Here is a 230,686-nt window from a genome sequence, read left to right as displayed (position 1 = left end):
GCCAGTGGGGCGGGCAGCGGGTCATTCTGGCGGGCTGGACGCACAACGACCGGGCCGCGGGCGCCTCCGCCACCGACCGGGGGCTGGCCCGGGTCGCCTTCATCGACGCGACCGACCCGGCGGCCCTCAAGTACCGCTGGGTGCTGCTGGTCGCCCCGCGCGACGGCGGCAAGGACTTCGGCGCGGTCCGCTCCCGGATGGGCGGCATGGTCTGGTACCAGGACAAGCTGATCGTCACCGCGCAGAACGGCGCGGGCCAGGACGACGCCCTGCTCGTCTTCGACCTGCACCGCATCCTGAAGGCTGGCGTGAACAGCGGCGTGATCGGCAAGGTGAGCGGCGGCTACTCCGCGCACGGCTACCAGTACGTGCTGCCGGCCGTCGGCTCGTACAGCCCGGCGGGCGGCACCTGCGGCTCGGGCGACACCGGGGCGAACCCCTGTTTCGGCTCCCTCTCGCTGGACCGCACCTCGACGCCGGACAGCCTGGTCGCGACGGAGGGGCTCACATCCGGCGACGACGCGCGGACCAGGATCTGGCGGTACTCCTATAGCACCGTCGCGGACCGCGAGGGCCTGCTCGCCGACGACTCCCTGGGCCGCGTCGACGCGCGCGAGGCGTACACGACCAAGGCCGGCGGGCTCTCGGGCGTCCTCTCGCACACGCCCGCCGGTGCGCGCAAGGCCGACTGGTACGTCGGCCACACCCCTGACAGCGGCGGCAGACACGGCACCCTGTGGCGCCAGAGCGGAAGCGGCACCGAGGCGGTCCAGTGCACCGCGGACCAGTCCTACGCCTGCTGGGGCCTGCACACCGCCTCCCTGTCCTACTGGCAGGAGACCGGCGAACTGTGGACCCTGAGCGGCACGGGCACGGACACCGTGCCGGAGCGGGTGCTGTACGCGGTTCCACTGGCAGCGGTGGACAGGTCACTGGGCTAGGGGCTCCGCCCCCAGGCCCCCCGGGTGGGCTTTTTGACTGCGGCTGGATGGGGGCCGGTCGCGCCCACGCGGCGGAGCCGCACAGTGTCACAGCCCCGCGCCCCTGAAAGCCTCACCCCGGCCCGCATCATTCAGCCCGTCCGGCGTTTGAGGACGAGGCCGTTCAGGCCGATGAGGGGTCTGGGGGCGCAGCCCCCAGCGGGGGTCTGGGGCGGAGCCCCGGGTTGAGGATGGGACGGGTAGGGGCGGCGGGGGCGAGCACCCTGTCCGGCGCCGTCGGCCGGCTCGCTTTGGAGGGTGGTGCGGCGTCGTGGTTCCCTGGCCCGCATGAGCAACGTCACTGTGACCACCTGGTCCCTGGAGCAGACGGCCCCGACCGACCTGCTCCCCGCGATCGCGCCCGCCGGGGACGTCCGGATCGTGCGCTCCGAGGTCCCCTCGCCCGAGTTCAGCCGTTTCCTGTACGCCTCCGTCGGCGGGGACATCCGCTGGACCGACCGGCTCACCTGGACGTACGCGCAGTGGCAGGAGGCTCTGGAGCGGCCCGGCGCGGAGACCTGGGTCGCCTACGACCGGGGTACGCCCGCGGGCTACGTGGAGCTGGACCCGCAGGACGACGGCGTCGTGGAGGTCATGTACTTCGGACTGATCCCCGCCTTCCGGGGGCGCCGGATCGGCGGCCACCTCCTCTCGTACGGGGCCGCGCGCGCCTGGGACCTGGCGGAGCGCTGGCCGGGACGGGCCGAGACGAAGCGTGTCTGGCTGCATACATGCAGCAAGGACGGGGAGCACGCGATGGACAACTATCTGCGCCGCGGCTTCAAGCTCTTCGACACCAAGGTGGAGGAGGAGCCGGAGGTCGCCACGCCCGGACCCTGGCCGGGGGCACGGGCCGTCTGACCTGCCATCGGCCCACCCCTGGCCCACCCCTGGCCCGTCACCGGGCCGCCGTCGCACCGCCCATGAATGCCCAGACGTGTGACCGACAACACCCTTGTCTCGCCATTCGGGACAAGGGTGTCCACATGGTGGATGACGGTGGACTGGTCCGAGATCCCCGTGACACGCTTCCGTCATGTCTGGAACTGGAATTGCCTTGGTGAGTCGGCGGCACGTCGACCTCGGCCGCATGTCCAGCGCCATCTGTCCGGCGAGCTGACAGCCCCCGCCCAGCCGACATTTTCCCCTTTGCCTCCCTCTGCGCAATGACGCGCGCGTACTTCCGTATGCGCCCATATGCGCAGGCGAGAGCTGCCCTCCTTCCTGTCCCGTAGTCCCGAAGGACGTATCAACCATGGCCGCCACCCCGCAGAACCCCGATGCCGCGCCCCGCCGCAAGGTGAGTCGTCACCGCGGCGAGGGTCAGTGGGCCGTGGGTCACTTCACCCCGCTCAACGGAAACGAACAGTTCAAGAAGGACGACGACGGTCTCAATGTGCGGACACGCATTGAGACCATCTACTCGAAGCGCGGCTTCGACTCGATCGACCCCAATGACCTCCGTGGACGGATGCGCTGGTGGGGGCTGTACACCCAGCGCAAGCCCGGGATCGACGGCGGCAAGACCGCGATCCTGGAGCCGGAGGAGCTGGACGACAAGTACTTCATGCTGCGCGTCCGCATCGACGGCGGCCGGCTGACCACCGACCAGCTGCGCGTCATCGGCGAGATCTCGCAGGAGTTCGCGCGCGGCACCGCCGACCTCACCGACCGCCAGAACGTGCAGTACCACTGGATCCGCATCGAGGACGTCCCGGAGATCTGGGAGCGCCTGGAGGCCGTGGGCCTGTCCACGACCGAGGCCTGCGGTGACACGCCCCGCGTCATCCTCGGCTCGCCCGTCGCCGGGATCGCCGAGGACGAGATCATCGACGGCACCCCGGCCATCGAGGAGATCCAGCGCCGGATCATCGGCAACAAGGACTTCTCGAACCTGCCCCGCAAGTTCAAGTCCGCGATCTCCGGCTCGCCGCTCCTCGATGTGGCGCACGAGATCAACGACATCGCGTTCGTCGGCGTGAACCACCCGGAGCACGGCCCCGGCTTCGACCTCTGGGTCGGCGGCGGCCTCTCCACCAACCCGAAGATCGGCCAGCGCCTCGGCGCCTGGGTCCCGCTCGACGAGGTCCCGGACGTCTACGAGGGCGTCATCTCGATCTTCCGCGACTACGGCTACCGGCGCCTGCGTACCCGCGCCCGCCTGAAGTTCCTGGTCGCCGACTGGGGCGTGGAGAAGTTCCGCCAGATCCTGGAGGACGAGTACCTCAAGCGCAAGCTCGTCGACGGCCCCGCGCCCGACCAGCCCGTCGCCCGCTGGCGCGACCACGTCGGTGTGCACCGGCAGAAGGACGGCCGCTTCTACGTCGGCTTCGCGCCGCGCGTCGGCCGCGTGGACGGCACCACCCTCACGAAGATCGCCGAGCTGGCCGCGGCGCACGGCTCGGGTCGTCTGAGCACCACCGTCGAGCAGAAGATGATCGTCCTCGACGTGGACGAGGCGCAGGTCGACTCGCTCGTCGAGGGCCTGGAAGCGCTCGACCTGACCGTGAAGCCCTCCCCCTTCCGACGCGGCACGATGGCCTGCACCGGCATCGAGTACTGCAAGCTCGCGATCGTCGAGACCAAGGCGCGCGGTGCTTCCCTGATCGACGAGCTCGAGCGCCGCATCCCCGAGTTCGAAGAGCCCATCACCATCAACATCAACGGCTGCCCGAACGCCTGCGCCCGTATCCAGGTCGCGGACATCGGCCTCAAGGGCCAGCTGGTCCTCAACGACCAGGGCGAGCAGGTCGAGGGCTTCCAGGTGCACCTGGGCGGCGCGCTCGGCCTGGAGGCCGGTTTCGGCCGCAAGGTCCGTGGCCTGAAGGTCACCTCGGACGAGCTGCCCGACTACGTCGAGCGGGTCCTCAAGCGCTTCCAGGCGGAGCGCGAGGACAGCGAGCGCTTCGCCACCTGGGCCGCCCGCGCTTCTGAGGAGGCGCTGTCGTGAGGGCGAGTGAGCCGAAGGGGCGCGCCTCCGCCGAAAGGGCGAGCGCACGGAGGCCGCGCAGCGGTCGAGCACGGTCGACCGTCGACGGAGGCTGGAGCGCCCCGGAGGCGAACCGAGCCACGAAAAGAAGGGCGGCGCTGTCATGAGCGAGCGGGCCGCCCCCTTCTACTGCCCCTACTGCGGTGACGAAGACCTTCGTCCGAGCGAGCAGGGCCACGGCGCGTGGGAATGCGCGGCGTGCAATCGAGCCTTCCAGTTGAAGTTCCTCGGGCTGCTGGCCCGGGGGCTTCAGCAGGACGACCGTGGAGGGGCAGAGATATGACGACGATTCAGGAAGAGCGTACGGACGAGGACTTGAAGAGCCTCGCCGAGCAGGCGGGGCGCGACCTGGAGGACGCCTCCGCCCTGGAGATCCTCCAGTGGGCCGCCGACACCTTCGGCAAGAAGTTCTGCGTGACCTCGTCCATGGAGGACGCGGTCGTCGCCCACCTCGCCTCCCGTGCCCAGCCCGGCGTGGACGTCGTCTTCCTCGACACCGGCTACCACTTCCCCGAGACCATCGGCACCCGCGACGCGGTCGAGGCCGTGATGGACGTCAACCTCATCACCCTCACCCCGCGCCGGACCGTCGCCGAGCAGGATGCCGAGTACGGCCCCAAGCTGCACGACCGCAACCCCGACCTGTGCTGCGCCCTGCGCAAGGTCAAGCCCCTGGAAGAGGGCCTGACCAAGTACGACGCCTGGGCGACCGGACTGCGCCGCGACGAGTCCCCGACCCGCGCGAACACCCCGGTCGTCGGCTGGGACGAGAAGCGCCGGAAGGTCAAGATCTCGCCCATCGCCCGCTGGACGCAGGACGACGTGGACGCCTACGTCGCCGAGCACGGGGTGCTCACCAACCCGCTGCTGATGGACGGCTACGCCTCCGTCGGCTGCGCGCCCTGCACCCGCCGGGTCCTGGAGGGCGAGGACGCGCGCGCGGGCCGCTGGGCGGGCCGCGCCAAGACCGAGTGCGGGCTGCACGAATGACCACGACCATCCAGATCTCCCAGGAGCAGCAAGTGACGACCGGAGCCACCATCTGGCTCACGGGTCTGCCGAGTGCCGGCAAGACCACCATCGCGTACGAGCTGGCCGGCCGGCTGAGCGCGGAGGGCCACCGTGTCGAGGTGCTCGACGGCGACGAGATCCGCGAGTTCCTCTCCTCGGGCCTCGGCTTCTCGCGCGAGGACCGCTTCACGAACGTGCAGCGCATCGGCTTCCTCGCCGAGCTGCTCTCCCGCAACGGCGTCAAGGCGCTCGTCCCGGTGATCGCGCCGTACGCGGACAGCCGTGAGGCGGTGCGCGAGCGCCACCGAACCGGCGGCACCCCCTACCTGGAGGTGCACGTGGCGACCCCGGTCGAGGTCTGCTCCGTACGCGATGTGAAGGGGCTGTACGCCAAGCAGGCCGCGGGCGAGATCTCGGGTCTGACCGGCGTCGACGACCCCTACGAGGAGCCCGCCTCGCCCGATCTGCGTATCGAGTCGCACACCCAGTCCGTGCAGGAGTCCGCGGCCGCGCTGCATGCGCTGCTCACCGAAAGGGGTCTCGCATGACGACCGTCGCCAGTGTCTCCGAGGAGACGGACAGCAGCCCGTACGCGCTCTCGCACCTGGACGCCCTGGAGTCCGAGGCCGTCCATATCTTCCGCGAGGTCGCGGGCGAGTTCGAGCGGCCGGTGATCCTCTTCTCCGGCGGCAAGGACTCCATCGTCATGCTGCACCTGGCGCTGAAGGCGTTCGCCCCCGCGGCGGTCCCCTTCACGCTGCTGCACGTGGACACCGGGCACAACTTCCCCGAGGTCCTCGAATACCGGGATCGTGTGGTCGCCGAACATGGCCTGCGTCTCCATGTGGCCTCCGTGCAGGACTACATCGACCGCGGAGTGCTGCGCGAACGCCCGGACGGCACCCGCAACCCGCTGCAGACCCTGCCGCTGACCGAGAAGATCCAGTCCGAGCGCTTCGACGCCGTCTTCGGCGGCGGCCGCCGCGACGAGGAGAAGGCCCGCGCCAAGGAGCGCGTCTTCTCCCTCCGGGACGAGTTCTCCCAGTGGGACCCGCGCCGCCAGCGCCCCGAGCTGTGGCAGCTCTACAACGGCCGCCACGCACCCGGCGAGCACGTCCGCGTCTTCCCGCTCAGCAACTGGACCGAGCTGGACGTCTGGCAGTACATCGCCCGCGAGGGCATCGAACTGCCCGAGATCTACTTCGCGCACGAGCGTGAGGTCTTCAAGCGGTCGAACATGTGGCTGACCGGCGGTGAGTGGGGCGGCCCGAAGGACGGCGAGACGGTCGAGAAGCGGCTCGTCCGCTACCGGACCGTCGGCGACATGTCCTGCACGGGCGCCGTCGACTCCGACGCGGTGACCCTCGATCAGGTCATCGCGGAGATCGCCGCGTCGCGCCTCACCGAGCGGGGCGCCACCCGCGCCGACGACAAGATGTCCGAGGCCGCGATGGAAGACCGCAAGCGCGAGGGGTACTTCTAGACATGACCAGCACCACCGAACCCACCGAACCGCTGTCGGTCGAGCAGTTGTCGGCGACCACGCTGCTGCGTTTCGCCACCGCGGGCTCCGTCGACGACGGCAAGTCCACGCTGGTCGGACGTCTGCTGCACGACTCCAAGTCGGTCCTGACGGACCAGCTGGAGGCCGTGGAGCGCGCCTCGGCGAGCCGTGGCCAGGACACCCCCGACCTCGCCCTCCTCACCGACGGCCTGCGCGCCGAGCGCGAGCAGGGCATCACCATCGACGTGGCGTACCGCTACTTCGCGACCGCGCGCCGCCGCTTCATCCTGGCCGACACCCCCGGCCACGTGCAGTACACGCGGAACATGGTCACCGGCGCCTCGACCGCCGACCTGGCCGTGGTCCTCGTCGACGCCCGCAACGGCGTCATCGAGCAGACCCGCCGGCACGCGGCCGTCGCGGCGCTGCTGCGCGTCCCGCACGTCGTCCTCGCCGTCAACAAGATGGACCTGGTCGAGTACAAGGAGTCCGTCTTCGCGGCGATCGCCGAGGAGTTCACGGCGTACGCCTCCGAGCTGGGCGTTCCCGAGATCACCGCGATCCCGATCTCGGCGCTCGCCGGTGACAACGTGGTGGACCCCTCCGCGAACATGGACTGGTACGGCGGCCCGACGGTCCTGGAGCACCTGGAGACGGTCCCGGTCAGCCACGACCTGGGACACTGCCACGCGCGTCTGCCCGTGCAGTACGTGATCCGCCCGCAGACCGCCGAGCACCCCGACTACCGTGGGTATGCCGGTCAGATCGCCGCCGGTACCTTCCGGGTCGGCGAGAGCGTGACCGTGCTGCCCTCCGGGCGCTCCACGAAGGTCGCCGGGATCGACCTGCTGGGCAAGCCGGTCGACGTGGCGTGGACCCCTCAGTCGGTGACCCTCCTGCTGGAGGACGACATCGACATCTCGCGCGGCGATCTGATCGTGCCGAGCAAGGACGCGCCCCCGACCACACAGGACGTCGAGGCGACCGTCTGCCACGTGGCCGACCAGCCGCTCACCGTCAACCACCGCGTGCTGCTCAAGCACGGCACCCGCACGGTGAAGGCGATCGTCAAGGACATCCCGTCCCGGCTGACGCTGGACGACCTCTCCCTGCACCCGCACCCGGGTCAGCTGGTCGCCAACGACATCGGCCGCGTCAAGATCCGTACCGCCGAGCCGCTTCCGCTCGACTCGTACGCCGACTCCCGCCGCACCGGCGCGTTCATCCTGATCGACCCGGCCGACGGCACCACGCTGACCGCCGGCATGGTCGGCGAGTCGTTCGCCGCGCCGCAGCCGGTCAAGGACGAGGGCGACGACGACGGGTGGGACTTCTGACATGAGGTCCACCGACTTCTACTCCACGTTCGCCAAGGAGGGCGGCCGCGTCGGCAGCGGCGCCCTCGGCAGCGGGCAGGGCGGAGTGGCGCGATGTGCGTGATGACGTACGCGCACTGCTTGCGCGCCCCCTCCCCCCACCTGCGAAAACGAAGACCTGCCGACCTCCCGGCCACGACCTGAGATCGTGACCGCCGGGCCAACGAGAGGAACCCCTCCCGTGCCTGCCAACCGCTCAAGCTGGGTAAGCCGCGGCATAGCCGCCGCGGTCGCGCTTCCCCTTCTGGCGCTCGCCGCCTGCAGCTACGGCTCCGAGAAGAAGACCGACTCCTCCTCGAAGGAGAACGTCGCCGCAGGCGCCGCGAAGATCGACGGTCTCGACACCGTGAAGATCGGCTACTTCGGCAACCTCACCCACGCGACCGCGCTGGTCGGCCGCCAGGAAGGCCTCTTCCAGAAGGCGCTGGGCGGCACGAAGGCGGAGTACGCCACCTTCAACGCCGGCCCCTCCGAGATCGAGGCGCTGAACTCGGGCTCGATCGACATCGGCTGGATCGGCCCCTCGCCGTCGATCAACGGCTACACCAAGTCCCAGGGCAAGAGCCTGCGCATCATCGGCGGTTCGGCGTCCGGCGGCGTGAAGCTCGTGGTCAACCCGAAGAAGATCACGTCCCTGAAGGACGTCAAGGGCAAGAAGATCGCGACCCCGCAGCTCGGCAACACGCAGGACGTCGCGTTCCTCAACTGGATCGCGGACCAGGGCTGGAAGGTCGACGCACAGAGCGGCAAGGGCGACGTCTCGGTCGTCCGCACGGACAACAAGATCACCCCGGACGCCTACAAGTCCGGCTCCATCGACGGCGCCTGGGTGCCGGAGCCGACCGCGTCCAAGCTGGTCGCCGAGGGCGGCAAGGTGCTGCTCGACGAGTCGACGCTGTGGCCCGACAAGAAGTTCGTGATCACGAACATCATCGTGTCGCAGAAGTTCCTCAAGGAGCACCCGAAGGTCGTCGAGGCCGTGCTCAAGGGCTCGGTCGAGACCAACAAGTGGATCAACGCCAACCCCGACCAGGCGAAGGCCGCGGCGAACGCGCAGCTGAAGGTCGACTCCGGCAAGGAGCTCCCGGCGAGCGTCCTCGACCCGGCCTGGAATTCCATCCAGATCACCGATGACCCGCTGGCCGCCACCCTCAACACCGAGGCGGAACACGCGGTCAAGGCCGGTCTGCTGGAGAAGCCCGACCTGAGCGGGATCTACGACCTCACGCTCCTCAACAAGGTCCTGGCGGCCGCGGGCGAGAGCACGGTCGACGACGCCGGTCTCGGCGTCAAGTAAGGACCCACACCGATGAGTTCCCAGGAGGTGACGACCATGGCCACGACCCTCGCCAAGGCCGCAGACAGCGCCGAGGCAGTGGAGCACGCCGCCCGGATCGAGCATGTCTCGAAGTCCTTCGCCGGACCGGCAGGGCAGCAGCTCGTCCTCGACGACATCACCCTCGATGTCGCGCCGGGCGAGTTCGTCACCCTCCTGGGGGCCTCGGGATGTGGAAAGTCGACGCTGCTCAACCTGGTCGCGGGGCTCGACGCCCCGTCCGCTGGCAGCATCACGACCAACGGGCGTCCGGCCCTGATGTTCCAGGAGCACGCCCTCTTCCCGTGGCTGACCGCGGGCAAGAACATCGAACTCGCCCTGCGCCTGCGCGGTGTCGCGAAGTCCGAGCGCCGCGACAAGGCGGAGGAGCTGCTCGAACTCGTCCGGCTGAAGGGCGCGTACGGCAAGCGGGTGCATGAGCTGTCCGGCGGTATGCGCCAGCGCGTGGCCATGGCCCGTGCCCTGGCCCAGGACAGCCAGCTGCTGCTGATGGACGAGCCGTTCGCGGCGCTGGACGCCATCACGCGGGACGTCCTGCACGACGAACTGACCCGGATCTGGCGCGAGACCCAGCTGTCCGTCCTCTTCGTCACCCACAACGTGCGCGAAGCCGTGCGCCTCGCCCAGCGCGTCGTTCTCCTGTCCTCCCGCCCCGGACGGGTGGCACACGAGTGGACGGTCGACATCCCTCAGCCGCGCCGCATCGAGGACACCGCCGTGGCGGAGCTCTCCGTCGAGATCACCGAACAACTGCGTGGGGAGATCCGCCGCCATGGCCAGCACTGAGACAAAGGCCGACGCGGCCGTCAAGTCCGTCAAGGACGGCAAGAGCAACGACGGCAACAGCAGCGATCTGGCAGGCCTGGAAGCGGGCCTCGACGCCCTGGAGACGACGGCCCACACGGGCCGGCCGTCCTTCCGCCAGACCTTCGTCGAGAAGATACTGCCGCCGCTCGTTGCCGTCGCCCTGATGCTGGTGGTGTGGCAGTCGCTGATCTCGTTCAAGGTCGTCACCGACCCGAGCAAGCTGCCCTCCCCGTCCGACGTCTGGGGCGAGGTCAAGGACGCCTGGCTGCAGGGCACGCTGCTCGACTACATCTGGACGAGCGTCTCGCGCGGTCTGCTCGGCTTCCTGTTCGCCCTGGCGATCGGCACCCCGCTGGGTCTGCTGGTGGCCCGCGTGAAGTTCGTCCGCGCCGCGATCGGCCCGATCCTGTCCGGCCTGCAGTCCCTGCCCTCCGTGGCGTGGGTGCCGCCGGCCGTCATCTGGCTGGGTCTGAACAACTCGATGATGTTCGCGGTGATCCTGCTGGGCGCCGTCCCTTCCATCGCCAACGGCCTGGTGTCGGGTGTCGACCAGGTGCCGCCGCTGTTCCTGCGCGCCGGACGCACGCTGGGCGCGACGGGCCTGCGCGGGACCTGGCACATCGTGATGCCGGCCGCGCTGCCCGGCTATCTGGCCGGTCTGAAGCAGGGCTGGGCGTTCTCCTGGCGCTCCCTGATGGCGGCGGAGATCATCGCCTCCTCCCCCGACCTGGGCATCGGTCTCGGTCAGTTGCTGGAGAACGGCCGCACCGCCAGTTCCATGTCGATGGTCTTCCTCGCCATCTTCCTCATCCTGTTCGTCGGCATCGCCATCGATCTGCTGATCTTCAGCCCGCTGGAGCGGTGGGTGCTGCGCAGCCGCGGTCTCCTGGTGAAGAGCTGAGCCCGTCATGAGTCAGCCGGTCCTTCTGGTCATCGCCCACGGCAGCCGCGATCCGCGTCATGCCGCGACGGTGCACGCCCTCGTACGACGTGTGCGGGCACGGCGCCCCGGGCTGCGCGTGGAGACCGGCTTCCTCGACTTCAACATCCCTTCGGTGCAGGGGGTGCTGGAGTCCCTGGCGGCGGAGGACGTACGCGAGGTGGTGGCCCTCCCCCTCCTCCTCACCCGCGCCTTCCACGCGAAGGCGGACATCCCGGCGGTCCTGCGGGAGGCCCCGGCGCGGCTGCGCATCCGCCAGGCGGAGGTGCTCGGCCCCTCCCCCCTCCTGACGGCCGCGCTCGAACGCCGGCTGTACGAGGCGGGGCTGACCCCCGCGGACAAGCCCTCGACCGGGGTCGTGCTGGCCTCGGCGGGGTCCACGGACCCGGAGGCGATCGCAGTGATCGCAGAAATCGCGCGGGAGTGGCGGCGCACCGGTTGGTGCGCCGTGCGGCCTGCGTTCGCCTCCGCATCTCTTCCGCGCACCGAGGACGCCGTACGCGAACTGCGCGCCCTCGGCTGTGAACGCGTCGCCGTCGCGCCCTACGTCCTCGCCCCCGGTTTCCTCCCGGACCGCATCGCCCGGGGCGCCGCCGAGGCGGACGTCCTGGCCGACGTACTGGGCCCGGCACCGGAGGTGGCACGGGTACTGCTGGAGCGGTACGACGCGGCACGGGTTCCCGCGCTGGCGGCCGTCGGCGCCTGACAGCACGGCGCGCCGGGTACCGCTCGACGTCCTGTTCACGGTCGCGGGGCGCGCGGTGTGTCCCGCCGCGTGCTGGGCACGGCGGGACACCTGGCGGGACGAACCCGACCGACTGCCACGGCCGACTGATCGCTACGACCGGGTGGTCGCCGTCACGGTGGCCGCCGGGCCCGTGCCCGCCGCCGTCACCGTCGCGATCGTGACGGTGTATGACGTGCCCGGCCGCAGGCCTCCGATCACCCGGAACATGCCCTTCGCGGAGGGCTGGCCGACCAGGACGTCGCGGCCCGTGACGTCGATCGGGTCGCGGCCGTCGGAGACGGTGACGCGGTAGCCGACGACCTTGGCGTCGCCGGTGGCCGTCGGCGGGGTCCAGGCGACGGTGGCCGCGGTGGATGCCGTACGCAGTTTGGGGCCGGTGGGTGCGCCCGGCAGTGCGGTGACGGTCGTCGGGGTCAGCGGGAGCGAGGCGAGCGACGGGGCGCCGCTGCCGTGGGCGTTGCTCGCGGCGACGGTGACCGTGAGCGGGCCGGCCGGGAGGCCACCGATACGCACGAGCGCGGTCCGCTTGAAGTCGGCCGCCGTGACGGACTGCTCGCCGACCTGCTTGCCCGTGGCGTCGGACGCCCGTGCCGTGTAGCCCGTCACCGGTGAACCGCCGTCCACGAAGCTCGGATTGAAGGTGACGTACAGGGCGTCGGGGCCCGCCGTGCTCGTACCGACGCGGGACGGTGCCTCCGGGGTGGAGACGGCGCCGACGGGGCGGTTCAGCAGTCCCTGGTAGGCGGGCTCGAGTCCCGCGTTGTCCAGGATCTCCGACGGTACGTCGGACCGTCCCGTCATGATCTTGTTGCCGGTCGTCACCAGGCCCTTGTTGTCGCCGTCGGACGTGCCTTCCTCCCACCAGTTGTCCTTGACGAGGGTCGGGTCGTTGTTGCCGAGGGAGTCGCGGTAGTCGGTGTGGCGGGAGGCGACGTTGGCGTACGAGGCGTGGTAGAGGACGTTGCCCTCAACGGTCTCGTACGTGCAGCCGTTGTCGGTGTAGACGTTCTTGCCCAGGCCCCACTGGTCGTGGATGACGTTGCCGGTGACCTTCTCGCCGTCGGCCAGGGAGGTGCCCGTGAGTCCTTGGGTGTAGATGCCGCCGCCGTCGTCGAGCATCTGCATGTAGTCGAAGATCAGGTTGTCGCGGACCGCGTTGTCGTGGCTGGGGTTCGGGGTCGCCGCGTCGCCGATCTTGTCGGGCCAGCCGCCCCAGCCCAGGGAGACCGCGCTGTAGCCGACGTGGTCGATCTGGTTGTGGGCGATGGTGCTGTGCTGGGTGTAGCCGTTGAGGATCGCGACGCCGCCGTGGTACTCGCGGGGCAGTCCATAGAGGTGATTGTCCGTCACCTGGACGCCACTGGCCGGGGTCTGGCCGTCCACGCCGCCGATCTCCAACCCGTTGCCGGAGATGTCGGTGAAGACGCTGCCACTGACCGTGGAGTCCTTCGAGCCGGTGCCCAAGTCCAGGCCGGAGGCGCCGAGATGGGCGAAGACGTCGTCGCTGAACGCGATGCGCTGCCCGTACGCGAAGGAGACGTTGCCCGGCATCTTGGTCCAGGACGCGAACGGGCAGGTGCCGCCCTCGACGTACTGACACAGACCCTGCGTCGCCCAGCCCTTGTCGCCGGTGATGGTGTAGCCCGCCTGGATCTCGGAGAAGCCCTCCGGCTGCGAGGGGGTGAGCCAGGTGGCGTAGCTGAACTGCAGGCCGCGGAAGGCGACGTCGTGGACGGGCGCGTCCGCCGTACCCTGCCCGTCGATCAGCTTCTCGGCCTGCGCCGCCTCGACGTCGGCGCGCGCCAGGTTCTCGCCCTTGCGGGGCAGGTAGTAGACCCGGTGCACGGCGCGGTCCAGGTACCACTCGCCGGGCTGGTCGAGGAGTTCGTAGGCGTTCTCGATGTACGTCGCCTTACCGCTGTTGGTGAGATGGCCGGGCCCGACCATGCTGACCGTGCGGCCGGGGATGTCCGGGAACTCGACGCGCTTGTTGGAGTTGTCCCAGCACGGCTGGACCATCGTGATCGTGGTGCCCTCGGCTGCGGCGATACGGCAGCGCGGCTCGGTCCACTGGCCCAGGCCGTTGCGCTCGATGTTCCACAGGGACTCGCCGCTGGTGTAGACGAACTCGGCGTCGGACGGGTGCTTCCAGTGCGCGAGGACGTCGGAGGACGCCGTGTACCCGGTGGCGGTCTGGGTGAGGGTCACCGGCACGGCGCCGCGCGCCCGCTGCGCGCGCACTCCGTCGACGTACAACTGCCGTGTGTCGGTGAGGCCTCGGGGTGCGGGCGCGGACCACAGGCCAGGCCTCCCGTCGACCGGGCGCCACCCCGCCACCTTCCGGCCGCCGCTGATCACCGTGTTCCCGGTCCCCTGCCAGATCACCTGGTGCCCGCCGGTCCCCGAGTCGCGGGCGTCGAGGACGAGCGGCTTGGTCTGCCGGTACGTGCCCGACGCGAGGTGGACCGTCAGGTCACCCTTCATCCCCGCGACGCGCTCGCGGACCAGGTCGCGGGCGCGTTCCAGGGTGCGTACGGGGTGCTGGAGGGTGCCGTTCGCGTGGTCGTCCCCGGTCGGGGAGACGTAGAGATCAAAGGACGCGGCCTCGGCGGAGGACACGGACACGGCCCCCGGGATTCCGAGGGCCAGGAGCGTGGAGATCAGGGTGACTAGGGCGGCTCTTCGGCGCATGGGCATGTTCCCCTCCCGTGGGATCAGCCTGGACCCAACGCCGAGAAAGGTAGGATCTATGGCGCGCCACCGTCAATGAATTCTGCAGAGAACGACAGAAACAGGCGCCAACTCCCTTACATAAGCTCTTGATTCATCCGAGCAACGTTCAGAGTTCAGACCTTTGTTCATCGGACCGATGGCGCACGGCTACCCGTCGCGGGACCAGCGCGGGTCCCGGCCGCTGTGGGCGAGGGCGCGCTCGAAGACGGGTGCGTCGTCGGGCACGTCCACCGGGTCGGCGAAACCGTCGTACTGCCGGTAGAGCTCGCCGTACGTGTCCACCACGTCCAGGACCAGCCGCGCCGCGCCGTCGGAGATCCGCAGCTCCTGGCCGGTCGCCGTCGCCACGTCCCAGCCGTGCACCGCCATCTCCTTGACGATCATCGAGGCGATCTCGGCGGCCGGCATCCTCGCCGTCCCGAGGTCGACCTCGCCCTCCCACACGGCCGGGTCGTCCCAGGCGGCCACGGCGCGGTCGAGCTGGTCGGCGTTCGCCCGCGCCCAGCCGGGGTCCGCCGTGAAGTCGCGCCCGGTCAGCTCCTCGGAGAGCTGCTTGCGCAGCGCCCGGTGCTCCAGACCGTGCGAGGTGTAGAGGACCCAGTGGTTCACCAGGGTACGGACGTCCCAGTCCGGGCAGTGCGTGGGACCGGGCTCCGCCAGGTGCGCCGCCGTGACACCGCGGGCCACTCGGGCGGCCTCGGCGGCGCATTCCACCATGTACGGATACACGTTCTTGTAGGGGTTGTTCATGCCTCCACGCTAGGAACCGCGCGCTCAGACCTCTTGAACAAACGCGACAGTCTCATCGGCGAGGCGGAAGGCGGACGAGCTCCGCGACCGGCGTCGAACCCGCCGCCCGGCGCTCGCGCGCGAAGGTGTTCGCGAGCCTCTGGAGCGGTTCGTTCAGCGGGGTCGGTACGCCGTGCAGTCGGCCGAGGACACACAGTCGTATGAGTTGTATGTACCCTCCGTCGGCCGAGCCGAGGAAGGCGAGCGGCAGGCCACGCTGCTGTACGCGCCGCCGCACATCCCCCGACCCCAGCCCCCGATGAGCTTCAGGCGTGGCCCTCGCGGATCGCGACAACGTTGTCGTCGCTGCTCACAACGTTGTCGGAGCGGCTTCGGCTGCGACGGCAGCGCTCGTGTACAGCGCCGTCGCGGCGACGACGGCGCTCAGACGACTGCGCAACCTTCGATGTCTCACATGGGACTCCTGTGCCGGGACGGGCTTCGCGGAGCCGGCGACACCTTCCAGTGCGACGGCCCCGCGGTCAACCCCTCCGCATGCGTTGGTCGTTACCAGCCAACGGCGACCAGCAGCCACTGCGGGTTGCTGTGGGAGATGAAGGAGGACTGCCCGGCCACGTCGTCGTAGGGGAAGCCGTAGGCCAGGTTGTTGATGGCGTTGTCGTGCCAGAACTTGGCGTAGTAGTTGGCCGGGGCGGCCTTGTAGTACTGGCTGGGGTCGGACTGTTGGGAGGCCGGCAGCGTGGCCACATGGCGGTTGAGGGCCGCGCACATGTCGGGGGTGCCGGCGAGGGAGGCGGCGCAGCCGAAGATGTCGGAGGTGGCCGCGTTCACGCCCACGGACTGGGCATAGGAGGTGAAGTAGTTGGCGTTGGCGCCGCCCGCGCGGAAGCTCGGGTCGCTGCCGGGCGCGATGATCCGGTACGGGGCCTGCGTCTGGGCCAGCACCTTGAACTGGTCCGGCACCGCGTTGCCGAAGCGCTGGAACGTGGTGGCCCGGTCCTCGGCGAAGGTCTGCCGGTTCTCGCCGACCTCGACGTCGTAGCCGTCCTTGGCGTGCAGCCGCATGGCCAGTTTGAGGCCGAAGGCGTCGACGCGTGTGGTGTTGCCGTTGAAGACGTTGTTGCCGACCGTGAACTCGATGAAGTCGTAGTAGGAACTGTTGGGCGAGCCGAGGTAGAAGTACATGCGCCCTGCGGAGTTCGCCGGCATGTCGAGGTAGGGCTGTTCGGCGATGGAGTGCACCTGGCCGTTGAAGCTCCAGTAGACCTGGCTGTCCGGGTACTTCCCGTTGGTGCGGTTGAGGATCTTGACCTCGACGGCGTTCTGCGCGGGCGGAATGTCGCTGGTGCTTCCCCAGAAGTCGTCCGGCGGGGTGGTGCCGCCACCGGGGCCGTAGACCTGGAACTCCCAGAGGGAGTAGCCGTATTGGGTGGCTCGCGCGGTTCCGTAGAGGCGTATGTAGCGGCCGCTGCCGGTGACGGTCAGGTTCTGGGTACCGCCGGTGGCGGTGGTGGTGGAATAGACCGTCGTCCAGGTGGCCGCGTCGGTGGAGGTCTGAATCTGGTAGGCCTTGGCGTAGGCGGCCTCCCAGGTGAGGGTGACCCGGGTGATCTGCTGGACGGAGCCGAGGTCGACCTGGAGCCATTGGGGATCGGCGAAGCCCGAGGACCAGCGGGTGCCCGGGTTGCCGTCAACCGCTGCGGCTGCGGGGAAGGACGCGCTCTCGGTCGAGGACGCCGTGGCGGGCCGCCCCTGGGACAGCAGCTGGTCGTCGGCCCGTGCGAGCGAGGGCGTCAGGGCGACGAAGCAGGCTGCGAGCAGGGCGATGACCAGGCACAGAGCCGTGCGGGAGAGCGTCACACGGGCCGCTGGTCTGCGCGTGAGCGCACTGAAAGAAGTCTGCATGGGGGGTCTCCGGATGCCGAATGGGCGGGGCGTTGGGGGGCAGGAGGAACAACAGACGTGAGAGCGCTCTCGGGGTTTGTACTCTCGCCTCTGCTCGACGTCAACAACTGAAGGCGAAGCCGGCGGAGTTCACAGGAACGGGAACGGCGCACCTGCGTCTGTGGCGAAGAAGTCACGCACAGCACTGCGCGACCTCTTCGGGACCCGATCAACTGGCCGATCCCAAGCCCTCTTGACCGTTCACCACTTGACGTGTCTGGTACAGACCTTTTAGGTTCCGGCCGACGGGCTTACCTGGCCTACCTGACCCGGATGTGCCGTTGCGGTGCGGTCTCCGTGAACCGCATCTCCGGCGGCGGGACGCCACCCTGGGACTGATCTGGTTGAGTCTCGGCGTGGCGAGAGGTCCACGATCGCGCCAACCGCGGGGGTGACGCCATGCCCGGCAGTGGCAACGCCCCGACCACCGGCCGGGCCAGGCGCGACCAGGAACATCCGCAACCTCCCTTGATCTCGACGCGGGGAAGCAAGAGGATCTCCCCAATTCCCCTTCACAACTGAGGAGTTGGAGTGCACAGCACGCTCGCGTCCCCCGTCCCGCAAAACGAATCCGCTTCCCACCAAACGAAGCGCCCCGGCAAGAGGATCCGCCGGTCCGCACTCACCAGCGCACTTGCCGCCGCAGCCCTGGTCATCGCGCTCCCGACCGACGCGAACGCCAACGTCCTCACCCTCCTGCCGCAGAACGCCGACGGCTTGGAGCAGACGTTCTCCCCCGCCTACGACTACGACAGCGACGGCTGCTACGCCACCGCCGCGATCGGCGCGGACGGCACCATCAATCCCGGCCTGTCGCTGGGCGGAGACGTGAACGGCCACTGCCACGATCCCGCCCAGCTGGCGAACGCCAACACGTACTCGCGCGAGAAGTGCAACAACGGCTGGTGCGCCGTCATGTACGCCAGCTACTTCGAGAAGGATCAGGCCACGCTGGGGCCGGCAGCCATCGGCCACCGCCACGACTGGGAACACGTCATCGTGTGGATCTCCAACAACCAGGTCCAGTACGTCTCTGTGTCGCAGCACTCCTCGTACCTGGTGAGCCCGAGTTCGTCGGTACGCTTCGACGGAACCCACCCGAAGATCGTGTATCACAAGGACGGCGTGTCGACCCACGACTTCCGCTTCGCGAACACCAACGACGAACCACCGGAGAATGCCACCGGCGGCTGGTTCTACCCACGCCTCGTCGGCTGGGAGGGCTATCCGGCCGGCTACCGCGACAAGCTCATGAGCGCCGATTTCGGCGCGGCCACGATCAAGATCAAGGACGACTCCTTCAATGGCAACCTCGCCTACTCCAAGCCCTCCGGAATCCCGTTCGACCCCTACGCCTGAGATATCGATGCACCGCTGATGACGTAACGCCGGAGCCCGTCGCATACGCACGTCTGCACGAACATCGAAGCCGTTGCATCGCGGTGCGTCGCAGGCCGAAGCGCAAAGCGGGGCAAGGGGCAGCCGACAACTGGGCACATCGTCCTACTTGAGGCCGGAGACGACCGTGGGAGCGTAGAAGTAGCCGAAAAGCGTCCATTGGATGAAGATCGCTGTTCGTCACGCGGATCTCGATCTTGGTCAAGCGGCAACAAAAGCAGGGTCATGGCACGACAAAGAGGGCGTCACCCCGGGGAGTCGAACCACCCGGGGCGGCGCCCTCTCGATGCCGTGTGTTCAAGCGCGGTCTACGGGAACGTCAGCTTCCAGGTGACCGCCGGTCCGTTGTCCGGAATCGATACGTCGCCGGTGTTCTCGAACGACGTGCCGGTGCCACCACCGCCACCGCCGGGGCGCGTGCCGACCCTCAACTGGCTCGCGGCGCGGGGCCGGTGGCTGTCGTACTCGGTCGGTATGACCATCACCGACGCCATCCACCAGGCTGTGCTGAAGGTCTTGGCATCGGCCTGGGCCCCGGCCGTCGAGCCCGGCGGCGAGGTCCGCGACGGCGCCTGGGTCGCCTGGCTCTCCGGGGACTGCCTTACCGTAAATGGTTGTGGAAAGCTTCACGCTCGGCGGAGAGCTGCCAGTACGACGGCTGGGGTACGGCACGGCGCAGCTTACCGGCCCCGGCTACTGGGGCCCGCGCGGGGATGCCCGGGACGCGGTGGCCGTGCTGCGGCGGGCCGTCGCACGCGGGGTCACCCTCGTCGACACCGCCGACAACTACGGTCCGTCGATCGCCGAGGAACTGGTCGCCGAGGCCCTGCACCCCTACCCCGAGGGCCTGTTGATCGCCACCAAGGGCGGAGTCGTGCGCACCGGCGACCGTGCCTGGCACATCGCCGGACGGCCCGAGCGGTTGCGGGCGATGTGCGAGGCGAGTCTGCGGCGGCTGCGGCTCGACACGATCGACCTGTACCAGCTGCACCGGCTCGACCCGGCGGTGCCGATGGCCGAACAGCTCGGCACGCTGGACGAGTTGCGCACGGAGGGCAAGATCCGGCACATCGGGCTCGACACCATCACCGCCGAACAGCTGGAAGCGGCACTGGAGTTGACTGACATCGCCTCGGTCCAGAACCGCTTCAACCTGCTCGACCGCGACTCGGAGCCGCTGCTGAAGCTGTGCGAGGCGCGCGGGATCGCCTTCCTGCCCTGGTTCCCGCTGGGCAACGGCTCCCTCACCGCCGACCCGGGCTGCGCCGAGGTCGCCGCCGCGCACGGGGCGACGCCGGGGCAGATCGCCCTCGCCTGGCTGCTGCACCGCTCCCCGGTGCTCTGCCCGACCCCGGGCACGGGCTCGCTCGCCCATCTGGAGGAGAACCTCGACGCGGGCGCGGTCCGGCTCACCGCCGAGGACATGGAAGCGCTGGGTTGACCTTGCCCCTGGGGCAGGGACGAGGGTCCCGGGCATGGACATCTACCTGAACGGCGTGCCCTGGTGGAAGTACAGCCGCCAGCCCTCCTCGGTGCGCCGCCACAGCGAACTGCGGTGCGCCCGGCGGCCGTTGTCCCCCGCCGTGTCGAAGGTGAGGTGGACCACGTCCGGGGCGAGCTGGACGCCCTTCATGCGGGAGGCGGTGATGGGCCGCGACCCCTGCTGGGCCGGCAAGGTCAGTTCGGCGATGACCGAAGCGCGGTCCCAGAGCCGGCCGGAGGAGCCGAACTCGTGGAAGTCGGGGTGGAGCAGCGCTCCCATCCGCTCCGGCGAGCGACGGACCTCCGCGTCGAGCAGCCTCAGTTCGCCCTCGATGGCGGACTCCACGGCGGGGTTGTGCTCAGGCATCGGTGAGCTCCTCGAGTTTGACGACCGTGTTCCAGTTGCGGGTGGTGGCGGTGATGCCCTTGAGGAGTCTCGGCTTCGACAGGGCCTCGGCCAGCTTGGAACGTCCGAGGCCGTCGGGGGCGTAGAGATAGAGCGCGCGGTCGCCGAGGTGGAACTCCTCCGGGAGGAACGCCGCCGGGTCGACCGACGCGAAGCGCTCGCCGTCGACGGGAGCGGAGAAGTAGGTGACGTGCAGCTGCTTGGCCTCCAGGTCCGCGGCCGGGAACGGGCACTCCTGTCGTACGGCCTTCAGATAGGCGTGGTCGCGGACCAGTACGCCGACACCGAAGCCGAAGTGCCTCTCTATGGCCTCGGCCAACTCGGCGGCCAGGGAGTCCTCGTCGCCGCGGTCGGTGGAGAAGACGGCGTTCCCGCTCTGGAGATACGTCTGCACGTCGCCGTGGCCCAGTTCCTTGATCAGCGTGCGGAGCTCGGCCATCGGCACCTTTTTGCTGCCGCCCACATTGATCCCGCGCAGCAGCGCCGCGTACGTCGTCGTCATCCGCACACCTTAGGACGGCCACCCTGCGCACGCGGATCAGCACCCGCACCCTGATCCGCATCCCCGAGAAGCCCCATTAGGTGTAAGGGGCCCCTGTCCTCCCCAGTGCGGAGGCGGCGGGGTCCGCGGGGAGGAGCCGGAGGTCCGGAGGTTCACCGGGCAGTACGAGGAGACGTTCTTATCCGGCCCCTACCTTCATAACCAGAGGTGACGGCAGGGGGTTGTCACCGTGCACAAGGGGGCTGGCCCGTCATGGGGAACGGAGACATACGGGTGCGGGGCATCGCCGCGCGAGCGGGCGGCTGGAGCGCCCGCCACCGATGGGCCGCCGTCGGAATCTGGGTGCTGTTCGTCGTGCTGGCGATGGGGCTCGGCTCGGCGGCGGGCCGCGTCGACGTCAAGGAGAGCGATCAGCTCAAGGGCGAGACACACACCGCCGCCAAGATCATCGAGGACTCGGGGATCAAGGCGCCGGCCGGTGAGAGCGTCCTGATCCAGGGGAAGGACGCGAGCGTCAAGGCGACGGACGCCGACTTCCGCGCCGCCGTCGCCGCGCTCGTCAAGGCCGTCGAGGGGACCGGCAAGGTCACGGACGTGACCTCGCCGTACGACACGAAGACGATCTCGAAGGACGGCCGCAGCGCGCTCGTCCAGTTCGACATGCGGGGCGACGCGGACACCGCGGGCGACCGCGTCGAGCCGGTGCTGAACGCCGTCAAGGGCGTCCAGAAGGACCACGCGGCACTGCGGATCGAGGAGATCGGCAGCGCCAGCATGCAGAAGACCTTCTCCGACGCGTTCGGCGACGACTTCAAGAAGGCCGAGTACTCCGCGGTTCCGGTGGCCCTCGGCATTCTGCTGATCGCCTTCGGCGCCCTGGTGGCGGCGCTGCTCCCGGTGGCACTGGCGATTACGGCGATCATGGCGACGATGGGCCTGATGGGCATCGTCAGCCATCTGCAGCCGATGAGCAACACCGCGAACTCCGTGATGCTCCTGGTGGGGCTGGCCGTCGGGGTCGACTACTGCCTGTTCTATCTGCGGCGTGAGCGTGAGGAGCGCGAGGCCGGCCGGGACGCCGGTGCCGCGCTGCGGATCGCCGCCGCGACCAGTGGCCGCGCCATCGTCGTCTCCGGTGTCACGGTGTGCGTGGCGATGGCCGGCATGCTCTTCACCGGACTCGCCGGGTTCGAGGCGATGGGGCTGGCCTCGCTGATGGTCGTCGCGGTCGCCATGGTCGGCTCGGTCACCGTGCTGCCCGCGCTGCTCTCGCTGCTCGGGGAGCGGGTCGAGAAGGGACGCCTGCCGTTCCTGCACCCGGACAAGCGGCGCGCCAGGGGCAAGCGTGTCCGGTCCGCCGACGAGGGCAGCCGGTTCTGGAGCGCCGTACTGCGGGTCGTCCTCGCCAAGCCCGCCGTCTCGCTGGTCGTCGCGGCCGGGGTGCTGCTGGCCATCGCCGCTCCCGCGCTCGGCATGAAGACCCAACAGCTCACACTGGACAAGGAGTTCGGCAACTCGCTGCCGATCGTGGGCACGTACAACCGGGTCAACGACGCCTTCCCCGGCGGTTCCGAGCCGGCCGAGGTGGTCGTCAAGGCGCAGAACATCAACGCCGCCGATGTGAAGTCCGCGCTCGCCGACTTCCGTGCGCAGGCGATCAGTTCGGGCGCCTCGCGCGGCCCGGTCGACATCAAGGTGCACGAGGCGCAGAACGTGGCCTTCGTGTACGTCCCGCTGGTCGGCGGCTCGAATCAGGACCAGGCGGAGAAGAGCCTGACGCTGCTGCGCGACAAGGTGCGGCCCGACACGCTCGGCAAGGTCGAGGGCGTCCAGGCGCCGATCACCGGACAGGTCGCCGGATCGCACGACTTCAGCGACCAGTTGCTGGGCTCGGTGGCCCCGGTCTTCGCGTTCGTGGTCGTCTTCGCCTTCCTGCTGATGCTGCTCTCGTTCCGCTCGCTGACGATCGCGATCACCTCGATCGCGCTCAACCTCCTTTCGGTCGCGTCCGCCTACGGCATCCTGGTCGCGGTCTTCCAGCACGGCTGGGGCGCCTCGCTGGTGGGCGCGGAGGGCGTCGGCGCCATCATCACCTGGCTGCCGCTGTTCCTCTTCGTGATCCTCTTCGGGCTCTCGATGGACTACCACGTCTTCGTGGTCTCACGCATCCGTGAGGCGCGACTGCGGGGCCGCGACACCAAGGACGCGATCCGGCACGGGGTGGTCACCACGGCCGGTGTCGTCACCAGCGCCGCCGTCATCATGGTCGCCGTCTTCGCGATCTTCGGAACGCTGTCCATGCAGTCCATGAAGCAGATGGGCGTGGGCCTGGCGGCGGCGGTCCTCATCGACGCCACGATCATCCGCGGGGTGCTGCTGCCGGCCGTGATGGCACTGCTCGGCGAGCGCAACTGGTACCTGCCGAAGTGGCTGAACCGGCTGCCGGACCTCACCCACGACGAGTCGCCCGAGGCCGCGCTGCCGCCGGCCCGGGAGGGCGAGCGGGCCGGGGTGTGACTCCGTAACTCCCGTCGGGTCAGGGCCTGTTGGTTTCCGGGGGAACCAACAGGCCCTTTGCCTGCGCTCCCGCTTCGCTTACGGTCCCGCCCGGCGGCTCGGCCGCGTCGAAGCGGACCGTGGACCGTCACCCGGGCGGCTCGTGGGGGTCTGGCCTTCCCTGTGGCTCCCGTCACGGTCGTGAAGGCGGTGTACGTCGTCAAGGGACCGTGCACACGGTCCGACCTGTGGGAATGCGACACTGGCCGACGGATGGCGTGAACCCGACGCCGTACCCGAGGGCTGTGCGCGCACCACGTCACGCACCAGGACACGGAGGCGAAGGATGGACGAGGCACGGGCGCGGGACGTACTGGCCGCGGCGAAGGTGCTGCCGGGGCCGGCGCGGGACGCGACGCTCCTCGCCCTGGGCGAGAACGCGGTGTTCGCCGCCGGTGACCTGGTGGTCAAGGTGGGACGCGACGCCGAACTCCTCGACCGTGCCCGGCGGGAACTGGACATCGCGGCCTGGCTCGCCGACGCGGGCGTCCCCGCCGTGCGGGCGGCCGAGTCCAAGGCGCTCCTGGTGGAGGGTCACCCGGTGACGGTGTGGCACCGGCTGCCCGATCCGGTACGCCCCGCCGAACCGCGTGATCTGGCCGAACTGCTACGGGTGGTGCACGCACTGCCCTCCCCCTCCTTCCCGTTGCCGCCCCGTGAGCTGCTGGGCGGTGTGGAGCGCTGGCTGCGGCTCGCGGGCGAGGCGATCGACCCCGCGGACGCTGCGTATCTGCGGGCGCGGCGCGACGGCTTCGCGGAGGTCGCGGCCGCGCTCACCCCGCACCTGCCGCCGGGCCCGATCCACGGCGACGCGCTGCCCCGCAATGTCCACGTCGGCCCCGACGGCCCGGTCCTGGTCGACCTGGAGACCTTCTCCGCCGACCTGCGCGAGCACGACCTGGTGGTCATGGCCCTCTCCCGCGACCGCTACGGGCTGCCCGCCGAGGCGTACGACTCCTTCACCGAGGCCTACGGCTGGGATGTGCGCGCATGGGAGGGCTGTTCGGTACTCAGGGGCGCGCGGGAGACCGCGAGCTGCGCCTGGGTCGCCCAGCATGCGCCGAGCAACCCGAAGGCCCTGGCCGAGTTCGAGCGGCGGGTGGCGTCGCTGCGGGACGGGGACGAGACCGTCCGCTGGTACTCCTTCTGACCCTTTCCGCGCGGTGCGGGCCCGGTCAGGCCTTCTGGTCCGCCAGGTCCCGCAGCGGCCATGTCCCGTCGACCACCGCTTCCGTCTCCCCCTTGCGGCGCAGGAAGCTCTGGAAGTCGGCCGCCCACTCGGCGTACCACTCGATCTGGCGGCGGTGCAGCTCCGCCGGACCGAGGGCCGCGACCTTCGGGTGGCGGCCGGCTATCGCACCGGCGAGCCGGGCCGCGGCGAGGGCGTCGGCCGAGGCGTCGTGGGCGGATTCCAGTGCCACGCCGTACTCCGTGCAGACCGCTTCGAGGTTGCGCTTGCCGCGACGGTATCGGTCGACGGAGCGGTCGATCGTGTACGGGTCGATGACCGGGGCGGGGTCGATGCCGCCGAGCCGCTCGCGCAGCGACGGCAGGTCGTGGCGCCGCAGTTCGGCGGAGAGCAGGGTCAGGTCGAAGGCCGCGTTGTACGCGACCACCGGGACGCCCGTCTTCCAGTACCCGACGAGGACCTCCGCGATCGCGTCGGCGACCTGGTCGGCGGGGCTGCCCTCCGCCGTCGCCCGCTCGTTCGAGATCCCGTGCACCGCCACCGCGTCCGCGGGGATCTCCACGCCGGGATCGGCCAGCCACTCACGGCGCCCTATCGGCTCTCCGTCCTTGACCTCGATCACGGCACCCGTGACGATGCGCGCCTCGCGTGGATCGGTCCCGGTCGTCTCCAGGTCGAAGCCGATCAGCAGCTCCCGGTGCCAGCCCATGGGCGGCCCCCCTTCTTCGTGGTGCTTTCCCCCAGTGGTCTCCACGATCGCATGAGCCACTGACAATCCGAGGACCGCGTTCCGCTTCCCGGGCCCGACAGCACGCCGCATACCCCGACAGGGCGACACTTCAGGACACTGGACGCGAATCCGCCCAAGCCACCTCGAACTCCTCACGATAGGTCGGGAAGAGGCCCTCTTCGCCCATCTCATCCGGTTTGACCACCCGGCCTCCGCCCCGCAGCACCAGCACCGGCGCCTCCATGCCGCGTGCGCGCCGCAGATACGACTGCACGATCGCGATACCGTCCGAGCCGTCCCCGTCGACGAGATACGCGGTGAAGCGCGGCGTCTCGTCATAGACCTGGATCTCGAACGCGCCCGGGTCGCGCAGCCTGGCCCGCACGCGCCGCATGTGCAGGATGTTCATCTCGACGGCGCGGCTCAGCTCGCCCCGCTTGAGGCCGAGTTCGCGCTCGCGCCGCTTGACCGCGCTGGACGCCGGGTTCAGGAACAGCAGCCGCACCCGGCAGCCCGCCTCGGCGAGACGTACGAGCCGTCGCCCGGAGAAGTTCTGCACCAGCAGGTTCAGGCCGATGCCGATGGCGTCCAGGCGGCGGGCGCCGCCGAAGAGGTCCTCGGCGGGGAACTGGCGCAGCAGCCGTACGCGGTCCGAGTGCACGCCGACCACGTCCGCGTACCGGTCGCCGACCAGGTCCTCGACGGCGTCGACGGGCAGCCGGCGCGCGGAGGGCACGTCACTGCCGGCGCCGAGGATCTCCAGGAGCTTCGCCGCGGCCCGCTCGGCCTGGCCCAGGACCGCCTCGGACAGGGCCCGGTTGCGGGAGACCACGTTCCGGGTGACTTCCAGTTCGTCGAGAGCGAGTTCGACGTCCCGGCGTTCGTCGAAGTAGGGCTCGAAGCACGGCCAGTGCTGCACCATCAGCTCGCGCAGCTGCGGCAGGGTGAGGAAGCTGAGCACGTTGTCGTCGGCCGGGTCGAGCAAGTAGCCCTTGCGGCGGCTGACTTCGCGTACGGCGACCGCGCGCTGCACCCACTCCTGCCCGGCGGGTCCGGCGGCGGCGACCACCCAGTCGTCGCCGTGGACGGGTTCGTAGATCGGACGCAGAACAGCGGCCACGACCGCGCGCAGCCGCTGTTCGACCAGGTTCAGCCAGATGTAGGCACGCCCGGCTCGCTGGGCGCGCGTACGCACCTCGCGCCAGGCGTCGGCGCCCCAGTCCAGTTCCGGTCCAATGGATCCCATTTCCATCGGCCGTGCCAGGGACACCGCGCCGGGTGGGACATCTGTGGAGTTTCCCTCGTGACCCTCGTCACCAGGAGGCAACTCCAGCCCTCCCGAGCCCACCCGCGCACCGCCTTCCGCTCCCCCGAGCTCTTTCGTGGGGCCAGCCCCACTCAACGATCAAGGAAGGGTACTCCGGGAGCGGTGGGCGGTGCAGCCCGATGGACAGGTCGTTTCTCAACTACCGTTTTCGACATGCCCGTTCTGGTTGGCGAGCTCCGGCGGAGTGAGCGGATTCATAGCGGTGACGTCGCGCGGGGCGATGGAAAAGCCCTGCCAGTGGACCGGCATGGGCTGCTGGTCCTCGTCGCGCGCTATGTGGTGGAAGCCCACGTTGACCCAGACGATGGGGTGGGTGAGCGTCTGTCCGTTGACGTACTTGTCGACGGACCTGCCCGCTCCGGCACCGCAGTCGAGCAGGTTGTTGGTGGCGAACTGCTCGCACTTCTTGTACTCGGTGAAGTACAGGTCGTGCTGGGTGAAGGGGCGGCCGAGGTACTTGGTGGTGGCGTCCGGGACGATCTCGTAACTACGGGCGTGGTCGTCCTTGTTCTTGCCGGTGGCGCTGACGACGCGCCACCAGCGCATGTTCTTGGCGTCGCCCGCGAGTTCCTTGGTGACCTTGGTGAGGGTGGTCTTGTTGGTCGGGCCCTCGTTGCCGTTGCGGGGCGGGCTGACCACGGAGTCGTACTGCTCGATCTTGTTCTCGGAGGAGCCGTCGAGGCCGAAGTCCAGCCGCCAGAAGACGTTGTGGCTGTGGCTGGTGGCGTAGGCCTTGGCGCCCTTGCCGATGGGCCAGCCGCGGCCGTCGCCCGCGTCGTAGTCGCCGGGCGAGAGGCTGCCGGTGGCGCCGATGTTCATGCTGATGGTGCCGTCGTCCTGGAAGCGCCACTCGGTGATGTACTCGTACCAGCCGACCTTGTTGACGGTGTAGATCAGCAGGTCCTTGCCCTGGGTCTGGTAGACCTTGTTGCCGGTGTCGGCCTCCATCCGGTAGGCGTGGCCGCGCGAACGGGTGGTGGTGCACAGGCCGTCGACGTTCGGGTGCTGCGGGTCCCAGGCGTTGGGGATCTTCACGTTCTTGATGGTGCCGCCGGGGCATTCATCGGGTGCCATCTTCATCAGGCCCTGGCCGAAGCCGGCGCCCGTGAGGTCGTCGTACTCGGCCTTGCCGTCGTCGTAGGGGACGTGGATCTGGCCGAGCTTCGCACTGGTGAGGACCTTGATCGGCTGGGCCTCGCCCTTGGGCTGGTAGGAGATGTTCTCCAGGACGAGCCCGGCCTCGCTCTCGTAGTGCCAGCACATGCGCCAGGTGGTGCCGGTGGAGAGCTTCTGCTCGATCTTGTACGCCGCGCTGCAGTCGGCGGCCGCCGGGGGCGCGGCCTTCGACTGGGCGACGGCCGGGCCCCCCGCCGTCGTCGCGCCGACGGCGAGTGCGGCCACCGAGAGGCCGACTGCCGTCCGGGTGCGGGCACGGCTGATTCTGTTTACGCGCATGACAAAGAGACTCCTTGCGAAAGCACGAAGAAGGACTGGAAGGAGAAGCAGGAAGACAAGAAGAAGGGGGTGCGTGGGAAGAACGAACGCGGGCGGGTCAGCCGCCCGGGGCACCCCGGTCGCGGCTCAGCCGAGCTTGCCGACCTTGCGGGCGCTCAGATCGATCACCAGTTCACGGGCGTCGATCCAGGACCCGTTCTTGACCTTCGGGAAGAGCCTCACGCAGCGGTGCTCGCCGCACTTCGCGAGGAAGGCGGGCTGGACGCCCGGGGTGGCCCGGAAAACCATGCTGTTCAGTGTCAGCTGGTCGGGCGAGGTGAGTCCCTTGCCGGTGGCGTCCTTGTAGTCGGCGCGCAGGCCCGCGCCGAGCGGGTCGGCGATCAGCAGTTTCGCGGCCTCGACCATCTCGTCGCGGCTGATGGGTGGCTGGACACCGTGCTGGGTGTCGGTCCGCTCGACCTTCCCGCTGTCGAGGTTGACCGTCTTGGTGACGAGCGTGTCGTCCTTGTAGTCGTAGAACGTGACGTTGGCGCGGCGCGGCGCGTTCGGGTCGTCGAGTTCGCTCTCCTCCGGCTCGGCGAGGTCGACGCCGATGCGTTGCGGGCCGCGCTGCCCCTCGACGTTCTCGCTGGAGCCGAACGACTGCCGGTTCAGCGCGATCTGTTCGACGCGCTTGGTCTCGTCGTCGGTCAGCGGGTCACGGCCGGTGCCCTTGTCGCCCTCGGCCGGGGCCTGCTCGACGACACCGGGTTCGGCGACCGTCTGCCCCTGTCCCTGCCCTTGTCCGGCCTGCTGCGAGGTCCGGCCGCCGTTCTGGAGGCCGCCCGAGCCTTCTTCGGCGCCCGCCGAGCCCGGAAGGGCGATCCCGGCCATCACGGCCGTCCCGGCCACCGCGATGGCCGCGCCCGCCACCACCTTTCCCAGATGGCGGTGCACTATCTTGCGCACATTTCCCCCTACTCCTTCTGTTTCGCCAGGAGTGATTTGAGCCCTATTGGTCGGCATACGACGTATGCCTGGTCAGCGGTTAAGAGGGGTGCAAGTCGTAGGAGGTTCCCTCACTTTCGGGGGAGACTCGGCTCGGAGTTGCCCCCAGGGGCGCGGTACTACTGGAAGAGTCATATCCATGCAGGTCTGGCCTGGAGAGGCATATCCACTCGGTGCCACGTACGACGGCGCCGGTACCAACTTCGCGGTCTTCTCGGAGGCCGCCGACCGCATCGAGCTGTGTCTGCTGCACGACGACGGCTCGGAGACGGCGGTGGAGCTGCGCGAGAGCGACGCGTTCGTACGGCACGCGTATCTGCCGGGGATCATGCCCGGGCAGCGGTACGGGTTCCGGGTGCACGGGCGGTACGCGCCCGAGCGCGGACAGCGCGTCAACTCCGCGAAGCTGCTGCTCGACCCGTACGCGCGTGCGATCAGTGGCTCGGTCAAGTGGGGCGAGGAGGTGTACGGCTATCCGTTCGGGGCGCCCGACAAGCGCAATGACCTGGACTCGGCGCCGCACACCATGACCTCGGTCGTGGTCAACCCGTACTTCGACTGGGGCGACGACCGGCGCCCGCGCACCGAGTACCACCACACGGTGATCTACGAGGCCCATGTGAAGGGCCTCACGATGCGGCATCCGGCGCTGCCCGACGAGCTGCGCGGCACCTACGCGGCGCTCGCGCACCCGGCGATCATCGAACATCTGACGAAACTGGGCGTCACCGCGCTGGAGCTGATGCCCGTACATCAGTTCGTGAACGACCATCGGCTGGTGGAGATGGGCCTCAGCAACTACTGGGGCTACAACACGATCGGCTTCTTCGCCCCGCACAACGCGTACGCCTCCTGGGGCGACCGCGGACAGCAGGTCCTGGAGTTCAAGTCGGCGGTCCGGGCGCTGCACGAGGCCGGCATCGAGGTCATCCTGGACGTGGTCTACAACCACACGGCCGAGGGCAACCACCTGGGCCCGACGCTGTCCTTCAGGGGCCTGGACAACGCCTCGTACTACCGCCTCGCGGACGATCCCCGCTACTACATGGACACCACGGGGACCGGCAACTCGCTCCTGATGCGCTCCCCGCACGTGCTCCAGCTGATCATGGACTCGCTGCGCTACTGGGTCACCGAGATGCACGTCGACGGCTTCCGCTTCGACCTCGCGGCCACGCTGGCCCGCCAGTTCCACGAGGTGGACCGGCTGTCGTCGTTCTTCGACCTGGTGCAGCAGGACCCGGTGGTCTCCCAGGTGAAGCTGATCGCCGAGCCCTGGGACGTCGGCGAGGGCGGCTACCAGGTGGGCAACTTCCCACCGCTGTGGACCGAGTGGAACGGCAAGTACCGCGACACCGTACGGGACCTGTGGCGCGGCGAGCCGCGCACGCTGGCGGAGTTCGCCTCGCGTCTGACGGGCTCCTCGGACCTCTACCAGGACGACGGCCGCCGCCCCTTGGCCTCGATCAACTTCGTGACCTGCCACGACGGGTTCACGCTGAACGACCTCGTCTCGTACAACAACAAGCACAACCACGCCAACGGCGAGGACAACCGCGACGGCGAGAGCTACAACCGGTCCTGGAACTGCGGGGTCGAGGGCGAGACCGACGAGGAGGCCGTACGCGCGCTGCGGGCCCGTCAGAAGCGCAACTTCGTCGCGACGCTGATGCTCTCCCAGGGCGTGCCGATGCTCAGTCACGGCGACGAGTTCGCGCGCACCCAGCACGGCAACAACAACGCCTACTGCCAGGACAGTGAGCTGGCCTGGGTGCCGTGGCCCGAGAACGACAGCGACCGCGGCGGCGAGGACGACGGTGAGGACGACGGCGCGCTGCTGGACTTCACGCGCGCGATGGTGTGGCTGCGCCGCGACCATCCCGTCTTCCGGCGGCGCCGCTTCTTCCACGGCCGTCCCGTCCAGGGCACGCACGACGAGCTGTCGGACATCGCGTGGTTCACCCCGGCGGGCAAGGAGATGACCCAGCACGACTGGGGGTCCGCGCAGGCGCGGGCGCTGTCCGTGTTCCTCAACGGCAAGGCGATCTCCGAGCCGGGCCCGCGCGGGGAGCGCATCGCCGACGACTCGTTCCTGTTGATGTTCAACGCCTCGCCGAAACCGCTGGAGTTCGTGGTGCCGGTCAACCACGGGCGGCAGTGGCAGGTGGTGGTCGACACGGCCCTCCCGGAGGGGGTGCCACCGGGCACGGGCGCGAAGGTCCAGGCCGGGGACCGGCTGACGCTGATCGACCGCAGCATGACGGTGCTGCAGCGGCCCGCCTAGCCGCATTGACGGGGGCACGCGCGCGTGGAGGGGCTTTTCGGCGTACGTCGATGACACGAAAGAAGGCGGGGAGGGTACGGAGGTTCCCATGACACCTGAGCGTCCCGAACGGGAGATCCCGGTCTCGGTGGTTCCCGCCGTGCCGACCGCCACGTACCGGCTGCAGCTGCAGCCGGAGTTCCCCTTCGGGGCCGCCGAGGCGGCCGTGCCGTATCTGGCCTCGCTCGGCGTGTCCCATCTGCACCTGTCCCCGGTCCTGGAGGCGGTCCCGGGCTCGACGCACGGCTACGACGTCGTGGACCACACGCGCGTACGGGCCGAACTGGGCGGCGAGCGGGGGCTGCGCTCCCTGGCCCGCACCGCGCGGGAGCACGGCCTCGGCCTGGTCGTGGACATCGTGCCGAACCACATGGCGATGGTCCCGCGCCACAACCACGCCCTGTGGGAGGTACTGCGCGAGGGCCCTCGGTCCCCGTACGCGCGCTGGTTCGACATCGACTGGGACGCCCAGGACGGCCGGATGCTGCTGCCCGTGCTCGGCGGCCGGCTCGGCTCGGAAATCGACCACCTGAAGGTGGACGGCGACGTACTGCGCTACTACGAGCACGCGTTTCCGCTGCGCGAGGGCACCGGGCACCTGCCGCTGCCGCGGCTCCTCGACGCGCAGTGGTACCGCCCGGCCTGGTGGCGGCTGGCCCGCACCGATCTGAACTACCGCCGCTTCTTCAGCATTTCGGAGCTCATCGGGGTGCGCGTCGAGGACCCCGAGGTGTTCGCGGCCACCCACGCGAAAATCCTGGAGCTGCTGGGCGACGGTGTGATCCAGGGGCTGCGTGTCGACCACCCGGACGGACTGGCGGACCCGGACGCCTATCTGCGCCGCCTCCACGAGGCGGCCGGCGGGCGCTGGACTGTGGTCGAGAAGATCCTCGCGGACGGCGAGCCGCTGCCCGCCGCCTGGCCCGTCGCGGGCACCACCGGCTACGACGCGCTGCGGCACGTCGACGGCCTCTTCACGGACCCGGCGGGCGCGGGGGAACTCCTCGGCCAGTACCGGCGGTTCGCGGCGCCTCAGGCCGATCGGGGCGGCCACTGGGAGGCGACGGTGCGCCGGGCGGCGTACAAGGTGATCACACACGAGCTGGCCACCGAGTTCGACCGCCTCACGCGCGCGGCGAGCCGGCTGTGCACCGCCTCCCCCGACCCGGAGCCGCGCGACCACGCTCCTTGGGCCCTGGGCACCGCGCTGCGGGAACTCCTCGTGCGCGTCGAGGTGTACCGGCCGTATCCCTCCACGGACGCCTCCCTGGTCCTGACCGAGGAGGCCGCCGCCGAGGCCCGGGCGGTCTTCACGGTGCCGGAGGAGTCGCACGCCGTGGACGTCGTACGGGACCTGCTGCTCGGGCGGGCGGGCGAGCGCCCCGAGCATGCGGAGTTCCGGGCCCGGTTCGCGCAGACCTCGTCCGCGCTGAGGGCGAAGTCCGTGGAGGACACGGCGTTCTACCGCTATGTGCCCCTGCTGTCGGCCACCGAGGTGGGCGGGAACCCGGGCGCTCCGGCCGTGTCCCCGGAGGACTTCCACGCCTACTGCGCGCGCGTGCAGCGCGACTGGCCCGCCACCGGCACCGCCCTGTCGACCCACGACACCAAGCGCAGCGCCGACGTCCGCGCGGCCCTGTCGGTGCTCACCCAGTGCCCCGAGCGATGGGCCGACGTGCTGGCCGAGGTCACCCGTGACGGGCCGACGGGCGTACCCGACCCCCAGGTGGCGTGGGCCGCGTGGCAGACGGTGTTCGGGCTGGGCCCGGCCGATGGGGAACGCGTCCAGGGAGCGCTGTTGAAGCATGTCAGGGAGGCCGGGCTGCACACCTCCTGGACCGAGCAGAGCCCGGCGTACGAGGAGGCGGTGGCGGCGTTCGTCGCGGCGGGCCCCTGCGGGGCGCCCGGGCGGCGCGTGGCGGACCTCCGGGCCTCGCTGGCCCCCCATGTCCGGGCGAACGTCCTGGGGGCCGCACTGGTCCAGCTGACGATGCCCGGGGTACCGGACGTCTACCAGGGCACCGAGGGCGAGTACCTGGCGCTGGTGGACCCCGACAACCGGGCGCCGTTCGCGCCCCGGGAGCAGGCCTCGGAGCTGTACTCGGAGCTGCACTCGGAGAAGGTCGCGCTCACTACGGCGGCGCTGCGGCTGCGAGGGCGACGCCCCGGCGCGTTCGGTGACGCGGCGACGTACGCGCCGCTGCCGGCGCGGGGTCCGGGCGCGGCGCACTGTGTGGCGTTCGTCCGCTCCGGAGAGGTGCTCACGGCCGTCACCCGGCTGTCGCTGCGTCTCGCGGACGCGGGCGGCTGGCGCGACACCCGGCTCACGCTCCCCGAGGGGCGGTGGTCGGATGTGCTCGCTCCGGAGCGTGAGTTCACGGGGCACGCGCGCGTGGCGGAGCTGTTCGAGCGGCTGCCGGTGGCGCTGCTGGAGCGCGTCGGCACAGGCGGACCGGCGGGCTCCGCGGCGAGCGGCTGATCAGGCCCTCCGCGACGGGCCGAAAGCCCGGGGCCCGGCGCGGGTCCCACAGTGGATTCTCCGCGCCCTGTCGGGTTGTGCCCACCGGCTCTGCCGCCGGTGAATGCCACCTGGCGCCCTGGGGAGCCGCCCCGTCATCTCCTTGACAGTTCCCTCAGACCGTGGAGTACTGCGACAAGCGACGCAGGGCGGACAAGTCGGGGGTGAGTCTCCTGCCGGAGTTGCGCTACCCCAGTGTGACCGAAATCGTCTCGTCCGCTCGGGCGTTGGCGGCTCACCGTCCCGACCTGTGCGCCCTCAGGCAAATCGGTGTCTCGCGCGCGGGCAGGCCCCTCCACCTGCTGTCCGTCGGTCACGCCGGGCGCGCGGTGCTCGTCGTGGCGGGCGCCCACGCGAACGAACCGACCGGCGGCTCGACCCTGCTGTCCCTGACCGAACGTGTACTGCACGAGCGGGAGCTGCGGGCCGACACCTCCTGGCACTTCCTGCTCTGCGCGGACCCGGACGGCGCCAGTCTCCATGTGACGCCGGCGCCGCGCACCCTGCTCGACTACCACCTCGGGTTCTTCCGCCCGGCCGGCCCCGAGCAGCCCGAGTGGTCGCCCTCCGTCCTGCCGCCCGACCGGCTGCCCCCGGAGACCCGCGCCCTCACCCGGGTCATCGACGAGCTGCGGCCCTTCCTCCAGGTGACGCTGCACGGGACCGATCTCGGCGGCAGCTGGGTGCAGTTGACCAAGGACATACCGGGGCTCGCCGAACCGTTCGCCAAGTCCGCGGCGGAGTTGCACATCCCGGTGGAGACGGCCGCGTCGGACGCCGCGGGCTGGCCCGCCTCCGGACCCGGGGTGCATGTGATGCCGGCGCCCGGCTCGGACGCGGCCTACCCGAGCATGCCCGACGACGCCCGGCACAGCACCTGGTACCACACACACCGCTACGGCGGTCTGACCGCGGTCGTCGAGGTGCCGATGTGGGCCAGCGACCTGGTGGACGACCCGGCGCCGCACCCCGCCCCGACCGCGGCGATGCGACGCCTGGCCCGCCGGTTGCTGCGCGACACGCTCCAGGTGGAGACGGTGCTCACAGAGGTCCTGCCGCGGCTCCCGGGCCCCGACGGACCGCTCCTGCGCGCCGCCAAGTGGGCACTGGACCTGGTACCGGGCCTGGCCGACGACTGGGTGCGGACGCCGCCCCCGGACACCACGATGGCGTACGTCGGCAGCGTCGACGCGTTCGGGCGCCGGCTCCCGTTGCGGGCCGCCGCGATGCTGCTGCGGGTCCTCCAGGAGGCCGACGACCGGGCGGCGCCGCGCCTCGAACGCCTCGTGGCCGCCTGGAGCGACGCCTTCGCCGAACGCTTCCGGGCCCGCTGGGTCCCCCTGGAGCACCAGGTGGAGCACCAGTCCCGCACGGTGGTCGCGGCGGCCCGGCACGCGCGCGACAACGCCGCCTGACGGCTGACTCAGTCCGACAGGGCGAACACCGACCCCGTCTCGGCGCCCAGGACGCAGAAGTTGGAGAAGGTGTGCGTGTACTCCACCTGGCGGCCCGCCCACTGCCCACGCGCGGAGGCGGTGACCGGGGCGTAGATCATGGCGCACAGGACGTCGGGCTTGGGCGGGATCCGGGAGATGTCGCCGTCCGCGGCGGCGAGTTCCGCACAGGCCTCGGCGGCGTGGGGGTGGCCCTGAGGCGGGTCGCAGCGCAGGAGCGTGCCACTGATGCTGCTGGAGTGGGCGTCGCCGCTGGTGACGGTGAGGAAGAGCCAGTTGCCGGGGGTGGGCTCTTGGGGCGCGGACCGGGCCGGGGCCGCGCCCAGGGTGAGCAGGGCGACCGCCGCGAGGAGACCGCCCCGCACCGCTTGAGTGTTTCTCGTCATTCCCGATGCATCGGCAGCGCAGCCCGCGAACCCCACCCCGTCTCACCCGAACGGGAGCGTACGGGCGCGTACCGCCCGGCGAGTTCGAACGCGGCGATCACCACGCGCGCCTGGTATTCGACCTGGCGTCCGACCGGGATCCAGCGGGCCCCGCAGCCCTCGCGGTAGTCGGCACACCATGCGTCGATCAGCCGGTCGAGCTCCGGCAGCGCCTTGCCCGGGTCGCGTCCGGAGCCGGTGACGAGCTGGTGCAGGAGTCCGGCCGTGCGCAGGGCGACCCGTCGGCCGGCCAGGCGCAGGGCCGTCAGTCGGGCGGTGTCGAGCGCCGGCAGAGGGCGCGCCCCGGCGTCGTCCACGTCGGGGTCCCAGGAGTCGGCGAGTCCGGGGCCGACGAGTAAATAGTCGTCGACCGGTGCGAGGAGACAGGCCGCCTCGGCGGAGGTGTCGAGGCCGGAGCGGATCCGGCCGAGGATGTCCGCCAGGAGCCGGGTGTCGTGGCGCAGCGTGTGGCTGATGGAGCGCAGCACCGCGTCGGCGTCGGCGGGCCGGGTGGCGTCCTCCACGGCCGCCACGCCCCACATGGGGGCCTCGACGACCGCGGTCACGGTGCCGTAGCGGTGCGGGTGGAACCAGGTGGATTCGACCGCGGCCTCGGTGATGGCGGCGGCGAGGTCGCCCGGGTGCGGCGGCGGGATGCGGTAGACGGCGGGGCCGAGGGTCGGCCAGTACAGGGTGTCGTACGGCCCGAGTTCGCGCGGGATGCCGAGGCGTGCGGCGGTGTGCGCGACGCGCTGGGCGAGTCCGGGCAGCTCGCGGGTCAGTTCGACGAAGGCGCCGCCGACGTCGACGCCGTGCAGGGAGCACTGGAAGAAGGGCCGCAGTTCGTCCTGGAGGTCGAGGAGGGCGCGGGTCTCGGGCAGGGTGGCGCCGGCCGCGCCCTCGGGCAGCCACTCGGGCTGTTCGAGGAAGCCGGGTCGGAAGAAGTGCCGGAAGTAGTGGCCGAGAGTGTACGGGCCGGACAGCCAGGCCTCGTTGCGGCGGGCGCCGTCGGGGTCGAGGCAGAGCAGCAGGTTCCAGGTGGAGTCGGCGCCGTCGCAGAGCCGGGGGTCGGCGAGCGCCCGTTCGGCCAGGCGCAGGGCGGTGGCACCGCCCACGGGTTCGTTGGCGTGCGGTCCGGCGACGACGAGGGCCTGGCGGGTGCCGTGCCCGACGGACAGCAGCCACAGCGGGGTGCCCGCCCGTGACGTGCCCACGCGGCGCAGTCGGGCGTCGCTCGGCCGACGGGCGACGAGCGCGGCCGCACGGGCTCCCAACTCGTCCACGGTGGGGTAGCTGAGGAGGGGCGGCAGGGCACACCTCCACAAATGTGGTGCCGTCGATTCACCTGATGTGCATGGTGTACGCACAGTCAGTCACGGCTGTGGGGGTACGTCAACACTGCCGAACGTAAGGGGCTCACAAGGATCACGCCGTAGGGTTCACGCCATAAGGATCACGAGGATTCCGGGCCCCTGGGGATCGTCAGGACGAGGCGAGCCGGAAGGTCATCCGCCCGAAGCCGATCTGGTCGCCGTCCTGGACGACCGCGGCGCCGATGACACGTCGTCCGTTGACGGTCGTCCCGTTGGTCGAGCCCAGGTCGCGCAGCACCCACAGGCCGCCCTGACGGCTCAACTCGGCGTGGACGCGGGACACCGTCTCGTGGTTGAGCCGCAGTCCGCTCGCGGGGTCGCGGCCGATCCGCAGCGGGTATCCGTTGCCCGGGTGAGGCAGCAGCAGCTTCGGGAGCCGCTCGGCCTGCCAGGCCCTGCGCAGCCGTACGCCAAAGCCGGAGACCGCTTCTACGGTGCCGAACACCAGTTTCGACCAGCGGCTTTCGGTGAGCAGGTCGGCGGTGAGCACGGCGAGTTCGTCGGAGCGGCGGGCGACGAGCGCCAGTTCCATACGGCGGATGAACGTGTCATGCGAGAGGCGACCGAGGGCGACGCCGTCACGGAGGGCCTTCAACGCCTGGTCGCGCTCCGCGTCGGACAGCCGCGCGGGGTACGTGTGGAACTCGAAAGACGACGTCACGCTGGCGATTGTCGGTCAGTAGGAGCGGGGTGTCCAGAAAAACCGGAAACGGCGGGCGCCGCCGACCGGCTGGTTCCGTGCGTCCATCACGTGGCAAACGCGCGGCAAAAGGGTGGATTCGAAAGCGAATTGATCTCACGTGAAGCACCATGGACGTGCTACGTCACGACGTCTACGTCACGACGTGCCCTGTCACGGAGAACGGACAACGGAGAACGGACAAGGGGGAACCGTCTGTGCGGTTCGAGGTGTGGGCACCGGAGGCCGACCGGGTCGCGCTCCAGTGCGCGGGCACCACGCGCGCGTTGGAGCGCGATCCGGGGCGCGCCGGGTGGTGGACGGGTGACGCGGACGCGCAGGACGGGACACGGTACGGGTTCGCGGTGGACGACGGCCCCGTGCGGCCCGATCCCCGCTCACGGCGGCAACCGGACGGCCCCGACGGACTGAGCGCGGTGGTCGACCAGGCGCGGTACACCTGGCGGACCGAGTGGGCGGGACGCCCGCTGCCGGGCGCGGTGCTGTACGAGCTGCACGTGGGGACGTACACCGACGAGGGGACGCTGGACGCGGCGGCCGAGCGGCTCGGGCACCTCGCGGAACTGGGCGTCACACACGTCGAGTTGATGCCGCTGTGCCCGTTCCCCGGGCGCCATGGATGGGGGTACGAGGGTGTCTCCCTGTGGGCCGTGCACGAGCCCTACGGCGGCCCGGAGGCGCTGAAGCGCTTCGTCGACCGGGCACATGAACTCGGCCTGGGTGTCGTCCTCGACGTCGTGCACAACCACCTGGGCCCGTCGGGCAACTATCTGCCCACGTTCGGGCCGTACTTCACGCAGACCCACCAGACGCCCTGGGGCGCCGCCGTGAACCTGGACGCGCCCGGTTCGGACGAGGTGCGCGCGTATCTCGTCGGCGGCGCGCTGGCGTGGCTTCGGGACTACCGGCTGGACGGGCTGCGCCTGGACGCGGTGCACGCGTTGCGGGACACGCGCGCGGTGCACTTCCTGGAGGAGCTGTCGACGGCCGTGGACGCCCTCGCCGACGACCTGGGCCGGCCGCTGTTCCTGATCGCGGAGTCGGACCTGAACGACCCGCGGCTCGTCACCGCGCGCGCGGAGGGCGGTCTCGGGCTGCACGCGCAGTGGAACGACGACTTCCACCACGCGCTGCACACCGCGCTGACGGGTGAGGCACAGGGCTACTACGCGGATTTCGCGCGGGCCCCGCTCGCGGCGCTCGCGAAGACACTGACGTCCGGCTTCTTCCACGACGGCACGTACTCGAGCTTCCGCGGTCGCCGTCACGGCCGCCCGCTGGACCGTACGCGCGTTTCGGCGCACCGGCTGCTCGGCTACTCCCAGACCCACGACCAGGTCGGCAACCGTGCCCAGGGGGACCGGCTCGCGGCGTCCCTCTCCCCCGGGCTGCTGGCCTGCGCGGCCACGTTGACGCTCACCGGGCCCTTCGCCCCGATGCTGTTCATGGGCGAGGAGTGGGCCGCGGGCACGCCCTGGCAGTTCTTCACCGACCACACCGATCCCGAGCTCGCGGAGGCGGTACGGCGGGGCAGGCGCCGGGAGTTCGGGGCACACGGCTGGGCGGAGGAGGACGTCCCCGATCCACAGGACCCGGCGACCCGGGACCGCTCCTGCCTGGACTGGTCGGAACCCGAAAAGGCACCCCACGCGCGCGTACTGGCCTGGTACCGCGATCTGATCGCCCTGCGCCACAGCAGGCCCGACCTCTCGGACCCCGATCTCGCCGCCGTCAAGGTCGCCTACGACGACCAGGCCCGCTGGCTGGCCCTGCGGCGCGGGGACATCCGGGTGGCCGTGAACCTCGGCAAGGAGGCCGCCGCGATCCCGCTGGGCCTGCGCCACGCGCGCGTGCTGGCCGCGTGGGAGCCGGTTGAGGCGCCGGACGCGGACGGGTTGCTGAGCGTGCCCGGCGAGTCGTGTGCGGTGCTGACGCAGGCGTGAGGGCCCGGTGACTCGGGTGATTCAGTCGTCGCCCGGCAGTTCCGTGACTCGTTCGAGGAGGATCGCCTCCCAGGCGCGGCCCAGCTGGGTCCGCAGCAGCGGAAGTGGGCCGTCGTCACGCCCTTGGAGGCGGTCGTCGAGGCGGATCACGGTGTCGCAGCGGGCCAGCCACAGGCCGCGCAGGCAGGCGCGGGCGCCGTATCCGGCGAGGGTGGCGGCGCGTACGGCGGCGGGGGCGCCGACGGCGATCGCGAGCCCGGCGATGTCTTCGGCGGGGTCCCCGAGGGCCGCGTCGGTCCAGTCGAGAACGCCGCGCACCCGCCCGTCGGCGCTCACCACCAGGTGTTCGCCCTTGAGATCGTGGTGCACGAGGACGGCGGTCGCGGTCTGCGCGGCGAGCTGACCGGCGGCGGGAGCGGTGAGCTGGGCGAGACGCCCGGGGTCGAACTCGTCGGCGGCGGCGAGCTGCTCGGCGGCCGCCTCCGCGGCCGTCCGCAGCTCCTCCAGGGAGCGCGGCGTGACGCGCGGCACTCCGAGCGCCTCGGCCTGCCGTACGGGCACCTCGCGCAGCCCAGTGAGCAGGGCGGCGAGGTCCGCCTCGCCGACCGCGGAGACGTCCTGCACCTCGCCGGAGCGGCCGCGCAGTCGGGTGTCCAGGGTGTAGGTCAGTCCGCCCTCCCAGTCGCCGTGCGTGACGCTCGTCGGCACCGCGACCCCGATGTGCGGGCGGATGAGGTCGCGCAGCCGCAGCTCGCGGCGTTGGCGCACGGCGGCCTCGCGGTCCGGGGCGAGCCGCAGCACATGGCGGGTGCCGACCCACCAGGTGGAGTGCTCGCCGCCCTCTGCGACGGGCCGGACGCCGGGTCCCGCCCCCGCCGCCTCGCCCTCGGCGAGCAGCGAACGGACCAGTCGGCGGACGGTGTCCGCGGTCGGTGTCGGTGCCTGGGTCATGGTCGCGCCGTTGTCGTTGGGGGGTGGGGGCCTTGGGGCCTTGGGGCCTTGGGGAATGCTCCCGGTGGTCGGTCAGTCGACGATCACCAGCTCGCGGGAGGTGGTGTTGAGGCGGCGTCCGCCGTCCTCGGTCACCGTCACGATGTCCTCGATGCGCACCCCGAAGCGGCCGGGCAGATAGATGCCGGGCTCCACGGAGAAGCACATCCCAGGCACAAGGGGCCGCTCCTCGCCCTCGATCATGTACGGCGGTTCGTGGGTGGTGACGCCGATGCCGTGCCCGGTGCGATGGATGAAGTACTCGCCGTACCCGGCCTCGGTGATGACCGCGCGGGCCGCCCGGTCGACGTCCTGGCAGGCGACTCCGGGCCGCACCGCGCGGAAGCCCGCCTCCTGGGCCGCGCGCACGATGTCGTGCACCTTGCGCTCCTCGTCGTCAGGTTCGCCGACGTGGACCGTGCGGGAGGTGTCGGAGCCGTAGCCCTCCTTGAGGCCACCGAAGTCCAGGACGACCATGTCGCCGCGCTGGATGATCCGGTCCTCGGCCTCGTGGTGCGGGTTGGCGCCGTTCGGCCCCGAGGCGACGATGGTGAAGTCGACCTGGGAGTGGCCGAACCGCCGCAGCAGATCAGCGAGGTCGGCGGCCACGTCGGCCTCCCGGCGGCCGGCGAAGGGAACCTTCCGGATCTCCTCGAACGTTGCGTCCGCGGCCGCTCCGGCGGCCGCCAACCGCTCCAGTTCCGCCGCGTCCTTGACGGCCCGCAGCATCGGCAGGGCCTCGGTGAGGGCGACGTGGCGCGTGTCCGGCAGCCGCTTCTGGAGGCCGAGCAGATGCAGGGCCCAGGCGTTGTCGCTGACTCCGAAACGGCCCTTGGGGGCAAGGAGGGACGCGGTCGCCTCGTACGGGTCCTTGCCGTCGGTCCAGTCGCGGAGAGTCACCGCGGGCGCGCCGGTCGCCTTGGCCGCGTCGGGTGCCTCCAGGGTGGGCACGACCAGGACCGGGTCCTGCCCGGCTCTCAGCACCAGCAGAGTGAGCCGCTCGGTCTCCACCGGCCGATATCCCGTCAGCCACACCAGATCGGGCCCTGGCGCCACCAGGACGCCGTCGAGCCCGGCGTCCGCGGCGGCCTCGGCAGCGCGCCGCATACGGGCCTCGTAGTCACCGGCGGTGAAGGGTGCGGGCGTGCCTGTCATCCATGCCTCCGTGTGTCCGGAGTTCCCCAGGGGGCTACGGGCAGCATCCTGCCCTTCCGGTGAGGCGCGCGCGAGCCGGTTACCGCCGCCGCGTGTCAGCTCTCCAGGGCGAGGCGGGCGCCCAGGAGCAGCAGCACGCCTCCGGAGACCTGCTCCAGGCGCCGGCGTACGCCGGTCCGGGACAGGACGGCCTTCATCCGGCCGACGAACCACACGTACAGGCCGTAGTAGCCGACCTCGTAGACCGCCCAGAGCGCGGCGAGACCGACCATGGCGGGCAGATGCGGGGCGCCCTCGGGCACGAACTGCGGCAGGAAGGACATCGCGAAGATGGCCGCCTTCGGGTTGGCGAGGTTGAGCAGTAGCCCGCCCCGGTAGGAGGCCCAGCCGCTCTTCTCCGCGTCCTCCCAGCCGCCGTCCGCGGCTCCCTTGGAGCGGCGCGCCTGCCACAGCGTCTGGACGCCGAAGGCGACGAGCACGGCGGCGCCGACGATCCGCATGACGTCGTACGCCATCTCGGAGGCGGCGAGCAGTGCGGTGAGGCCGAACGCGGCGACGACGCCCCAGATGAAGACGCCGGTCTCGTTGCCGAGCACGGTCAGGAAGCCGGATCGCCTGCTGCGCAGCGACCGCTTGATGATCAGCACGGTGCTCGGGCCGGGCGATGCGGCGATCAGAGTGCAGGCGCCGAGGAAGGCGAGAAGGGTGCTCAGCATGTGGCCATCGTGACGTGCCGCCTCCCGTTCGGCCAGCCCTCTTCCGACCGGGGACATCGCGGACCACGGCACGGAGGCGGAGTACGAGGAGGCGGCCGGCATGTTCGGACTGCCCGACGTCAGGTCACGATTCCCGGGATCGTGGACAGTTGCTGGTGGTTGCCGTTCGCGTGGCGTACACCGAGCGTGACGGTCGTCCCGGGGGCGGCGGCCAAGACCGCCCGCGCGAGGTCGGCGGCCGAGCCGAGCCGCGTCCCGCCGAAGGCGAACAGGGTGTCGCCGCGGACCAGGCCCGCGGTGCAGCCGGGGCCGGGGATGTGCACGCCGACGACGAGCGCGCCCCCGCCGCCCGGGGCGTCGACGGCCTCGATGCCGAGCGTGGGCTTCTCGGGCGCCGGCCGGGGTGCGATCGAAGGAGTCGAACTCTCACCGCCGGAGGCCGACTTGGTGCCACCGTCCGGTGGCGCGCCCGAGGGCTGCCCCGGATGGGACGACCCGCCGGACGGCCCCTGCGCCGCCCCCACCTGCTTCTGCAGGTCCGCCAGTTTGCTCAGGCCGATCACCGTGGCACCCACGGTGCCGAGCCCGACGCCCGACAGGACCAGGACCATGCCGACGACGAAACCGAAGAGCAGGGACAGCAGCTGCTTGCCGCGGCGGCGCGCGGCAAGCGGGCCCCGGGTGCTGTCGGACGGATGGCCGCCGCCCGGGTCCTGACCCGGCATCGGCTTGGGACGCAACGCGGTCTGTTCCATGGATCGCCTCCGGCAGATGCTCTACGGACCGCCTCCGGTGGTTGCTCTACCCTGCGCCCCGGCGCACAACGATTCACGAACGGGTGAGACTGTTAAACACGTTCGAGAAGTTTGTCCGCCATGGTCGCCGCGGCTCCGCGCAGCGACGCGCCGTGCACCAGCTCCGTCCGGTGCACCAGGCGCGGCGCCACGAGGGGCACGGCCACCGCTCCCGGGACGCCGGTGGCCACCGTGCGCGGCAGCAGCGCGAGGCCGTGCCCGGCGGCGGCCAGGGCCGTGAGGGTGCGCACGTCGGTGCCCTCGTAGCGCAGGGCCGGGCGGAAGCCGCCGCCGTTCGCCAGCACGCGACCACCGGAGAGCAGCGTCAGCCGGTGTGGCCTTCTGAGGTCAGCGCGGACCTCGGTGCGGACGTCAGTGCGGAGTCGGCACCGCCTCGGCCTTCGGCAGGCTGAACTCCGCGGCGGCTCCTGCCCCCTTCGGCAGGGTGAACGACGGGACGGCGCCTTCTGGGGTGGGCGCATCGAGCTCCGGCACGGGTTCGGCCTCCGGCCGCGGGCTGAACACCGGCACGGCGGGTGTCCCTGTCGGCAGGCGGAACACGGGCGGGGCCTGCGTCTCCGCCTTGGACCGGGGGCTGAACACCGGCACCGCTCCCGCCGCGGTCGGCGGACTGAACACCGGTGCGGCCTCCGTCCCCGCCTGGGGGCCCGGCCCCGGCACGGCTCCCGCCCCGGGGAACGGCACCGCGGGGGCCCGGTCCGGTACGAAGCCGTGGGCGCGCCGGGCCAGGTCCGCGGCGCCGTAGCGGTGGCAGTCCTGGTGCCACTTCAGGATTCCGGACAGCCAGTTCTGGAGTTGCGCCACATAGCCGTCCATGATCCCGCGCACCTCCTGCGAGAGCTTGAAGTCCTCGTACAGGACGGGCAGTTCATGGGCGGCGACATGCTGGAACTGCTGCATGCGCTGGGTCATCAGGTCGTGGATGATGCCGAGCCCGGTCGGGTAGTCGCAGCCGAAGAAGTTCTGCACGACGAGGATGGCGTTGTGGACCTCGCCCTCGTACTCGATCTCCTTCTGGTACGAGAAGACGTCGTTGATCAGCATGGCGTAGTCGATGGCGGCGTTCTCCAGCGACCGGACGGGGCCGCTGCGGTAGACCTCCGGCGGAACCTTGGGGCCGTGGCCCAGGCGGCACAGGTTCAGGGTGAGGTCGGAGCCGAAGGTGGCGCGGCGCATCTCCAGGTAGTCGATCGGGTCGGGGATGCGGTGCTGGAGCTGGTTCGACAGCTCCCACACCCAGCTCTCCGTCATCTTGTCCACGTCCCCGCGCAGCTTGCGCCGCTCGTCCGGCGTCATCTTCGCCGTCGTGCGCTCCCACAGGTCGAGGAGGCCGTGCTCCATGCCGCCTGCCGGGAGCGGGGTCGGCTCGCCGTCGATGGGCATGCAGGCCGAGAGACGGTCGGTGGTCAGCTTGGCCGCTGCCAGGTCGCGGCGGTGCCCGAAGACCAGCGGGTAGTAGTCGTCGCCGTACGTCCCCCAGGCCAGCCACTGCGAACCGAGGTCGAGGGCCTCCTCGGTCGCGTCCGGGTGGATGCCCGCGGCGCACAGCGGAAGGTCGTACGCCGCGAGCTTGTCCTCGTCCCAGACGCCCTCCTGGAGCATGCCCTTCTCGTGCATCCAGCCGGTGAGGCGGTCGCGGGCGCCGTCCAGGTGGGGGCTGAGGGCGAGTTCGAAGGGCATGGAGAAGTCGGGGAGCAGGGACGGGCCGACCTTCTGGTACGGGACATGGGTGTAGCGGCGCAGCCGCTCCGCCCCGGCCGCGGAGAGCAGGGCGCCGATGTCGACGGCGGAGGTGCCGAACTCGGCGAGGCCGGGGGGCCGGCTGCCCTCCACCGCCCCCTCGTTCATGTAGCGGCTGGAGCGCATGTGCCACTCGTGGCCGCCCGACTGCCAGTCCTGGAGCCCCTGGGTGTACGCGGCGACCGCCGCGACCTGGTCCGGGGTGAGCCCCTTCTCCACGGCGAGCGCGGGCACTTCGGTGAGGGCCGTGTGCTCGAACTGGTGCAGGCGCGAGGTGAGGATGTCGTTGACGGTCTCGGCGGCGTCCTGGGTGGTGCAGCCGAAGAAGGTCTCCAGGACGAGGATGCCGTTGCTGAGCTCGCCCTCCTCCTCGACCTCGCGCTGATAGGAGAACAGGTCGTTGCGCAAATGGACCCCGTCGGAGAACGTCTCCATCAGCACCCGCAGCGGCCGCGTCCCCGCGACGGAGGCGGGCACTTCGGCGGTCGCGTACTCCACGAGCCCCGCGGACCAGGGGGCGCCGCCCACCTTGCGGCGCATCTCGATGTACTCGACGGGGTTCGCGATCCGCCCCTCGTTGATGTTGGAGAGCTCCCACATCGACTCGTTGAGCAGATGCTCCGTGGAGACGGCGAACCGCCGGCGCCACTCCACGGACATCGCCGGCACCGTGCGCGCCCAGAGGTCGGCGAGCCCGGCCTCGACCGGATTCTCCGGCTCCGGTACGGGGGTCGAGAGGTCCAGCGGCATGAAGAGGGGCAGCCGGTCCAGGTAGGCCTTGCCGCCGTCGCGGTCCTGGGTGCGTTTGAAGGTCTCCAGGAAGTGGTCGTCGAAGAAGAACACCCACACGTACCAGTCGGTGATGAGCGAGAGTGCCGGACCGTCGCAGTCGGGGTGTGTGTACGCGCACAGCAGCCCGTAGTCGTGCGCGTCGAGGTCGGACTGTTCCCAGATGCCGGAGCCCTCCAGCATGCCCATTCCGCGGGCCCACTCGACGGTGTGGGCCCGCGCCTCGTCCAGATGCGGGTTGAGCCGTGCGGGGTACGGCATGTAGAAGTGCGGGAGTTCGAACGGCTGCGTCATGGGCGGGCCCTACCCAGGGCCCTCCGGGGGCATCCGCGAGGCGGAACGTGATCACACCATCGCGTGAACTTGCCCCTTCTCACCCCCGCGTCAGCACCTCCTCCGCCACCCACCCCAGCGCATCGGGCAGCGCCTCGGCCCTAGGACCGCACCTGGATCAGCGCATGCGTACCACTCGTGCGCCAGCGCTGCTCCTCGGCCGCGACGAGAGCCGCCTCCGTGCGGGCGTCCAGGCCCACGATCACGTCGGACTTGAGGGTGCGCAGGGCGGCCACCGGGCCCGGGAAGTACGCGGTCGGCTCGGCGAAAGGTGTGGTGGCGGGGTGGAGCCGGTCGCCGACCAGGCGGCGGTAGTTCAGGTCGCCCTTCATGACGGTCACGTCGGCCTCGGCGAACTCGCGGCGGAGGTCGTCGGGCATGTCGGCGTACGACAGCGGGGCGCAGGAGAAGGGGTGAGCCCGGACCGTGAGGCGACCGTCGGTCATGGCCGCCCACAGCCGGTGGCCGGACTCGCCGGCCGCCCCCCGCGCGGCGGTGAGGCTCCGCAGGGCGTCGACCGCGTCGGCGGTCGTGGCGTCGGAGACGTAGTACGGGTACGGCTTGACATGCAGGAGCGCCCGCTCGATGCGGCGGTGGTGGAGGAGGTGGTCGATCAGGAGCAGGTCGGGGATGAGTTCCCGGCCGGAGTTGTCCGCGACCAGACACAGGGTGCCGCCGGCGAACAGCGACCGCAGCGCCTCGGTGTCGTTCGCGACCAGTTGGGAGTCGGCCGCCGTCTGCCCGTTCCCGGTGGCGGCGAGGCGGAAGCCGAGGTCCGCGCGGTTGCCCCACAGCGAACCGTGCAGCAGGGCCTCCTCCCGCTCCTCGACCGGCCGGTCCGCGAGCAGGTCGAGTGCGGCGAGTTCCTCGTCCGCCTCCGGGGTGTCGAGTTCCGCGAGTTTGAAGGGGCGGAAGGGGTCGATGCCCCGCCAGGGCCCAGGGGCGAAGTAGCCCACGGATTCGAGGAGTTGGCGGTAGAAGTAGCTCTCGGACCAGAGGAAGGGCGCGTCGAACCAGGAGCGGCCGGCGTAGTCCCGGACACCCCACTCCTCCCACTGCTCGCGGTCCGCCGCCCGCTCGCCGAGCGGTTCGATGACGCCCTCGGTGGCGTTCTTCAGCAGGGCGTCGAGTGCCCGGTGCCGCTCGGGGCCGTACGGGAAGGCGTCCCGCACCTTCCGGATGAGCGCCGGGTGCCGCTCGGCCAGCACGCTCCAGGGGAACGAGCCCAGCACATTGCTGAGGATCACGGGCGCGTCGACGGGTTCAGACATGCGGCTCACCGTACCGGCCGAGCCGAAAGGGGCGGACGACACACGCGTGTCGTCCGCCCCTCCCCCCGTACGGCCGCCTCAGAAGGTCAGTTTCCAGCTGTTGAGCTTGCCGGTGTCCGAGGCGGCCACGTCCTGGACGCAGACGTGTCAGGGGTTGCCTGTGAGTCGGCCGTGGTCGAACCATAGGCAAAGCCCAGATAAGGCGGATACCGGGGAAACCCTCGATCTGGCCGGTAACCAACCCTCAGGGATGCCGAGTTGGTCTGGAGTGCCCTGTTTCGCCGTTGTCGCGGGGCTGGTTACGACCGAAGGCCACCTGGCGCGCGGATCTGAACGCAGGGCCCCGCGCCCCCGTACTTCACGGTGCGGCCGCGCCTTCGCGCGATGCCGTACGGCCGCACCCACTGCCCCCACCCCGCGAGGAGACCCACCGGATGACCGCACACCGCACCGCCGCCGCGGCCGCTGTCGCCGTGGCGGCCCCGCTGCTCCTCATGACCTGCGCCGTGGGTCCGGCCCAGGCGCACGGCGCACCGACGAATCCGGTCAGCCGGGTGGTGGCCTGCTCGCCCGAGGGCGGCAGCGCCATTCGTACGGCGGCCTGCGCGGCGGCGATCGCGGCGAACGGCGCGCCCTTCACCGCCTGGGACAACCTCCGGGTCGCCGGTGTGGGCGGCAGGGACCGCCAGGTGATCCCGGACGGACGGCTGTGCAGCGGGGGGCTGCCCGCGTACAAGGGGCTCGACCTGGCCCGCGCCGACTGGCCGTCCACCCGGATGACGCCGGGCGCGTCCTTCACCCTCTCCTACAGTTCAACGATTCCGCACACGGGGACCTTCAAGCTGTATCTGACCAAGCCCGGGTACGACCCGACCAAGCCCCTGAAGTGGTCCGACCTGCCGGCGAAACCGTTCGCCACGGCCACCGACCCGGCGCTGGTGAACGGCGCCTACCGGATCAAGGCCACGCTGCCGTCCGACCGGACCGGCCGGCAGATGCTCTACACGATCTGGCAGAACACGAGCACGACGGACACCTACTACTCGTGCTCGGACGTGGTCTTCCCGTCCGGCGGCACATCGGCCGGCGGCAGTGGTGCCGGGGCCGCCGCGCAGACGCCCGCACCGAGCCGGCAGGGCCAGGAGACTCAGGAGACGACCACGAGCCCGGCCGCCCCGTCGCCCACGCCCACGCGGCAGACCGTGTCGTCGCCGACGGGGACGGAGGCGTCCTCGCCCGATCACCTCACTCCGGCCGCCGACAGCTCGTCCGGCGGCAGCAGCACGCTCCCCCTCGTCGCGGGGGCGGGGGGAGCGGCGGCGTTCCTGCTCACGGCGGGCGTCGCGGTCACCTTGCGACGCCGCCGGTGATCGGTCGACCGGTCTGACCGGTCATGAGGTCGTCGTCAGTTGACGGTGACCGCCGCGCCCGACTGGGTGGTGTCGCTGACGGGGGCGTACTTGGCGGTGAAGTAGCCGCTGCTGAAGCAAAGGGACGAGCCCGAGGACTTCGTGAACTGCTGGTTGGTGAAGGCGATGCTGTTGTCGGTGTTGCTCGCCGTGCCGGTCAGGCTGGGCGCCTGGTAGACGCAGCTGATGCTGCCGAGCAGGGTGCGCAGCACGACGGTGGTCTGGATGGTCGAGCCGGCGGCCGGGGTGACGGTGACCGTGCCGTCGGAGGCGACCGTGGTGGTGTACGGGAGGTTGTTGACCGTGACACTGGTGACGCCGAGCACGCCGATGACGTTGCTGGTGCAACTGCCGAAGGTGTGGGCGGTGAGCGACTCGGTGGCCGTGCCAGGGGCCGTCGGGTTGTCGGTGACCGTGGCGTTGAAGGCCGACGCGGCACAGGAGACGCCGCTCGTGCCGGTGCTGCTGGAGTAGAGGGTGGCCGCGCTGCCGCTCGCGAGCGAGGCGGCGAGGGCGTCACCACTTGCGACGGCGACTCCGCCGGCGGTGAGTACCGGGGTGCCGTCCGCGGAGGCGGGGGCAATCGCGGAGACCGAGAGCGCGGCGGCGGTACCGACGAGGGCAAGCAGGGATCGAGTACGCATGGGGGTGCCTCTTTCTCAGACGGGGGTGCGGGTGTGCGGCGCCTGTGCGGCGCGCGCCGTCGCGGCGGACCGCTGCCGGTCCGTGACGCCTTCTCCTTACGTCACGGACCGGCAGCGGAAGCCGGGCGACCGGCCACGGCCCAGGGGGGAAAGCGCCGTGCCGGTGCCGCGGGGGGAGGTGGTCTCAGCGATGGAGCGCACCGCACGTTCAGACATGCCACGGCCGCCCCGCGAGGAGCGGGGGGTCCAGGAGGTGGCGTACGTGCCGCGCATCGGATCCGGCGCCACGGATCCTTGGGAAACAAGGCAGAGTTGTAGACCTGATGAATGGTCAACGTCAAGGCATGGCACGGAAGTTGAAGGTCAAAGGGCTCCAAGTCGAAGGTCGCGGCGGCTGGGCCTCCACAGTTGTCTCACAATCAACATCCCTTTGGCACAAGTCCCTTGACCCGCGAAAGTAACCCCCGGTAACTTCCACGTCGGCTACTGCTGCGTAACGAGAAAGTCCTTGCGATCGCCGGGAGTTGTGAGGAGGCGTGCGCGGCAGCCGCTGTCCGCGCCAGGACAACATGCCACTGAAGCCCCACCTGCATTGACTTATGCCCAGGGAGCACACATGGCCTCGTCCTCGGACGCCACGGCGTCCACCGATCCGACCCCCGAGAACGCCGGGAACCCAGCAAGCGGTTCCGGCAGACGCGGGCGGGTCCGCCTGCGCCGCGCCGCGGTGATGGCGGTGCCTGCCACCGCGGTCGCCGCGGGACTGATGATCCTCACCGCTCAGGGTGCGCTGGGGGTGCAATTCGCCATCTCCGGCATGCCGTTCACGGTCACGGCCACGGATCTCGACGGCACCGGTTTCGAGCAGTTCGGCAACCTCGACAACATGGCCGCGGACAGTCCGAACGCCGGCGACACCGGCGGCCAGGTGCTGGTCATCACCTCGGCGATCAAGAACGCCACGCTCACCAAGCTGTGCCAGAGCGTCGACCTGGGCGGTACGAACCTGGTCATCAGGGCCGGCGCCGGCAAGGACAAGGTGCAGGCGACCGATCTGACCACCGACTCGACCGAGCTGTCGGGCGACGCGTCCTTCGGCAAGATCGAGATCGGCAACGACGCGAGCACGCTCGACAAGGCCGGGGTCCAGGGGAACAAGGGCGTCTTCAGCCAGCAGGCCGACACCGTCCACATCGGGAACCTGCGGCAGACCAACTACGCCACCACGGCCGGGGTGTTCAAGCTTCCCGGTCTCACGCTCAGCTTCAGCGGTACGGGTTGCTGATGTCCGCCGTCCGGAATCTGAGGTCCGGCTTCCGGCAGTGGCGTGCGCGCCGCCCCTTCTGGGGCGGCCTGCTGCTCACCCTGGGCGGGGCGGAGATCCTCCTCACCGAGAAGGCGTCCCTGAAGGTCGTCATGCACATCGGAATGCAGGGCATGGCGGGCTATCTGCTGCCGACGGTCATGATCCTGTGCGGTCTGCTGATCCTCTTCAACCCGACGCAGCGCCTCTTCTACTCCCTGCTCGGCATCCTCCTCTCGCTCGGGACCTGGCTCACCTCCAACCTCGGCGGCTTCTTCATCGGCCTGCTCCTCGGAGCGACCGGCAGCTGCCTGGCCTTCGGCTGGCTGCCCGACCAGGAGCCGCGCAAGAGGCGGCGGCTGCTGCGCGGGCGCCGCCGGCAGCACGTGGCGACCGAGGCCTGAAAGGGACCCGTAGGGCACAGGGACTCGGAAAAGGGTCCCGCCCCGGCCGGACCCAGGACGATGGGCGGCCGGGGCGGGAGCTGTGACAGCGCGACTCCAGGAGGCGGGCAGACCGTCGACCTGCCTGTACGGGCACGGAAGCGGATCTTCCAGTGACCTGGACTCACTCTCCGCGCCACCAGGACAGCAGCCGGGTCCGGGCGTGGCGACGATCGTCGGGCTCCAGGGCGGGCGGTTCGGCCGCGAGTGGCCGGAGGGGGCTCGCGTAGGACTGGCGCTCACCGTCGGGCCGTACGACCGTCGTGGTGGGCGGGAAGCGTACGGGCAGCGCGGCCGGCGCACGGTGGAACGGTCCGGGGCGCCAGACCAACTCCTCGACAGGTACGGCCAGTTCGACGTCGGGGAGGCGGTCGAGGAGCTTCTCGACGGCGGCCGCCGCGATCAGCCGGGCCGGGCTCTGCGCCGGGCAGCCGTGCGGTCCCGCGCTCCACGCCAAGTGGGCGCGGTTGCCCGCCCGTTGATCGGCCGTCAGGGCCGGGTCGGTGTTGGCGGCGGCGAGACTGACGACCACCGGATCGCCCGCGCGCAGCACGGCGCCCTCGTACACGACGTCGTGCAGCGGGTAGTGCACGGCGTAGTTGGCGATCGGCGGGTCGGTCCACAGCACCTCGTCGAGGGCGTCCTCCACCGGCAGGCCACCGCCGGACAGATCGCCGGCGAACCGGTCGTCGGACAGCAGCAGTCGCAGGCTGTTCGCGATCAGGTTCTGCTGGGGCTCGGTGCCGGCGCCCATCAGCAGGACGAGGGTGTGGATCATCTCCTCGTCGGTGAGCCCGGCGGGGTGCGCCATCAGCCAGGACGTCATGTCCGGTCCGGGGTTGCCCCGCTTCAGCGCGACCAGGTCGAGCAGGGTACTGGTCAGCAGCTCGTTGGCCCTCGCCGCGTCCACCCCGTCGAAGATCCCGGACATGCCCTCGACCAGCCGGACCCCGTACTCGGCCGGGCAGCCGAACAGGTGGTTGAAGACGAGCAGCGGCAGAACCTGCGCGTACTCGCCGAGCAGATCCGCCGTGCCGAGCGGCGCGAAACGGTCGATGAGGGTGCCGGCGCCGCGTTCCACGTATCCGCGCAGGGTGTTCGGCTCGACGAGGGCGAGGCTGTCGGTGATCGCCCCGCGCAGCCTCTCGTGTTCCCCGCCGTCGGTGAACAGGGCGTTGGGCCGGTACATCATCATCGGCACGACCGGGCTGTCCGTCGGGACGGTGCCGTCGGCGAGGTCGCGCCAGCGACGCGGGTCCTTGGAGAAGGTCTCCGGGCTGCGCAGGACGTGCAGGGCGGCGTCGTACGAGGTGACGAGCGTGGCACGGACGCCGGGCGCCAGCTCGACCGGGGCGGTCGGTCCGGCCGCGCGCAGCCGCCCGTAGACGGCGGCGGGGTCGTCCGCGAACCCGGGCCCGTACAGGGGCTCGTACAGGGGCTCGTGCGCCGGGCAGCCCGGTGGTGGTGCGGGAGGTGATGGCTGGGAGGTCACGCGTGCTCCCGTTCGCCGCCGCGGGTCATGAGGTACTCGGCGAGGGCGATCGGCGCCTGGGTGGACGAGGCCCGGTCGCGGGCGTCGCGGCGTACGAACGTGGTCCTGCCGACCGCGAAGTGGCCCACGACCAGCGGTGCGACGGCGGTCCGCACACCGGGGTCGAGGTGGGCGTCGTCAGAGGCGGGCGCGGAGCCCATCCAGTACCTCCTGGAGGATGCGGGCGTCGGAGAGGCGGGCGGCCGGGATCGGTGCGCGGGTGACGAGGTGACCACTGTCCATCAGGTCGGCGATCAGCACCTTGGTGACACTGACCGGCAGTTCCAGATGCCCGGCCATCTCTGCGACGGACAGCGCTCCGGGCCGGCACAGCTCCATCAGCCGGCGCATCTCCGGACTCAGCCCGGTCAGCGGCTGATCGTCGGCGGCGATCAGCAGGGTGACGAGGTCGAGGGTGTTGCGGGAGGGGTGGGCGCGGCCGTCCGTGACGACGTACGCCCGCACCAGCCTCCCTCCCGGGCGGCGCCTGGGCGTCATGCCGGGCTGCCGGTGTCCTGCCGGGCCGGGCTGGTCAGCTCCTTGCCGAGCCGATCGACCAGCTTGTGCATGCGGTAGGTGACCGCCTCGATGTCCACGTTCTCGCTGGTGGACACCGCGAGGTGGGCGCCCTCGCCGGCGGCGACGAGGAAGACGTACCCGTGCGCGAACTCGATCAGGGTCTGCCGCCACGGCGCGGTCGCGCTGCCGCAGAACTCGGCCGTGCTGCGGCTGATCGACTGCACCCCGGACAGGCCCGCGGCCAGTCGCTCGGCGTCGTCGCGGTCGATGTCCGCGGAGTGGGCCCGGAGCATGCCGTCGGCGGACAGCAGGATCGCGTGCCGCGCCTCCGGCACCTTCAGGACCTCGTCGAGCATCCACCCCAGCTCGTTGGTCATGGGCGCGATCATCCCTGTGTGTTCCCTTCGGATTCATGGGGGGTGTGGGTTTCGTCGGGGGTTTCGTAAGGGGGTTCGTAGGGGGTTTCGTCCGCGGTACGTGAAGGGGGTGCGGTGTCCCGTGCGGCCCGTCCGGAGCGGGTGCCGCGGGCGAAGGCGCCCATGCGCCGGGCGTTCTCCTCGGCGGACCGGCCGGCGTGCTCCTCCCCGGTTTGTTCCGCGCTCCCGTCCGTCGCCGGTACGGCCGGGGGCGGTGCGGCAGCGGGCTCGGTGCGGGGAGCGCGGCGGCGGCGCTGGGGCAGGCCACCGGCCGTCGTTGCCTCCGTGGGCCCGGTCGTACGGGCCGTACGCGGGGGCGTGCGCGCCGGTTCCCGCGGTGGCGGGAGTTCCTGGACCGGGTCGGCGTGGGTGAGCAGCGCGGCCGGTACGAACACCACGGCGCGGACGCCTCCGTACGGGGAACGGGTGTCCACGGAGACACTGAAGCCGTAGCGCGCGGCGAGGACGCCGATGACGGCGAAGCCGAACTGGGGCGGGTCGTCGAGGCGGGTCACGTCCACCGCCCGGCGGCCGGTCAGCAGCGCGGCGGCGTGCTCGGCCGCCCGGCTGTCCATGCCGACGCCCGCGTCGTCGATGACCAGGACGGCACCGTTGTGCGCCGTCTGGACGCTGACCTCGACGGTGGTGTTCGGCTGGGAGTGGCGCGCGGCGTTGTCCAGCAGTTCGGCCACGGCGAGAACGACCGGCTCGACCGCACGGCTCTCGACGGCGATGTCGGCCTGTCCGTTGATGCGGATGCGCCGGTAGTCGCGGATGCGGGAGGTCGCGCCGCGGACGACCTCGATCAGCGCGGAGGTGGCCCGTTGCCGTCCGGGCCAGGAGCCGCACAGTACGGCGATGGCCTGGGCGCGGCGGCCGAACTGGGCGTTGGTGTGGTCGATTTCGAGCAGGTCGCGCAGCACGTCGGGGTGGTCGTGCCGGTCCTGCATCTCCGAGATGGCCACCTGCTGCTCGTTGGCGAGGGCCTGGATCGAGCGCATCGACGCCTTCAGTGCGACCTTCGCGGACTGGTCGGCGCGGGCCTGCGCGTGCTCCAGCGCGCCGGCGAACCGCTCCAGGAGGCTGTCGAGGCACTTCGCGAAGTCCGTGTCGGCCAGCCGGGCGTCGAGCAGACCGGTCGGCGGGAGTGACTGACCGACCGCCGCCGGAAGAGGCTGACCGGCCGCGGGGACGGGCCGACCGGGCGCGGTGGCGGGCTGGTGCGGGGCGCTTTCGAGCGCGGGGAGGCGGACCGCGACCAGATGGCGCAGCTCCTCGTCCCGGGCCCGCAGCGCGTCCGCCAGCTCGGCACTGCGGACCCGCTGCCGTCCGGTGATCCCGCGCTGGCGCACCAGCAGCACGGTGACGGCGAGCAGCCCGACGGCCAGGCACCAGAACGCCGCCTCCGGTATCCGATCGGTCATGAAGTCCTCAATGGCATATGCAAGTTGACGGGTTGCACGACCGTAGCCGTCCCGCAAACAGGGCACTTGCCCCCGCGCGCAAGGAAGTTGCCGTGAGACGCACGGACTGTATGCACTAGGCTGACCGCGAGTAACTACCGCCCGCTGCACGGGAGTTGAGGGTGTCGTCGTTGTCCCCGGGAAGCTACATCGTGGAATCGCGGACGACCGGGGAGGTGGACCCGTGCGAGCGGGCCGACTTCTGGAGCGAGCACATCGGGTCCTACCAGTCCCGGATGAACTACCGGTACACCCGCACCGACAACTTCCGTGGCGCGACGGTCCGTCAGCGCACCGAGCGCTATCAGCTCGTCAAGTTCCGGTCGGACGAGATCGAGTACAGCCGCACCGCCCATCAGGTCCGGCAGGAACCCGACGAGGACTACCGATTACTGCTGCCGCTCAGCGGAGAGATCGTGCTGCGCCAGGACGGCCAGGAGGCCCGGCTGACACCGGGTACCGGCACCCTGGTCAGCTTCGGAGTACCCTTCGAGTGCCTCCAGGACGCCGCCACGCACGCGTTCGTCCTCACCATCCCCGCCCGCGAGGTGGACGGCCCGCTGAACCGCAAGTCGCCGTCGGCCACCGGCCTCGATCTGAGCAGAGGCCTGGGCCGCGTGGTCAACTCCATGGTCAACGACCTGCACGCGGAGCGCGACCACCTCACCGACGCCCACTTCAACGCCGTCTCCGACCGCCTCGTCGAACTGCTGTGCATGCTCGCCATCGGCGACGACCGCCCCGACGCCTCGGGCCATCTCACCGACGTGGAGACGATGGTCCGCCGCCATGTCCGCGAACACGCCGCCGATCCCGCCCTCACCGGTACGTCCATGGCCCGCGCCCTCGGCTGGTCCCTGCGCCAGATCCAGCTGGCCCTGCAGCGCGCCGGCACCACCCCCCGCGACCTCATCCGTGAGGAACGCCTGCGGCTGGTCCGCGAGCGCCTCCGGTGCGGCGACTGCGAGCACCTGACGATCACCGACCTGGCCTTCGCCTCGGGCTTCTCCTCGGCGAGCGCCCTGAGCACGGCGTTCCGGCAGCGGTACGGGGTGAGTCCGCGGGAGATGCGATACGAGGGACGGCGGCAATAACGCCGTACGACGCACATCGTTTGCCCCGGTCAACGTCCCATTTCTCAGCCTCCTGGAGATCGGCTGTGGGCGTTCGGGCGCTTTCCGGCAGGCGTCCCCTCGGCCGGTGGCAACGGCGGCGCCTGCGGGTTCCTGTTCAAGGACGCCGGGCCGACCCTGCCGGCCGAGGCCGTGCGCGCCGCGGCGGTCGGCGACTCGCTGGTGTCCCCCTCGATCACCGTACGGCTGCTCAAGCACATCACCGCGGCGCGGACACGGACACTCGCACCGGCCCCCGCCGCCCCCGCGCCCCGGCGGCCCCAGGACCCGCTGACCGACCGCGAGCCGGCCGTCGTACGCCTGGTCGCCCTTGGCCACACCAACGCCGAGATCGCCGCGTCGACCCATGTATCCCTCTCGACCGTCGAGACGCACCTCTCCAGCATCCAGCTCAACCTTCCGGCCCGGAACCGCGTCGAGATCGCCGCCTGGGCCTGGCGGACCGGCCCCGCGAGCGACCCCCCGCCTAGGCCCCGCCGTCCGCCCCACCCCTGGGTTGATGTGACTGCCGGATCAGATCATCCTTGTACATATGGTGACATTGTCGGGCGATACGGGGCGGGCGACCACGGCCGATGACGCCATGGCGGTGGTGGACGCACGCGGAATCGTGACCGGCTGGAGCGAGGGCGCGCGCCTGCTGACGGGGTACGGCGCGGGGGAGATCACCGGCCGGCCGGTGTCGGAGCTGGTGGACGGGGACTCCGACGAGGCCTGGCGGGCCCTGCACGGGAGCGGCGGCCGCGCGGTGGTGGCCGTACGGTGCTGGGACGGGCGACGCACCGAGCTGGCCCTGCGGGTGTGCCGGCTCCAGGGAGAGCGCGGGAAGCCGCACGGATACGTGATCACCGCGGCGCCGGACCAGCAGGGCCGCGAACTGGGAGAGCTGGCCTTCAGGCAGGCGTCGGTACCGATGTCGATCTTCGACACCGAGCAGCGGTATCTGCGGATCAACGACACCGCCTGCCGGATCGTGGGCGTTCAGGAGGCCGAGGTCCGCCACCGCTTCTACCCGGACACCATGGAGAACACGGACGAAAGACGCAGATTCCTGCGCCATATGCGCGAGGTGGTCGAGACCGGCCGGCCGGTCCACTACGAGAGCTGGACCCGCGCCCTTTCCGGACCACGCATGCACGCCTGGAACATCGACATGTGGCCGCTGCGCGACCCCGCCGAGCAGCTGCTCGGGGTGGCCCTCGCCGCGTTCGACAGCAGCGAGCAGTACTTGGCGCGGCAACGGCTCGCCCTGCTGAGCAAGGCCGCCGCCGGCATCGGTACGAGACTGGACGTGATCCACACCGCCCGCGAGCTGGCCCAGGTGGCGGTGCCCGAGCTGGCCGACTTCGTGAGCGTGGACCTGCTGGACTCGGTGGTCCAGGGTGAGGAACCCGCCGTCGGCCCGGTCGACGCCGACGCCGAGCTGCACCGGGTCGCCCACCACTCCCGCACCACCGAGGTGCCGGAGGCGCCCATCGATCTGGGCTCGGCGGACGTCTACCCGTCCTTCTCGCCGCCGTCCCGCGCGCTGGCCACCGGCCACGCGGTCCTCACCCAGAGCGGCGCCCCGGACATCGACGACTGGCTCACCGGGCACGGCCGCCGGGCGGCGGGGCGCCGGGCGGACCGCCGTGACTTCTCGCTGATGGCGGTACCCCTGGTGGCGCGAGGCACGACGCTGGGGGTGGCGGTCTTCGTACGGGTGCTCGCCGCCGAGAGTCCCGACCCCTTCGACCAGAACGACGTGTCACTGGCGCAGGAGCTGGCCGGCCGCGCGGCCGTCGCCGTGGACAACGCCCGCCGATACGCCAAGGAGCGCACGACCGCGCTGGCCCTGCAGCGCAGTCTGCTGCCCCAGGCGATGGCAGGGCAGGCGGCGGTCGAGTTCGCTTCCCGCTACCTTCCGGCGCGGTCGCGGGCGGGTGTCGGCGGCGACTGGTTCGATGTGATCCCGCTGTCCGGGACCCGGGTGGCGCTCGTCGTCGGCGATGTCGTCGGGCACGGCATCCACGCCTCCGTCACGATGGGCCGGCTCCGTACGGCGGTGTGGACGCTGGCCGACGTCGACCTGCCCCCGGACGAGCTGCTCACCCACCTGGACGACCTGGTCGGACATCTGGCGGCCGACGAGAACCCGACGGGCAGGGAGATCGGCGCGACCTGTCTGTACGCGGTGTACGACCCGGTGGCCGGGCGCTGCGCGCTCGCCGCCGCCGGGCACCCGCCGCCCGTCGTGCTGTTCCCGGACGGCACCGCGCGGGTCGTCGAGGTGAGCGCGGGACCGATGCTCGGCGTAGGCGGGCTCCCGTTCGAGGCCACCGAGCTGGAGCTGCCGGAAGGCTCCGTGCTCGCCCTCTACACCAACGGTCTCTTCGCGGCCCGCGACCTCGACTCGGACGCGGGAACGGCCGTGCTGTGCAGCACGCTGACGATCCCCGCCGAGAATCTGGACCACGCCTGCGAGAACGTGCTCCAGGCGCTGCTCCCGAAGCACCCCACCGACGACGTGGCTCTGTTGCTGGCCCGCACCCGCGCCCTGGACACCGACCAGGTGGCCGTCTGGGAGCTGCCCGCCGATCCGGTGGAGGTCGCCACCGCCCGGCAGTACGCCACCGAGCAGCTGACCCGCTGGGGGCTGGACGAGGTCGCCTTCGTCACCGAACTCGTCGTCAGCGAACTGGTCACCAACGCGATCCGCTACGGCGGCGCCCCCATCCAGCTCCGGCTCATCCGCGACCGTACCCTCATCTGCGAGGTCTCCGACGCCAGCAGCACCTCGCCCCATCTGCGCCGGGCCCGCACCTTCGACGAGGGCGGCCGCGGTCTGCTCCTCGTCGCCCAGCTCACCGACCGCTGGGGCAGCCGCACCACCAGCACCGGAAAGACGATCTGGGCCGAACAGGCGCTGCCGCTCGATTGATTCCGGACCCGCGGGCGCTACTGGAAGTCGCAGCCGGGGTTGGGCGCGTCCTCGGAGAACGGCGAACCGTGCGGCAGGACGTAGAGCACGTCCAGCACGACAGGGGTCGAGCCCAGGTTGCGGCCGATGTGCACATTCCCGGGGCCCGCGGGCTCGGTGATCGTGCTGCCGGCCGCGTAGACGCCGTCCTGCTCGCAGGTGGAGTCGAAGTGGCTCAGCGTTCCCCGCTTCACGAAGCCGTACAGCGGTCCGTCGTGGTAGTGCCAGCCGGTGCTCTCGCCGGGCGGGATGGTGATCTCCCGGAGGGTGTAGTCGGTGTTCCCCACGGTGGTTCGGTAGAGCACCGTCGCGGTGACACCTGGACCCGGCGGAGTCGCGTACGCGGTCCCGGCAACCAGCGACATGGCTGACACGCCGACGACCGCGGCGCCTGTCAGTCCCGCACGAAGCAGTGTGCGCAGGGCCACCGAGGCCATCGAGGCCATCGATGCCATCGATGCCATCGATGCCATCGAGAAAGCGCCCTTCACAGGCACCGACGAAGGAGCCACTCGTCCTCGTTGTACGTGTCCCGCGCCGTGGCCGACCGCTCCCGGAGCCCTGTCCTCAGCCAGCATCTTGTCCTCCCCCTTGTGAACGCAGCGGCCCGCCGACGACAAGCCCCCGCACCATCGTTGAACATCCGCGCCCCGCACGGAAGGTGCGATTCCACCCCAACCCGCACATCACGCCTCCAACTAGTGACGATGTGCCACCGGCCGTCACGACCGTGCCAACTCCGTCAGGCGGCCGCTCACTTGACTGCCGGGCATCTCACACGATTGGCTCCGGCCCAACGAAAGCCAGACAGTCGGTGCACATCATCCCGTCGACCGCCCCGACTTCACCCTCTCCCGTCCTGTTTCCGTCCTGCTCCCGTCCTGCCGCTGGGCCGCACAGCGAGGTGCCGTACCCCATGACCATGTCCCCCACACCTCATCGCTCTTCCGGATTCCCGCACGGCGTGACCCTCGTCGCCGCCCTCGCCGCCGGATGTCTGCTCGTGGCCGGCTGCTCGGGTTCGAGCGGATCGACGTCCGACGCGAGCGGCGGCTCGGCGGGGAAGGCCGGCACCGCCCGCATCAAGGTCGCTCTGATCACCCACGGCGCCCGTGGCGACGCCTTCTGGGAACTGGTGCGCAAGGGCGCCCAGGCAGCGGCCGCCAAGGACAACATCGACCTCACGTACGCGAGCGACTCCGAACCCGCGGACCAGGCGAGCCTGGTGCGGGACGCGATCCGCGACCGGGTCGACGGCATCGCGGTGACCCTGGCCAAACCGGAGGCGATGCGGAGCGCGGTCACCGCGGCCAAGGGGGCGGGCATACCGGTGGTCGGCCTCAACTCGGGGATCGACGCCTGGCGGTCCGAGGGCCTGCTGGAGTACTTCGGCCAGGACGAGAGCGTCGCGGGCCGGGCCACCGGCGACAAACTGGACGAGCTCAAGGCCAAGCACGCCCTGTGCGTCATCCACGAGCAGGGCAATGTCGCCCTGGAGGCCCGCTGCGCCGGCGTGAAGAAGGCCTTCGACGGCGAAACCGACCTGCTCTATGTGAACGGCACCGACATGAACGCGCTGACCGCCGCCGTCACGGCCAGACTGCGGCAGGACCCGAGCATCGACGAAGTCGTCATGCTGAACGCGCAGTTCGCGCTCGCCGCCGTGAAGTCGGTGAAGGAGTCGGGCAGCAAGGCCGCGGTCGCCACGTTCGACCTCAACAGCAGCCTGGTGAAGGCCGTGCAGAGCGGCGACGTGCAGTTCGCGGTGGACCAACAGCCCTATCTGCAGGGTTATCTCGCCGTGGACTCGCTCTGGCTGTACCACTCCAACGGCAACCTCAGCGGCGGCGGAACCTCTCCCGTGCTCACCGGCCCCGCGTTCGTCACCAAGGAGAACGTCGCCTCGGTCGCGAAGTTCGCGGCCAACGGAACCCGCTGACCCGCGGCGGCGACAAGGCCGCCCTGCGGCTGCCTCGCCGCCGCCGAACACAGGTGTCGCCAAGGTTTTCCGTCACTCACGGTGCGTACGGGCACTTGTACGGATAGCATCCTGCGCACCCCGTGTGCTTCGACACAACCCTCCTCTCCATCCGAGAGCCCTTCCCTCATCGCTGATCGCCCTAGGACGACGATGTCTCCACGGACCGGTGCCAGGCGCCGTCTCGGCTCCATACGTCTTTCCCTGATCCTGCTCGCGCTGGTCCCCAGCGTGACCCTCACCGCCATGTGGGGTCTGACGACGACGCAGATCTTCTCGGAGGGACTGCGGCTGCGCACGCAGACGGAGCTCAGCAGGTCGACCGGCGCCATGGGCACCGAGGCGACGCTCGCTCTGCAGCAGGAGCGCAGCCTGTCGGCCGCCTGGCTGGCCTCTCCGACCGGCTCCCGGGCCGCCCTGGACCAGCAACGGAAACGGACGGACGCGGCGGTCGCGAAACTGGTCCGCCGGTCCGAGGACTTCAAGAAGGCGCCCGCCCGCATCGGGGACCGGATGTACTCGGTCATCGCCTCGGTGGCCAGCCTGGAGTACTACCGGGGACAGGTGGACCACCCCACCGACATCACCGCCCAGCAGGCGCTGGACCAGTACACCTCGATCATCAACGACCAGATCCACGCCTTCCAGGAACTCTCCCAGGTCGACGACGGCGACCTCACCTCGCAGGCCGGTCCGCTGATCACGCTGGGAAACGCGGCCGAGCTGATCGCCCAGGAGGATGCCCAGCTCGCCCTGGCCTGGCCTTCGGGGAAGCTCGACGAGAAGGCCTGGGAACAGTTCGACCACCTGGTCGACGTACGGCGCTGGGTCTTTCAGAGCCAGCTCGTCCCCGCGCTGCACGACACCGTCAAGACGCAGGTCGAAACGATCCTGCAGAGCCGGGACTGGAAGACCCTGGAGACCGTCGAGGACCAGGTGCTCGCGGCCCGGGCGGTGCACGGCCGCATGGCCCGGACGGTCGAGCTACCCGATGCGCGCGACCGCTGGAACTCCGCGCTCGCCAGGATCTCCGGCCAGTACACGCATCTGATCCAGCAGCAGACCACTGGACTGCTGGACCGCAGTGCCGACACATCGCACGGACTGCTGATCACGGCGACCGCGCTGAGCGCCGGCGGACTCGTCGCCGTGCTGGTGTGCGTCGTGATGTCCTGGCGCATCACCCGCTCCCTCTCCCGGCGGCTGCGCGGCCTCAGGATGGCCACGCTCAGCCTGGCCGAGGAGCGGCTGCCCGACGTGGTCGCCCGGCTGGACCGGGGCGAAAAGGTCGACGTGGAGTCCGCCACGCCTCCACTGGACTACGGCGGGGACGAACTCGGCCAGGTGGCCCAGGCGTTCAACACCGCGCAGCGCACGGCGGTGCACACCGCGGTGGAGCTCGCCGACACCCGGCGCGGCTTCCAGAAGGTGATCCTGGGCATCGCCCGGCAGAGCCAGAACCTGGTCAACCTGCAGCTCAGCAAGCTGGACGCGCTGGAGCGCGAGCACCAGGACCCGGTGATCCTCAAGGGCCTGTACGAACTCGACTCCACTGCCAGCCAGTTGCGCCGCTACGAGGAGAACCTCGTCATCATCAGCGGGGAGCAGCCCCGGCGCAGCTGGACCGAACCGGTCGCGCTGATCGACATCCTGCGCAGCGCCGTCGGTGAGGTCGCCCAGTACCAGCGGGTGGAGGTGCACACCGACGACGAGGTGTACCTCACCCCGCCCGCGGTCGCCGACGTCATCCATCTGCTGGCCGAGCTCATCGACAACGCGACCGCGTACTCCCCCGCGCCCAGCCCGGTGAGCGTGCGGGCCGCGATGGTGGCCAAGGGCCTGGCCGTCGAGATCGAGGACCGGGGTCTGGGCCTCTCCGAGGAGGACTACTCGGCGTTCAACGCCCAGTTGGCGGTGGCTCCGCAGTTCGACGTGGTGGCACTCGCCGACGACCTGCGGCTCGGCATGTTCGTGGTCGCCCGGCTCGCCACCCGGCACGGCATCGCCGTCACCCTGCGCTCCTCGCCGTACGGCGGGACCACCGCGATCGTGCTGATCCCGCACGACATCGTGGTGCGCGAGATCCCCGGCTCCGCCACCATGAACACCGCAGCAGCAGAGGCAAACGCAGAGGCAGCCGCAGCAGCAGACGCAGACGCAGACATCGCGGACTCCTCGGCGCCGGTGCCGGTCGTGGCGGCGCGGAGTTCCGCCGATGACCCCACCCCCACAGCGGGCCGGCAACCCCATGAGCGTACGGAGGAGGCGCACCCCGCCTCCCGGGCCCGTACGACCGGCACCTCCGCCTCCCGGTCGCTGCCCGCCCCCGCCACCACTGCCGCCCTGCGTGACGGGCTCGCTCCGCTGCCGCGCCGGGTGCCGCAGACCAGCCTGGCCACGGAACTGCGGGAGGAAGCCGGGCCGGCCGAGGCCGACGACGGGGACCTCACCGACTTCGCCGACTTCAGCGCGGAGCGGGCCGCCTCCTCACTCGCCGGATTCCAGCGCGGCACGCTCCAGGCCCGTGACGACGAGGACGACCCCGCCCCCGGCACGTCCGGAATCCCGACCCAGCCCGCAGACCGCTCGTGGACTCCGCCCGCCGACCGCTCGTGAAGGACAGAGAAATGACACGCCCCATCCCTGCCACGCACAGCCAGCTCGACCAGCTGCTCACCGGACTGGTGGAACGGGTCGCTGATGTGAACCACGCCGTCGTGCTCTCCGAGGACGGGCTGGTCGTCAGCAAGTCCACGGCGTTCGTCCGCGACGACGCCGAGCGGCTGGCGGCGACCGCGTCCGGCCTGATGAGCCTCAGCAAGGGGGTCAGCATGGACTTCCGCGGCGGCCCCGTACGCCAGGCGCTCATCGAGATGCGCGACAGCTATCTGATCCTCACCGCCGCCGGCCCCGGCGCCCATCTCGCCGTGCTCACCAACCAGGGCGCGGACGTCGGCGTGGTGGCGTACCAGATGAACATGCTGGTGAAGAAGATCGGTGAGCACCTCAGGGCAGCACCGCGTGCGGGTATCGCGGCCGCGTCCGGCAACGGCGAGTGAGGTGAGCGAAGGCGACGCGGCCGGCCGGCTGGTACGGCCGTTCACGCTGACCGGCGGCCGCACCCGGCCCAGCCGCGCCGACTTCACCCTCATCACGTCGGTGACCGCCGTGGATCCGCAGCCCGAGGGCGCCACCCGGCCGCAGCCCGAGCACACCCGGATTCTGCGGCTGTGCGCGCGACCGGTCGTGGTGGCGGAACTCGCCGCCCAACTCGACCTCCCGGTGAGCGTGGTCGTCATCCTGCTCTGCGACCTGCTCGATGCGGGCCGGATCACCGTCCGGCAGCCGCGTCTCCTCTCCCGCACCCCGGACCTGGACCTGCTGCAGAAAGTGAGGGACGGCCTTGGCAGGCTCTGACCCCGCCGCTCGGGGGACTTCGGCACCCGACGCACCCCGCGCACCCGACGCGGTCAAGATCCTGATCGCCGGAGGCTTCGGCGTCGGCAAGACGACAATGGTCGGATCGGTCAGCGAGATCGTCCCGCTGCGCACCGAGGAACCCCTCACCTCCGCGGGGCTGAACGTCGACGACCTCGACGGTATCGAGGAGAAACGGGCCACCACCGTAGCCCTGGACTTCGGCCGCATCACCATCAGCCCGGAACTGGTCCTGTATCTCTTCGGCACCCCGGGCCAGCAACGGTTCTGGTTCATGTGGAACGACCTCGCCATCGGCGCCCTGGGCGCCGTGGTCCTCATCGACGTCCGCAGACCGGAGTCCAGCTTCGCCGCCATCGACTTCTTCGAGCGGCGCGGCATCCCCTTCGTCGTCGGCGTCAACGGCTTCCACGGGCGGCATCCGTACACACCCGAGGAGGTCCGGGACGCCCTGGCCCTGCCGGAGCGGACTCCGGTGCTGCTCTGCGACGCCCGGGAGCGCGGGTCGTGCCGGGACGTACTGATCACGCTGATCGACGAGTTGATCGCTTCGTCCCGCCGTAACTGACGTACGGATAGGGGAAGTTCGTCGGCTTTCCCGTGACCCGGGAGAGCCCGGCTGTGCGAAAGCTGTGAGTTCGCTGATTCTCACCGTCCCCTCAGCGCGGGCTCAGCGACGCCCCAGATCCGGCCCGGATCGTCGGGGCCATGAACGAAACGAACGCGGGAGGCGTCCGGCAGCGGTCGGTCGAGATCGTGGTGCCGGTCCACAACGAGCCACGTCGAGCACCAGCGGTCTGTACCGTCTGGACGCCTCCGACGTCAGCTGATCCCACCCTCCGCCCCTACAGGGGCGGGCCACCGGACCTCGCGTGCCGGTGGCCCGCTCCCCTTTGTTCGGCTTGTTCGGCCGGGCGACTCAGTCCTGGGCGACGGTGCCGAACTTCGCGGCCAGTTTGTCGAACACGGCCCGCAGTTTCGGCTCGCTGTTGGGCAGCTGCTTGTCGAAGACCTTCTTGCCGGCCGGAGTCAGCCCGTGCCCGTGATGAGAGCTCTTGCCGACGTCCAGGCCGAGGAACACGCCCACGTCTTCGGTGTCGAACATCGCGCCCTTCCAGGGGAGTTGAACGTGCTGGCCTCGGCAGTGGTGTCGTGCGCGCGCATCCACGTTATGTAGACCTGCCGCCCGCGAGCTGTCCGGCGTTGCGCCGGACCGGGTGGTGGCCGGACCTCTGATCAGCGTCTCCGACGGCACCTCCCGGGCCCGGTGACACCACCCCCCAGGTCATCCGTTCGACAGGGGGGAACAGTCATGCCGGGCCCGGAGGCCAGCGGCCCCATTGCGGAACCGCGAAGAAGATAACGGGGGACAGGCCCGCGCCGCCGTCGCGTCGACCGGATGTCCCCGTCGAGCGGGAGCCAAGGCCGCGTCGCCCGCCCGCTGGCGCCCCTTCCGCTCCCGGACACCGGGGCGTCACACCGGACGGGAAGGTTTCCGCCGTCCCCCTGTCTGCCTCCGTCCCCGTCCCCGTCCCCGCCCCCGCATATGTCTGTGCCTGTGCCCCTGCCTCGCCTTGTATCCGTCCGCCCGTACCACGGGCGTGACGCGGAAGGACGACGTACGCCGTGTCCCCGCTCCCACTCCCGCTCCCGCTCCCGCTCGACGATCTCTCCGTAGGTCTCCCCGCCCCCGTCCGCTCCCCCTCCGCCGCGCGCCTCACGCGTCTGACGCTGGCCCTGCTTCCGCTCCTGTCGATCGGGGCGTGGGCGGCGGTCGACTGGCACGCGGTGCGCGACGGTGCCGCCCGGCTGGCCGCCGCCGACCCCTGGTGGCTGCTGGCCGGGGTCTTCTTCACCTGCCTGGGCTGGGTGAGCGCCGCGTGCGTCCGGCAGGGGGCCCTGCCGGAACGGCTGCCACCGGGGCTGCTGCTCGCCTCGCAGTTCGCCGCCGGTGCCGCGAACCACATCCTTCCGGCGAGCATCGGCGCCCATGCCGTCACCCTGCGGTTCCTGCAGGGCCGCGGCGTCCCCCTGGCCCGAGCCACCGCCTCGCTCGCCCTGTACTCGCTGGTCAAGCCGCTGGCAAAGACGCTGGTGCTCATCGTCTTCCTCGTGGCCCTTCCGGACGCGCTGCGGCTCGGCGCACTCGTCCCGGACACATCGGCGTTGCTCCTGGCCGCCGGGGGCGCGGCGCTCGGTCTCGCCACCGCTCCCCTGCTCCTGATGGTGGTACGCCCGCTGCGGCGCCCGGCGCTCGGCTTCGTACGCACCGCCCTGACCGAGGCACGGCTCCTGCACACCCGCCCCAGTCGCGTCCTCGCGCTGTGGGGCGGGGCGGCCGCCACCCCACTGCTCCAGGGGAGCGTGATCGCCTCGGTCGGGTTCTCGCTCGGGCTGCCGCTGTCCTGGACGCAGGTGGTCCTCGCGCTGCTCCTCGCCAGTACCGCCGTCGGGGCGGTGCCCGCGCCCGGCGGCATCGGCCCGGTGGACGCGGCGCTGGTGTTCACCATGGTTGCGTTCGGCGCACCCATGGGCCTGGCCACGACAACCGTCATCGGCTACCGCGTCCTGACCGTCTGGCTCCCCCTGCTGCCGGGCACGCTCGTGCTCTCGGCCCTCGTCCACCGCAAGGTGCTTTGAACCCTCCCCTAGCTGAAGCAAGGGGATTCCTGGCTCACGTCGCCTGCGGACCGGCGGTCAACAGGTCTTACACGATCAACACCAGCCGGGTTGGAACCAGCCCGGTTTGGTACGGCAAAGCAAAGGAGTTGCTTGTGTCGGCTTGGCTCTCGCTCGACACGGTGTACGCGCTTGGTTCTCGCAACGCACAGCACACACCTTACCCGATCACGTGGGCGGTCTTTCGCCCTGAGGGCGAAACCTCGTTTCCTGCCCTGCTCCGCAGGAGTCCGATTCCTCCCCTGCCTGAAGGCCGGGGCATCCTCGGAGGAACCCGGTGAACCGGATGGAGGGTTCCGCCCGGTCGTGATCACGGCGCCGGACGTCCCGTCGGCCAGGTTCGCCCAGGTGCGCCCAGGGCCCGCGCAAGGTCCTGGGCGCACCTGTCTCCTGACCTGGTCTGATCAGCTCAGCGCGGTCTCAGCGAGAGGTCAGTTTCCAGAGGTGGTCGGCGGTGCCGTTGTCGCTCCACTGAAGGACCTGGGCACCGGAGGCGGTGCTCATGTTGCTGACGCCCAGCAGGAGACCGCTGTTGTAGTTGGCGATCTTGTAGAAGCCGTTGTCGGCCGGGAGGAGCTGCCAGAGGTGGTCGGCGGTGCCGTTGTCGCCCCAGATCAGGGCGGTGCCCCCGTCACCGGTGCTCATGTTGTTGATGCCGAGCAGCAGCCCGCTCGCCTGGTTGACGATTTTGTAGAGGCCCGAACCCGCCGACACCAGCGTCCAGTTCTGGTCGGTGCCGGTGGTCGAGGTCGCCTGGACGACGGAGGTGCCCTGCGCCGTGCCGGCGTTCTGGGTGTCCAGGGCGAGGCCGCTGTTCTGGTTGGTGATCTGGTAGCGCCCGGCCAGCGAGGTGGAGGTGCCGGTGGGGGTGATGACCAGGTGGTAGCCGTCGGACACGTTCATCGCGACGGGGACGGTGAGGGAACCGTTGCTGACCGTGTAGTCGGCCTCGGAGATGGTGTGCGGGGCGGAGACGGCCGTGGTACGCCCCTTGGACGGGGTGTACTCCAGCTTGACGTGCACCGTGCTGCCGAAGGCCGACAAGGAGCCGAGTCCGTTGACCGTGACGGCCGTCGAACCGGTTCCCCCGCCGAAGATGACGCTGATCTGCCTGCCGTCGCCGGTGAGCGAGGCGGCGCCGTCGATGCCGGTCTGCGCCGGGGGCGTGGTGGTGAGCATGTTCCCGGACATGTCGCCGTACCACTTGTAGAGCCAGTAGGAACCGTTGGGGGATCCGCCGGTGTCGGTCAGGGTGTCGCCGAGCGTGCCGTAGTGGTTCCAGAAGGCCAGTTCGGCGTCGCGGACGCCGGCCCGCTCGAACTTGGCGACATAGCCGACGAGCGAGCCCGGCACGCCCATCTCGCTGGGCGTCGCGTACTCCTCGATGGAGATCGGTCGCGGGCTGATGCCGAGGCTGCTCTCCAGGGAGCGGTAGGCGGAGACGTGGGCGGCGATGTTGCTGCTTCCCTGGAGTTCATGCCAGGCGATGACGTCGGGGACGGTGCCACTGGCCTTGGCGTCGGTGAGGAACTGGCTCATCCAGCTCTGGTTCCACACGGAGTAGCTGGGGCCCTGGATGGGTGTGGCGGAGTCCTTGGCCCGCACCTCCTTGTAGGTGCGCGCCCAACCCGCGTCGAAGGCACCGGCGTTGGTGGTGTCCCAGGTCCAGTCGGGCTCGTTCCACAGCTCGTACGCGCCGATGTCGGTGGCGCCGGAGGACCTGACCGAGGCGACCTGCGTGTCGACGGCCGACAGCCAGTCGCTCCAGCTCACCCACTTGTAGGGGAAGTCGGGATACCAGTCGGGCATCCGGACGACGACCTTGGCACCGGCCCTGGCGGCCTTGGGGGCGACGACCAGGGAGTCGCCGGCGGGGCTCGGCTCACCATTGGGCAGTTGGTGGCCGCCGGGAGCCATCTGGACGAAGGTGTTCGGCTTCAGCGGCTGGACGAGGCTGTCGGCCGGGGTGTTCGCGTCGGCGAGGCCGTAGAGGCTGCCCGTGGCGACATGGGTGACGGACCGCAGGGTCTGGTTGGCGTTGACGACCAGGGTCGTGGACGCCGTGGGGGCGGCCTGGGCGGGCGAGCCCGTGAGGGCGGTCGCGGCGGCGGCCAGTGCCGTCGCCAGGACGACGGCGGCGGGGCGGCCGAACGACCTTCCGCGTGGACGTTGTCGAGGACGAGAGGATCTTGAGGCAGACATGACAGCGGCTCTCCTGACAAAGGGGGAGATGGAGGAGGTGAAGGGGACGGGGAGGGGGGAGGGAGAGGGAGAGGGATGGGCTGACGTCCCGGTCAGTCTTTGACCGCGCCCGCGGTGACCCCGGCGGCCACGTACCGCTGCGCGAGAACCAGGAGGACGGCGGCGGGTACGGACGCGACGACGGCGGTGGCCATGATCGCGTTCCATTCCTGGTTGTTGTTGCCGATGTAGTGGTAGATGCCGAGGGTGATCGGGCGCATGTCGCCGCCGCCGTCGAGGGTGTTGGCGAAGACGAAGTCGGACCAGGCCCACAGGAAGCTGAACAGCGAGACGGTGACGACGGCGTTGCGGCTCACCGGCAGGACGACGGACCAGAAGGTGCGCAAGGTGCCCGCGCCGTCGATGCGGGCGGCGGCGGTGAGTTCGCCGGGGATACCCGACATGAACGCCGTGAAGATCAGCACGCCGAAGGGCACGGCGATGGTGGAGTCCGCGATGATCAGCCCCCACCAGGAGTTCAGCAGACCGAGGTTGAGGAAGATCCCGTAGAAGCCCATCGCCATGACGATGCCGGGGATCATCTGGGCGATCAGCAGGGCCAGGCCGAGGATGCCGCCGCCGCGCGGACGCAGCTTGGCCAGCGAGTAGCCGGCCGGAGCGGCGATGACGAGGGTCACCGCGACCGTGCCGAGGCCGATGAGCAGGCTGGTGCCGAGGTAGGGCATCTGATCGTTCAGGACGGCCCGGTAGCCCTCGAACGTCGGATGCAGCGGGAGCAGGTCGGGCGGGGACTTGCGCATGTCCTGCTGCGGGGTGAGGGACACGTTCAGCATCCAGTACACCGGGAACAGCATGAGCGCGGTCAGCAGGACGCCGATGACGGTGTTGCGGCGCGAACGCCGGACACCCGGACGCACGCCGGTGCGGGGGGAGGTCATGCCTCCTGCCTCCTCTGGACGCGGATGTGGAACAGGCCGAAGACGAAGGCGATGAGGATGAGGATGTTGCCGACGGCGGCCCCGGGGCCGAAGTGCGGGAGCAGGGTGCCGAATCCCAGCTGGTACGACCAGGTCGCGAGCGTGGTCGACGAGTCGCCGGGACCTCCCTTGGTCATGATCCAGATCAGGTCGAACACCTTGAGCGTGTACACCAGGCCCAGCAGCAGCGTGATCGCCGAGACCGGCCGCAGCAGGGGGAAGGTGATATGGCGGAACTGGTGCCAGCCGCTCGCCCCGTCCAGCGAGGCGGCCTCGTACAGCTCCCCGGGGATGTTCTGCAGACCGCTGTAGAGGATGACCAGGTTGAACGGGATGCCGATCCAGACGTTGGCGATGATGACCGAGGTGAGCGCCCAGTGCGGCGAGGTGAGCCAGTCGACCGGCGACGCGCCGACGAGGTGGAGGGCGTAATTGACCACGCCCGACTCGCTGTTGAGCATCCAGGACCAGGTCGACGCCGACACGATGAGCGGCAGCAGCCACGGGATCAGGAACAGCGCCCGCAGCGTGGCGGCCAGACGGAAGTGCCGGTTGAAGAAGACGGCGAGCGCCAGCCCGGCGGCGTACTGGAACACGATCGACGCGAAGGTGAACACCATCGTGTGGCGCAGCGCGGGCCCGAAGGTGGGGTCGTTCAGCACCTGGGAGAAGTTGTCCCAGCCGGAGAACGGCGCGTTGTTGTCGACGAACGACCTGACGGTGTAGTCGCGCAGACTCAGATCGAGGTTGCGGTAGAGCGGATACAGGTAGAAGGCGGCGAGGTAGGCGACGAGCGGGGCGACGAAGGCGAGGGCGGTCAGCCGGCTCCTGCGCCGCCGTCGGCGGGATGGGGAGTCGCGCCGGTCGGTGGTGCCCGTCGCCGCGGACACGGCCGGGGACCGCTTCGGGCGGCGGTCGACTCGGGCGATGGTCATGCGAACTCCTGGATGCGGGTGGCGGTGTCCGGAACGCGGCCTGCGGCGCCGCGGCGGCCTCAGCCCTTGCCGGCCGCCGTCTGCGCCGCGTCGAGGGCGGCCTGGGGGCTCTTGCCTCCGGACAGGGCCGCCTGTACGGCCGTCCACATCGGCTGCGAGATGGTGGGGTACTTCGTGCCCAGACCGCCGCTGGTACGGCCGCGTGCGGCGGCCACGGCGTCCACCCACGGCTTGAGCTTCGGGTTCGCCTTGACCTGCTCGCTCTGTACGGCCGCGGTGGGGGCGACGTACGTCAGGGCGGTGTCACTGGCCAGCAGGTTCGCGGAGCTGGTCAGGCAGGTGACGATCTTCTTGCTGACGTCGTAGCGGGCGGTGTCCTTCTGTACCGGGACGGTGACGAACTCGCCGCCCGTCGGCACCGGCGCCGAACCGCCGTTCCGGCCGGGGATGCTGACGACCCCGTACGAGAAGTCGGCCTTCTCCGCGTTGGCGAGCTGCCAGGTGCCGTTCTCACTGAAGGCGTAGTCGCCGGTGGCGAACTCCTGCCAGCTGGTGGTCTGGGTGTTCTGCAGGACGTCCTTGGGCGCGTAGCCCGCGTCGACCCACTGCTTCCACAGCGAGAGCGCGGCGACTCCCTTGTCGGAGTCGAGCTTGGTGAGGTCGCCGCCCGCGCCCCAGAACCACGGCAGGAACTGGAAGCTGCCCTCCTCTGTGCTGATCGCGGAGAAGGTGATGCCCTTCTTGCCGGCCGACTTGACCTTCTTCAAGGCGGCCGTCAGCGACGCCCAGTCCTTGATGGAGGCGGGGTCGACGTGCGCGGCCGTCAGGATCTTCCGGTTGTAGTAGAGGGCGAGCGTGTTGGCGCCGATCGGTACGCCGTAGGCGGCGCCGTCGAGGGTGCCCGCGCCGATGATGTTCTTCTGGATCGCGGACGTGTCCAGGCCCAGGTCGCTCGTCTTGTTGAGGATCCCGGCCTCCACCATCGTGGAGACGACCGGGTTGTCCACGAGCATCACGTCCGGCGCGTTGCCCTGCTGGGCCGCCAGCAGCGCCTTGTTGCCCAGGTCCGTGGTGTCGTACCCAGTGCGCTTGATCCTGGCGCCGGCCTGGGTCCCGCACTGGGCGACGCGTTTGCCCCAGTCCGAGGAGGCGTCGAACTGCGGGTACGGGTCCCAGAAGGTGTACGTCGCCGACGTGCCGGAGGAGTCGGAGGAGCCCGAACCGCCGCCCCCGCAGGCGGCGGTGGAGGCGAGGGTGCCGACGGCGGCGAGGCATGCGAGGAGGGTGCGGCGGGTGCTTCTCATTGCGGTGACCTCGTTGTCATGAGTGGTCATGCGGGTTTATGGGTTTACGGGTTTATGGGTTTACGGGTTTATGGGTTTACGGGTTTATGGGTTTACGGAAGAGGGTGCGGAGATGGGACGGCTGCGGGGGCCGGGCGTCGGGAACGTCAGGAGGTGGGCAGCCAGACGCGCATGCTGCCGTCCTGTCGGTTGGCCCAGGCGTAGTAGGGGATCGCGGTCAGTTCGACGGGCTCGCCCGCCGGAGCGGAGGGCGCGGCCTCGGCCGACCGGTAGGGCCACCAGTCGGCGTCCGGGAGCTGTCGGCGGTGACCTGCGGCAACGACGGTGGTGATGCCGCCGAGCAGGTCCGGCCGCTGCTTCACGGCGAGCGGACGCGCGGTGTCGATGACGATGTCGTCGAGTCCGCCGCCGGGGTGGTCCACCTGTTCCAGGCAGTACACGAGCGGCCCGCGCTCGATGGCCACGCAGCCACGGACCGCGTCCACCCGGGGGTCGGCAGTGGTCAGGCGGGGTTCCAGGCCGAGTTCGAGGACGACCTGGTCGCCCGGCTCCCAGGTGCGCTCCAGACGCAGCCAGCCGTCCGCGAGGGGGCCGTCGGTCTGGTCGTACGTGCTGCCGCCGCACCGCACGCGGTACTCGCGGCACCACTGCGGGATGCGCAGCGACAGCGTCCAGGGCCGGTCTTGGGGACCCTCCTCCACCGTCAGGGACATCACACCGTGCCAGGGGTAGTCGGTCTCGGCGGTCACGGCGACGGGCGTGCCGTCGAGGTCGCCCTGGTAGCGGCCACTGACGTACTGGTGGATCTGCAGGCCCTGTCCGTCGGCGCCGGTCGAGGACAGGTAGTGCTCCAGGCCGGCGAGGAGGCGCATGACGTTGGGTGGGCAGCACGCGCAGCGGAACCAGCGGGTGCGGCGGGCCGACTGGTCGCCGCCGGGATCGGTGTGGCCGTCGCGCACCTGGAGCGGGTTGACGTACAGCCAGCTCTCGCCGTCCAGGGAGACACCGGCGAGGAAGCCGTTGTAGAGGGTGCGCTCGATCAGGTCGCTGTAGCGGGCCTCGCCGGTGAGCAGGGCCATACGCCAGCTCCACTGGATGGAGGCGATGGCGGCGCACGTCTCGCAGTAGGCGCGTTCGTTCGGCAGCTCGAACGGGTCGCCGAAGTCCTCCTTGTCGTGGTGCGCGCCGAGCCCGCCGGTCAGATGGGTCTTGGTGGTGGTCATCGCCCGCCACAACCGCTCGGCGGTGGCGCGCAGTTCGGCGTCGCCCGTCTCGGTGGCCAGGTCCGTCGCGCCGGCCAGCAGATAGAGCTGGCGTACGGCGTGCCCCTCGACGGTGGTCGCCTCGCGCAGCGGCACGCGGTCCTGGCAGTAGGCCTCGCCGCCGAGCAGGCCGTGGCCGTAGCGGTCGACGAAGTAGCCGGCGAGATCCAGGTAGCGCCGCTCGCCGGTCTCCCGGTACAGCTCGACCAGGGCGGTCTCCACCTCGGGGTGGCCGTCGATGCCGTCGATCGGTCTGCCGCTGCCGGGGAGGCCGAAGACGGAGTCGATGTGGTCGGCGAAACGGCGTGCCACATCGAGGAGTTCGTCGCGACCGGTGGCCCGGTGATGGGCCACTGCCGCCTGGATCAGATGGCCCGCGCAGTACAGCTCGTGGCCCCAGCGCAGGTCCTGGTAACGCTCCCCGCCCATACGGACCTGGAACCAGGTGTTGAGATAGCCGTCGGGCTGCTGGGCGCCGGCGACCAGGGAGACGATCCGTTCCACGTCGGCGGCGAGTCGGCCCACCTCGGGGCGGTCCCCCTCACCACCAGGCTCGGAGCTGTTCTCTTCACCGCCCGCCTCGGGACCGGCCTCTTCACCGCCCGCCTCCCGCCCGTGCTGGGCGAGTTGCCATGACGCTGCCTCCAGCCACTTGTAGACGTCGGTGTCCACGAACGGGTAGGCGCCCTGGAACGCGCCCTGCACCGTGCCCGCCGCCACACGCAGGTTGTGCAGGTTTCCCGCGGACTCCAACAGCCCGGGGCCTTGCGGGATGGAGATGCGCCCGTTGACCTCTCGGCGGGCGTGCCAGAAGCCGGTGCGCACCTCGGCGGTGGCGGGACGCAGCGCGGCGCGGGCATCCGGGCCCGGGCGGACCGGGCCCATGGGGGTGGCGCCCTGTTCGAGCGAAGCCGAGAACTTGGGGGAGGGCAGGGCGGAGCGGGTGCGGGGCATGGTTCTCCGGGAGTTGGATGGCGGACGGGAGCCGGTGTCGGAATCAGGATCGGATCGGATCGGATCGGAATCGGAATCGGGGCCGACGACGGAACATCCTCGGAACTCATTTGAGCAACCGTTTTTCCTGCCGAGAAGTAGAGGGCAGCGGGCTGGGCGGGTCAAGAGTCGCGGCAAGAGATTTTTCTGTTGCCCGGTGGCTGGCACTCCACCCCGGGAGGCTGCGACGATGGACGGAGCCGCTACCGTCCAGGAAAAGGTTTGCCCGTGACCGCTGCTCCAGATTCCCGCTCCGCCGGCCCGGCGAAGCTCGCCGACGTCGCCGCCCTGGCGGGCGTCAGCGTGGGCACGGCATCGAAGGCGCTGAACGGCGGCGGCCGGATGCGCCCCGAGACCCGTCAGCGGGTCCTCGACGCCGTGGAAGCACTCGGGTTCCGGCCCAACCAGCATGCGCAGAGCCTGCACACCGGCCGGAGCTGGACGGTCGGGCTGATGACGACCGACGGCATCGGCCGCTTCAGCACACCCGTGCTGCTCGGCGCCGAGGACGCGCTGGGAGCCGGGAAGATCTCCGTCCTGCTGTGCGACACCCGCGGCGACGCCATCCGGGAGCAGCACCATCTGCGCAATCTGATGGACCGCCGCGTGGACGGCATCATCGTCACCGGCCGCCGGACGGATCCGCGGCCGCCCCTGACCGGCATCGGGGCCGTGCCCATCGTCTACGCGCTCTCGCCCTCCACCGATCCGGCCGACACCTCGGTGGTCTCCGACGACCGGGGCGGGGCCAGGCTCGCGGTGGAGCACCTGCTGGCCACCGGCCGCACCCGGATCGCGCACGTCACCGGCCCGGAACACCACGCGGCCGCCCGGGACCGCGCCCGACACGCGGTGGCGCACCTGGAGCAGTCCTCGCTGGGCCTCGCGACCGGCCGGGTCCACTACGGCGAGTGGAGCGAGGCGTGGGGGCGCCGCGCCGTCGACGCGCTGCTGCGCACCGCGCCGGACACGGACGCCTTCTTCTGCGGCAACGACCAGATCGCCCGCGGTGTGACGGACGCGCTCCGCGAGCGGGGGGTGGGCGTCCCCGGCGAGATCGCGGTCGTCGGCTACGACAACTGGGACACCATGGCCCTGGCCAGCCGTCCGCCGCTGACCACGATCGACATGGACCTCACCGAGATCGGCCGGATCGCCGCGCTGCGGCTCCTGGAAGCCATCGACTCGGCTCGGGCACCGGGCGTGCACACCGTTCCGTGCCGGCTGATCGTGCGGGAGTCCAGTTGAGCTCGTCCCCGGAAGCGCTCCCGCACCCCCGCGCTCCGCGCTCCCGGAGGACGATCACGGGATGCGTCAGCTCTCGTCGTCAGCTCTCGTCCGGAGCCAACCGCAACGAGATCGAGTTGATGCAGTACCGCTGATCCGTCGGCGTCGCGTACCCCTCGCCCTCGAAGACATGCCCGAGATGCGACCCGCACCGCGCGCACCGTACCTCGGTCCGCACCATCCCGTGCGACGTATCGGACACAAGTTCTACCGCGTCTGAGTTGCGTGCATCGTAGAAGCTCGGCCAGCCGCAGTGCGACTCGAACTTCTCCGTCGAGGTGAAGAGTTCGGCGCCGCAGGCCCGGCAGGAGTACACACCCTTGGTCTTGGTGTCGGTGTACTCACCGGTGAAGGCGGGCTCGGTGCCCGCCTTCCGCAGGACCGTGTACTCGGCCGGGGTCAGCTCCGTGCGCCACTGCTCGTCCGGCTTTTCGATGTCGTACGACATGAAGCTCAACCCCTCACACACGTCACGGCTACTTCGACAGGCGGGCCAGGATCTCGGGTCCGAGGTCCGTCACATCTCCCGCGCCCATGGTGAGAACGAGATCACCGGGCCTCGCCATTCCCGCGACGACCGAGGGCACCTCCGCCTTGTCGTGCACCGGCGTCACGTCCGCGCCCGCCGCCCGCGCCGCCTCGATGATCAGCTCGCTCGTGACACCCGGGATCGGGTCCTCGCGGGCCGGGTAGATGTCCAGGACCACGGAGGCGTCCGCCAGGGACAGGGACTCGCCCATCTCCTTGGCCAGCTCCTGGGTGCGGGAGAACAGATGGGGCTGGAAGACCACCAGGATGCGGCCGGAGGCACCCGCGCGCATCGCCTCCAGGTCCGCCGTCATCTCCGTCGGGTGGTGCGCGTAGGAGTCGACGACCTGGACGCCCGCCTCCTCGCCCTTCAGCTGGAGGCGCCGCTTCACACCCGTGTAGGAGGCCAGGGCCGGGGCCAGCTCGGCCGCCGGGATGCCCAGGGCGACGCCCGCCGCCAGCGCCGCCACCGCGTTGTGCGCGTAGTGGCGGCCGGGGACGGAGACCGTGAAGGTCAGCTCCGCGCCGTCGAGGAGCACCTTCACCTCGCTCTTCAGGCCGTGGGGGATCACGGAGAGGACGCGTACGTCCGCGTCGGGAGAGTCGCCGTACGTCACCACCCGGACGTCCGCCGGCAGGCGCCGGGTGAGTTCGCGCGCGCCCTCGTGGTCCGCGGAGATCACCAGCGTGCCGCCCGGCACGATCTTGCCCGCGAAGGTCTCGAAGGACTCGTAGATCTCGTCCATGGAGGCATAGTTGGCGTGGTGGTCCAGCTCCACGTTCAGCACGATCGCCACCTCGGGCGCGTACTTGTGGAAGCTGCGGTCCGATTCGTCGGCCTCGGCGACGAAGATCTCTCCCTCACCGTGCAGGGCGTTCGAACCGGGGGCGTCCAGGTCGCCGCCGATCGCGTACGAGGGGTTCAGCCCCAGCGTGGAGAGCGACACCGCGAGCATCGACGTCGTGGTCGTCTTGCCGTGCGTGCCCGCGACCGCGATCGGACGCAGGCCGTCCATCAGACGGGCGAGGGCGTCCGAACGGTGGACCACCGGAATGCCCAGCTCGGCCGCGCGGGCCAGCTCCGGGTTGTCCGCGCGGATCGCCGAGGAGACGACCACACAGGTGGCGTCGGACGCCAGATGGTCCGCCGCGTGTCCGATGTGCACCGTCGCGCCCAGCGCGCGCAGGGCCTCGGCGGTCGCGGACTCCTTCGCGTCGCTGCCCGCCACCTTCGCCCCGCGCTGCGCCAGGATCTTCGCGATGCCCGACATTCCGGCGCCGCCGATGCCGATGAAGTGCGGTCGGTCCATGGCGGTGGGAAGGCCGGGTGCCATGCGTGTCTCCCTGTGCGTGCTGATACGGCGGACGTTCAGCGGCCCAGCCTATGCGGTGCGGCGCCCGGCGCCTTGCAAGGGGCACAAGCAACCACGCCGCGAAGGGGCGCGGGGCTGTGCCGATGTGCGGCTCCGCCGCGTGGGCGCGACCAGCCACGACGTGCCCGCCCCCGAAAACCACCGCACCCCCACGGCGCCCCACGGCCGAGCCCGGCGGCAGCGCTACGCCTTGCTGTGCGAGAACAGTTTCAGCACCGGCACGCCGACCTTGTGGCGGGCCCGCGAGGCCCAGTCGCGGTGGAAGAACTCCTCCACGTAGTGCGGGTCGGTCAGCACGATGACCTCGTCGGCGTCGACCTCGCCGACCAGCGCCTTCAGCGCGTCCAGCGGATGGTCCTCGATGAGCCGCCCCTCCGCCTCGCTGCCGGCCGAGCGCAGTGCCACCAGCGACACATCCAGGGCCTGCTGCCCCTGACCTGCCGCCTCCTCGCCCTCCGGCGTCTCGCGCTCGTGGGCCGCCTCGTCCAGCTCGCCCAGTGCGACGTCGTCGATGGCCCGCAGCAGCCGGTCCGCCTGGTCACCCCGCGGCTGGAGCAGCACGTGGAAAGCGACCGCCTCGTCACCGTGCAAAGTGGTGACGAACTCCACGTCGGCAGACGTCAGGGCCTTCTCGATCATCAATACGCTCGTGAACACGACAGGCGCCCTTCTCGTCCATGGGCCTCCCTGGCCCCCTGCTGAAACCATCCTGCCCCGCGATCGCACAGGGACTGCGATTATCCGTGTGCCCAGCGGAAGATAATCGGAACAGTATGTTCCTACTCGTCCGGACCGCCGGTCAGGGCCGACGGTATCGGGCGAAGAGGAATCCGGCCTCCTCCAGCAAGGACGCCAGTTCGAAGCGGGTCGGGACCGGCATCGCGGGCCCTCCGGTGATCCGCTGCGCGTCGCCCGCCGTCAGCGTAGGGGAGAGGGTCAGACAGAGTTCGTCGAGGGCCCCCGCCGCGACCATCTGGCCCAGCAGTCGCGGGCCCCCCTCCGTCAGCAGCCGGGTCATGCCACGCCCGGCGAGGACCCGTACGACCCGTACGGGGTCCACACCCGTGCCGTCCCCGGCGATGACCACCTCGGCACCCGCCTTCTCGGCCGCCGCCACCCGGTCGGGGGCCGCCGCGGCGCCCGTCAGGACCAGCGTGGGCACCAGGGGCGAGGTGAAAAGCGGCAGCGAGAAGTCCAGGTCCAGGCCGGCCGTGACGACGGCGATCGCGGGCGCCGGGCCCTGTCCGGCAGCCGCCCGCAGCGCCGCGAACTCCTCACGCGCGCGTGCCGGGCGATAACCTTCCTGGCGTACCGTTTCCGCGCCCGCGATCACGACGTCCGCGAGCCCCCGCAGCACCCCGAAGATCCGCATGTCGGCCGCGCTGGAGATGCCCTGGGACTTCCCGTCGTGCTGGGCGGCGCCGTCGAGCGTGGAGACCATGTTGGCGCGCAGCCAGGGCTCACGAACGCCGGAGGAGCGGGAGCCGGCGGCATCGGGGTAGGCGTACGCCTCCGCCAGCTCCAGGAGCTCCCACTCCCGGTCCGTCGCATCCGCCACAGCCGTACCAGGGGCATCGGAGGTCCTGGCGGCGGCCTGGGCTGCTGTTTCGTAGGTCACAGGGAACAGGCGTCGCATGTCGTGCAGTGTGGCACGGCCCTTAGAGTGGGTAACCGTGTCGTCCTCCACCGCCGCTTCCGGGATCGAATCGATACCCGAGGCAGCCCCCTCGTCCCTGTGCGCCCGCGAGCCGCACGTCCCCGCGGACCGGCTGGTCGCCGAGATGGTGCCGCCGCCGCGCTTCGACTCGGTGCGTTTCGAAACGTACATTCCGGACCCGAACCAGCCCAGCCAGACCGAGGCCGTACGGGTCCTCGCGGGCTTCGCGGCCGGTCTCGGCGGGGCACACGCCACCGGCACCGCCAAGCGGGGTTTTCTCGGCTTCGGCAAGGCCAAGGCGCCGAAGACCCCGGCCGGCCCCCGTGGCGTCTACCTCGACGGCGGCTACGGCGTCGGCAAGACCCACCTGCTCGCCTCGCTCTGGCACGCGACCCCGGCCGAGCCCGCGCTCAAGGCCTTCGGCACCTTCGTGGAGCTGACCAACCTGGTCGGCGCGCTCGGCTTCCAGAAGACCGTGCAGACACTCTCCGGGCACCGGTTGCTGTGCATCGACGAGTTCGAGCTCGACGACCCCGGCGACACCGTCCTGGTCTCCACCCTGCTCGGCAAGCTGGTCGACGCGGGGGTCGCACTCGCGGCCACCTCGAACACCCTGCCGGGCAAGCTCGGCGAGGGCCGGTTCGCGGCCGCCGACTTCCTGCGCGAGATCCAGGGCCTGTCCGCACACTTCCGGCCGCTGCGGATCGACGGCGAGGACTACCGCCACCGCGGGCTGCCCGAGGCCCCGGCGCCGTTCACCGACGAGCAGGTCACGAAGGCGGCGTACGCCACCGAGGGAGCCTCTCTCGACGACTTCCCGCATCTGCTCGACCACCTCGCACGCGTGCACCCCAGCCGCTACGGCGCCCTGACCGACGACCTCAAGGCCGTCTGCCTCACCGACGTCCAGCCGGTTCCGGACCAGTCGACGGCGCTGCGGCTCGTGGTCCTCGCGGACCGGCTGTACGACCGCGAGGTGCCGGTGCTCGCCTCCGGGATGCCCTTCGACCAGCTCTTCAGCGAGGAGATGCTGAACGGCGGCTACCGGAAGAAGTACTTCCGCGCGATCTCCCGGCTGACCGCGCTGGCCCGGGACGCCAAGGGACTCGTCGAGGCGTAGCTTTCGACCCTCTTCACAGAGCGCTGCCCCAGGACCGCCCCATCGAGCCGGACCTCTCCGGCCCGCACCACCTCGACCACGCCTGCCGGACCGCGTTGGAGAACTGGTCGGCGCGGCACAGCACGGCGGGGACCGCGCCCGTGAAGCGACATAAAACCGCGGGCCCAGCCCTCGACGTAAAGTGGACATGTTAGACATGATGGGCGGCTCGGAAGGGGGTCGTCATGCTCCAGGAGCTGGTGGTTACGGCCGTGGCAGCCGGTTCCGCGGGTCTGGTGTACGTCTGCGCGGCGGCCCGGGTCGTCAAGCAGTACGAGCGCGGAGTGGTGCTCCGGCTCGGGCGGCTGACGGGTGGCGTACGTCCGCCGGGATTCACCATGATCGTCCCGGGCGTGGACCGGCTGCGTAAGGTCAACATGCAGATCGTGACGATGCCGGTGCCCGCGCAGGACGGCATCACGCGGGACAACGTCACGGTCCGGGTCGACGCGGTCATCTACTTCAAGGTGGTGGACGCGGCCGACGCGATCATCCAGGTCGAGGACTACCGCTTCGCGGTCTCCCAGATGGCACAGACCTCGCTGCGCTCGATCATCGGCAAGAGCGACCTGGACGATCTGCTCTCCAACCGCGAGAAGCTCAACCAGGGCCTGGAGCTGATGATCGACAGCCCGGCGATGGGCTGGGGGGTGCAGATCGACCGGGTCGAGATCAAGGACGTATCACTCCCGGAGACGATGAAACGGTCCATGGCCCGGCAGGCCGAGGCCGACCGTGAACGGAGGGCCCGGATCATCAACGCGGACGCCGAGCTCCAGGCGTCGAAGAAGCTGGCGGAGGCCGCCGGGGTGATGTCCGAGCAGCCCGCCGCGCTCCAACTGCGCTTGCTGCAGACGGTGGTGGCGGTCGCGGCCGAGAAGAACTCCACGCTCGTCCTGCCCTTCCCGGTGGAACTGCTGCGGTTCCTGGAGCGGGCGCACGTCCAGCAGGGGCCGCCGACGGTGGAACAGACGGTGGAACAGCGATCGGCGCCTCGTCCGCTCGACGAGCACAGGGCCGACGAGTTCGCGCTCGATGAGACCGAGGTCGAGGTCGAGACCGAGCTCAAGGCCAAGCTCAGGGCCGCGTTCGAGGCCGAGCTCGATGCCGACGAGTTCCCGCTCGACACCCAAGGCCCTACTCCTACCCCTACCCCTATCCCTGGCCCTGGCCCTGGCCCCACCCCTGACCCCACCCCTGGCCCTGACTCCGCCGACGGCGGGTCAGCGCGCGGGTGAGGACCGGTACGGCCGAAGCCGACCCTGGCGACGGGGATGACGGTGACACCCTCACGAGTGATGGGCTCACCGAAGACGGCGCTGGTGGAGGCCCGCCCACCGCTCCGAAATCGAGGGGTATGGGGGGCGGGGGGAGAAACTCTGAGGCCTGCCCCCTGAGTTCCGGTGGGTGCGATGATGGCGGCCATGGCGTTGTCGACTGCGTTCACGAAGTTGATCGGTGTGCGGCATCCGATCGCACTGGCGCCCATGGGTGGGTCGGCCGGTGGCGCGCTGGCCGCGGCCGTCTCTCGCGGCGGCGGGCTCGGCTTGCTCGGCGCCGGGGGTGGGGATCCGGACTGGCTGGCCCGCGAGGTGCCTCTCGTCGCGTCGGGCACGGACACCCCGTGGGGCATGGGCTTTCCGACCTGGGCGATCGATGCCGGCACGGTCGAGCGGGCACTGGAGTACCGTCCCAGGGCGGTGATGTTGTCCTTCGGGGACCCCAGCCCGTACGTCGAACGCGTCCGCCAGGCCGGGGCGACACTCATCATTCAGGTCACCGACCTGGAGGAGGCCAGGCAAGCGGTGGACCTGGGCGCCGACGTGATCGTGGCGCAGGGCACCGAAAGCGGTGGACATGGGGCCAGGCACGGACGATCGACCCTCCCGTTCGTGCCCGTGGTGGTGGATCTGGCGGCACCGGTTCCGGTGCTGGCGGCAGGCGGGATCGCCGACGGCCGCGGCCTGGCAGCCGCCCTGGCCCTGGGCGCTGCCGGAGCGCTCATCGGCACCCGCTTCCAGGCCACGGCCGAAGCCCTGGTCCACCCCTCGATCACCACCGCTATCGTCGAGGGACGCGGGGAGGACACCGAGCGCAACCGCGTACTGGACATCGCCCGCGGCTCCCGTTGGCCCTCTCGGTACACCGCTCGCACTCTGGGCCATCGCTACCTTGACCAATGGCGGGGCCGGGAAGCGGAACTCACCGCGGATGCGCAGGCTCAGCAGGACTATCAGGGTGACGTGGCACGAGGCGAGGTGCCGCCGCTGCCGGTATGGGCCGGAGAGGCCGTCGACCTCATCAACGACCTGCCGCCCGCGGCCGATCTCGTTGCCGCCCTGGCCGAACAGGCGGAGGACGCCCTGACCCGAGCGGGAAGACGCTGACCGCAGGTCACCTCACGTGCCGGCGTGGCAGTGGAGTTGGGCGTCGATCCGGGCGGCGGTCCTGGGGCCGTCGTGAGTCCGGTACTCGCTGGTCTTCAGGTGCGCCGTAGTGATCGTGTGCAGGTTGAAGACGTCGTCGCGTCCGTCACCCGAGGGGTCCACGTACCCGACGTCGAGGGTGGGCGGAACGGTGGCCGGCTCGGCCGCGTGGCGTTCGAATCCCTCGCCTGACAGTGCTTGGTACCCATGCCGTCTCAAGTCGGCCTGTCGGGGGTCGGCCAGTCGAGGCTGCCTGTCGCGGCTGCCTGCAAAACGGTAGCGGCACGGGTATCGGTAGGCGGTACCGGTAGGCCCATCACGGGACAGTCACGCCATCAGCCGGACGAGACCCGGCCGGGTGACTTCCCGCACTGTCTCCGCCCGACGCGTACATATAATGGGCAGATCATCACACTTGTCCCTATATCTTCATCCGGTGATCATTCCAGTACGACGATTCGCCGCGACCTGCGCCCTCGGCGCACTCGGCGTCGCACTCACCGCCTGCGGGACCCCCGGAACCCCGCACGCCGCCCGCCCAGGGCAACCCGCGTCGGCCACCACCGGCAGCATCAGCGCCGCACCCTCGCGGCCCCCCACCCTCGCCCCCGGTTCCAGCGGTCTGACCCCCGTCTTCAAGAACGGCCCGCGGACGCGGGACAAGACCGTCGCACTGACCTTCGACGCGGACATGACCGCCGATCAGGGGCCACGTGCCGCGGCCGGGGAGCACTTCGACAATCCCCGGTTGATCGCGACGCTCCGCGCGTTCAAGGTGCCGGCCACCGTGTTCATGACGGGGCGGTGGGCCGACGAGTATCCCCAGGAGGCCAAGGACATCGGGCGGGACCCGCTCTTCGAGGTCGCCAACCACTCGTACAGCCATTACGCCTTCACCGGCAACTGCTACGGCCTGCCCACCGTGCCCGAGGACAAGATGCGGGCCGATGTGGAGCGGGCGTACGCCGCCTTCAAGAAGGCGGGCGTGCCCAACGCGTTGCCGTACTTCCGTTTCCCCGGCGGGTGCTACGACCAGCAGGCGCTGCGCACGCTGAGCGCCGTCGGCGTGACCGCCGTGCAATGGGACGTCGTCAGCGGGGATGCCTTCGCCACCGACTCCGACGCCGTGGCCCGGCAGGTACTGGAGGGAGTGGAGCCCGGCTCCGTCGTCGTCATGCACTGCACGCTCAGTGCGGCTCCGGCGACCGAACTGGCCCTGCACACGATCGTCCCCGAGTTGCGCAAGAAGGGGTTCCGGTTCGTGAAGGTCTCCGAGCTGATCGGGACGGTGGCGCGGGGCGGGCAGCAGGTCACCTCGTAGACAGCCGCACCTCGTAGGCGCGCTCCGGTCCCGGCTTACGCTGGGGCCATGAGCGACGAGTACTGCGGCACCCCAGCGGGCCGGGCCCCGGTTCCGGCCCCGACCGACGCCGGGCCGCCGTTCGCCGAGTGCGTGCTGTGCCGGAAGCCGACCGAGTACCCGGAGTCGTACAAGGGGATCACGCTGTGCCCCCTCTGCGAGTGGCAGGAGGCACAGCGGACCGCCTGTTCCGGGTGACCGGTTCGTTCGGGGTGGAACCGGTTCGTTCAGGGTGAGCGGCGTGAGGTGAGCGCGCAGGCCACGGCGAGCGCGGCCGCCGTGAGCAGCGCGGCGGCCGTCAGCGGCAGCAGCGGGGCGGGGACCGTGCCCGTCCGCGAGCCGGTGATCAGGTCCGTCAGCGCCGCCTGCGCCGGCGAACCCGTCACCACCAGCGCGAACAGCGCCGCCAGCAGCATCGACGGCACCGCCCGGCCCGGCGAGCGCAGCAGCGGCCACGTCGTGAGCGCGCCGACGGCGGTGCCGAGCAGGGCGCACACGAGTGCGGCGAGCAGCCCGGCGCCACCCGCCGCGAGCACCGGTACCCGCTTCTGGTGGTCCGTGCTCGTCGGGTCGCTGATCACCGTGACGACCAGCGTCGCCGCCGCCCCGATGCATACGGCCGCCGCCAGCGCGACGAGCAGACAGGCGAGGTGCGCCCGACCGGGCCCGACCGACGCGCTCACACAACTCCGGGCCGCGGGCGGCTCGTTGGTGGCGCAGACACGGACGAGCCAGGCGGCGACGGGGAGGACGGCGGCGGCCGAGTAGCCGAGCGAGTCGAGCACCGGCTGCCCGCTCTGGACACCGATCCCCAGGAAGGCCGCGTACAGGATGAACGGCGGCAACCAGCGCTGGGAGCGCAGGAGGAGGGCGGTCTGGTAGCGGAGGAGGGCGGTCATCGGTGGCTTTCGGTTTCGAGCGGGCGGCGGCGTACGTCGCTCTCGGACGGGTTCGTCGAAAGCTCCGGGTTCTTCGAGGGCTCCTGGCTCTTCGAGGGCTCCGGGCTCTTCGAAAACTCCTGGTTCTTCGAGGGCTCCTGGTTCTTCGGAGGCTCCGAACGTGCTCGGCGCACGCTCGTCACGTGCCACGGTGGGCGGGCGGCCAGCAGCGCTCTGAGCAGCACGTCGGAGTGCGACTCGGGCACGGTGAAGCGGGTCGCCACCGCTCCGGTCCGCTCCATGGACACGGCCGGGCCGACCGCCTCGACGGGCGGCTCCGCGTCCGGCGGGCCCTCGGCCTCGACGACCACGTGCGGCCCGGCCACCGCCGAAGTGGCGTTCTCCGTAGGGAGTTCACGGAGGCGGAGGGCGCCGTCGATCACCGCGTACGTCGCGTCCGGCACCCCCGCCAGGCGGCGCGGGTCGTGGTCGACGAACACCACCACGGCGCCGTCGGCGGTGCGTTCGGCGACGGCACGTTCGAGTTCGGCGCGGGCGGCGGTGTCGAGGCCGGTCCAGGCCTCGTCGAGGACCAGGAGTTCCGGCTCGGCGAGCAGGGCCTGCGCGACGGCGACCTTCTGGCTGCTGCCCTTGGACAGCTCCGACATCGGCGTACGGGCGTACGCGGCGGCGCCGAGGCGTTCCAGCCACTCGTCGGCGGCGCGGGCGGCGGCCGGGCGGCTCAGGCCGTGGACCGTGCCCAGGTGGGTGAGGTAGCCGGAGGCGGTGAAGGGGAGCGCGGCGGGGAAACGCTCGGGGACGTACGCCGTCCGCGGGCGCCCGGCGATCCGGCCCTCGGAGGGCGCGTCGATCCCGGCGAGAAGGCGCAGCAGCGTCGACTTGCCGGTTCCGTTGGCGCCCTCGACGCGGATCAGTGTGCCGGGCGTCACGTCGAGGTCGACGCCGCGCAGGACCCAGGGGCCGCGCAGGCCGTAGCGGCGGCCGACGCCCTCCAGCCGTAGAGCAGTGTTCATGTGGTCATCCTCGCGCGGGCGGATCGGCGCTCGCCGAGGAACGGGACCGAAGAACCGATCTTCCGCCTGGCACACTGGGGGCGTGAGCAGCGACCCGACCGTAGCCGACGCACCCGACGCCGGCGACACCGACCGTACCGCCGGTGACAGCCCTTTCCGTTCCGAGCGCACCGCGCGCGACGAGGCGCCGCAGTTCGTGCTGCCGCTGGTCGTGCGCATCGAGAAGGCCGCTCCCCCGGCGCGTACCGACGCGCTGGAGACGGCGGCCCGCGCCGTGCTGACGATCCTCGGCGACGAACGGTCGGTGGGGGAAGGGGAATGGGCGCAGGCCATGCGGGACTGGCAGGACGCCCGGATTCGCAAGGTCGTACGGCGGGCGCGCGGCGCCGAGTGGCGGCGGGCCGAGGCGCTGCCCGGCATCACCGTCACGGGGAAGTCCGCCGAGGTGCGCGTCTTCCCGCCGGTGCCGCTGGACGGCTGGCCGAAGGATCTCGCCCGGCTCCAGGTCTCCGGCACGGACCTCGACGACCCGGAGCCGCCGGTGGACGCCGACGCGACCGCGCCCGTGCTCTGGCTCAACCCCGATCTCGACATGTCGGCCGGCAAGACCATGGCGCAGGCCGGGCACGGCGCACAGCTGGCCTGGTGGGAGCTGTCGGACGAGGAGCGGGCGGCCTGGCGCGACGCAGGCTTCCCCCTCGCCGTCCGCACCGCGAACCCGGCCCGCTGGCGTGAACTCACCACCTCCGGGCTGCCGTTGGTCCGCGACGCGGGCTTCACGGAGATCGCGCCGGGGTCGTGCACGGTGGTGGCCGATCATCCGGCGCTGCGGTCCTCCTGACGCGCCATGAGTACCACCGGTCGCCCGGAGCCCGGGATGCGTCGGCTCACGCTGGACCTTCCCGCCGAACTCGTGGAGTGGGTATGGGGATTCGCCGAGATCTCACACCGGTCGGTCGAGGACGTGGTCCGGCCGCTCATCGAGGAGGAGAAGGCCCGCGTCGAGGCCGGTTGGGATCCCGGCCCCGGCACCGACGGCCCTGGCCCCGCCTGACGACAGGGACGTCAGGCAGAGGTCGGGGCGAAATGGCCGATCAGGAGGGACAGGCGGCGGTCGTGGCCCTCGCGGGGGAGGCGTCCGCTGCGCATCAACGTGACGAGTCCGTGCAGGCCGCTCCAGAAGGTCTCCGCGAAGATGTCCGGATCGTCGTCCCCCGCGAGCGGCTGGATGGTCCGGTGCAGCTCACCGAAGGCGTCCCGTAGCGCGGGTGGCGCCTCGGTGGTCGCGAACGGCAGGTCGACGACGTTCGTGAACATCGCGTCGTACAGCGCGGGGCGCCGGTCACCGAACTCCGCGTAGGCCGCGCCGACGGCGGCGAGGGCCTCGCGCGGGCCGCTCACCGACGTACACGCCGCCCGCAGTTCCTGAGCCAGCTCGTCGAAGCCCTGCACCGCGACCGCCGCCATGATGGCGTCCTTGCCCTTGAAGTGGCTGTACAGCACGGGCTGGCTGTACTCGATCTCGGCGGCCGGCCGACGCGTGGTCACCGCGTCCCAGCCCTCCGTCTCGGCCAGCTGCCGAGCGGCCGTGACGATCAACCGCTCGCGCTCCGCTCGTTCGCGCTCTCGGCGCGCTTGAATCGACATGCCCGAAATTCTATCAGTGCTAGAATTTTTATCCACGCTATGTTAGCTTCGCTCTTGTCCCTAGCAATGCTAGCGAAGATTCGAGGAGACCTGCCGTGCTTACTTCCATCGCCTACGGCCTTGCGATCGCGCTCGACCTCTTGGTGCTGTTCATCGGCGCGCGCTTCCTGGTCCAGCCGGTGGCCGCCGCCGCGGCGTACGGCGTCCCGGCCAAGCAGAACGGCGACGCCGCCTATCTGGAGATCAAGGGCCTGCGTGACGCCGCTTGCGGCATTATGGGCCTGGCCCTGCTCGCCTTCGCCGGAGCCACCGCCGGGGCGTGGTTCATGGTCGCCGTCGCCCTGGTGCCACTGGGCGACACTCTGATAGTGCTGCGGCACGGTGGCACGAAGGCGGTCGCCTTCGGAATCCACTTCGCCACGGCCGTTGTTGTGCTCATCAGCGGCGGTCTGCTCTTCGCCGTCTGAACTCCGCACCGCCTGAACTCCGCGCCATCCGAGTTCTTCGCCATCTGAACTCTTCGCCGCCCGAACGCCGTCCCTTTCCCCTCGGGAGTCATGAGATGTCGCTGATCGTGCCGGACTTCGACGAGTCCGTGATCGTCCGCTCCGCCGGGGCCGAAGTGATCGGCCGCGCCCCCACCACCATCCAGTTGCTGGCCGACAGCAGCGCGACCGGGGGTGCGCTGTCCACGGTGCGGGCCACGCTCACCGCCGGCGCCGACGGCGCCAGGCCGCACCACCACGCCGACTCCGCCGAGCTGTTCTACATGCTCGGCGGAACCGCCCAGGTCCTCTCCGGCGAGAAGGTCGTCACCGTCGAGGCCGGCGACCTGGTCGTCGTGCCGCCCGGCCTCCCGCACGCCTTCGCGGCGGCGCCCGGGGAGGACGCGGACATCCTCATCGTCATCACGCCCGGTGTCGAACGCTTCGAGTACTTCCGCCACTTGGAACGCATCGCCTACGGCAAGGTGCCGCCGGAGAGCCTGCTGGAGGTCCAGGAGCTCTACGACACGTACTTCCGGCAGAGCCCGGCCTGGGACGAACGACGCTGAGCGACGCGACCCGATGCGACGCAGTTACGCTTGCGGCACATTCTTGAGGTGTGTGGAGGTCACGATGGCCGGGACCCGGCTGGACGGCAGGGTCGAACGCGGCAACCGTACGCGGCAGTTGGTGCTCCGCCGCACGGTGGACATCGCCTCGGTCGAAGGGCTCGAGGCACTGTCCGCCGGCCGGCTGGCCACGGAGCTACGGCTCAGCAAGAGCGGGGTCTTCGCCCTCTTCGGCTCCAAGCAGGAGCTGCAGCTCGCGACCGTGCGGGAAGCGGCGCGCATCTACGTCGAGCAGGTCGTCCGGCCCGCCGCCGAGGCCCCGGCGGAAGTCGCCCGGGTCTGGCGGCTGGACGAGGCGCTGCGACTGCTCGGGCGTACGCCGGGGAAGTGGCCGCTGCCGGGTGACGGCGTCGAAGCGCAGCGCATTTGACCTAAGCCGAAGGTTGGCTTTAGTCGCGCTTGAACATTCAGGGCGCCCCGTACGTACCTCACGCCGCTGGCCAAGTACAGGTTTCCAACGACCAGTTGGTTTCCCCCGGGAGGCTTATTTTGCGGCGTATCAACGGTTCCGCCCTCGTCATCGCGGCGCTCGTCGCCACTGTCGGCGCGCTCGCGTTCCCTGTGTGGTCGTACGCCGACCGCGCGGGCACGGGACAGGCGAATCTGGCGGCGGGGACGGTGAGCACTCCCTGGGGGCCCCTTACGGCCGCCGACCGTGACCTGATCGTGCGGGTGCGGCTGGCCGGGCTCTGGGAGCTGCCGGCCGGGCAGCAGGCGATCGAGCGGGCCCCCACCAAGGCGATCAAGGAGGCGGGCGATCACCTGATCGTCGGCCACACCGACCTCGACAAGCGGGTGCGGGTCATCGCGGCCCAGCTCAATGTCGAACTGCCGAACCAGCCCAACGCCCAGCAGCAGGGCTGGCTGCAGGAAATGACCGCGGCGAGCGGCAAGGAGTACGAACGGAAGTTCGCGAACCTGCTGCGGGCCGCGCACGGCAAGATCTTCCCGGCGATCGGCGCGGTACGCAACACCACGCGCAACACGCTGGTCCGGCAGCTGGCCACCGACGCCAACCAGACCGTGCTCGACCACATCACGATGCTGGAGAAGACCGGCGAAGTCGACTTCGACGCCATCGCCAACGACACGGCCGCCCTGTCGACCGCCAGCCCGACCGGTCCCGCGGCGCCGGCCGCCGGGGTGACGGCGCCCTCCGCGCCCGCGGTGCAGCCGAACGCCGGTGTCACCACCTCGTCGAGTCCGTCACCCGCGGCACCGGGCGAGGTCAACACCGCTCGTCCGGAGCCCTCGGATCCGGACAACGTGCTGCGGTAGTCCGTGCCGCAGTAGTCCATGTCGCGGCAGTCGGGCCGCAGCAGTGCGTGCCGCGGCAGTGCGTGCCGCGGCAGCCTGGCGGAACCTCAAATGTTGCTCTGAACGTCCACTCGAACGGGTTCGGCCCCGGATCCCGGGGCCATGACTCCGTCACGCCGGAACACGGGTCCGTCGTAAGGAGCCGGCGGGCAAGGTCTGGGCGGATCGTGACGGAGGAGGGGACATGACGCAGCTGAGGCGGCTGGGGACGGGAATCGGGTGGCGGCCGGAGATCGCCGAGGCCGTGGAGCGCATGCCCGGTATCGACTGGGTCGAGGCCGTGGCGGAGAACGTGTGCCCCGGGCATCTTCCCGAGTCACTGCTGCGGCTGCGCGAGCGGGGCGTCACGGTGGTGCCGCACGGGGTCTCGCTCGGCCTCGGCGGCGCGGACCGGCCCGACGAGTCCCGCCTCACCGCCCTCGCCGAGCGGGCCGAGGCGCTGGGCTCGCCGCTCGTCACGGAGCACATCGCGTTCGTACGGGCCGGGGGCGCCCTCACCGCGTCGCCCTCGCTGGAGGCGGGACACCTGCTGCCGGTCCCACGCACCCGGGACGCCCTCGACGTCCTGTGCGAGAACATCCGTATCGCGCAGGCCGCCCTCCCCGTCCCGCTCGCGGTCGAGAACATCGCCGCGCTGATCTCCTGGCCCGGCGAGGAGATGACCGAAGGCCAATTCCTGTACGACCTGGTCGACCGCACCGGCGTACGCCTCCTCATAGACGTCGCCAACCTCCACACCAACCACGTCAACCGCGGCGAGGACCCGGTGAAGGCCCTCGCCGAACTGCCCGTCGAAGCCATCGCCTACGTTCATGTCGCCGGCGGCTTCGAACGCGACGGCGTCTGGCACGACAGCCATGCCCACCCCGTCCCCCGGCCGGTGCTCGACATCCTCACCGACCTCGCCTCCCGAGTGACCCCACCGGGCGTTCTCCTGGAACGAGACGAGAACTTCCCGGAGCCGGGCGAGCTGGAGCGTGAGCTCGGGGCGATCAGGAGCACGCTGGCGAAGGCAGAGGGGAAGGAGGCTGAGGGGAGGAAGACACAGGGGACGACACAGGCGCGGGGCGCCAACGGGACGACGGCCCACCTGCCCGCCACCGCCCGACACACCCCCGGCGCGTCCGCCCGTCAGCGGCTCGGGCTCGCGCAGGTCGCTCTGCTGTCCGCGCTCGTCGCGGGCACCCCCGTGCCCGAAGGGTTCGACCGTGTGCGGATGGGCGTACAGGCGCGGGCGCTCGCGGCCAAGCGGGCGGATGTCGTCGCGAAGGTGGCGGCGGAGCTGCCGGAGATCCTCGGGAACAGGTACCGGTCGGCGTTTCTCACGTATGCGCAGGGACATCCGATGGCCGGCGGTTACCGGCGCGACGCGCTGGACTTCGCCGAGCACCTGCTGCTCGCGGGGCGCCCCGAGGACGCGGAGACCCGGCGTCGGCTGCGTGAGTGGTGGCTGGAGCGGTCCGGCCCGACTCCGCCGTCGCGGCGCCCCACCGCCCGGCTGGCCCGCGCCACCCGCCGGGTACTGCTGCGCCGCTGACCCCACCGCGACGACCGACGCCGACCCGCACTCCTACGCGCGCCGTGGTGCCCCACCCCCGCAGAGTGTGCCGGGGTTAACACCGCGCCCGGCGGCCCGGATTCCACGCCGGGATTCCGGCATTTTCAGGTGGTATCAGCTCCGCCCGAACCACCTCATTCGACGCCTTCCTCCCGCCCTCCACCCCTTCCCCCTCCTACGGCAGTTGGCGTAGTGCCCGAAGTAATATGCCAACCCGCACCCGAAGCGCACTAGCGTGCGGTGCCGCAACAGGAGGCACCATGCGATCCATCAACCGCACCGGATTGGTCAGTGGGACAGGACTCATCATCACGGCCCTCACCGCGACCCTCGTCGCGCTGATCTTTCCGATCTGGTCGTACGCGGACCGCGCCGGCACCGGTCTGGACATCCTGAACGCCCAGTCCGTGTCGACCCAGTTCGGTCCGCTGTCCGCACTGGACCGGGAGTTCATCACCAAGGTCCGGCTGGCCGGGCTGTGGGAACTGCCCGCGGGCCAGCAGGCCGAGGAGCGCGGCACCACCCAGGCCGTGAAGACGGCGGGCGCGCACCTCGTCGAGGGCCATACGTTCCTGGACGCGCGTGTCCGGAATGTCGCCGCGCGGCTCGGACTTGAGCTCCCGAACCAGCCCAACGCCCAGCAGCGCGGCTGGCTGGCCACACTCGAGGCCGCGCACGGCACGGACTACGACCGGAAGTTCGCGAACATCCTGCGCAAGGCACACGGCAAGGTCTTCTCCGTCGTCGCCCAGGTCCGCGCGAACACCCGCAATTCCCTCGTACGGGACCTCGCCGACGACGCGAACACCACCGTGCTCGACCACATCAAGGTCCTCGAAGCCACCGGTTACGTCGACTTCGACGCCCTCGCCCAGGACGCGGCCACGGCCGGCCCGCCGCCGCCGCTCACGGCCTCCCCCGCCCCGCCGGGCCCCATCCAGTCCCCGGACAGCCCCATCCCCGTAACCCCTGCCGGGACCTATCCGCTGCCCCCGGCCGTGTCCCGCGCCAAGGGCTAGGCCCGCGGCGCCTTTTCGCCACCACTGGAACGTCACAGACCCACAACGCTCCGTCCATATCGCGTACAGGCCATGGCGCCGACCTGGGCACTTCGCATAGAAACACGCCATGTTCTGGGTCCTTCTTCTGCTTCTGGCCTGGGCCGCGGCCGGTCTTTCCTGCACTCGGCTGTGCCTGGCCGCCATGCGCGCGGCGGCGGTCGACGCCGACGCGGCGGGCGGACACCACCTCACCCTGTACGAGGCGGCGTTCCTGTCGGGCGGCCCCGCCCGGGTCGCCGAACTGACCCTGGTGTCGATGGCCCGGCAGCGTCGGCTGCTGCTCGCGCACACGGGGTGGGCGACCGTCGTGGACCCGCGCGGGCGGGACGAGATGGAGCGTTCGGTGATAGGGGCCATAGGTCCGCAGGGCCAGTCCCGGATAGCGCCCGTACGGGCGACCACGGCCGCCGCGGACTCCGTACGGGGCCTCGCCGACCGCCTGGTCGCCGCGGGCCTCGCCGTGCCGGACGGCGCCCGTTCCACCGTCGCGGGCGCCGTCCGCCAGGTCCAGGCCGCCGCCGCGGCCGTCCTCGCGCTGGGCGCCGTGGCCGTGCTGATGCCCTCTCAGACCCAGACGCACGCTCAGCCGAGCGAGAACGAGGTGCCGGTCGCCGTCTGGTTCGCGCTCCCGCTCATCCTCACGCTGAGCTGCCTCGTCATCGCCCGCATCGAGGTCCACCCGTACACGCGCTGGGCCTCGCCGGCCGGACAGCGGCTGCTCGGCACCCTCGCCCGGTACCCCGACGCCGCCGGCGACGACCGTACCTACCTCACCTCGGTCGCCGTACGCGGTATCCGCGCGGTCGGCGAGCCGGAGTTGCGCGCGGCCTTCGCCCACCGCGACCGGAACGCCGAGCGACAGCGCTGACTGCGCCCCAGGGGGCGCATAGGGGTCATTGGGGCCGACACCGGCACCAGGTGCTTTACTTCATCAACTGACGAACCAAACATCCCTTTTGTTGCTGCCGTGCGCTGAAGGGATACGCGATGAGAGCTGCCGTCCTGTACGGAACCGCCGGGTCCTTGCTCCTGAGCGGCCTCGTCGCCGCCCCCGCGGGCGGTACGCAGGCCTGGCCGGATCCCGGAAGCTCCCTCGAAGCGCGCGGCACCGCCGTCGCCGCCGCGCGCGCCGCCACCGCCGGTGTCCACTTCGGCGCGTGCCCCAAGGGGGACGAGTTCCCCGTCGAGATGAGCTGCGGCACGGTCGCGGTGCCGCTCGACTACGCGCATCCCGACGGCAAGCAGATCAAGCTGACCGTCAGCCGCGCCAGGGCCACCGGCAAGGATGTACGGAACTCCAAGCACAAGGTGCCGCACCAGGGCGCCCTCGTCTACAACCCGGGCGGTCCGGGCGCCTCCGGCATGTACTTCCCGCTGATCGGCTTCCTCCCCGAGTGGAAGCGCATCGCGGCGGCGTACGACCTCGTGGGCTACGCGCCGCGCGGGGTGGACCGCTCGGCCCCGCTGTCCTGCGAGGACCCCAAGCTCTTCCTGAAGGGGGCCTCGCAGTCGCCGACGTACCCCTCGGAGACGTACAAGAAGGAGCGCATCGCTCAGGCGCGGGCGTACGCGAGCGGCTGCCTCAAGCGCTCCGGCCAGGCCATCCGGCACTACACCTCGCTCAACAACGCCCGCGACCTCGACGTGCTGCGCGCGGCGCTGGGCGAGCGGAAGCTGACCTTCATGGGGGCCTCGTACGGCACGTACTTCGGCGCCCTGTACGCGACGCTCTTCCCCTCGCACGTACGCCGGATGGTCTTCGACTCGGCGGTGAACCCCGCCCCCGACCGGATCTGGTACCGGAACAACCTCGACCAGTCCGCCGCTTTCGAGGGCCGCTGGACCGACTTCCGTGCCTGGATCGCCAAGCACGACAAGGAGTACGGGCTCGGCACCACGCCGCAGGAGGTGCTGCACAGCTACGAGAAGGTGCGGGCGCAGCTCGCCGCCTCGCCCGCGGGCGGCAAGGTGGGGCCGGGGCAGTTGCAGGGCGCGTTTTTGGAGGCCGGGTACTTCGACGACTACTGGCCGCAGCGCGCCCTGGCGCTCTCCGCCTATCTGAAGGGCGACCCGAAGCCGCTGATCCAGCAGGCCGGGCCGCATCCGGAGGCGGCTGCCGAGGCGGAGAACGGCAACGCGGTCTACACGGCCGTGGAGTGCAATGACGCGGCCTGGCCGACGGACTGGCGCACCTGGGACCGCGACAACACGCGGCTCGCGCGCGTGGCGCCGTTCGAGACCTGGGACAACGTGTGGATGAACCTGCCGTGCGCGTACTGGCCCGTGCCGCGGCAGCGGCCGCTCAGCGTACGGACGCTGCCCGGGGCGCTGCCGCCGACCCTGATCCTCGCGGCCGAGCGGGATGCGGCGACGCCGTACGAGGGGGCGGTGGAGCTGCACCGGCGGCTGTCCGACTCGGTCCTGGTGACCGAGAACGGGGCCGGGACACACGGGATCGCGGGCGGCCCCAACCGCTGCGTCAACGGTTACCTGGACGCGTATCTGCTGGAGGGCCGCCTCCCGGAGCGGCGCGCGGCGTGCGCGCCGCACGCGGAACCGAAGCCGGTGGCGCCGGGCGGTGGTGCGAAGACCGCCCGGCTCTCCGCGAAGGCCCACGAGGACGCGAGGACCTCCCGACAGGCCCCTTGATCAGGCAAGCAAGTCGACCAGGCCGTCAGGCGAGCCCGACGACCAGCTCGGCCACGGACTTACGGCGGCCGGTGTAGAACGGGACCTCCTCGCGGACGTGCATACGGGCCTCGGAGGCGCGCAGGTGGCGCATGAGGTCGACGATGCGGTACAGCTCGTCGGCCTCGAAGGCGAGCATCCACTCGTAGTCGCCGAGGGAGAACGAGGCGACCGTGTTGGCGCGCACGTCCGGGTAGCTGCGGGCCATCTTGCCGTGGTCGGCGAGCATGCGGCGGCGGTCCTCGTCGGGCAGCAGGTACCAGTCGTACGAGCGCACGAAGGGGTAGACGCTCACATAGTCGCGCGGCGTCTCGTCGGCGAGGAACGCCGGGATGTGCGAGCGGTTGAACTCGGCGGGGCGGTGCAGCGCCATGTTCGACCAGACCGGCTCCAGGGCGCGGCCCAGCTTGGTGCGGCGGAAGAGGTTGTACGCCTCCTGAAGCTGGTCGCTGGTCTCGGCGTGCCACCAGATCATCAGGTCGGCGTCGGCGCGCAGCCCCGACACGTCATAGGTGCCGCGGACGGTGACGTCCTTGGCCGCGAGCTGGTCGAAAAGCTCCTGGACCTCGTCGGCGAAGCCGGCGCGGTCCTCGGGCAGCGCGTCCTTCAGTTTGAAGACGGACCACAGGGTGTAGCGGATGACCTCGTTGAGGTCCTTGGCCTTCTTTCCGATGTTCGGGATCTTCGCGGGGCCGGTGGTGGGGGCGTCGTCACTCATGGGGCTATTCTCCCGCTCCGCCGTGCAGGCTCTGCACCGGGTTCGCTCTCAGCTCGTCCAGTCCGCCGAGGTCGCCGCCGAGCTGGTCCACGGCGGCGTACGCGCTCGCGATGCACGCGGGGATGCCGACTCCGTCGTACGCGGCGCCGCAGACGACGAGCCCGGGCAGCTTGCCCACGTGCTCGCGGACGCGGGCCACGCGCGCGTGGTGCCCGACGGGATACTGCGGCAGGCCGTCGTCCCAACGGGTCACGCGGGTCGCCACGGGCACGGCGGCCAGGCCGGTGGCCTCACGCAGATCGTGCCGGGAGACGTCCACGAGGTCGGCGTCGTCGCGGCCCAGCACCTCCGTGTCGCCGTACCGCCCGACGGATGTCCGCAGGACGAGCAGGTCGGGGTTCTCATCGGCGATCCAGCCCCACTTCCGGGAGGCGAAGGTGGACGCCTTGATCGTGTGCCCGTCGACCGGCGGCACCAGAAAACCGCTCCCTTCAGGGAGGCTGATGTCCTCGCGCCGGTAGGCGAGGGTGACCAACCCCATGGAGGCGTACTCGACGGCGGCCAGCTCGGCCGCCGCGGCGGGCGCCTCGGCGCGCAGCAGGGCGGCGGCTCCGGCGGCGGGTACGGCGACGACGACCGCGTCGGCGGAAAGGACGCGGCCCGCGGCCACCACCCGCCAGGCGTCGCCTTCGGTACGGCGCAGCTCCGTCACCGGGGCGCCGGTGACGATCTCACCGCCCCGCGACCGCACCGACTCGGCGACCGCGAGCGGCAGTTGGCCCACTCCGCCCTCGATGCCCATGAACATCGGCCCGGTCTGCTGGGCGGCGGCCGCCTTCGCCTGGATCTCGCGGACCGCCTCCATGAGGGAGACGTGGGTGCGGACGGCGGCGAACAGCTGGGGGACGGCCAGGCGCATGGAGATGCGGTACGCGTCGCCCGCGTACACGCCGCCCAGGAGGGGCTCGACCAGGCGGTCGACGACCTCGCGGCCGAGGCGTGCCGCCACGTACTCCCCCACCGCCACGTCGTCGCCGACCTCCGTGCGGGGCAGCTCGGTATCGCGCTCGATACGGGCCAGGCCCTCGTCGGAGAGGACGCCGGAGAGGGCGGCGGCGGTGCCGGGGACGCCCATGACGTGTCCCTTGGGCATGGGGCGCAGCGCGCCGCGGGTCCACAGCGAGGCGGTCGCGGTGGCCGGGGGCTGGAGGCGGTCGGTGAGGCCCACCTCGCGGGCGAGCGTGACCGCTTCGGGGCGGCGGGCGAGCATCGACTCGGCGCCGAGATCGACCCGCGCGCCCGCGATCTCGCCGGGCAGCAGCTTGCCGCCGACGCGGTCCGACGCCTCCAGGAGGGTCACCCGCGCACCGCGGTCCAGCAGGCGGTGGGCGGCGGCCAGACCGGCGATGCCGCCCCCGATGACGACGACATTTTCCGTAGCCGTGTGGCCCGTACCCGTACGACTGTCCTGTGCGCGCATGCCTCCACCTTCTCAGACCCCACTGACACACCCGCCGGGACCCGGTGTCGTTGTCAGGTACACAGGTGTCCTGTGCGAGTCCTGACCGTGACCGCATCGGGATCGGACGCGGCAAACGTCGTGCCCGGCCCCGGCGTCGAAGGAAGGTCAGCAGTCACCACCCACGGGGGTACACCCACATGCGCACACGACGTCCCGCTCGCACCGGCCCGGCCCTGGCCGGGATACTCCTGGCCGCCGCCCTCGCGGTGACGGGCTGCAGCGCCGCCGGCGGTGCTTCCTCCTCCAGCGACGACAAGGCGGTCTCGGACAGCGCCGGGAAGGGCGGCTCGGGTGCCGCGTACAACGCCGCCTCGGGCGCGGGCGGCGCCAAGGCGACCACCCGGTCCAAGGCCAGCACCTCGTCCATGGCGACCACCAGCCGCATCATCCGCACCGCGACCCTGACCGTGCAGGTCAAGGACGTCCCCAAGGCCCTGGACGACGCCCGCGGCAAGGCCACCGACGCGGGCGGCTACGTCGGCAGCGAGACGACCACCCGGGACGACCGGGGCAACGAGCGCACCCGCGTCGTCCTGCGGGTACCCACCGACCGGTACGACGCGGTGCTCACCGGTCTGGAGGGCACGGGGAAGATCCTCGAACGGACGGCCAAGGCGGAGGACGTCACCGGTCAGGTGGTCGACGTGGAGAGCCGCATCAAGTCGCAGCGTGTCAGCGTGGCCCGGGTCCGCGAACTGATGGACCGGGCCACCAAGCTCAGCGATGTGGTCACCCTGGAAGGGGAGTTGAGCTCCCGCGAGTCCGACCTCGACGCCCTGCTCGCGCAGCAGGCGTCCCTGAAGGACCGCACCAGCCTGGCCACCATCACCCTCTCCCTCTCCGAGACCCCGCTGAAGGACGCCGGGAAGAAGGCCGACGAGCCGGGCTTCGTGGACGCCCTCACGGGCGGCTGGGACGCGTTCGTCACGATGCTGCGCTGGATCGCGATGGTGCTCGGCGCGGTGCTCCCGTTCGCGTTGTGCGCGGCGCTGCTGGTGGTGCTGTGGCTGGGCCTCGGACGCACGCGAAAGCCGCACCGCGCCGCGGCCGGAACGGCTCCTTCCGGCGCGGGTTCGCTGCCGGTGGCCCCGCCCGTGCGCGAGGAGAGTGGCGAGGACGACTGAAATGCGGGGCCCCCGTAGCGTGGTCGCATGAACATGAGCGGCACGGACCGTGCGACGGAGCGACTGGTCGTCATCGGTGGCGACGCGGCGGGCATGTCCGCCGCGTCGCAGGCGCGCCGGATGCGGGGGCCCGACGAACTGGAGATCGTGGCGTTCGAGCGCGGCCACTTCACCTCCTACTCGGCCTGCGGCATCCCGTACTGGGTGGGCGGCGACGTGCCCGAACGGGACCGGTTGATCGCGCGGACACCGGAGGAGCACCGGGAGCGCGCGATTGACCTGCGGATGCGTACGGAGGTCACTGAAATCGACCTCGCGGGGACCCGCGTCCGTTCCCGGAACCTCGAATCCGGGGCCGAGGAGTGGACGTCGTACGACAAACTCGTGATCGCGACCGGGGCCCGTCCGATCCGCCCTGACCTGCCGGGCGTCGACGCTCCCGGTGTGCACGGCGTGCAGACCCTGGACGACGGCCAGGCCCTCCTGGACACGCTGGCCGCGACGCGGGGGCGCCGCGCGGTGGTCGTGGGCGCGGGGTACATCGGCGTGGAGATGGCCGAGGCGCTCATCAACCGCGGGTACGAGGTGACGGTCGTCAACCGCGGCAAGGAGCCGATGTCCACGCTCGACCCCGACATGGGCCGTCTGGTGCACGAGGCCATGGAGAGCCTGGGCATCACCATGGTCAACGACGCGGAGGTCACCAAGCTCCTCACCGGTGAGGACGGCCGGGTCCGCGCGGTCGTCACGCAGGACGCGGAGTACCCGGCGGACGTGGTCGTGCTCGGCATCGGCGTACGCCCCGAGACCACGCTCGCCAAGGTGGCGGGACTCCCCCTCGGCGACCACGGCGGGCTGCTCACCGACCTGGCGATGCGGGTGCGCGGGCACGAGAACATCTGGGCCGGCGGCGACTGCGTCGAGGTGCTCGACCTGCTCTCGGGTCGCGAGAGGCACATCGCGCTGGGCACGCACGCCAACAAGCACGGGCAGGTCATCGGCTCCAACGTGGGCGGCGGGTACGCCACCTTCCCCGGCGTCGTCGGCACCGCCGTGAGCAAGGTCTGCGATCTGGAGATCGCCCGCACCGGGCTGCGCGAGAAGGACGCGCACCGGGCGGGTCTGCGGTTCGAGACCGTCACCATCGAGTCGACCAGCCGCGCGGGCTACTACCCGGGCGCGGACCTCATGACGGTGAAAATGCTCGCCGAGCGCCGCACAGGGCGGCTGCTCGGCGTGCAGATCGTCGGTCGGGAGGGAGCGGCGAAGCGGGTCGACATCGCCGCGGTGGCGCTGACCGCGGGCATGACGGTGGAGCAGATGACCGTGCTGGACCTGGGCTACGCGCCCCCGTTCTCACCAGTGTGGGACCCCATCCTGGTGGCGGCGCGCAAGGCGGTGGCAGCGGTACGCAAAGGGAGCGCCCTGTAAGGGGCGCGGGGCCCTGACCTATGCGGACTCGTGCCCGGCGTTCCCGTTGATCCGGTCCAGCGCCTGCCGCGCCTGCTCGGCCGGCGGCCGCGCGGGCAGCGAGGAGACCGAGGCCGAGGAGGTGACGGCCGCGGGCTGCGCGGTCGGTGGCTTCGCATGCGCCGCGGGCCGCGCGGAGCGGAGCCGGTGACTGACGGCCTCGTCGAGGGTCACCGGCCGCTGCATCCGCGCCGCGAGCCGTCCGGCCTCCTGGCCGAGCGCGGCGATGTCCTCCCAGGGGAGGTGCAGCACCAGGGCGATTTCCGCCTCACCGTCGGGGAGGGCATGCATCGGAGGAGTAACTCGGTCGTTCATCGCCTGTGTCCTCACGTCTTCCTCGCGTCGCGTCTTCGTCGCGTCGCGGGCGGTTGAGGAGACATACGGATGTGAGGGTGGGTGCGTTCACTGGGAAACCCGCGAGTTGCCGGGGGCTGAGCGCGCCCACGCGGCGGAGTCGCGGACGTCACAGCCCAGCGCCCCTGAAGGTCGCGGATTCGCGCCGCGTTTCCCGGGCACTAGTTCCTCGTGGTCATCCCCGTCCATGACGTGAACCCGGTGCGTCGCACGCCCTATGTGACGTATGCGCTGATCGCCGCCAACGTGCTCGTGTTCCTCTACACACCCGGCCTCGCCGGATCGGTGGCGGGCGACAGCGGGCTGTCCCAGCTGTGTCATCTGCACGCGTTCCTGGAGCACTACGCCGCGGTGCCGCAGGAGTTGATCCACCACCAGATGCCCCGCCTGGTACCGACCGGCGAGGTCGGCATCGGGGCACGGGGGCCCGGCTGCCTGGTGGGCCCGCCGAGTTATGACAAGTCGCCGCCGCTGTCGGTGCTCACGGCGATGTTCCTGCACGGCAGCTGGCTGCACCTGCTCGGCAACATGCTCTTCCTGCTGATCTTCGGCAACAACATCGAGGACCGCCTCGGACACGTGCGGTTCGCGGTGTTCTACGTGGCGTGCGGATACGCAGCCGCATACGGCTTCGCCCTCGCGAACCCCACCTCGGGCGACCCTCTGATCGGCGCCTCCGGGGCGATCGCCGGCGTCCTCGGCGCATATCTGGTCCTGTACCCGAGAGTCAGAGTCTGGATCCTGGTCCCGTTCCTGCTCTTCCTGCCCCTGCGACTGCCTGCCTGGATCGTCCTGGGCTTCTGGTTCGTGCTCCAGGCGCTGTACTCATCCGGCCAGGGCGTCTCCCACGCGGGCACCGTGGCGTACATGGCGCACGTCGTCGGTTTCCTGACCGGCATGCTGCTCGCCTGGCCACTGCGCCCCGGCACCCCGCCGCCACCGGAGCCACGCGGCCTGCTGTTCGGCAGGCGGGCGCGGCCAAGTTGGCGAGAGCGGCATGGTCGGGCCTGATCACGAGACTCCCGGGGAGGCCGACGCCACCCCCGCAAGGGCAAGGACGGTGAGTCGGGCCAGCGGGTACAGGCGCCCAATCGCTCACCGATATTTGCACACCCAAAATTTGCACCAGAGGTCAAACGGCGAGGTGTCATCCATGCGATCAGTCGCGTATTTGATCAGCTTGCCTCGGCTTTGACAGAGCTCACGCTGACCCATCGCTGACTTCACTGACTCACCGTCAGGAAGCGCGGAGCACGTCGAGCCGTCCACAGGCTCACCCTCAGTCTCCGCCCCCGACTCCCCCTCCCCCTCCGCACTGCTCCAGGATCGGCTTCGCACCCATGAGAGGACCCACGAGGACCCCTGCCGCTCCAGCGATACACCTCTCTCCTGAGAGCCATAACGGCAGGCCAACCCTCTCCGGTCCCAGCCGTAGGACCATGCCGCGCGGAAGGTAGCAGCACATCCCCGGTTAGCCAAACCGGGGCTGCGCGACCTGGCCCGGACCCACATCGAGCGCTCCGCGCTGGCCACCGTGGCGGTCACCCCGCTCAAATCACCGTACGGCGTCGTGGAGTTGAGCAGCGACGACCGTGTCACCCGGTTCGTCGAGGCACCGGTGCTGCCGCACTGGATCAACGCGGGCGTCTACCTCTTCGAGCCCGAGGTGACCGCTCTGCTGCCGGATCTCGGGGACCACGAGGACATCACCTTCCCGTCCCTCGCCGAGCAGGACCGGCTGACGGCCTACCGGATCAACGGCTACTGGCGAGGCGTGGACACCGCCAAGGACCTGAAGACCGCGTCCGCGGAGGTAACGGCATTCGGCTGGCTCACCACCGGCGAAGCAGCCTGACCGACCTCCCTGCCCTCCGCTCGTCCGCCCGCCGGGTCGATCCGCTGCGCGCTGCGGACCACCGCGGCGAGCCCGCTGTCGGGCCGCGGCGCCTCGGTGATCTGCTTGACGATGCCGTACGGGCACCCGCCGTACGGGCACCCCTTCGACCTTTCCTGCGTGACGTCCGGATCCACCCCTCCGCACGCCCCTCAGCTCCGGCGCTCCGTCCTGCCCGTCATCGGTCGAGGCCGGCAGCGGACGTGCCCCGCGGTTCCGTCCCGAAGCCTCTGCCACGGCGCTGACCAGGTATCCCCGCGTCCGTCAGCGTCGCGTTATAGGTACGGGGCTTCGCGTCAAGCATCCGTCAGCGAGGGGGCCCGGCCCTGGTGGGGCGGGCATAGCTTCATCGCAGCGCCCGGCCGATCCGACCGGGCGGCGCACGTCGCCTTCTTCGAGGAGCAGCACCATGTCTCCAGTCGAGCATTCCGAGGACCCCGAGCCTTCTGAACGCTTCCCGGCCGGACTTCTCTTCGTCCCCGTCCGGTCGGGGCCCGCGGGCTGTACGGCCCGGTTCTTCCGTACCCCCCTGGGCGGCCGTACGGCCGTCGGATTCACCTCGGCGGCGAAGCTCACCGCCACGCTCGGCCCGGACCAGACCTGGATCAGGCTCTCCGAACCAGCACTGCGCGCACTCGCCGCGCCCCTGGGCGTCACCGCCCTCACCGTCGACCCGCAGTTCTCCGCCCCCGCGGCCGACCGCAGCGCGGCCACGGTTCGTGAGCGCGAGAACTCCTGGCGCCGCTGGCATCCCGACCACGTCGGTGCCCTGCGGATAACCGGCGCCGCTGCCGTCGTCGCGTGCCTGAACCTGCTGATCGGCTGAGGAGACACCATGTCCATCCAGGACGCCCCCGTTCAGGACATGTCCGTTGACGAACTGCCCCGCGCCCTCGGCGTCTCTGGCGTCGCCGACGCCGACGTCGACGCCAGAGACGCCGACGGTCTGTCCGTCTGGCCCCGCTCCACCCGCCCCGCCGCCGACGGCGACGTCTGCGTCGGCGGGGTCTCCCTCACCGAGGCCGCCGACCGCTTCGGCACCCCCGTGTACGTCCTCGACGAGCAGGAGGTCCGCGAACGCTGCCGCACGTACCGCACGGCGTTCCCCGAGGCCGACGTCGTCTACGCCGCCAAGGCGTTCCTGTGCCGGGCGATGGCCCACTGGGTGCAGGAAGAGGGCCTCGGCCTCGACGTCTGCTCCGCCGGAGAGCTCGCGCTCGCCGTCACCACCGGCTTCCCGCCGGAGAAGATCGTGATGCACGGCAACGCCAAGAGCCCCGAGGACCTGCGCACCGCACTGCGGCTCGGCGTCGGACGCATCGTCGTGGACAGCACCTCGGAGATCGCCCGGCTGGCCGCGATCACCCCTGCCGACAGCCGCCAGAAGGTCATGGTGCGGGTGGTACCCGGCATCGCGGCGGGCGGGCACGTCAAGGTGCGCACCGGCACCGACGACCAGAAGTTCGGCCTGTCGCTCACGGACGGGTCCGCGCAGCACGCCGTCACCCGGATACTCGACCAGCCGCACCTCGAACTCGTCGGCCTGCACTGCCACATCGGCTCGCAGATCGCCGCCGTGAAGCCGTACGTCGCGGCGGTGCGCCGCATGGTCGGACTGCTGGCCCGGATCCGCGACCAGCACGGCATCGCCCTCCCCCAGCTGAACATCGGCGGCGGCCACGCCATCGCCTACCGCCCCGGCGAGGAGAGCCTGAACATCGACGTCCTGGCCGGGCGGGTCCGCGCCGAGCTGGAGGAGGGCTGCGCGCGGGCCGGACTGCCCGTCCCCCGTCTCACCCTCGAACCCGGGCGGGCGATCGTCGGCCCCGCCGGAGTCGCCGTCTACCGGGTCCTCGCGGTCAAGCGCACCGGCGAGCACACCTTCGTCGCCGTCGACGGCGGTATGAGCGACAACCCCAGGCCCGCGCTGTACGGAGTGCGGTACGCGCCCCGGCTCATCGGCCGCCCCTCCACCGCCGCGCCCCGCCTCGTCACCGTTGTGGGCCGGCACTGTGAGGCAGGTGACGTCCTCGCGGAGGAGGTGGCGCTCCCGGGCGACGTACGCCCCGGCGACCTCCTCGCCGTCCCGGCGGCCGGTGCCTACCACCTGTCCATGGCCTCCGGCTACAACCTCGTCGGCCGGCCCCCGGTGGTCGCGGTGTCCGACGGGATCGCCCGCGTCCTCGTACGCCGTGAGTCGCTGGACGACATGAGCCGCCGGGACATCGGGCTGTAATCCCTGGTCCCGCACCGGTCCTCCGCCGAGGCTCCCGCCCGGCGGAGGCCGCACGGTGGAGGCCACTCGGCACGCATGCCCGAAAGATCACGAAAATCCCCTGCACCCGCCCTTCCCGTGAGGACGAGGTCTCGATGACCCTCGAAAACACCGTCGGCCTGATCGTGGCCGTCGCCCTGCTCGCCTACCTGACCCTTGCCCTGATCAAGCCGGAGAAGTTCTGATGTCCGCCCCCGCCGAGACCCGGCCGGCCCCCGTGCCGGACTCCCCTCCCCCCGGACCCGAGCGTCCGCCGCGCCGGGTCGGCGCCGGAATGCTCGATCCGACGCAACTGTGGCGCGCGCTCCCGCAGGCGTTCACCAAGCTGAATCCGGTGACCCTGTTCCGTAACCCGGTCATGTTCGTGACCGAGGTCGGCGCCGCGCTGACCACGGGCATCGCGGTGGTCCATTCCAGTCTCTTCGGCTGGCTGATCACCGGCTGGCTGTGGTTGACGGTGGTCTTCGCCAATCTCGCCGAGGCCGTGGCGGAGAGCCGCGGCAAGGCGCAGGCCGACTCGCTGCGCAGGGCCCGGCAGCGGACCACCGCCTGGCGCCTCTCGGACTGGGAGCCCGGGGCACCTCATGACGCCTACCTCGAAGAGGCCGTCGCCGCCTCCGAGTTGAGACGCGGCGACATCGTGTCCGTACCGGCCGGAGAGCTGATCCCCGGCGACGGCGATGTCATCGAAGGCGCGGCGAGCGTCGACGAGTCCGCGATCACCGGTGAGTCCGCGCCGGTCATCCGCGAGTCGGGCGGCGACCGCAGCGCGGTCACCGGCGGCACCCGGGTACTCTCCGACCACCTCGTCGTACGCATCACCCAGGAGCCCGGGGAGAGCTTCCTGGACCGGATGATCGCCCTGGTCGAGGGCGCCAACCGGCAGAAGACCCCCAACGAGCTGGCCCTCAACCTGCTCCTGGTCATGCTGACCTTCGTCTTCCTGGTCACGGTCGTGACCCTTCAGCCGATGGCGATCTTCTCCAAGGACGCGATGGCCGCCGCGCACGACACCGCGGCGCTCAACGCGAACGGCGTCACCGCCATCGTGCTGGTCTCGCTGCTGGTCTGTCTGATCCCGACGACGATCGGCGCGCTGCTGTCGGCGATCGGTATCGCGGGCATGGACCGGCTGGTGCAGCGGAACGTCCTGGCCATGTCCGGACGGGCCGTTGAGGCCGCCGGTGACGTCAACACCCTGCTGCTCGACAAGACGGGCACGATCACCTTCGGCAACCGGCGGGCGAGTGCGTTCCTGCCGGTCGGGGCCGTCTCCGTGGAGCGGCTGGCGAAGGCGGCGCTGCTGTCCAGCCTGGCCGACGAGACGCCCGAGGGCCGCTCGATCGTCGAGTTCGCCTACGCCGAGCACCAGTTGACGGAGCGGGTCGCGGACGGTGCCGAATGGGTTCGGTTCACCGCTACCACCCGCATGTCCGGCGTCGATCTGCCTGGGGGCACTCCCACCCGGCCAGAGGCTGGGGGAGGGCGGCGGCTGCGCAAGGGCGCGGCGGCGTCGGTCGCGGCCTGGGTGCGCGAGCAGGGCGGCGAGGTCCCGATCGCGCTGGAGGCGACCGCGCAGCAGGTCTCCGCGTCGGGCGGTACGCCGCTGGCCGTGGCGGAGTCGACGGCCAGCGGCACGGCCGAAGTCCTCGGCGTCATCCACCTCAAGGACGTCGTCAAGCCCGGCCTGCGTGAACGCTTCGACGAACTGCGCCGGATGGGCATCCGCACGGTGATGATCACCGGCGACAACCCGGTGACCGCGAAGGCGATCGCCGAGGAGGCGGGCGTCGACGACTTCCTCGCGGAGGCGACTCCCGAGGACAAGCTGGAGCTCATCAAGCGGGAGCAGGCGGGCGGTCACCTCATCGCGATGACCGGCGACGGCACGAACGACGCCCCGGCCCTCGCCCAGGCGGACGTCGGCGTCGCGATGAACACGGGCACGTCGGCCGCCAAGGAGGCCGGCAACATGGTCGACCTCGACTCCGACCCCACGAAGATCATTGAGATCGTCGAGATCGGCAAGCAACTCCTCATCACCCGGGGCGCCTTGACGACGTTCTCCATCGCCAACGACATCGCCAAGTACTTCGCGATCCTGCCCGCCATGTTCGCCGCCGTGTATCCGGGGCTCGACCGGCTCAACATCATGGCCCTGCACTCACCGCTGTCCGCGATCCTCTCCGCGGTCGTCTTCAACGCGGTGGTCATCGTGGCGCTGATCCCGCTGGCCCTGCGCGGTGTGCGCTACCGGCCCTCCTCCGCCTCGGCCCTGCTCACCCGCAACCTGTGGATCTACGGGCTCGGCGGCGTCGTCGCGCCCTTCCTCGCCATCAAGTTCATCGACTTCGCCCTCGTCCAGTTCATCCCGGGGATCTGACCATGACACGCATCCCGCACTGGCTCGCCCAGCACGTCGCAGCGCTCCGGGTGGTCCTCGTGCTGACGCTCTTGACCGGCCTGGCCTATCCGCTGGCCATGACGGCCTTCGCCCAGGTGCCGGGCCTGGACGGCAGGTCCGAGGTCACCGCCGCCGACGGCAAGGACGCCGGCTCCTCCCTGATCGGCCAGTCCTTCACCGACGCCAAGGGCAACCCGCTCAAGCGGTACTTCCAGTCCCGGCCGTCCAACGCCGGTACGGGGTACGACGCCACGGCGTCCGGGGCCGGAAACCAGGGCCCCGAGTCCGTCGTCGACACCAAGGACAAACCGAGTCTGCTCACCCTGGTGTGCGGGCGCAGCAAGGCGGTCGGCGAACTCGAAGGCGTCGACGGCTCCCGCCCGTTCTGTACACCGGACGGCGTGGGAGCGGTCCTCGGCGTCTTCTACGACGGCGGTACGAGCGGCCAGGTCACCCGGGTCGTCAGCCTCAACCAGGCGTGCCCGGCGAAGCCGTTCCTCGCCACGTACAAGGGAGTTCGCGTCACGTGCGCCAGACCCGGCGCGGACTACAGCCACGCCGTGACCGTCCCCGTACGCGGCGACGCCCCGGCGAACCCCGTCGTCCCCGCCGATGCCGTGACCGCGAGCGGCAGCGGGCTCGACCCGGACATCAGCCCGGCGTACGCGAGGCTCCAGGCGCCGCGGGTCGCGCATGAGCGTGGCGCGAGCGTGGCCGACGTACGGAAGCTGATCGAGAAGTACACCACCGGTCGCACGCTCGGCGTGCTCGGCGAGCCGGGCGTCAATGTCGTCGAGCTGAACATCGCGCTCGACCGTACCTACCCGTCATCCCCGTCGAACCCGAAGCAGGGAGCCTGATCATGGCGGCCTGGATCCAGGCATCGCTCGTCCTCGCCGTGGTGGTGGGGCTGCACGTTCCGCTCGGCGACTACATGGCCCGAGCCCTGGACGGCGGCAAGCACTGGCGCGGCGAGAGAGCCCTCTACCGCGTCTGCGGAATCGACCCGGACAAGGAGCAGACCTGGCGGCACTACCTCACCGCCCTGCTCGCCTTCTCCGTCATGAGCGTCGCGGCGCTCTTCGCCCTCTTCACCCTGCAGGGCAAGCTGCCCTGGTCGACAGGCCACGAGGGCATGCCGTGGCGGCTCGCGCTGCACACCGCCGTCTCCTTCACGACCAACACCAGCTGGCAGAACTACGCCGGTGAGTCGACCACCGGGCACCTCGCCGTGATGGCGGGCCTGGGCGTCCAGGCGTTCGCGTCGGCGGCGGTCGGCATCTGCGTGGCGCTCGCCCTGGTCCGGGGGCTCGCCCGGCGCAGCACCGACGACCTCGGCAACTTCTGGGTCGACCTCCTCCGTACGATCTTCCGCGTCCTGCTCCCGATGGCGGTCGTCGGCGGACTGATCCTGATGGCGGGCGGGGTCATCCAGAGCCTCGGCAGTGGACACACCGTCACCACGGTCGCGGGCGGCAAGCAGACGATTCTCGACGGGCCGGTGGGCTCCTGGGAGCCGATCAAGCTGTTCACCGGTGACGGCGGCGGCGTCTTCAACGCCAACAGCGCCCACCCCTTCGAGAACCCGAGCGCCTGGACGAACGCCTTCGAGATCGTGCTGATGCTGCTCATCCCGACGGCCTGCGTGCGCATGTTCGGCCGGATGATCGGCAGCCTGAAGCAGAGCTGGACCCTGCTCACGGTCGTCGGCATCCTCTTCGGCCTCCTCCTCGCCGCGGGCACGCTCGCGCAGAGCGCCCACACCGGCACGGTCACCCAAGCGGTCGGAGGACCGTACGAGGGCACCGAGACCCGCTTCGGCATCCCCGGCTCGACGCTCTTCGGCGTGGGTGCCACGGGCTCCGCGGACGGCGCGGCCAACTCCTCGTACGACAGCTTCTCCAGCCTCGGCGGCGGTGTGCTGCTGTCCGCGATGATGCTCGGCGAGATCGCCCCCGGCGGCACCGGCAGCGGGCTCTACGGCCTGATCATGGTGGTCCTGGTGGCCGTCTTCATCGGCGGTCTGATGGTCGGCCGCACGCCCGAATACCTGCGCAAGCGGATCGGGTACGGGGAGATGCGCTGGGTCGTCGTGTACGCGCTGATCCCGCCCACGGTGATCCTCGCCTGCACGGGTGTCGCGCTCGCCTTCGACGACGGCCAGACCTCCATGGGGAACCCTGGAGCACACGGCCTGACCGAACTCATCTACGCGTACACCAGCAACACCAACAGCAACGGCAGCGCGATGGCGGGCTTCAACGGCGCCACCGACTTCCACAACCTGCTGATGGTGTTCGCGATGCTGGCAGGGCGTTATCTCCCCATGGTCGCCGTGCTGGCCCTGGCCGGACGCCTCGCCAGGCAGCAGCCTGGCGTCGTCACGGTCGGCACGCTGCGCGCCCAGGGCGTCAACTTCGTCGTCCTGGCCACCGCCGCGGCCGTCATCCTGGCACTGCTCAACTTCCTTCCGGCGCTGTCCCTCGGCACCATCGCCGACGGCCTGCTGTAGCGGCCCGAGCACCGGCTGAGTCTGCGATCCCTCACAGACTCAGCCGGTACGGCAGGACGCAGACGACGACGTCGGTACGGGCCCGCAGCGCGGCGGCCAGCAGGAGGCCGCGCTGATTCTGGAGGATCTGGTAGCGGCGGTGCAGCGGCTCGACCTCGGGGATGAGGACGGCGATCTGCCGTCCGCCCTCCGCCGCCCGCCGGACGTAGTCGACGATCGGTTCCACGAGAGAGCGTTGCGGGCTGTCGATGACCTCCAGCCGTACGCCAGGATTCCAGCGGGCCCAACTCTCCGCCAGCGAGCGGGCCGTGGCCGGATCACCGTGCACGGCGACCGCGACGACGTCGTGACCGAGGGAGCGGGCTGCCGTGAGAGCGTGCTGGGTGAGCTTGCTGACCTCGCCGACCGGCACGATGACGAGGGAGTCGGTGATACGCACCGGCGGCGGGATCTCCCCCAGCCCGAGTTCCCGTCCGACCTCCGTGTAGTACCGCTGGACTCGGGCGAACAACAGCATCAGCAGCGGAATGGCGACCACCACCACCCACGCCCCCTCCAGGAACTTGGTGGCCAGCAGAACGATGCCCGCCACGGCCGTCAGCACCGCGCCGACCCCGTTGAGCACCGCGCGCCGCAGCCAGCCGGGCGGCCGCTCCCGCGCCCAGTGCCGTACGAGCCCGATCTGACTGATCGTGAAGCCGATGAACACCCCGATCGCGAACAACGGGATCATCCGGTGCGTGTCCGCGTTCACGGCGATCAACAGCAGCGCCGCGAGCAGGGCGAGGGCCACCACTCCCCAGCGGTAGACAGGGCGTTCCTTGCGCAGCCCGAAGAGATGCGGCAGCCGGTGGTCCTTGGCCAGCAGGCTCATCAGGACGGGCAGTCCACCGAAACTGGTGTTGGCAGCGAAGGCGAGGGCCACGGTGACGATGAGATTGGTCGCGTAGTACGCCCAGCCCGTCCCGTACGAGCCCGCCGTGAGCTGCGCGAGTACGGTCACGCCGCCGCGCGGGGCCACATGGTCACGGCGGATCAGCACCGCGAGCCCGATCAGCATCAGCCCGAGCAGCGCGCCGAGCATGAGCTCGGTGCGCTGGGCCCGCTTGACGCGCGGCTCGCGGAACGCGGGTACCCCGTTGGCGATGGCCTCCACCCCGGTGAGCGCGGAGCAGCCGGAGGAGAACGCCTTCAGGAGCAGCAGCACGCCCAGTGCCTCAGTGACGTGGACGGGTTGGGCGGTGCCGACGACGGCCGCCGGGTGGGAGTGCAGCAGCCCGAGCACGATGATGCCGAGGATGCTCACGATGAACAGCACCGTGGGCAGCATCAGCACCCGCGCGCTCTCGGCCACGCCCCGCAGGTTCACGACCGTGAGCAGAGCAAGCCCGGCCAGACAGATCCCGAGCAGATGCGAGCCGAGCGAGGGAAAGGCGGAGGCAAGACTGGCCGCGCCCGCCGCCAGACTGACGGTCACCGTCAGCACGTAGTCCACGACGAGACTGGCCGCCGCGAGGTAACTCGTCTTGGGGCCGAGATCCTTCTTGGCCACCGCGTAGGCGCCACCGCCATCCGGGTGAACGGCGATCACCTGCCCGTACGACACGACGAGCACCGCCAACAACGCGGCGATGACCAATGTCACCGGCAGCGTGGCGGTCAGTGCCCCGGTCCCGGCGGCGATCAGCACGAGCACGATCGCCTCGGGCCCGTACGCCACCGAGCTCAACGCGTCCAGGGACAGCGCGGCGAGCCCCTCGAGACTGGTCAGGTGGTGCCGTTCACCTTCCCCGGGCAGCAACGGAACTCTCGGCCGCAGTTCGCGGCGGGCCAAGCCGTACGCCATCAGGGACCTCTCGGTGCAGGGAGCGGGGGATCGGGGATCAGGGCTGTTCGAGGCCAGTGTGACCGGGCCACCACGACGAGGCGCGTCAAGGCTTCGCGCCTCGCCGGGGAATCCTCCATGCCGGATGAGAGGCCGGCAGCGTACAGCTCGTCCGGCCAGGTCGGGGCCGGCTAGGAAGTGGCGGTCGCCGGAAGGCCGGGGCGGACCGGTTCGATGCCGGACGCTGCCGGGAGGGTGAGGACCATGGTGAGTCCGCCGCCGGGGGTGTCCTCGGCGTTGAGAGTGCCGCCCATCGCCTCGGCGAAGCCGCGGGCCACCGCCAGGCCCAGACCCACCCCGGCCCCACGCGGCGAGTCCCCGTACCGCTGGAACGGCTCGAAGATGCGGTCCTTGGCCTCGTCCGGGACTCCCGGGCCGCGGTCCACGACCCGGACCTCCACCCGGTCGGCCATCGCGGACGCGGAGACCAGGACCCGCTCGTCGGAAGGGCTGTACTTCACGGCGTTCTCGACGAGGTTGGCGACCGAGCGTTCCAGCAGGCCCGGGTCGACGGCGACCATCGGCAGAGTCTCCGGGATCTCCAGCTCCACGCTGTCCTCGGGGACCCCGCCGAGCGCCATCGGCACCACCTCGTCGAGGTCGATCTCGCGGATCAGCGGAGTGACCGTGCCCGTCTGGAGCCGGGACATGTCCAGCAGATTGCCCACCAGGTTGTCGAGGCGGTCCGCCCCCTCTTCGATGCCTTCGAGGAGTTCCGCTTGGTCCTCCTCCGACCAGGCCACGTCATCCGACCTGAGCGAGGAGACCGCTGCCTTTATCCCGGCCAGCGGCGTACGCAGGTCGTGGCTGACCGCGGCCAACAGTGCCGTGCGGATGCGGTTGCCCTCGGCCAGCGCACGGGACTGGTCGGCCTCCGACTGCAGCCGCTGGCGGTCCAGGACCACCGCGGCCTGGGCGGCGAACGCGGCGAGCACCCGCCTGTCCTCCGCCGGCAGCACCCGCCCCGAGAGCGCAAGTGCCATGCGGTCGCTGACCGGCACGTCGACGTCCGCGTCCTCCGGCCGTGCGACCGCCGTTCGCGTGCCCACGCTGCCCGCGCAGGTCCACGGATCGACGTTCTCCGGCCTGGACTGAGCCCCCCACTCCCCCGTCCGCGCGAAGCCTCGCACGGCAGACCAGCCGGGTGGCAGTGACAGCGCCCGCGGCGGCACAGGCGGCCACACCACCCTCATCCCCGTCTGTCCAGCGGATGCGGCTGCACCCCAGTCATAAGGATGTCCAGACCGCGCCGCGTCGTCGCCAGCACGACTCGGTCGCCGGCCCGAAGCACCCGCCCGTGCGGCGGACGCCAGTCGAAGCCGGGCCGGCGGAACCGGATCCCCGCGAGGGTGTCCCCGGAGGACGACGCGGGGTGCGCCGCGGCGGAGCCGACGGCCAGGACCCGCCACTCGTGCTCCCGGAACGCCTCATGGACCGAGCGTCCCTCCAGTTCAGGGTGCCCGGCCACGTCGACCACCGTGAACAGCAGCGAGCCCCGCTCGACCGGCATCACTCCCAGTACATGGCGGCCCATCATCGCGGCGGCGAAGGAAGGCGCGGCGAGCGCCGAAACGCTGCGGCTGCGGGTGGGCGCGTCGGGGTAGGAGGCGCGCAGGGTGCGTTGCACGGTGGCGGCGAGGTCGTCGTCGTACAGCCGCATCACCACCCGTATGCCCGGGTTGGTCTCGCGTGCGGCCATCACGATGTCGAGGTTCTCGCCGTCGTCGCGGGTGAGGACCAGCAGCGACTTGCTGCGCCGGACGCGCGCCCGGTCGAGGACACCCGGCGCTCCGGCGAGGCCCCTGGCCAGGAGCGCCGCGGTCATGTTGACCTGGTCGTTGCCGTAGGTCAGCGCGAGGGCCGCGGCCCGCTGCACGCCGGCGGCCCGCAGGGTCTGCTCGTCAGGGTGCGCCGACACCAACAGCTCGATGGGCGAGTGCGGGTCACGGTGGAGCGCGGCGATCTCGGAGCCGTGCTCGTCGCGCCGGGAGGGCAGTACGACGGTGACGGCCTCGCCGCACACGGCGTCCAGTTCGACGGCGAGCCGGTGCGCGAGCCCGTCGTCGCCGCAGATCACCATGTGCTGGGAGCGAGGGCCAAGTTCCGTACGGAGATGGAGAGTTGACGTCACATCAGTCAAGAACGGCAGCGCGGACGCAACCGGTTCCTGGAAGGCGCCCATTCGGCGTCAACGTTCCGTATACGTCTGTCCTCTCGTCCCGTATGCGTCTGTCAGCCGTCCTTCACCGGCCCCGCCGTGTCGAGGGCCGCGCCCGTCTGGTCGGCGAGGGTGACCGCGACCAGGCGTGCCTGGAGCGGCGGTACGGGGCCCGGTCCGGGGGTGAGCATGAAGCGGCCGAGGTAGTGACCGTTGCCGTACGTCCGCAGCTCGATCTCACCGTCCGGCCAGCCGCTCGCGTCGACATCCCAGTGCCGCCGCCCGACCGCCACGTTCCCGTCCTGTTCCAGGCGCGGCGGCTGCCCCATCAGGGTGCCGTACTCGAAGCGGCAGCCGCGCAGGCCGAGGAGTTCGGTCAGGTCGCGGCGGACGTGGTCGACCACGGTGTCCGAGGACTTCGCGGACTGGACCAGGTCGGCCGTCTCGTGGATCCGGGCGAGGTAACCCGCGTCCGTCACGGTGATCACTTCGAGGCGGCGTGCGCGGGCCGCGAGCTGGGACACGATCAGGCCGACGATCAGCAGCAGAACAGCCGTCTCGATGTCCGCGGACGCGGTGATGTCGAACGTCTGGTACGGACGGGTGAGGAAGAAGTCGAACCAGGCCGCCGCCGACAGCGCGGCGAGCGCGCCCGCCGCACGGCTGCCGATCGCCGCGACCGCGACGACCACCACGACCAGGATCAGCGCGGCGTTCGTGCGCGATAGATCCGTACGGAAGGGCACGAGCGCGAGCGCCACCACGAACGGTCCCACCAGGCCCGCCACCAGGGCGAGCCGGTCCCGGATCGGATAACCGGTCATCACGCCGTCACCTCCTGCGCTCATCGCGACAGCTCCGAGCCCCCGCGTCCTGGTACACCGCCGTCAGGGCTCGCACGTCCTGGTGCACCGCTTTCAGGGCTCAAACGCCGCCTCCTACACTCTGCGTATCACCGAGGTGCTCCGCCCGCTCGGCGAAGGGCAGGGACAACACCATCGTCAGGCCACCACCGGGAGTGTCCTCCGGGGTGAGGGTGCCGTCCATCGCCTCGGTCAGGCCCCGGGACAGGGCCAGGCCCAGCCCGAGGCCGGTGGTGTTGTCGGTGTCACCCAGGCGCTGGAAGGGCTCGAAGAGCCGGTCACGGTCGGTGAACGGCAGGCCGGGGCCGCGGTCGACGACACGCACTTCGACGCGGCCCGCGTGCGCGCTCGCGGTCAGCAGCACCTTGCGCCCGGCCGGACTGTGCCGGGCGGCGTTGCCGACGAGATTGGCGATCACCCGCTCCAGCAAGGGCGGGTCGGCCAGCACGGCCGGAACCTTCTCCAGGTCCGCCACCTCGACCTCGGGGGTGTCCGCCAGCGCGGCCGGTAGGACCTCCTCCAGTGTGGTGGCACGCAAATTGAGGGTGAGGGCGCCGGCCTGGAGGCGGCTGAGGTCGAGGAGGTTCTCCACCAGCCGGTTCAGCTTCGCCATCGACTCGTCGGCGGTGGCGAGGAGCTCGTCGCGGTCCTCGTCGGAGAACTCCACGTCCCGGCTGCGCAGCGAGGAGACCGCGGCCCAGCCCGCCGCGAGAGGCGTACGCAGGTCGTGGCCGACCGCCCGCAGCAGCGCCGTACGCATCCGGTCGGCGGCCTTGACCGGTTCGACCTCGGCGACTGCCTCGGCGAGCCGGGCCCGTTCGACCGCGGAGCCCACGTGCGCGGCGAAGGCGGCCAGCACGCGCCGCTCGGACGACGGAAGGGTGCGACCGCGCAGGACCAGGAAAGCGCCGGGTCCCGCGGGCACGGCCGTCACGCCGTCCTCTCCGGGCGGCTCGTCCACCAGCTCCGCCGAGTCCATGCCGAACGTCTCGCGGGTCCGTTCCACCAGCGCCGGGATCGTCGCTCCACCGCGCACGATGGTGCCGGCGAGCGACGACATGGTCTCCGCCTCCGCTGTGGCCCGCGCCGAGCGCCGCGACAGGCGCAGCGAGCGGTCCACGACCGTAGCCACGACGGCGGCAACCACCGCGAAGACCGCCAGGGCCAGCAGCGCGTTCGGGTCGTCCAGCGTGAACTGGCCGATGGGCGGGATGAACCAGTAGTTGAGCAGCAGCGACGCCGTCACCGAAGCGATCACCGCCGACACGACCCCGCCTATGCAGGCCACGCCCACCACGGTGAGCAGGAAGAGCAGGGCCTCGCTGGTGAGGTTGAGTCTGTCCCGGGCCGTGTCCGGATTCAGCAGGAAGGTGAGTGCCACGGGCAGCAGCAGTCCGGCCACCGGGCCCGCGATCCTGCGTGCGGTCGAGAGGGTACGGCGGCGGGAGGGCAGCAGCGTGCCGCGCCCGGCGCGTTCGTGCGTGACCGTGTGGACGTCGATGTCGCCGGAGATTTCGACGACCGTCTCGCCGGTGCCGCGCCCGGTGACAAAGCGCTCGATGCGGCCGCGGCGGCTGGTGCCGAGGACGAGCTGGGTGGCGTTCTCGGCGCGGGCGAACTCCACCAGGGCCGTGGCGACGTCGTCACCGACGACCGAGTGGTAGCTGCCGCCGAGGTCCTCGATCAGCCGCCGCTGCCGGGCCAGGGAGGCGTGCGAGGAACCCGCGGCGAGACCGTCGCTGCGGGTCACGTGCACGGCGAGCAGATCACCGCCGGCCGACCGGTCGGCGATACGCGCGGCCCGCCGGATGAGGGTGTCGCCCTCCGGCCCCCCGGTGAGCGCGACCACGACCCGCTCCCGGGTCTCCCACACCCCGCCTATGCCGTGCTCCGAACGGTACGACTGCAGCGCCTCGTCCACCCGGTCGGCCACCCACAGCAGGGCGAGCTGACGCAGGGCGGTCAGATTGCCGGGGCGAAAGTAGTTGGCGAGGGCCGCGTCGACCTTCTCGGGCGCGTAGATGTTGCCGTGCGCCATCCGGCGGCGCAGCCCCTCCGGCGGGATGTCCACGAGCTGGATCTGCTGGGCCCGTCGTACGACCTCGTCGGGCACCGTCTCGCGCTGCGGCACCCGTGTGATCTTCTCGACCACGTCGTTGAGGGACTCCAGGTGCTGGATGTTCAGCGCCGTGATGACGTCGATGCCGGCCGCGAGGAGCTCCTCGATGTCCTGCCAGCGCTTCGCGTTGCGGCCGCCGCCCGGCACGTTGCTGTGGGCGATCTCGTCCACCAGCGCGACCTGCGGGCGACGCGCGAGGACCGCGACCAGGTCCATCTCCTCGAACTCCCCGCCGCGATAGGAGCAGGGCGCACGCCCGATGGCCTCCAGGCCGTCGAGCATCGCCTCCGTGCCGGGACGCCCATGGCACTCCACGAACCCCACCACCACATCCGCGCCGCGCGCCGCCCTGCGTCGCCCCTCGTCGAGCATGCGGTAGGTCTTGCCCACCCCCGGGGCAGCGCCGAGGTAGACCTTCAGCCGACCGGGCCGTACGTCACCCGCACCGGGCCGTATCTCACCCCCGCTGGTCCGCACGTCACTCATATCGGTCCGTACGTCACTCATCGCAGCCGACGTGCTCCGCTCACTGGCGATCAATTCCCCGGAGGGAAGGGTTACTTCCCCCACCGAAGCGCTTGTGCGAGTCGCTCGGCGCGCTTCTTGACGCATCCTTGGCGCCGGTCACGTGGACGTTGACACTGCTTTGACGGGCCCTGGCCCGATAGGGTGAAAGCGGTGTGCCGGGAAGTCTGGTCGGCGGGGAGCCACAAGGTCTCCTTCTCATGACCAGAGGGATGGCATGCGCAGTGTAGGGACAGTCCTGGCTCTCGTGGTGCTCGCCACGGTGGTGGCGACCTTCGCGCACCGCCGGCGTATCCCCGCGCCCTCCCTGCTCGTGGTCGCGGGCCTCGCCGTCGCACTGCTGCCAGGCACCCCGGAGATCCAGATCAGCCCCGAGATCATCGGCCTCGTAGTACTGCCACCACTCCTGTACGCGAGCGCCGAGGAACTGCCCTGGCGCGATCTGCGCGCCGTGTGGAAGCCGGTCGGAGTGCTGTCGATAGGTCTGGTCCTGGCCTCGGCGGCCGCGGTCGGGGCGGTCGCCTCCCTGGTCACGCCACTGTCGTGGCAGATGGCGTTCGTGCTGGGCGCTGTGCTGGCGAGCACCGACCCGGTGGCGGTGACCGCGCTCGGCAGACGGCTCGCGCTGCCACCCAAGGTGCAGGTCCTCGTCCAGGCCGAGAGCCTCTTCAACGACGCGACCTCCCTCGTCCTCTTTCGGGTCGCGGTGAGCGTCGCCGTGGCATCGGCAGCGGTCGGCTGGGGGTCGGCGGCGGGTCAGTTCGCACTGCTGGCGGGCGGCGGCATGGTCATCGGTGCCGCGGTCGCGGGCGTGGTGACGCTGATCCGGCGCCGTACCGAGGACCCGGTCCTGGAGACGGTGATCGCCCTCGTCACGCCCTACGCGGCCTACGTCCTGGCCGAGGCCGCGCACGCGTCCGGTGTCACCTCGGTGGTGGTGGCCGGGGTGGTCCTCGGCGGCCGGGGCGACCGCCTCACCAACGCCCGCATCCGCCTCCAACTGCACGCGGTCTACGGCACGGTGGTGTTCCTGCTGGAGAGCGTGGTCTTCAGTCTCATCGGCCTGGCCCTGCCCGCCCAGGTCCGGGCCCTGTCCGACGGCGACCAGGCATGGCCCCTGTACGCCCTGGCTGTGGCGGCCACGCTCATCGCCATGCGCATGCTGTGGCTGGCGCCCTTGTCGGCCGTGGTGCAGCGCAAGGGCGGAATCCAGCGCATGAACTGGCGGGTGCCGGTGGTCCTGACCTGGGCGGGCACCCGGGGTGTGGTCCCCCTGGCCGCCGCCCTGTCCATCCCGGTGACCACGAAGGATGGGGCCACGCTCACGGAACGCCCCCTCGTCCTCGTTCTGACCACCTCGGTGGTGGTCGTCACACTCGTCGTCCAGGGCTTCACACTGGCTCCCGTCGTCCGCCGCTCGGGCATCGCCCTCGAACCCGACCACACCGAACGCGAGGAGGCCGCGGCCCGCTGCAGCCTGGCCAACGCGGGCCTGAGCCGCCTGGACGAGATCTCCGAACTGGAAGCCGCCCCCGACGTCGTCCTCGACCGCCTCCGCCGCGGCCTGACGGCCCGCCTCGACGCCGCGAGCGATCGCCTCGGGCAGGCCGACGGCGACGGCACTCCGACGGAATCCGCCGACCTCACCTACCGCCAGCTCCGCCGCGACCTGATCACGGTCGAGGAGGCCGAGCTCCAGCGCCTGTACGACGAACACCGCATCAGCGACACGACCCGCCGCCGCCTGCAACGCTCGCTGGACTTGGAGGAGGCGCGACTCGCGGACGGTTACGGGCCGCCCCGCGATTGAGGCCAAGCGCATCGTGGGGCAGCCCATCAGGGCGTATCCATACGTCAGCGGCGTCAGCGCCGAGCGCTCCGCGCGCCTCAGCGGAACTCGGCGAACCGCGGCCGCAGCCCGAGGGCGGTGAGCGCGGCCGCCGCGACGAGGGCTCCCAGGGCCCCGGGCAGCAGATCCCCCACTGCCGAGCGGCCGGCCTGAACCGAGGCGGTGAAGTGCCGGCGGTTGATGTCGGTCACCTTGTCCAGCGCCGTCATCCACGCCCCGAAATGCGCGTTGGACGTGCCCGCCTGCCAGCCCATACAGAACGCGACGGCCTCGCGTTCCTTGCCCTGCGCGAGCAGGGCGCGGATCTTGCGGTCGTCGCGCTGGTACACGGCGTACGTCTCGACCGTCTTCTCCGCCGCGGCCCGCTCGCCGGCGAAGGTGACGTTGTCGAGTTCTCGCCGGAACTCGCCGGTGAACCGCAGGTCGCCGTGGTCGGAGCCGTATGCCTCCCACGTCGTGGCGAGCTCGTCGTCGTACGTGGCGAGGGTCGCGCCCTTGAGCCCGTACAGCTCCTGCGACTTGGTGAGGAAGGTCTGCGCGTACTGGTCCCGGCGCTCGGGGTCGAGGAGATAGCGGCTCTCGTCGGCGTTCGCGTCGTAGGCGATCGCGCGGGCGCGGGAGAGCGCGACGACGGAGTCGAACGCATCACGCCGTGCGCCGCGCAGGTGCTCGGCGGTGGCCGACAGTGCCTGGGTACCGAGGAAGACGGCGAGCAGCGCGCACACCGTGGCGGCCAGGACGCCGGGGTTGAGGATCCGGTGGAAGCGGCGGGCCAGGTACCACTGGAGGACGCCGAGCGAGACGAGGAGCAGTACGCCGAGGACGATGGCGACCACGAGCTGGGTTGCCAGGGCCGAACGGGCCTGTGCGTACTGCGCGTTGAACGCCCTGTTGTTGGAGTCCACCAGCTTCCGTGCGTCTGGGAGGAGTTGGTTCTGCAGCAGGTCGGTGGCCTTGCGGTAGTCCGCGAGTGCGGCCGGCTTGCCGCCGGTGCGGCCGTCGTTCTCCAGGGCGCGGCCTATCAGCTCCTGGTACTCGGCGAAGTCGTCGGTCAGGGACTCCACGGTGTGCTCGTCGGTGCGGTCGCCCTGGGCGGCGACGGCGAGGGTGCGCAGGTCGTGGCCGATGGCACGGCGGGCGTCCCCGTAGAACCCGACCGCCTTCGCGTACGGCGTCGCCAGGCGCCCTCGGCCCGCGTTCCCGCTGGACAGCAGGATGTTGGCGGCCTGCGCGTCCATGTCGTTCAGGGCGAGGTCGAGGTCGGCGGCGCTGGTGGTGCGGGGCGCGTCCCGTCCCGCGACGGTGTCCCAGGTGCCGGTGGCGGCGAGCCCGGCCGGCGCGAGCAGCAGGGCCAGGGCAGCGGCGAGCGAGACCGTGGCCACGCGCAGGAGACGCAGCCGCGCGGGCAGGGTGGCCCAGTAGCGGCGGCGCAGAGCGGCCCACGCGGCCACGGCCTCGCGACGGAGGCGACGCCCCGGGCCACCCGGCCGCGGCCCCCCTCCGGGCCGCGGGCGCTCTCGCGGCCTCCGGTCTCGGCTGGGCCGCCTTCCACAAGGACCGCATCCTCGCCGTCGCCTGCGCCTACTTCCTGAGCAGCACGTACGAGGACATCGCCTGCGTCACGGTCCCCGAGCACCGGCGCGAACGCCTCGCCGTCGCCTGCGTCACCGCCCTGTGCACGGACATCGCGGCCCGCGGCCACACCGCGAGCTGGTCCTGCTCCCGCGACAACCGCCCCAGCCGCCTGCTCGCCTGGACCGCCGGTTTCCGACTGGAGCGCGAGTACGTTCACTACGTGGCCGGACGTCCCGCGCAGCATGGCCGCCTCACCGCATAGACGCCGCATCACCGCACGGCCCCAGACACGCGCGCAGGAAAGAGATGCGGCTGACGCGGTCCTCATCGCTGTCGCGTGCCAGGATCATCTTCAGCGCCGCAAGGTCCGCTTCTCGGCTACGGCGCAGGCGGCCCCGCCGACCGCGCCGCCGACGGCAGGGCGACGTCCGCCCAGGGAGCGCGGACCGGCTGGTAGACGGCGGCACCGTACCTGATCTCGATGAAGCCGAGCGGCCTGGCCTCGGCTCCCCCACCGCCGCCCCGACCTCGCGCCCGGCTCCCCGAGGTTCGACGGCCGAACGCCGTGGCTCGGTCCTCCCCTGCACACGGTCCACCCGGCTGCCGGCGCGTGATCGTCGGCCGGTCAACGTCCCTTGCCCGTAAGCCAGTAGGCTGGGGCTCGCTGCGGCACCCCACCGTCTCCCGCCCCTCGCGGAGTCATGGCCTGCGGCGGTCGAGTCGTCTCACGGCATGAGGATGAAACACAGGTGCTGATAGCGGGCCGGTATCGGCTGCGTAACGCCATCGGGCGGGGCGCGATGGGAGAAGTCTGGCAGGCGTACGACGAGACGCTGGGCAGGCCGGTGGCGGTCAAGCTCCTGATTTCCCAGGACACCGACCCCACCGCTGTCTCCCGCTTCCACCTGGAGGCCCAGACCGCGGGCCGGCTCAGCCACCCGCACGTGGTCGGCGTCCTCGACTTCGGCGCGTACGAGGGCCGCCTGTTCCTGGTCATGGAGCTGGTCGAGGGCGACAGCCTCGCGCGCGTGCTGTCCGGCACCGGGCCGCTGCCCGCCGAGCGGGTGGCGCGGATCGCCGCTCAGACGGCCGCCGGGCTCGCCGTCGCGCACGAACAGGGCATCGTGCACCGGGACATCAAGCCCGGCAACCTGCTCCTCGACGCCGACGGGACCGTCAAGATCGGCGATTTCGGTATCGCCCGCTTCCTGGACGACCCGGCCGCCGCGCTCACCGCGACCGGTCAGATCGTCGGCACCAGCCTGTATCTCGCCCCCGAACGCGCCCTGGGCAAGCCCGCGGGACCGGCCTCCGACGTCTACTCCCTGGGCTGTGTGCTCTACCAACTCCTCACCGGACGCCCGCCGTTCCACGCCGAGTCTGCGATCGCGATCCTCCACCACCACCTCGACACCGCCCCCGTACCGCCGCGCCGGCACGGCGCCGACCTGCCGCCCGCCTTCGAGAGCTACCTGCTCGGCCTCCTCGCCAAGCGGCCCGAGGACCGGCCCACCGCGCGCCAGGCCGCCGACTGGTTCGCCGCAGGCGCCTGGCGGGGACACGCCGAGCCCTTCCCGGCCCCGGCACCCGCCCTCGAGGCGCAGAGGTCGCGCACCCCCGCCCAGGAGACGATCACGCGGTCCGGGGCACATCGGCACGTCTCCGAAGCCGGCCCCGCAACCACGTACGCCTTCCCGTCCGCCGTCGGGCACACCACCCCGGCGCATCGGACGCGACGCGGCCGGCGGCCGGAAACCCGAGCGTTCGGGGCGCATCGGCGGAAAGCGGTGAGCGTCGTCATCGGAGCAGTGATCTTCGTTGCGGCGGTGCTGGTCGGCATGGCGTGGTTCTCACCCGACCGCAGCTCGGCAGAGGTCCCCCGAACGGCCCCGGCCCGCACCACGAGTCCTTCCCCCGCCGTCCCGGAGCCGAACACCGCTCCTGCCACGGACGCCGTTCCGAACGACCAGGCGGAACCTGGGGACAGCGGGGACGAAGGCAAGGAGCAGCAGGCCACGCAACAGGGGAAGGGGCGCGCCGGGCGCGGCAAGGGCTGACCCCGCGTCACAGCACCCGCCGCAGCCCGGCAGCGAGCAGGAAGGCGGCCGGTACGGCGGCGACGGACATCGTCTGCCAAGGTGGAGCCGCGGGCCGGGCTACCGGCTGCGGTGCCGGTACGCGGGGACAACCGGTACGCGGGCCGACTCGGCGCGCCTGGCACTCACCGCCCGACGAGGCAGGACAGTCCGCGGGCGCTTCGGACACTGGAGGCGCGAGCTGGTCCTGCCGCTGCTCATGACGTCCCCGGCATGCGCTCGATCGCCACCATGGCGGCGTCGTCATCCAGACGACCGCCGGCGTGGCGCAACAGGTCCTTGCACAGGTGGGCCAGGAGAGCGTCGGGACCTTTGCCGGACTTGCTGACCATCCGTTCCGCGAGAGGGTAGAACGTGCCGTTCCGGTCGCGGGCCTCGATGACACCGTCCGTGTAGAGAAGGACGATGTCGCCGGGCTCGAAGGCGAACGTTTCCGCGGAGAGGACGATGTCCACGAATTCTGTGAGCCCCAGAGGCGGTGCCGGGTGGCGCACTTCGAGCGGGCCGACCTGACCGCCGCGCAGCAGCAGGGGCGGGGGGTGCCCGCAGTTGATCAGGTGAAGGGACGGCTCGTCGTCCGGGACGTCCAGCACGGCGGCGGTGATGAATGCCTCGCCGCGATCCTCGGTCTCGTCGTCGGGTGCCGCCGGGTCGTCCAGGTCCGAGGAGACGGTTCCCTCCAGGAAGGCGACCAGCGTCGGCAGGTCGGCCTGTCTGTGGGCCGCGCCCCGGAACGCGCCGAGAAGGAGGGCGGCGTCCCCGACCGCCTCGAGGCCCTTGCCCCTGACATCGCCGATGACGATCCGGGTTCCTTGGGCCGTGCGGGCGGCGGCATACAGATCGCCGCCGATCTGTGCCTCGGTTTCCGCGGCCAGGTAGACGGAGGCGATGCGCAACGGACCGATCCGGTGAGGAAGCGGCTTGAGCACCACCTCTTGTGCGGCCGTCGCCACCGAGCGCAGCTGGGTCAGTTCCTTTTCACGACGTTCTCGCAGGTGCGCGAAGAAGGTCGCGAACGCTGACATCAGGATCAGAGCGATGACCTGGAAGGCGTGGTTCAGATCAATGAGGCTGGTGCGCGCCATCGCGACCACGGCCTGGGCCAGGACGGCGAGCAAGCCGACGCATCCGGTCGTCCGGGGCCCGGCGAACGACGCTGTGACGGCGGGTGCGGCGACGAGGAAGGGCCCGAGGTGAACGGTGGGCGGAGCCAGGATGTCGACCACCGTGACCACCGCGATCAACGCGAGCGGTAGCGCCAGCAGCGCATGACGTGACACCCCCGACAAATGGTGATCTTTCCGGAGTTGTCGAGGAGCCATAAGTCCTGGATACACCGCATCGCGCCCCGGCGCCCGCGCCGACAGGCGACTCTTCTGCCGCGCCTGCGCGCCCCATGGCGTGGCTGCTCCGGTCGACCGGTCCCGTGGCCTGCGGGCCCTGCAGGCAGCAGCCGACACCCGCACCGGACTGTAAGCCAAGGCGCGAGACGGGCGGTCTACGGCGTGCGGTGTACGGCGTGCGGCGTCAGCGTGCCGTCTGCGTGTGGACGTACTCCACGAGGCGGGTCAGCGCGTCCGGGTCGGTGCTCGGCGGGACGCCGTGGCCGAGGTTGAAGACGTGGCCCTCGAGACCGGCGGCGGCGTCCAGCACCTCGCGGGTCTTGGCCTCCACGGCCTCGGTGGTGGAGAAGAGGACGGCGGGGTCGAGGTTGCCCTGGAGCGCCTTGCCGGGGCCGACGCGGCGGGCGGCCTCGTCGAGCGGGACCCGCCAGTCGACGCCGACGACGTCCGCGCCCGCCTCGCCCATGAGGCCGAGCAGCTCGCCGGTGCCGACGCCGAAGTGGATGCGCGGGACGCCGTACCCGGCCACGGCCTCGAAGACCTTGGTGGACGCGGGCATCACCGAGCGCCGGTAGTCGGCGGGTGCCAGGGCGCCGACCCAGGAGTCGAAGAGCTGGACGGCGCTGGCGCCCGCCTCGATCTGCACCTTCAGGAAGGCGGAGGTGATCTCGGCGAGACGGTCGAGCAGGTCGGCCCACAGCTGCGGGTCGCCGTACATGAGCGCCTTGGTGTGCTCGTGGTTCTTGGACGGACCGCCCTCCACGAGGTAACTCGCGAGAGTGAAAGGCGCGCCCGCGAAACCGATGAGCGGGGTCTCGCCGAGCTCGGCCGTCAGGAGCTTGATCGCCTCGGTGACGTACCAGACGTCCTCGGGGGTCAGATCGCGCAGCTGGGCCAGGTCGGCGCGGGTGCGGATCGGGTTCTCGACGACCGGGCCGACGCCCGGCTTGATGTCGAGGTCGATGCCGATGGCCTTCAGCGGGACGACGATGTCGCTGAAGTAGATCGCCGCGTCCACGTTGTGCCGGCGCACCGGCTGCAGCGTGATCTCGGCGACCAGCTCGGGCCGCATGCAGGACTCCAGCATGGGAATGCCCTCGCGCACCTTGAGGTACTCGGGCAGCGAGCGACCGGCCTGCCGCATGAACCACACCGGCGTGTGCGGCACGGGCTCGCGCCTGCACGCCTTCAGGAAGGCGGACTCGTACGCGGCTGTCGGCGGCTGGCCCGCGGCGGGGCGGTCATTGGCAATCACGCGGAAAGTCTCGCATGCCTTTCCGACATCCAAGTGCCGGGCTCCGACGCACGGACCGGAGGCCTTGGAGCAGGCGCATTCGCGCTGCGCGATCCGGACAGTGGCCCCACGCACGGGTGTCTCTCCCTGCGCGCGGGCTCCGTTCCCCTTAATCTTCCCCGCATGGCTGCGGCTCAGGGACGACTGTCGGACGGCGCTGGCGGAATGGACGATGCCAAGGAGGGGGACCGAGATGCGAGGGACACGGCTCCGTTGCCCTTCCGGGCAGCCGTCGACGCGCTGCGGGCCGCGCGGCCGCGGCCCGAGATCGAGATCGACCCGACGCGCCCGCCGCAGCGCCTGGCCCCCTACGCGTACGCGCTCGAGGCCGCGGTCGTCGCCGACGGCGAGGATCTCGCGGACGGCCGGCTCATCCTGCTGCACGACCCGGCCGGGCACGACGCCTGGCAGGGCTCCTTCCGCCTGGTGACGCTGGTCCGCGCCGAACTGGAGCCGGAGATGGCGGCCGACCCGCTGCTCCCCGACGTCTCCTGGTCCTGGCTGACCGGCGCGCTGCAGGCCCGCGGTCTGTCGTACGGCGAAGCGAGCGGCACCGTCACGCGCGCGAGCTCGCACTACTTCGGGGGGCTGTCCGAGCGCCCGGCCGCGTCCCAGATCGAGATCCGTGCCTCCTGGACGCCTCGCGAGGGCCTGGGCGGCGTACCGGACACGGCCGCGCATCTCGCCGCCTGGTGCGATCTGCTCTGCCAGATCGCGGGCCTGCCTCCGGCGGGGCCGGGCGACGCCTCGGTGGTGACGCTCCCGCAGCGCCGGGGCCCGCAGCCCCGGTGAACGCCTGAGTCCGATCTTCCGGAGCGACCGAGCCGCCTTCCGGAGCGCCCGAGTCCGCCTTCCGGAGCGCCCGCGTCGTGTCGAACGGGCGCCCTTGCCGATCTCGTGGACCGCCGCGCCCTTTACCGAGTTCCTTGCCGAGGTTTTGTCGATACGGCCACTTTCAGCCGTGTCGCGACACGGAACGACTCGGTTCGATCTTCGGATGATCGATCGCGTGTCCGAATTGCACGGATTATTACTCACCAAATCGTGATCATTCTCTAAAGGCGGACGGGTTTGATGCCGAAGACGTCTGTGACCTTGAAAGCACGTTTCCTCCCGGCTTCGCCCCCAGAGCCGGCCCCGTCCCGCACCCCAGGAGGCCTGGTGTCCGTTCTCCTCGAGCAGCCCGCAAGCCTGGTCGCCTACCGCCCGAACAAGCCGACCGCCATGGTGGTCGTGGCCGACCCACGGGTCCGTTCCACCGTCACCCGCCACCTCTGGGCGCTCGGAGTGCGCGACGTCATCGAGGCGTCGTCCGTCGCGGAGGCCCGTCCCCGAATCGGCAACCCTCGCGACATCTGTGTCGCCGACGTCCACCTGCCCGACGGCAGCGGGCTCACCCTGCTGTCCGAGACCCGTGCCGCAGGCTGGCCCAACGGCCTCGCCCTCTCCGCCGCCGACGACATCGGCGCCGTCCGCAATGCCCTCGCGGGCGGCGTCAAGGGCTATGTCGTCACCGGCACCCGTACCAACGTCGGGCTCCCCACCCGGCCCGGCGCCGCGCCCATCGGCTCGGCCGCCGCCCGTATGCACCGCCGCCCCCCGGGTGCCCCGAGCCACCCGGGCGGTTACCGCGAGCTCTCCGGCCGCGAGGTCGAGGTGCTCCGACTGGTCGCGGAGGGCCAGTCGAACAAGGCCATCGGCGTCTCGATGGGCCTGTCCGCGCTGACCGTCAAGAGCCACCTCGCCCGCATCGCCCGCAAGCTCGGCACGGGCGACCGCGCCGGGATGGTGGCGGTGGCCCTGCGGACGGGGATCATTCACTGAACCGGGGGTACGCCCCGCTGCGCACCGAAACTTTCACTGACCTGACTGGTTTACGACCCCCCTACGCCCGTCGACGGAACGTTCCGTCGGCGGGCGTAGTCCATACACAGATACCCTTGACAGGTGACCGACGCCCAAGAGACCGCAGCAGACAGCTCACTGCGAACCACCGGAGGCGGCCCTCCGGACGACGGCGGATCCTCTGCGGCAGGGGTGCCGATCCCTTTGCTCGAGCCCCGCGAGGGCATTCCGCCCGTCGTCGCCGACGAGGCCTCGCTCGCCGAGGTGATCGCCGCCTTCGCCGCCGGATCCGGCCCCGTAGCCGTCGACGCCGAACGCGCGTCCGGGTACCGATACGGCCAGCGCGCCTATCTGGTGCAGTTGCGCCGCGAGGGCGCGGGCTCCGCACTGATCGACCCCGTCGCCTGTCCCGACCTCTCCGGCCTCGGCGAGGCGATCTCCGGTGTGGAGTGGGTGCTGCACGCGGCCACCCAGGACCTGCCGTGTCTGCGCGAGATAGGCATGGTGCCGACGCGGCTCTTCGACACCGAGCTGGCCGGACGCCTGGCCGGGTTCCCCCGGGTGGGCCTCGGCGCGATGGTCGAGGGTGTCCTCGGCTTCGTACTCGAGAAGGGGCACTCCGCCGTCGACTGGTCCACTCGCCCGCTCCCCGAGCCGTGGCTGCGCTATGCCGCGCTCGACGTGGAGCTGCTGGTCGACCTGCGCGACGCCCTGGAGAAGGAACTCGACCGGCAGGGCAAGCTGGACTGGGCCACACAGGAGTTCGACGCGATCGCGCAGGCCGAGCCCGCGCCGCCGCGCAAGGATCCCTGGCGCCGTACGTCCGGGATGCACAAGGTGCGCCGCCGCCGGCAGATGGCGGTCGTACGGGAGCTGTGGGAGACCCGGGACCGGATCGCGCAGCGCCGGGACATCTCGCCGGGCAAGGTGCTCGGGGACGCGGCGATCGTCGAGGCCGCGCTCGCCCTGCCGGCCAATGTGCACGCCCTGGCCGCGCTGAACGGCTTCGGGCACCGGATGGGGCGCCGCCAGCTGGAGCAGTGGCAGGCCGCCGTCGACCGGGCGAAGGCCCTGCCGGAAGCCGAGCTGCCGCAACCGGGGCAGCCGGTGACCGGACCTCCGCCGCCGCGCGCCTGGGCCGACAAGGACCCGGCCGCCGCCGCCCGGCTCTCCGCGGCGCGGGCCGCGGTGTCGGCACTGGCCGATCAGCTGAACATGCCGCAGGAGAACTTGATCACGCCGGACACCGTGCGCCGCGTGTGTTGGGAGCCGCCGGCCAACGCCGACTCCGAGTCGGTTGCCGCGGCCCTCGCGGGGTACGGGGCACGGGCGTGGCAGGTGGAGTTGGTCACGCCGGTGCTGGTGGGCGCGCTGTCCGTGAAGGGCGCCCAGTCGCCGTAAACGGTTCTGGCATACGGCGGGCGCGGGGTGTCACGTGGCCGCTCCGCGCATGAAGTCGTCTCCCCGTGCGCTCCGCAGGGGCCCTTGAAGCGGAAACGCGGCGTCGAGATCAAGCCAAGATCTTCGGACGGCATGGAGAAGACGGCATACAGAAGAAGGAGATGCGGAAGTCGCTGCAGACGGTGATCCCCTTCACGGTGAGCCTTGAACAACACGGAGTTCGTATGTGACGTTCGCCGCTCCCGGGCCCGGGGCTGGGCAGGGTGGTTACCCGCAAGTAGCATGAGGGGTGAGCGCGCGCTCAGGGCGTGTGCGTCGCGCAGCAGTGCCATCCCGCATCTGGAGGAGAGCCATCGTGCCTCGTACCGTCAGGGACGTCGTCTTCGTCGACGGCGTCCGCACCCCGTTCGGCAAGGCGGGCCCGAAGGGCATCTACCACGAGACCCGCGCCGACGACCTCGTCGTGAAGGCCATCCGGGAGCTGCTGCGCCGCAACCCCGGCCTCGACCCCAAGAAGATCGACGAGGTCGCCATCGCCGCGACCACGCAGATCGGTGACCAGGGTCTGACGCTGGGCCGCACGGCCGGCATCCTCGCCGGGCTTCCGCAGTCCGTCCCGGGCTACTCCATCGACCGCATGTGCGCGGGAGCACTGACCGCCGTCACCACCACCGCGGGCTCCATCGCCTTCGGTGCGTACGACGCCGTCATCGCCGGTGGTGTCGAGCACATGGGCCGTCACCCGATGGGCGAGGGCGTGGACCCGAACCCGCGGTTCGTCAGCGAGAAGCTGGTCGACGAGTCCGCCCTGTTCATGGGCATGACCGCCGAGAACCTGCACGACCGCTACCCGCAGATCACCAAGCAGCGCGCCGACGAGTACGCCGTGCGCTCGCAGGAGAAGGCCGCCAAGGCGTACGCCAACGGCAAGATCCAGCAGGACCTGGTGCCGATCTCGGTGCGCAACACCAACGCGGAGGTCGGTGAGACCGGCTGGGGCCTGGTGACCGCCGACGAGCCGATGCGTCCGGGCACCACGCTGGAGAACCTGGCCGGGCTCAAGACACCGTTCCGCGTCCACGGCCGGGTCACCGCGGGTAACGCGGCCGGTCTGAACGACGGTGCGACCGCGTCGATCCTCGCCTCCGAGGACTTCGCCCGCGAGAACAACCTGCCGGTCAGGATGCGCCTGGTCTCGTACGCCTTCGCGGGCGTCGAGCCGGAGGTGATGGGCTACGGCCCGATCCCGGCGACCGAGAAGGCCCTCGCCAAGGCCGGCCTGTCGATCGAGGACATCAACCTCTTCGAGATCAACGAGGCGTTCGCCGTCCAGGTGCTCGCCTTCCTGGAGCACTACGGCATCGCCGACGACGACGCGCGCGTCAACCAGTACGGCGGCGCCATCGCCTACGGCCACCCCCTCGCCTCCTCCGGCGTCCGTCTGATGACGCAGCTGGCCCGCCAGTTCGAGGAGCAGCCGGAGGTCCGTTACGGCCTCACCACCATGTGCGTCGGCTTCGGCATGGGCGCCACGGTGATCTGGGAGAACCCGCACCACAAGGACGCCGGAGGCGACAAGTGAGCACCACCGAACTCCTCAAGGGCGCGGCCGCGCTGTTCCCCGACGAGGTCGTGACGTCCGCGCACGTACGCCACCTCGACCTGCCGTTCGGTGCGGGCCGTTTTGCGCTCATCACCCTCGACAACGGCTTCGACCACACCAAGCCGACCACCTTCGGCCCGGCCTCGCTGGCGAACCTGGGCACCGCGATCGACCAGGTCGAGAAGGAGGCCGCGGCCGGCGAGATCGTCGGTGTCGGCGTCACCGGCAAGCCGTTCATCTTCGCGGTCGGCGCGGACCTCAAGGGCGTCGAGCTGCTGAAGAAGCACGACGACGCGCTCGCCATCGGCAAGGGCGGCCACGAGGTCTTCAAGCGCCTCGCGGCGCTGGCCGTACCGACCTTCGCGTACTACAACGGTGCGGCGATGGGCGGCGGCGTCGAGGTCGGTCTGCACTGCCGGTACCGCACGGTGTCGAAGGCCATCGCGGCCTTCTCGCTGCCCGAGGTCTTCCTGGGCCTGGTCCCGGGCTGGGGCGGCTGCACGCTGCTCCCGAACCTCATCGGCGCCGACAAGGCCGTCTCGGTCATCATCGAGAACTCGCTCAACCAGAACAAGCAGCTCAAGGGCCAGCAGGTCTTCGACCTCGGGATCGCCGACGCCATCTTCGAGGGCGCCGACTTCCTGGAGCAGTCGCTGATCTGGACCGCGTCCGTCCTCAAGGGCGATGTCACGGTCGAGCGCCCGGAGATCGACCGCGGCGAGGCCTGGGACCAGGCCGTCGCCAAGGGCCGGTTCATCGCTGACGGCAAGGTGCACGGGGCGGCTCCGGCCGCGTACCGCGCGCTGGACATCATCGAGGCGGCCAAGGACGGCGACCTGCAGAAGGGCTACGACGCCGAGGACGTGGCGCTCGCCGACCTGATCATGGGTGGCGAACTGCGCTCCGGCATCTACGCCTTCAACCTGGTCCAGAAGCGCGGCAAGCGCCCCGCGGGCGCCCCGGACAAGAACCTGGCCCGTCCGGTCACCAAGGTCGGCGTCGTGGGCGCGGGCCTGATGGCCTCTCAGCTCGCGCTGCTCTTCCTGCGCCGCCTCGAGGTGCCCGTCGTCCTCACGGACATCGACCAGGAGCGCGTCGACAAGGGTGTGGGGTACGTCCACGCCGAGATCGACAAGCTGCTCGGCAAAGGCCGGGTGAACCAGGACAAGGCCAATCGCCTCAAGGCGCTGGTCAGCGGTGTGCTCGACAAGGCGGAGGGCTTCTCCGACGCCGACTTCGTCATCGAGGCCGTCTTCGAGGAGATCGGCGTCAAGCAGCAGGTGTTCGCGGAGGTCGAGGCGGTCGCCCCGGCGCACGCGATCCTCGCGACGAACACGTCTTCCCTGTCGGTGACGGAGATGGCGTCGAAGCTGAAGAACCCCGAGCGGGTCGTGGGCTTCCACTTCTTCAACCCGGTCGCGATCCTGCCGCTCCTGGAGATCGTGCGCGGCGAGCAGACGGACGACGCCTCGCTGGCCACGGCGTTCGCCGTCGCCAAGAAGCTGAAGAAGACCGCGGTGCTGGTGAAGGACGCCCCGGCGTTCGTCGTCAACCGCATCCTGACCCGCTTCATGGGCGAGATCCAGAACGTCATCGACGAGGGCACGCCGGTCGAGGTCGCGGAGAAGGCGGTGGAGCCGCTCGGCCTGCCGATGTCCCCGCTGGTCCTCCTCGAACTGGTCGGCCCCGCGATCGGCCTGCACGTCTCGGAGACCCTCAACCGGGCCTTCCCGGACCGCTTCACGGTCTCCCCGAACCTCGCGGCCGTCGTCAAGGCGGGCAAGCGCGGCTTCTACGTGTACGACAGCGGGAAGCCGGAGCTGGACCCGGAGGTCGCCGCACTGCTGAAGCAGGGCGACACCGTCCTGACCGAGGAGCAGGTCCGCGCCCGCGTCCTGGACGCGGTCGCCCAGGAGATCGGTCTGATGCTCGACGAGGGTGTCGTCGCCGAGGCCCAGGACATCGACCTCTGCCTGATCACCGGCGCCGGCTGGCCCTTCCACCTGGGCGGTATCACTCCGTACCTGGACCGCGAGGGCGTCTCGGAGCGGGTGACCGGCAAGCGGTTCCTGGAGCCCGGGGTCGCTTCGGTCCCCGCGTAACCGCTCCGCTGTGTTCGCCGGGTGCCCTGTACGCCGCTTTGGTGTGCAGGGCACCTGGGGGTTCCGCCCCCAGTCCCCCGGGTGGTTCTTCGGCTGCGGGTGGGTGGGGGCTGGCCGCGCCCACGCGGCGGAGCCGCACAATGTCACAGCCCCGCGCCCCTGAAAGCCTCACTCCGGCCCGCGTCATTCGGCCCGTCCGGCGTTTGAGGACGAGGCCGTTCAGGCCGATACGGGGGTGTAGGGGCGGCGGGGGCGGAAAACCCGACCGCGGCAGCCGTCCCCGTCCCGGCCCTCACACCGGACGCCACGCCTCCAACGCCAGGCCCGGCTCGTCCTTCCGTCGGGTGACGAGGAGTTCCTCACTGCCCGGGGCCAGGGTCGCCGCCACCACACGCCCCTCCTCGTCCTCCGTCAAAGACACCTCGGCTCCGACGGGGAGTCCAGGGCCCGACTCGGTCCACCAGGCCCCCGCCGACTCCTGCTCGGTCGGGTAGGCGGCGAAGGCGACACGGCCACTCGCCGAGCGCTGCGCGAGCAACGTGCAGTCGAAGCCGTCGAGTTCGCAGCGGATGACGGAGACGGGGCCGGGCCCGGCCGAGGCGAGCAGGGGGGCCGGCTTGGCGCCCGGGCGCCACGCGCACACGTCGCCCGCCGCGTCGGTGAAGAAGAGGGTGGTGGAGTCCGGGGACGTGGCGAGGGCGCGAAGGGTGCCCGGGCCTACCGATGTTTCCAGGGACTCCTGCAGCACCGGCTGTTGGCCCGGCTCCTCCTGACGCCAGTGCAGGATGCCGTCCGGGACGGCCGCGTACAGCTCGACGCGCCCGGACTCCCCCGTCACGGCCGCCAGATCGTCCCGTACGTCACTGCCCTTGAGATCGCACCACGGGTCCCAGCCGCCCTTCTCCTTCTGGGCGACCATGCTGACCCCGCCGCCCTTGTTGCGCACGAAGACGTGGGCGCGCCCCTGGGCGTCGACCGCGACGGCGGGCGGGCCGGTGCGGTCGCCCGTCCGGTTGGGGTGCCCGATCGGGTTCCAGTCGAGGGCGGCGAGCCGCGGCCGGAAGTGCGTGGTGTGGACGAGCCCGGACTCGCCGGGCACGGTGGGTCGCCAGGAGACCAGGTGGGTGTAGCCGTCGGCGCCCTGGCCGACGGCGAGGACGGGGTGCAGGTGTCGATCGCCGCCGATGGTGCGCGGTGGGTCCCAGGGACCGCCGGGCCCGCGCTCCGCCCGGCAGAGGACGGCGGCGCCCGACAGCAGGTACACACTGAGCCTGCCGTCGCGACCGCGTCTGAGCCATTCGCCGTTCACCGGTTCACTTTAATCCGGGGCCCTGCCGTCATCGCCAGGGGCCCAGGCGGCGGCCGTCGCCGTGGGACCAGCCAGGGCGTCCGTGCGACGGTGACCTGCACCTTCCCATGACGCCATCACCAGATGAACGTTTCTCCAGCTCATGGTGACGGCGGTCCCTCCCGGGTGACGGTGGTCCGTCCCGGGTGACGGTGGTCCGTGCGACCCTGGCCCCATGAACGACCCTCTGCTCGTGATCATCGACGCCGCGAACGTCGTCGGCTCGGTTCCCGACGGCTGGTGGCGCGATCGCCGGGGCGCGGCGGAGCGGCTGCGGGACCGGCTCGCCCAGAACGGGCTGCCGGGGCACGACGGTCCCGTGGAACTCGTCCTGGTGGTGGAGGGCGCGGCCAAGGGCGTGGAGTCCGTTCCCTGCGTACGGGTCGTGGAGGCGCCCGGCAGCGGCGACGACCGCATCGTGGAGCTGGCGGCCGAGGCCCGCGACCGCCCCGTCCTGGTCGTCACGGCGGACCGTGAACTGCGGCGCAGGGTGGCCGAGTTGGGGGCGGACGTCACCGGACCACGAGCGGTCCGAGGCGAATCCTGAAGCGCACGCGCCCTGGTGCCCGACGGCCCGCTGAGCGCCGCGGCCCTTCCGGCGCGGGCCGGGCCAGGCCGATCGGCACAGGCCGACCATCGGCCCCACCGGCCCGAACCGCCCCGCACCCTCCGGTCCAGGACCGCCCGGCCCCACCGGAGAAGCCCGACTGCCCTCGCCGACCGTCACCAGTCGTCGCCCCTGGCCCCCTCCGGCCGTGCGTAGAGTACGGCGCCGCCGACCGTGGTCAACTCCTCGTAGTGCGCCGCGAGGAGACGACGCAGGGTGCGGACCCGGTCCGGACCGTAGGGTTTGCCCCGGCTGTCGTCGACGATCAGAGCGGGCGGGTGGACGGCGAGTTCGCTCCGGAACACGGCCCAGGCACCGTCGACCGCGTATTTCTCACCCACCTGCGGCCCGTCCCGCCCTCCGCTGTAGTTCGTCAGGAAGCCCGCCGTCAGATAGCGGCTCGCCGGGGTCCGGTTCGCCAGCCAGTACGTCTCCGGGTGTATGCCCCAGACGAGGACGCGGTCCCCGGGGTCCGTACGGTGGTCCAGAGCGGCGGCGAGGCGCTGGGCGTGGGCGAGTTCGGGGCGCGGCGCGAGCAGGCCCCAGGCCAGGAACAGCGTGCAGCAGCAGACCGAGGTCAGTACGGCGGTCACGAGGCGGTCGCGGGGCAGGATCTGCAGCGCTGCCGTCGCCAACAGGGCAACGGCCGGGATGAGTTGCAGGTAGTAGTGGCCGAAGAAGTGGAAGCCGGCCAGGACGGCCAGCGCCGACGAGCCGAACCACAGCCACAGTTCGGCCGCCCCGGTGCGGGCGACGCGCAGCGCCCGCAGGACCGGCGGGATCAGGCCCGCGCAGGCCACCGCGAGGATCGCCGTGTTGGTCAACCCCCGTGACAGGACGTGGAGTTCGGAGCCGGTGAAGGTGGCGTAGGCGCCCGAACCGGTGACCGTCCAGAACAGGAGCCCCGCCGGATCGGTGAGCAGCGCCGCACCCAGCGCCGGGGCGAGGGCCCCGGCTCCCAGCTGGAGCAGGCCTTTTCGGGGGCTCATCGCCTGCCGCCACAGCAGCCAGAGCACCGGTACGAGCACCGCCCCGCCGGTCTGCTTGGTGAGGAAGGAGCAGGCGACGGCCGCCCCCGCGGCACCCCAACGGTGCCGGTCGGCGCACCACATCGCGGCCGCCGTGCAGGGCAGTATGAAGACCTCGAAGGTGGCTGCCTGCGCGTCCTCGGGGTTGAGCCCGATCGAGACCAGCGCATACAGCACCCCCGCCGTGCGCCCGGCCGGATCGCCCCAGCGGCGCCGGGCCAGCGACGCCAGCAGTACGGCCGTCGCCAACTGGGCCACGACCGCCAGAACCCTGACCGACGTCAGCGAACCGGAACCGAACACCGCGAACGCCGCCTCGTACAGCCACGGCACGAGCGGCGGCTTGCGGTCCACGACCGTCTCGTACAGCTCTCCCCCGCCCGCCAGTATCCGCGCCTGTACGGCGAGATAGCCCTCGTCGGGGTTCCACAGCGGCCGTACGAAGGAGGGGGCCCGGGTGAGACAGACCAGCGCCGCGAGGACGGGCAGCAGCCGTCTCCAGTAACCGGAGCCCGACACCCGTGACGCGGCTACGAAGCGTGGTGTTTCCAGGAGCCCGGCGAGCATACGGTGCACGCTATCCGGCCCCGCACTCTCCATCGAAGCGGGACATACGGGGCCAGGACATCAATAGGGTCCGATCACTGGGCGTCGGGGCCCGGCGGGTGCACCTCGGCCTCGGTCGTCTCCTCGTGCCGCCCGAGCCGGCTGTGCGAACGGCCGTACAGGAAGTAGACGACGGAGCCGATCGCCATCCAGATCACGAACCGCAGCCAGGTCTCGGCGGGCAGGTTGAGCATCAGCCACAGCGAGGCGAGGACGGACAGGACCGGGATCAGTGGCACCAGCGGGGTGCGGAAGGCGCGGTGCAGGTCGGGGCGGGTGCGGCGGAGGATGATGACGCCGATCGCGACGACGACGAAGGCGAAGAGCGTACCGATGTTGACCAGTTCGGCCAGTTCGCTGAGGCTGGTGAAGCCCGCGAGGATCGCGATGATCACGCCGAGCAGGATGGTCGGCCGGTGCGGGGTGCGGAACCGCGGGTGGACGCGGGAGAAGAACCGCGGCAGCAGCCCGTCGCGGCTCATCGCGAAGAAGACCCGGGTCTGGCCGAGCAGCAGGATCATGCAGACCGTGGTCAGCCCGACGGCGGCGCCGAAGCTGATGACGCCCGCGTACCAGGGGTGCCCGGTCGCCTTGAAGGCGTCGGCGAGCGGGGCGTCGATGGACAGTCGGTCGTACCTCTCCATGCCCGTGACGACGATCGACACGGCCACGTAGAGCGCGGTGCAGACGACGAGCGAGCCCAGGATGCCGCGCGGCATGTCCCGCTGCGGGTTCTTGGTCTCCTCCGCGGCCGTCGCCACCACGTCGAAGCCGATGAAGGCGAAGAAGACGACGGAGGCGGCGGTGAAGATGCCCATCACCCCGAAGTTGGTCGGTGTGTAGCCGAAGATGAGCTGGATGAGCGGGGCTTTGAGACTGCTGCCCGCCTCCTGAGCCTGCGCCTTGGGAATGAAGGGCTTGTAGTTGTCGCCCACGATGAAGAAGGCGCCCGCGATGATCACGATCATCACGACAGTGACCTTGATGGCGACGACGACCGTGGTGACGCGGGCGGAGAGCTTCACGCCGACGACCAGGATGGCGGTGAGCACCAGCACCAGCGCCGCGGCGAGGATGTCGAAGCCGAACCCGGTGGCCCCCTCGCGCCCGCTGAGATAGCCGGGCAGATGCCAGCCCGCGTTGTCCAGCAGCGAGCGCACATACCCCGACCAGCCGACGGCCACCACCGCCGTACCGAGCGCGAACTCCAGCACCAGGTCCCAGCCGATGATCCAGGCGGGCAGTTCGCCGAGCGAGGCGTACGAGAAGGTGTACGCGGACCCCGCCACCGGGACCGTGGACGCGAACTCCGCGTAGCAGAGGGCCGCCAGGGCGCAGACGACGCCCGCGACGACGAAGGCCAGCGAGACCGCGGGGCCCGCGTTCTCCTTGGCGACCTTGCCGGTGAGGACGAAGATGCCGGTGCCGATGATGACACCGACGCCGAAGACGGTGAGATCCAGAGCGGACAGCGACTTCTTGAGTGCGTGCTCCGGCTCCTCAGTGTCCAAGATCGACTGTTCGACCTTCTTCGTCCTGAAGAGGGTGCTGCTCACGGGCCTACCTCCACGCTTGACGTCCTCGACATGATCGAGGGGCGTGTGATCGATATGCCCCGGTGTGCACATATTCACCCACATCAGTGGGCACAGTACGGAAATGGGCCGGTTCCGCCACCCGTAGGAGGTGGCGAAACCGGCCCGATGGACCTGCGTTCCGTCCGTCAGTCGCGCGCGGGCTCCACCGAGTCCACCGCCTGCGCGGCGGCTCCCGGGAAGCGGCCGTCGAGCTTGGAGACCAGGCCGGTGACCTGGCGGGCGATGTCGGGAGCGGTCAGGCCGATCTCCGCCATGACCTCGGCGCGGGAGGCGTGGTCGAGGAAGCGCGGCGGGATGCCGAAGTCGCGCAGCGGGACGTCGACGCCCGCGTCGCGCAGGGCCTGCGCGATCGCCGAGCCGACCCCGCCGACACGGGAGTTGTCCTCGACGGTGACGACCACGCGGTGCTGCTCGGCGAGCGGGGCCATGGCCTCGTCGACCGGCTTGACCCAGCGCGGGTCGACGACGGTCGTGGAGATCCCCTGCTTGTCGAGGAGGCCGGCGATCTCCAGGCACATCGGCGCGAGGGCGCCGACGGAGACGAGGAGCACATCGGGCGCGTCGGTGCCCGGCTCGCGCAGCACGTCCATGCCGCCGATCCGGCCCACCGCGGGCACCGCCGGGCCGACCGCGCCCTTGGAGAAGCGGACCACGGTCGGCGCGTCGGTCACGTCGACGGCCTCGCGCAGCTGGGCGCGGACCTGGTCGGCGTCACGCGGCGCGGCCAGACGCAGGCCCGGCACGACCTGAAGGATCGACATGTCCCACATGCCGTTGTGCGAGGCGCCGTCGGTACCGGTGACGCCCGCGCGGTCCAGCACGAAGGTCACGCCGCACTTGTGCAGCGCCACATCCATCAGGACCTGGTCGAAGGCGCGGTTGAGGAAGGTCGCGTAGACGGCGAAGACGGGGTGCAGCCCGCCGGTCGCCAGGCCCGCCGCCGACACGGCGCCGTGCTGCTCCGCGATGCCGACGTCGTACACCCGTTTGGGGAAGGCCTTGGCGAACTTGTCGAGGCCGACCGGCTGGAGCATCGCGGCCGTGATGGCGACGACGTCCTTGCGCTCCTGGCCGAGCTTGACCATCTCCTCGCCGAAGACCGAGGTCCAGTCGGCACCGGAGGAGGCGATCGGCAGGCCCGTGTCAGGGTGGATCTTGGGGACGGCGTGGAAGCGGTCCGCCTCGTCCTGGAGGGCGGGCTGGTAGCCGCGGCCCTTCTCGGTGAGGCAGTGCACGATGACCGGGCCGCCGAAGCGCTTGGCGCGGGCCAGCGCCGACTCCAGGGCCTCGATGTCATGGCCGTCGATCGGGCCGACGTACTTGAGGCCCAGGTCCTCGAACATGCCCTGCGGGGCGATGAAGTCCTTGAGGCCCTTCTTGGCGCCGTGCAGGGTCTCGTAGAGCGGCTTGCCGACGACCGGCGTGCGCTCCAAGATGTCCTTCCCACGGGCCAGGAAGCGCTCGTAGCCGTCCGTGGTGCGCAGGGTCGCCAGGTGGTTCGCTAGGCCGCCGATCGTGGGGGCGTACGAACGCTCGTTGTCGTTGACGACGATGACCAGCGGGCGGTCCTTGGCGTCCGCGATGTTGTTGAGCGCCTCCCAGGCCATACCGCCGGTGAGAGCGCCGTCACCGATGACGGCGACCACGTGGTCGCTCCTGCCGAGCACCTCGTTGGCCTTCGCCAGGCCGTCGGCCCAGCCGAGGACCGTGGAGGCGTGCGAGTTCTCGATCACGTCGTGCTCGGACTCGGCCTGCGAGGGGTAGCCGGACAGGCCGCCCTTCATCTTCAGCTTCGAGAAGTCCTGACGGCCGGTGAGCAGCTTGTGGACGTAGGACTGGTGGCCCGTGTCCCACAGCACCCTGTCCTTCGGCGACTCGAAGACGCGGTGCAGCGCGATGGTGAGCTCCACGACACCGAGATTGGGGCCGAGGTGGCCGCCTGTCTTGGAGACCGCGTCGACGAGAAAGGTCCTGATCTCGCCGGCCAGCTGGTCCAGCTGCTCCAGGCTGAGCCGGTCCAGATCGCGCGGTCCCCTGATGCGGGTCAGCAGCGGCACCCGTGCCTCCTTGCAGTAGAGCTGTTCGAGCTTTGCCGGGCCTGTCGAGTCTAATGTTCCGCCCGGACATGACTGTGCCCGGCACCGCCATTGGTGCCGGGCACAGGTTCACAAGGGGCGAGGCAACGCCCCCTCAGGGGCGCGGGACCGTGGCATGTGCGGCTCCGCCGCGTAAACGCGACCAGCCACCACGGACCCGCGGCGCCCCGATACCCCGCTACGCGCGACCCGCGGACTTCTGCGTCTTACGAGTGACGGCGTCGATGACGACCGTGGCGAGAAGCACACCACCAGTGATCATGTACTGGATCGGCGAGGCGATGCCCTGCAGGGCAAGGCCGTACTGGATCGAGACGATGACCAGCACACCCAGCAGCGCGTTCCACGTACGCCCACGCCCACCGAAGAGGCTGGTGCCACCGATCACCGCTGCGGCGATCGCGTTCATCAGAAGGTCACCGGCACCGGCACCCTGGTTGGCCGAGGCGATCTTCGACGCGATGAACAGACCACCGATCGCGGCGAAGGTACCGGAGATCGCGAAGACCGAGATCCGGACCATCTCCACGTTGATACCGGCGCGGCGGGACGCCTCGACGCTGCCACCGAGCGCGAAGATCTTCCGGCCGTACGCGGTACGGCGCAGCACGAAGTCCGTGACCAGCAGCACCGCGACGAAGATCACCACGGCCAGCGGCAGACCCTTGTACTGGTTGTAGGTGATCGCCACGGCGAAGGCGACGATCGCCAGCAGCGCGGTGCGCAGGATGGTCTCGCTCAGCGGCCGGGCCGGCACGCCCGCGGCCTCGCGCCGCTTGTTGCCGTAGAAGGAGCTGAGGAAGAACACCGCGGTGACGCCGATGGCGAGCGCGTAGGCGGCGGCCACATCAGTGAAGTAGTAGCTGGTCAGATTGGCGACGAGGCCGTTGCTGTCCAGGTTGATGGTGCCGTTGCTGCCGAGGATCTGGAGCATGAAGCCGTTCCAGAACAGCAGACCCGCCAGGGTGACGGCGAAGGCCGGCACACCGATGCGCGCGAAGACGAAACCGTGGAGCGCGCCGGCGACCGTACCGGTGAGGATGGCCAGCACGAAGGCCAGCCACTCGTTCATGCCGTGCGTGACGTTCAGCACCGCGAAGGCGGCACCCGCGACACCGGAGACCGAACCGACCGACAGGTCGATCTCGCCGAGCAGCAGCACGAAGACGATACCGACGGCGATCATGCCCGTGCCGACCATGGCGACGGAGATGTCGGACAGGTTGCCCGCGGTGAGGAAGTTGGAGTTCAGGCTCTGGAAGATGATCCAGATGATGATCAGGCCGAGGACGACCGGGATGGAGCCCAGGTCACCGGCCTTCATCTTGCGCTTGAACTCGGAGGCGTAACCCGCGAAGCCCTGCTCGCGGACGAGGAGCCGGGGGTCGACCGCGGTGACCGCCTTGGCGGCCGCCTCGGGGTTCTCCACGATGTGGTCCTCGGGGGTCTCAGAGGTCTTGTCGATGCTCACTTCTGAGCCTCCCCATTGCTGCGCGCCGCGCGACGGGTCACGGCGTTCTCCGTGGCGCCCGTGATGGCGGAGATGATCTCTTCCTGCGAGGTCGACTTGACCTCGAAGATGCCGTTGTTGCGCCCCAGGCGCAGGACGGCGACCTTGTCGGCCACGGCCTTCACATCGGCCATGTTGTGGCTGATGAGGATGACCGCGTGGCCGCGCTCCCTCAGCCGCTCGACCAGGTCGAGGACCTGGGCGGTCTGCTCGACGCCGAGGGCCGCGGTGGGCTCGTCGAGGATGACGAGCTTCGGCTCACCGAGCATCGAACGGGCGATCGCCACGGTCTGGCGCTGACCGCCGGAGAGCGAGGCGATCGGGATACGGACGCTGGGGATACGGATGGACAGCGTGTCCAGCAGCTCGCGGGAGCGGCGCTCCATCTCGACCTCGTCCAGGATGCCGCGCTTCTTCAGCTCCCGGCCCAGGTAGAGGTTGCCGACGACGTCGATGTTGTCGCAGAGCGCGAGGTCCTGGTAGACGGTCGCGATACCGAGGCCCTGGGCGTCCTGCGGCTTGTTGATGTGGACGGCCTTGCCGTCCCACTCGATGGCGCCTTCATCGATGGGGTGCACGCCGGCGATCGTCTTCACCAGCGTGGACTTTCCGGCACCGTTGTCGCCCACCAGGGCGACCACTTCACCGGCGTGGACCTCAAGCTCTACATCGGTGAGCGCCTGGACGGCACCGAATCGCTTGGAGACCCCGCGCAACGCCAGAACAGGCGTAGCGGACACGTGAACCATCTCCTTCGCCGCCTGACCCGGCGGGAGGTTGTGCAGAAGTTTACAGAGGGGGGTGTTCCGTCCGGCGCCCCGCCCTAGCTTTGCGGGGCTGATGGATGCGGGGCGCCGGAGGGGCTTCTATGACGCAAGTCCCGTACGGAAATTCAAGAACGAATTCCCGTACATGGATAGGGATTTGCGGCGGCTACTTCAGTTGCTCGGACTACTTGATACCGAGCGTGTCGCACTTCGCCTTGTAGGCGCTGGTGCAGATGTCGCTGACCGTGTAGACGCCGTCCTTGATGACGGTGTCGTTGATGTTGGCCTTGGTCAGCGAGACAACCGCGACGATGACCGAGGGGACGGCCTTGGTGGTCGGGCTGTCGACCTTGTCCTTGGCGACGGTGTCGAGCGACTTGCCCTGGGCGAGCGCGACAGCCATCTCGGCGGCGGCCTCGGCCTCGGGGGCGTACGGCTTGTAGACGCTCATGAACTGCTCACCGGCGATGATGCGCTGCACACCCGCGAGCTCGGCGTCCTGGCCGGTGACCGGGACGGAGAGGCCCGCGGCCTTCAGCGCGGTGATGATACCGCCGGCCATGCCGTCGTTGGCGGAGTAGACGCCGACGATGTTCTTCTTGCCGAGGGCGGAGATGGCGCCCTCCATGTTGGCGTTGGCGTTCTCCGGCTTCCAGTCCTTGGTGTCGTACTCCTTGCCGACGTTCACCTTGCCGTCGAGGACGGAGTGGGCTCCGGCCTTGAACAGGGCGGCGTTCGGGTCGGTGGACGACCCGTTCATCATCACGATCTTGCCGGACTTGGCCTTGGAGCCGAGCGCCGTGAGAAGCGCCTGACCCTGGGTCTTGCCGACGGTGGTGTTGTCGAACGAGGTGTAGGCGCTGATCGGGCCCTGGGCGAGACGGTCGTAGGCGACGACGGGGATGCCGGCGTCCTTGGCCTTCTGGACCGAGTTCTTGATGGCCGCGGAGTCCACAGCATCGACGATCAGGACGTCCACCTTGTTGGTGATCATCGTGTCGACCTGCTGGCTCTGCGTGCTGGCGTCCTGCTTGGCGTTGGCGTAGACGACCTCGCCCTTGCCGTTCGTCAGCTCCTGAACCTTCTTCTCGATCAGAGGCTTGTCGAACTTCTCGTAACGCGCGGTCTGGTTCTCGGGAAGGAGCAGACCGACCTTGATCGCGTCACCCTTCTTGGCGGAGCTGGAGCTGGAGCTGTCGCTCTTGTTGCTGGACTCCTTGGCACTGCCACAGGCGGCCAACGAGACGGCCATCGCACCAGCGGCAACGGCAACGGCGGCACGACGCATACGCGTGTTCACTTTAGAAAAACCTCCCTGACGAGGCCGCGTCGTTGCGGCCGAGGTGGCTGGAAGTCAACTCGGCCACGCGTGCGACGTCAAGAAGTAAATACTTAACGAGATGGCAACGGTGCCATGCGTTCTCTAAGTGAAGGCAGGGGTGACCCCGGACAGCGAGCCGTCCAAAAGGGTCGAATCGCCCATCTCGCTGAGTGCGAGAGCGAGCGCCCCGAGGACCTCCGCACGGCCGCCAAGCGCCCCTGGCAGCACCGAGAGTTGACGTGCGGCACTGGGGATCGCATAGCGGCCGACCGACTCTCTGATGGGCCCGAGAACCAGCTCCCCGGCCTCGGCGAGATCGCCGCCGAGGACCACCCGGCTCGGGTTGAGCAGATTGCAGAGATTCGCGACTCCACTGCCGATGTGACGGCCGACGTCGGCGATCACCCGACGGCAGCCCGGGTCCCCGTCCCTGGCCAGTCTGACGACGCCCTCCATGGTCAGATCGGTGCCGTGACTGGACTGCAGGAGCGGCAGCACATAGCGCGCCGCCGTGAAGGTCTCCAGGCAGCCCCGATTGCCACAGCGACAGACGGGACCGGATTCATCAAGGGTGATGTGCCCGATCTCACCTGCTGTGCCGCCGGGCCCGCGATAGATCTTGCCTTCGATCACCAGCCCGGCGCCGACACCACTCGCGACCTTGATGTACGCCAGGTCCTTGACCCCGCGCCCACTGCCCCAGACCAGCTCGCCGAGCGCGCCCAGGTTGGCGTCGTTGTCCACGTACACGGGCACGCCGAGCCGCCCCCGCAGCTCCTCGGCGGGCTTCGCGCCGGTCCAGCCCGGCAGGATCGCGGTGGACCCGAGGGTCCCCGACTCCACGTCGATCGGGCCGGGCACACCGAGGCCCACACCCGCGATCTTGGACCGGTCCACCCCGGTCGCCGCGATCAGGCGGCCGACCAGCTCTTCCGCCCGGTCGAAGCCCTGCGCGGCGGAGGCGTCCACGTCGAGCGGCTCGGACTCCTCGGCCAGTACCTGGTGGGCGAGGTTCCCGACCGCGACGCGCAGATGCGTATGGCCGAAGTCGACTCCGATGACGATGCCGGCGTCACCGCTCAGGGACACGCTGCGGGCCCTGCGGCCACCCGCCGAAGTGGGGGTGACCTCGACCGTTCCACCGTCCTTGAGCTCCCGGACGATATTGGAAACGGTGGCGGCGGACAGGCCCGTCGTCCTCGCGATCTCCGCTTGCGTGAGCGAGCCCGCAAGGCGCACCGCACGTACGACGCGCTCCAGATTGGCTCGGTGCAGCGACGACTGCGACCCCGGAGTCTCCACGACGACCTCCCGCGTACGAGGCCGCCACGATGAGGCCCCGCCTATGTCCAACTAGTGAACTCTAAGCTGAGCTGTTTGGGTTACCTCCCGTCAAGAGGTTGAGCTACATCCGGCACACATGAGCACATATGTACGAACTCCGCGCCCGGAGTGAACCAGGGCCGTAGCCCGCCCGAGCCCTGTGCCACCGGCACCTGAACGATCAAGGACGATTGATCACCGTCGTTCACACCTCGTCGGAATCGGCCGCCGACCGCGGCGACCCGGTCCACCGGCTCATCCACCGCTTCATCCACCGCCCGTACGGCACCCCCGACACCCCGGCGCCGCGCCCGGAACGAGTCCGGGCGCGGCGCCGGCGGTGCACTGCGGTCGATTCGACTGTTCGACCGTTCGGCCGTTCTACTGTTCCGCTGTTCTGCTGTTCGGTTACTTCAGGGCTCCCGCCGTCAGCCCCTGCACCACCTGTCGCTGGAAGATGATGTACGCGGCCAGCACCGGGAGCATGGCCATCACCAGGCCCGCGAAGAGACCCGACCAGTCGCCTTTGTAGCCCTGGCTGGTGGCCAGCTCCACCAGGCCCTGGGAGAGCACCTTCTTGTCGGGGTCGGTGTTCAGCACCGTCGGGAGCATGTACTGGTTCCACTGGCCCAGGAAGTTGAAGATCCCGACGCTGACCAGGCCCGGCTTGGCCATCGGCAGCATGATCTGGAAGAAGGTCCGGGTGTGCGAGGCGCCGTCGACGAAGGCCGCCTCGGCGATCGAGGTCGGCAGGGTCCTGAAGAACGAGGTCAGGAAGAAGACCGTGAACGGCAGCGAGTAGGCGATGTAGACGAGGATCAGGCCCGGCAGCGTGTTCAGCAGACGCATGTTGTTCAGCACATAGAACAGCGGGACCAGGGCGAGCATGATCGGGAAGCTCATTCCTCCGACGAAGAGGAAGTAGATGAAGCGGTTGCCCGGGAAGTCGAAGCGGGCGAGGACGTAGGCCGCCATCGAGCCGAGCACGAGCGTACCGACCAGCGAGAAGCCCACCACGATGATCGTGTTGCCGAAGTAGTCGCTCATGTGCGCCTGCGACCAGGCGCGCGACCAGTTGTCGAAGTGCAGCTTGTCCGGCAGTGACCAGGGCGAGCTGAAGATGGAGTCGTCGTTCTTGAAGGACGTCATCACCGCCCACAGCAGGGGCAGCACGACCATGATCGCCCAGATGATGAGAATGGCGTGCGAGAAGACGTTGAGGATGCCGCCCTCGCTGCTCTTCACCTTCTCCGGCGTCGCCTTCGCCTTCGTCACCTGAAGCCGGTCCTCGACCGGCTCCACGGGCGGCGGGGTGTCAGTGGTCTTCATGCTAGAACTCCAACCGCTCGCGCCGGCCCAGTCGCATCACGATCGCCGCGAACAGCAGCGTGACGACGAGGAGCGCGACACCGATCGTGGTGGCGTAGGCGGCGTTCGCGTCACGGAACGCCGATTGGTACACGTACAGCGGAAGGACCGTGGTCGAGTAGTCGGGGCCGCCGGGGCCCACGGTCATGATCTGCACGGCGGCGAACGCCTCGGCGCCGAGGGCCAGGATTCCCATGTAGACCCACCCCGACTGCACGGTGTCCCAGAGCAACGGCAGGGTGATCTTGAAGAAGGTGGTGGCGCGGTTCGCGCCGTCGAGCAGCGCGGCCTCGTAGAAGTCCTTCGGAATCGACGCCATGCCCGCCGAGAACAGCACGACGAAGAACCCGACCGTGCTCCACAGGAGCACCGCCATCACGCACCAGAGGGCGAGGTTCGGGTCGCCCAGCCAGTCCGGCTGGACACTGCCGAGGCCGATGGCCTTCAACGTTCCGTTGATCACCCCGTCGTTGGGGTTGTAGGCGAATTGGAAAAGCAGGGAGACGATCGCGATCGACAGCACCTGCGGGAAGAAATAGGCGATTTTGTAGAAACCCGAACCGCGTACTCCGGTGATGGCGGCGCCCTTTCGACGCCGCCCACCGACATTGAGCATGAAAGCGAAGAACAGCGCGAGACCCAGCGTCACCAGCGGCAGCAGCAGCGCGAACAGCAGACTGTGCTGCAACGACTTCCAGAAGACGTCGTCGTGCAGCATTCTGGTGTAGTTGGCGAAACCGACCATCTTGAAGTCGGGGCTCAGACCGGTCCAGTCTGTGAACGAGTAGTAGATGGCCTGGACGAAGGGCCAGATCACGAAGATCGCGTACAACGCCAAGGGGGCCACCAAGAACCCCACGATGAACCGGTACTTGCCGTGTTGCATGGTTACCGACCCCGATCGTTTCGCGGATGCCGCCGCCGGTGAAGCGCGGAAACGCGCCGCTGCTGGTGCGTGCGCTGAGCGCTACTGGGCTACTGGGCTACTGGGCTACTGGTGCTTGTAGTGCTTGATGGACTGGTCCTTGGCCGCCGCGTCCGCGTAGCCCTGGATCTTCTTGATGGCCTCGGCCGGGGTCAGTCGCCCTGCCATCATCTCGCCGAGACCGGCGACACCGATCTGCTCCTTCTGGAGCTTCACGTACCAGTCCTGGAGCCGCGGGTTGACCACGTTGGTCCCGGCCTTCTGCAGCGCCGCCACACCGGACTTGAGGCCCGGGGTCAGCGTGATGCCGTCGGTGCCGCCGTTGTAGGCGGTCAGCGACTTCACCTGGCTGGTGAAGTTCTTCGACGAGGCCTCGCTGAGCATGATGCGCAGCTGCTCCATGCCGCCCTCGGGGTTGTTCGCCTTGGCCGGCACGATGAAGGGCTCGCCGCCGGAGGCCCAGATGGTGCCGAACGGCATCTTGTCGGAGCTGTCGAGGCCGGTCGGGCCGCTGACGGCCAGGTTGAAGTCCTTGGGGATCACGTTCGCGGACTCGTTCTCCACCCAGGAGCCGTTCGGGATGAAGAGCGCCTTGCCCTTGGCCCAGGCGGTCTGCGACTGGATGTGGTCGATGCCCGGGGTGCCCTGGAGGATGTAGCCCTTCTTGTAGAGCTCGTAGTACGCCTCGAACGCGGACTTGACGGCCGGGTCCTTCCAGGCGTTCGGCTCCAGGTTGTCGATCTTGTCGAGAACCTCCCGGCCACCGATCTTGGCTATGAAGGGGTAGAGCGAGAACGGCAGGTAGTACGGGTACTTGCCCGCGTACGTCCAGCCGGCCATGCCCTGCTTCTTCGCCTTGGCGCACAGCGCGAGCATGTCGTCCCAGTTCTCCGGGTACGTCGCCTCGAGCTTGTCGAGGGCGGTCTGCGAGTACCAGACGCCGTAGACGGTGTACGCGTAGTACATGATCCAGACCGGCGCGCCGTCGAACTGGCCCATCTCGACGATGCCGGGGCGCAGCGTTTCGCGGACCTTCTTCGACGGGTCGTCGATGGACGGCGCGTCGAGGAGCGGAGTCAGGTCGGTGAGCTGCTTCTTGCCGACGAGCACGCCCATGTCCATCTGCTGCGCGCCGGAGTTGTCGATCAGGTCCGGCGGGGTGCCGCCGTTGAACTTGGGCTGCAGTTCGGACTGGATCTTCTGGGTCGCATGGAAATTGATCTTGACCTTGGGGTACGCCTTCTGGTATTCGGCGTTGGCGTCGGTCGCGTACTTCGTACCGAAGCCGCCGTCGAAGATGACGACGGAGAGCGCGGCCGTCTCGTTGACGCCCAGCGGGTTCTTCGTCGTCTTCTTGCCGGCCTTGGCCTTGTCCCCGGAACCGCTGTCGCTGCTCGCACACGCGGACAGGAAGCTCATCGTGGGTACGGAGATCAGGCCGAGTGCCGCCGACCGCTTGATCAGATCGCGGCGGCCGACACCCTCGGTGTTGCTGTTCTCGGCGGAAGTGGATCCCATGCTCAAGTCCTCGCCTTCTCCAGGACTCAGGCGGTGAACCGGATCCTCCCCGGCACCGCGGTTAGGTCAAGCTGGGGTCGTGCATGAGGGATTCAGTGGGTCAACGCGGCGATCCCTGCCCGTGAAACTGGCCGCCGACGCCCGACTCCCCCCTGGAACGTGCCTGCCCGCGGCCGTCGAACGACTGGGCGGACGCCGACAGGTATAGTCCACTTCCCGCCAGCGGAGCAAGATCGAAAGCGGGTTTGCCCGTGGGTCTTTTCCGAGTTGAGACCTCACGGAAATACAGGGCGTCCGCGACTTCCCCAGGAGAAGATCGACAGGGTGTCAATCTCCCACCATGGGAGTAATGCGCAGCTCGTCTCGCGGTATTCACCCCGGACGCCACATCCAACACCCTTGACATCACCTGCAACTTGACTCCCTACTGGTCCTTGCGCAGCAAATCTGACAACGTTGTCCAGGCGCAGGGAGGGTGCTCGCGCATGCAGCACAGAGCTCGGTACAGACCCATTTTCTCGGCTCGGTACGGACAGAGTTCTACAGCTCGACGTTCTACAGCTCGACCCGGATGGACTTCTTCGACTGCACTTGGGGTGATCGCCTTCGCCCTGGTGGCCGCCTCGCAGGGCACGGCGGTTGCCCTTCCCGCCCAAACGGCGGCCGTCGACCGGGAGTTCGCCTCCTCGTTTGAATCGGGCGATCCAGCACCGACTTGGATCAATACGGTGGATACAGGACCTGACGGGGCAAAGCGCACCTCGGGCGTCGACGGCGGCTACAGCACCGGCATCCCCGGCAATGTCACCGACCACGTCACGGACGTCCGCGCCAGCGGCGAGAACACCGGTGCGGGCGAGGTGAAGGAGAACCTCGTCGACGGCGAGTCGAGCACCAAGTGGCTCACCTTCGAGCCGACCGGCTGGGCGGAGTTCGACCTGGACGCCCCGGTCAAGGTGGTCACGTACGCGCTGACGTCGGCCAACGACCACGACGAGCGCGACCCCCAGGACTGGACCCTCCAGGGCTCCACCGACGGCAAGGACTGGAAGACCCTCGACACCCGTTCCGGCGAATCCTTCGGCGAGCGGTTCCAGACGAAGTCGTACGACATCGCGAGCCCCGTCGAGTACCAGCACTTCCGGCTCGACGTCACCAAGAACAACGGCGGCGACATCCTCCAGCTCGCCGACGTCCAGTTCTCGACGGGCCAGAGCGACGACCCGACGCCCAAGGACATGCTCTCGCTGGTGGACCGGGGCCCGAGCGGCTCCCCCACCGCGAAGGCGGGCGCGGGCTTCACGGGCAAGCGGGCCCTGCGCTACGCCGGTACGCACAAGGCGGACGGTCGGGCGTACTCGTACAACAAGGTCTTCGACGTGAACGTGGGCGTCGGACGCGACACCGAGCTGTCGTACCGGATCTTCCCCTCGATGGCGGACGGCGACCGGGACTACGACGCCACGAACGTGTCGGTGGACCTGGCGTTCACGGACGGCACCTATCTGAGTGACCTGAACGCGGTGGACCAGCACGGGTTCACGCTGACGCCGCAGGGCCAGGGCGCGGCCAAGGTGCTCTACGTCAACCAGTGGAACAACGTCACCTCGCGGATCGGTTCGGTCGCGGCCGGGAAGACCGTCGACCGGATACTCCTCGCGTACGACTCCCCCAAGGGCCCGGTGAAGTTCCGCGGCTGGCTGGACGACGTGGCGCTGAAGACCGTGGCTCCCGAGAAGCCCAAGGCGCATCTGGCCGACTACGCGCTGACGACCCGCGGCACCAACTCCAGCGGCGGCTTCTCGCGCGGCAACAACTTCCCGGCGACGGCCCTCCCCCACGGCTTCAACTTCTGGACGCCGGTGACCAACGCGGGCTCGCTGAGCTGGCTGTACGACTACGCACGCGCGAACAACGCGGACAACCTGCCGACCATCCAGGCGTTCAGCGCGAGCCACGAGCCGAGCCCCTGGATGGGCGACCGGCAGACCTTCCAGGTGATGCCCTCGGCCGCCTCCGGCACTCCCGACACCGACCGCACCGCCCGCGCGCTCGCCTTCCGGCACGAGAACGAGACCGCGCGCCCGTACTACTACGGGGTGACCTTCGAGAACGGTCTCAAGGCGGAGATGGCGCCGACCGACCACGCGGCGGCGCTGCGCTTCACCTATCCGGGCGATGACGCGAGCGTGCTCTTCGACAACGTGACCGAGCAGGCGGGCCTCACGCTGGACAAGGACAACGGGATCGTCACCGGCTACTCGGACGTGAAGTCCGGGCTGTCGACGGGTGCGACCCGGCTCTTCGTGTACGGGGTGTTCGACGCGCCGGTGACGGACGGCGGCTCGTCCGGCGTCAAGGGGTACCTGAAGTTCAAGCCCGGTGCCGACCACACGGTCACCCTGCGCCTGGCGACCTCCCTCATCAGCATCGACCAGGCCAAGGACAACCTGAACCAGGAGATCCCCGACGGCACGTCCTTCGGGACGGTCAAGGAGCAGGCGCGCAAGACGTGGGACAAGCTGTTCGGCAAGGTCGAGGTCGAAGGCGCGACACCGGACCAGCTGACGACGCTCTACTCCAGCATGTACCGTCTGTACCTCTACCCCAACTCCGGTTTCGAGAAGGTCGGTTCGAAGTACCAGTACGCGTCGCCGTTCTCCGCCATGCCGGGTCCGGACACCCCGACCCACACCGGCGCGAAGATCGTCGACGGCAAGGTGTACGTCAACAACGGCTTCTGGGACACCTATCGGACGACCTGGCCGGCGTACTCCCTCCTGACACCATCTCAGGCGGGCGAGATGGTCGACGGGTTCGTGCAGCAGTACAAGGACGGCGGCTGGACCTCCCGCTGGTCCTCCCCCGGGTACGCGGACCTGATGACCGGCACCTCCTCGGACGTGGCGTTCGCGGACGCGTACGTCAAGGGCGTGAACTTCGACGCGGAGGCGGCGTACGACGCCGCCCTGAAGAACGCGACCGTCGTCCCACCGTCCTCCGGCGTGGGCCGCAAGGGCATGGCGACCTCCCCCTTCCTCGGCTACACCAGCACCGCCACCGGCGAGGGCCTGTCGTGGGCGATGGAGGGATACGTCAACGACTACGGCATCGCCGAGATGGGCCGGGCCCTCTACAAGAAGACCGGCAAGGAGCGCTACAAGGAGGAGTCGGAGTACTTCCTCAACCGCGCCCAGGACTACGTCAAGCTCTTCGACCCTCGGATCGGCTTCTTCCAGGGCCGGGACGACCAAGGCAACTGGCGGCTTGAACCGTCGAAGTACGACCCACGCGTGTGGGGCTACGACTACACGGAGACCGACGGCTGGGGCGCCGCCTTCACCGCCCCGCAGGACAGCCGGGGCCTGGCGAACCTGTACGGCGGCAGGTCGGGTCTGGCGGACAAACTCGACCAGTACTTCGCCACGCCGGAGACGGCGTCACCGGAATTCGCCGGCTCCTACGGCGGTGTCATCCACGAGATGACCGAGGCGCGGGACGTGCGGATGGGCCAGTACGGCCACTCCAACCAGCCGGCCCACCACGTGCTCTACATGTACGACGCGGCGGGCCAGCCCTGGAAGACGCAGAAGAACGTCCGCGAGGTCCTCTCCCGCCTCTACACCGGCAGCGAGATCGGGCAGGGCTACCACGGCGACGAGGACAACGGCGAGCAGTCCGCCTGGTACCTCTTCTCCGCGCTCGGCTTCTACCCGCTGGTGATGGGCAGCGGCGAGTACGCCATCGGCTCCCCGCTGTTCACCAAGGCGACCGTCCACCTGGAGAACGGCAGGGACCTGGTGATCAAAGCGCCGAAGAACAGCGCCAGGAACGTGTACGTGCAGGGCGTGCAGTTCAACGGCCAACGGTGGACGTCGACTTCGCTCCCCCACTCGCTCATCACCCGTGGTGGCGTGCTGGAGTTCGACATGGGCCCCCAGCCGTCGTCGTGGGGCACGGGCAAGGACGCGGCGCCCGTGTCGATCACCCAGGACGACAAGGTGCCCACGCCCCGCGCGGACATCCTCAAGGGTGACGGCGCGCTCTTCGACAACACGTCGGAGACGGACGCCACGGTCACGTCGGTCGACCTGCCGACGTCCGCCGCGGCCACGGGAGTTCAGTACACGCTGACCTCGTCCTCGGACCACACCAAGGCCCCGAGCGGCTGGGTGCTGCAGGGCTCCTCCGACGGCACGACGTGGACCGACCTCGACAAGCGCTCCGGCGAGTCCTTCACCTGGGACAAGCAGACCCGGGTGTTCTCGGTCGCGCATCCGGGCTCGTACGCGCACTACCGCCTGGTCCTCGACGGCGAGGCGACGCTCGCGGAGGTGGAACTGCTGGGCTGACATCCCCACGTGAACGGGGCGGGCGCGGAGGTCACTCTCCGCGCCCGCCCTGCTGTGCGGCCGGGCTCAGCCGGTCCGACGCGTCCGCACGGGCGGGCCGGCCCTGCCCGCACTGACGAGTGACAGGACCGGCCCTCCTGCGAAGGTCTCAGCTCACGGCGAGGGTGAACACGTGCAGGTCGGCGTTGTCCGGCAGCTTCACGCTCTTGACGGTCTTGCCGGACGGGGCCTGGAAGGGCTTGGTGGCGAAGATGTACGTCGCCACCGGGTCCTTGTCGGCGCCTGCGACATTGCGGTACGCGGTTCTGGCGACGATCTCGTTGCCGTACTGGACGGTGCCGCCTCCGCCGCCGACGGTCCAGTCGGTGAAGGAGAGGTCGACGGAGTCCGTGCTGCCGTCGGTGTAGGTGACGGTCGCCCGGGTCTGCTGGTTGCCGTTGACAGCGCTGCCGATGAAGGACAACTGGGCGGCGGGGTGGGCGAGTTCGATCGTCTGGGTGGTTGCCGAGGCGTTGTCGGGGCGGCCGGCGGGCGCGTCGGGCCAGGTGTAGGTGAGGCCGTCCACGGTGCCCTGGGTGCCGGGTGTCAGGCCGGCGGCGGCGAGGGCCTGGCGGGAGTAGCTCCAGCCGCCGCCGTCGTAGTCGGCCTCGTCGTGGTCGCCGGTGTCGTCGGAGATGCCGGTGTTGTTGTAGGCGGCCAGGAGCGAGCCGGGGGCCGCGACGGTCAGGGCCACCGGTTGCTCGTACGAGGTGTCGCCGGACGTCACCGAGACCTTGACGTCGTAGAAGCCCTGTTGGGCGGAATCGGCGGCGGACAAGGTGATCTCCTGGGAGCCGTCGGTCACGGTGCCCTCGGCGGGGGTCGCGGTCACTCCGGCCGGGGCGTCCACCTTGAAGCGGACCTCGGGGCCGGTGCCGCCGCTCAGCGCGAGGGCCCGGATGTCGAGCTTCGTGCTGCCGCCGGGGGCGAGCGTCGCCGTGGTCGGGCCGACGCCGATCTGGCACGGCTGCTCGCCCTCGCGGAAGGACGGCGGGGCGGCCGCCGGATCACTGCCCCAGGTGCGGTTCGGGGTGCCGGAGAGCGTGTAGTCGAGTGTGCCGCCGTCACGGACGAAGGAGGCGGGGAGCCAAGGGCGGTCGCTGGTACGGCCGTCGACCTTCAGCGACTGCACGTACGGGGCGTCGGCGGCGGCTCCGTTCGCGCGGATCTCGATGTCGTTGCCGCCGGGCCGGTTGATCTCCACCCGTGTGAACAGCGGCGAGGCGAGGACGAGTTCGGCGCGGGAGGGGACCTGCGGATACATGCCGAGCGCGGAGAAGACGTACCAGGACGACATCTCCCCGAGGTCGTCGTTCCCCGGGATGCCGCCCGGCTGGGTCGACCACAGCCCCTTCATCGCGGCGCGCACGGTCTCCTGCGTCTTGTAGGGCGCGCCCGCGTAGGCGTACAGGTAGGGCACGTTGATCGACGGCTCGTTGTCCAGCTCGGACTTGTCGCCGCCACTGCCCGTGAACGCCCAGCTGCCGTCGGCGTTGTGGAAGAAGGTGTCGAGCCGGTCCAGCGCCTTGTCCCGGCCCCCCATGGCCGCGAAGAGCCCGGCCGGGTTGTGCTGCACCATCCAGGTGTACTGGGCCGCCGTACCCTCCACGAAGCCGTTGCCGGTCGCCGGGGTGAAGCCGGTGACCCAACTGCCGTCCGCCTTCCGATTGGCGATGTAGCCGCCACTCGCATCGGCCGCGATGTTGAAGTTGTTCTGCCACCACTGGGAGCGCCGGGCGAAGTCGGTGGCCGTCTGCTTCTCGCCCGCCGCCGTGGCGAGTTGGGAGAGCGCGAAGTCGGCGCCGGACATTTCGAGGGTCTCGGCGGCGCCGCCCCAGGCGTTGGACACGGACGGCATGTAGTGCTGCTTGAGGTACTTGTCGAGCGACGGCCGCTGCCCGACGGACAGGACCGGCTTGCCCGAGGAGGAGAGGTCGCCCTCGGTCGGTACGGTCGCCGCCCTGACCAGCGAGTCCAGTGCGCCGCGCAGGTCGAAGTCGCTGCCGCCGAAGGCCCGGATGCCCGCGAGCGCGGTCGGGGACGGGTCGCCGTTCATGACGTGGGTGCCGCTCGCGCCGTGCAGCCAGCGGTCCCAGACGCCGCCGTTCTGCCGGGCGAGTTCGAGCAGCGACTGCGCGATGTCGGAGCCGGTGTCCGGGCTGAGCAGGGTCAGCAGCTGCACCTGGGAACGGTAGACGTCCCAGCCGGAGAAGGTGCCGTACTGGGCCCGGTGGCCGCGGCTGACGACATGGACCTTGTCGTCGGGGCCCCGGTATCTGCGGTCGGCGTCACTGATGACGTTCGGGTGCAGGAGGGCGTGGTAGAGCGCGGTGTAGAAGGTGGTGCGATCGGTGTCGCTGCCGCCGCCCACCTTGATCGCACCGAGCTGGTCGCGCCAGGCGCGGTGGGCGGCGTCCTGGACCGAGGCGAAGGAGCGGGACGGCGGGTTCTCGGCCGCGAGGTTGGCGGCGGCGCCCGCCTGGCTGACGTACGAGATGCCGACCTTGACGTTCACCGGGTCGGTGCCGGGCGCGAACTCCACATAGCCGCCCGCGCCCTTGCCCGCGACGGGACGGCCGCCGCCCGAGAAGCCGCCGGTGCCGCCGCTCGCCTCCGTGGACCCCGGGTTCAGCTTGTCGTCCTGCCAAGTGCCGGTGGCCCTGAAGTCGCGGTCGAAGCGGGCGGTGAAGTAGAGGGTGTAGTAGGCGCGTTGGCCTTCGGGGTCGAGGTAGCCGCAGAAGTTCCCGGAGGTGACGGACCCGGAGACCGTACGGGCCGCCGGGTCGATCTTCAGGTTCGAATCGGTCGACCCGACCTCGGAGTTGGCGCTGCGGATCAGCAGCGAGGCGGGCTTGTCGGCGGGGAAGGTGAAGCGGCCCGAGCCGGTGCGCGCGGTCGCGGTGAGGTCGGCGGTGACGCCGGAGGCGAGACCGACCTTGTAGTGGCCGGGCTCGGCGGTCTCGTCGGTGTGCGCGAAGTCGGCCGCGTACACCGCGTCCTTGGTGTCGCTCGCCGGGGAGGAGGTGACCTCACCGGCGTACGGGAAGAACGGGATGTCACCGCTGCCGCCCGCGCAGCCCGTGCCGGACATGTGGGTGAGACTGAAGCCCCTGATGCGGGTGGCGTCGTACTGGTAACCGCCGGGCGCGGCCGTGCGGGTGGCGTCACCGCGGGTGTTCTCGGGGCTCCACGAGAGCGTGCCGAAGGGCACGACGGCGCCGGGGAAGACATCGCCGCCGTTCTTGGTGCCGATGAGCGGGTCTACGTAGGGGGTGGGGTCCCGGACGAGGCCGCCTGGGTCCGGTGGTGCGGCGGTGGCGGCCGCCGCGGGGGTGACGGCGGGGGTGATCCCGGCGGCCGCCAGGGCGACGGCGAGCAGGACGGATGACGGACGGAAACGCATGACGCGGCCCCTCCTCCTTCGGACGGGTCGCGCACCACAGGTCGCACAAGCCGCAGGGACAGTAACGTGCGCCACCGGTACCACGGAAGACCGCGTACGGCGCGGGAGACGCGCTCGGCGCACACCCCAATGGCCCAACACACCCCAGGCGCCCCTCAACTCCCTTGACATCGTTGTCGGTTGAGGCGGTAAAGTCATGTACAGACCATCCGACAACGTTGTCGCACGCCACAGTCGTCACAGCCACGAGCCACGCACCATCCCGGGCGGGCAGTCCCCCCTCCGCCCGCCCGGGCTCGCGGACCGGGTGAGTCCCGCACCACCCACCCGGTCCGCCCAGAGCGCCGGTCAACCGACCCGAAAGGGAAGCGCGGTGACCGGATCACCGAACCTGTCACATCCATGGCATTTCCAGCCATGGCGAACAGCCCCTTCGCTCGGTGCCCTGCGGGATACGAACTGCACAGGCCGCACAGGGTTGCCCGGAGGGGCAGGGCGAAGGTGCTCAGGGTCAGGCCGACGCGGGCGCCGGAGTGGACGCCTGGTCCGGTGCCGGGGCGCTGCCGGGCGCCACGGGCAGTTCGATGGTGAACTCCGTACGGCCCGGGGCGCTCTCCACGCGGATGCGCCCGCCGTGGGCGGTGGTGACCGCCGCGACGATGGCGAGTCCGAGGCCGGAACCGCCCTCCGTGGGGTTGCCGCGGGAGCGCGAGACATCGCCTCGCGTGAAGCGTTCGAAGACCGACGGGAGCAGGTGCTGCGGGATACCGGGCCCGTCGTCGCGCACCCGGATCGTGCAGGACGTGTCCGTGGCCTCCACCGAGGCGATCACGGTCGTGCCCACAGGCGTATGCACACGGGCGTTGGCCAACAGGTTGGCCACGACCTGGTGGAGCCGTGCCTCGTCGCCGACGACCAGGGCCGGGGAGTCCAGCAGCAGGGCCAGTTGCCAGGTGTGGGCGTCCCCGGCGGCCCGTGCGTCCCACACCGCCTCGGCGACCAGCGCCGCGAGGTCCACCTCGGCCGAGTGCAGCGGCCGCCCCTCGTCCAGCCTGGCGAGCAGCAGCAGGTCCTCGACGAGGCTGGTCATCCGGGCAGACTCGGCGGAGACCCGGCGCCAGGCCAGGGTCGCCTCGATCCTCTCGGTGCCGCGGTTCATCAGTTCCGCGTAGCCGGCGATGGAGGCGAGCGGTGTGCGGAGTTCATGGCTGGCGTCGGCGAGGAAGCGGCGCATGCGTTCCTCGCTGCGGCGCATCTCCTCCTCGCCACGCCGGCGTTCGGCGAGCGAGGACTCGACGTGGTCGATCATCCGGTTGAGCGCGGCGCCGACCTGGCCGGCCTCGCTGCCGGGGTCGGTGTCGCGTTCGGGTACGCGGGTCAGACGGGTGACCTCGCCATGTCCCAGCGGGGAGCGGGAGACCTCGACGGCGGTAGCGGCGACCCGCCCGAGGGGGCGCAGTTGACGCCGTATCACGACCGCGCAGAGGCAGCCCGCGACGGTGAGGCCGACGGCGGCCACCACGGCCTCGACCGCGACCAGGCGGCCGATCATGTCCTGTACGTCGCCCATGGGGAGCCCGGTGAGGACGGGGACGCCGTCGCCGCCGAGGGCGGTCACGCGGTAGCTGCCGAGGCCGGGAACCGTACGGGTGTGCAGGGAGCCGTCGGTGGTGATGCCGTCGAGGGCGGCGCGCTGGGCGGCGGTCAGGGTCTGCTGCCCGCCCTCGTGCGTGACGACCTCGGCGGCGAGGATGTCGCCCTCGTCGTCGAACCGGGCGGCGAGCGTGCCGACGGCCTGCCCGCGCTCGTTGAGGAACCCCAGGTCCGTGTCGTCGCCGCTGCGGCGCTGGAGGCCGCCCTGACTGCGCTCGGCGGCGTCGGTGACACGCTGGTCCAAGGTGCCGAGCAGATAGGAGCGTTGGGCGAAGACGGTGGTGAGGGCCATCGCGGCGCAGACGGCGACGAGGGTGGCGCTGATGAAGAGCAGGAGACGGGTCCGCAGGGAATGGGTGCGCAGGGGGGAACGCGTGCGCGGAGAGCGGGTACGCGGGGAACGGGTAGTACGCAGGGGCGAACGGGTGCGCAGGGGCGAGCTGGTACGCACGGAACCGGTCCGCGGGAACCAGGAACGCAGGGTCCGTCGGGGGCTCATCTCCCGTCCTCCACCGGCCGGATCGCATACCCCACCCCGCGCACCGTGTGGATCATCGGCGCCCGCCCCTTGTCGATCTTCCGGCGCAGGGTGGAGATGTAGACCTCGACCAGGTTCCCGCCGCCGTCGAAGGAGCTGCTCCATACGTGGTCGAGGATCTGGGCCTTGCTCAGCACCTGTCGCGGGTGGCTCAGCAGCAGGCCGAGCAGGTCGAACTCCTTGGCGGTGAGCTGGATCGGCGTACCGTCGCGGTGCACTTCGCGGGTCTCCTCGGCCAGGACGAGATCGCCGAGGACCAGGACGGAGCCGTCGGTCCGCGTCCGTTCGGCTCCGGCTCGGCGCAGCAGTCCGCGCAGCCGCAGGACGACCTCCTCCAGGGAGAAGGGCTTGGTCACGTAGTCGTCGGCGCCCGAGGCCAGCCCGTCGATGCGGTGCTCCAGCGCGTCGCGTGCGGTCAGCATGAGGACGGGCAGTTCCGGATTCTCGTACCGCAGTCTGCGCAGCACCTGGATTCCGTCGAGGTCGGGCAGCATCCCGTCGAGGACGACCGCGTGCGGGGCGCAGCCGCGCGCGACGCGCAGCGCGCTGTATCCATCGGCGACCGGGTAGGGCCGCCGGCCCGCTTCGGTGACGGCCACGGACAACAGTTCGGTGAGCGCGGGCTCGTCGTCGACGATCAGCACGCGGACGCGGTCGCCGCGGACACATTCGCTGGAGACACGTGTGCCGCGGACACGTTCGCTTCGGGTGCCAGACATATGGCGATCCTGTCCCGATCCGCTGGGAGAACCCTGTGTTCCGACTGAGCGACAGCCGTGCAAATCTGCCACCTGGCCGGACACCGCCCTACCTGCGAGCGGGCCGAATGCCTCAACTCCCTTGACCGAAGAGGGCATTGGCACGGCCCGGCCACGGCATTCCCTTGAGCCCCTTCTCCCCCGCCCCGCACAGTGGTCCAGACCTCACCAGGTCTCTCAAGGGGAGGAAGCCCACAGATGCGAAGACTCCACGCCCTCTGGGCCATGGCAGGCTCCGCCGCGATGCTCGCGGGTGCGGTCGCGCCCTCGGCAGCGGCCCCGACCCCCTCGTCGAGCGCCCCATCGGGCGCGGCGCGGGGCAGCACCCGGACCGTCACCCTCATCACCGGGGACACCGTGTCCCTCACCGCGGGCGCCGACGGGAAGAACGCCGTCGACGTGCGGCGCGGCCAGGGCCGCGAAGGCGTCAACTTCGTGACCACCGAGCAGAAGGGCGAGGTCAGCGTCGTCCCCGACGACGCGATCCCGCTCGTCCAGGCCGGCCGCCTGGACCCGGCCCTCTTCAACGTCAGCCAACTCGTCAAGCAGGGGTACGCCGACGAGAAGACCGGCGCCATCCCGCTGATCGCCACCTACCGCAAGGGCACCGAGACCCCCGAGGGCGCGCGCCGGACGCTCGCCCTGCCTGGTATCGGCGGTGCCGCACTGAGCGCGAAGAAGTCGACGGCCGGGACCACCTTCTGGGCGGACATCGCCCCGGCCCCCGGCACCTCACCCACCGCGAAGGCCGCCCGGCAGCTCGGCGACGGCCTCGACAAGCTGTGGCTTGATGCCAAGGTCACCGCGTCCCTCGATGTCAGCGTGCCGCAGATCGGCGCACCCGACGTGTGGAAGGCGGGCTACGACGGCAAGGGCGTCAAGGTCGCCGTCCTGGACACCGGCGTGGACACCGGACACCCGGACCTCGCGGGCAGGATCGCGGAGTCCGAGAGTTTCGTACCCGGCGAGGGGGTGCAGGACGGGTTCGGCCACGGCACGCATGTGGCCTCCACCATCGTCGGTTCGGGCGCGGCCTCGGGCGGCCGGTACAAGGGAGTGGCGCCGGGCGCGGAGCTGGCGGTGGGCAAGGTCCTCGACGACACGGGACACGGCCAGGAGTCGTGGATCATCGCGGGCATGGAGTGGGCCGCCGACTCCGGCGCGAAGATCGTCTCCATGTCGCTGGGCGGTACGGCGTACGGCTCCTCGGATCCGCTGAGCGAGACGGTGGACCGGCTCTCGGCCGCCACCGGAACGTTGTTCGTGATCGCGGCGGGCAACGCGGGCCCGTCCGACCGGACCGTCGGCACACCGGGGATCGCGGACTCGGCGCTGACCGTCGGCGCGGTCGACAAGTCGGACAAGCTGGCCTCCTTCTCCAGCCGCGGTCCCCGGCTCGGTGACGCGGCGGTCAAGCCGGAGATCACCGCGCCGGGCGTGAACATCACGGCGGCCCGCGCCTCCGGCACCTCCATGGGCACGCCGGTCGACGACTACTACACCACCGCGAGCGGAACGTCGATGGCGACCCCGCACGTGGCGGGCGCGGCGGCGCTGGTGGCGCAGGCGCATCCGGACTGGACGGGCGAGCAGATCAAGGAGTCCCTGGCCAGTACCGCCAAGACGCAGCCGGACGCCGATGTCTTCCAGCAGGGCGACGGCCGGGTCGACGCGGTCCGGGCGGTCGAGCAGGGCGTCTTCGGGACCTCGACGCTGAGCTTCGGCACGTACGCCGACGGCGACACCGCGGTCGACAGCAAGGACATCACGTACACCAACACCACTGACACAACTGTGGAGTTGACGCTGGCGTCGACCCTCGCCGACGCGGCCCCGGGCGCCGAAACCGTCACGGTACCGGCGCACGGCACCGCCACGGCCCCAGTCTCCGTCGACCCGTCGAAGGAGACGGACGGCCGGTACTCGGGCGACATCACGGCGCGCGCCGACGGCATCCTGGTCACCACGGGCATCGGCTTCGAGAAGGCGCCGAAGACGTACGACCTGAAGGTGCACCTGGTGGGCCGCGACGGGCAGCCGATCTCCGGGATAGCGCGGTACGCCTTGCAGGAGCTGAACGGCGCGATCCCCAACGAATACGGAAACCTGACCGCCGATTCGACCTGGCAGGTCCCGGCCGGCACGTACTCCATCGTCTCCTGGATCTACGACCGCGACGCGGGCGACATGCCCGTCGGTACCTCGGTCGTCGGCAATCCCGAGATCAAGGTCGACGGGGACACCGAGATCACTCTCGACGCCCGCAAGGCGGTGGAGATCAAGCCGAAGACCAAGGAGGACTCCGAGTTCAAGGGCTTCACCACCTCCTGGCACCGCGAAGGGCCGGGCAGCTCCTTCGGGATGTCCTACAGCCAGGGCTGGTGGAACAAACACATCTACGTGGCGCCGACCAAGCCGGTCACCCAGGGATCCTTCGAGTTCTACTCCAAGTTCCGTCTGTACGCGAAGGAGTTGACGGCGAGCGTCACCGGCCCGGAGAAACAGCCGCTGTCGATGTACTACTCGCAGACGTACAACGGCTTCCCGACGAAGATCAGCGGAGAGCACACGGTACGGGCGGTGGACGCGGGCGGCGGCACGGAGGCCGACTTCGCAGGGCTCGACGTCAAGGGCAAGGTCGCGGTGGTCGCGCTCGGCGCCACCGAGCGGTCGGACAGCGCCCTGGCCAACGCGACGGCAGCCGGGGCGAGTTACCTCATCACCTACCGCAAGACCCCCGGTTTCTGGCTCGAAGCCGTGGACCACGCGACCACCGTCCCGCTGATGATCGCCACCGGCGAGGAGGGCGCCAAGCTCACCAGCCTGCTGCAGACCGGCAAGAAGGTGACGCTGAAGCTGGGCGGCACGCCGGTCAGTCCGTACGTCTACAACGCGCTGTTCGCGCAGAGGGACGCCATCTCCGCGAACCAGACGTACCGCCTCGACAGCTCCAACACGGTCAAGCACACGGCCCGTTACTACGGGTCCCAGGCCGGCGCGATGGGCTACGACATCGCGTACTCGTTCCGTCCCTGGCAGATCTACGGCTTCGAAACCGGCGAGTACATGCCGCTCGGCACGGCGCGCACCGAGTACTACAACGTCGACCCCGACACCCGCACCTGGCACGTCGTCTACCCCGACTGGCGGGCGAACCAGGGCCAGTGGAGTCCCCTGCGGACCTTCAGCAAGGCGGGCACGGAACCCGCCGAGGACTGGCTGCGCCAGATCGTCCGCCCGGCGAGCAGTGAGGAGTACGGCCCCTCCGTCCGCACCGGCGACAAACTCACCTTGTCCGTACCGGAGTTGAGCGACTCCACGACCGGCCACTACGGGCGCGTGGACGGTACGCAGGACACCGCGAAGGGCAAGCTGTACGCGGACGGACAGCTGGTCGGCGACTCGGCGCTCGGTGGCTACGGCGTCTTCGACGTCCCGGCGGCGAAGGCCTCGTACCGCTTCGTGCTCGACGCCCAGCGCAGGGCCGTCTGGTCGCGGTACTCGACCAGCACGCACACCGAGTGGTCGTTCGCCTCGGCGCACACGGACGCGCAGACGGCGCTGCCCCTGCTCTCCGTCGACTACGACCTGCACGGGCTCGATCTGCTCAACCGCGCCGACTCCCACGGGAAGGTGAAGCTCGGGCTCTCCGTCCGGGACCATGCGGGGAGCGTCAAGGCCGACGCGCTGAAGGCCTGGGTGTCGTACGACGACGGCACGTCCTGGAAGGAGGTGAAGGTCCGGGGCGGCCGGGCGGAGATCGGGCACCCGAAGGGAGCGCAGTTCGTGTCGCTGCGGGTGCTGGCATCCGACGCCGCCGGAAACCAGGTCGACCAGACCGTGCTGCGGGCGTATGGCCTGAAGTAGGCCTGAAGCGGGACCACCGCTCACAGCGGTGCAACAGGGTTAACAGAGATCCTCTACCGTGCCGGGCCATGGCGAACACGGCGTATGAACCGGCACTCGGACAACCGGCACTCGGACGGACCCCTGCCGCGAGCCCCTGGGCCGCGGTGGGGGTCTCCGCCTTCGACGAGCGGCTTTATCGGGCGGTCCTGCACCAGCCCGACGCGGGTACGGCGGGCTGGGCGCTGCTGACCGGCGGCTCCAGATCCCAGGTCCGCGACGGCTGCGAACGACTGCTGGACCTGGGGCTGTTGCAGCCGCCCGACTCGGTCGGCGGGCTGCGGGCCGTCGACCCGCGGGTGGCGATCCGCGCCCTGATCCGCCGCCGCGAGACCGAGTCCGAACTGCTGGCCGCCACCGCGCAGGAGATGTCGACGGCGTACGACGCGGGGCTGCTGCGCGAGCGGCCCGGGCGCCTGGTCGAGGTGGTGGAGGGCGAGGGCGCCAACGCCGCTCGGCTGGAGGAGTTGTACGCCCGCGCCGAGCACGAGGTGTGCCTCTTCGACTGCCCGCCCTATCTCGCCCCGCGCACCCCGCAGTTGGACCTGCAGGCCGATCTGCTGGGCCGCGGCGTGTCCTATCGCGCGGTCTACGCGGCCACCGCGCTGGAGGATCCGGACGTCCTGTGGCACGCGTTACGGATGGTCGAACTCGGTGAACAGGCACGGGTGTTGCCCGACGTGCCAATGAAGCTGCTGGTGGTCGACCGGCGTACCGCGATGCTGCCGCTGACCGCCGCGGACGCGGGCGGCTACTGCGCGGTCCTCATCCGGCACTCGGCGGTCACCGAGGCCTTGCAGAAGCTCTTCGAGCTGGCCTGGCAGCAGGCGACGCCGCTCGGCCAGCCGGTCGCCGCCGGTGAACTCACCGAGGGCGAGCGGACGTTGACCCGGCTGCTCGCCGCCGGGATGAAGGACGAGGCGGTCGCCCGTCACCTGGGGGTGAGCCTGCGGACGCTGCGGCGCCGGGTGAGCGAGCTCCAGGAGCGGCTGGGCGCGGCGAGCCGGTTCCAGCTGGGGGTGCGGGCGGCGCAGCGCGGCTGGGTGTGACCCCCGCGGGAAAGCGAAGGGCCGCACTCCTCGTCGACGAGGAGTGCGGCCCGACTGCCGTACCGGAGCGCCTACTTGGCGATCAGGTTGCGCAGCACGTACTGAGACATGCTTCGATTGCCGTTCTTAACCCTATTCACCGCCGCCGTTTGACCTCACTCTCGACCAACCACACAAAATGCCTGGTCAGAGGCGTGCCGAGGGATACAAATAGGCACTAACTCGCAGTTGGTGAAGCACCTCAGTTCACATGCTTCGGTTGCGGTACTTGAGATCGCCACCTCCCCTGAAATCCGACGTTGCGATCGACCCGGGGTCCGAGCCGAGCTTCCGCGCTTGGCACCGGCTTCGTCGGTCATGGGTGGGCATGGCAGCGCTGCTGCGGGCAGGCGAAGACCAGTCGTCCTGAGCGAAACCGACGCGTTCGGCTGACGAGTCGAGAGCGGCTCGTACTTGAGGAAGGAGGCTGTCGGTGTGAGGTCTCAGGAGATGCTTAACCGTTTGTGCTCTGGACATGGTTGACACGTTCGGCTGAACGTCCGCTATCCCCCAACTGCCGGTGCGGCAGGGGTGCTTCCGTCGGAGTCGTGGATATACAGCAGTTGGCCGAGTACCGCTACCGGGCTGTCCGCGAAGTGCTCGGCGGGTCTCCGATCGGTGAGGTCGCGGCCCGGTACGGCACCTCGCGCCAGACCCTGCACAGCTGGCGGCGGCGGTTCGAGCAGGAGGGCATGCCCGGTCTGCTGGATCGCTCCCGCCGGCCGCGGAACAGTCCCACGCGCCTGTCCGCCGAGGTTGAGGCCGAGATCTGCGAGCTGCGCCGCCGGCATCCCCGGTGGGGTGCCCGCCGGATCTCCCACGAGCTGTCCGGCCGCGGGCTGGAGTCGGCGCCGTCGCGGGCCACGGTCCACCGGGTGCTGTCCCGCAATGGCCTGGTCCGCGCCCAGGAACAGCAGCATCCGCGCAAGTACCGCCGGTGGCAGCGTGAGGCGCCGATGCACCTGTGGCAGATGGACCTGGCCGGAAGGAAGCAACTGTTGGGTTCATCAGCTGCAGCAGACGACACAGCCGAGAACAGCAGCGATATACCACGGTCAGTTCGACACTCGGCACGCACGACCGTGAGCGTAGAGCACGCCGACAATCAGAGCGCCTCGCGAACACGATGGCCGCGCCACCCGGCCTCTCCGGTCGTACTCGAGACCTCCGGAAGGCGGGAGCCGCCAAGGCCGAGGGCGCGCCTCCTCTGTCACAGGCGCAAGTCGACCGGATCGTCGCCATCCTGCGCCAGGCAGGCTCTCAGGCCAGTGCACGTCGTGGACGCGGAGCGCCACACCGGACGGCTGGGGGCCGTGGGAGCGGTACTCGGCACCGGCGGCACGGGGTGCGGTCACGCTCCTCTCGCGTTCGCGCTCACCCAGTGCCGCAGCGCGAGCCCGCTGGTCTGGTCCTCCCTGATCGCGACCGAGACGGACTACTGGACCGGGATGGCACCGGCGATGCTGGTGATCGCCCTCGGCTTCGGGACCGGCGTCATCGCCCGGACCAGGCCGCAGTCCATGGAGTGGACCACGACAACCGGAGATCGCCTCGGCGCTGCTCACCTCCGCCCAGCACCTCGGCGTCGCCCCCGGCCTCGCGATCCTGGCGAGCGTCGCCGCTGCAGTCAACGCCGCGCCGCGACGGCTGGCGCGAGTACTTCTCGAGTTCGTCCTGGGCGACACCAATGGCCTGGCTCCGGATCAGCTCGCAGACAAGTGGCAGCAGGAGGCAGTGGCTGCCGGCAACGCTGCGTCGGCGGGCCTGCTGCGCCGTCTCTGGCTCCGCCCGGACGGGCTCCCTGCCCTCGGGGTGTGGCAGGCGACCGACCGGGAGACGCTCGACCGGGCGCTCGAGGGTCTCCCTATGGCTCCGTGGCTCATGATGCCGGTCACTCACCTGGATCCACACCCGAGCGACCCCGTCGAGCAGGCGTTCGCAGTGTGACGAGAAAGCCCTCGCTCTATCGAGCATGCACGATTTCTTGGACTAGCTGCGCGAGCCCTCCAAGCTGACGAAGCCGCTTCACGCAGAGACTTCCCCTCCGCGGAGTGATCGGGGAGATCGAGTCGCCCTTCCCCAAGGCCGCGCCGCCCTCGAGTGAAGTCAAAGTCCCCGGTCGCGGCAGCCACACAGCGATCATCCCAATCGGATGCGCGCTCACCGACGATGTGCGACGCTGCGAAGCGCGCCTACTTCGTCTCGTTCGGGTGGCTCGTGTGCACCTGCTCCAGGAAGACCGTGCGCTCGTGGACGTAGAACCAGATGCGCGCGGTGCCCTTCGCAGTCGGTTTGTGCTGCCACCGCTCATGGGTCGCGCCGCCACGCTCGATGACGCCGAGCTCACCCTTGAGCCGATAGTTCGTCGGCGTCGTGGACAGTGGCGTCCGCGTGAGGAAGTCCCAGGTCTCCGTCATGGGGTTGCGGATCGTCGCGACGAGGTCGCGCCATCCCTTCTGCGCGTCGGCTGTGGCGAAGCGGATCTCGTACTCGATCTTCTTCGGAGGGCGAGGAACCAGCTCGCCCTTCCTGGCGGCCGCCACGGCTACGGACGCTCCACGGTCTCATCGTCGTCGAGCCACTCCAGACCGGCGCTGCCGCTGCTGAGCCCGGCCGCGACGGCGGTGGCCGTCTCCTTCCAGGAGGTCAGCTCTGCGATCGCGAGGTGCGGCTGACCGGTGGAGAACGACGCGCGCGCCGCATCGACGAGGTCCTGCGCGCAGGACTCCCGGTCGGCCGGCGACAGCGCGAGCATCCAAGGGAAGGCCTTGGACATCCGCTCGGCGAGCGAGCCGCGGTCGTCGAGGGTGACGGTGATGAGCTGCGCGGCAAAGTTCAGCAAGCGGGCACGACCCTCGGCCTCGCGCTGCGACATCAGGACCAGAGCCTCGCCGTCGCGCCGGGTCACCGTCACGGGGTGGTCCTCGGCCTCGGCGAAGACCTCGGCGGAGTGCTTGCTCAGGTCCGAGGAGCGCCGAGTCGCCACGGGGAGGTCTGCTGCGATGGTCATGGATCCATAGTATTCGGAACGTATTCGGAAGTCCAGTGGAGGCCGCGAAGTGCGTGCGCCAGACTCGACCTCCGGATGCGGTCCGATGTCAGATCTCAGCCTTCCTTGATGCTTGAGTCAGACCCGAACTCACAGCCGGTCGATCGTCGAGATGGGGAGCGCACTTACAGAGCTGCCTACCTGCCATGCACAAGCAGGTCGCGGGTCTCGTCCGTGGGCAGCGCTTCGACCGGCAGCGCGACTCGACCAGAGAGGTCATTGCGGATCTCGTCCAGGAAGTGCGCCAGGTAGCGCCGGTACAGCTCGCCGATGTCGTCGCGAGAGTCGACGATGCCCGCACCGTCGTGAACGGTGAACGGTGCTCGAGATGGCGGTCACGCCAATGTGGGGTATTCCAAGGGCCTGTCTCGATTTTGGCTCTGGCCCGTAGTCGGTGGTAGCTGTCTGTGACGTGGGCTATTGGAGCAGGATGCGGTGGCGGAGGAGGGGAAAGCCGGCCCTCCCGTGCATCTGCCTCGTGATCATTTTGGTGCGGGTGTTGACGCCTTCGGTGCGGCCGTTGTGGTACGGCAGAGTCAGGCCGGCGTCGACGGCGCCCCGGTCGAGTTCCAGCCCGTTGGCGAAGGAGTGCAGGTGGGGCAGGTCAGTGGCACGGACCTGGGCGATCCACTCGGTGAGCTTGGCATCGTTGCCCTCCGCCGGGGAGAGGAGCTGGGCGAACTCTCCCGCGAGGCGGGCGAGTCCCCTCAACTCCAGGCAGGAAGAGATGAGTTCCCGCAGGAAGGCTGCGTCCTTGTCGCGGAGGTTCTCGGGGCGGGACAGGAGGAGCCGGGAAAAGCGCTGCGGGGTCGTGACCGGCCGTTCGCCCTCGATGCGGCCCTGCGTGACGTACTTGTACTTCGCGGGCGAGGGCGAGGCCGATGCCCGTTGGGTGCAGATCAGATCTTATGAGGGTGTCGCCGATCAGGGCGTGAGTATGCGTTGGTCGCGGTAACACGCCTGGTGGTTGCGGGCGAACTCCTGTTTCTCGTGCCAGGACCAGTAGGTGTCGAAGTCGCCGTTGGCGCGTAGGGCACGGAGCTTGAGCACGGCTTCGGCTCCGGGCAGGCCCCAGCGGGCCCCGGTGAGGTCGAGTCGGTCCTTGACCAGGTGGCGGCAAGCTCCTTCGATGATGCCAGTGGCGATGGGCCAACCGCGTTCCAGCGCGGTGTCGTAGCGCAGGTACTGGGCCTTGTTACGGAGGCAGCCATATTCGAGCACGTGGATGAGGTCGATGACGATGTTCACGTGGCTGGCAGCTGGCAGTAGGGGCAGGTCGGCGGGCATGGCTCCAGGGCCCGCGGTACGCGACCGGAGCGATGCGTCACGGGCTTTCGAAATTTCGAAGGTGCTGACGACTCAATCGGTGGCCGGGGGCTGGGCTGTGCTGCTGCGCTCGACCAGGCTGGTGGCCAGGTCCACGCGCGGCGCGGACGGTGGGTTGCCGCGGGCGAGGTCGATCACCATGCGCGTGGCGACCTCGGCCATCTCGGTCAACGGCTGGCGGACGGTGGTCAGGGGTGGGCCGACCCAGCGGGCGATGGGCAGGTCATCGAAGCCGACGACGCTGAGATCGTCCGGGATGCGCAGGCCCAACTCCCGTGCGGCCTCGTAGAGGCCGAGCGCCTGCAGGTCGTTGCCGGTGAAGATCGCGGTGGGCCGGTCCTTGGGGCGCAGGAGCTCCAGGCCCATCAGGTAGCCGGTTTCGTGGTAGAAGTTGCCCTCGCGGATCAGCGCGGGATCGAAGGCCACGCCGGCCATCTCCAGCGCGGCCCGATAGCCGTCAATCCGGGCGCGGCTGCACATCATCCGCCATGGTCCGGCGATCATGCCGATGCGTCGGTGGCCCAGGTCGAGCAGGTGGCGGGTGGCGGCGAGGCCGCCGTTCCAGTTGGTCGTCCCGACCGCCGGAACGTGCTGACCGGGGTCCCCGGCCGGGTCCATCACCACGAACGGGATGTCGCGACTGGTCAGCTGCGCCTGCTGGGCCTCGTCGAGCCCGGACAGCACCAGGACCACGCCGGTGGGGCGGCGGGCGAGTACCCCGTCCATCCAGGACTGCCCGAGGCTGAGCCGGCCCGAGGACTCCGACAGGACTACGCTCATTCCCTCTTCGCGGACGACGTTCTCGACCCCGCGGATGACTTCCATCGCCCAGGCGCTCTCGAGCTCGTGGAACACCAGCTCCAGCAATGGGCTGGACGGGGCGCTGTTGCTGCGGCGCCGCTGGTAGCCGTACTGATGCAGCAGCTCCTCCACCCGCTCCCGTGTGTCGGGGGCGACGTCCGCGCGGCCGTTGACGACCTTCGAAACAGTCGGTGTGGACACGCCCGCCTCGCGCGCGATTTCGGCGAGTGTCGCCGACCTGGTCACGAGCCCTCCTGTGCTGCTGGTGTGCGAAGTACGAAGTCGTTGCGACTGTACGGGACGGATGCTTGCTGGTCAGGGCCTCAGCCGGTACGTCCGAATCGAGACCGTCCAAACCCTTGACGGAGATCAATGTTACGCCTAGGTTCCCCGCATTGTTCGGAAATCTCTTCGAAATTTCGACGGAGTGGCAGGCGATGGGTTCTCTTCGCGTGACGGTTCGCAATGGTGCGACCCGGAATAGATTCGCCGCAGTAGCGGCAACGACAGCGCTGGTGCTCGGTTCGACCGCCGCGTGCAGCGGCGGCTCCACGTCGGCGTCCGCCGGCTCCGGGACGATCCACGTCCTCGTCTACGGGGATGCCGCGAACAAGGTCGAGAAGCAGATCGTCGATACGTTCAACAAGACCTCGAAGGTCAAGGTGGTGCTGGACACCGTCCCCGGCGCCGACTACCAGCAGAAGCTCAACACGATCATCAACACCCCGCAGGCCCCGGACATCTTCTTCAACTGGGGCGGCGGCAGCATCGCACCCTTCGCCAAGCACAACCTCCTGCTCCCCCTGGACGACATGATCGCCAAGGACCCGGGGCTCAAGTCCAACTTCCTCCCCTCGGTGTTCAACACCGCGGTGATCGACGGCAAGTCCTACGGTGTCCCGATGCGCGGCACGCAGCCCGTGCTGCTCTTCAACAACAAGAAGGTCCTGGCGAGCGCCGGCCTGAGCGTCCCGCAGACCTGGGACGACCTGATCAGCGACGTCAAGGTGCTCAAGGCCAAGGGCCTGACCCCGATCGCGCTCGGCGGCGCCGACCAGTGGCCCACACTCATGTGGTTCGAGTACGTCTTCGACCGGGTCGCCGGTCCGGACCTGTTCCGGAAGGCGCTCGCCGGTGACAAGAGCGCGTGGGCCGGCCCGGACAGCCAGAAGGCCCTGGGCATGCTGAAGCAGCTGAGCGACGCCGGCGCATTCGGCAGCAACTTCGACTCGGCGAAGTTCACCGACGGCGGGTCCCCGGCGCTGCTGGCCAAGGGCAAGGCCGCCTTTGAGCTGATGGGCTCCTGGGAGTACTCCACCCAGCAGTCCAACAACCCCGACTTCGCCAAGAACGACCTCGGCTACAGCGCCTTCCCGACCGTCAGCGGCGGCAAGGGCGACCCGAAGGACGTCGTCGGCAACACCAACAACTTCTACTCCGTCCTGAAGAAGACCAAGCACCCCGACGCCGTGGCGGCCTTCCTCAAGCTCATGTACTCCGACGAGTTCGTGAAGGCCCAGCTCGGCATCGGCAACCTGCCGACCACCACGAACACCGGCAACTTCCTGTCCACCTCGGCCAGCCCGGACTACTCGAAGTTCCAGTTCAACCTGGTCAAGGCGGCCCCGTCGTTCCAGCTGTCCTGGGACCAGGCCTACCCGCAGGCGGTGGCGACGCTGCTCCACAGGGCCGTTCAGGAGTTCGTCGACGGCAAGATCGACGCCAACGGCTTCATCCAGGCGATGCAGTCGCTGTCCACCTCCTGAGTAGGACTGATGAGCTCACCTTCTCTCGCAGCCGTGTCCGGCCGCCGCCCCAAGGCGCGCCGGGCCGGCGTCGGGGTGACCCGCCCGGGCTTCGCCTGGGCGGTACCCGCGACCGTCTTCTTCCTGCTGTTCGCGATCCTCCCGCTGGTGCTGGTCGCGGTGCTGTCCTTCACCAGCTGGGACGGCCTCACCTCGCCGCACTTCAACGGCCTGGCGAACTGGACCAAGCTGATCCACGACCCGGTGATGACCCAGAGCATCTGGCTCACCCTCGTGCTCACCGTGCTCGGGGTCGTGACGCAGACGCCCATCAGCATCCTGCTGGGCGTCTGGGCGGCCGGCCCCCAGCGCAACCGGGCCGTGCTGTCCGCGATCTTCTTCGTCCCCCTGCTGCTCTCGGCGACCGCGGTCTCGGTGCTGTGGCGCGCCCTGCTCGACCCCAACTTCGGCATCCCGGGCCAGCTTCCCTGGCTGTTCGGCAACGGCAACCTGCTCGGCAGCCAGGCCGGTTCGATCGCGGTGCTGACCTTCGTCGGAACGTGGCAGTTCACCCCCCTGCACGCGCTGCTCTACCAGGGCGGCGCCCGCGCGGTTCCGCAGGTGCTCTACCAGGCCGCGGCGATCGACGGGGCAGGTACCGTGCGGCAGTTCTTCCACATCACCCTGCCGCAACTGCGCAACACCATGATCACCTCGATGATCCTCATGGTCGTCGGCGGGCTGACCACCTTCGACACGGTGCTGATCCTCACCCAGGGCGGCCCCGGCACGGACACCACGGTCAGCGCCTACTACATGTACGAGCAGGGCTTCAAGGATTACGACTTCGGTGCCGGCTCGGCCATCGCGCTGGTCCTGGTCGTGGTCGCCACCCTCATCTCCCTGGCCGTGGTCCGGCTCTCCGGCTACGACAAGATGCGCAGCACGGCGGAGGGGATCTGATGCGGCAGCGCCCCAACTACCTTGCCGGACTGGGCTCCCTGACATGGCTCGCTCTGATCGGCCTGCCGCTCTACGTGCTGCTGATCGCGACCCTGCGCACCACCTCCAACTACTCCACCCAGGGCCCGCTGAGCTTTCCGTCGAAGCTGACCCTGAGCAATTACCTCAACGCGTTCTCCAACGGCTTCGGCCAGGACTTCCTCAACACCCTGATCGTCACCGTCAGCGTCGTCGGCATCGTGCTGGTGGTGGTGCCGCCGCTCGCCTACGCCGTCGTGCGCGCCCAGGGCCGGACCATCACCGTCGTGTTCCGGGTCTTCCTGCTGGGACTCGCGGTCCCCGCGCAGGCGGTGATCGTGCCGATGTTCTACGTGATCAGCCAGGCCGGGCTCTATGACCACCTGATCGGCGTCATCCTGCCCACCGCCGCTTTCTCGCTGCCGGTGTGCACCCTGGTGCTGACCGGGGCGATGCGCGACATCACCCCCGAACTGTACGAAGCCATGGCGATGGACGGAGCCTCCCCGTGGCGGGTCTTCAGGCAACTGGTCCTGCCGCTGTCGAAGGGCGGACTCTCCTCCATCGTCGTCTTCTCGGCCCTCCAGGCCTGGAACGGCTTCCTCTTCCCGCTGATCCTCACCCAGTCGGACTCGACCAAGGTGATCACCCTCGGTCTGTACAACTTCCAGACCGAACACGGCGTCGACGTCCCCGGACTGCTCAGCGCCGTGGTGCTGTCCATGCTCCCCATCTTCATCGTCTACCTGTTCGCCCGCCGCGCCCTGGTGCAGGGGCTCATGGGGGTCGGAGGAAAGTGACCGGCAACAAGAACCCCACCGTCGAGCTCGCCGCCCCTGTGTGGCAGGACGTCTCGCTCGACCCCGCGATCAGGGCCAACGCTCTGATCGCGGCGATGACCCTGCGGGAGAAGACAGCGCAGTTGGTCGGCGTCTGGGTGGGCGCCTCCGACGAGGGCGGCGAGGTCGCCCCGCACCAGCACGAGATGGAGGAGCCGCCGGACCTGGACGAGCTGCTGCCGCACGGTCTGGGCCAGCTGACTCGGCCCTTCGGCACCGTTCCCGTGGACGCCGCCGTCGGTGCGCTCTCGCTCGCCCGCTCCCAGCAACGCATCGTCGCCGCCAACCGCTTCGGCATACCCGCGATCGCCCACGAGGAGTGCCTGGCCGGGTTCGCGGCCTGGGGGGCGACCGCCTACCCGGTCCCGCTGTCCTGGGGAGCGGCCTTCAACCCCGAGCTGGTGCGCACCATGGCCACCGCCATCGGGACCGACATGCGCTCCGTCGGCGTCCACCAGGGCCTCGCCCCCGTGCTCGACGTAGTGCGCGACGCCCGCTGGGGCCGCGTCGAGGAGACCATCGGCGAGGACCCATATCTGGTCGGCACCATCGCCACCGCCTACGTGCAGGGCCTGGAGACCGCCGGGATCGTCGCCACGCTCAAGCACTTCGCCGGCTACTCCGCCTCGCGGGCCGGCCGCAACCTCGCACCGGTCACCATGGGCGCCCGCGAGCGCGCCGACGTCATCCTTCCCCCGTTCGAGATGGCGCTACGCGAGGGCCGACCGCGCTCGGTCATGCACGCCTACACCGACACCGATGGCATCCCCTCGGCCGCCGACCAGGAACTGCTCACCGGTCTGCTCCGGGACACCTGGGGCTTCGACGGGACGGTGGTCGCGGACTACTTCGGCATCGCCTTCCTCAAGCTCCTGCACGGCGTCGCCGGAAGCTGGGACGAGGCCGCCGGGCTCGCCCTCGCCAGCGGCGTCGACGTCGAGCTGCCGACCGTCAAGACCTTCGGACAGCCGCTGCTCGACGCGGTCGAGGCCGGCACCGTCCCCGAGGAGCTGATCGATCGCGCCCTGCGCCGGATCCTCATCCAGAAGGCACAGCTCGGCCTGCTCGACCCCGACTGGAACCCGGTTCCGCAGGCGCTCTCCGGAGCGGATCTGGCCGTTCCCGAGGCGCTGCGCGGCAGCGTCGACCTGGACCCCCCGGCCAACCGGCGGCTGGCGCGCGAGCTGGCGGAGCAGGCCGTCGTGCTGCTGCGCAACGACGGCACGCTGCCGCTCGGCCGCCCCCGCCGGATCGCGCTGATCGGCCCCAACGCCGACACCCCGACGGCCGTGCTGGGCTGCTACTCCTTCCCCGTGCACGTCGGCTCGCAACACCCCGAGGTCCCGACCGGCATCGCACTGCCCACGCTGCGCGAGACCTTGGCGGCCGAGTTCCCCGACGCCGAGATCTTCTCCGCGCCCGGTGCGACGGTCGACGGCGACAGCACGGCCGGCTTCGCCGAGGCGGTCGCGGCGGCCCGCATGGCCGACGTCGTGGTGCTCGCCCTGGGGGACCGCGCCGGCCTGTTCGGCCGCGGCACCAGCGGCGAGGGATGTGACGCCGAATCGATGCAACTGCCCGGCGTGCAGCAGCAGTTGCTCGACGTCCTGCTGGATGCCGGCGCGCCCGTGGTGCTCGTCATGCTGGCGGGCCGCCCTTACGCACTGGGTCGCGCCGACACGGAGGCAGCGGCGATCGTGCAGTCCTTCTTCCCCGGGGAGGCGGGCACCGAGGCGATCGCCGGCGTGCTCAGCGGGCGGGTGAACCCCTCCGGACGGTTGCCCGTGAGTGTGCCGCGGCACAAGGGTGTCCAGCCCTCCACCTACCTGGCCGCCCGGCTGGCCCAGGACAGCGACGTGTCCAGCACCAGTACCAGCGCGGCCTACGGGTTCGGGCATGGGCTCGGCTACACGGAATTCGAGTGGTCCGCGCTCGACGTCAGCGTCGCGGAGACCGGCACCGACGGCAGCTTCCGGATCGCCTTCGAGGTCCGCAACACCGGCGAACGCTCCGGCTGCGAGGTGGTGCAGTTCTACCTGCACGACCCGGTGGCCTCCGTGGTCCAGCCGGTGCAGCGCCTCGTCGGCTACCGGCGCCTCCCGCTCGAAACCGGGGAAGTCTGCCGAGTCCTCCTGGAACTGCCCGCGGATCTGGCCTCCTTCACCGGCCGCGGGGGCCGTCGCATCGTGGAACCCGGCGAGCTGGAGCTGCGGATCTCCGCCAGCAGCACCGACCACCGCATCACGGTCCCGCTGCGCCTGACCGGCCCGGTCCGGGAGGTCGACCACACCCGCAGGCTGCACCCCGTCGTCACCGTCGAGTGCCGCTGACGCAACGAGAGGCCGCGCGTGTACACCGACCTGCCCGAGGCCGAGCTGCGGCGCTACCACAGCAGCCAGACCGAACGTACGCCCACCTCCAGATGGACACGCGCGGGCAGGGCTCGGGCTGGAGCCGGGGCGCGACCCCCGACTCCGGCCCGACCGGGCCGGAGGTCCCCGGCGTGATGACCCGAGGCATCAGCTCGCCGCGCACCTACTACTACCGCCGATTGCTCACCGACGCGGTCCGGGCCGTGGACGCCGTCCGCCGGCTGGAGCGCGTCGACCCCGACCGGGTCGCCGGTACCGGACGGGCGACGAGTGAGTCGCTGGACCTTCGGGCCAGCGACCGGGGGAGTCCACGCCGAGGTCCTGAACCTCGGTGCCGACCTGCACGCCCTGCACGCCCCCGACCGGGACGGCGCGTCCGCCGATGTCGTGCTCAGCCCCCGCGACCCGGCCCAACTGCTGGGCGGGGCCCGCTACTTCGGTGCGACGGTGGGGCGCTACGCCAATCGCGTTGCGCGCGGCGAACTGCCCCTCGACGGCATCGTGCACCGCTTGGAGGCGCAGGCCGACGGCACCACCCTCCACGGGGCCCCTTGCGCACCGGGTCCGCCCCCTCCTGCAGCAGCGCGGTGATCAGCTTTCCGAACTGACGCGGACTCAACCCGGTGAACGGGGCGGTCCAGGACGGTTCCGACGCCGTGATCAAACCAGCCATGACATGATCATCTCACCCGTGACCAGCAGTTACGGCACCCCTTGGACTCGCTCCACGGCGCCCGGCGGCCCGAAAGGAACAGATTCTGTGCGTACGTACGACAACCCTGTGATCAGCGGGTTCCACCCCGATCCGAGCGTGTGCCGGGTCGGTGACGACTACTACCTGGTGTGCTCCAGCTTCGAGTACTTCCCCGGGCTGCCGCTCTTCCACAGCAAGGACCTCGTGCACTGGGAGCAGCTCGGCAACGTGCTCGACCGGCCCGAGCAACTGCCGCTGCCTCTCCCCGGCGCCAAGGCGTCCGGCGGCCTCTACGCCCCCACGATCCGCCACCACGACGGCCGTTACTGGGTCATCAACACCAATATCGACGGCGGCGGCAACTTCGTCGTCTCGGCCGAGCGGCCCGAGGGGCCGTGGAGCGACCCGGTGTGGATCGACCTGCACGGGATCGACCCCGATCTGGCGTGGGAGGAGGACGGCACCTGCTGGTGCGCCTTCTCCGGGCCCGAAGGCGGCATCAACATGGCCAGCATCGACCCGGTCAAGGGGGAGGTGCTGGAGGGGCCCTTCGCCACGTGGTCGGGCAGCGGCCTCAAGTTCCCCGAGGCGCCGCACCTCTACCGCATCGGCGACTGGTGGTACCTGCTGATCGCGGAAGGCGGCACCGAACGCGGCCACAGCGTGTCCATCGCCCGCGGCCGCTCGCCGCGTGGTCCCTGGGAAGGCGCACCCGCCAACCCCCTGCTGTCCCACAGCGGTACCGCCCGCTCCATCCAGAACACCGGCCACGCCGACCTGGTGGAGGCTCCCGACGGCAGTTGGTGGATGGTGCTGCTCGGCGTCCGGCCCCGCGGCTTCACGCCCGACGTGCACGTACTCGGCCGCGAGACGTTCCTGACCCCCGTGGAGTGGGACGAGGACGGCTGGCCCGTCGTCGCGCCCGTTCCCGAGAGCCACGCGGCCCCGGGCGGTGCCTGGCACCCCGTTCCGGCCCTGCCCGCCCGCGACGACTTCGACGAGTCCGCTCTCGCGCCGCAGTGGGTCTCACCGTTCACCCGCCCGGAGGGCTCCTGGTCGCTCACCAAGCGCCCTGGCTGGCTGGCCCTCAGCGCCACCGGCGCCACCCTCGACCGCCCCGGGTACACCTTCGTCGGCCGCCGCCAGCAACACCACGACTGCCGCGTCACCGCTGCGATCGACCCGGGTACGGGACGCGGCGGCCTCTGCGTGCGCCTGGACGAAGCCCACCACTACGAACTGGAGGTCGGGAACGGAGAGGCCAGCGTCGTCGCCCGGATCGGTCCGCTGCGCCAGACCGTGGCCAGCCGACCGGTCCCGTCCGGGCCGCTGACCCTCACCGTCGCTATCCGGACGTCCGACCTTGTGCCCGCGTCGCCCGAACTCACCGATGGCGGGACCACCGGCCCTGACACCGTCGCCTTCTGGCTCGGCGATCCCGACGCTTTGGACGCCCAGCTACTCGTCGAACTGGACGGGCGCTACCTGTCCACCGAGGTCGCCTGCGGCTTCACCGGCCGTGTTATCGGCATGTACGCCACCGAGGGCGCGGTCGCCTTCGACTGGTTCGAGTACGCCCCCGCCTCGGCGCCCTCCGCTTGACGCTCGACGTTCGGCCGCGTGCGACACCTGCGTCCGTGCAGGCGCAGCACGCGGCATGCCGCGAGACCCGGCAAAGGGAGTGGCCGACGATGTCGACCTGGGACGCGCCGGTGGCGGCGAGCATCCACGTTACCGCCCGCGGCTACCCCCGCGCCGTCAACAACCTCGCCGTCCAGTCCCTGCTGTCGGCCTACGCCGACAACAAATCCATCGTCGACGAAGTCGCCGCCCGCGCCGCCGTCGCCGAAGTCACCCAGGAATGACCACCACACGAACGGCACGATGAGCATCCCAGTGACACCGTGAACACCAACTGCCCTGCCGGACCCACCGGCAGGACAGTTTCGTCACACCACATGCTCATCCTGAATGGCAACCGCAACCCCAGGCTCATCTTGAACGGCACTCAACACTTCAGCGGACAGCCGACACCGCCCTGCAACGGGGACGAAGAAGCGACGCAAGGGCATCGATGACGCCGGCGGCTACCTCCGTAACAAGGCCCAGTACCTGCGCTACGACACCGCGCTGGAACGCGGTTGGGTGCAGATCCAATGAGGGCGCTGTCGATCAGGACAGGCGCAGGACCTCTTCCACCGTGTCGTGCAACCGGCGGGTGGTCACGAGCGCTTCGGCGAGGACGGGGCGCAGCCGGGCGTCGTCGTCCTGCTCCAGACCGGACTCCAGCGTGAGCTGAAGACCGGCCAGGGGCGTACCTAGCTGATGGGAGGCGTTGGCCGTGAAGTCCCGTTCGTGTCGCAGGAGTTCGAACAGGCTGTGCAGCATCTCGTTGTGGGTGCGGGCGACCTGGTCGATCTCGGCGATGCTGCTGAGGGCCGCCCGGGCATTGAGGTGTCCTTCAGCGACGGCCCGGCAGTGCCGGGAGAGGTCCTCCAGCGGCGCGGCCAGGGCTCGTGCCTGACGGCGGGCGACGAGAACGGCGACGGCCAGCGCGACCACGGCCACGCCCAGCAGAGCCGCCCAGGTCAGAAACACCCGGTCGCGTACGGCAGCGACCGGGGAAGACGCCCGTACGACACCGATTACCTGCTCGGCGTGCGAGACGGGCACGGCGACGACCAGGTCACCGCCCGAACGCGTCCGGACGGCCGCACCGCCGAGGGCCCGGTGGACGGGAGAGTCAGCGGTCGCGGGTCCGCTGCCACCGCGCAACCGCGCCTGGGGGTCGTACAGGCCGAGGTGCCCGCCGGCCGGGGGTGCGGGCACTTCAACGGGGTCGCCGGTCACGTAGTCCGGGCTCACGCGGACGGCCCCGGCCAGGGCGGCCCGCTCGAGAGTGTCGCGCTGGTCGGCGTACAGGGACGAGCGGATGGCCAGGGCCGGGGGGACGGCGAGGAGGACGACGGCGACCAGGGCGACGACGGCGACTCGCACCACGCGCAGTCTCATGTCCTCATCGTGCGGCCCGCCAGGCGGCCCCGACCACGCACGCTGCACCTTTTGCCGTCGTCTAACCGTCGGCGAGCAGGGCGTTAACCGGCCCGCTCCTAGCGTCGACGGTACGACCGTCCGGTCCGAGGGCTCCATAGTGGAGGGCAGTGGGCCTGGCGCTTGTCGCGGCGGTGACGGCGGGCTGTTCGGGATCCGGCTCGTCGGCTACCAAGAGCTCTCCCGCCTCAAGCTCGCCGTCGTCCTCGTCGGCCGGCGGCGCGCAGAACAACGCGGCGCCCACCGAATCCAACCCGCCCGGTGACATCCCTTCCGGTGAGTCGACCCGAGGCGCGGTGCCGGGATTGCTCCCGGTCCGTTTCCTCAGGCCGCTCTCCGAACCCGCCGTGCGGCTCACACCGCAACGGGCTCTCCACGGAATCTGCCGTCAGGCTCTGTTCTTGCAGGTCAACGCCAGGGACTGGGAATCTTGCTGCCTCGGTGGCGGTATCGGGTGACGGGAACCCGCGCCAGGTCGAACAGCTCGATCCCGTCTGCCGTGATGGGGTTCCACCGCCCGGAGGGGGTGGTCAACCAACGGCGGACGTCCTTCCACTTCCATCGGTGCCGTACCATCAGCCACTTGACGACCCGTCGCCAGACGACGTTCGCCAGCATCCTGAAGGTGTGCTTGGCCACCGCGTGTTTGAAGTAGTTGGCCCAGCCGTTCAGGATCTGGTTGATCCTGATCAGTAGGTCCCTGGGGTTGGCTTGTGACGTTCTGGGGGTCAGGTCACGGATCTTGTCCTTCAACTGCCGGACTGGCCGGGCAGCGATGAAGGTATAGACGTGCTATTTATCCTTCGTGCCTGGCTTGCGGCGCCACTGGATGTGGAACCCCAAGAACCCGAACCCTCGCTCATGTGCACGACCTGGGTCTTCTCTGGTGACAGCCGGAGCCCCAACGGTTCGAGCACCCGAGCGATCTCTTCGCGCAGGGCCTTGGCATCGTCGCGTTCACCATTGACAAGCACAACGAGGTGAGTCGGCGGCGGGAATCTCACCCGCCGCCGCTCGCAGAACCGTGCGGGAGCCTCTCGACTCACACGGCTCCCGTTGCCCAGCCATCAGGTCTGAGGCCGAACCGCCAGTGGGCGAACATGTTGGGATACCGGCGGGCCGTGCCAGCCAGTAGTTCTCCCGCGCGTTTCGGTCACGTCCCCTGTGATGGTGTAGGCGATCAATCGTCCGTAGCGTTCAGGGTGTTGGGGAGTGCATGGGTGGTGTGGTCGGCGTGTTCGGCGGCGTAGATGGCCGTCATGCTGCCTTCGGACAGGTAGCGGCGGGGGAAGGCGATCCATTCGTCGTGCATCTCGCTGAGCACGGCGGTGACCAGCCGTTCGAGCGCTGCCGGGTTGGGGAAGACCTGCACGACGTCGGTGCGGCGCTTGATCTCGCGGTTGATCCGTTCCAGGGGATCTGAGGACTGGATCTTCTTCCAGTGGGAGATGGGGAAGGCGGCGAAGGCGGTCAGGTCCTCCTTGGCCTCCAGGAGCATCGTCCTCACCTTGGGGAACTGCCGTCCGAGCATGTCGGCCACTGCATCGAGCTGGTGGTAGACGGATTCGGCAGTGGGCTGGGCGAAGATGGTGCGGATGGTCGCAGCGACCATTTCCCCGGATCCCTTGGGTATCACGGAGAACACATTCCTCAGGAAGTGAACACGACAACGCTGCCAGGCGGCGCCGAGCATGACCTTGCGGATCGCGGCCACCAGGCCGCTGTGACTGTCGGAGATGACCAGACGGACCCCGCCCAGGCCGCGTTCGCGCAAGGAGCGCAGGAACTCGCTCCAGAACGCCTCGGTCTCGCTGTCCCCGACCTCCCCCACTCTCGACTTCGCTCGAGCGGGGGGACCCCCATCGCCCAGCACCTCACGGCCGCCGTCCTCGGTGATGCCGGTGGCGATGACCACGGCCTGGGAGACGATCCGGTGGTTGACGCGCACCTTGCAGTAGGTGGCGTCCAGGTAGAGGTAGGGGAAGCGACTGTGGTCCAGGGGCCGGCCGCGGAAGATGGTGAGCTGTTCGTCCAGGTCACCGCAGATCCGAGAGACCTCACTCTTGGAGATGCCGCTGTCCGCGCCAAGCGCCTTGACCAGGTCGTCGACCGAGCGGGTGGACACCCCGTGCACGTACGCCTCCATGATGACCGCATACAGGGCCTGGTCGATGCGGCGGCGCCGTTCCAGCAGGCTGGGGAAGAAGCTGCCGCTGCGCAGCTTCGGTATCGCCAGGTCCAGATCGCCGGCCTGGGTGGCGAGGGTCTTGTCGCGATGACCGTTGCGGTAGCCGGTGCGGTCCTGGGTGTGCTCGTTCCACTGAGCGCTGATCCGGCCGCTGAGCTCGGCCTCGATCAGCTCTTGCAGCATGCGCTCGGCGACGTTGCGGACGAGCTCGATCCCGTCCGCCGTGCGTAGTGACTCCAGCAGGCGTTGTAGGTCAGACTGGGACAAGGCCATCGGGCACCTCCCGGGTTGAACTGGCCGTTCACCAGGGAGATTTGCACGGTGGCCTGCCCTATGCGCAGGGAGCGGAAGCCGTCACCGGATGCACGCCCCGGGCACCCGCCCGCGCACACCCACACGGTGATCGCCTACACCATCACGCGGGACGCCATCACTCGAACGGCCGATCTCTCCGATACCCTGCTTGAAGACTCCTTCCGCACATACCAGCAGGTCGCGGGCAGTTTGGAGAACGACGGTGAAGCCGCACCGGTCGGGATCGGTGCCCGGCCTGGACTCCGCCGCCTCGATCATGGTGCGGCGCAGGAGCTGGTAGAGGGTGAGCAGGGCCCACATCCCCTGCTCGACGCCGACCGGGTCGTGCGAGCGCAGGACACGTCCGTCAAGGATGGTGTGACGCAAGGCGTAGTAGGCGCTCTCGTGCTCCCAGCACTCGTGATACAGGTGCACAAGGCGGTCGGCGGGGTGACGGCGGACTGTGAGCGATCACGAATTACGTGATCGTTCACACGGACGTCCAGCAGCGTGGTTGCCAGACGGTAGGAGCCCTCGAAGCTGCTGCCATCGGTGCACCTCCGGGTGGGGCTGAAGACTGCTCTGATCACGGCCCGGGTGCCAGTCTCGACCAGTGTCATCAGCTCGACCTGGGGATAGCCGCCGTGCGGGCACCGCCCCAGCCAGCCCCGGTTGCGCTCGCTGTCAGGCACCTTGATCGAGCTGCAGCCGTCGAACGACACCGTCCGATACGGGCCGAACCGTACCCCCGATGTGGTCGGCCGGGCCAACGGCCCGGCCAGCACCTCGAACAACGCCCGCACCGGCGCGCTGCCGAGCCTGCGGCGCAGATCACGTAGCGCTTTCGTACTCGGGCAGACGACCGGCATCCCCCACAGACCGGCGGTCAGCTTGACCCAGACCAGCCGGTAGCCGATCTCGGGGAACAGGCACATCGCCAGGAGGAAGTAGACGCCGACCCGCGAGGGCAGATCGCGCAACCGCCGCTGCACGGTCATGGTCTCGGACAAGATCGCGTCGACCAGCTCGAACGGCATGATCGGCGTCAGTTCTCCCAGATGTCCGGGAGCGAACCGGTCCGCGGCCACAGTCACCGTACGGGTGATGTCCGTCAGCTCCGACGGCGAGACACAATGAACAGGCAACGGAGCTCCTCGCGGGACAAGCTGTCTTGGACGACTGCCTGTACCAACGAGCTCCGTTGCTCCACGTCAAGAACCCGTCGACACCCCTTGCGTGACCTGCAGAAACGCTAACTAACCGGCCTCGGGGAAAGCCCCCAATGCGGTTACACCACCGCAGAGACATGACCATGCCAAGTCCGTGTCGGATCGGTGACGTCGCTCGCGCAGCACGTCGGGACAGCCCTCGTCTTCAGCGGAATCTGGAAGTGGTCACTGTCGAGAGCGTCTCGCTGGCTGCTCCTGCCGAGAACCACTGGTTCGTGGAACGTGCTGGCATGGCGTGCTGACTTGCGCGATGGTGACTCTGGCCGAACCAGGTGACAGCCCGTGCGCGCGTATCCGCGCGTCGAGCACCTTGCCGGAAATGGTCACCTGGTGTCCTGTCCCGACCGAGCCGGGCCGGCCGTCGGAGGCGGCCTGCCCGGCGATCACCGCGGCTGCCTCCCGTACGGAGGCGTGAGCAGCGGTACTCAAAACCGTTGGTCAGCGTGCGAGGAACGACAGCAGCGACGCGGTGGTCCGCTGCGGCTGCTCTTCCCAGATCCAGTGTCCGGAGCCGGCGATCACCGCGCCGGTGACATTCGTGGCGTAGTGCCGGACCTGATCGGCCACCGAGTTGCCCAGACTGCCCGCGCCTCCGAGCGCCAGGACCGGGACGGTGAGCTTGGTGCGGCCTTGAGCGGCGACGTCGACGTTGTCCGTGTGGAAGGCGCGGAAGTACTCGAAGCTGGCCTTGAGATGGGCCGGATCGCGCAGGGCGGCGGCGTACACGGCGACATCACGCGGGTCCTCGGCCGCCTTGTTGACGGTCAGCCAGTCCATGAACCCGGCGACCCACTTCTTCTCATGGCCGTGAATAGTGGCTTCCGGCAGGCCGTTGGTCAGGGAGAAGAATCCGAAATTCCAGAAGCCGGGACCATTGGAGGTCAGCGACGGGTAGGTGTAGACGATGGAGTCCGGTATCGGGGCCTCGGTCAGAGCTAGGTGGCTGACGGTTCCGCGGTAGTCCGCCGCGTAGGCGTAGGCGACCATCGTGCCGATGTCATGGCCGACCAGGTTGACGTACTCGGCGCGGTGGAGGCTCACCAGGAGGGCGTGGACATCGGCCGCGAGGGTCTTCTTGTCGTAACCGGTGGCCGGCGCACTGCTGGCACCGGAACCACGCAGGTCGGGAGCGATCACCGTGTAGTGCTCGCCGAGCACCGGCATGACCTGGTGCCACTCGTACCAGGTCTCGGGGTAGCCGTGCAGCAGGACGAGCGTGGGCCCGTGGCCGCCCATCACGTAGTGCATACGGATGCCGTTGACGTCGGCCATGTGACTGGTGAAGCCCCGAGGCGGCCGCGGATTCGCGGGGTCCCCGGAGACTGACGGGGAGTCGGGCGCGGCGGTCCCGGAGCGGTGCTGGGGCGGTGCGGCCGAGGCCGGGGACCCGGCGGCCAGGGGGAGCAGGGCGGCGGTGACCACGGCCACCAGGCCGAGTACGAACCCCTGCCAATGCGCGCGGATATGACGAGCAAACATTTTCCAGCCTTCCAGAAGTGTGGGCGGTGCCATCATCGGCCGACGGAACCGGCCGGGAGTATCCGTCGAGCGACTGCGGCTGCCCGGGGTTTGTCTTCTCCGGAGCGGGCCGTTGGGATGTGCAGTCGACTGACGCAAGTCATGGCCGGGCTCGTTCATCCATCGTGGTTCCGTCGGCACCCACTCCTGTGTGTGCCGGTCAGCACCCACTGTCCAGGAGACGCACGATGAGTCATCTTTCCGCAGCAACAGGGAACGAGGGGCGGCGGCTTTCCCCGGTGAAGGCCCGAGCGACGTCCAGGACGCTGTTCCATCGCCTGGCCGCCCTGGAGCGCGGCACTCCCGAACACCGCCGCGTCCGTAATTCTCTGGTCGAACTCAACATGGCTCTTGTGCACTTCACCGCCGCACGGTTTCGCTCCCGCGGCGTCCCCTACGATGACCTCCTCCAAGTGGGGACCGTCGGCCTGATCAAGGCCGTCGACAGATTCGACCCTCAACGTGCCGTGGAATTCGCGACGTTCGCCGTCCCCACGGTCCGGGGGGAGATCCAGCACTACCTCCGGGACACCACCTGGGCGGTTCGGGTCCCCCGCCGTGTCCGTGACCTGCGGTTGCGGATGATCACTGCCCACGAGGAACTGATCCGGATGAACGGCCGAGCCCCCAGCGCGGCTGAGCTCGCGGCTCATATCGGCATCGAGGAGCGGGAGATCCGGAAGGGGGAGCTGGCGAGCCATGCGTATGCCGCGTACTCCTTGGATGCGCAGATTCAGGACGACAGCGATGCGCGAGTCGCGTTGCAGGAGCGCATCGGGGCTCTGGACCCAGCCATGGAAGGAGTCGAGAACCTTATCGCCTTGCGGTCGTTGGTGCGGAAACTCCCCGACCGTGAACGGGCGATACTCTTTCTGCGTTTCTGCGCCGCCATGACGCAGTCCGAGATCGGCGCCGAACTCGGCCTTTCACAGATGCACATCTCCCGCCTTCTCGCCCGCACGCTCGCGCGGCTACGCGAAGGAATGCTTGCCGATGTCTGACTGACGGCCGTCTGATGCGCACCTCCCCTCCCGACGCAGGCCGTTTTCTCACATCCCCTTCATCCACATTCCACGCCATCACCCGGCGCGTTCTTTCCCGAGGAGGCTTCCATGACCGTCAACTCCATGAGTCCATATCCCGACCTCTTCCTGACGCTTCGACAGTTCATCGGCCGGGGTGCCGTGCTGCCGGTGCGGACCCGCTTCCACTACGACCCCGCCGACCCCTTCGCCGTCACCATCGACTTCTCCCACGGTTTCGGTGACGCCACTACGTGGGTGCTCGCACGGGAGTTGCTGGCGGATGGCCTGCGGCGGCCTGCGGGCGAGGGGGACGTATGGCTACGGCCCCCCTGCCGGTGCGGCCGGCGGGTCACCCTGGGCATCCACCTGGACGTCCGGCGCAGCCCGGCGGTCCTGGAGGCCGACGTGGCGCCGGTCCGTGACTGGCTGGTCGGCACGTTTCAGCTGGTACCCGCCGGGACGGAGGGTGACCACATCGACTGGGACGAGGAAGCCGCCCGGCACTTGCACCGCTGAGAATATTGGTTCTCGACGCGCCCCTCGACAGCGCCTTGGGCCCCGTCCGGCGACTGCGGCGGGGCCCAAGGCGGGTGAGTCAAGCGGACTCCGCTCCCAGTGCCCGAAGGAACACGTCGTTCTCGACGTGGATCTGGATGCCGAGGCCAGCCTGTCGACGACATGCCACACAGGACTTCGCGCGGATCGCCCGGTCCTCCAACGCGTAGAGCAACTTGGTCGTTACCGCGCTCTCGATATGGCCGGACGAGCGTCCGGGAGAAGGCCCGAAAGCCCGCCAGCTGCTTGATGACGAGGTCCGGGTGCACCGGAGCCACGGCGGACCGGGTCTCCGTCTTCGATCGCTTCATACGCACAGCTGACGACGGCCAGGGCGCTCGGCGCCCCGTCCGGTGTCTCAACGGCGGTCTCCTTGGTGTCGTGCAAAGACACCACATCCTTGGTTCGTTGTCGGCGGGCAGGCTGGTCACCGTGCCTTGGGACGCGGTTCGGTGTGTCGGACAGCCGCCGGGCCCGGGAACGTGCCGCTCCTGCCGGGCCCCGGCGTCACCCTTCCTGAAGGCCCCGTTCGGCCAGCCAGCGGAGGCAGACATCGGCCACCTCGTGCCAGCCGGAGTCGATGACCAGCGAGTGCCCGCGGTCGGCGAACTCGATCAACTCGGTGCGTGCCGCGGAGTGCCGGTACTGCTTCAAGGTGGCCTTGGTGATGGCCTCGGGCACCGTGTGGTCCTTGCCTCCCATGACGAGCAGGAGCGGGCCGCGCTCGTCGTTGGCGGTGTCGACCTTCGCCGGGGAGTGGGGCGAGAAATTCGCCGCCGCCGCTTCGAAGAGCGGCCGGCCGGGGGCTGGGATCGCCCAGCGCTCGAAGAGTTCGTCGGACTCCTCGGTGCTCACGGCGTTGCCGAAGGCGTACCGGAACTGCTCAGCTGTCAGGGAGACCGCCCGGTGCCGGTTGGCAGGGTTCTCGAAAACCGGGAGTGTCGACCGCAGTGAGGAGAGCGGAAGCGGCAGGACGCCCTTGATCTGAGCGGCGTCGATGGCGACCGCCGCGTCGGCGAGGCCCTCGCCGAGGAGCCGTTGCGCGATCATGCCGCCGAAGGAGTGGCCGATGAGTACCGGCTTGGTCGGAAGCCGGTCGATGATCGCCGCGTAGTGCTCCGCCACCTGGTCGATGCCGTGGTCGGCGATGCTGTCCGGGTTCGCCCGGGCCAGTTGGACGGTGTCCGGCACGCCCGGCCAGCCGGGCGCGGAGGGCTCGTAGCCGGCCTCGCGGAACAGATCCAGCCATGGGCCCCATGAGGTGGTGTGCAGCCAGAGGCCGTGAATGAAGAGGACGGGTTTTTGTGCTCCGGGCATGCTCGCTCCCTGTGTCGTGCGCGCAGACCGTCGCTGCGGTACGTGTCAGCGTGGTCGCCACCGTTCAACGGTGTCTTGAGTCACATGACTGACCCGTCGGGAGTCGCACCCCCGGATCTCAACCGGCTACGCCACTTCGCGGGACGCGATCCAATCGTGGGGCGGCCGCAGGACGGGGGAATACCGGAGCCGCATCGCTCAAGCCGTGTGGTGGACAGCTCGCCTGGCGTCGGTGCCCAGGACGGGGCCACGGCACGGCCGCTGCCGGCCGGGGCCCGCTTTCACCGTCTCACCGCTCGCCCCGTCGGCACCGCGGATCCCGGACTGCGGGCAGTTAACGCTGACCTGACTCCGCGAATGCCCTTCCGGCGGGGTGGCGATCGCCCCTGGAGTTCGCGGACCTCGCGCGTGCTGACCCGGTGCGGTCTGCGCCGTGCCGGGTGACGCACCACGGGCGGCCCGGTGTCCGAGGGGCGGACGGCCGTCGCCTTCGGTCCTGGAGGCCGCGCCCCGTCTGAGATGATCGCCGTATGACGAGTGGTCCCGCGGTGTACGGGCGCGACGCGGAACTGCGCACGATGCGTGAGCTGCTGGACGGGGTTCGGGAGCGCGGCGGCGCGCTGGTCGTGCGCGGGGAGCCCGGCATCGGAAAATCATTTCTGCTCAACGCCGCACGGGCTCGCGCGGAAGCGGACGGCATACGGGTACTGAGTGCGGCGGGTGTCCAGTCCGAGGCTCATCTGCCGTTCGCCGGGCTGCACCAGCTGCTCCTGCCCGTCCTGGACCGGGCCCAGGAGCTGCCCGCTCCGCAGCGCCTCGCTCTGCTGACGGCGTTCGGGATGGCGGAATCCGCCGTGTCCGACCTCTTCCTGGTGGCACTCGCCGCCCTCGAGCTCCTCGCCGAATCCGCTGCCGAGACCCCGTTGCTGGTGCTGGCCGAGGACGTGCAGTGGCTCGACCGGCCGAGCAGCGACGTCCTGGCATTCGTCGGCCGCCGCCTGGAGTCCGAGCCGATCGTCATGCTGGTGGCGTTGCGGGATCCGTCGGACAACCCCCTGTTGCGCGCCGGGCTCGACGAACTGCCGCTGTCCGGCCTCGACGACGAGGCGGCGGCCGAACTGCTGGCAGCCGGCGCGCCGGGGCTGTCGGCCGCCGACCGGCGGCAGGTCATCGAGGAGGCGGCCGGCAACCCACTCGCTCTGACCGAGCTGCCCATCGCCCTGCGGCAGGCGCTGCCCACCGAAGCCGCACTGCCCGCCGGCGTGCTCCCGCTGACCTCTCGGCTGGAACGGGCCTTCGCCAGCCGCATGGCAGGCCTTCCGGCCGAGACCCGGGCCGTTCTGCTGGCCGCGGCGATCGACGACCTCGACGACCTCGACGAGATCCTGGGCGTCGCCACGGCCCTGCGGGGCATTCCCGTCCCGGCCACGGCTCTGGAGCCCGCGGTCGCCGCCGGCCTGCTCGAACCGGGCTGGGACGCCGTGGTGCGATTCCGCCATCCGCTGGTGAGATCGGCCGTCTACCACAACGCGAGCAGCGGCGAGATACGGCACGGGCATGCGGCTCTCGCCTCGCTGCTGGCCGACCAGCCGGACCGCAGGGCCTGGCACCGCGCCTCCGCCTCCGCCGTCCCGGACGAGCAGGCCGCGGTGGAACTGGAGCGGGCGGCCGTCCGCGCCCGTCAGCGCGGAGCCATGATCGTGGCTGTTGCCGCGCAGCAGCGGGCGGCCCGCCTCACCCCGGACCGCAGACGCCGCGGAAGGCGGCTGCTGCAGGCGGCCCAGGACGCATACGAGCTGGGGGATCACGAACTCGCCCGGTCACTGCGGATCGAAGCTGAGGCGCTGCCGCTCGACCTCAGCGACCGCTCTCGCGCGGCATGGCTGCGCGGCGCCTTCGACGACGGGAAACCGGGCGACACCGCCGGTATGCGCGAGCTGATCGATCTGGCCGACCGCAGCAGGTCTCAGGGGCACCGGGACGTGGCGCTGCAGCTCCTGGTCGGAGCGGCCCGCCGCTGCTGGTGGGGCGAGCCGACCCAGGAAATGCGTACGGCGGTCGTCCGGGCCGCCGAGCGGGTGGGCGCCGACCCTGGTGACGCCCGCATGATCGCCATCGTCGGAATCGCCGCCGCGGTCGAGCGCGGAGCCGAGGTCATCGGCCACCTCGCCCGCTGGGACCCGGCGCGGGACCCCGATCCGGCGGCGGCGGGCATGGTGGGCATGGCCGCGTTCGTCGTCGGCGACTTCGAGCGGACGGCCGCGCTGATCACGCCCATCGCGGAGGTGCTGCGTGAGCAGGGCCGGCTCGGGCTGCTGGCCCAGGCCCTGGTCCTGCTGTCGTTCAGCTCCTCGTACCTCGGCGACCTCGACACCGCGCGGCAGGCGGCGGCGGAGGCCGACCGGCTTGCGGAGGAGACGGCCCAGCCGGTCTGGGCCGCCTGCGCACAGCTAGGTGAGGCGAACATGGCAGCCCTCCGCGGCGACATCGCCGCGGCCGAACGCTTCGTGGACCGCGCGGCCCGGTCCGCCTTCACGACGAACAACGGAGCACTGCTCAACGGCGTACTCCTGGCCCGGGGGCTGATCGCTCTGGCCGGTGAGCAGTACGAGGCGGCCTACGCGCATCTGTCGCGGATGTTCCACCCTGGCGATCCCGCCTTCCACTCGGTGCAGCAGTTCTGGGCAATCGGCTACCTCGCCGAGGCCGCCGTGCACTGCGGACGGCACGACGAGGGCAGGGCGCTGCTCGCCCGCCTCGAGAGGCAGGCCGCTGCGACTGGGTCGCCTGGCATCGAGCTGGGCATGTGTTATGCCCGTGCGGTCCTGGCCACGGAGGACAGGGCGGAAGAGCTGTTCAAGGCGGCTCTGGCGTCGAGCACGGCCCGCTGGCCCTACCACCGTGCCCGGTTGCAGCTCGCGCAGGGCGGGTGGTTGCGGCGGCAGCGCCGGTCGGTGGAGTCCAGGGTGCCCCTGCGCGCCGCGGCGACCGCGCTGGACTCGCTCGGCGTCGCGCCCTGGGCGGCGCGGGCCCGGCAGGAGCTGCAGGCCGCGGGCGAAGCCAGCCAGGCGCCGGTGCCCGGTGGCTGGGACCTGCTCTCGCCGCAGGAGCGTCAGATCGCCCGCCTGGTGGCGCAAGGGCTCAGCAACCGGGAGATCGGCCAGCGCCTCTATGTGTCGCACCGCACGGTCGGCTCGCACCTGTACCGCATCTTTCCCAAACTCGGCGTCACCTCGCGCACGCAACTGCTGTCAGTGCTCGCCGCCGCCGAGCGGGACGAGGGCGCAGTCAAGCGACTCTAGGCATGGCCGCGCAGGCCTTCGTACCGTCGTGACGTCGGATCATCCGCACGGCGAACCGCGAAGGAGTGACCATGACCAAACTCCGGCCCGCCGCTCCCGCCGAGGCATGGGAATGGCAGAGGCTCGCCGCATGCCGCGGCATGGACAGCGATGTCTTCTTCTCTCCCACAGGGGAGCGCGGCGCCGAGCGCAGACGCCGTGAGGACCGAGCCCGTTCGGTGTGCGAAGGCTGTCGCGTGCGGCGCGTCTGCGCCCGGTTCGCGCTCGCCAACCAGGAGGGCTTCGGCGTCTGGGGCGGCATGTCGGAGCAGGAGCGCCGCAGCGCCTCGCGCACAGTCGGATGACTCAAGCCCTGCCGTGCGGCGGCCCCTACCGTCGAGTGCATCAGCGGCGGAGCCGGTCGGCAGGGGCATACACATGGCGGTGACACCGGAACCGGCCTGGGGACTGCCGGACCCGCCCGACCTGGTGGGCAGGAGCTCGGAGCTTCAGCTGCTGGCCGCCTTGGTGGGCCGGGGCGGCGACCGCGGCGGTGCCTTCGTGGTGGTGGGTGAACCCGGCATCGGGAAGTCGGCGCTGCTGGTCGTCGCCGAACGCCGGGCACGTGACGCCGGGATCCTGGTGCTTACCGTGGCCGGCGTGGAGTCGGAGGCCCAACTGCCGCTTGCCGCACTGCACTTGCTGCTGAGGCCGGTTCTGGACCGGCTGGCGGACCTGCGCAGCGCCGAACGCGACGCGCTACTCACCGCGTTCGGTCTCGGCGAGGGTCCCCGGCCCGGGACGCATCTGATCGCGCAGGCGACGCTGAGCCTCCTGCGCGCGGCGGCGGGTGACCAGCCGGTGCTGGTACTCGCCGATGATCTGCACTGGCTGGACCCGCAGACGCACCAGGCGCTGACGTACGCGGCCCGGCACGCGGCACGGGGGCCGGCCCGGCGCCCGGCCCGGGACGCCGATGGCCATGCGCTCGTCATCGTGGGCGCGCTGCGCACCGGATACTCCGGCCCCTTCCTGGCGGCCGGCTTCCCCGCACTGGAGATGGGCGGCATCGAGGATGCGGCCGCGCGTGACCTGCTGCAGAGCCACGCGAGCGACCTCGGCAGTGCGGCCCGGCGGCAGATCCTGGCAGAGGCCAGGGGCAATCCGCTGGCCCTGCTGGAACTGCCGCGGCTGTGGCGGGGACCGGCCGCGCCGACCGCCGGTCTGCGTCCACCTGATCTGACCCACCGGCTGGAGCAGGCGTTCGCCGCACGCATCACCGAACTGTCCGCCCCGGCCCGCAGCGCCCTACTCGTGGCCGCGGTCGACTCGGCCGACACTTCGCGGGAGATCTTCGAGGCCGCTTCCGTAATGGCTGGACGGCGGCTCGGTGCGGCCGACCTGGCAGAGGCATGTGCGGTGGGGCTGGTGGGCGTCGACGAGGGGCGAGTCCGGTTCCGTCATCCTCTGGTCAGGTCCGGCGTGCTGAGCAGCGAGACGAGCGGACGGCACCGGACCGCCCACGCGGCACTCGCGGCCGTTCTGGCCGACGAGGCGTACCGCAGTACCTGGCACCGCGCCATGTCGATCGCCGGGCGCGACGACGAGGCCGCCGACGCCTTGCAGTTCAACGTGGCCGTGGCGCTGGAACGCGGTGCCGTGATCGATGCGATCCGCGCCCTGGAGCGGTCGGCGCAGCTCACCCGCGACTCGGCACGGCGCGGCCACCGCTATCTGCTGGCCGCGGAGCACGCCTCCCACCTTGGCCGGTCCGATATGGTCGACCACTTCATCCAGGCCACCTCCCGTACCGAACTGTCCGCCCTCGACCGGGTCCGGCGGGAGTGGCTGCGCGAGATCCTCGAGTACGTACCCGGCGACACCGCCCGGGTCCTGGAGCTGTGTGACAACGCGCGCCGGGCCGTCGAGGCCGGCGAGCGCGACCTCGCGCTGAACCTGCTAGTGGGAGCGGCCCTGCGCTGTTGGTGGGGCGATGCGGGCGCGGTCGCCCGCGCCCGCGTGGTGGAAGTCGCTCGCGGGCTCGCGCCGACCGACGACGCGCGATACCCGACCGTGCTCGGTATCGCGGAGCCGCTGCTGCAGGCCGGCGCCGTCCGGAAGCTGCTGGCACGGCCTGCCCCGGAGGGCGACGCGGACGCGTTGCGGCGGCTGGGCATGGCAGCGTACGCCGTCGGTGATCCGGTTCGCGCCGCGGACCTCCTCGACCCGGCGGAGGTGCTGATACGCCAACAGGGGCGGCTTGGCCTGCTGTCGCACGTGCTCAGCGTGCTGGCGAACGTCCGGCTGGAACTGGGCGACTGGCGCCGCGCCGCCGACGCCGCGGAGGAAGGGCTGCGGCTCGCCGAGGAGACCGGCCAGTCCATCTGGCGGATCGGCACGCTGGTCTGTGACGCCCGGGCGCACGCGCTACGAGGGGAGACGCGACGGGCGCTGCAGCTCGCCGAGGAGGCGGAATCCGAGGCGGGTCGCCGGCAGCTCAACGACCTCCTCTCCTGCGCCCGCCTCGCGCGAGGACTGGCATGGCTGAGCGAGGGACGCAGCGACCTCGCCTACCAGGAACTCAGGCGCATGTTCGACCCGGCCGACCCGGGCTTCCATCACCGAGAGCGGTTCTCCGGGGTGATGTTCCTCGCCGAGGCGGCACTCCGCACGGACCGGCGCGAGGACGCTCGCGGGGTGGTGCAGGACCTGGAGCAGGTCCTGCGGGCGACCCCGTCGCCCGTCCTGCGGGTCCACCTACTCTACGCCAGGGCCGTGCTCGCCGAGGACAGGGACGCCGAAGCGCTCTTTCTGGCTGCCTTGAACGAAAACCTCGTCCGTTGGCCGTGGCCACGAGCAAGAATCAAACTAGCTTACGGAATGTGGCTGCGGCGTCGGGGACGTCCCACAGCTCGCGGCATGCTCCACTCCGCGTCCCGGGCGCTGAAGGATATCGGTGCACGGGCGTGGGCCGAGCAGGCCTCCGCACAGCACCGCGCTACCGTGTACCCGCGGGGGGTGATCGAAAAGGGGGACTGATCCGGATGCCGAGGGCAACGGGGACCGGGGCAGACGGTGGCAGTGTGCCGCTGATCGGCCGCGCGGACGAGATTTCTCGGCTGAACGACCTTGTCGACCGGCTTCCCGAGCAGGGTGGGGCTGCTGCCGTCGTCGGAGCCGCAGGCATCGGCAAGTCCACGTTGCTGGCCGCGGCCGAGCGCAGGGGCCGGGCCCGCGGGGTGCGCGTCCTGCGGACCGCGGGAGTGCTGTCCGAGGTGCGGCTGCCCTTCGCCGGCCTGCACCACCTGCTGCGTCCGGTGCTCGACACGGTGCCCGCTCTGCCCTCGGTCCAGCGCAACGCGCTGCTGTCCGCCTTCGGCGCGCTGGAGGGGCCGGCGCCCGACCCCTTCATGATCGCTCTCGCGACGCTGAACCTGTTGTCCGAGGTGGCCGCCCGACAGCCGCTGCTCGTCGTGGTGGACGACGCCCAGTGGCTCGACCAGTCCACTCACGACGCGCTCGCCTTCGTCGCGCGCCGGGTCGGCAGCGACCCGCTCGTCATGGTGACCGCCGTACGACAGGGTTACGACGGGGCCTTTCTGACCGCCGGGCTGCCGGTGCGTGAGCTGGGAGGACTGGACACCGAGTCGGCCCGCGAGCTGCTGGCGGTGACGGCCGCCGACCTCTATGTCGCGGACCGTGAGCGGATCCTGCGCGCCGCCCGCGGGAATCCGCTGGCCCTGGTGGAACTCCCCATCGCCTTCCGGGCCCGCGGGGCGGGTGCGAGAGCCGCCGATCTGCCTGCTCTGCCCCTCACCAAACGTTTGGAGGACACCTTCGTCGGGCGCGCGTTCGAGCTGCCACCGGCTGCCCGGGACTTCCTTCTCGTCGCCGCGGTCGACTCGACGGACGACGCCGCGGAGATCCTCGCCGCGGCGTCGGCGCTGGGCGGCCACCACCCGGCTGGGCCCCTGCCGGGCGAGGGCTTCCGCGGCCCCGAGCCGTTCGCGTCCGCTGTCACCGCCGGGCTGCTGCGGGTCGACTTGGGCCAGGTGGAATTCCGGCACCCGCTCGTACGCTCCGGGGTGCTGCAGTCGGAGTCCGCCGCCAGGATCCGGGCGGCGCACGCCGCGCTCGCCTCGGTGCTGGAGGACGAGCCGTACCGCAGCCTCTGGCACCGCGCGCAGTCGATCACCGGCCCGGACGACGAGGTCGCGGCCGAACTGCATGCCGGCCATGAACAGGCCCTGCGGCGCGGCTCGGTGGCAGCCGCGATCCAGGCGCTCGAACGGGCCGCGCAGCTCACCAGCGATCCAGAGCTGCGCAGCACACGGCTCCTGCTCGCCGCTGAGCACGCGTTCGGCCTGGGCCGGGCCGCCATGGTCGACCGGCTGGTGAACGAGGCGTGCCGCGACGACCTGTCCGAGCTGAACCGGGCACGCAGCACATGGTTGCGGGAGATCTTCAGCGACGGGGTCCCCGGAGACGCCGAGCGCGTCTTCGAGATGTGCCGGATGGCGCGGCGGGCGGCCGGCGCCCGCGACCCGGACCTGGCGCTGAACCTGCTGCTGGGAGCCGCACTGCGCTGCTGGTGGGCCGACGCGGGGGCGGCCGCCCGGGCCGAGGTGGTGCGGGTCGCCGAAGAGCTGGACGGGGTACGGGACGACCCACGGTACGTGGCCGTGCTGGGCGTCGCGGAGCCCGTCGCGCGCGGCCGCGCCGTCATCGAGTCGCTGTCGCGGATGGACAGTCGCCGAGTGACCGAGGCGGATGCCCTGCGGCTGCTGGGCATGGCTGCGCACGCCGTCGGGGACCAGCCTCGGGCGCTGGACCTCCTTGAACGGTCCGAGGCGCGACTGCGCGAACAAGCCCGGCTGGGACTGCTGCCGCACGTGCTGGGGATGCTGGCTCCGGTACGGCTCGATCTGGGCTACTGGGAGCGTGCCGCCGCGGGAGCGGAGGAGGGTCGGCTGATCGCCGAGGAGACGGGTCAGCCGGTCTGGGGGACCGGTCAACTGGTGAACGAGGCCAGAGGCCTGGCCCTGCGGGGCGAGACCGCCCGGGCGCTGGCCCTGGCCGCCGAGGCGGAGAGCGCACCCGAGTTGCACACGCTCGACGACTTCCGGGCCTGCGCACAGCTTGCCCGGGGCTACGCCCTCACCGCCGCGGGCCGCTACGCCGAAGCCTTCCAAGCCCTGCTGCGCGTGTTCGACCCGGATGAGCCCAGCTACCACCAGCGGGAACGTTTCGCGGGCTTGTCCTTCCTCGCCGAGGCCGCCGTCCCGGCCGACCGGATCGCCGACGCCAGGCGGGTGCTGGCCGAGATGGAACGTGTCGGTGAGGTCACCCCGTCGCCGCTGCTCCACGTGCACCTGCGGTACGCCCGCGCGGTGCTCGCCGACGACGCAGACGCGGAACCCCTCTACCGCGCCGCGATGGCGGTGGACCTGACCGCGGCATGGCCATGGCATCGGGCGCGGATCGAGTTCGCCTACGGAAGCTGGCTGCGTCGGCGCAGACGTCTCGGCGAGGCGCGCGAAATGCTGCGGTCCGCGCGGATCTCTTTCGCCCTGGTCGGTGCAGCCCCCTGGGCGGAGCAGGTCCGCACGGAGCTGCGCGCGGCCGGCGAGCACACGCTCGGCGACGGCGACGCCGGCCATAACACCCTCTCGGCGCAGGAGTTGCAGATCGCCCGGCTCGCCGCGGCCGGACTGTCCAACCGGCAGATCGCCGAACGGCTCTTCCTCTCCGACCGCACGGTCGGCTCGCACCTGTACCGGATCTTCCCGAAACTCGGCATCACCTCGCGGTCCCAGCTTGCGGCCCGGCTCGACCCGCAGGTGTTATCCCACCCGGCCCGCTCGTACCCACGCGTATTGCGTCGGATGACTGAAGCAGCGGTGTGAGCGGGACGCCACGATGCAGAAGTCGCCGCCCCCTCCCCCACAGGCCGGTACCGGCTCGCCGTGTTGACGCGCTGCTGCCGCCGTGCTCGGGGCGGCGGTTCTTCGGTGTGATGAGACGTGGAGCGGTCATCGTGATGATCATTGATACGGACGAGTTCGCGGTCGACGAACGCAGCGAGGCGTTTCGTGCCGCGATGGTGCAGGCGTCGGCACCCAGCAGGGTGTACCTGGAGGAACCGCCGGAAGGCTTCACCGGGCGGCTCTACTTCTGGGAGTTCGGCCGGGTCAATGTCTTCACCTCCACCATCTCTGGGTGGCGGACCGTGCGCACCCCCCGGCACGTACGGCAGTACGATATGCCCGTCCTGGCGCTGGCGGCCCAGACACGGGGCACCGGCCGCATCGAGCAGGCCGGTCAGCAGCATCTCATTGGCCTCGACGACCTGCAGCTCACCGACCTGACCACTCCATACGAGTTCGGTTGGTCGGGCCAGTTCGCGTCGCAGTCGATCCTGATACCGCACGAGCACCTGGGACTACCCACCGACCTCATCCACGCCGCCATGTTCCGGCTGCGGAGCAGTCCGCTGCACGACCTGGTGCTGCATCACCTGCGGAGCGTGGCGAGCGACGCGGACCGGCTCGCCTCCGACCCGGGGCTGTCGGCGCTGCTGTCCGCCACCATCGACCTGACCCGCGCACTGCTGGTGTCGGCCGTCCAGGACGGCGTCCACGCCCCGGCCGTCCGGCACGAGACGATGGCCTCCCGCGTCATGGCCTACGTCCGCCATCACCTGACCGATCCGGCGCTGACGCCGACCCGGATCGCCACAGCGCACAACATCTCCCTGCGCCAGCTCTACAAGCTCTTCGAGTCGCAGGGGCTCAGCCTTCAGCAGTGGATCATCACCCAGCGGCTGGAGGGCGCACGGAACGAGCTGGGCTCCCCTGGGACACGCCGCCGCACGCTGGCCGCCGTGGCGCGATCCTGGGGCTTTACGGACCCCAGCCACTTCGGGCGCAGGTTCCGCCGGCAATTCGGTGTCTCCCCCAGCGAGTGGCAGCGTCTGGCAGCCGCGGACCGGACCATGGCTGTGTCCGCCCAGGGGCGGCCGGCGGACGCTCGTGCGGGCCGCGTTCGGGACGTCCATGGTCAGCCGGCGGACACCATGCGGTGACCGGCGGGCGTCTCCCGCCGGTCCCCCTGGTGGACGTCCTGGCGTTCGATGTCGGGCAGCAGGTCCAGGGTGGCGGACAGCTGGCTTCGCGCGCTGACACCCAGCTTGGGAAACAGCCGGTACAGGCGCGAGCCGATGGTGCGCGGCGACAGGTGCAGCTGTGCGCCGATCTCGCGGTTCGACAGGCCGCGTGCTGCCAGGAGGGCGATCTCGACGTCCTGCTCCGACAGGACGTCGGGTGCGACGGGGCCGTTCGCGGCGCCTCGCTCTCCGGCGGCACGTAGCTCCGACCGAGCCTGCTCGGCCCAGGGCGCCGCACCGATGAGATCGAGTGTGACGAGGGAGGAGTTCAGGGGAACGCGCGCTTCGGCGGCGCGGCGCCGGCGTCGTAGCCAGCTTCCGTAGGCCAGTTCGAGCTTGGCGCGCACGAGGGGCCAGCGGCTCAGGTCCGTGGCCAGGGCGTCGAGGTACCTGGACTCGGCATCGGCGTGGTCGGCCAGGACAGCACGGGCGTAGCGCACTTGGACGTGCAGCAGCGGTGAGGTGGTCGTCAGGGCCGTGCGTTCCAGCGCGGCGACGGTCCGGCGGGCTTCGCAGAGGTGACCGCTGCGCTCCGCCGCATCGGCGTAGAACATCAGGCCGCCCAGACTCGTCCGGAGCCGGTGCCCGGTGCCGGCGGGCTCGAACAGCGACCGCAGCACTTCGTAGGCCTCGGCGTGTCGCCCGGCGTTGGTCAGGGCGACCCCGCGAGCCAGCCGGGCCGGGGCCGCGGTGGCGCGCGGCGCGAGCTCGGCCGTGTCGGCCAGACGCAGGGCGTCCTCCCACTGGCCGCGAAGGGCGTGGGCCAGGGCGTCGGTACTCATCGCGCTGCCGGCCCAGCGGGGCCGGCCCCCGCGTTCGGCGAGCCGACGGCTTTCCTCGGCCGCCTGCGTGGCCTGACGCCACTCGCCCAGGAGAAGCCGGTCAGCGGTCCGCATGGCCATCACCTGGGAGAGGACGCCCAGCAGGCCCTGTTCCCTGAGCCGTGGTTCCGCCCGGCAGAACAGATCGACGGCTCGCGGCAGGTCGCCGACGGCGTGCGCCGCCATACCCAGCAGGCTCAGCTCTTCGCCGTCGTCGGTGAAGTGCGCCTGCGCCAGCAACTCGGTCACGGCGGCGGCGCCGCGTACGGGCTCGGCCAGAGCGATGGCCGCGATCCGCCGGGGATCGGCTCCGGTACCTGCCAGGACGTGTGCACTGGACCTGACCCGGGCGGCCGGACCGCTCTCGGACCACCAACACAGCAGCGCGGCGCCGAGCAGTAGGTTCAGGGCCAGATCACGGTCGCCCGCGGCGTACACACGCTCGGCGTCGTCACACAGCCCGAGCACCCGATCGCGACGGCCGGTCCCCTGGTCGCCGACGGTGTCCCGGAGCCACTGCCGCCGGGCGCGGTCCGCATCGGACAGCGCGGTTCCGGCTGTCTCGCCCAGCAGGTATTCGGCCCATTCGACACGTCCGAGACCGAAGGCCTGCTCACACGCGAGCAGCAGCCGGCGGCCCCGCCCGCCGGAGTCCGCACTCAACTCCGCGGCTCGTTCCAGTACGCGCACGGCCTCGACGACCGGACCGAGGCGCAAGGACTTGGTGCAGCCGGACTCCAACCGGTCGGCCAGTTCCTCGTCGGTCCCGGTGACCGCCTGAGCCCGGTGCCACAACCGCTGCCGCGGTTCCTCCTGAAGCACGTCGGCCAGCGCGGCGTGAGCCGCGCGCCGGCGGTCGGCCGGCTCCGAATGGAGCACCGCATACCTCACCAGCGGATGCCGGAAGCGGAGCCGGACGCCGTCGAAGCCGATCAGCCGCGAGAGGCCCGGCACCTCCAGGTCGTCCACGGTCACCGGGCGCCCTGCGAGCACCGATCCCGCCGCAAGGATCTCCGGCAGCCCGTCCTCCTCGTACACGGCGGCGACCAGCACGGCATCGCGGACCGATTGCGGAAGGTCAGCCAGTCCGGCGCCGAAGGCCGCCGTCAGCCGGGCGGTCAGCGGGAGGGAGGCCGGAGCCCCCGCGCTCTCCGGCCTGCGGTGCGCCTGCCGCCGGGCTGCCGCGAGTTCCACCAGCGCCAGTGGATTCCCGGCCGCGTGCCGTGCGATCCGCTCGTGCGCGGCTGTGCCGAGGTCCGCGGCACACGCCGCCAGCACGTGGTGTGCCGCGTCGTCGTCCAGCGGGTCCAGGATCACTTCGGGCAGGCCGGCCGACACCAGTGCCCCCTGGTGGTCCTCGTCCACGGCGATGACGACGGCGATCGGCTCGGCGTCACAACGACGGGCGATGAACGCCAGCGCCTCCTGCGTGGGCCGGTCCAACCGCTGCGCGTCGTCGACGGCCACCAGGATCGGCCGCGGTGCCGCCGCCCTGTTCAGCAGGCGCAGCGCTGCCACCCCGGTGGACGGATCCCAGAACGTGCCGGCGGCCGCGTGCGGCGCCGGCTCCGGCGCACGTTGCTCGCCAAACAGCTCGTGGGACGGCTCTGCCACGGGCTCCAGCAGCCGACGCAGGCCGGACAGCGGCAGGGGCAACCGCCCCTCCGTACAACCGGCTTCATAACCGGCTTCCCGGGATCTTGTCGCTTCGCCGACTTCCAGCACACGCAGGCCCGAGGTCCGGGCCGAGCCCACTGCTTCCCGCAGGAGGGCCGACTTCCCGCTTCCCGTCGCACCTCTGATCACCAGCGCGCCGCCGCGATGCGGTACCCCTCCGATCAGCGCGCCGATCGCCGAGATTTCCCGTTCACGCCCGATGAGGCCCATGGTCTTCCCCTGTTCAGCAGCGAATCCCGGAGGCGCCCGCCGAGCGGGACGTGCCCCCGGGGACCGACGATGCCATCCGGCACGGGCAGCGGATCGGCTCGTTGTGCACCGCACTGGACCGGTTGCGCACACCTGGCGGCTCCTCGGACGTGTCCGTACGGGGCCACGGTGCTGACCGGGGCGACACTGGCCCTACGGCAGCGTCAGGTCCGGGTGGGCCGCGAGCTGGGTGCGGGAGGTGATGCCGAGCTTGGGGAACATGCGGTACAGGTGCGAACCCACGGTGCGGGGCGCGAGCGAGAGCCGCTGAGCGATCTGCCGGTTGGTCAGGCCCTGCGCGGCGAGCCGCGCGATCTGCAGTTCCTGCGGAGTGAGCGGTCCTCCCGCGGACCGCGCACCCGTGCCTGCGCGCTCGCCGGAGGCGCGCAGTTCGGCGGCCGTCTGCGCGACCCTGCCACAGGCGCCCATGGCCTCGAACGTGCTCAGCGCGATGCGCAGGGGACCGCGTGACTCCACCGCGCGCCGTCTGCGGCGCAGCCAGCTCCCGTACGCCAGGTGCGTCATGGCCCTGATGAGCGGCCAACGGGTCAGATCCGGTGCCAGCGCGCGCTGATAGTACGCCTCGGCCTCGTCGTCGGGCGCCAGGACCGCGCGGGCGTAGCCGAGCGAGTGGTGCAGGAGCGGTACCGGGGTCAGGCACGCGGTGCGCTCCAGCCCCGCCAGCACCGCCCGGGCGTCCTCGTACTGCCCGGTGTGTACCGCGGCCTGGGCGAGGAACACCATGCCGCCGAAGCACTCACGCAGGTGGTGAGCGGGGTCCGTCGGATCGAACAGGCGCCGCAGTTCCTGGTACGCCTCCTCGTGTCGGCCGGCGCCGGAGAACGCGACGCCGCGGGCGATTCGGATCCAGGCCAGTCGGTGGTTCATACGGTGCTCGCCGGCCGTCCACACCGCCTCGGCCGACTCGTCGGCCAGTGCCAGAGCCTGCTCGGGATCCCCGCGCATACCGCTCAGCACCGCCTCCATGGTCTGGGACGCGACGGCCCAGGTCTGCTGGCTGGTCCGGACGGCCAGAAGATGTGCCTGCCGCGCGGTCTCCGCCGCGTGCTCCCACTCACCCAGCCAGACGGCGCTCGCAACCTGCATGGTCAGCACACGGGGCAGCAGCCCGAGGCGGTTCTGCTGACGCAGCAGGACCGCGGACGACCGCAGCAGGTCGACGGCCGTGACACAGTCGCCGATGTGGTGCGCGGCCTGGCCAAGCAGGCGCAGCCGGTCCGGGTCGGCCGACTGCCCAGGGCGCGGGCGAGCGAGGTGGGCGGCCACCGTGCGGGCCTGCTGGACGGGTTCCGCCGCGGCGAGCACCGCGATGTGCCGCGGGTCGTTCTCAGTGCCGGCCGCGGCGGACAGGGCGGAGGTCACCCGGGCGCGAAGACGCGCTCCGGGGTCGGACCGCCAGCAGCGCAGTGCGGCACTGAGCGCGAGGTTCAACGCCAGTTCCGTGTCGTTCGCGCGGGCCGACCGTTCGGCCAGTCGGCACAGATGCAAAACCTGTGCGGCATCGCCAGGGACGCCGTCGGCGTAGACCTCGCGCAGCCGCTGCAGACGCGTCCGGTCTGCATCCTCGAGGTCGGTGCGCGCGGCGGCGACTGTCAGCCGTTCGACGAAGTCGGTGCGGCCCATGCCGACTGCGTGCTCCGCGGCCAGCAACAGCCGCCGTCCGCGCCGGCCGGATGCGGTCGTCAACTGCGCGGCGCGCTGCAGCGCCCGGATCACGGTCATGGCGGGCAGGCCGCTCGCCTCGGCCGTATGACGGGCTTCGAGCTGATCGGCCAGCTCGTCGTCGGGGCCCACGACAGCCTGGGACAGGTGCCACACCCGCTGCCGCTCGTCGTCCCGCAGCACGTGGGCCAGCGCCGTGTGGGCGGCCAGCCGCCGAGCGGTGCCCTGTCCCTGAACCACCGCCGCTCGCGTCACCAAGTGCGGGAACGCGACCCGGGAGTCCGTCACGCACAGGAGGCCCTGTGCGAGAGCGGGCCGGAGCACGTCGCGTGTCAGGGGCTTGCCCGCCAGTTGTGAGGCCCCGGCCAGCACGCGCGGGAGTTCGTCGCCGCAGTGCAGCGCCGCGATGAGCAGGGCGTCCCGGGTATCGGCGGGGAGTTGCGGCAGGTGCGGGGCGAACGCGTGCAGCAGCTGCGGGGTGAGCCGGGGCAGGTCGCCGATCTCGGGCTGGGCACCACGCCCGCACTCCTGAGCCAGCGACAGTTCGATCAGGGCCAGTGGATTGCCGTTTGCCTGGGCGAGAACGTCCTCGCGCTCCCATGGCCGCAGGTCCTCCGCCTGGGCGCCGAGTAGTTCCCGCGCATCGGCCTCGCCCAGACCGCGCAGGTGCAGAGCGGGAAGCTCGCAGGTCAGTGCGGGTGCGGGCGATGCCTCGCGGGCTGCCGCCACCAAGCCCACCGGCCCGACGGCCGCGCGGGAAGCGACGAAGACCAGTGTGTCGTAGGTGGCGGGATCCAACCAGTGCAGGTCGTCCACGATCACCAGCACCGGCCTGTCCGCAGCCGCGCGGCTGAGCAGCTCCACGACGGCCCGCCCGACCGGACCCGGATCCGCTCCCGCCCGCTCCCCGGCGCACGCTCGTTCCAGCGCCGCCCGGGCCGGTGGCGGCAACTGGCCGACGGCCGTCCGCACCGGCTGCAGCAGCCGGTGCAGGGCGGCATACGGTATCGCCGACTCCGCCGGTACGCCGCTGGTCTCCAGCACGGCGAAACCGTTCGCCCGTGCGTGTGCGGCCACGGACAGCAGCAGGGCCGACTTGCCGATCCCGGGCTGCCCGAGCAGCAGCAGCCCCGCACTGTCGCCCGCTGCCAACCGGTCACACAACTCCGACAGAGCCTGCACTTCGCGCGCCCGCCCCAACAGAGTGGGCGGCCGGCTGGAAGCGATGTGGGTTCCTGGCGCGGGCACACAGTGTGCACTGGGGCGGATCGAGCCCGACGGGGGGAGGGTCGGCATGTCCATCAGGTCCTCCTTGCCTGGTTCAGCCCGTGGGCGGTTCAGCGATCGTGTCGACGCCTCCCGCTGCGGTCGCCGCGGGTCTGTGGCAGCCCGGCAGGTAGCCGTCGATGTGCTCCAGGGCCCGTACCGGGGAGCGATGGCGGGCGAGGAAGGCGCTGCGCACGATGTCGTCCCCCGCTAGCTGACTCCCCAGGCGACGCGCGCACGTGGTACTGGCAAGACCGCCGTCGAGAACAAGGACACGAGGATGGTTCACAGGGCGTACTCCCGAGGAGAAACGAGGGGCCGGGTGCGGGCGGAGCGGTGGGCGCTCCGCTGGTACCACGGTCCATCGTGCGGGGCCTGCTCGGCTTCGGTAGGACGACTGAACACGGCTGGCGTCCTTTCGCACGGTGGGCCACGGTGGACATGCGCCCAGGCATGGCCGGGGGCGAGCCACCCCGCGGTCGGGGGCGGCGCGTCGGCGCGAGGTGCAGTCGTATGACTCAAGCCCGCACGTCGGGGATCGGGCAACCCTGGAACATGCGAGCGGCGTCGCGCCACGTCGTGCGCCCGCCGACGGCGAGGCACCGGCTGCAAACGCCGGTGGACGGTGCCCGCCCGGGATGGATACGGGGGTCGCGGGTCGTGGTCCACGGCCGGACGCGTTGCGTGCGCGGTCCGCTCCGTTCCGGTCTTACCGGGAACAGCCCAGCGACGTCAGGAGTGAGCCCATGACCAGCACCATGAATGCCGTTCGCGCCCATCACCGCGGCGGCCCCGAAACACTTCTCTACGAGACGGCACCGCGCCCCGAACCACGTGCCGGGGAACTGCTGCTGGCAGTGCGTTCCGCCTCCATCACGACCGGTGAACTGGACTGGGACGCGACGTGGACCGACAGTTTCGACGGCAGCGGCCACGACCGGCTGCCCGTGATCCCGTCGCACGAGGTGTCGGGAGTCGTCGTCGGCCTCGGCGCCGGAGCGGAAGGGTTCGTCGTGGGAGAGAGCGTCTACGGGCTGATTCCCTTCACCCGCGACGGAGCGGCCGCGGAGTACGTGGCCGTACCCGCCGAAGCGGTGGCGCCCAAGCCCGCGCTCGTCGCCCACGACCATGCCGCGGCGGTACCGCTGGCCGGTCTGACGGCGTGGCAGGGCTTGGTGGAGCGGGCGGGCATCAGCCCCGGCCAGAAGGTCCTGGTGCACGGCGGCGCCGGCGGAGTGGGGTCCTTCGCCGTGCAGCTGGCGGTGGCCCTCGACGCCGATGTCGTGGCGACCGCCCGCGGCTCTGACGCGGAATTCGTCAGGGGTCTCGGTGCGCGACGGGTGCTCGACTACGCCGACGGGCGCTTCGAGGAAGAACTGCACGATGTCGACGTCGTGTTCGACACGGTGGGCCCTGCCGCCCAGAGCCGGTCCTGGCAGATCCTGCGGCGCGGTGGCGTGCTGGTCAGCGTCGCGGCACCGCCGGACCAGGACCGGGCTCGCCGGCAGGGCGTGCACGCGAAGTTCTTCGTCGTCGAACCGGACCGTGACGGCCTTGACGCGCTGACCGCACTCATCGAGACCGGCCGACTGCGCCCGCAGATCGACCGGGTGGTGCCGCTGAAGGACGCTCCCGCCGCCTACGAGGCCCTGGACAAGGAGCACCGCAGGGGCAAGATCGTGCTCCGCGTCTCCGAGGGCTGACGCGCCGTACGAGCCGCGTGACAGCCGTCCGACGCGCCCTTCGGGCCTCCGGAAGCCAGACGTGCGCAACCCCGCAACCCCCTTCGCAACCCGAGGAGTTCCGAGATGGATCTGCAACTGAACGACACGGTGGCCGTGGTCACCGGAGCGAGCCGAGGCATCGGACTGGCCGTGGTGGAGGCGCTGGTCGCCGAGGGAGCGCAGGTCGTCGCCGCCGCGCGTAGCTCGTCCGCGGAACTGGACGCCTTGGCCAAGTCCGGGCAGGTGCGGGTCGTCCGGGCCGACCTCACCGACCCGGCCGCGGCGGCCGAGGTGATCGAGGCGGCCGGCGGACGAATCGACGTCCTGGTGAACAACGTCGGCTCGGCACCGGCCAGGCCGGGCGGTTTTCTCAGCGTCACCGACGAGGAATGGCTGCGTACGCTTGATCTCAACCTGCTGGTCGCGGTGCGGGTCACCCGGCAGGCGCTGCCGCTCATGATCGCCGCGGGTCGGGGCTCGATCGTGAGCGTCTGCTCGGTCAACTCGGTCCTGGCCGATCCCACGGTCATCGACTACTGCGCCGCGAAGGCCGCGCTGGCCAACTTCTCCAAGGCGCTGTCCAAGGAGGTGGGCCCCCGGGGCATCCGCGTCAACACCGTAAGTCCCGGACCGGTGGAGACCGACCTGTGGATGGGCGACGGCGGAGTCGCGGCCACCGTCTCGGAGGCCACCGGCCTGACGCCACAACAGGTCGTCGAACAGGCGGCGCAGGGTTCGGTGACCGGCCGTTTCTCCCAGCCCTCCGAAGTGGCGGACCTCGTACTGCTGCTGGCGAGCGAACGGTCCGGGAACGTGACCGGCTCCGACATCGTCATCGACGGCGGTCTGTTGCCCACCTGGTAGGGGCCGTTTGCTTCTTCGGGCCCGGCCCGCGTCACGGGCCGTCGCCCGGTTGCCCACCCCGTTCGACACATCAGCAGAAACCCGCAGCCACAGGAAAGGCCCACCTCATGAACCGAGTTCCCGACGAAGCACTGGTGCTCGTGCCCGGCGGCACCCTCCTCACGGAAACCCCCGAAGAGGGACGGGCCTTGGCCGTCGCCATGGCCCGCAACACCGTACACACCATCCAGCCCGACCTCGACGTGCTCAAGTCGGGACGGCCGGAGTACGCAGGCGGCCCCGACGGACTGATCGCCGCAACCCAGGTCGTGGCACTCGAATTCGCCACCATAGCGGCGGCCAACAACTACTGGCGCTGACCCGTCGGCGGAACCAGCCCGCGTCACCGGCCCGAGGGGACGGCGACGCGGGCTGGTTCCGTGGCCTGTCTCCGCGGGCCCGTTTCACGACGACGGGGTTGCTCGGCGGGTCGGTGCCATGGCCGACGGCGGCGCGTCGATCCCGCAGTGCCAGGGTGCGGGCGTGGGCACAGCGGGTGTACGCGGGTTGTGGATGATGACGGCGGCCAGCAGGCCGCCGAAGACGCACAGGGCGGCGGCGATGAGGGCGGCGGTGTGGAAGCCGTTCGAGAACTGTCCCGGATGCAGGTAGGCGTCGCCGGTGATTCCCGCTGCCGCGGGGAAAAGCGCCACAGCGACGAGCGCGGCGGCGCGGGCCACGTCGTTGTTCACCGCCGAGGCGGTCGCGGCGTGCCGGGCGTCCACGGCCGAAAGGACGGTGGCCGTCAGCGGGGCGACCGTGATGGCCAGGCCCAGACCGAACACGCAGACGGCCGGGAGCACCTCGGACATGTAGTCGCCGGCCGGGCCGATACGCGTGAACAGGGCGAATCCGGCCCCGACCGCCACCGGCCCCACGCTCATCTGGAGGCGCGGACCGATACGGGCTGCGAGCGCACCGGAACGGGCGGACAGCGCGAGGGTGATCACGGTCACCGGCAGCAAGGACACGCCCGCTTCCAGCGCGCTGTAGCCGGAAACCTGCTGAAGCTGGATGGGGAGCAGGAACAGGGCTCCGCCCAGCGCGCCGTACACGATGAACGTCACCACGTTGGCAGCGCTGAACTGGGCCGAGCGGAACAGGCGTAGCGGAAGCAGGGGCCGGGTGGCCCGCCGCTCACGCAGTATGAAGCCCGCGAGGAGGACAGCGCCGCCGAGCAGGGTGCCCAGCACGGGAAGCGTCCCCCACCCCCGAGACGGCCCTTCGATCATGCCGTACGTCAACCCCATCAGACCCGCGGTGACCAGGACACCGCCCGGCAGATCCACCCTGCCGTTCGCGTCCGGGTCGCGGGACTCGGGCACGTGCCGCCAGGAAAGCGCCACGACCGCGGCGGCGACCGGCAGGTTGATCAGGAAGATCAGTCGCCAGGACGCCGCCGCGACCAGCCAGCCTCCGATGAACGGACCGACCGCCGTGGCGACACCGCTCAGCCCCGACCAGGCGCCGATCGCCCGGCCACTGTCCTCCGGGCGGAAGGACGCCTCCAGGATGGCGAGGCTGCCGGGCGTGAGGAGAGCGGCGCCGACCCCTTGCAGGGCGCGAGCCGCGATCAGGCTGTCCGGGCCGGGGGCGACCGCGCAGAGCGTGGAGGCCGCGGCGAACCATACGACGCCGGTGAGGAACACGCGCCTGCGCCCATAGCGGTCGCTGAGGGCCCCGGCGACCAGAAGGAGCCCGGCGAGGGTCAGCGTGTACGCGGTCACGACCCACTGCAGGCTTGCCAGGCCCGTGCCGAAGTCGCGGCCGATGGCGGGCAGGGCGATGCCCACCACGGTCGCGTCGATGGAGGCGATCGCGGACCCCAGGACGGTGGCGGTCAGCACCCACCGCCCGGCCGGGGTGCCGTACCGCAGTCCGGTGCCGTCTCCGACACCGGTTCCGGGTGTCTTGGTTGTGTCCACAAGAGCTCCTGTCGAAGGGGACCGTGGCCGATACACCGCATCGTGACGGCGCGCACCCGTCCGCGGCTTGAGTCGTTCGACTCTCAAGTGGGTTACCGACGCCTGTCGGACAGCAGCGCAAAGGCCGTCACCGTACAGTCCCGCCGGGGCGGGACGGCACGCTGGCATGCCGGGCAGGTGAGTTGTCACAGCATCCGGGGCTTCCGCAGGAAATGCACAGCCTCGGACACCGGCTGCCCGCCGACGACGAGGGGCACGTCTCCACCGCGGGCGCGCCGTCCCTGTTCAGGTTGCGTGCGGTCGTGGAAGGCGGTCTGAGTCAACGGCTGAAACCCGATGCGGTGAATCCCGTCGCATGAGCGACTCGCGGGTCGCCTCGCTGAGTCCGCCCCAGATTCCGTGCCGTTCCCGTTGGCTCAACGCGTACCGCCGGCAGGGAATCCGCACCTGGCACAGACCGCACATCGTCAGCGCCTGCTCGATGGTGGTCTGGTCGTCGGGGAGCGGAAAGAAGGTCTCGACGTCGGTGCCACGGCAGTGCGCGGCATGCCACCAGTCCACCGCCGCGCCCGAACCGGAGTCGTGATTGTTCTGCGCAACGTGACGCTTCCGGGAATCGGCCGGCCCGGTGCTGTGAGACGCCGTCATCCCATCTCCTCCAGCCTCTTGCCGTTGGTCTCGCGTACGAAGGCGGCGACGAAGACGAAGGAGAGCAGGGCGAAGGCCGCGTAGATGGCGTAGGTGGTCGACAGGTTCCAGTCGGACATGCGGGGGAACGTCTCGGTCACAGCCCAGTTGGCGATCCAGTTGAAGGCGGTCGCCACCGACATCGCCGCGGCGCGGATCTTCAGCGGGAACATCTCGCCGACCATCACCCACAGGACCACGCCCCAGGAGACGGCGAAGAAGAAGACGAACGCGTGGGCGGCGATCAGCGCCACGGTGCCCTGCGTGTCAGGGATGGACAGGTGGCTTCCGCTGCCCGTCTTGTAGGAGAACGCCCAGGCGGCGAGGGCCAGGGAGAGGGCCATCCCGGCCGAGCCGGCCAGCGCGAGCGGTTTGCGGCCGATCCGGTCGATGAAGAGTATGGCCACGACGGTGCCGACGATGTTGATGATCGATGTGGAGAGGCTGATCAGGAGGGAGTTGGACTGGTCGATGCCGACCGACTGCCACAGGATCGACGAGTAGTAGAAGATGACGTTGATGCCGACGAGTTGTTGGAAGACCGTCAGCCCGATACCGGCCCGCACGATCGGCAGCAGAGCGAAGCGGCCGTCCAGCAGATCGTGCAGTCGCGCCAGGGCCGCGCTGCAGGCCGGAGAGTTGTATGGATTCTGGGGCGGCATGACCGAGCAGGAGCGTGAGGAGTTGCTGCTCGGCCGTCGGGGCGAGAGACCGCGGGTCGCGTAACACCACGAGTAGCAAGTTCCGCAACACGCAGACAACGGAAGCAGTCGCGATCATTTCGAGATGCAGTTGCCTTCTCCACCGTGCCGAAGCGCGGAGCCCATGCGGATCCATGAGTGCCTCAAGGTGCAGCCTATCTCGGCGTTTTCGGCTTCTGGGGACAGTCGATTGACGGAAGGCCGGGCCTGGCTCGCCGCGTACGCTGGCGGCGGTCTTGCGTGAGCAGCGGTCGAGGAGTGGCCATGGGATCTGTGACAAATGGTTCGGGTGTCAGGGTTAGGCACGAGCGGGTCCTTTTCACTCGGGTGCGTGGATCCCAGGACCGGGTCGCGGATGCGATCACGGCCTTTGCGGGGACCATGCAGTTCGTCTACCTGCATGCGGCGTGGTTCACGGTCTGGATCGTGTGCAACGAGGGGCTGTTCGGTGGCTCGACGGTCTGGGACCCGTACCCCTATGGGCTGCTCACCATGATCGTCAGCCTTGAGGCGATCTTCCTCTCCGCCCTCGTGATGGTCAGCCAGAACCGACAGGCGGCCCGCGAGAACGTCCGTGCCGACATCGACTTCGAGACCAATCTCCGCTCAGAGGTGTGGTCGGCCCACATAGGACATGTCCTCGGAATCGACCCCGAGCAGGTCGAAGGGCAAGTGCAGAGACTCATGGCGGAGAATCGCGCCAGGATGAGCGACGCCGCGTACTCCCCTGGATGAGCTCGGCAGCCGTTGGTCCGGTGTGAGTCGCACCCCCGGAGACACCGCGCCACCGTGGTGCGAGGATCGCCTGCTCACGGGCTCAGCAGGCGCTGCACCAAGGGGAGCAGCTCATCCGGGTCCGCCGCCGCCAGCTCCTCGAACGCACCTGCGCTGCGTCCCATCAGCACCCCGATGAGCGCGGCCGTCGCCACCTCGGCCCGCAACTCGGGCCGCTCCAGCCCCTGACGGGCGAAGTTCTCCTTCAAGGGTGCGACCATCCTCGCCTGCAGCTCCTCGCGTGCGGCGCTGTGGACCGCCGGATCGCGGGGGCGCTGGACCGCGGCTTGGAAGACGGGGCCAGGGCCGCGCCGGCCGATGCGGTCCAACAGCTCCAGCACCCGCTCGGGGTCGAGCGGGTCCGACGGCACGCTGTCGCCCGCCTCGGCGCGCAGCACGGCGATGTAGAGCTGGGCTTTGCTCCCGAAGTAACGGGCGATCAGGGCCTGGTCCACCCCCGCCCGTTCGCCGATGTCCCGCACGGTGGTGCGTTCGAAACCGCGTTCGGCGAGCAACTCGCCCGCGGCCTGCACCAACAACTCCTTGCTGCGCGCCGGTCCCTTCGGCGCGCGGGCTTCTCCGTGCTCACCGACGGAACGCGGCCATCGGGGCCGGTTTCCGGGCCTCCTGCGGGTGCTGGGCCAGGTGCGCCATCGATCCCTCCTTCTGCGTGGGTCGCTGTCGGCGACTCTGCCATGGCAGTGCCATGTCCGGCGCGCCGGGTCTCACGCTCTCACTCTTCGGAAGCAAATCGATGCCGGGCATATGCAGCGATGGTCGCACGAACGTGAATCGTGTCACGCACGCGACGGTCACGTTGACCTGGGCCGATGGGCACTTCAGCAAGCTGATCCGGTAGCCGCCTACTGGGTTCCCTCGTACTGACCGTCTCCCGTCCCGGCCGCCAGTTTCTCTACAGTCAAGATGTCAGCAGTTGCAGACTTTCTTGCGGATCGGTGAGACGTCCGTCGGCACCCTCGGGCTCGCGATTCACCGGGAGATGCGCTCGTGCATGAAGATGCCTTCAGTTCCGCGACGACGGGTGCCGACGTCGTACGACCCCCTGGGGGCCCACGGATTCGAGCCCGGACGGGGGCCGGTCCCGGCACCGCGCGAGTTCGCACGCCGACGCGGCGCCTGTCCGGCCCGGTCTGACTGGGCCCAAGGCGGTGCTGGCCCCGGTCGTCACCGTGCTGGCCATCGGACTGGTGTTCGTCGCAGTCTTTCCGGCCGCCTTCCACACGCCCAAGGCCCATCGCCTGCCGGTCGCGGTCGCCGCTTCGGACCGGGCGGCGGCGCTCTTCGACGTGAGGCTGCAGCGCATGGCGCCCGATGCCTTCCAGGTCGAGCGCTACCAGGACGCGGACGCCGCCAGGTCGGCGGTCGAGCACCGCACCGCGTACGCGGCCTACCTGGACACCGGTGACTCGCCCCGCCTTCTGTACGCGGGCGCGAACGGCCTCGCCGTCAAGGCGATGGTCACCCCGCTCAACCACGTCGCCGCAGCCGACGGCAGCAGGATCGAGGTGCAGGACATCCTCCCGTTGTCGAAGGGGGACAGCCGTGGCCTGTCGGTGTTCTATGCCTCCTTCGGCCTCGTCCTGGCGGGATTCCTGTTCGGCCAGATGACGTACCAATTGGCGCCGCGGCTGTCCTTCGCCCAACGTGTGCTGAGTCTCGTGATCTTCACGTTCGTGGGAGGCGTGGCCACCGCGCTCATCGCGGGTACGGTCTACGACGCCATTCCGGAGCCCTTCCTTGCTCTCGCGGGCGTCATCACGCTCATGGCGGGAGCCGTGGCGGCCGGAACCGTCCTGCTCATCCGGATCTTCGGCCCCCTTGGCGTCCCGCTGGGCTCGATCTTCATGCTGGTGATGGGCAACGCCACGAGTGGCGGGGTCCTGCCCCCGTCCTTCCTGCCGGGTTGGCTGCAACCGCTGGCCTCGGTGATGCCAGCGGGCGTCGGGGTGCGGGCATCAACGGACTCGCCTACTTCCACAACGACGGACTCGGTGACGGTGTGGCGATCCTCTCCGTCTGGGTCGTGTTCTGCATCGGAGCCGTCTTCAGCCTCGACAGGATCGCCGCCTCGACGGTCATCGTCCACGTCGCCCACCGTGGAAGGCCCTCACGAGCCGGTGTCTGAACCCCGGCCCGAACATCGCTGTCGCGCTGGGATCCGATCAGTTGGCGGTGGGCTCCTCGTAAGGGATGCGGCTCAGGTGCCGGACCTCGCCCAGGGTGCCCCATTCGTCCCCGCCGAGCTTGGTGAGCGGGCGCAGGAGCTCGCTGCTGGGACGCTCGTCGACGATGCAGTCCTCGTCCGCCGCGGCATGGACCACCCGTCCGAAGACGAGGGTGGAGTTGCCCATGCGCAGGGTGGTGTGCGAACGGCACTCCAGAACTACGCGCGAGGCGGCCACTCTGGGGGGACGCACACACCTGCTGGCCTCGCGCTCAATGCCCGCCGTATCGAATTCGCTGACCGACCGGGGGTAGTCGATGGCGGTGGCGTTGATCAACTCCAGAAGCGATTCGGACGAGAAGTTGACGACGAACTCCCCGGTGTCCTCGACGTTGCGCAGGGAATCCTTGCGGCCGATCGAGGTGAACTGCACGATCGGGGGATCGGTGCTGGCGATGCTGAAGAAGGAGTGGGGGGCGAGGTTCTCGGTGCCCCCGTTCGAGCTGATCGTGGAGACCCAGGCGATCGGGCGAGGGACGACGACTGACGTCAGGAACCTGTAAAAGGCCGCCCTGCCCATTGCCTCGGGATCGTATTCGATACGCATGCGCCCAGTATTGATCCGAACGCGTTGCGCAGCCGTGGATGGGGGGCGAGCGCGTGTCGGGCCGGGCCGCATGGGCGGGGCCGGAGCTATGCCTGCGCCCGCTCACCGGGTGAGGTGAGCGGGCGCAGGCGGTGCGGTGAGTCGATCAGAGGGTCTTGATGAGGCCGCCGTCGATGGTGAAGTCGGCACCGGTGATGTTGGCGGCGCGGTCGCTGGCGAGCATCAGGACGAGGTCGGCGACCTCGTCGGGGCGTGTGAAGCGACCGGTGGCGAAGCCGCCCAGGCTGTTGATCGCCTGGTCCACGGCTTCCTGTGGTTCGACGCCCATGGCGGTCGCGATGGTGTCGGCCATGCCGCCGGGGCCGATCCACAGGTCGGTGCTCACCGGGCCGGGCGCGATGGTGTTGACGCGTACGCCCTGCGGGGACACTTCCTTGGATAGAGCCTTGGAGAAGTTGGTCAGGGCGGCCTTGGAGGCCGTGTAGTCGATCAAGCCAGGGTCGGGCAGGAAGGCGTTGACCGAGCTGATCGTGACGATCGAACCGCGTGAGGCGAGCAGCGCGGGAAGAGCCGCACGAGAGGCGCGCACCGCGCTCAGCAGGTTGATGTTCAGGGTCTCAAGCCATTGTTCGTCGGTGACGGAAGCGAAGCCGCCGAGACGCGGCTGGGCCGCGCCGACGTTGTTGACCAGGACGTCGATGCCCCCGAACTGTTCCACAGCGGTCTCGATGAGGGTGTTCACGCCCTCCGCTGTGGCCAGGTCGGCGGTCACCGGGATCACGGCTCCGGTAGCCGCCAGTTCGGCGAGTTCGGGGCCGGTGGTGCGGGCGCCGGCCACGACGCGGGCGCCTTCGTCGACGAAGGCCCGGGTGACGGCCAGTCCGATGCCGCGGCTTGCGCCGGTGACGACGACGGTCTTGTCCTTGAGGTGCAGGTCCATGACGGTCTTCCTTGGTTGTTCGATGTGCGGTGGTGAACAGGGTTCGATGGGGTGAAACAGCGGGCGCAGCCTGACGGTCACAGGCCGGCGGCGGACCGGCCGGTGATGCCCTGGCGCGCCAGCCAGCCCAGCGCGCAGTCGGCGACGGCCGACCAGCCCTGGTCGACGACCAGCGAGTGGCCGCGGTCCGGGAACTGTTTGAGGTCGGTGGTCGCGGTCGAGTCGCCGTACAGCTTGTAGGCGGCGCGGGTGACGACGTCCGGCACGGTGTGATCCCGCTGGCCGGACATCAGCAGCAAGGGGCCACGGCGGGTGTTACCGGTGTCGACGGCAGCCGGCGACTGTCGGGAGAAGTTGGCGAACGCCGCTTCGAACAGCGGTCGGCCCGGGGCGGGGACGGCGTACGCCTCGAACAGGGCGTCGGACTCCTGCCGCGGGATCGCGTTGCCGAACGCGTAGTGGAACTGCGCCGCTGTGAGGGAGACCGCCCGGGACCGGTTGGCCGGGTTACGGAGAACAGGGGAGGCCGAGCGCAGCTGCGTGAACGGCAGCGGCTTGACGCCCTTGACCGGCGCCGGATCGATCGCCACCGCGGCCCGCCCGAGCCCCAGACCGAGCAGCTTCTGGGCGATCAGACCGCCGAAGGAGTGTCCGATCAGCACGGGCTGGGCCGGCAGCACCTTGATGAGGGACGCGTAGTGCTCGGTGACGTCGTCGATACCGGTCCCGGCCACGGCCTGCGGACGCGACCGTGCGCCGGGCACGCTGTCCGGTTCGCCGGGCCAGCCGGGCGCGAGCGGGGCGAACCCCTCGGCGTGCAGCAGCTCCACCCAGGGATGCCAGGAGGAGGAGTGCAGCCACAGCCCGTGGATCAGGACGACGGGGGTGCGCTGATCCGTCATGAGAGCCTCCTTGGGACGGAGGACCGCCTGATGCGGTCTCCTGTGGTGCTCTCCAAGGTGCTCTCAGCGTCATCCCGGTCGGCTCAGTCAGATGACGCAAACCGTGGGGTTGGGGCATGACTGAACGGTTACGAGCTCGGTGTACCCGCGGTGCCTCTATGGGCGGCCACCGCCGACGGGTGTGCGGCCCGGCCGCGGGAGAGGTCACCCCTCGTCGGGCGGGGCGGCACCTGTGCCGGCGTCGAGGGCGTCGCGCAGCGCGGCGCGGCTGGTGATCCCCAGTTCGGGAAAGATGCGGTACAGGTGGGAGCTGACCGTACGGGGTGACAGGAAAAGCTTCGCGCCGATCTCCTTGTTCGTCAGTCCCGTTGCCGCGAGCTGTGCGATCTGCCGCTCCTGCACGGTCAGCATCTGCCATCCCTCGCCCCGCGTGCCGAAGGCGGCCCCGGCGGCGGCGAGCTCCGCACGGGCCCGTTCGGCCCATGGGAGAGCGCCGAGCTCCATGAGGACCCGAAGGGCCTCTTCGAGTTGCTCTCGTGCCGCCCTCGTCTCGTGGTCGCGGCGCAGTCGCTCACCGTAGGCGAGGAGGCAGGCACGCGCCCCGCCGTCTTCGGCAGCTCGACGAGCGCGAGCGGATTGCCCTCGGCCCAGTGCAGCACCCGCTCGCGGGTGAGCGGGTCCAGATGGCTGCCCGTGCGCTCCAGCAGCGCAGCCGCCTCCTGACCGCCCAGCGGTCCGACCTCGATCTCCTCGAGCCCGGCGTCGTCGAACGCGGACGGTACGTCCGCCCGTACGGTGAGCACGCCCCGGCCGCCGACCGCCCCGGCCCGGCGCATGGCGAAGGCGCAGACACGGGCGCTTTCCGTGTCGAACCAGTGCGCGTCGTCGACCGCGAAGAACAGTTGCCGATCGTCGGCTGCCGCGCCGATGAGCGAGAGCATCGCGCCGGCGACCTCCGCCACGCCCGGCGTCGCCCCGGTGCGCAGACCCGTGACCTGTTCCAGGACCGAGCGAGATACGTCGGGCAACTGGTCTCCGTAGGGGAGAAGCGGCAGGAGCAGCTGGTGCAGACCGGCGAACGGCAACTCGGACTCCGCCTCGACACCGGAGGCGCCCACGACGCGAAAGCCCGCCTCGTCGGCCAGGGTCACGGCGGCTTGGAGCAGCGTGCTCTTGCCCGTACCGGCTTCACCGCGGAGTACGGCGAACGCGGAGTGCGCGGGAGCCGCCAGAATCCGCTCCAATCGCGCGAGCTCCGTGTGCCGCCCGATGAGCCGATACTCGTCCTGTGCCACCTGCCACCGTCCCCGTCCGTGTTCGCCCTGGCCACCTGCGGACACGCTGCCCTTGCCGGGTGGTCCAGGCCACGTTAGCGCGGGGACGGGAGGGGCTGGCTTCGGGACGTCGCGAAGCGGTACAGGTGACGGAGCGGTGCCCGGTGCCGGCCATTGGCGGCGCCCAGCACGCATGCCGGGCAGAGCGGGGGGGGCGCTCTACCGCGCGCCCCCACGGGCCTCGTCGGTTCCGCCGCGCAGGACGCGTGCGAAGGAGGCCTCCCAGTCGATGGCTTCCCCTTCCGAATCAGAGGGGACCAACACGTAGGTGTCGGCGATCCAGGAGCGTACGCGCGTGAGGTCGGCGTACAGGAGCGCGATGCCCGATCTCCCCACCAGCTGGATGTGCAGACTCCTCCGCCCGCCGTACCGCGGGCAGCGCGGCCAGATGTGGACGTCCCCTTCGCCACTCGGACGCAGTAGGCCCTCGCTGAGCAGCTCTCGGGAAAGTACCCAGGTGACTGCTCCTCCCGCCGTGTTGGAGAAGTCCACGGACACTGCGAAGGGCATGGCAGGGTCGTAGTGGAAACGGGCTTGCACGGGCAGCGTCTCCTGCGGCGAGACATACAGCCAGAGCGTCAGACACAGGTCGGGGCAGTCCTTGTCCGACGAGTTGGTGCGGGATTCCTGAGGGGTGGTCATGGTTTCCTCCCTGCGGTTGGGGGCCGATCCGTTCCCACGGTTCAGGATCCAGGCGGTCAGGATTGCCGTGCTTGTGTCGAACGACTGCCGTCAAGGCTGCGCCTGAGTGGGCGTTTAGCCCTGGGTATTCAGCGGAACTGGGGGATCTGACGCCCCGATAGCAGAAAGGTGCCGTTGACCTGCAATGCCGGTGAGTTAGCGCGTCGGTGCAGGTCAGGCGCTCGACGGTGATGGGCTTGGGTAGAAATATCCCCTGGTGACGTTGCGTAGTTCGTCACTTCTGGTGATGTGTCGGCGAGGCCGGGACGTAGCAACGGAGCTCCCGGTAGGACAGAAGATCGACCAAGATCCGACTGTCCGCAAGGGAACTCCGTTGGGTGCTCAGTGTGCCATCGCCCGCCCGCCGTCTGCTATCGACGAGAACGGCCAAGTCCCGTTGAACCCGCTGGTGGTGCCGCCGGACAGGCGCTTTGGTGAGCATGTCCGTCTCGGCGTGTTGACCGAGGAGATCAGCCCTGAACTGGTGGACGAGGTCGTGGAGTTGACCGGCTGCGGCGAACGTCGCCGCCGACTGCTGCCGGCCCGGGCGGTGGTCTACTTCGTCCTGGCATTGTGCCTGTTCAGCAGCTCCGACAGTACCGGTCCGCCGGGATACCGGTCGGTCCTGCGCACACTGACCGAGAAGCTGCGGCACCTGCCGGGCGCGTGCGTGCAGCGACTGCCCAGCAGTTCCGCCCTGACCCGGGCCCGGCAGCGGCTGGGCGCCAAGCCGCTGCAGATCCTGTTCGAGCGGCGGTGCGGCCCGCTGGCCACGACCGCCACCCCGGGCGTGTTCGCCTTCGGGCTGCGACTCGTGGCCTGGGACGGCACAGCGCTGGACGTCCCCGACACCCCCGCCAACGCACGGGAGTTCGGCTTCACCGGCAAAGGCGGCGTCAATCAGAGCGGACACCCCCAGGTCCGCCTGATGGCGCTGACCGAGTGCGGTACCCACGCCCTGGTCGACGCGGCCTTCGATGCGGTGGCCAAGTTCAGCGAGCACAAGCTCGCCCGTCGGCTCCTGGCCTGTCTGAGGCCGGACATGCTGCTGCTGGCCGACCGCAACTTCTCCGGCTACGAACTGTGGGGCCTGGCCCGGGCCACCGGCGCCCATCTGGCCTGGCGGATCAAGAAGAACCTGGTCTTCGTCCCGCTGCGGGTACTGCCCGACGGGTCCTACCTTTCGGTCATGCCGACCCCGAAAGAGACCATCCGGCACGGACAGGCCAGGGCTGCCGGCCGCACCCTGGCCGAGCCGCCGACAGGCCACACCGTCCGGATCATCCAGTACACCGTGACCGTCCGGCCCCGAGTCGGGCTGCCCCGTACTGAGACGTTCCGGCTGGTCACCAGCCTGCTGGACCACCGGCTCGCCCCGGCCCGCCAGCTGGCGATGACCTACCATCAGCGATGGGAGATCGAGAACGGTTTCGCGGAGCTGAAGAACCGCCTGCGGGGCACCGCCTTCATCCTGCGCTCCAAGGCGCCCGAATTGGTCTGCCAGGAGATCTACGCCCTCCTCACCGTCTACCAGGCGTTGTGCGCACTGGAGATGCACGCCGCAGAGCAGGCCGGGATCGATCCCGACCGGATCTCCTTCACCGTGACGGTGCAGCTTGCCCGCCTGAAGGTCGCCGCCCAGTCCGCAGCGGACCCGACCGCGCTGGGCACCGCCCGCCGCGAGGTCGTAGCGGAACTCCTGACCGCCCTCCTCCCTACCCGGCGCGACCGGCAGTGCCAGCGCATCAAGAAGCCGTCCAAGAACACCTTCGAGGTCAGAAAACGGGACCAGCCCCGCACTCCCAGTAACGTCCACTACACACTGAGAGTTACCAAACACCCCACCTGACCTGCACCGACGCGCTAACTCACCGGCATTGCGTTGACCTGCGAGGATGCGAGTGTCTAGAAGGACATGGGTTGGTGATGTGGCATCTCACCGCGCCCGGGACGTGACGGGCTACCGGGCCGATTTCGCTGAGCCCGTCGGCGCCGTGGCGAGTCAGGCTGCCTTGAGTGGTGTGCCCTCGTAGGTCCAGCGGTAGGGCTTGGCTGTTTCGTTGTGGTTGATCACGTAGCTGTCCCTTTTGTCGATCAGGTCGTCGCGGCTGGCGAAGTCGCCGTGCCGCAGGACCCGGCGGGTCAGGGCGGAGAAGAACAGTTCGGCCTGGTTGAGCCAGGAGGCGTGAGGTGGGGTCCAGTGGACGTGCCAGCGCGGGTGAGCAGCCAGCCATGCTTTGGTGTGAGCACGACGTGGATCTCCTTGCCGGGAGCGATGGCCTGGTCGAGCTGGTGCAGGAACGCGGTGAAGGTTGCTGCATCGTTGCGGGCGATCACCTCGGTGAGCACTTCACCGCTGGTCACGTCCAGGGCGGCAACCAGGGAAGCCGTGCCGTGGCGCCGGTACTCGAACTCCTGGCGGGCTAAGTGGTCGGCTCCGGAAGTCCTTCGGGGGTTGACGCGAGGTCAGGCCGTGTGCGGAGTGCGGATCGCAGGTTCGGTCCGGCGAGATAGAGGCCGCAGGTGCAGTCCGGGCACCTGAACAAATAATCGGTTGCCTGTTGGCGATGGTGGTGGATGCAATGTCCGGCATGATCACGCAGGTGCGCCCGCCACGGCGAGATGAGATGGACGCGTACCACCGGGTCTTGCCACTCGGCGATCTGGGCAACCTGCGACCGAGTTGTCACGAGGGAGACGCCCACGCATGAATACGCCACCACCGGCATCTGAAACGGGGCGGACTGACGGATCATCAGTCCAGATCGGCGCTCTCGTTCCGCTTACCCGGCCTGGCTGGGTCGAGGCAGGCCAGCACTTGCTCGCTGGACTCGAGCTGGCCGTTCGCGAAGTCAATGACGCCGGCGGGATCGTCGGAAGACCACTCGAACTGGTGGTCCGAGACACCGCAGCTGATCCACAGAGGGCCGCGGCGGCCGTGAACGAATTGGCCGGCCTGGGCGTGGCTGCCTTGGCAGGGGAGTATCACAGTGTCGTCGCTCGCGCCGCTGCCGCCAGGGCCGACGCCCTCGGCCTGCCGTTCCTCTGCTCGTCAGCGGTTCTCGACGCGCTCACCGAACAGCCAACGGAATGGGTCGCGCGCCTCGCCCCGCCGCAGTCCCGCGGCTGGCAGATCTACGCAGACTTCCTCCTCAGCGCGGGCCACAGCCGAATCGCCGTAGCAGCCCAGCCGAGTGTCTACTGGGCATCTGGGACCCGCATTCTGCGGGACTACCTCGCTCCACGCGGCGCCACCGTCATCGAACTCGATATGAGCGCGCTCACCCCCGCGGCCGTGTGCGACGAACTGGTCGACAATCGCGCGACAGCCCTCCTTCTTCTGGTCGGCCACCCGGAGCCGGCCGTGCCGATCGTCAAGTCGGTCCGGCGCGACCAGCGCCTCGCCGAGATCATGATTGGTGCTCCGGCCGGGCAACCGGAGTTCGCCGAATGGGCGACGTTGCTGGGCGACGACAGCGCCGCGATCCCGTTCTTGCGCTACCTGCCCGAGCGCCTCAGCCCACTCGGTGCACGAGTCGAGACGGCCCTCCGCGAGCGGCTGGCCGAAGCGCCCTCCTTCGTCGCCTTCGAGGGCTACGACACGGTCGCCGTCCTCGCCGATGTGCTGCGTTCTCACGACGCGGACCGGGCGCGCATTGCCAAATCCTGGCCGCGCGTTGCAGTCGAAGGCACCCGCGGGCAGATCCAGTTCTCCCGCAGGCCAGGCATCAGCGTTTGGCAATGGGCTAGGACGCCAATCCAAGTCGTTGATCGAGATCCGGCGGAACCCCGTCGCTTTCGGATCCTTCACGCCAGCTGAGAGAGCACGGAGGTCCAACTGCCCAGATCTGTCCGAACTTGAGGCTGTCTACCTGTCTACGTGTGCCGGCGCTAGGGCGCGTATCTGGTTTCGATCAATCTGCCGGATCTGGCCCGCGCGGTGGGGTGGATCCGGTAGATCGTCGTGTATGACGCGTGCGCAACTGACTGATGCCGAGTGGGCGTTGATCGAGCCGTACCTGCCGGTCGGCGAGCGGGGTCCGTACCCGGAGCGGCTGCGGCAGCAGTTCGAGGGAGTGATCTGGCGGTTCAGGGCGGGTGCGCAGTGGCGTGAGGTGCCGAGTGAGTTCGGCGCCTGGACGACTGTGTCCAACCGGTTCCGGCAGTGGCGGGACGCCGGGGTCTTCGAGGCGCTTCTGGAGGGGATGATCGCGGAGGCCGCGAAGCGGGGTGAGGTGGACTTGTCCCTGGTCAGTGTGGATTCCACCACCGCCCGGGCTCACCACGACGCTGCCGGGATGCACCTCGGTCAAGAGGTCATGGCCGCCCTGGAGAAGGCGGCCGCCGAGGAGGAGAATGCCCGCCAAAAGGTGGCAGTCCGGAAGGACAAGACGGGCAGGGTGCTTTAGCTGATCCCGAGCGGGAGGAACGGCGACGTATCCGGCGCCGGCACAAGGCCCGCCTGAAAGCAGCCCTGCTCGGACGCTCGAGGGGCGGGCAGACCGGCAAGATCCACGTCGCCGCCGACCGCAAGTGCCGCCCGCTGGTCTTCGTCCTGACCGCCGGCCAGGCGGCGGACAGCCCGCAGTTCATCCCGGTACTCAAGAAAGTCCGGGTGCCCGGGCCGGTCGGCCGCCCCCGGACCCGGCCCGACGCTGCTGCCGGCGACAAGGCCTACTCGTCCCGCGGCAATCGCTCCTACCTGCGCAAACGACGCATCAAGGCGGTCATCCCGGAGAAGAAGGACCAGGCCGCCAACCGCAAGAAGAAGGGCAGCCGGGGCGGCCGGCCCGTCAGCCACGACACCGCGCTCTACAAAGAGCGGAACACAGTCGAGCGTCTGATCAACAAGCTCAAGGCGTGGAGAGGCATCGCCACCCGCTACGACAAGACACCCAAGAGCTACCTCGCCGGAGTCCACCTGCGCGGCTCGATGATCTGGATCAAGGAGCTCGCGCGGGCCACCCCTTGATCAAAACCAGATACGCGCCCTAGTACTGCAACCGCATCTGGGGTGACGATCAACGTTGCCTGTCGTTGATGTGACTGTGTGCTGATGCGCTGACGATCGAGCAGGTCGAGTCGTGGTCCGAGGGGATAGCCGGGCTGCATGCCCGGTTCGCCCACCGTTTCGGCAGGTCCGAGCCGCGTGAGCGAGCACTGGACTACCTTCAGGGACTGGTCGCACCGCTGGAGAAGAAGAACGGCTGGACGCTGGCCGAGCAGGTCGGCCAGCTCCGCCCGGACGGTGTCCAGCGCCTGCTCAACCTCTCCGACTGGGACGAGAACGCGGTCCGTGACGACGTCCGTGACTTCGTCGTGGAGACCATCGGCGCCAAGGACGCGGTCCTGATCGGCGATGACACCGGCTTCCTGAAGAAGGGAACCAAATCCGCCGGTGTCCAGCGCCAATACTCGGGGACTGCGGGCCGCACGGAAAACTGCCAGATCGGAACCTTCCTGGCCTACGCCTCGGCACGAGGACGCGCCCTGATCGACCGCGAGCTCTACCTCCCGGCCTCCTGGGCCGATGACCGGGACCGCTGCCGGGCCGCCGGCATTGACGACGAGGTCTGTTTCGCGACCAAGAACGAGCACTTCAGACGGATGCTGCAACGCGCCATCGACGCCGGTGTCCCGTTCGCATGGGTGACCGCGGACGAGGCATACGGGCAGGTCAAGCACACACGATTCTGGCTGGAGCAGCGCAAGATCGCACACGTGATGGCCACCAAGGTCAACGACACGGTGGTCACGACCGACTGGGCCGAGGTCCGGGTCGACGAGCTGATCGCCGCGCTGCCCCGGCAACGCTGGAAGCGACTGTCAGGCGGGCCGGGCGCGCACGGCGAACGCGTCTACGACTGGGCGCGCGTCGCGATCCGCCCCTGCTGGGAAGACGGCTTTGGGCACTGGGTGCTGGCCCGCCGCAGCGTCAGCGACCCCACCGAGATCGCCTACTACGTCTGCTACGGACCGGCCTCCTCTCGACTGAAAGACCTGGTCAAAGTCGCCGCAGCGAGGTGGGCGGTGGAGGAGTGCTTCCAGACCGCCAAGGGCGAGTGCGGCCTGGACCACTACCAGGTCCGGCTTTATCGGGCCTGGTACCGGCACATCACCCTGTCGATGGCCGCACTCGCCTACCTGACCGCAGTCCGAGCCCAAGAAGCCACAAAAGGGGCGGCGCAGACGACGAGCAAGACCTCATACCCCTCAGCGTCCCGGAGATCCGCCGGTTGATCGGGCACCTCGTCATCACGCCCCGCCACCACACCAACGAACACCATCTGAGCTGGTCACGCTTCCGTAGACGCAGCCAGGCCCGAGCCCGCCGCTCCCACTACAAACGTCGAGGCCACAACCCCCAGATGCGGTTGCAGTACTAGCCCGGGGCAGCCCAGAGAAGGCCAGCAGTCGGACCGGCATCAAGATCAATCTCAGCGCCAACGACTCGGACCGCAGGGCCGGTCCGTCATCGTGCAGGCCGCAGGCGCAGTCCAGGGCATCGTTGGGCGAACCAGCGACGCCACAGCGGCGCGGCAGGCTGCACAACTGTCAGTGATCCACTTCGCGAGATCGGCCGTTCCTCCTGCCATGCGCATATCCTGCGCCCGCCCCGTGCTGCTGACTGCCGCCGAGCGCGAGCGGCTGAAGAAGTTGGCCCACGGTCACAAGACCGAGTACCGGCTGCGGGTCCGCGCGCAGGTCGTCCTGCACGCGGCGCGGGGACACTCCAACGCGCGCATCGCCCGCGAGACGGGTCTGCACCTGGACACGGTTCGCGCTTGGCGGGGCCGGTTCGCCGCCGGCGGGCTGCCGTCCCTGGCCGACCGCAAGCGCTCAGGGCGCCCCGCCCGTTTCACTCCCGTGCAGGTCGCCGAGGCTAAGGCGCTGGCCTGCCAGTTACCCGCCGAGACCGGCGTACCGCTGGCGCGCTGGTCGTGCCCGGAGTTGGCTGCCGAGCTGACCGCGCGCGGGATCACCGATACCGTCTCCGCGTCCACGGTGCGCCGCTGGCTGCGCGAGGACGCGCTCAAGCCCTGGCAGTACCGGTCCTGGATCTTCATCCGCGACCCAGACTTCCGCGCCAAGGCCCAGCGTGTCCTGGACCTCTACGCCCACACGTTCGAGGGTGCCCCGCTGGGCGAGGACGAGTACGTCCTCTCCAGCGACGAGAAGACCTCCATCCAGGCCCGCTGCCGCTGCCATCCCACCCTGGCCCCGGGCCGGGCCCGGGCGATGCGCGTCAACCACGAGTACGGCCGCGGCGGCGCGCTGGCCTACCTGGCCGCCTACGACGTCCACCGCGCGAAGGTCTTCAGCCGCTGCGAGCCGAAGACCGGCATCGTGCCCTTTATGGCCTTGGTCGCCCAAGTTATGGCAACCGAGCCCTACGCCAGCGCGAAACGCGTCTTCTGGATCGTCGACAACGGCTCCTCCCACCGGGGAAAGAAGGCCATAGACCGTCTGACCAAGGCGTTTCCGAACGCAGTCATGGTCCACACCCCCGTGCACGCCTCCTGGACGAACCAGATCGAGATCTTCTTCTCGATCGTCCAGCGCAAGGTCGTCCGACCCAACGACTTCACCGACCTGACCCAGGTCCGGAACCGGATCCGAGCATTCGAAGACCGCTACAACGCCACGGCACAGCCATTCCAGTGGAAGTTCACCACCTCCGACCTGGACGATCTACTGGCCCGGCTCGACCGACACACATCCGCCGACCGACAAGAAGAATCCTCCGCCGCCCTGGCAGCCTGATCAACCCCCGAAGGACTTCCAGCGCTGACCACTAAGTGGCCAGGGGCGGCGGGACGCCCGGGATACCGGCGCGAGCGGGCGGCGATCGCGGTCTTCTCGTCGACCGAGAGCACCACCGCACCCTCGGGCGGGTCGAGGTAGAGGGCGCACACGTCCGCCGTGCGTTCCCAGAAGTCCGGGGTGTCGCGGCGGGTGAGCCAGCCGCGGACCTTGTGCGGCTTCAGGTCCAGGTCCGCCAGGATCCGCCCGACCTGCGAGGGCGAGACCGGCGCGAAGCAGGTGCCCGCAACCTGCGCGACGATGGTCCGGTGCGACCATGTCGCTTCCGGATGCGGTGGTGCGATGGTGGCCGTGGCCACGATCGCCACCTGCACATCAGGCCCGTAGATTCTCGGCCGTCCCGACCGCTCGGCATCCCGCAGCGCGTCCAGGCCGCCGGTGGCGAACCGGCCCCGCCACTTGCGCACGGTGTTCACGCTGACCTGCAGCTCCCGGGCTATCGCACCGTTGGCACGCCCGTCCGCCGCCGCGAGCACGATCCGAGCCCGCAGCACCGCCCGCACCTGGGACTTCGGCGAGCAGGCCATCCGTATCAGCCGCTCGCGGACCTCCCGGTCCAGCACCACCGCGACCGCCGTCCCCACCCGTCCTTCACCCTGCACGGCAGACGATCACGGCGGCCCGGTGCCACACCCGGCAGGATGGGCCCGTGTCGAAGAGCCCTCCCGAATCAATGCAGCACCACCTGCGCCAGCGCCTGAACACCCACGCCCAGGCCCGCTGGCCGCAACTGGCCCGCATCGACGTCCGCTTCCGCGCCGGATTCGCCTACGGGCTGCTGGAGTACCTGGAAGCCCTGAACACCACGCGGCGCACGGTGCGCTACACCGTCGGCTGGAAGATCACCGATGACGACGAGAAGGCGATCGCCCGCCTGCCCGAGGCCGCCGGGGAGACCTCCGTGCACTAGGACGGCAGTCTCCAAGAGGGCTACTTCGTCGCCGAGTTGACGGGGGTGAACACCCGTGAGGGCTGGCCGGAGGGCATGCGGCTGATCGTGCGCCGGGTCCGTCCGACCCGGCGGCACCGGAAGAAGCTGACCGCGTTCGAGCAGAGGACCGGCTGGCGCTATTGCATCACCGCGACCAACATCGGCCGCATGTGGGGCATCGCCGGCTCGGGCCACGCCCAGTTCCTGGACGTGCTGCACCGCTCCCATGCCGGCGTGGAGGACCGGGTGCGCACCAACAAAGCGATGGGGCTGGGCAATCTGCCGTCTGCCTCGTGGGAGGTGAATCGCGGCTGGATGCTCGCTGCGAACCTCGCCGCCGATCTCGACGCATGGCTGCGGCTGCTGGCCCTGCACGACATCGACGACCTGGCCGACGCCGAGCCGGACACTATGCGCTTCCGCCTCTACCACCTGCCCGCCCGCCTCGCCGACCACGCCCGCCGCCGCTTCCTGCGGATCGAGCGGTCCTGGCCCTGGGCCAATGCCCCGCAGTTAAGCGGAATCAGCGCTGGTCAACTCGTTGGTTGAGCGGTCCCTCGGCAGGAAGGCCTCGGGTCCAGGACGGTCAACCTTCCGGGAAGGACTGTCGATCATCGACCGGATCACATCAACGGCGGGTCAGGGACTCCTCTTGTCCTGACAGACGAACGGAACCCCTGGTAGAAGCAGAGAAAACGACCAAGAATTCCTGCTCCGGGAGCCCCGTTGCCCGATCAGTGTGCCACCACCACGACGACTCGCACCATCATGACCGCGTCGGGCATCTACGCCCCCGGGCACCTGGGAGAGCTGACGCAGTACATGCCGTTCGAGCTGGTCGAGGACGTGCTGACCCAGACTCGCAGAGTTCAGCGGCGGCTGCGCCTGCTGCCCTCTCGAGTGGGGGTGTACTTCGTCTTGGCTTTGACGCTCTTCCCCGCCCTGGGCTACGCACGGGTATGGGACAAGCTCGTCGCGGGCCTTCCGCTTCACCTGCGCATCCGCCCGTCGGAACGCGCGCTGGGCGAGGTGCGCCGCCGCCTGGGGCCGCTCCCGTTCAGGATGCTGTTCGAGGTGGTCTCCGGATCGCTGGCGCCGCCGGAAACGCCCGGAGTGTGTTATCGGCGCTGGCGCACGGTGGCCTTCGACGGCTGTAGTTCGATCAAAGCCCCCGACCGTCCGCGTCTGCGGACGGTGTTGGGCAAGTCACGCAATCAGCAGGGTGACGCCGGCTACCCGGCGCTGCGGCTGACCGCGCTGTGCGAGACCGGGACCCGTGGCCTGCTCGCAGCGGTCTTCGGTTCCTGCTCGGTGGGTGAACTGGCATCTGCTACCGCCCTGTTAGGTCATCTCAACCCCAGGATGCTGTTGCTGGCCGACCGAGGCTTCGATGCCGATACCTTCCTGAGCTCGGTGAGCGATACCGGCGCCCAATACCTCGTTCGCCTCCGATCGAGTCGCCGCCCCCTGATCGAGACCGTTCTGTCCGACGGCTCCTACCTGACACACCTAGGCGGACGCCCGGTGCGCATCATCGTCGCCACGGTTACCGCGACCTGCGCCGACGGCAAGAAGGTGAGCGACTCCTATCAGGCGACCACCTTGCTCGATCCCGTCAACGACCCCGCCGGCGTACTGGTCCGCCTCTATCACGAGCGATGGGAGGTCGAGTCCGCCTTCTACGCCCTACGCCACACACTGCAGGACGGCCGGGTCCTGCGTTCGTGTGATCCGGCCGGACTTGAGCAGGAGCTGTGGTCCAGTCTCATCGTCTATCAGCTCCTGCGCCGGGCGATGACGGACGCCGCACTGGGGTGCCCCGGTACAGACCCCGACCGCATGAGCTTCACCGTCGCCCTGGAAAGCGCCCGCAACCAGGTGACCACCGCCTCCGGCATCGACGGCTGCGAGATCGATCCCATCGCTCCCGGCACCATCGGCGGTGCCGTGCTCACCGCTCAGATGCCCCCGCGGCGCCCCCGCCTCAGCATCCGCAAGGTCAAGTGCTCAACGTCCCGTTACGCGGGCAAAGCCGACGGCGACAGGGCAATGACCAGCACAAACGTCGTCCGTCTGTCCATCGATATCTACGACGGCCACGTCGCCTTCCCGAGCGCACCCACCTACACCCCCGCCCAGGACGAACAGCTCACAGCCTCCCGCTCCCGGCGCAAAGAACAGGTCATCCAGCTCCTGCAGAGCATGCCCGCCCGCTCCTGGACAGCCCGCGAGATCGCTCATTCCCTCGGCCTCCCCAAGCACAGCGTCATCGCAGGTCAGCTCTGCCAGTGGGCGCTGTCCGGAGTACTGGAACGGACCGCTCCCGGCGCCTACATCCTGACCCACGCGTGGGCCGATCCAGCCCACCCAGGACGCGCCGGACACACGGCGAGAGAACGCACGATCGCCCTCCTTCAGGCACATCCTGGACGATCATGGAAGGCCCGCGAAATCCTGCACGCCTTGGACTTTCCACCCTCCCGACACCGCAGTCTGGTCAGCGAACTCTGTCGCTGGGTCCACCAAGGCGTCATCGAACGCAGCGGACCCGGCGACTACACCCACACCCAACATGCCCAAAAATCGCCCCAGTTGACCAGCGCTGATTCCGCTTAACTGCGGGGCATTGGGCCCTGGGCCAGGGCGTTCACCACCTGCTGGCAGCGGCTCACCGCCCTCCCAGCTGTCACCTGACGACCGGATCACCAGCCCGACGAGACAAGGAAAGGAGCAGACCTGCACGCCCTCCGGGTGCCGTGGAACCCCGGCGCAGCCGCAGCGACACGCGAAGGCCCCGCCCGCGATCACGCGGAACAAACAGGGCGAACCGACGACCCGATCATGCACTCACGGCTGTTGAAGAATCGAGGTTAGCCCTGGGTATTCAGCGGAATTAGGTGATCTGAGAGGGCATTTAATTTAGGAAGATCGCCCTGTTTGCCCTAGTAGGTACCTCGCCAGGTGGGTGTGGTCGGCATCGCCAGCGGTGAACAGCAGCGGCGCTCGTCGCCGGTTGCAGAGGTTGATTTTCGTGGCGGCGCGGGGATTGAAGTCGGCGAAGGCCCCTGGAAGGGCACACGTGCCGATCCGGGCACCTCACAGCGCTCATAGACGGCCGCGGATTCCTCTTCGCTGAGGGTTTTGGTGAAGCCGTAGTGGAACTGACTCGGCGTCAGCGCGATGGCCTTGTTCTTGTTGGCGGTGTTGCCCAGGACCGGCCAGGCCGACTTCAGGGTGGAGAACGGCAGCGGGAGCACGCCCTTGACGGGGGCCGAGTCGATGGCGCCGCCGAAGGAATGTCCGATGATCACGTGCGCCTCGGGGTCGCGTCTGATCTCTTCGACCTCGCAGTCAAGGCCCGGCCAGGACGGGGCGATGACCCGGTGGCCCTGCACCGGGTAGCGCTGAGCCCACTTCTCCCAACTGCGTGAGGTCATCCAGAGCCTGTGGATGAGCACGACCGAGTCGGCCGCTACACCGACTGACTCGCCCGCGGACATTCAGTGGCATAGGCATGCCGCTGACGAAGCCTGGCATTCCCCTCGCAAGCAGTGCGGCTGCGCGAGCCGCTCAAGGCGTTCGCAGGTGGCCGCGCGCCGCTACGTGGGCAGCCATCGCTGCTCCGATCAATGCGGCGTCCCGCGGATTGGCCGCCTGCCGTACTTCCGGCAGCGGCGGCCCGGCAGTCCGCAGGCCGCGGGTGAAGGGGTCGGCGATCAGGTCCCAGGCACCGGTGATGGAGCCGCCCACCACCAGCACGGAGGCGCCGAAACCGATGATCCACGGGCCGAGCGCGCGGCCCAGGGCCGCGAAGGTCTCGTCCAGTGCGGCACGGGCCGGGCCGGACCCGGCCCGTGCCTGTTCGGCCACGTCGCGCACCCCCGTCACCGGGGCCGCGGCCTTCGGCCCCGACAGAGCCGTGAACCGCCGGACGACGGCGCGGCTGGACACGGTGTCCTCCAGCGGTCCCCCATCGACGCGCAGCAGGTCGACACGGCCTTCGGGGGGAACGTGTGGGCCGGAGCAGACGAGCCTTCCATCGCGGAGGAAAGCCGAGCCCACCCCGGTACCGAGCGTGATTCCCACGGCGCGGCGGTGTCCCGCCGCAGCTCCGACGGCGGCCTCGCCCAGCAGGAAGGCGTGGGCGTCGTTGACGAAGGCCGCGGCGGTCATCCGCTCCCCGAGGGCGCCCCGGAGCGCCTGGCCGAGATCCATCCCGTACAAGGCGTCGAACTTCCCGACGCCGCGGTACCACGCCACCCCTGTGGCGTAATCGAAGGGGCCGGGCAGGGCGATGCCCCAGGCGGAGGCCGCTGTGGGCAGCAGCGCCGCGCAGCGGGCGACGCGGTCCACGATCTCCCGTGCGTCGCCCTGGGGCGCGACGGGCAT

The 230,686-nt window shown here is 70.2% G+C and carries 183 protein-coding genes and 18 pseudogenes (2 of these 201 cut by a window edge); 104 read left to right on the top strand and 97 right to left on the bottom strand.

From position 1 onward, the window contains the following. From OG747_RS35190 to OG747_RS35130, 13 genes are all read left to right on the top strand, one after another. Nucleotides 1–941: the 3' portion of a hypothetical protein gene (locus OG747_RS35190; RefSeq protein WP_405883390.1), read on the top strand. Its footprint begins 439 nt before the window's first position; 941 of the gene's 1,380 nt are visible here — the last part of the coding sequence; its start codon lies beyond the left edge, outside the window; its stop codon occupies nucleotides 939–941. Between the two features lie 327 nt (nucleotides 942–1,268). Continuing rightward, nucleotides 1,269–1,841: a GNAT family N-acetyltransferase gene (locus OG747_RS35185; protein ID WP_405883389.1), complete on the top strand. Its 573-nt coding sequence runs from the start codon at nucleotides 1,269–1,271 to the stop codon at nucleotides 1,839–1,841. Nucleotides 1,842–2,016: 175 nt separating this feature from the next. Further along, the gene (locus OG747_RS35180) at nucleotides 2,017–2,100 is read left to right on the top strand and encodes a putative leader peptide (protein WP_309486338.1); all 84 of its coding nucleotides are present in this window, start codon (nucleotides 2,017–2,019) and stop codon (nucleotides 2,098–2,100) included. Between the two features lie 135 nt (nucleotides 2,101–2,235). Continuing rightward, complete coding sequence (locus tag OG747_RS35175; RefSeq protein WP_405883388.1) at nucleotides 2,236–3,930, top strand: nitrite/sulfite reductase; 1,695 nt, start codon at nucleotides 2,236–2,238, stop codon at nucleotides 3,928–3,930. A 142-nt stretch (nucleotides 3,931–4,072) separates the two neighbouring features. Next, complete coding sequence (locus OG747_RS35170) at nucleotides 4,073–4,252, top strand: hypothetical protein (RefSeq protein WP_405883387.1); 180 nt, start codon at nucleotides 4,073–4,075, stop codon at nucleotides 4,250–4,252. Further along, nucleotides 4,249–4,959 carry a phosphoadenylyl-sulfate reductase gene (locus OG747_RS35165; protein WP_405883386.1) on the top strand — a complete coding sequence of 237 codons (711 nt, stop codon included), beginning with the start codon at nucleotides 4,249–4,251 and terminating at the stop codon, nucleotides 4,957–4,959. The genes OG747_RS35170 and OG747_RS35165 overlap by 4 nt, the downstream gene beginning before the upstream one ends. Then, a complete protein-coding gene (gene cysC, locus OG747_RS35160; RefSeq protein WP_405883385.1) occupies nucleotides 4,956–5,528 on the top strand; it encodes an adenylyl-sulfate kinase in 573 nt (190 codons plus the stop codon). The genes OG747_RS35165 and cysC overlap by 4 nt, the downstream gene beginning before the upstream one ends. Then, nucleotides 5,525–6,463, top strand: a complete 939-nt coding sequence (gene cysD / locus OG747_RS35155; RefSeq protein ID WP_405883383.1) for a sulfate adenylyltransferase subunit CysD — start codon at nucleotides 5,525–5,527, stop codon at nucleotides 6,461–6,463. Before cysC ends, cysD begins: the two co-directional genes overlap by 4 nt. Nucleotides 6,464–6,465: 2 nt before the next feature. Then, entirely contained in the window at nucleotides 6,466–7,821 is a 1,356-nt protein-coding gene (locus tag OG747_RS35150; RefSeq protein WP_405883382.1) for a sulfate adenylyltransferase subunit 1, read from the top strand. A 220-nt stretch (nucleotides 7,822–8,041) separates the two neighbouring features. Continuing rightward, the gene (locus tag OG747_RS35145) at nucleotides 8,042–9,157 is read left to right on the top strand and encodes an aliphatic sulfonate ABC transporter substrate-binding protein (RefSeq protein WP_405883381.1); all 1,116 of its coding nucleotides are present in this window, start codon (nucleotides 8,042–8,044) and stop codon (nucleotides 9,155–9,157) included. A 36-nt stretch (nucleotides 9,158–9,193) separates the two neighbouring features. Beyond that, nucleotides 9,194–9,982 (top strand): ABC transporter ATP-binding protein, encoded by a 789-nt coding sequence (locus tag OG747_RS35140; protein WP_405885856.1) that lies wholly within the window; start codon nucleotides 9,194–9,196, stop codon nucleotides 9,980–9,982. Next, nucleotides 9,969–10,904, top strand: a complete 936-nt coding sequence (locus tag OG747_RS35135) for an ABC transporter permease (RefSeq protein ID WP_405883379.1) — start codon at nucleotides 9,969–9,971, stop codon at nucleotides 10,902–10,904. Before OG747_RS35140 ends, OG747_RS35135 begins: the two co-directional genes overlap by 14 nt. Before the next feature lie 7 nt (nucleotides 10,905–10,911). Continuing rightward, complete coding sequence (locus OG747_RS35130) at nucleotides 10,912–11,649, top strand: sirohydrochlorin chelatase (protein ID WP_405883378.1); 738 nt, start codon at nucleotides 10,912–10,914, stop codon at nucleotides 11,647–11,649. A 132-nt stretch (nucleotides 11,650–11,781) separates the two neighbouring features. On the opposite strand, the gene OG747_RS35125 is transcribed toward OG747_RS35130, so the two are convergent. The 4 genes and pseudogenes from OG747_RS35125 to OG747_RS35110 form a co-directional block, all read right to left on the bottom strand. After that, nucleotides 11,782–14,382, bottom strand: coding sequence for a fibronectin type III domain-containing protein (locus OG747_RS35125; RefSeq protein ID WP_405883377.1), 2,601 nt, complete (start codon nucleotides 14,380–14,382; stop codon nucleotides 11,782–11,784). 189 nt (nucleotides 14,383–14,571) lie between these two features. Beyond that, nucleotides 14,572–15,174 carry a TIGR03086 family metal-binding protein gene (locus OG747_RS35120; protein ID WP_405883376.1) on the bottom strand — a complete coding sequence of 201 codons (603 nt, stop codon included), beginning with the start codon at nucleotides 15,172–15,174 and terminating at the stop codon, nucleotides 14,572–14,574. Between the two features lie 24 nt (nucleotides 15,175–15,198). Beyond that, nucleotides 15,199–15,370 (bottom strand): annotated as a pseudogene (locus OG747_RS35115) (ketopantoate reductase family protein); the annotation flags it as partial. Nucleotides 15,371–15,720: 350 nt separating this feature from the next. Next, nucleotides 15,721–17,079, bottom strand: coding sequence for a beta-1,3-glucanase family protein (locus tag OG747_RS35110; protein ID WP_405883375.1), 1,359 nt, complete (start codon nucleotides 17,077–17,079; stop codon nucleotides 15,721–15,723). 645 nt (nucleotides 17,080–17,724) lie between these two features. On the opposite strand from OG747_RS35110, the gene OG747_RS35105 reads away from it, so the two are divergent. Continuing rightward, complete coding sequence (locus OG747_RS35105) at nucleotides 17,725–18,477, top strand: NPP1 family protein (protein ID WP_405885854.1); 753 nt, start codon at nucleotides 17,725–17,727, stop codon at nucleotides 18,475–18,477. Nucleotides 18,478–18,824: 347 nt separating this feature from the next. Here the strand turns inward: OG747_RS35105 and OG747_RS35100 are convergent, their stop codons facing one another. Next, entirely contained in the window at nucleotides 18,825–19,010 is a 186-nt protein-coding gene (locus tag OG747_RS35100) for a hypothetical protein (protein WP_405883374.1), read from the bottom strand. Between OG747_RS35100 and OG747_RS35095 the strand changes: the two are divergent. Further along, nucleotides 18,943–19,119: pseudogene (locus OG747_RS35095) on the top strand (IS1380 family transposase); the annotation flags it as partial. The gene OG747_RS35100 and the pseudogene OG747_RS35095 overlap by 68 nt on opposite strands. Before the next feature lie 7 nt (nucleotides 19,120–19,126). Then, nucleotides 19,127–19,957, top strand: coding sequence for an aldo/keto reductase (locus OG747_RS35090; RefSeq protein WP_405883373.1), 831 nt, complete (start codon nucleotides 19,127–19,129; stop codon nucleotides 19,955–19,957). Nucleotides 19,958–19,999: 42 nt separating this feature from the next. Here the strand turns inward: OG747_RS35090 and OG747_RS35085 are convergent, their stop codons facing one another. Both OG747_RS35085 and OG747_RS35080 read right to left on the bottom strand, forming a co-directional pair. After that, complete coding sequence (locus OG747_RS35085; protein WP_405883372.1) at nucleotides 20,000–20,365, bottom strand: DUF4440 domain-containing protein; 366 nt, start codon at nucleotides 20,363–20,365, stop codon at nucleotides 20,000–20,002. After that, nucleotides 20,358–20,906 (bottom strand): DUF1697 domain-containing protein, encoded by a 549-nt coding sequence (locus OG747_RS35080; protein WP_405883371.1) that lies wholly within the window; start codon nucleotides 20,904–20,906, stop codon nucleotides 20,358–20,360. The genes OG747_RS35085 and OG747_RS35080 overlap by 8 nt, the downstream gene beginning before the upstream one ends. Before the next feature lie 252 nt (nucleotides 20,907–21,158). Here OG747_RS35080 and OG747_RS35075 point away from each other — a divergent pair, with 252 nt between their 5' ends. Next, the gene (locus OG747_RS35075; protein ID WP_405883370.1) at nucleotides 21,159–23,423 is read left to right on the top strand and encodes an MMPL family transporter; all 2,265 of its coding nucleotides are present in this window, start codon (nucleotides 21,159–21,161) and stop codon (nucleotides 23,421–23,423) included. Between the two features lie 325 nt (nucleotides 23,424–23,748). Then, the gene (locus OG747_RS35070; protein ID WP_405883369.1) at nucleotides 23,749–24,612 is read left to right on the top strand and encodes a phosphotransferase enzyme family protein; all 864 of its coding nucleotides are present in this window, start codon (nucleotides 23,749–23,751) and stop codon (nucleotides 24,610–24,612) included. 25 nt (nucleotides 24,613–24,637) lie between these two features. Here OG747_RS35070 and OG747_RS35065 read toward each other — a convergent pair whose 3' ends face one another. The 4 genes from OG747_RS35065 to OG747_RS35050 form a co-directional block, all read right to left on the bottom strand. Continuing rightward, complete coding sequence (locus OG747_RS35065) at nucleotides 24,638–25,360, bottom strand: 3'-5' exonuclease (RefSeq protein ID WP_405883368.1); 723 nt, start codon at nucleotides 25,358–25,360, stop codon at nucleotides 24,638–24,640. 130 nt (nucleotides 25,361–25,490) lie between these two features. Further along, nucleotides 25,491–26,729, bottom strand: a complete 1,239-nt coding sequence (locus OG747_RS35060) for an SAV2148 family HEPN domain-containing protein (protein WP_405883366.1) — start codon at nucleotides 26,727–26,729, stop codon at nucleotides 25,491–25,493. A gap of 114 nt (nucleotides 26,730–26,843) precedes the next feature. Then, nucleotides 26,844–28,163 (bottom strand): copper amine oxidase, encoded by a 1,320-nt coding sequence (locus OG747_RS35055; RefSeq protein WP_405883365.1) that lies wholly within the window; start codon nucleotides 28,161–28,163, stop codon nucleotides 26,844–26,846. Between the two features lie 126 nt (nucleotides 28,164–28,289). Then, on the bottom strand, nucleotides 28,290–29,111 hold the full coding sequence (locus OG747_RS35050; RefSeq protein ID WP_405883364.1) for a Tat pathway signal sequence domain protein: 822 nt from the start codon (nucleotides 29,109–29,111) through the stop codon (nucleotides 28,290–28,292). A 178-nt stretch (nucleotides 29,112–29,289) separates the two neighbouring features. On the opposite strand from OG747_RS35050, the gene glgX reads away from it, so the two are divergent. The 3 genes from glgX (at nucleotide 29,290) to OG747_RS35035 (ending at nucleotide 35,406) form a co-directional block, all read left to right on the top strand. Further along, nucleotides 29,290–31,434, top strand: a complete 2,145-nt coding sequence (glgX, locus tag OG747_RS35045) for a glycogen debranching protein GlgX (RefSeq protein ID WP_405883363.1) — start codon at nucleotides 29,290–29,292, stop codon at nucleotides 31,432–31,434. A gap of 88 nt (nucleotides 31,435–31,522) precedes the next feature. Further along, nucleotides 31,523–33,952, top strand: a complete 2,430-nt coding sequence (gene treY, locus OG747_RS35040) for a malto-oligosyltrehalose synthase (protein ID WP_405883362.1) — start codon at nucleotides 31,523–31,525, stop codon at nucleotides 33,950–33,952. Between the two features lie 203 nt (nucleotides 33,953–34,155). Continuing rightward, nucleotides 34,156–35,406 carry a M14 family zinc carboxypeptidase gene (locus OG747_RS35035; protein ID WP_405885853.1) on the top strand — a complete coding sequence of 417 codons (1,251 nt, stop codon included), beginning with the start codon at nucleotides 34,156–34,158 and terminating at the stop codon, nucleotides 35,404–35,406. An 8-nt stretch (nucleotides 35,407–35,414) separates the two neighbouring features. On the opposite strand, the gene OG747_RS35030 is transcribed toward OG747_RS35035, so the two are convergent. The 3 genes from OG747_RS35030 to OG747_RS35020 form a co-directional block, all read right to left on the bottom strand. Beyond that, nucleotides 35,415–35,831: an SSI family serine proteinase inhibitor gene (locus tag OG747_RS35030; protein WP_405883361.1), complete on the bottom strand. Its 417-nt coding sequence runs from the start codon at nucleotides 35,829–35,831 to the stop codon at nucleotides 35,415–35,417. Then, entirely contained in the window at nucleotides 35,828–37,195 is a 1,368-nt protein-coding gene (locus OG747_RS35025) for a M14 family zinc carboxypeptidase (protein ID WP_405883360.1), read from the bottom strand. Before OG747_RS35025 ends, OG747_RS35030 begins: the two co-directional genes overlap by 4 nt. Nucleotides 37,196–37,352: 157 nt before the next feature. After that, nucleotides 37,353–37,904, bottom strand: coding sequence for an FHA domain-containing protein (locus tag OG747_RS35020; RefSeq protein ID WP_405883359.1), 552 nt, complete (start codon nucleotides 37,902–37,904; stop codon nucleotides 37,353–37,355). A gap of 236 nt (nucleotides 37,905–38,140) precedes the next feature. Between OG747_RS35020 and treZ the strand changes: the two genes are divergently transcribed. Continuing rightward, nucleotides 38,141–39,886 carry a malto-oligosyltrehalose trehalohydrolase gene (treZ, locus tag OG747_RS35015; protein WP_405883358.1) on the top strand — a complete coding sequence of 582 codons (1,746 nt, stop codon included), beginning with the start codon at nucleotides 38,141–38,143 and terminating at the stop codon, nucleotides 39,884–39,886. 21 nt (nucleotides 39,887–39,907) lie between these two features. Here treZ and OG747_RS35010 read toward each other — a convergent pair whose 3' ends face one another. From OG747_RS35010 to OG747_RS34980, 7 genes and pseudogenes are all read right to left on the bottom strand, one after another. Continuing rightward, complete coding sequence (locus OG747_RS35010) at nucleotides 39,908–40,837, bottom strand: aminoglycoside phosphotransferase family protein (protein ID WP_405883357.1); 930 nt, start codon at nucleotides 40,835–40,837, stop codon at nucleotides 39,908–39,910. A gap of 72 nt (nucleotides 40,838–40,909) precedes the next feature. Next, complete coding sequence (locus OG747_RS35005) at nucleotides 40,910–42,031, bottom strand: aminopeptidase P family protein (RefSeq protein ID WP_405883356.1); 1,122 nt, start codon at nucleotides 42,029–42,031, stop codon at nucleotides 40,910–40,912. A gap of 95 nt (nucleotides 42,032–42,126) precedes the next feature. Next, nucleotides 42,127–42,747: a LysE family translocator gene (locus tag OG747_RS35000; protein ID WP_405883355.1), complete on the bottom strand. Its 621-nt coding sequence runs from the start codon at nucleotides 42,745–42,747 to the stop codon at nucleotides 42,127–42,129. Between the two features lie 119 nt (nucleotides 42,748–42,866). Further along, nucleotides 42,867–43,502: a PDZ domain-containing protein gene (locus OG747_RS34995; protein ID WP_405883354.1), complete on the bottom strand. Its 636-nt coding sequence runs from the start codon at nucleotides 43,500–43,502 to the stop codon at nucleotides 42,867–42,869. 92 nt (nucleotides 43,503–43,594) lie between these two features. Then, nucleotides 43,595–43,834 (bottom strand): annotated as a pseudogene (locus OG747_RS34990) (LysR family transcriptional regulator); the annotation flags it as partial. Nucleotides 43,835–43,913: 79 nt separating this feature from the next. Continuing rightward, nucleotides 43,914–46,385 carry a germacradienol/geosmin synthase gene (locus tag OG747_RS34985; RefSeq protein ID WP_405883353.1) on the bottom strand — a complete coding sequence of 824 codons (2,472 nt, stop codon included), beginning with the start codon at nucleotides 46,383–46,385 and terminating at the stop codon, nucleotides 43,914–43,916. Between the two features lie 140 nt (nucleotides 46,386–46,525). Further along, on the bottom strand, nucleotides 46,526–47,695 hold the full coding sequence (locus OG747_RS34980; RefSeq protein WP_405883352.1) for a damage-control phosphatase ARMT1 family protein: 1,170 nt from the start codon (nucleotides 47,693–47,695) through the stop codon (nucleotides 46,526–46,528). A 434-nt stretch (nucleotides 47,696–48,129) separates the two neighbouring features. Between OG747_RS34980 and OG747_RS34975 the strand changes: the two genes are divergently transcribed. Next, on the top strand, nucleotides 48,130–49,065 hold the full coding sequence (locus tag OG747_RS34975) for a lytic polysaccharide monooxygenase (protein WP_405883351.1): 936 nt from the start codon (nucleotides 48,130–48,132) through the stop codon (nucleotides 49,063–49,065). A 35-nt stretch (nucleotides 49,066–49,100) separates the two neighbouring features. Here the strand turns inward: OG747_RS34975 and OG747_RS34970 are convergent, their stop codons facing one another. After that, nucleotides 49,101–49,748: a Tat pathway signal sequence domain protein gene (locus tag OG747_RS34970; RefSeq protein ID WP_405883350.1), complete on the bottom strand. Its 648-nt coding sequence runs from the start codon at nucleotides 49,746–49,748 to the stop codon at nucleotides 49,101–49,103. 616 nt (nucleotides 49,749–50,364) lie between these two features. Between OG747_RS34970 and OG747_RS34965 the strand changes: the two genes are divergently transcribed. Both OG747_RS34965 and OG747_RS34960 read left to right on the top strand, forming a co-directional pair. Further along, nucleotides 50,365–51,033 carry a DUF6230 family protein gene (locus OG747_RS34965; RefSeq protein WP_405883348.1) on the top strand — a complete coding sequence of 223 codons (669 nt, stop codon included), beginning with the start codon at nucleotides 50,365–50,367 and terminating at the stop codon, nucleotides 51,031–51,033. Then, complete coding sequence (locus OG747_RS34960) at nucleotides 51,033–51,455, top strand: DUF6114 domain-containing protein (protein WP_405883347.1); 423 nt, start codon at nucleotides 51,033–51,035, stop codon at nucleotides 51,453–51,455. The genes OG747_RS34965 and OG747_RS34960 overlap by 1 nt, the downstream gene beginning before the upstream one ends. A 163-nt stretch (nucleotides 51,456–51,618) precedes the next feature. On the opposite strand, the gene OG747_RS34955 is transcribed toward OG747_RS34960, so the two are convergent. The 5 genes from OG747_RS34955 to OG747_RS34935 form a co-directional block, all read right to left on the bottom strand. Next, nucleotides 51,619–52,917 carry a cytochrome P450 gene (locus tag OG747_RS34955; RefSeq protein WP_405885851.1) on the bottom strand — a complete coding sequence of 433 codons (1,299 nt, stop codon included), beginning with the start codon at nucleotides 52,915–52,917 and terminating at the stop codon, nucleotides 51,619–51,621. A gap of 65 nt (nucleotides 52,918–52,982) precedes the next feature. Beyond that, complete coding sequence (locus tag OG747_RS34950) at nucleotides 52,983–53,186, bottom strand: hypothetical protein (protein ID WP_405883346.1); 204 nt, start codon at nucleotides 53,184–53,186, stop codon at nucleotides 52,983–52,985. Continuing rightward, the gene (locus OG747_RS34945; protein ID WP_405883345.1) at nucleotides 53,164–53,523 is read right to left on the bottom strand and encodes a DUF742 domain-containing protein; all 360 of its coding nucleotides are present in this window, start codon (nucleotides 53,521–53,523) and stop codon (nucleotides 53,164–53,166) included. Before OG747_RS34945 ends, OG747_RS34950 begins: the two co-directional genes overlap by 23 nt. Next, nucleotides 53,520–53,933, bottom strand: a complete 414-nt coding sequence (locus OG747_RS34940) for a roadblock/LC7 domain-containing protein (RefSeq protein ID WP_405883344.1) — start codon at nucleotides 53,931–53,933, stop codon at nucleotides 53,520–53,522. Before OG747_RS34940 ends, OG747_RS34945 begins: the two co-directional genes overlap by 4 nt. Further along, on the bottom strand, nucleotides 53,930–55,384 hold the full coding sequence (locus tag OG747_RS34935; protein ID WP_405883343.1) for an ATP-binding protein: 1,455 nt from the start codon (nucleotides 55,382–55,384) through the stop codon (nucleotides 53,930–53,932). The genes OG747_RS34940 and OG747_RS34935 overlap by 4 nt, the downstream gene beginning before the upstream one ends. Nucleotides 55,385–55,554: 170 nt before the next feature. Between OG747_RS34935 and OG747_RS34930 the strand changes: the two genes are divergently transcribed. The 3 genes and pseudogenes from OG747_RS34930 to OG747_RS34920 all read left to right on the top strand — a co-directional run bounded on the left by OG747_RS34930 (nucleotide 55,555) and on the right by OG747_RS34920 (nucleotide 59,476). Next, nucleotides 55,555–56,517, top strand: a complete 963-nt coding sequence (locus OG747_RS34930; RefSeq protein WP_405883342.1) for a helix-turn-helix domain-containing protein — start codon at nucleotides 55,555–55,557, stop codon at nucleotides 56,515–56,517. A 114-nt stretch (nucleotides 56,518–56,631) separates the two neighbouring features. Continuing rightward, nucleotides 56,632–57,012, top strand: a pseudogene (locus OG747_RS34925) (response regulator transcription factor); the annotation flags it as partial. Nucleotides 57,013–57,088: 76 nt separating this feature from the next. Then, on the top strand, nucleotides 57,089–59,476 hold the full coding sequence (locus tag OG747_RS34920) for a SpoIIE family protein phosphatase (protein WP_405883341.1): 2,388 nt from the start codon (nucleotides 57,089–57,091) through the stop codon (nucleotides 59,474–59,476). A 17-nt stretch (nucleotides 59,477–59,493) separates the two neighbouring features. Here OG747_RS34920 and OG747_RS34915 read toward each other — a convergent pair whose 3' ends face one another. After that, nucleotides 59,494–59,937, bottom strand: coding sequence for a cupin domain-containing protein (locus OG747_RS34915; protein ID WP_405885849.1), 444 nt, complete (start codon nucleotides 59,935–59,937; stop codon nucleotides 59,494–59,496). Nucleotides 59,938–60,431: 494 nt separating this feature from the next. Here OG747_RS34915 and OG747_RS34910 point away from each other — a divergent pair, with 494 nt between their 5' ends. The 5 genes from OG747_RS34910 to OG747_RS34890 all read left to right on the top strand — a co-directional run bounded on the left by OG747_RS34910 (nucleotide 60,432) and on the right by OG747_RS34890 (nucleotide 65,499). Further along, nucleotides 60,432–61,454 (top strand): substrate-binding domain-containing protein, encoded by a 1,023-nt coding sequence (locus OG747_RS34910; protein WP_405883340.1) that lies wholly within the window; start codon nucleotides 60,432–60,434, stop codon nucleotides 61,452–61,454. A gap of 192 nt (nucleotides 61,455–61,646) precedes the next feature. Next, on the top strand, nucleotides 61,647–64,109 hold the full coding sequence (locus OG747_RS34905) for a nitrate- and nitrite sensing domain-containing protein (RefSeq protein WP_405883339.1): 2,463 nt from the start codon (nucleotides 61,647–61,649) through the stop codon (nucleotides 64,107–64,109). An 11-nt stretch (nucleotides 64,110–64,120) separates the two neighbouring features. Next, complete coding sequence (locus OG747_RS34900; protein WP_405883338.1) at nucleotides 64,121–64,552, top strand: roadblock/LC7 domain-containing protein; 432 nt, start codon at nucleotides 64,121–64,123, stop codon at nucleotides 64,550–64,552. A gap of 1 nt (nucleotide 64,553) precedes the next feature. Next, entirely contained in the window at nucleotides 64,554–64,910 is a 357-nt protein-coding gene (locus OG747_RS34895; protein ID WP_405883337.1) for a DUF742 domain-containing protein, read from the top strand. Next, the gene (locus tag OG747_RS34890; RefSeq protein WP_405883336.1) at nucleotides 64,897–65,499 is read left to right on the top strand and encodes a GTP-binding protein; all 603 of its coding nucleotides are present in this window, start codon (nucleotides 64,897–64,899) and stop codon (nucleotides 65,497–65,499) included. Before OG747_RS34895 ends, OG747_RS34890 begins: the two co-directional genes overlap by 14 nt. 363 nt (nucleotides 65,500–65,862) lie before the next feature. Here the strand turns inward: OG747_RS34890 and OG747_RS34885 are convergent. Continuing rightward, nucleotides 65,863–66,036 (bottom strand): annotated as a pseudogene (locus tag OG747_RS34885) (transposase); the annotation flags it as partial. 521 nt (nucleotides 66,037–66,557) lie between these two features. Between OG747_RS34885 and OG747_RS34880 the strand changes: the two are divergent. Further along, nucleotides 66,558–67,571 (top strand): YbhN family protein, encoded by a 1,014-nt coding sequence (locus OG747_RS34880; protein ID WP_405883335.1) that lies wholly within the window; start codon nucleotides 66,558–66,560, stop codon nucleotides 67,569–67,571. Between the two features lie 459 nt (nucleotides 67,572–68,030). Here the strand turns inward: OG747_RS34880 and OG747_RS34875 are convergent, their stop codons facing one another. The 5 genes from OG747_RS34875 to OG747_RS34855 all read right to left on the bottom strand — a co-directional run bounded on the left by OG747_RS34875 (nucleotide 68,031) and on the right by OG747_RS34855 (nucleotide 75,244). Continuing rightward, nucleotides 68,031–69,812, bottom strand: coding sequence for an RICIN domain-containing protein (locus OG747_RS34875; protein ID WP_405883334.1), 1,782 nt, complete (start codon nucleotides 69,810–69,812; stop codon nucleotides 68,031–68,033). 92 nt (nucleotides 69,813–69,904) lie between these two features. Beyond that, nucleotides 69,905–70,750, bottom strand: a complete 846-nt coding sequence (locus OG747_RS34870; protein WP_405883333.1) for a carbohydrate ABC transporter permease — start codon at nucleotides 70,748–70,750, stop codon at nucleotides 69,905–69,907. Then, nucleotides 70,747–71,724 (bottom strand): carbohydrate ABC transporter permease, encoded by a 978-nt coding sequence (locus tag OG747_RS34865; RefSeq protein WP_405883332.1) that lies wholly within the window; start codon nucleotides 71,722–71,724, stop codon nucleotides 70,747–70,749. Before OG747_RS34865 ends, OG747_RS34870 begins: the two co-directional genes overlap by 4 nt. A 59-nt stretch (nucleotides 71,725–71,783) precedes the next feature. Beyond that, complete coding sequence (locus OG747_RS34860; RefSeq protein ID WP_405885847.1) at nucleotides 71,784–73,028, bottom strand: extracellular solute-binding protein; 1,245 nt, start codon at nucleotides 73,026–73,028, stop codon at nucleotides 71,784–71,786. A 146-nt stretch (nucleotides 73,029–73,174) separates the two neighbouring features. Further along, nucleotides 73,175–75,244 carry a glycoside hydrolase family 127 protein gene (locus OG747_RS34855; RefSeq protein ID WP_405883331.1) on the bottom strand — a complete coding sequence of 690 codons (2,070 nt, stop codon included), beginning with the start codon at nucleotides 75,242–75,244 and terminating at the stop codon, nucleotides 73,175–73,177. A 267-nt stretch (nucleotides 75,245–75,511) separates the two neighbouring features. Here OG747_RS34855 and OG747_RS34850 point away from each other — a divergent pair, with 267 nt between their 5' ends. After that, nucleotides 75,512–76,531, top strand: a complete 1,020-nt coding sequence (locus tag OG747_RS34850) for a LacI family DNA-binding transcriptional regulator (protein ID WP_405883330.1) — start codon at nucleotides 75,512–75,514, stop codon at nucleotides 76,529–76,531. A 79-nt stretch (nucleotides 76,532–76,610) separates the two neighbouring features. On the opposite strand, the gene msrB is transcribed toward OG747_RS34850, so the two are convergent. The 4 genes from msrB to OG747_RS34830 all read right to left on the bottom strand — a co-directional run bounded on the left by msrB (nucleotide 76,611) and on the right by OG747_RS34830 (nucleotide 80,107). Next, nucleotides 76,611–77,018, bottom strand: coding sequence for a peptide-methionine (R)-S-oxide reductase MsrB (gene msrB, locus OG747_RS34845; RefSeq protein WP_405883329.1), 408 nt, complete (start codon nucleotides 77,016–77,018; stop codon nucleotides 76,611–76,613). Nucleotides 77,019–77,046: 28 nt separating this feature from the next. Beyond that, on the bottom strand, nucleotides 77,047–78,432 hold the full coding sequence (murC, locus tag OG747_RS34840) for a UDP-N-acetylmuramate--L-alanine ligase (protein ID WP_405883328.1): 1,386 nt from the start codon (nucleotides 78,430–78,432) through the stop codon (nucleotides 77,047–77,049). A gap of 222 nt (nucleotides 78,433–78,654) precedes the next feature. After that, a complete protein-coding gene (locus tag OG747_RS34835) occupies nucleotides 78,655–79,128 on the bottom strand; it encodes an indole-3-glycerol phosphate synthase (protein WP_405883327.1) in 474 nt (157 codons plus the stop codon). 142 nt (nucleotides 79,129–79,270) lie between these two features. Continuing rightward, nucleotides 79,271–80,107, bottom strand: a complete 837-nt coding sequence (locus tag OG747_RS34830) for a pyrimidine reductase family protein (protein ID WP_405883326.1) — start codon at nucleotides 80,105–80,107, stop codon at nucleotides 79,271–79,273. Here OG747_RS34830 and zapE point away from each other — a divergent pair. The 3 genes from zapE to OG747_RS34815 all read left to right on the top strand — a co-directional run bounded on the left by zapE (nucleotide 80,106) and on the right by OG747_RS34815 (nucleotide 83,674). Continuing rightward, nucleotides 80,106–81,248 carry a cell division protein ZapE gene (gene zapE / locus OG747_RS34825; protein WP_405883325.1) on the top strand — a complete coding sequence of 381 codons (1,143 nt, stop codon included), beginning with the start codon at nucleotides 80,106–80,108 and terminating at the stop codon, nucleotides 81,246–81,248. The two genes, OG747_RS34830 and zapE, sit on opposite strands and share 2 nt — an antisense overlap. Nucleotides 81,249–81,472: 224 nt before the next feature. Beyond that, nucleotides 81,473–82,525: a slipin family protein gene (locus OG747_RS34820; RefSeq protein WP_405883324.1), complete on the top strand. Its 1,053-nt coding sequence runs from the start codon at nucleotides 81,473–81,475 to the stop codon at nucleotides 82,523–82,525. Nucleotides 82,526–82,711: 186 nt separating this feature from the next. After that, entirely contained in the window at nucleotides 82,712–83,674 is a 963-nt protein-coding gene (locus OG747_RS34815; RefSeq protein WP_405883323.1) for an NAD(P)H-dependent flavin oxidoreductase, read from the top strand. Between the two features lie 12 nt (nucleotides 83,675–83,686). Here the strand turns inward: OG747_RS34815 and OG747_RS34810 are convergent, their stop codons facing one another. Then, nucleotides 83,687–83,932: a hypothetical protein gene (locus OG747_RS34810; protein WP_405883322.1), complete on the bottom strand. Its 246-nt coding sequence runs from the start codon at nucleotides 83,930–83,932 to the stop codon at nucleotides 83,687–83,689. 217 nt (nucleotides 83,933–84,149) lie between these two features. Between OG747_RS34810 and OG747_RS34805 the strand changes: the two genes are divergently transcribed. Continuing rightward, entirely contained in the window at nucleotides 84,150–85,034 is an 885-nt protein-coding gene (locus tag OG747_RS34805; protein WP_405883321.1) for a polysaccharide deacetylase family protein, read from the top strand. Nucleotides 85,035–85,082: 48 nt separating this feature from the next. Further along, nucleotides 85,083–85,271: a hypothetical protein gene (locus OG747_RS34800; protein ID WP_405883320.1), complete on the top strand. Its 189-nt coding sequence runs from the start codon at nucleotides 85,083–85,085 to the stop codon at nucleotides 85,269–85,271. A 29-nt stretch (nucleotides 85,272–85,300) separates the two neighbouring features. Here OG747_RS34800 and OG747_RS34795 read toward each other — a convergent pair whose 3' ends face one another. Continuing rightward, the gene (locus OG747_RS34795; protein WP_405883319.1) at nucleotides 85,301–85,972 is read right to left on the bottom strand and encodes an ABC transporter; all 672 of its coding nucleotides are present in this window, start codon (nucleotides 85,970–85,972) and stop codon (nucleotides 85,301–85,303) included. Continuing rightward, complete coding sequence (locus OG747_RS34790; protein ID WP_405883318.1) at nucleotides 85,969–86,985, bottom strand: ATP-binding cassette domain-containing protein; 1,017 nt, start codon at nucleotides 86,983–86,985, stop codon at nucleotides 85,969–85,971. Before OG747_RS34790 ends, OG747_RS34795 begins: the two co-directional genes overlap by 4 nt. An 82-nt stretch (nucleotides 86,986–87,067) precedes the next feature. Between OG747_RS34790 and OG747_RS34785 the strand changes: the two genes are divergently transcribed. Continuing rightward, on the top strand, nucleotides 87,068–87,826 hold the full coding sequence (locus tag OG747_RS34785) for a peptidyl-tRNA hydrolase (RefSeq protein ID WP_405883317.1): 759 nt from the start codon (nucleotides 87,068–87,070) through the stop codon (nucleotides 87,824–87,826). 6 nt (nucleotides 87,827–87,832) lie between these two features. Beyond that, nucleotides 87,833–88,039, top strand: a complete 207-nt coding sequence (locus tag OG747_RS34780; protein WP_405883316.1) for a hypothetical protein — start codon at nucleotides 87,833–87,835, stop codon at nucleotides 88,037–88,039. 11 nt (nucleotides 88,040–88,050) lie between these two features. Here the strand turns inward: OG747_RS34780 and OG747_RS34775 are convergent, their stop codons facing one another. Then, entirely contained in the window at nucleotides 88,051–88,632 is a 582-nt protein-coding gene (locus OG747_RS34775) for a TetR/AcrR family transcriptional regulator (protein ID WP_405883315.1), read from the bottom strand. A gap of 95 nt (nucleotides 88,633–88,727) precedes the next feature. Here OG747_RS34775 and OG747_RS34770 point away from each other — a divergent pair, with 95 nt between their 5' ends. The 8 genes and pseudogenes from OG747_RS34770 (at nucleotide 88,728) to OG747_RS34735 (ending at nucleotide 96,331) form a co-directional block, all read left to right on the top strand. Then, nucleotides 88,728–89,099, top strand: a complete 372-nt coding sequence (locus tag OG747_RS34770) for a DUF4267 domain-containing protein (RefSeq protein ID WP_405883314.1) — start codon at nucleotides 88,728–88,730, stop codon at nucleotides 89,097–89,099. A gap of 95 nt (nucleotides 89,100–89,194) precedes the next feature. Next, a complete protein-coding gene (locus OG747_RS34765; RefSeq protein ID WP_405883313.1) occupies nucleotides 89,195–89,686 on the top strand; it encodes a cupin domain-containing protein in 492 nt (163 codons plus the stop codon). A 64-nt stretch (nucleotides 89,687–89,750) separates the two neighbouring features. Beyond that, nucleotides 89,751–90,044: pseudogene (locus OG747_RS34760) on the top strand (TetR/AcrR family transcriptional regulator); the annotation flags it as partial. A gap of 191 nt (nucleotides 90,045–90,235) precedes the next feature. Further along, nucleotides 90,236–91,024 (top strand): DUF4142 domain-containing protein, encoded by a 789-nt coding sequence (locus tag OG747_RS34755; RefSeq protein ID WP_405883312.1) that lies wholly within the window; start codon nucleotides 90,236–90,238, stop codon nucleotides 91,022–91,024. A gap of 223 nt (nucleotides 91,025–91,247) precedes the next feature. After that, nucleotides 91,248–92,600, top strand: a complete 1,353-nt coding sequence (locus OG747_RS34750; protein WP_405883311.1) for a DUF692 domain-containing protein — start codon at nucleotides 91,248–91,250, stop codon at nucleotides 92,598–92,600. 281 nt (nucleotides 92,601–92,881) lie between these two features. After that, nucleotides 92,882–93,640 (top strand): DUF4142 domain-containing protein, encoded by a 759-nt coding sequence (locus tag OG747_RS34745; protein ID WP_405883310.1) that lies wholly within the window; start codon nucleotides 92,882–92,884, stop codon nucleotides 93,638–93,640. 109 nt (nucleotides 93,641–93,749) lie between these two features. Beyond that, the gene (locus tag OG747_RS34740) at nucleotides 93,750–94,550 is read left to right on the top strand and encodes a TIGR04222 domain-containing membrane protein (protein ID WP_405883309.1); all 801 of its coding nucleotides are present in this window, start codon (nucleotides 93,750–93,752) and stop codon (nucleotides 94,548–94,550) included. Nucleotides 94,551–94,669: 119 nt separating this feature from the next. Then, the gene (locus OG747_RS34735; protein WP_405883308.1) at nucleotides 94,670–96,331 is read left to right on the top strand and encodes an alpha/beta hydrolase; all 1,662 of its coding nucleotides are present in this window, start codon (nucleotides 94,670–94,672) and stop codon (nucleotides 96,329–96,331) included. A gap of 25 nt (nucleotides 96,332–96,356) precedes the next feature. Here the strand turns inward: OG747_RS34735 and hemQ are convergent, their stop codons facing one another. Both hemQ and hemG read right to left on the bottom strand, forming a co-directional pair. After that, the gene (gene hemQ, locus OG747_RS34730; RefSeq protein ID WP_405883307.1) at nucleotides 96,357–97,088 is read right to left on the bottom strand and encodes a hydrogen peroxide-dependent heme synthase; all 732 of its coding nucleotides are present in this window, start codon (nucleotides 97,086–97,088) and stop codon (nucleotides 96,357–96,359) included. 4 nt (nucleotides 97,089–97,092) lie between these two features. Continuing rightward, nucleotides 97,093–98,568, bottom strand: coding sequence for a protoporphyrinogen oxidase (hemG, locus tag OG747_RS34725; RefSeq protein WP_405883306.1), 1,476 nt, complete (start codon nucleotides 98,566–98,568; stop codon nucleotides 97,093–97,095). 179 nt (nucleotides 98,569–98,747) lie between these two features. On the opposite strand from hemG, the gene OG747_RS34720 reads away from it, so the two are divergent. Together OG747_RS34720 and OG747_RS34715 are read left to right on the top strand one after the other, a co-directional pair. Continuing rightward, nucleotides 98,748–99,734, top strand: coding sequence for a DUF4349 domain-containing protein (locus OG747_RS34720; protein WP_405883305.1), 987 nt, complete (start codon nucleotides 98,748–98,750; stop codon nucleotides 99,732–99,734). A 27-nt stretch (nucleotides 99,735–99,761) separates the two neighbouring features. Then, entirely contained in the window at nucleotides 99,762–101,165 is a 1,404-nt protein-coding gene (locus OG747_RS34715) for an FAD-dependent oxidoreductase (protein WP_405883304.1), read from the top strand. A gap of 18 nt (nucleotides 101,166–101,183) precedes the next feature. Here OG747_RS34715 and OG747_RS34710 read toward each other — a convergent pair whose 3' ends face one another. Then, the gene (locus OG747_RS34710) at nucleotides 101,184–101,519 is read right to left on the bottom strand and encodes a hypothetical protein (RefSeq protein ID WP_405883303.1); all 336 of its coding nucleotides are present in this window, start codon (nucleotides 101,517–101,519) and stop codon (nucleotides 101,184–101,186) included. A gap of 210 nt (nucleotides 101,520–101,729) precedes the next feature. On the opposite strand from OG747_RS34710, the gene OG747_RS34705 reads away from it, so the two are divergent. The 8 genes from OG747_RS34705 (at nucleotide 101,730) to kdpA (ending at nucleotide 110,643) form a co-directional block, all read left to right on the top strand. Then, nucleotides 101,730–102,569, top strand: coding sequence for a rhomboid family intramembrane serine protease (locus OG747_RS34705; protein WP_405883302.1), 840 nt, complete (start codon nucleotides 101,730–101,732; stop codon nucleotides 102,567–102,569). Nucleotides 102,570–103,044: 475 nt separating this feature from the next. Then, nucleotides 103,045–103,413 (top strand): NDP-sugar synthase, encoded by a 369-nt coding sequence (locus OG747_RS34700; protein ID WP_405885845.1) that lies wholly within the window; start codon nucleotides 103,045–103,047, stop codon nucleotides 103,411–103,413. A 448-nt stretch (nucleotides 103,414–103,861) separates the two neighbouring features. After that, on the top strand, nucleotides 103,862–104,278 hold the full coding sequence (locus tag OG747_RS34695) for an SAV_915 family protein (RefSeq protein ID WP_405883301.1): 417 nt from the start codon (nucleotides 103,862–103,864) through the stop codon (nucleotides 104,276–104,278). A 9-nt stretch (nucleotides 104,279–104,287) separates the two neighbouring features. Next, entirely contained in the window at nucleotides 104,288–105,688 is a 1,401-nt protein-coding gene (gene lysA / locus OG747_RS34690; RefSeq protein WP_405883299.1) for a diaminopimelate decarboxylase, read from the top strand. A 134-nt stretch (nucleotides 105,689–105,822) separates the two neighbouring features. Next, complete coding sequence (gene kdpF, locus OG747_RS34685; RefSeq protein WP_405883298.1) at nucleotides 105,823–105,912, top strand: K(+)-transporting ATPase subunit F; 90 nt, start codon at nucleotides 105,823–105,825, stop codon at nucleotides 105,910–105,912. Then, a complete protein-coding gene (gene kdpB / locus OG747_RS34680; RefSeq protein ID WP_405883297.1) occupies nucleotides 105,912–108,110 on the top strand; it encodes a potassium-transporting ATPase subunit KdpB in 2,199 nt (732 codons plus the stop codon). The genes kdpF and kdpB overlap by 1 nt, the downstream gene beginning before the upstream one ends. Nucleotides 108,111–108,112: 2 nt before the next feature. Next, nucleotides 108,113–108,991, top strand: a complete 879-nt coding sequence (locus OG747_RS34675; protein ID WP_405883296.1) for a potassium-transporting ATPase subunit C — start codon at nucleotides 108,113–108,115, stop codon at nucleotides 108,989–108,991. Nucleotides 108,992–108,993: 2 nt separating this feature from the next. Continuing rightward, nucleotides 108,994–110,643 (top strand): potassium-transporting ATPase subunit KdpA, encoded by a 1,650-nt coding sequence (gene kdpA / locus OG747_RS34670; protein WP_405883295.1) that lies wholly within the window; start codon nucleotides 108,994–108,996, stop codon nucleotides 110,641–110,643. Between the two features lie 31 nt (nucleotides 110,644–110,674). On the opposite strand, the gene OG747_RS34665 is transcribed toward kdpA, so the two are convergent. The 5 genes and pseudogenes from OG747_RS34665 to OG747_RS34645 form a co-directional block, all read right to left on the bottom strand. Further along, nucleotides 110,675–112,489, bottom strand: a complete 1,815-nt coding sequence (locus OG747_RS34665; RefSeq protein WP_405883294.1) for an APC family permease — start codon at nucleotides 112,487–112,489, stop codon at nucleotides 110,675–110,677. A 170-nt stretch (nucleotides 112,490–112,659) separates the two neighbouring features. Next, nucleotides 112,660–113,616: pseudogene (locus OG747_RS34660) on the bottom strand (sensor histidine kinase); the annotation flags it as partial. Between the two features lie 101 nt (nucleotides 113,617–113,717). Next, the gene (locus tag OG747_RS34655) at nucleotides 113,718–114,608 is read right to left on the bottom strand and encodes an NAD-binding protein (RefSeq protein WP_405883293.1); all 891 of its coding nucleotides are present in this window, start codon (nucleotides 114,606–114,608) and stop codon (nucleotides 113,718–113,720) included. 152 nt (nucleotides 114,609–114,760) lie between these two features. Further along, the gene (locus OG747_RS34650) at nucleotides 114,761–115,534 is read right to left on the bottom strand and encodes a DUF4118 domain-containing protein (RefSeq protein ID WP_405883292.1); all 774 of its coding nucleotides are present in this window, start codon (nucleotides 115,532–115,534) and stop codon (nucleotides 114,761–114,763) included. Between the two features lie 76 nt (nucleotides 115,535–115,610). Beyond that, nucleotides 115,611–118,154: an ATP-binding protein gene (locus OG747_RS34645; protein ID WP_405885844.1), complete on the bottom strand. Its 2,544-nt coding sequence runs from the start codon at nucleotides 118,152–118,154 to the stop codon at nucleotides 115,611–115,613. Nucleotides 118,155–118,410: 256 nt separating this feature from the next. Between OG747_RS34645 and OG747_RS34640 the strand changes: the two genes are divergently transcribed. Then, entirely contained in the window at nucleotides 118,411–120,003 is a 1,593-nt protein-coding gene (locus OG747_RS34640; protein WP_405883291.1) for a Na+/H+ antiporter, read from the top strand. A gap of 77 nt (nucleotides 120,004–120,080) precedes the next feature. On the opposite strand, the gene OG747_RS34635 is transcribed toward OG747_RS34640, so the two are convergent. Then, the gene (locus OG747_RS34635; protein ID WP_405883290.1) at nucleotides 120,081–121,493 is read right to left on the bottom strand and encodes a hypothetical protein; all 1,413 of its coding nucleotides are present in this window, start codon (nucleotides 121,491–121,493) and stop codon (nucleotides 120,081–120,083) included. 83 nt (nucleotides 121,494–121,576) lie between these two features. Here OG747_RS34635 and OG747_RS34630 point away from each other — a divergent pair. Continuing rightward, nucleotides 121,577–121,879 (top strand): annotated as a pseudogene (locus OG747_RS34630) (GNAT family N-acetyltransferase); the annotation flags it as partial. Nucleotides 121,880–122,366: 487 nt separating this feature from the next. After that, complete coding sequence (locus OG747_RS34625; RefSeq protein WP_405883289.1) at nucleotides 122,367–123,674, top strand: protein kinase domain-containing protein; 1,308 nt, start codon at nucleotides 122,367–122,369, stop codon at nucleotides 123,672–123,674. 236 nt (nucleotides 123,675–123,910) lie between these two features. Here OG747_RS34625 and OG747_RS34620 read toward each other — a convergent pair whose 3' ends face one another. Then, nucleotides 123,911–125,035 carry a PP2C family protein-serine/threonine phosphatase gene (locus tag OG747_RS34620; RefSeq protein ID WP_405883288.1) on the bottom strand — a complete coding sequence of 375 codons (1,125 nt, stop codon included), beginning with the start codon at nucleotides 125,033–125,035 and terminating at the stop codon, nucleotides 123,911–123,913. Between the two features lie 205 nt (nucleotides 125,036–125,240). Continuing rightward, nucleotides 125,241–126,311, bottom strand: coding sequence for a uroporphyrinogen decarboxylase (gene hemE, locus OG747_RS34615; protein WP_405883287.1), 1,071 nt, complete (start codon nucleotides 126,309–126,311; stop codon nucleotides 125,241–125,243). A gap of 204 nt (nucleotides 126,312–126,515) precedes the next feature. Here hemE and OG747_RS34610 point away from each other — a divergent pair, with 204 nt between their 5' ends. The 5 genes from OG747_RS34610 to OG747_RS34590 all read left to right on the top strand — a co-directional run bounded on the left by OG747_RS34610 (nucleotide 126,516) and on the right by OG747_RS34590 (nucleotide 133,301). Continuing rightward, on the top strand, nucleotides 126,516–127,142 hold the full coding sequence (locus OG747_RS34610; protein WP_405883286.1) for a DUF3000 domain-containing protein: 627 nt from the start codon (nucleotides 126,516–126,518) through the stop codon (nucleotides 127,140–127,142). 369 nt (nucleotides 127,143–127,511) lie between these two features. Continuing rightward, on the top strand, nucleotides 127,512–128,174 hold the full coding sequence (locus tag OG747_RS34605) for a response regulator transcription factor (RefSeq protein WP_019073943.1): 663 nt from the start codon (nucleotides 127,512–127,514) through the stop codon (nucleotides 128,172–128,174). A 123-nt stretch (nucleotides 128,175–128,297) separates the two neighbouring features. Beyond that, nucleotides 128,298–129,596: an HRDC domain-containing protein gene (locus tag OG747_RS34600; protein WP_405883285.1), complete on the top strand. Its 1,299-nt coding sequence runs from the start codon at nucleotides 128,298–128,300 to the stop codon at nucleotides 129,594–129,596. A gap of 355 nt (nucleotides 129,597–129,951) precedes the next feature. After that, nucleotides 129,952–131,178, top strand: a complete 1,227-nt coding sequence (locus OG747_RS34595) for a thiolase family protein (protein ID WP_405883284.1) — start codon at nucleotides 129,952–129,954, stop codon at nucleotides 131,176–131,178. Then, nucleotides 131,175–133,301 carry a 3-hydroxyacyl-CoA dehydrogenase NAD-binding domain-containing protein gene (locus OG747_RS34590; RefSeq protein ID WP_405883283.1) on the top strand — a complete coding sequence of 709 codons (2,127 nt, stop codon included), beginning with the start codon at nucleotides 131,175–131,177 and terminating at the stop codon, nucleotides 133,299–133,301. Before OG747_RS34595 ends, OG747_RS34590 begins: the two co-directional genes overlap by 4 nt. Before the next feature lie 292 nt (nucleotides 133,302–133,593). Here OG747_RS34590 and OG747_RS34585 read toward each other — a convergent pair whose 3' ends face one another. Beyond that, nucleotides 133,594–134,610 (bottom strand): hypothetical protein, encoded by a 1,017-nt coding sequence (locus OG747_RS34585; protein WP_405883282.1) that lies wholly within the window; start codon nucleotides 134,608–134,610, stop codon nucleotides 133,594–133,596. Between the two features lie 214 nt (nucleotides 134,611–134,824). Between OG747_RS34585 and OG747_RS34580 the strand changes: the two genes are divergently transcribed. Then, nucleotides 134,825–135,196: an NTP pyrophosphohydrolase gene (locus OG747_RS34580; RefSeq protein WP_405883281.1), complete on the top strand. Its 372-nt coding sequence runs from the start codon at nucleotides 134,825–134,827 to the stop codon at nucleotides 135,194–135,196. Nucleotides 135,197–135,372: 176 nt separating this feature from the next. Here the strand turns inward: OG747_RS34580 and OG747_RS34575 are convergent, their stop codons facing one another. The 10 genes from OG747_RS34575 to ngcE form a co-directional block, all read right to left on the bottom strand. Further along, nucleotides 135,373–136,851, bottom strand: coding sequence for an ArnT family glycosyltransferase (locus OG747_RS34575; RefSeq protein ID WP_405883280.1), 1,479 nt, complete (start codon nucleotides 136,849–136,851; stop codon nucleotides 135,373–135,375). Nucleotides 136,852–136,925: 74 nt separating this feature from the next. Further along, on the bottom strand, nucleotides 136,926–138,446 hold the full coding sequence (locus tag OG747_RS34570; RefSeq protein ID WP_405883279.1) for an amino acid permease: 1,521 nt from the start codon (nucleotides 138,444–138,446) through the stop codon (nucleotides 136,926–136,928). A gap of 167 nt (nucleotides 138,447–138,613) precedes the next feature. Then, entirely contained in the window at nucleotides 138,614–140,545 is a 1,932-nt protein-coding gene (gene dxs / locus OG747_RS34565) for a 1-deoxy-D-xylulose-5-phosphate synthase (RefSeq protein ID WP_405883278.1), read from the bottom strand. Nucleotides 140,546–140,762: 217 nt separating this feature from the next. Then, on the bottom strand, nucleotides 140,763–142,055 hold the full coding sequence (locus tag OG747_RS34560; RefSeq protein ID WP_405883277.1) for a sugar ABC transporter permease: 1,293 nt from the start codon (nucleotides 142,053–142,055) through the stop codon (nucleotides 140,763–140,765). Further along, complete coding sequence (locus tag OG747_RS34555) at nucleotides 142,052–142,843, bottom strand: ATP-binding cassette domain-containing protein (RefSeq protein ID WP_060899984.1); 792 nt, start codon at nucleotides 142,841–142,843, stop codon at nucleotides 142,052–142,054. Before OG747_RS34555 ends, OG747_RS34560 begins: the two co-directional genes overlap by 4 nt. A 202-nt stretch (nucleotides 142,844–143,045) precedes the next feature. Next, complete coding sequence (locus tag OG747_RS34550; protein WP_405885842.1) at nucleotides 143,046–144,149, bottom strand: sugar ABC transporter substrate-binding protein; 1,104 nt, start codon at nucleotides 144,147–144,149, stop codon at nucleotides 143,046–143,048. Nucleotides 144,150–144,284: 135 nt separating this feature from the next. Further along, nucleotides 144,285–145,484, bottom strand: coding sequence for an ROK family transcriptional regulator (locus OG747_RS34545; RefSeq protein WP_405883276.1), 1,200 nt, complete (start codon nucleotides 145,482–145,484; stop codon nucleotides 144,285–144,287). Between the two features lie 429 nt (nucleotides 145,485–145,913). Then, the gene (locus tag OG747_RS34540) at nucleotides 145,914–146,834 is read right to left on the bottom strand and encodes a carbohydrate ABC transporter permease (RefSeq protein WP_405883274.1); all 921 of its coding nucleotides are present in this window, start codon (nucleotides 146,832–146,834) and stop codon (nucleotides 145,914–145,916) included. A gap of 1 nt (nucleotide 146,835) precedes the next feature. Beyond that, nucleotides 146,836–147,759: a carbohydrate ABC transporter permease gene (locus OG747_RS34535; RefSeq protein WP_405883272.1), complete on the bottom strand. Its 924-nt coding sequence runs from the start codon at nucleotides 147,757–147,759 to the stop codon at nucleotides 146,836–146,838. 105 nt (nucleotides 147,760–147,864) lie between these two features. Then, the gene (ngcE, locus tag OG747_RS34530) at nucleotides 147,865–149,316 is read right to left on the bottom strand and encodes an N-acetylglucosamine/diacetylchitobiose ABC transporter substrate-binding protein (protein WP_405883271.1); all 1,452 of its coding nucleotides are present in this window, start codon (nucleotides 149,314–149,316) and stop codon (nucleotides 147,865–147,867) included. Between the two features lie 485 nt (nucleotides 149,317–149,801). On the opposite strand from ngcE, the gene OG747_RS34525 reads away from it, so the two are divergent. Then, nucleotides 149,802–153,668 (top strand): GH92 family glycosyl hydrolase, encoded by a 3,867-nt coding sequence (locus OG747_RS34525; RefSeq protein ID WP_405883270.1) that lies wholly within the window; start codon nucleotides 149,802–149,804, stop codon nucleotides 153,666–153,668. A 148-nt stretch (nucleotides 153,669–153,816) separates the two neighbouring features. Here OG747_RS34525 and OG747_RS34520 read toward each other — a convergent pair whose 3' ends face one another. The 3 genes from OG747_RS34520 to OG747_RS34510 form a co-directional block, all read right to left on the bottom strand. Then, nucleotides 153,817–157,110, bottom strand: a complete 3,294-nt coding sequence (locus tag OG747_RS34520) for a GH92 family glycosyl hydrolase (RefSeq protein ID WP_405883269.1) — start codon at nucleotides 157,108–157,110, stop codon at nucleotides 153,817–153,819. A gap of 511 nt (nucleotides 157,111–157,621) precedes the next feature. Beyond that, complete coding sequence (locus tag OG747_RS34515; RefSeq protein WP_405885840.1) at nucleotides 157,622–159,055, bottom strand: ATP-binding protein; 1,434 nt, start codon at nucleotides 159,053–159,055, stop codon at nucleotides 157,622–157,624. A gap of 203 nt (nucleotides 159,056–159,258) precedes the next feature. After that, complete coding sequence (locus tag OG747_RS34510; RefSeq protein WP_405883268.1) at nucleotides 159,259–160,020, bottom strand: response regulator transcription factor; 762 nt, start codon at nucleotides 160,018–160,020, stop codon at nucleotides 159,259–159,261. A 237-nt stretch (nucleotides 160,021–160,257) separates the two neighbouring features. Between OG747_RS34510 and OG747_RS34505 the strand changes: the two genes are divergently transcribed. The 4 genes and pseudogenes from OG747_RS34505 (at nucleotide 160,258) to OG747_RS34490 (ending at nucleotide 167,000) form a co-directional block, all read left to right on the top strand. After that, nucleotides 160,258–163,926: a S8 family serine peptidase gene (locus tag OG747_RS34505; RefSeq protein WP_405883267.1), complete on the top strand. Its 3,669-nt coding sequence runs from the start codon at nucleotides 160,258–160,260 to the stop codon at nucleotides 163,924–163,926. A gap of 68 nt (nucleotides 163,927–163,994) precedes the next feature. After that, complete coding sequence (locus OG747_RS34500) at nucleotides 163,995–165,014, top strand: LuxR C-terminal-related transcriptional regulator (RefSeq protein WP_405883266.1); 1,020 nt, start codon at nucleotides 163,995–163,997, stop codon at nucleotides 165,012–165,014. 503 nt (nucleotides 165,015–165,517) lie between these two features. Then, nucleotides 165,518–165,874, top strand: a pseudogene (locus OG747_RS34495) (helix-turn-helix domain-containing protein); the annotation flags it as partial. Nucleotides 165,875–166,598: 724 nt separating this feature from the next. Beyond that, on the top strand, nucleotides 166,599–167,000 hold the full coding sequence (locus tag OG747_RS34490) for a muconolactone Delta-isomerase family protein (protein ID WP_405885838.1): 402 nt from the start codon (nucleotides 166,599–166,601) through the stop codon (nucleotides 166,998–167,000). Between the two features lie 245 nt (nucleotides 167,001–167,245). Here the strand turns inward: OG747_RS34490 and OG747_RS34485 are convergent, their stop codons facing one another. The 5 genes and pseudogenes from OG747_RS34485 to OG747_RS34465 all read right to left on the bottom strand — a co-directional run bounded on the left by OG747_RS34485 (nucleotide 167,246) and on the right by OG747_RS34465 (nucleotide 170,475). Further along, a complete protein-coding gene (locus tag OG747_RS34485; protein WP_076094230.1) occupies nucleotides 167,246–167,596 on the bottom strand; it encodes a hypothetical protein in 351 nt (116 codons plus the stop codon). Between the two features lie 2 nt (nucleotides 167,597–167,598). Beyond that, nucleotides 167,599–168,063 (bottom strand): prevent-host-death protein, encoded by a 465-nt coding sequence (locus tag OG747_RS34480; protein WP_405883265.1) that lies wholly within the window; start codon nucleotides 168,061–168,063, stop codon nucleotides 167,599–167,601. Nucleotides 168,064–168,519: 456 nt separating this feature from the next. Further along, nucleotides 168,520–168,957 (bottom strand): annotated as a pseudogene (locus OG747_RS34475) (transposase); the annotation flags it as partial. A 69-nt stretch (nucleotides 168,958–169,026) separates the two neighbouring features. Next, nucleotides 169,027–169,299: pseudogene (locus tag OG747_RS34470) on the bottom strand (ISKra4 family transposase); the annotation flags it as partial. Between the two features lie 162 nt (nucleotides 169,300–169,461). Then, on the bottom strand, nucleotides 169,462–170,475 hold the full coding sequence (locus OG747_RS34465) for a LacI family DNA-binding transcriptional regulator (protein ID WP_405883264.1): 1,014 nt from the start codon (nucleotides 170,473–170,475) through the stop codon (nucleotides 169,462–169,464). Between the two features lie 191 nt (nucleotides 170,476–170,666). Between OG747_RS34465 and OG747_RS34460 the strand changes: the two genes are divergently transcribed. From OG747_RS34460 to OG747_RS34435, 6 genes and pseudogenes are all read left to right on the top strand, one after another. Continuing rightward, on the top strand, nucleotides 170,667–171,995 hold the full coding sequence (locus tag OG747_RS34460) for an ABC transporter substrate-binding protein (RefSeq protein ID WP_405883263.1): 1,329 nt from the start codon (nucleotides 170,667–170,669) through the stop codon (nucleotides 171,993–171,995). A 9-nt stretch (nucleotides 171,996–172,004) separates the two neighbouring features. Further along, nucleotides 172,005–172,937: a carbohydrate ABC transporter permease gene (locus OG747_RS34455; protein ID WP_405883262.1), complete on the top strand. Its 933-nt coding sequence runs from the start codon at nucleotides 172,005–172,007 to the stop codon at nucleotides 172,935–172,937. Next, on the top strand, nucleotides 172,937–173,755 hold the full coding sequence (locus OG747_RS34450) for a carbohydrate ABC transporter permease (RefSeq protein ID WP_405883261.1): 819 nt from the start codon (nucleotides 172,937–172,939) through the stop codon (nucleotides 173,753–173,755). Before OG747_RS34455 ends, OG747_RS34450 begins: the two co-directional genes overlap by 1 nt. A gap of 95 nt (nucleotides 173,756–173,850) precedes the next feature. Next, nucleotides 173,851–176,124: a beta-glucosidase gene (locus tag OG747_RS34445; RefSeq protein WP_405885837.1), complete on the top strand. Its 2,274-nt coding sequence runs from the start codon at nucleotides 173,851–173,853 to the stop codon at nucleotides 176,122–176,124. Between the two features lie 92 nt (nucleotides 176,125–176,216). Then, nucleotides 176,217–176,384 (top strand): annotated as a pseudogene (locus OG747_RS34440) (acetylxylan esterase); the annotation flags it as partial. A 52-nt stretch (nucleotides 176,385–176,436) separates the two neighbouring features. Further along, a complete protein-coding gene (locus OG747_RS34435; RefSeq protein ID WP_405883260.1) occupies nucleotides 176,437–176,757 on the top strand; it encodes a hypothetical protein in 321 nt (106 codons plus the stop codon). Here OG747_RS34435 and OG747_RS34430 read toward each other — a convergent pair. Continuing rightward, a pseudogene (locus OG747_RS34430) lies at nucleotides 176,714–176,839 on the bottom strand (IS5/IS1182 family transposase); the annotation flags it as partial. The gene OG747_RS34435 and the pseudogene OG747_RS34430 overlap by 44 nt on opposite strands. 87 nt (nucleotides 176,840–176,926) lie before the next feature. Here OG747_RS34430 and OG747_RS34425 point away from each other — a divergent pair. Beyond that, the gene (locus OG747_RS34425) at nucleotides 176,927–178,462 is read left to right on the top strand and encodes a glycoside hydrolase family 43 protein (RefSeq protein WP_405883259.1); all 1,536 of its coding nucleotides are present in this window, start codon (nucleotides 176,927–176,929) and stop codon (nucleotides 178,460–178,462) included. Between the two features lie 89 nt (nucleotides 178,463–178,551). Next, on the top strand, nucleotides 178,552–178,725 hold the full coding sequence (locus tag OG747_RS34420; protein WP_405883258.1) for a hypothetical protein: 174 nt from the start codon (nucleotides 178,552–178,554) through the stop codon (nucleotides 178,723–178,725). Between the two features lie 307 nt (nucleotides 178,726–179,032). Here OG747_RS34420 and OG747_RS34415 read toward each other — a convergent pair whose 3' ends face one another. From OG747_RS34415 to OG747_RS34400, 4 genes are all read right to left on the bottom strand, one after another. Beyond that, entirely contained in the window at nucleotides 179,033–179,872 is an 840-nt protein-coding gene (locus OG747_RS34415) for a HAMP domain-containing protein (RefSeq protein ID WP_405883257.1), read from the bottom strand. A 61-nt stretch (nucleotides 179,873–179,933) separates the two neighbouring features. Continuing rightward, a complete protein-coding gene (locus OG747_RS34410) occupies nucleotides 179,934–180,155 on the bottom strand; it encodes a hypothetical protein (RefSeq protein ID WP_405883256.1) in 222 nt (73 codons plus the stop codon). A gap of 164 nt (nucleotides 180,156–180,319) precedes the next feature. After that, nucleotides 180,320–180,664 carry a group II intron maturase-specific domain-containing protein gene (locus OG747_RS34405; RefSeq protein WP_405883255.1) on the bottom strand — a complete coding sequence of 115 codons (345 nt, stop codon included), beginning with the start codon at nucleotides 180,662–180,664 and terminating at the stop codon, nucleotides 180,320–180,322. A gap of 427 nt (nucleotides 180,665–181,091) precedes the next feature. Then, a complete protein-coding gene (locus tag OG747_RS34400; RefSeq protein ID WP_405883254.1) occupies nucleotides 181,092–182,372 on the bottom strand; it encodes an IS256 family transposase in 1,281 nt (426 codons plus the stop codon). Between the two features lie 126 nt (nucleotides 182,373–182,498). Between OG747_RS34400 and OG747_RS34395 the strand changes: the two genes are divergently transcribed. Next, the gene (locus tag OG747_RS34395; protein ID WP_405886109.1) at nucleotides 182,499–182,879 is read left to right on the top strand and encodes a hypothetical protein; all 381 of its coding nucleotides are present in this window, start codon (nucleotides 182,499–182,501) and stop codon (nucleotides 182,877–182,879) included. A gap of 359 nt (nucleotides 182,880–183,238) precedes the next feature. Here OG747_RS34395 and OG747_RS34390 read toward each other — a convergent pair. Together OG747_RS34390 and OG747_RS34385 are read right to left on the bottom strand one after the other, a co-directional pair. Further along, a pseudogene (locus OG747_RS34390) lies at nucleotides 183,239–183,430 on the bottom strand (transposase domain-containing protein); the annotation flags it as partial. A 630-nt stretch (nucleotides 183,431–184,060) separates the two neighbouring features. Beyond that, nucleotides 184,061–185,101 (bottom strand): alpha/beta fold hydrolase, encoded by a 1,041-nt coding sequence (locus OG747_RS34385; protein ID WP_405883252.1) that lies wholly within the window; start codon nucleotides 185,099–185,101, stop codon nucleotides 184,061–184,063. Nucleotides 185,102–185,328: 227 nt separating this feature from the next. Here OG747_RS34385 and OG747_RS34380 point away from each other — a divergent pair, with 227 nt between their 5' ends. Further along, nucleotides 185,329–186,141 carry a SigB/SigF/SigG family RNA polymerase sigma factor gene (locus OG747_RS34380; protein WP_405883251.1) on the top strand — a complete coding sequence of 271 codons (813 nt, stop codon included), beginning with the start codon at nucleotides 185,329–185,331 and terminating at the stop codon, nucleotides 186,139–186,141. Nucleotides 186,142–186,252: 111 nt separating this feature from the next. Then, the gene (locus OG747_RS34375) at nucleotides 186,253–186,681 is read left to right on the top strand and encodes an SsgA family sporulation/cell division regulator (RefSeq protein WP_405883250.1); all 429 of its coding nucleotides are present in this window, start codon (nucleotides 186,253–186,255) and stop codon (nucleotides 186,679–186,681) included. Between the two features lie 546 nt (nucleotides 186,682–187,227). On the opposite strand, the gene OG747_RS34370 is transcribed toward OG747_RS34375, so the two are convergent. Further along, entirely contained in the window at nucleotides 187,228–188,037 is an 810-nt protein-coding gene (locus tag OG747_RS34370) for an alpha/beta hydrolase (protein WP_405883248.1), read from the bottom strand. Nucleotides 188,038–188,567: 530 nt separating this feature from the next. Here OG747_RS34370 and OG747_RS34365 point away from each other — a divergent pair. The 5 genes from OG747_RS34365 to OG747_RS34345 all read left to right on the top strand — a co-directional run bounded on the left by OG747_RS34365 (nucleotide 188,568) and on the right by OG747_RS34345 (nucleotide 198,402). Continuing rightward, nucleotides 188,568–191,339, top strand: coding sequence for an AAA family ATPase (locus OG747_RS34365; RefSeq protein WP_405883247.1), 2,772 nt, complete (start codon nucleotides 188,568–188,570; stop codon nucleotides 191,337–191,339). Nucleotides 191,340–191,410: 71 nt separating this feature from the next. Beyond that, complete coding sequence (locus OG747_RS34360) at nucleotides 191,411–191,683, top strand: WhiB family transcriptional regulator (protein WP_405883246.1); 273 nt, start codon at nucleotides 191,411–191,413, stop codon at nucleotides 191,681–191,683. A 73-nt stretch (nucleotides 191,684–191,756) separates the two neighbouring features. Then, nucleotides 191,757–194,357, top strand: a complete 2,601-nt coding sequence (locus tag OG747_RS34355) for an AAA family ATPase (RefSeq protein WP_405883245.1) — start codon at nucleotides 191,757–191,759, stop codon at nucleotides 194,355–194,357. A 44-nt stretch (nucleotides 194,358–194,401) separates the two neighbouring features. Next, a complete protein-coding gene (locus OG747_RS34350) occupies nucleotides 194,402–197,224 on the top strand; it encodes an AAA family ATPase (RefSeq protein WP_405883244.1) in 2,823 nt (940 codons plus the stop codon). A 134-nt stretch (nucleotides 197,225–197,358) separates the two neighbouring features. Then, entirely contained in the window at nucleotides 197,359–198,402 is a 1,044-nt protein-coding gene (locus tag OG747_RS34345; RefSeq protein ID WP_405885835.1) for a helix-turn-helix domain-containing protein, read from the top strand. On the opposite strand, the gene OG747_RS34340 is transcribed toward OG747_RS34345, so the two are convergent. The 3 genes from OG747_RS34340 to OG747_RS34330 all read right to left on the bottom strand — a co-directional run bounded on the left by OG747_RS34340 (nucleotide 198,378) and on the right by OG747_RS34330 (nucleotide 204,375). After that, nucleotides 198,378–201,191, bottom strand: a complete 2,814-nt coding sequence (locus OG747_RS34340; RefSeq protein WP_405883243.1) for an AAA family ATPase — start codon at nucleotides 201,189–201,191, stop codon at nucleotides 198,378–198,380. The two genes, OG747_RS34345 and OG747_RS34340, sit on opposite strands and share 25 nt — an antisense overlap. A 192-nt stretch (nucleotides 201,192–201,383) precedes the next feature. Continuing rightward, nucleotides 201,384–204,215 (bottom strand): AAA family ATPase, encoded by a 2,832-nt coding sequence (locus OG747_RS34335; RefSeq protein WP_405883242.1) that lies wholly within the window; start codon nucleotides 204,213–204,215, stop codon nucleotides 201,384–201,386. A gap of 19 nt (nucleotides 204,216–204,234) precedes the next feature. Continuing rightward, nucleotides 204,235–204,375: a hypothetical protein gene (locus OG747_RS34330; RefSeq protein WP_405883241.1), complete on the bottom strand. Its 141-nt coding sequence runs from the start codon at nucleotides 204,373–204,375 to the stop codon at nucleotides 204,235–204,237. Between the two features lie 550 nt (nucleotides 204,376–204,925). On the opposite strand from OG747_RS34330, the gene OG747_RS34325 reads away from it, so the two are divergent. The 3 genes from OG747_RS34325 to OG747_RS34315 all read left to right on the top strand — a co-directional run bounded on the left by OG747_RS34325 (nucleotide 204,926) and on the right by OG747_RS34315 (nucleotide 207,126). Further along, complete coding sequence (locus tag OG747_RS34325; protein ID WP_405883240.1) at nucleotides 204,926–205,882, top strand: NADP-dependent oxidoreductase; 957 nt, start codon at nucleotides 204,926–204,928, stop codon at nucleotides 205,880–205,882. Nucleotides 205,883–205,987: 105 nt separating this feature from the next. After that, nucleotides 205,988–206,767: an oxidoreductase gene (locus tag OG747_RS34320; protein ID WP_405883239.1), complete on the top strand. Its 780-nt coding sequence runs from the start codon at nucleotides 205,988–205,990 to the stop codon at nucleotides 206,765–206,767. A gap of 107 nt (nucleotides 206,768–206,874) precedes the next feature. Further along, on the top strand, nucleotides 206,875–207,126 hold the full coding sequence (locus OG747_RS34315) for a hexameric tyrosine-coordinated heme protein (protein WP_405883238.1): 252 nt from the start codon (nucleotides 206,875–206,877) through the stop codon (nucleotides 207,124–207,126). 84 nt (nucleotides 207,127–207,210) lie between these two features. Here the strand turns inward: OG747_RS34315 and OG747_RS34310 are convergent, their stop codons facing one another. The 3 genes and pseudogenes from OG747_RS34310 to OG747_RS34300 form a co-directional block, all read right to left on the bottom strand. Then, a complete protein-coding gene (locus tag OG747_RS34310; RefSeq protein ID WP_405883237.1) occupies nucleotides 207,211–208,731 on the bottom strand; it encodes an MFS transporter in 1,521 nt (506 codons plus the stop codon). A gap of 285 nt (nucleotides 208,732–209,016) precedes the next feature. Continuing rightward, nucleotides 209,017–209,379 carry a WhiB family transcriptional regulator gene (locus OG747_RS34305; protein WP_405883236.1) on the bottom strand — a complete coding sequence of 121 codons (363 nt, stop codon included), beginning with the start codon at nucleotides 209,377–209,379 and terminating at the stop codon, nucleotides 209,017–209,019. Continuing rightward, a pseudogene (locus tag OG747_RS34300) lies at nucleotides 209,376–210,020 on the bottom strand (MFS transporter); the annotation flags it as partial. The pseudogene OG747_RS34300 and the gene OG747_RS34305, both read right to left, overlap by 4 nt. On the opposite strand from OG747_RS34300, the gene OG747_RS34295 reads away from it, so the two are divergent. Both OG747_RS34295 and OG747_RS34290 read left to right on the top strand, forming a co-directional pair. Next, the gene (locus tag OG747_RS34295; protein WP_405885833.1) at nucleotides 209,929–210,144 is read left to right on the top strand and encodes a WhiB family transcriptional regulator; all 216 of its coding nucleotides are present in this window, start codon (nucleotides 209,929–209,931) and stop codon (nucleotides 210,142–210,144) included. The pseudogene OG747_RS34300 and the gene OG747_RS34295 overlap by 92 nt on opposite strands. A gap of 239 nt (nucleotides 210,145–210,383) precedes the next feature. After that, a complete protein-coding gene (locus tag OG747_RS34290) occupies nucleotides 210,384–210,854 on the top strand; it encodes a DUF1003 domain-containing protein (protein ID WP_405883235.1) in 471 nt (156 codons plus the stop codon). 74 nt (nucleotides 210,855–210,928) lie between these two features. On the opposite strand, the gene OG747_RS34285 is transcribed toward OG747_RS34290, so the two are convergent. Next, complete coding sequence (locus tag OG747_RS34285; protein WP_405883234.1) at nucleotides 210,929–211,426, bottom strand: TetR family transcriptional regulator; 498 nt, start codon at nucleotides 211,424–211,426, stop codon at nucleotides 210,929–210,931. Between the two features lie 1,391 nt (nucleotides 211,427–212,817). On the opposite strand from OG747_RS34285, the gene OG747_RS34280 reads away from it, so the two are divergent. After that, entirely contained in the window at nucleotides 212,818–213,039 is a 222-nt protein-coding gene (locus tag OG747_RS34280) for a hypothetical protein (RefSeq protein ID WP_405883233.1), read from the top strand. Between the two features lie 37 nt (nucleotides 213,040–213,076). On the opposite strand, the gene OG747_RS34275 is transcribed toward OG747_RS34280, so the two are convergent. The 6 genes from OG747_RS34275 to OG747_RS34250 form a co-directional block, all read right to left on the bottom strand. Further along, nucleotides 213,077–213,685, bottom strand: coding sequence for a flavin reductase family protein (locus tag OG747_RS34275; protein ID WP_405883232.1), 609 nt, complete (start codon nucleotides 213,683–213,685; stop codon nucleotides 213,077–213,079). Between the two features lie 145 nt (nucleotides 213,686–213,830). Next, nucleotides 213,831–214,625: an oxidoreductase gene (locus tag OG747_RS34270; protein ID WP_405883231.1), complete on the bottom strand. Its 795-nt coding sequence runs from the start codon at nucleotides 214,623–214,625 to the stop codon at nucleotides 213,831–213,833. 77 nt (nucleotides 214,626–214,702) lie between these two features. Continuing rightward, complete coding sequence (locus OG747_RS34265) at nucleotides 214,703–215,527, bottom strand: alpha/beta hydrolase (RefSeq protein ID WP_405883230.1); 825 nt, start codon at nucleotides 215,525–215,527, stop codon at nucleotides 214,703–214,705. Nucleotides 215,528–215,731: 204 nt separating this feature from the next. Continuing rightward, complete coding sequence (locus tag OG747_RS34260; protein WP_405883229.1) at nucleotides 215,732–215,938, bottom strand: helix-turn-helix transcriptional regulator; 207 nt, start codon at nucleotides 215,936–215,938, stop codon at nucleotides 215,732–215,734. Further along, nucleotides 215,932–216,822, bottom strand: a complete 891-nt coding sequence (locus OG747_RS34255; protein ID WP_405883228.1) for an AAA family ATPase — start codon at nucleotides 216,820–216,822, stop codon at nucleotides 215,932–215,934. Before OG747_RS34255 ends, OG747_RS34260 begins: the two co-directional genes overlap by 7 nt. Nucleotides 216,823–217,020: 198 nt before the next feature. Then, entirely contained in the window at nucleotides 217,021–217,503 is a 483-nt protein-coding gene (locus OG747_RS34250) for an SsgA family sporulation/cell division regulator (protein WP_405883227.1), read from the bottom strand. A gap of 373 nt (nucleotides 217,504–217,876) precedes the next feature. Between OG747_RS34250 and OG747_RS34245 the strand changes: the two genes are divergently transcribed. Continuing rightward, nucleotides 217,877–219,391, top strand: coding sequence for an IS4 family transposase (locus tag OG747_RS34245; protein WP_405879958.1), 1,515 nt, complete (start codon nucleotides 217,877–217,879; stop codon nucleotides 219,389–219,391). A 293-nt stretch (nucleotides 219,392–219,684) separates the two neighbouring features. Here OG747_RS34245 and OG747_RS34240 read toward each other — a convergent pair. Beyond that, a pseudogene (locus tag OG747_RS34240) lies at nucleotides 219,685–219,784 on the bottom strand (hypothetical protein); the annotation flags it as partial. 465 nt (nucleotides 219,785–220,249) lie between these two features. Between OG747_RS34240 and OG747_RS34235 the strand changes: the two are divergent. The 4 genes and pseudogenes from OG747_RS34235 to OG747_RS34220 all read left to right on the top strand — a co-directional run bounded on the left by OG747_RS34235 (nucleotide 220,250) and on the right by OG747_RS34220 (nucleotide 225,306). Then, on the top strand, nucleotides 220,250–221,362 hold the full coding sequence (locus tag OG747_RS34235; protein WP_405883226.1) for an ABC transporter substrate-binding protein: 1,113 nt from the start codon (nucleotides 220,250–220,252) through the stop codon (nucleotides 221,360–221,362). 148 nt (nucleotides 221,363–221,510) lie between these two features. Next, nucleotides 221,511–222,514, top strand: a pseudogene (locus tag OG747_RS34230) (IS5 family transposase). A gap of 95 nt (nucleotides 222,515–222,609) precedes the next feature. After that, complete coding sequence (locus tag OG747_RS34225) at nucleotides 222,610–223,782, top strand: IS701 family transposase (protein WP_331745029.1); 1,173 nt, start codon at nucleotides 222,610–222,612, stop codon at nucleotides 223,780–223,782. Between the two features lie 354 nt (nucleotides 223,783–224,136). Beyond that, the gene (locus tag OG747_RS34220) at nucleotides 224,137–225,306 is read left to right on the top strand and encodes an IS630 family transposase (protein WP_405883225.1); all 1,170 of its coding nucleotides are present in this window, start codon (nucleotides 224,137–224,139) and stop codon (nucleotides 225,304–225,306) included. Between the two features lie 50 nt (nucleotides 225,307–225,356). Here OG747_RS34220 and OG747_RS34215 read toward each other — a convergent pair. Continuing rightward, nucleotides 225,357–225,893 (bottom strand): annotated as a pseudogene (locus tag OG747_RS34215) (IS630 family transposase); the annotation flags it as partial. A gap of 122 nt (nucleotides 225,894–226,015) precedes the next feature. Between OG747_RS34215 and OG747_RS34210 the strand changes: the two are divergent. The 3 genes from OG747_RS34210 (at nucleotide 226,016) to OG747_RS34200 (ending at nucleotide 228,913) form a co-directional block, all read left to right on the top strand. Next, entirely contained in the window at nucleotides 226,016–226,276 is a 261-nt protein-coding gene (locus OG747_RS34210; RefSeq protein ID WP_405883224.1) for a hypothetical protein, read from the top strand. A gap of 45 nt (nucleotides 226,277–226,321) precedes the next feature. Beyond that, nucleotides 226,322–226,846 carry a transposase gene (locus tag OG747_RS34205; RefSeq protein ID WP_405883223.1) on the top strand — a complete coding sequence of 175 codons (525 nt, stop codon included), beginning with the start codon at nucleotides 226,322–226,324 and terminating at the stop codon, nucleotides 226,844–226,846. A 177-nt stretch (nucleotides 226,847–227,023) separates the two neighbouring features. Continuing rightward, nucleotides 227,024–228,913, top strand: coding sequence for an IS4 family transposase (locus OG747_RS34200; protein ID WP_405883222.1), 1,890 nt, complete (start codon nucleotides 227,024–227,026; stop codon nucleotides 228,911–228,913). 326 nt (nucleotides 228,914–229,239) lie between these two features. On the opposite strand, the gene OG747_RS34195 is transcribed toward OG747_RS34200, so the two are convergent. Both OG747_RS34195 and OG747_RS34190 read right to left on the bottom strand, forming a co-directional pair. Next, nucleotides 229,240–229,734: a hypothetical protein gene (locus tag OG747_RS34195; protein ID WP_405883221.1), complete on the bottom strand. Its 495-nt coding sequence runs from the start codon at nucleotides 229,732–229,734 to the stop codon at nucleotides 229,240–229,242. 133 nt (nucleotides 229,735–229,867) lie between these two features. Next, nucleotides 229,868–230,686, bottom strand: partial view of an ROK family protein gene (locus tag OG747_RS34190; RefSeq protein ID WP_405883220.1) — the 3' portion only. It continues 108 nt past the right edge of the window; 819 of the gene's 927 nt are visible here — the last part of the coding sequence; its start codon lies beyond the right edge, outside the window; it ends in the stop codon at nucleotides 229,868–229,870.

The organism is Streptomyces sp. NBC_01384 (assembly GCF_045040035.1).
Classification (GTDB): domain Bacteria; phylum Actinomycetota; class Actinomycetes; order Streptomycetales; family Streptomycetaceae; genus Streptomyces.
Note: the sequence above shows the minus strand (reverse complement) of the source record. Positions and strands in the feature narration are given on the sequence as shown.

Bases quoted from the DNA above. Each gene is read 5' to 3' on its own strand.
- OG747_RS34525 (WP_405883270.1), top strand. From the start codon at position 149,802: ATGCAGCACAGAGCTCGGTACAGACCCATTTTCTCGGCTCGGTACGGA.
- OG747_RS34975 (WP_405883351.1), top strand. From the start codon at position 48,130: ATGACCGCACACCGCACCGCCGCCGCGGCCGCTGTCGCCGTGGCGGCC.
- OG747_RS34360 (WP_405883246.1), top strand. From the start codon at position 191,411: ATGACCAAACTCCGGCCCGCCGCTCCCGCCGAGGCATGGGAATGGCAG.
- OG747_RS34740 (WP_405883309.1), top strand. From the start codon at position 93,750: ATGTTCTGGGTCCTTCTTCTGCTTCTGGCCTGGGCCGCGGCCGGTCTT.
- hemG (WP_405883306.1), bottom strand. From the start codon at position 98,568: ATGCGCGCACAGGACAGTCGTACGGGTACGGGCCACACGGCTACGGAA.
- OG747_RS34370 (WP_405883248.1), bottom strand. From the start codon at position 188,037: ATGCCCGGAGCACAAAAACCCGTCCTCTTCATTCACGGCCTCTGGCTG.
- OG747_RS34295 (WP_405885833.1), top strand. From the start codon at position 209,929: ATGACGTTGATGCCGACGAGTTGTTGGAAGACCGTCAGCCCGATACCG.
- OG747_RS35110 (WP_405883375.1), bottom strand. From the start codon at position 17,079: ATGCAGACTTCTTTCAGTGCGCTCACGCGCAGACCAGCGGCCCGTGTG.
- OG747_RS34235 (WP_405883226.1), top strand. From the start codon at position 220,250: ATGAATACGCCACCACCGGCATCTGAAACGGGGCGGACTGACGGATCA.
- OG747_RS34870 (WP_405883333.1), bottom strand. From the start codon at position 70,750: ATGACCTCCCCCCGCACCGGCGTGCGTCCGGGTGTCCGGCGTTCGCGC.
- OG747_RS34695 (WP_405883301.1), top strand. From the start codon at position 103,862: ATGTCTCCAGTCGAGCATTCCGAGGACCCCGAGCCTTCTGAACGCTTC.
- OG747_RS35175 (WP_405883388.1), top strand. From the start codon at position 2,236: ATGGCCGCCACCCCGCAGAACCCCGATGCCGCGCCCCGCCGCAAGGTG.
- OG747_RS34950 (WP_405883346.1), bottom strand. From the start codon at position 53,186: ATGGGCTCCGCGCCCGCCTCTGACGACGCCCACCTCGACCCCGGTGTG.
- OG747_RS34940 (WP_405883344.1), bottom strand. From the start codon at position 53,933: ATGATCGCGCCCATGACCAACGAGCTGGGGTGGATGCTCGACGAGGTC.
- msrB (WP_405883329.1), bottom strand. From the start codon at position 77,018: ATGTCGTACGACATCGAAAAGCCGGACGAGCAGTGGCGCACGGAGCTG.
- OG747_RS34335 (WP_405883242.1), bottom strand. From the start codon at position 204,215: ATGGACATGCCGACCCTCCCCCCGTCGGGCTCGATCCGCCCCAGTGCA.
- OG747_RS34515 (WP_405885840.1), bottom strand. From the start codon at position 159,055: ATGGCCCTCACCACCGTCTTCGCCCAACGCTCCTATCTGCTCGGCACC.
- OG747_RS34500 (WP_405883266.1), top strand. From the start codon at position 163,995: ATGGCGAACACGGCGTATGAACCGGCACTCGGACAACCGGCACTCGGA.
- OG747_RS34420 (WP_405883258.1), top strand. From the start codon at position 178,552: ATGTCGACCTGGGACGCGCCGGTGGCGGCGAGCATCCACGTTACCGCC.
- OG747_RS34780 (WP_405883316.1), top strand. From the start codon at position 87,833: ATGAGTACCACCGGTCGCCCGGAGCCCGGGATGCGTCGGCTCACGCTG.
- murC (WP_405883328.1), bottom strand. From the start codon at position 78,432: ATGGCACCCGGCCTTCCCACCGCCATGGACCGACCGCACTTCATCGGC.
- OG747_RS34325 (WP_405883240.1), top strand. From the start codon at position 204,926: ATGACCAGCACCATGAATGCCGTTCGCGCCCATCACCGCGGCGGCCCC.
- OG747_RS34985 (WP_405883353.1), bottom strand. From the start codon at position 46,385: ATGACGCAGCCGTTCGAACTCCCGCACTTCTACATGCCGTACCCCGCA.
- OG747_RS35130 (WP_405883378.1), top strand. From the start codon at position 10,912: ATGAGTCAGCCGGTCCTTCTGGTCATCGCCCACGGCAGCCGCGATCCG.
- OG747_RS34815 (WP_405883323.1), top strand. From the start codon at position 82,712: ATGGCGTTGTCGACTGCGTTCACGAAGTTGATCGGTGTGCGGCATCCG.
- cysC (WP_405883385.1), top strand. From the start codon at position 4,956: ATGACCACGACCATCCAGATCTCCCAGGAGCAGCAAGTGACGACCGGA.
- OG747_RS34385 (WP_405883252.1), bottom strand. From the start codon at position 185,101: ATGTTTGCTCGTCATATCCGCGCGCATTGGCAGGGGTTCGTACTCGGC.
- OG747_RS34745 (WP_405883310.1), top strand. From the start codon at position 92,882: ATGCGATCCATCAACCGCACCGGATTGGTCAGTGGGACAGGACTCATC.
- OG747_RS34260 (WP_405883229.1), bottom strand. From the start codon at position 215,938: ATGCTGACCGTGCAGGAGCGGCAGATCGCACAGCTCGCGGCAACGGGA.
- OG747_RS34610 (WP_405883286.1), top strand. From the start codon at position 126,516: ATGGACGATGCCAAGGAGGGGGACCGAGATGCGAGGGACACGGCTCCG.
- OG747_RS35170 (WP_405883387.1), top strand. From the start codon at position 4,073: ATGAGCGAGCGGGCCGCCCCCTTCTACTGCCCCTACTGCGGTGACGAA.
- OG747_RS34620 (WP_405883288.1), bottom strand. From the start codon at position 125,035: ATGGCTCCTCGACAACTCCGGAAAGATCACCATTTGTCGGGGGTGTCA.
- kdpA (WP_405883295.1), top strand. From the start codon at position 108,994: ATGGCGGCCTGGATCCAGGCATCGCTCGTCCTCGCCGTGGTGGTGGGG.
- kdpB (WP_405883297.1), top strand. From the start codon at position 105,912: ATGTCCGCCCCCGCCGAGACCCGGCCGGCCCCCGTGCCGGACTCCCCT.
- OG747_RS34935 (WP_405883343.1), bottom strand. From the start codon at position 55,384: ATGACCGATCGGATACCGGAGGCGGCGTTCTGGTGCCTGGCCGTCGGG.
- kdpF (WP_405883298.1), top strand. From the start codon at position 105,823: ATGACCCTCGAAAACACCGTCGGCCTGATCGTGGCCGTCGCCCTGCTC.
- OG747_RS34580 (WP_405883281.1), top strand. From the start codon at position 134,825: ATGAACGACCCTCTGCTCGTGATCATCGACGCCGCGAACGTCGTCGGC.
- OG747_RS35070 (WP_405883369.1), top strand. From the start codon at position 23,749: ATGGACGAGGCACGGGCGCGGGACGTACTGGCCGCGGCGAAGGTGCTG.
- OG747_RS34575 (WP_405883280.1), bottom strand. From the start codon at position 136,851: ATGCTCGCCGGGCTCCTGGAAACACCACGCTTCGTAGCCGCGTCACGG.
- OG747_RS34675 (WP_405883296.1), top strand. From the start codon at position 108,113: ATGACACGCATCCCGCACTGGCTCGCCCAGCACGTCGCAGCGCTCCGG.
- OG747_RS34540 (WP_405883274.1), bottom strand. From the start codon at position 146,834: ATGAAGACCACTGACACCCCGCCGCCCGTGGAGCCGGTCGAGGACCGG.
- OG747_RS35065 (WP_405883368.1), bottom strand. From the start codon at position 25,360: ATGGGCTGGCACCGGGAGCTGCTGATCGGCTTCGACCTGGAGACGACC.
- OG747_RS34320 (WP_405883239.1), top strand. From the start codon at position 205,988: ATGGATCTGCAACTGAACGACACGGTGGCCGTGGTCACCGGAGCGAGC.
- OG747_RS34775 (WP_405883315.1), bottom strand. From the start codon at position 88,632: ATGTCGATTCAAGCGCGCCGAGAGCGCGAACGAGCGGAGCGCGAGCGG.
- OG747_RS34650 (WP_405883292.1), bottom strand. From the start codon at position 115,534: ATGAGCGCAGGAGGTGACGGCGTGATGACCGGTTATCCGATCCGGGAC.
- OG747_RS35090 (WP_405883373.1), top strand. From the start codon at position 19,127: ATGGTTGTGGAAAGCTTCACGCTCGGCGGAGAGCTGCCAGTACGACGG.
- OG747_RS34400 (WP_405883254.1), bottom strand. From the start codon at position 182,372: ATGGCCTTGTCCCAGTCTGACCTACAACGCCTGCTGGAGTCACTACGC.
- OG747_RS34265 (WP_405883230.1), bottom strand. From the start codon at position 215,527: ATGACGGATCAGCGCACCCCCGTCGTCCTGATCCACGGGCTGTGGCTG.
- ngcE (WP_405883271.1), bottom strand. From the start codon at position 149,316: ATGGGATCCACTTCCGCCGAGAACAGCAACACCGAGGGTGTCGGCCGC.
- OG747_RS34415 (WP_405883257.1), bottom strand. From the start codon at position 179,872: ATGAGACTGCGCGTGGTGCGAGTCGCCGTCGTCGCCCTGGTCGCCGTC.
- lysA (WP_405883299.1), top strand. From the start codon at position 104,288: ATGTCCATCCAGGACGCCCCCGTTCAGGACATGTCCGTTGACGAACTG.
- OG747_RS34535 (WP_405883272.1), bottom strand. From the start codon at position 147,759: ATGCAACACGGCAAGTACCGGTTCATCGTGGGGTTCTTGGTGGCCCCC.
- OG747_RS34965 (WP_405883348.1), top strand. From the start codon at position 50,365: ATGGCCTCGTCCTCGGACGCCACGGCGTCCACCGATCCGACCCCCGAG.
- OG747_RS34970 (WP_405883350.1), bottom strand. From the start codon at position 49,748: ATGCGTACTCGATCCCTGCTTGCCCTCGTCGGTACCGCCGCCGCGCTC.
- OG747_RS34340 (WP_405883243.1), bottom strand. From the start codon at position 201,191: ATGGGCCTCATCGGGCGTGAACGGGAAATCTCGGCGATCGGCGCGCTG.
- OG747_RS34645 (WP_405885844.1), bottom strand. From the start codon at position 118,154: ATGAGTGACGTGCGGACCAGCGGGGGTGAGATACGGCCCGGTGCGGGT.
- OG747_RS34710 (WP_405883303.1), bottom strand. From the start codon at position 101,519: ATGAACGACCGAGTTACTCCTCCGATGCATGCCCTCCCCGACGGTGAG.
- OG747_RS35185 (WP_405883389.1), top strand. From the start codon at position 1,269: ATGAGCAACGTCACTGTGACCACCTGGTCCCTGGAGCAGACGGCCCCG.
- OG747_RS34375 (WP_405883250.1), top strand. From the start codon at position 186,253: ATGACCGTCAACTCCATGAGTCCATATCCCGACCTCTTCCTGACGCTT.
- OG747_RS35075 (WP_405883370.1), top strand. From the start codon at position 21,159: ATGGGGAACGGAGACATACGGGTGCGGGGCATCGCCGCGCGAGCGGGC.
- OG747_RS34345 (WP_405885835.1), top strand. From the start codon at position 197,359: ATGATCATTGATACGGACGAGTTCGCGGTCGACGAACGCAGCGAGGCG.
- OG747_RS35140 (WP_405885856.1), top strand. From the start codon at position 9,194: ATGGCCACGACCCTCGCCAAGGCCGCAGACAGCGCCGAGGCAGTGGAG.
- OG747_RS35005 (WP_405883356.1), bottom strand. From the start codon at position 42,031: ATGACAGGCACGCCCGCACCCTTCACCGCCGGTGACTACGAGGCCCGT.
- OG747_RS34910 (WP_405883340.1), top strand. From the start codon at position 60,432: ATGACCATGTCCCCCACACCTCATCGCTCTTCCGGATTCCCGCACGGC.
- OG747_RS35135 (WP_405883379.1), top strand. From the start codon at position 9,969: ATGGCCAGCACTGAGACAAAGGCCGACGCGGCCGTCAAGTCCGTCAAG.
- OG747_RS34875 (WP_405883334.1), bottom strand. From the start codon at position 69,812: ATGTCTGCCTCAAGATCCTCTCGTCCTCGACAACGTCCACGCGGAAGG.
- OG747_RS34355 (WP_405883245.1), top strand. From the start codon at position 191,757: ATGGCGGTGACACCGGAACCGGCCTGGGGACTGCCGGACCCGCCCGAC.
- OG747_RS34460 (WP_405883263.1), top strand. From the start codon at position 170,667: ATGGGTTCTCTTCGCGTGACGGTTCGCAATGGTGCGACCCGGAATAGA.
- OG747_RS34995 (WP_405883354.1), bottom strand. From the start codon at position 43,502: ATGGAACAGACCGCGTTGCGTCCCAAGCCGATGCCGGGTCAGGACCCG.
- OG747_RS34555 (WP_060899984.1), bottom strand. From the start codon at position 142,843: ATGGTTCACGTGTCCGCTACGCCTGTTCTGGCGTTGCGCGGGGTCTCC.
- zapE (WP_405883325.1), top strand. From the start codon at position 80,106: ATGTCGTGCAGTGTGGCACGGCCCTTAGAGTGGGTAACCGTGTCGTCC.
- OG747_RS34735 (WP_405883308.1), top strand. From the start codon at position 94,670: ATGAGAGCTGCCGTCCTGTACGGAACCGCCGGGTCCTTGCTCCTGAGC.
- OG747_RS34640 (WP_405883291.1), top strand. From the start codon at position 118,411: ATGCGCAGTGTAGGGACAGTCCTGGCTCTCGTGGTGCTCGCCACGGTG.
- OG747_RS34655 (WP_405883293.1), bottom strand. From the start codon at position 114,608: ATGGTGATCTGCGGCGACGACGGGCTCGCGCACCGGCTCGCCGTCGAA.
- OG747_RS35000 (WP_405883355.1), bottom strand. From the start codon at position 42,747: ATGCTGAGCACCCTTCTCGCCTTCCTCGGCGCCTGCACTCTGATCGCC.
- OG747_RS34765 (WP_405883313.1), top strand. From the start codon at position 89,195: ATGTCGCTGATCGTGCCGGACTTCGACGAGTCCGTGATCGTCCGCTCC.
- OG747_RS35125 (WP_405883377.1), bottom strand. From the start codon at position 14,382: ATGCGCCGAAGAGCCGCCCTAGTCACCCTGATCTCCACGCTCCTGGCC.
- glgX (WP_405883363.1), top strand. From the start codon at position 29,290: ATGCAGGTCTGGCCTGGAGAGGCATATCCACTCGGTGCCACGTACGAC.
- OG747_RS34510 (WP_405883268.1), bottom strand. From the start codon at position 160,020: ATGTCTGGCACCCGAAGCGAACGTGTCCGCGGCACACGTGTCTCCAGC.
- treY (WP_405883362.1), top strand. From the start codon at position 31,523: ATGACACCTGAGCGTCCCGAACGGGAGATCCCGGTCTCGGTGGTTCCC.
- OG747_RS35030 (WP_405883361.1), bottom strand. From the start codon at position 35,831: ATGACGAGAAACACTCAAGCGGTGCGGGGCGGTCTCCTCGCGGCGGTC.
- OG747_RS34380 (WP_405883251.1), top strand. From the start codon at position 185,329: ATGAGTCATCTTTCCGCAGCAACAGGGAACGAGGGGCGGCGGCTTTCC.
- OG747_RS34505 (WP_405883267.1), top strand. From the start codon at position 160,258: ATGCGAAGACTCCACGCCCTCTGGGCCATGGCAGGCTCCGCCGCGATG.
- OG747_RS34865 (WP_405883332.1), bottom strand. From the start codon at position 71,724: ATGACCATCGCCCGAGTCGACCGCCGCCCGAAGCGGTCCCCGGCCGTG.
- OG747_RS34960 (WP_405883347.1), top strand. From the start codon at position 51,033: ATGTCCGCCGTCCGGAATCTGAGGTCCGGCTTCCGGCAGTGGCGTGCG.
- OG747_RS34275 (WP_405883232.1), bottom strand. From the start codon at position 213,685: ATGCGTATCGAATACGATCCCGAGGCAATGGGCAGGGCGGCCTTTTAC.
- OG747_RS34795 (WP_405883319.1), bottom strand. From the start codon at position 85,972: ATGACCGCCCTCCTCCGCTACCAGACCGCCCTCCTCCTGCGCTCCCAG.
- OG747_RS34450 (WP_405883261.1), top strand. From the start codon at position 172,937: ATGCGGCAGCGCCCCAACTACCTTGCCGGACTGGGCTCCCTGACATGG.
- OG747_RS34820 (WP_405883324.1), top strand. From the start codon at position 81,473: ATGCTCCAGGAGCTGGTGGTTACGGCCGTGGCAGCCGGTTCCGCGGGT.
- OG747_RS34480 (WP_405883265.1), bottom strand. From the start codon at position 168,063: ATGACCATCGCAGCAGACCTCCCCGTGGCGACTCGGCGCTCCTCGGAC.
- OG747_RS34830 (WP_405883326.1), bottom strand. From the start codon at position 80,107: ATGCGACGCCTGTTCCCTGTGACCTACGAAACAGCAGCCCAGGCCGCC.
- OG747_RS35150 (WP_405883382.1), top strand. From the start codon at position 6,466: ATGACCAGCACCACCGAACCCACCGAACCGCTGTCGGTCGAGCAGTTG.
- OG747_RS35055 (WP_405883365.1), bottom strand. From the start codon at position 28,163: ATGCGCGTAAACAGAATCAGCCGTGCCCGCACCCGGACGGCAGTCGGC.
- OG747_RS34250 (WP_405883227.1), bottom strand. From the start codon at position 217,503: ATGACCACCCCTCAGGAATCCCGCACCAACTCGTCGGACAAGGACTGC.
- OG747_RS34305 (WP_405883236.1), bottom strand. From the start codon at position 209,379: ATGACGGCGTCTCACAGCACCGGGCCGGCCGATTCCCGGAAGCGTCAC.
- hemQ (WP_405883307.1), bottom strand. From the start codon at position 97,088: ATGAGTGACGACGCCCCCACCACCGGCCCCGCGAAGATCCCGAACATC.
- OG747_RS35165 (WP_405883386.1), top strand. From the start codon at position 4,249: ATGACGACGATTCAGGAAGAGCGTACGGACGAGGACTTGAAGAGCCTC.
- OG747_RS35085 (WP_405883372.1), bottom strand. From the start codon at position 20,365: ATGCCTGAGCACAACCCCGCCGTGGAGTCCGCCATCGAGGGCGAACTG.
- OG747_RS34715 (WP_405883304.1), top strand. From the start codon at position 99,762: ATGAACATGAGCGGCACGGACCGTGCGACGGAGCGACTGGTCGTCATC.
- OG747_RS35120 (WP_405883376.1), bottom strand. From the start codon at position 15,174: ATGAACAACCCCTACAAGAACGTGTATCCGTACATGGTGGAATGCGCC.
- cysD (WP_405883383.1), top strand. From the start codon at position 5,525: ATGACGACCGTCGCCAGTGTCTCCGAGGAGACGGACAGCAGCCCGTAC.
- OG747_RS34665 (WP_405883294.1), bottom strand. From the start codon at position 112,489: ATGGCGTACGGCTTGGCCCGCCGCGAACTGCGGCCGAGAGTTCCGTTG.
- OG747_RS34290 (WP_405883235.1), top strand. From the start codon at position 210,384: ATGGGATCTGTGACAAATGGTTCGGGTGTCAGGGTTAGGCACGAGCGG.
- OG747_RS34905 (WP_405883339.1), top strand. From the start codon at position 61,647: ATGTCTCCACGGACCGGTGCCAGGCGCCGTCTCGGCTCCATACGTCTT.
- OG747_RS34860 (WP_405885847.1), bottom strand. From the start codon at position 73,028: ATGAGAAGCACCCGCCGCACCCTCCTCGCATGCCTCGCCGCCGTCGGC.
- OG747_RS34855 (WP_405883331.1), bottom strand. From the start codon at position 75,244: ATGCCCCGCACCCGCTCCGCCCTGCCCTCCCCCAAGTTCTCGGCTTCG.
- OG747_RS34195 (WP_405883221.1), bottom strand. From the start codon at position 229,734: ATGACCTCACGCAGTTGGGAGAAGTGGGCTCAGCGCTACCCGGTGCAG.
- OG747_RS34980 (WP_405883352.1), bottom strand. From the start codon at position 47,695: ATGTCTGAACCCGTCGACGCGCCCGTGATCCTCAGCAATGTGCTGGGC.
- OG747_RS35080 (WP_405883371.1), bottom strand. From the start codon at position 20,906: ATGACGACGACGTACGCGGCGCTGCTGCGCGGGATCAATGTGGGCGGC.
- OG747_RS35180 (WP_309486338.1), top strand. From the start codon at position 2,017: ATGTCTGGAACTGGAATTGCCTTGGTGAGTCGGCGGCACGTCGACCTC.
- OG747_RS34920 (WP_405883341.1), top strand. From the start codon at position 57,089: ATGGTGACATTGTCGGGCGATACGGGGCGGGCGACCACGGCCGATGAC.
- OG747_RS34945 (WP_405883345.1), bottom strand. From the start codon at position 53,523: ATGACGCCCAGGCGCCGCCCGGGAGGGAGGCTGGTGCGGGCGTACGTC.
- OG747_RS34315 (WP_405883238.1), top strand. From the start codon at position 206,875: ATGAACCGAGTTCCCGACGAAGCACTGGTGCTCGTGCCCGGCGGCACC.
- OG747_RS34220 (WP_405883225.1), top strand. From the start codon at position 224,137: ATGCGCATATCCTGCGCCCGCCCCGTGCTGCTGACTGCCGCCGAGCGC.
- OG747_RS34720 (WP_405883305.1), top strand. From the start codon at position 98,748: ATGCGCACACGACGTCCCGCTCGCACCGGCCCGGCCCTGGCCGGGATA.
- OG747_RS34790 (WP_405883318.1), bottom strand. From the start codon at position 86,985: ATGAACACTGCTCTACGGCTGGAGGGCGTCGGCCGCCGCTACGGCCTG.
- OG747_RS34270 (WP_405883231.1), bottom strand. From the start codon at position 214,625: ATGGACCTGCACCTCAAGGACAAGACCGTCGTCGTCACCGGCGCAAGC.
- OG747_RS35010 (WP_405883357.1), bottom strand. From the start codon at position 40,837: ATGACCCAGGCACCGACACCGACCGCGGACACCGTCCGCCGACTGGTC.
- OG747_RS34750 (WP_405883311.1), top strand. From the start codon at position 91,248: ATGACGCAGCTGAGGCGGCTGGGGACGGGAATCGGGTGGCGGCCGGAG.
- OG747_RS34520 (WP_405883269.1), bottom strand. From the start codon at position 157,110: ATGCGTTTCCGTCCGTCATCCGTCCTGCTCGCCGTCGCCCTGGCGGCC.
- OG747_RS34900 (WP_405883338.1), top strand. From the start codon at position 64,121: ATGACACGCCCCATCCCTGCCACGCACAGCCAGCTCGACCAGCTGCTC.
- OG747_RS35100 (WP_405883374.1), bottom strand. From the start codon at position 19,010: ATGGCGTCGGTGATGGTCATACCGACCGAGTACGACAGCCACCGGCCC.
- OG747_RS34445 (WP_405885837.1), top strand. From the start codon at position 173,851: ATGACCCTGCGGGAGAAGACAGCGCAGTTGGTCGGCGTCTGGGTGGGC.
- OG747_RS34455 (WP_405883262.1), top strand. From the start codon at position 172,005: ATGAGCTCACCTTCTCTCGCAGCCGTGTCCGGCCGCCGCCCCAAGGCG.
- OG747_RS34550 (WP_405885842.1), bottom strand. From the start codon at position 144,149: ATGCGTCGTGCCGCCGTTGCCGTTGCCGCTGGTGCGATGGCCGTCTCG.
- OG747_RS34365 (WP_405883247.1), top strand. From the start codon at position 188,568: ATGACGAGTGGTCCCGCGGTGTACGGGCGCGACGCGGAACTGCGCACG.
- OG747_RS34800 (WP_405883320.1), top strand. From the start codon at position 85,083: ATGAGCGACGAGTACTGCGGCACCCCAGCGGGCCGGGCCCCGGTTCCG.